This is a genomic window from uncultured Marivita sp., assembly GCF_947488135.1.
Lineage (GTDB): Bacteria > Pseudomonadota > Alphaproteobacteria > Rhodobacterales > Rhodobacteraceae > Marivita.
Window position 1 is genome coordinate 1 of record NZ_CANKYW010000001.1, and the last position, 224526, is coordinate 224526.

The following is a 224526-nucleotide window of genomic DNA, read 5'->3' on the forward strand; positions in this document are numbered from 1 at the left end:
CAATGGTACTGCGTCTCAAGACGTGGGAGAGTAGGTCACCGCCAAACCTAGTAAAGGACGCAAAACGCGTATCTCTCTAACGATGAAACAACACTGTCGCGGGGTGGAGCAGCCCGGTAGCTCGTCAGGCTCATAACCTGAAGGTCGTAGGTTCAAATCCTACCCCCGCAACCAACGACACTTGCGATGCCTCCGCCGGTCGTGCCGCGGACGTTTTGGCTTTCGAGCCATCCGCCCACCGGAGGCGTCTGTGCGCGCTCCCGCGACCAACGATTCCTGCGAAAGCAAGTTGTGCAAAGCCTCGACCTCCGGGAGGAAGTCGGGGCTTTGCTTTTGACTGCAAAGCGCAGGTCCACACCCAGGTCGCCGCGCAGGGCGATGGAAAGTTCGCCGTTCTGCGGCGCGAGGGTGATTTCGTTGACTAGCGAACGAAACACATTGACGGCAGTGCCACGAACTTCCTCGGGTTGCAGGATCTCGCAGAGCCTGCTGATCGGATCCTGATAAATCTGCGCGTTGTTCGCATGATGCAACCCGGCAAAGGGAAGCAGGTCAGAGAACAACCTGGGCAACCTCCAAGGCGCCGGATCTGCCTTGCAATGTCAGCGATTTGCTCTGGCACTGGGCGCAAGGATTTCAGCAAATGGTCAAGCATCGCGTCACCCTGCCAAGCTCATGGAACGGCGGAACAGCAGGAGACTGGCCGCGAAGAATGTAGCTCCGAGCCCCGCCATCAGCGCAAGTTCGACCCAGACTGAACCCAGACCCGCGCCGCGGAAGACAACGGCTTTTGCGAAGGCTAAGAAATGGCGTGAAGGCAGTGCGAGGGTGAGGCGTTGCACGAGGTCGGGTTGGCTTTCGATGGCGCCCATCCCACCGGAGAGCATGATAATCGGTATGATGACCATGATGACCAGCAGCGCGAATTGCGCCATGCTGCGCGCCATTGTGCCGAGGAACATGCCAATGGCCGCCGCTGCGGCCAGATAGACCGTGGTACCTGCCAGAAGCAGTGCGACAGACCCCTGCATAGGTACGTGAAGCAATCCCTGAACCACGAACAGAAGCGATAGCGTGAAAGCGGCAAGCACCACGGCCACATTGGCCAATACCTTCGAAAGTGCGATCTCCAATGGCGTCAGCGGCATCACCATGAGATGCTCGATCGTGCCTTGCTCGCGCTCGCGCAACATTGCCGCGCCGGTCAACACGATGGTCAGGAGCGATAGCTGGTTGAGAAGAGAGGACACGGATTTGAACCAGACCGGATCGCCGTTCGGATTGAACGCACGGCGCAGCTCCAACGCCAGCGGCGTGGTGGGCGTATCCGGATTGCCGGACAGGAAAGCGCGCGTTTCCGAGACCAGGATATTCGAGATGTAGTCGGTGCCCAACTGTGCCTGGCTGACGGCGGTCGCGTCGACTTCAAGTTGAGCGACAGGCATCAGGCCAGAAATCACATCGGCCTCGAAACCCGGTGGGAAGCCGAGGGCGAACATGATCCTGCCTTCATCCATCGCCGCCGCCGCTTCTCCGGCACCCAGCAAGAGCGGCGGCTGGAACCAGGGTGGATCGAGCGCATCCGCGATCTGCCGGGTGAGCGTGGAGCCGTCCTCGTCGATGATCGCGATGGCGGCATTATAGACCGTATCGCCCGCGCCGCTGGCCTCCAGGATAACGGCGACGATGAAAGACCACAGGATCAATATCACCATCACCGGATCGCCCAGGACACTCTTCAACTCCTTTCCCGCGAGCCAGAAGATGTTGAGGACATTGCGCATCGCTACTTCTCCTGCTTCTTCAGAAGGAGGATCGCGATGGCGGTCAGTACCGGACCGAACGCGGCAAGACGCAGAAGGTGGCCCGAAAGCTCCGACAGACCAAGGCCCTTGGTGAAGGTTCCGACGCTCAGGCCCATGTACCAGGTTGTGGGCCAAAACGTGCCGAGGATGCGCGCGGGGCCGTCCAGCGATGAGACAGGCGTGATCATGCCTGAGAATTGCAATGTCGGCATCACCGACAGGATTGCCGCAGCAAAAACGGCGGTGACTTGCGTGCTGGTCATCATGGAAACCAGAAGGCCATACCCTGTGGCGGCGAAGGCATAGACCAACGCGCCGATGACCAGGGCTGCCGGACTGCCCTTGAGCGGTACGCCCAGGACCGTGACCACCAGCACCGTCAGGATCACGAAGTTCAGGAGCGTGATGGCGACATAGACGAGTTGCTTGCCGATCAGGAACTCGGCCCGGCCGGTGGGGGTGACGTAGAAATTGGTGATCGTCCCGATCTCCTTTTCCCGCGCCACGCTGACGGCCATCAGGATTGCGGGGAAGAGAAGCAGCAAAAGTGGCGGGATCGAGGGGCCGATGGCGGGCAGGCTCTCCATCGCCGGATTGTAGTGAAACCGCGGCGCCAGTTGCGCGGGTGGGGTCAGGTCCTGCCGGGCTGAAGCACCAAGTCCGGTCAAGGCCAGCGCGGACTGCGCTCCTGTGGTCAGGACGTGTGAATGCGCGCCCTCGACATAGCTTTCCACGGTTCCGGCGCGGCTGGTGTCAGTGCCGTCGATCAGCGCCGCGATCTCGGCGGTATCTCCGCGCCGCACAGCCCGGCCAAAATCGGGCGGGATCTGGAGTGCCAGCGCGAGTTCTCCGCTGGCCGTGCGGCGGTCGAGGTCCTCGGCACTGGCAATGTTAGGGCGTTCGAGGAACCATTCGGAATCCTCGAACGTGGAAAGGTAGGCGCGACTTTCCGGACTCCGGTCCTGATCGAAAGCGGCGAAGGGAATTTCGCGCACCTCCTGCGAGATGCCGAAAGACATGATCAGCAGCAGGACGGCGCTGCCGACGAAGGAGAAGACCAGACGCACAGGGTCTCGTCGCACCTGCATCGCCTCGCGGGTGGTGAAGGCAAAAAGCCGCCCGAGACTGAAGCGGGATGCCGGGTGGGTCGCGGGTGGCACCGTTTCTGACGTCAGTGAGGTGTCGCTGTCCGACGCTTCCGCTGGCATCGCGTCCAGCATGTGGCCGACAAAGGCGTCTTCGAGTGTTGCCGCACCGCGATCCTTGGTGATTTCCCGCGGCGGGCCCGTAACAAGAACCTTTCCGGCGTGCATCAGCGAGATCCGGTCGCAACGCATGCCCTCATCCATGAAATGCGTCGAGATGAAGATCGTCACCCCGTCCTTGCGAGCGAGTTCCGTCAGCATGTCCCAGAACGCATCGCGCGCCTGCGGATCGACGCCTGAGGTCGGCTCGTCGAGGATCAGGATATCAGGGCTGTGGATCACCGCGACGGCCAGCGACAGGCGTTGCCGAACCCCGAGCGGCAACGCAGCGGCGGTCTGATTGAGGTAAGGATCAAGCCCGAAACGCGGGACCAGCTCGGCCATGCGCTGTTCGGTCAGGTCGGGGCCGAGATGAAAGAGGCGGGCGTGCAGCAACAGGTTTTCGCGAACCGTCAACTCGCCATAGAGCGAGAAGGATTGCGACATGAACCCGACCCGGCGGCGCGCCTCGAGGTTCTGTGCATCGACGGGCTTGCCGAAGATCCACGCCTCGCCCTCGGTAGCTGGCAAGAGCCCGGTCAGCATCTTCATCGTCGTGGTCTTGCCGCAGCCGTTCGAGCCGAGAAAGCCGAAGATTTCACCGCGCTGGATCTCGAAGCTGACGGCATCCACGGCGGTGAAGCTGTCAAAGCGCTTGGTCAGGCCGCTTGCCCGTATTGCTGGAGGTTCATCGGGAGCGGTAGTCCGGGCTTGTGCGATGGGTGCCTCGCTCCGCGCCGACACATCACCGCCCAGGAGCGCGACATAGGCCGAGCCGACCGTAGCGGTTCCGGTCTGGGTCATCATGTCGCTCGGGCTCGCCTCGGCTAGCACCTGGCCGTCATTCATGGCGATCAAATGTTCGAAGCCTTCCGCCTCCTCAATGTAAGCGGTCGAGACCAAGACGCTCATTTGTGGACGTTCCCTGCGGATCGCGGCGATCAGGTCCCAGAACTGGCGTCGCGACAGCGGGTCAACGCCGGTGGTTGGCTCATCGAGCAGAAGGAAATCCGGATCGTGGATCAAGGCCGCGCAGAGTCCGAGCTTTTGTTTCATGCCGCCCGAGAGCTTGCCCGCCGGGCGGTCGAGAAACGGCGCGAGGCCGGTGGCATGGGTCAGTCGGTCGATGCGCGCAGCACGCTCGGCGCGGCCCTGACCGAAGAGCTTGCCGAAGAATTCGAGGTTCTCGCGGATGCTCAGATCGTGGTAGAGGTTCTTGCCCAGGCCCTGCGGCATGAAGGCGATGCGCCAGCCCATCTCGGTCCGGACACGGGCGCTAGACATATTTCCGCCCAGCGTCTCGATTCGACCGGCCTGCAACTTCTTGGCTCCGGCGATGAGGCCAATCAGGGTCGATTTTCCGACGCCGTCGGGACCAATCAGGCCCACCATGCGCCCCATCGGGATCCTCAGCGTCACATCGCTGAGGGCAGTCACTTTGCCATAGCGATGGCTCACCGCCGCCAGAGATGCGACGGGGCCGGGGTTCTCAGCGCTGGTCATTGTCCGGTCTCGGTTGCGCTGTTTCCCGTCTCCGGTGCGGGCAAGACTGCTGCTACGGGCGGTGTCAGCCCATCGGGCCAATCGGGCAAGTTGCCATCGGGATCGACGAGCCGCACCCAGGCGACGCCGCGCACCCCGGTCTTGACTTGGGCAAGACGGGCTTCAACGAGGTGCTGTGGAATGCGGACGCGAACCCGGAACATCAGGCTTTCACGCTCTTCGATGGTCTCGACCTGCTTGGGCGTGAACTGGGCCTGTGGTGCGACGAAGCTGACGGTGGCGGGGACTGCAATATCGGGCATGACATCGACGACGATGCGTGCCTCATCGCCCAGCCGGACGCGCGGCGCCGCAGTGGCCGGCAGAAAAAATTCCATATAAACATTGCCGAGGCTCACGAGCGTCAGCACCTTACCGCCACTGCCCAGAACCTCGCCGGGCTGCGCAAGGCGGTAAAGGACGCGACCAGCCTCGGGCGCATGGAGCGTGCTGTCGGCAATGCGCGCTTCGATCTCTTGCAGGTTCGCGACGTCCGCATCGACCACGCGTTCCTTTGCCTGCGCCTCGGCCTGCGCGGCGGCGAGGCTGGCTTCTGCCACCTGAGCTTCGGTCCGGCGGATGTCGTAGTTCGCCTTGGAGATCACGTCACGCCCGCTAAGTTCTTCTGCGCGCGCGAGCTCGGTTTGGGCGAGCGCGAGGGTCGCCTTGGCTTTGTTTATGCCAGCCTGTGCCACGGCTACTGCGGCCTCCGCACTGGCCACCGCCGCCTCGGCGCGCGCCTTTTGCGCTTCGAGTTCGGTTGTGTCCATGACGGCAAGAACGTCGTCCGCGGCGACGAGATCGCCCTCCTGCACCGCGATCGTGGCCACCCGCCCGGAAAGACGGGTCGAGACATCGACGAGATCGGCTTCAACCCTGCCGTTGCCCCGCGCGAAGCCCTCGGGCGGCAGGCCGCTCGGTGCTAAGAAGATCGACCAAAGAGCATAGCCCATGAATCCCGCAAGCACAGCGAGAACAAGCGCGATTGAAATCTTGCGTGACATCTTTATCGGTCTCCCTTCATGTCATGTCCTTGGACGATCATCGGCTCGTCAGGAGGGTGACCGCCGTAGAACTCTTTCAGGACCGACACGGCCTGCTCTGCTGTTTCGACGAAGCAGAAGAGGGCGCGATCCTGCGGAGGGATCATTCCCTCATCGACGAGGAAGTCGAAATCGATCGCCCGGTTCCAGAATTCCCGTCCGAACAGGATGATCGGAAGGCTTTGCATCTTTCGGGTTTGCACAAGGGTCAGGACTTCGAACACCTCATCAAGAGTGCCATAACCGCCGGGAAAGGCCACGAGTGCCTTGGCACGTATCAGAAAGTGCATTTTGCGTATGGCGAAGTAGCGAAAACGGAATGCGAGGTCCGGTGTGATGAATGGGTTTGGCCTCTGTTCGCTCGGCAAGGTTACATTCAAACCGGCCGAGCGCGCTCCAACATCTAAGGCACCGCGGTTCGCAGCCTCCATCACGCCCGGGCCGCCGCCCGTGACGACGACGAAGTCTCGCCGTCCGGCCCGTTGAAATTGCCGCGAGACGAGCTCCGAAAAACGCCGCGCTTCTTCATAGTAGCGCGACCAATGTACCCGGCGTTCAGCAGTCAGAAGTTGTCGTTTGGATGCCAGGTCTCTCCGGTGGAGCTGTCGAGCTTCTTCCAATTGCTTTTCGGCGATATCCGGCGAGCCAATACGGGCGCTGCCAAATATCACCACTGTCGAGTGGATGTCGTGATGACGCAACGCGCGTTCCGGTTTGACCAGTTCGAGTTGCAGGCGCACCGGACGCAGGTCGTCCTCGGCCAGAAATTCCAAATCCTCGTGCGCCAATCGATACGCGGACCCGTGGAGGATATGTTCAGTCAGGTCTTTTGTGTGTGCCCGGTCTTTGGTCATGGGATTGGGCCTAGATCGAAACAGGCACGCACGAAATCAATTGATTTTGGATCGAAACCGAAGGGTTTTCGATTGCGGAGAGGTGCCTTTCGCCCGCCTTGGAACATGCCGCAATCGGTCAGAAACCGGACTTCGCCGGTATCGACCGAAAAGCAAGAACCGGTGACTTCGCGCGCTGCGCCCAGAAAGCTGACACCAGGTGCCATGTTTCCCTACCCCCCTGCATCATGCGCCTTAGAAATACCGTGTAGATAAATGGCAAAAACGCGTGGCGCATCGGCGCGCATTTTATCCATGTCGCCAGCGATCAGGGATTGCATCACGAGGCCTTGAATGGTGCCGATGAACAGCGTGGCCGCCGCTTCGACATCGAGGGTCTCGCGCAATTCACCGCATGCCTTGCCACTGACAATCGTATCGCGCAGGCGTGCCGCGTATTCTTTCATCATGCTTTGCGCGAGGCGTTTCGCCGGCGTCTGCCGAGCGCCCTGAAGCTCGCCGAACAGCATGCGCGGTGCGCCCGGGTGATCGGCGACAAAAGCGATGTGGGCGAGAAACATCGCCTCCATCTTGCCCTTAGGCGAAGTAATGTCTTCGGCCGCAAGGTCGATCCGGGCCATCAAGTTCTTGGACACCCAGCTCATGACCGCTTTCCAAATCGCGTCCTTGTTCGGAAAGTGACGAAATATTGCGCCCTGAGTCAGCTTCATGTGCTTGGCAATGGCTGCGGTCGTGATGCTGTCCGGGTTGGAAGAGCCGGCCAGGTCGATGACCGCTTCGACGGTGATGTTGCGGCGTTCCTCGGCCGGGATCTTTTTGGGTCTCGTCTTGGTCAATGAACCGTCTCCATTCGGCAAATGTGTGCGGGCGTCCATATCAACGCGTGTATCCAGCGCTCGATCTTGCTGTCTGGGCGCTAAACGCAGCGAGTCCAACCGCAACAGTGAGGAGCGCAAGGATCGCCAAGACCGCTCCGACATGCGTCCTGTCCGTCAGCATCGGTTTCCTCCTCTGTCAAACGGGTCACCCCTTGCGTTGCCGCCTATCATGGCTTGAATAAATATAGTAATCAATTACTATCTAGATTCGAAATTGATTGGAAGTGCCGTTCTTCATCCCCTCCGGATCGTGGCAAGACGCGCCACCTACGCCCGGCAATCCGCGCCGGACCTACCGGATCCTGAACCATAAGGCCGAGGATATGAACGTGGTTCCGGATAAATGAGCGGCAAAGACCGTTTTTCGTTCGAATATGCGCAGGGAACCAATGTGTTTCAAACATAGCGCATCGGACGACGCTGCGCCGATTTGGAGCAAGAGATGCGAAACAGACGATGGGATATCCTGATTGCGGCGATCGTTGTCGTGCTTTTCGGTTTGCTGACGGTGTTGTCAGGAGGGCGCGCTCTATTCGGTGGCGCAGAGGATCGTGCGGCGGTCGGCGATGCCGTTCCCTTTGTTCTATGGTTCAACTTTCTGGCCGGTTTCGCCTATGTCGCGGCAGGTATCGGGCTCGTGTTGTCAACAGGTTGGGCGACAAGGCTATCGATCGGAATCCTTGTTGCCACCGTTCTGGCGATGATCGCCTTCGGTGTCCATGTTCTGCTTGGCGGTGCCTATGAAATGCGGACGGTCTGGGCCATGTGTCTGCGGACCGTCGTTTGGGGCATTGTTGTCGGCCTCGCGGTCCGCGACCCCGACAGGTCAGCTTCAGTTTCGCGAGACGAACGTCGATACTAAAATCTTGCAAACCGTTGAGAGACTGATGATGTCGAACTACGGAAAATCAAGCCAGCCCACTGCCTCGGTGCTCGCAATAGTGGTCGCGCTGATATTCGGAACGCCGGCGACGGGGCAGGATGCGGTGCCAGTTTCCCCGAACCTGACGCCGAATTTGCGCGATCTGTTGCGCCAGGAAATGCTGTCGATCGAGCGGACGAGCTAGGACATCCTCTCTGCGCTGATAGCCGGAGGTGAGGCGCGCGTTGCCGAGCTTGCACAAAAGATCCGGGGATCGGCGAGAAATATGTAGCACGCATCCGTGCGGACAAGCGATCGAAGCGGACAGGTGCTCTTGGGAGAGAGACGTGGCCGCCTTCTCGGCTGGCGCAATCGGGTCTTCGCTATCCTTCATCCGTGCAAGCTCAAGGTCGCCGAGAATGGCGTGAAACGCCAGCAGGACGGTGAGGACAAGGACGGTTGCGGAAAACAGGCCGAAAACGACAGAGATCACCAGCGGTTTCAACGTTGATGCCCGGTCACGGGTTTCTTGACAGCAGTCATCCGGATAGCCTTTGCAGATAGTGATTGATTGCTTTCTATTATGCCGAGCCTTTTCCCGTGGCCAGTTTTCAAACTCCACCTCTTTTTAGCGCGCGGGCCACAAGGAAGGCCCGCAATTGCTCCGGCATCCACGGATGGCCAACGCGCAGGCGGCCCCTAACCCGCAGGTTGAGTTTAAAACTTCGCTGATCGCCAGTTGATCTTCGCGACCTCAAATAGCCCGAGATTCCGGGATTTTGTTCACTGGACAGCAGTGCTAAGAGCACATCCAAACCCGACAGAACCTATCGGAAATGGGTCTGTCTCTCGGGAAACATGTGACTGCTCTATGGCCGATACAACACTTCATTCAGGAAAAAGAACCCGAAGCATCCGGGAGAGATTGCCGTGGGTGATCGCCGGTTTCATTGCCTTGATCTGTGTCCTTCCGCATATCAGCGTTCTGATCGCGGCGTTCATGGGGTCGACGGAGACGCTCCAGTCGCTCGCGGAGACAGTTCTTGGCCGCTACACCCGCGCGACGATTTTTTTGCTGGTCCTGGTGGTGTTCTTCAGCACTTTGATCGGAACTCTTGCTGCGTGGCTGGTCACGACCACCGAATTTTGGGGACGGCGCGTTCTTGAAATCACGCTTGTCCTGCCTCTGGCCTTTCCGGCCTATGTATTGGCCTATGCCTACACCCATGTGTTGGATCACCCGGGCATCGTGCAAACGACGCTCAGGGCAGTGACCGGGTGGGGGCCACGGGACTATTGGTTTCCTGAAATCAGGTCTCTGGGAGGTGCGGCGGCAATGCTGACCTTCGTCCTATATCCTTATGTCTACCTTCTGGCACGGGCCGCGTTCGCATCGCAAAGCGCGACCACGTTCTATGCGGCACAGTCTTTGGGACAGACCCGCTTCGGCGCGTTCTGGCGGGTGTCACTTCCAATGGCACGTCCGGCGATCGCGTCGGGGGCGATGCTGGTGGCGATGGAAACCATCGCGGACTTCGGGACGGTTTCGTATTTCGGCGTTCAGACCTTCGCCGTCGGGATCTATTCCAGCTGGTTCACATTCGCGGATCGCGCCGCTGCGGCCCAACTGTCGCTGGGTCTTTTGACCTTCGCCTTGCTGCTGGCGGTTTTGGAACGCTTGAACCGTGGCGAGGCGCGCTACGCGTTCGGGCGAAAGTTCGAACACATGCCGCGAGTATTGTTGAGCGGAGTTAAGGGCAAACTGGCCTTCTTGGCCTGCTTTCTTCCGGCCTTCCTTGGATGTCTTCTCCCGGTCGTGATGCTGTCCGAGATGGCGCTCAGCTCTGAGCAGTCGCTGTTTAGTCAGCGCTACCTGCATTTCGCGCGCAATTCGGTCGTTCTCGGCCTAAGCGCGGCGGTGATTACGGTTGCCGTCGCGCTTTTGTTTGGCAGCCTTGCGCGGAACCGCAAATCCTGGCTGGCCACCACGATCCTCTATGTCGGCCGACTTGGCTATGCCGTACCGGGTGGCGTGATTGCGGTCGGTTTGCTGGTCCCGTTCGCCTATTTCGACAACGCTCTGGATGCGTATATGCGCGAGACGTTCGACATTTCGACGGGACTTTTGTTCACCGGGTCGATCTGGCTGCTCGTCTGTGCCTACATGATCCGGTTTCTCGCAGCTGCGATCGGCGCATATGAAGGCGGTGTGGCGGTGATCAATCCGAACATGGATGCGGCAGCCCGGGTTCTGGGGCAAAACGAATGGGGCTTGTTGCGGCGCGTCCATTTCCCGCTGTTGCGGCCGAGCCTGTTTACCGCGTTGTTGATCGTATTCGTCGACGTGATGAAAGAGCTCCCCGCGACCCTGATCATGCGGCCCTTCAATTTTGACACGCTCGCCGTTCAAGCGCATCGCCTCGCATCCGACGAGCGGCTGGCAGGGGCGGCCGTTCCGAGCCTCGTGATCGTGGCGATTGGTACGCTGCCGGTGATCCTGTTGTGCCGGCGGATCAGGAACGAGCAGGGCAAAAAAGAAGAGGGCGCCTAAGCGCCCTCGTTCCGAAGTCTTTCTTGCAGGCCTTATTTCCAGCCAACCTCGTTGAAGATGCGTTGCGCGGTCGGGACGTTTTCCGCGACAGCGGACAGGTCGACATCATCGGGACGGAACATCCCAAGCGCGGCGACGGAAGGCGAAAGCCCTACACCCGGCACGGCGGGGTATTCATCGTTACCGGCGGAAAAATACTTCTGTGCCTGTTCCGAGGAGAGGTATTCGAGGAACCTGATTGCGTTATCCCGGTTCGGCGCGTTTGCGGCCACACCACCACCCGACAGGTTCATATGCGCCCCTTCCGCGTTCTGGGCCGGGAAAATCCAACCGATATTCGCGCGGTCCTCCTCCGTCAGCCCCTCGACGTCGCTGCGAAGCGCCCGCGAGAAGTAGTAGGTGTTCGAGATCGAAATATCGCATTCACCGGACACAAGCCCGCGAAGCTGGTCCGTATCGCCGCCCTGTGGGTCACGGGCGAAGTTGTTGACCATGCCTTGCGCCCACTCCCGGGCAGCCTCTTCGCCGTGGTTCTCAATGACGGCGCTCAGCAGGGTCTGCGTGTACTCATTGGTGGATGAACGGTGGCAGATCATGCCTTCGTATTGCGGATCAGCAAGTGACAGGTAATCCAGGGGCGGGTTTTCAACGCGGGTCTTGTCGTAGAAAATGATCCGCGCGCGTTGGCTGAAGCCGAACCACTGGTTGTCGTCGTCTTGTAGGCTCGCCGGAATGCGCGCTTCAAGAACGTCGCTGTCGATGGATTGCAGAACACCTGCATCCTTGGCCCGTTCCAGCCGCGATGTATCTACCGTCAGCAGGATATCTGCCGGAGAATTGGCGCCTTCCGCCTGCATCCGCGCGATCAATTCGTCGGCGTTGCCTTCGATGCGATTGATCGTGATGCCGGTCGCTTCGGTGAAATCGGAGTAGAGCCGTTCATCCGTGTCGTAGTGACGAGAGGAGTACAGGTTGACCTCTTCTTGAGCGCTTGCGGCTGTGCCGAAAGCCGTGCTCGTCAGAAGGGCAAGGATTGAGGTTGTCCGAAGGACGCGCATGGGAATCTCCGTATTTTGTATTTCTTACTGAAATAGTCAGTTACACGATTCCGCACGGCGTTCAACTCATTCCGAGTAAATTTGTCGGAAAATTTTTCGGGATCGGATTTATGCTGGATTGCGGGAGCTAGAGCAGCTGCATGATGGGAAAGATCGTCAGTACGATGCCCGGGGATCAGACCGCCCAGGGATCGTCCAGGAATCCGATCATTGGCATCAGAAATTCACCGGAAAGAGGATCGGTCGCGTCCAGATACATCGCTTCCACGGCGGCCATCGCCGATGACAGGCTTTCTGATGACCCGTCGAACAGCGCCATTACGGAACTCGCATCGTCTACATCGGACATGCCCCGATGAACCGCGAATAGAGCGCCTAGATCGGTTTTCTGTTCCAGGTAAAGCCGATCCGCCGCCTGGCGGTCGACAAAGGCCTGAGACGCGTTTTCCGGCGCGGCTGCTTTCGCACCTTTGAGTACTTCGAGGATGAATTCATCCCGCCCGACCGCCCCTGCATCCAACGCGGCTTTCCAGAAGTTCAAGCCCTCGAGATCCGGCGCCCGCCCGAAGACATTGGCATAAATATCCGCGACGAAGGTAAGGTTGCTCGAATCCACCGGGTACAAGGCCCGGGTTTCCGCCTGATCGGCAAAAAGCAGCGCCATTTCGTCCAGGGATGTGCCTTCGGCGTAGCAGTTCGCCCAGAACGTCAGGCCAATCGCGTCGGGTGCCCGATTGAAATAGGCGATATAAAGTTCGATGAAATTTTCGAACTCTTCCTCTGACAAGGCCGCCAATGCGGAATGGTCCGGCAGCGGGATCGGTTCGGACAAGCCCGTGCTTCGGATTTCGAAGTCGATCTGTTCGATCTCGATCAATTCAATTGTGCCGATCCCATCGGGTCGCCTGTCTGTGACCGAGACACCGTCTGTTCGGATGGCGAGGGTAAAGGTCTCTTGCGGACTTGCAAACATGACAGTGTCGGTTCCGCCGTCGCCAAAGATGATCTCGGTCTCTGTCCGAACTGTGAAGAGGTCATCACCGGGTGTCGCGGTGAATGGAGCGTCGTCGTCTGGGCTGGAGTCTTGGTCAGTGACAATGCCTTCAGGCACATCATCGTCAAGATTTTCAGTGGGATCGGGTTCTGCCGGTTCGGGTTGTTCGGCAGGCTTTTCAGCATCGTCGTCGGAAGCGACGGGATGTTCGTCAGTGGGAGTTGTCTCGCTGACCAATTCAAAATTCGCAGCAGTAAGCGGTGATCCGGCCTGCGACCGGTGAAACACATCGACGGTCGTGCCGTCGATAAGGGTTATCCGCGAGACATTGCTGAACGGTTTGGTGATCGCGCCAACGACATGCGAAGTCGAAAGGAAACCGCTGTCGATCAGACGGATCGTTTCAGACGACACTTCAAAATCGGCGATCGTGTTTCTACCGTCTCCTAATCCGATGAGGAAGATATCCCGACCGGCCTGGCCATAGTAGGTGTCCGCGCCGACGCCACCGATCAGCACGTCGTTGCCTTCGCCACCGTCGAGGTAATCGTTCCCCGCTCCACCAAACAGTGTGTCGTTTCCGATTTGTCCGAACAGGTCGTCGTCACCGACATTCCCCTCCAGGACATCATTGCCGTTGGCGCCTTGCAGGGAATCGTCGCCTTCGAGGCCGTCGATCACGTCATCCACGTCTCGCCCGAAAATGCGTTCGGACAGTTCGGTCGCGATCGGCGGCGTCGTACCTTGTTTGAGATACCCAGCTATTTCATAGCCGATATCGGCCAGCATCGCCTTGTCGATCTCGCTTAGCAAGATACGCGTACCTGTCGTGAGAATCGGATCGAGCGATACGAGGTCGCCCGCGAAACCTTCTTCAACATGGGCATGATCGTCTTCGACGGGAATAGGATCCCCGTTGTTGGCGGCTCTGGCATTTGGTCCGGTGAAGGTGTCGCCCACGACCCAGGCGTCGAATGCCCCCGACGTGCCGATGCCAAGAACATGGCCCAATTCGTGGACGGCCACGGAAAGAAAGTCGTTCTGGCCCGGCCTTGGGGCATCGAGATCAAAAGACCAGTTCGCACTCGAATCGAAGGTGATGACACCCGCCCAGGGTTCGAAATCCGTAACGGGACCAGTCCCGCGGAAATTGGAGCTGATCCGTGCTGCGTAGAGATCACCGGACGCGTCGGTTCCATCGGGGCCGGCATAAGCAAGTGTCGCTCCGGGAAATTCGGTCGCACCGACAAAAACGATCACGTCATCGACGGTGCTGGACAGCGTAATCGTTTCGCTTACCGAGGTGACAGGGTTCCAGATCGTGAACTCCGTCCCTGCCGGCAGATCTTCGAATTCGTCACCGATGACTTCTTCCCAATGCACCGCAGCGGCCTCAAGGGCCGCACGCCGGTCTGGCGCATCAAAGAAGCCGGTGCTGTCAAACCGGTAATCGAATTGGATCGTGAAACCCACGTGGCGCATCCCCTCGCTCATCAGCACGATACCTGAAAAAATATCCGGCTTCCCGCACAAAATTTCGGGTCAATTCGGGCTGAGATATCCAGAAAGTTGGGCAGTTTCGTGAACGATTTGCGGCGATCTTACCGCGGAAACCTATGGGATAGGAACAGGCAGAAGCGTAAGGGCAAGCGAACCGGAAATGTCACACTGCGACCAAAGGAGTTGCTTTGCGAATGTTCGGCGGCCTTGACGGAATCGTCGGTCCGGGTGCAGATGGCGCTGCTTACGGTCTGAACGTCTATGGGCGTTTGGTGAAAAGGGAACGCGGTGCTTCGAAAGAAAACTCCGCGACTGCCCCCGCAACTGTGAGCGGTGAGCGATGCTGACATTGCCACTGGCGCTTTTATCGGCGCTGGGAAGGCCAGCAAAGCGATGACCCGCGAGTCAGGAGACCTGCCGTGAGCCAACACCCAGTCCGGTCGCGGGGCGCGATGGGGCGGCGGCAATGTCCGCAGTGGTGTCAATCACCGTCTGCGGGTGCCTCGGCATTCCAGATTATCGTTAGAATACCGGTGCTTTGCGCCGGGCAAGGCCGGGATCATTGCCATGACACGTCTCACCACCAAGCTTCTCCTCTGTTCTACTCTGGTTGCACCATCCCTTGTTGCGGCTCAGGATGTGACCGATGAGCCTATCGAACTCGAGGAAATCGTTGTTTTCGGCGGTTTGCTACCGACGAATCTAAACACCACCGGCGCAACCATCGATGTTGCGGAAAGCGAAGACATCCAGCGCGGTGGGCTGGGCGCGGCGGCAGCGCTGGACGCGCTTCCGGGTGTCGCGGTCAGCGCGAATGGCGGCTTGGGCGGAAGTGCAACGGTCCGCGTGCGCGGTCTGAGCGGGCCTTATGTCGGCGTTCGGATTGATGGCATTGACGTGGCCGACCCGTCTGGCCCACAGACCGCGTTCAACTTCGGCACTCTGACCAGCGGTGCGCTGGACCGGATCGCCGTGGTGAAGGGCACACAATCGGCGGTCTATGGATCCGAGGCCATCGCGGGCGTTGTCGAGGTCGAGAGCTGGAGGCCACGCGTCGATGGTTTTTCCGGCAAGGCACAGGCCGAGGTCGGCAGCTTCGAGACGCGCGCGGCCAATCTGAGCTTCGGATTCCTCGACGCCCGCGCCGAATTGGCGCTTAGCCTTGGTCGCGTGACCTCCGAAGGCTTTTCCGCGCGCGAGGATGATGACGAAAACGACGGCTTTGAACAAAGCACCGTAAATCTTTTCGCGGCTTATCAGGTCAGTGACACGATCCGGCTCGGACTTGCGGGCATCTGGTCGGACGGCTCGGCCGAATTCGACCGCTCCGAGTTCGACAACACCGGCGAGATTGACGAAACCCGTCGTGGAATTCGCGTATTCGGCGAACTGCAAACCGGGGCTTGGACGCATGAGCTGTCCTTCAGCCACTTCGAGATCGACCGGTTCGATGCCGGCGGGTTCACTAGCGATTTCCAAGGGGAGCGGGACACGGCGGCGTATCTCGCACAAGGAGATATTTCTTCCTCGATGACCCTGGCGCTTGGTGCCGACTGGACGGAAGAGCGGTCCGAACTGGACGGCGACAGCTATGACGCCTCGAACTCGGCGGTTTTTGCAGAACTCAAGGCAACGCCGACTGACGCGATCGAATTGTCCCTGACCCTGAGATACGACGATTATTCGGATTTCGATGGTCAGGTTTCCGGCCGCGCGGCGCTGTCCTATCAATTGAACGACGCCACAATCGTCCGGGCGTCGCTAGGCACCGGCTATCGCGCGCCATCGCTTTACGAGCGGTTTGGGCCGTTCGCCGGATCCTCTCCCCTCGATCCAGAGGAAAGCCGGAGTTTCGACCTCGGGATCGAACATGCCTATGGCAATCGCGGATCGGTCAAGGCCACCTTGTTCTGGGCCGAGATCGATAACCTGATCGGTTTCGGCGCATCGTCCAACTGCCTGCCATCGCAAGCGTTTGGCTGCTATATTCAGACTGATGGCACCACCGACACGCGGGGTCTTGAACTCAGCGGCTCTTACGCGCTGACCGACCGCATTACCGTGTCCGGGGCGTACACGCTGACCAACGCGGAAAACAACGGGGACCGTGTGATCCTCGTGCCGCGTCATGATCTGTCGCTCGCTCTTCAGGCGGACATCACGGATCGGTTGCAAGTCGGGCTCAACATGACCCGGGTGGCAGACACTCTTGACGGATTTGCGACACCGACCGCGCTCGACGACTATACCGTCTGGGATGTGTCCGCACGCTATGACATCACCGATACCGCATCCGTCTACGGGGCGATCGACAACGTTGCCGATGCGTCTTACCAGACGGTTCGCGGCTTCAACGCACCTGAGCGGACGATCCGGTTCGGTGTCGAAACGTCATTCTAAGCCGTGATCCGTCTGTTGACGCTTCTGACTTTGGCGCTGGCCCCCTTTTGGGCCAGCGCTTCTGATTTGCCGCGTGTCGTTTCGGTAAATGTCTGCACCGATCAATTGGTCCTGCTATTGGCCGATCCCGAACAGATCATTTCACTCAGTCAGCTTTCGGATGATCCGCGTTCGTCGGTCATGGCGGATGAAGCGACCGGCTTCGCCAGGAACAACGCGCAGGCCGAAATGATTGCGGTGCAACGGCCCGACGTGGTGGTAGCCGGGATCTACAACGATCCGAACCTGATCAATATGCTGCAATCCATCGGAATTGAGACGGTCCAGTTTCCGGTGACGCAATCGCTGCAAGACATTTCATCCGAAATCCGCAAGATGGGAACGGTTCTGGACCAGCAGGCCAAGGCTGAGCGAATTGCCGACCGGCTTGAACGTGACCTGACCCAAATCCGTGCCGCACAGGAAAACGCGCCGCTCGCTGCTTTTTTCCTGCCGAATGGGTACGCGCTTGGGGCGGGCACGCTCAGTCACGAAATCCTCGTGGCGGCGGGTGCGCGCAATCTTTCGGTCGAATTGGGGTTCGAGGGCAACGGCACCCTGTCGTTAGAGCAAGTGATCCTGCATCAACCCGACCTTCTGATCGGGGCGCAAGAATATCGCGGCTATTCCATGGCCGAAGACATGGTGACCCACCCCGCGCTGGCAGCCATTCCGGTTCTCAATACGAGCGTCGATTGGGTCTGCGGGACTCCGTTCGTCCTGCGAGCGATTGAAGATGTGGCCCGCGCAATCGAAGATCTTGAGACGTCTTCGAACGAGTAAGGCAGACCTATTTCTGCCCGGATGAGACCTCAGCTTGCACAGTCTCGCGCGCGAGTTGCAAGGCGCCGTCGAGCGCGGTACCCCGTGGCTCTGCGATCCGCGCCTGAAACGACGAGGCGAGCCATGGCCGGTACAGCGGTGCAAGTCCGCCGGTCAAGCATACGACGTCTTCGTCCTTCAGGTCCAAGCTCGTCAGGCATAGGTTCAGATAATCCGCCGCCTCACCGACAATCGGCATCGCGTTTCGATCGCCGTTCTCCGCACTTGTCAGAACCTCCGGGGCCAGTTCCGCAAAATCAGCGGGTGACGCGCGCCTTGCAAAAGCGATGAGCCTGCTGGGGTCATCGCCGAATTTCACCCAAAGCCGTTCGACAAGCCCAGAGGTCTCCGCAAGGCCGTCTCGTACCATCGCACAGCGTTGCAGGATGTGTTGGCCCAGCCAGGCTCCGGACGCCTGATCTCCCAAACGCAGACCCCAACCGCCGATAGCCCGGATATCTCGGCCTCGTTTCATTGCAATGAATGACCCGGTGCCAACCGCGACCACCGCCCCGTTCCGGTCGCCCAGAGCGCCTGCAACCGATGTCGGTTGGTCGTCGGTGACCGCACATCGTGCGAAGGGCATGCGCTCCGCTATCGCTTTGGCATCCTTCGGTGATACGATCCCTGCGATGCCCAGATGCGCCGATGCGGCCTTTAGGACGTCCTGTGTAAGTCCCGCAATCTTCGCGGTGTCGTTCAGTGCAGCAAGCACGTTCTCGACTGTTCGTGCGGGGTCACTCGTGAAATTGGCGGCACCGCCTTGAGCTGTAGCGATAAAATTGCCATCGAAATCAGCGATTGCGACCCGACAACCCGTGCCGCCGCCGTCGATCCCGATGAACAAGGTGGGTGTATGCGTCATGCGCCCCGATTAGCACATTCGGTGTCTCCGTGAAGAGGCGGAATGTGCCGGGCCAATAGCTTTTCCGGCGCAGTTCGGGCTGTCGACGATAAGGCCACCGCGCAGTCACGCGGCGGCCTTCTTAGATTGTGTGGAAGTGCGTCACCCAAGAACGGCTTTTACCGCGCGCACGGTCCCGGCGACGATCTGATCCGCCTCTTCGCGGCTCAGGCAGAACGGCGGAGCGAAGCCAAGGATGTCTCCTTGTGGCATGGCACGCGCGATGATCTTGTCCTGTTCCAGAAGCTTGGCCGAGATCTGTGGTCCGATCTTGTCGGCTGGATCAAAGAACACGCGGTCGGCAGTGTCCTTCACGAACTCCACCGCGCAGATCATGCCTTCGCCACGGACCTCACCGACATGCGGATGGTCGGCAAGCGCGTCGGTCATCGCCGCGTTGAGATACGCGCCGACCTCTCCCGCGTTGGCGATCAGATTCAGATCGTCGATCAGCTTGAGGTTTGCCACGCCGGCCGCTGCGCCGATGGGATGGGCCGAGTAAGTCCAGCCGTGCCCGATGGGCCCGTTTTCGTCTGTTCCCTGCTCCAACACAGCCCAAACCTTGTCGGACACGATGGAACCAGAAAGCGGCGCATAGGCCGAGGTCAGGCCCTTGGCGATGGTGATGATGTCCGGCTTGATTCCGTAATGTTCGGAGCCGAACATCGTGCCCAGACGTCCGAAGCCGGTGACGACCTCGTCGGCTATGAGCAGGATGTCGTGCTTGTTGAGCACCTCTTGGATCGCGGCCCAATAGCCTGCGGGTGGCGGAACGATTCCGCCCGTGCCCAGCATCGGTTCCCCGATGAAGGCGCCGATGGTGTCCGCGCCTTCGCGTTCGATCAAAGCCTCGAGATCGGCCACGCATTGCGCGACGAATTGCGCCTCACTCTGGTCAAGGTTTTCGCGCCGATAGTAGTAGGGTGCCGTGGTGTGGATCACCTGCTCGACCGGCAGGTCGAATTTCTTGTGAAACAGCTCCAACCCGGTAAGAGACCCCGTCACAAGCCCCGACCCGTGATAGCCGCGCCAGCGCGAGATGATCTTTTTCTTCTGCGGTCGTCCAAGGATGTTGTTGTAGTACCAGACCAGTTTGACGTTGGTTTCGTTGGCGTCCGACCCGCCAAGGCCGAAATAGACTTTGGACATATGATCGGGCGCGCGGTCGAGGATCATTTTGGACAGAGTGATCGACGCCTCGGTGCCGTGTCCGACATAGGAATGGTAATAGGCCAATTCGCGCGCCTGTTCGGCAATCGCTTCGGCGATTTCTTGGCGTCCGTAGCCAACATTCACGCAGTAAAGCCCTGCAAAAGCGTCCAGAAGGCGGTTGCCATCACGATCCTCGATGAAAACGCCGGATGCGGTCTTGATCACACGGCTCGGGCTTTCGCCGCGTGCGTGTTGGGCAAGGTGGGTGGACGGGTGGAAAAAGTTGTCTCGATCCCACTGATCAAGTTTGTCGTTCCGAAGCATGTCGTTTTCCAGTCATTAAAGGTGGCAAATCGTTGTGCACATCAGGTGATATTTCTTGATCATGTCAAGAAAACCACCACGGTTTTCGTGCGCGGATCGGCAGCATTTCAGCCGAGTTGTGTACATCATACAAAATTATCGGTCGAGGACCAACCATGCCCGAGGGAAATGCCCCGTTTAGCCAAACGGAATATGATCGGCGGATCGCGCTGACCCGTTATGCGATGGATGTCGCCGGGCTGGATGCCCTGTTTATCACCGATCCATCGAATCAGGCCTGGCTGACCGGTTATGACGGATGGTCGTTTTACGTGCATCAAGGCGTCCTGTTACGGATGGAGGGAGAGCCGATCTGGTGGGGCCGGTTCATGGATTCCATTGGCGCATTGCGCACCTGCTGGATGTCGACAGACAACATCTTCGGCTATGCGGACAGCTACGTGCAATCCACTGTGCGCCACCCGATGCAGGATCTGGCCGAGAGGTTTCGCGATTTCGGTCTCGCATCGGCGACCATCGGGGTCGAGATGGAGAACTACTATTATTCGGCCAAGGCGCATGAGGTGCTGTTGACCGAATTGCCCGACGCGCGGTTGAAAGACGCCACGGCGCTGGTGAATTGGCAACGGTTGATCAAAAGCCACGAAGAGATCGCATTCATTCGCAACGCCGCGCGGATTTCGGAACGCGTGATTGAAACGGCCATTGACCGTGCAGAGCCGGGGGTTCGCAAAAATGATCTCGTGGCCGATATCATGCACGCGGGTATCACGGGCGTCGATGATATCTGGGGTGATTATCCCGCCATCGTCCCACTGACGCCGTCGGGTCTCGACGCGACGGCGGCGCATTTGACTTGGAACGGCGACCCCATGCGCGAGGGCGAGGCCACGTTTTTTGAACTCTCGGGCTGCTACCGCAGATACCACGCGCCTCTTTGCCGGACTGTGTTCCTTGGCACGCCGCCAAAAGAAATGCGGGATGCGGAGATCGCGCAGCTTGAAGGGATCGAAGCGGCCCTCGACGTCGCGCGTGCGGGCAATCGCACCTGCGATATTGCACAAACCCTTATCGACGTGCTGCAACAGCATGGCATCTACCGCGAAGGTCGCTGCGGGTATCCGATCGGTCTCAGTTATCCCCCGGACTGGGGCGAACGCACTGCATCTATCCGGATTGAGGATCAGACCATTCTCCAGCCGGGTATGACGTTTCATTTCATGCCGGCGCTCTGGATGGACACCTGGGGTCTTGAGACCACAGAGACGATCCTGATAACCGACGACGGACCGGCAGAACCGCTTTGCAACGTGGAGCGAAAGCTGTTCGTCAAAGACTAGGGAAAGGGGCGAGAGAAGTGGATCACCTCCAGCGAACAACGGAAATCCTCGGGGATCTCATCGCCTTTCCCACCATCTCGGCGGATAGCAATTTCGACATGATCCTGCATATGGCGGGCCTTCTCGAAGAGGCGGGCGCGCGGTGTGATGTTATGTCGTCACCTTGCGGCACTAAAGCGAACCTGTTTGCAACGCTTGGTCCGGATCGCAACGGCGGTATCGTTTTGTCGGGTCACAGCGACGTGGTGCCCGTGGCCGATCAGGCGTGGACTCGCGACCCGTTTCAAATGGATCAAGACGACGGTCTGCTCTACGGCCGTGGCGCCTGCGACATGAAGGGGTTTATTGCGGCAACGCTCGCGATGGCACCGCACTTTGCAGAATGCGTGCGCGACAGACCGGTGCATTTTGCGTTCACCTACGACGAGGAAGTCGGGTGCATGGGCGCGCGACATCTCGTCGAGACGCTTGCGGAACGTGATTTGACGCCCGGCGTTGCTGTGATCGGTGAACCCACCGAGATGCGGATCATAGATGGCCACAAGGGATGCAACGAATACACGACCCGTTTCAACGGGCTTGCCGGGCACGGATCCCTTCCCGATCACGGGGTCAACGCTGTGGAATACGCAGTGCGCTACGTAAACCACTTGCTTGGGCTCAAGGACGCTTTGCGCGCACGCGCGCCGAAGGGGTCGCCGTTCGATCCGCCTTGGACAACGGTCAATGTCGGCTCAGTCGTGGGGGGCATCGCCCATAATGTGATCGCGCCGTCCGCGACCGTCGAATGGGAGATGCGTCCGGTGCAGCCGGGTGATGCCGAATTCGTCAAGGATAGTCTTCGGCAGTATTGCGAGACCGAGCTGCTGCCCAAGATGCAGGCCATTCACCCGGATGCCTTCATCACCACCGATGTGATCGGCGAGGTCGTTGGATTGATGCCAACGGATGAAAACGAAGCGCGACGCATCATTTCGGAATTGACCGGTGCCAACAGCAGCGACGTCGTCGCCTTCGGAACGGAAGCCGGATTGTTCCAAGCGCTGGGTACGGATGTCGTGGTCTGCGGACCCGGCTCTATCGAGCAGGCGCATAAGGCTGACGAATTCGTAGCCTTGGACCAGCTTGCGCAATGTCTTGGCATGTTGGAACGCCTCGGGAATCGTCTGCGTGTCTGATACGCGCGACAACGCTTCGCTGACCGGAAAAGACCGCCACGCGGCGATGCATTTCGAAATTCGTCAGCGCATCTGTCTCTTGGACTACTTGCCGGGGTCTCAACTGTCGGAAACCGCCCTCGCAGAGGAGTTCGGAACCAGTCGAACGCCGGTGCGCCGCGTGCTGGCGCGCTTGGAAGAGGAGGGGCTGGTGCAATCCGTGCACGGTGTCGGAACCTTGGTGACGGATGCCGATATCACGGAACTGCAACAAGCATATCGGTTGCGCATGGAGTTGACCGCTTTAACCGGCAAATTGGATCCGATCATGCCGGATGCAGCGTTCATGCGCCGATGGCAGGCGCTGATCGAACGGGCGGAAGGGATGGTCGCAGATGGCACGCCACGGACGTTCACTATCCTCGATATGGATGTGTTCCGCACTTTGCTCGAGTTGACGGCAAACGAACCACTGAGAGAGGTTCTGGTGCGGTTGTACTACAAGACGAAACGTCTGTGGCTTGTCCGGGCCCTTCAGTCTCAACTGGAGCTAAACGAAGAATTCCGCATATTCCTGCACGAGCTTGAATCGATCCGGATCGCGCTCGACTCCGGTGACCTTGTCGCGGTCGCTCAAATCCAGCGGGCGCATATTTCGATGAGTTTCAACCGCTTGCTCCAGCAAAAAGCGTGACCTTTTCGCAACCAATCAACCTATGAGTGCCGCAATCTTTCCGACGGCAATCGTGGGTGGATGTACAGCGGTGCTGCTGTAAGTTAACCACAGATAGCAAAAAACGACTTTCTGACGCGACGCCACTCTTCAACTTCTCGGCAACGGCGTTTCATTGGTTATACGGCCTCAGTGACCAGTGATGTGTTCAAGCCCAAGCCACCCGACGTCACTCATTGCGAAAGTGCCATGCCTCAAATCCTCTCCAAATATGCATTGATCGTTGTAGCTGCCATCGCGGTCGGCGTTCTGTTGAACGTTCTAGACGCACGGCAGCATGTGGTCGATCAGCGCGCGCAGGTGAGCCAATCAAACCGCGCCTTGGCTTCGGCGCTCGAAACAGCACTCAATGAAAAGATCCTGATCATCGAAGGGATTGCGGCTGTATTTGAAGCGGACCCCAATCTGACCTTCGCCGAATTCAGCCGGACGGCCGAGGTCTTGTTGGAAAACGATGAAGCCGTCCTGAACTTGGCCGTAGCTCCGGATATGGTCATTGACTACGTCTATCCGGTTCAACCGAACGAAGCGGCCATAGGTTTGGATCTCAGTTCGCGCCCCGAATTTATGGTGGCGATCGACAGGGCAGTCGCTGCGGACAGAACGATCATCGATGGTCCATTTCCCCTGGTTCAGGGTGGGGAGGGTTTCATCGCCCGAAGCCCGGTCTTCGTTGATACAGTCGAACAAGCCGAAAGCTTGTGGGGTGTCATCTCTTTGGTGATCGACAAGTATGGCATGTTCACATCCACGGGTTTTTTCGGACCTGATACGGACCTGGTGATTTCAGTCCAGGACGCCGAGGGGCAATTGGTCTTCGGCGCGCCCGGCTTGGCGGACCTTGATCCGATCCTGACCAGCGTAGAGCGGAACGGGATCGAGTGGACGATTTCGATGGCCCCACGGCTTGGATGGGCCAAAACATCACCGGCGTCCGCTGCCATTTGGGCGATCGTCGGAGCTTTTGCTGTGGTCGCCATGCTCACCCTTCGCGCCTTCGATTGGAGCGTCGAACGCAAGGAAAAGGCCGAAACACAATTGATGGAAGCGGTCGAGGCCCTGGAGGATGGCTTCGCGATCTATGACAGTGACGACCGACTGGTGCTTTGCAATCAGCGGTATAAGGAGATCTACAAGAGTTCCGCCGATGCAATGATCGTCGGGGAACGCTTCGAAGACATCCTTCGTCATGGGCTGAACAATGGCCAGTACAAAGATGCTATTGGCCGCGAGGAGGAGTGGTTGAAACATCGCCTCGAGCTTCACAAGTCGTACGGCACCCCGATGGAGCAGAGACTGGACGATGGACGTTGGCTTCGTGTGGTCGAGAGGCGTACTCCAAGCGGAAACACGGTTGGATTTCGGGTGGACATCACGATGCTCAAGGCAGCGCTCGAAAAGGCCGAGTCGGCGAACGCCGTAAAGACCAATTTTCTCAATGCGGTCAGTCACGAACTGCGCACGCCTCTCACAGTTGTGCTGGGCTACAACGCCTTTCTGTCCAATCCGAAAGTCCTGCCGACGTTCAAAGCGCTTCAAGCGAAGACTGCTGAAGGGGACATCGCGCAGATCGAAAACGCGCTTGATGACTTTTGCAACGACGTGCAGCGCTTTTCAAAGCAGATCGATGCCTCGGGTCAGCACCTGATGACCTTGATCAACGGAATCCTGGATCTTGCTGCAATCGAACAGGGGACTCTCAAGCTTGAGCGTGAGGTTGTATCGCTCCGTCAAATCAGCGAGGCCGTCATTCAAGAACTCAAACCCGTTGCAGAAAAGAAAGGTTTGGACGTCGCGTTGATCGGACAGGCGAGCAGTGTTTACGCGGATCCGCAGCGGATCAAGCAGATCCTGTTCAACCTGATTGGCAACGCCATCAAGTTTTCGAAGACAGGAACGGTCAAAGTCCGTTTGAGCAACGACGGAGAAACAGTCCGCGCGGAAATCGAAGACAATGGCGATGGATTGAGCCGCGAAGAAATTGACGTGATCTTCAGTCGTTTCGGCCAACTCGATATGTCGACCGCCCGGCAGCATGGTGGTGTCGGGCTTGGCTTGCCAATCTCGAAAGAACTGGCCGAGCTGCACGGTGGAACGCTCGAAGTGCAGAGCCAGAAAGGAACCGGAAGCGTTTTCTGCCTCAAGCTTTTTGCCTTCAGCGGGCAAAGCGAACAGGCGGCCTGACACGGGGTCGCACGAAATTTACCTTGTTTTTATTTTTTTGACGCCGCATTCGCGCCGGATTTGCACGGCAGGTTGCCCAGCGAATGCCACAGTAACGTCGCGGCAATCACGACACTAATCGGTGTTTGGGGCACGTCATGAAGAAAACCATCGCTCACGATAACAGCGGAAATTCAATCGAGTATTATATCGTGGCGGCGATTGTCCTCACTATTCTGATTGTCGGGTTCATGGCGGTGACCAACGTGGCTGTGCAAAAGGACAGCCTTACGTTGACCACGGGCTTTATTCTCTTGTTCGCCGCTACGGCCAGTGGCGTCATGAACTACTTTCGCAGCAAGAAAACAGCGCTTCGCATGGCGGCCAATTCGCTGGCGGTCGAACTCCACGAAAAAGCGCTGCTTGAGCACACGATCGTTAATGTGACCAGCAGCGACGGCAAGATCCTCGCGGTGAATGAGAAATTCACCGAGACGTTTGGATATACAGCCGATGAAATCGTCGGCAAACCGTCCTGCCTTCTGTATCGGCACGGGTGTGACACAGCTCAGAACGAGGAGTTGATGGAAACCGTGTTCAGCGGCCAGGCATGGTCGGGATCGCAACGCCTTGTGTCCAAATCGGGTCAATGCGTGATGGTGCAGGCCTCAATTTTTCCCAAGGTCAACGAATTCGGTGAGGTCACGGGATTTGTGTCGATCCGCACTGACTTGTCCAAGGCGATTGCCGAAAGCGTTGAAACCGGCCGCAACTCGGTCGTGGATGATCTTCCTGACGGCGTGTTCATCTACGATCCAGAGTCTTTTGAGATCAACTACGGGAATGCGAGTTTCCGTCAGCGCGTCGGCTGGGCGTCGGACGACCATGCGGCCAAATCGGTCACGAGCCTTTTCAGCGACGACGATCTCAAGCTGTTTCGGCGTTACCTCGTGCCCTTGATCAATGGTGAAACACGCCGCGCAGTCTTTGAATTCAGCCACGCCAGCGGTCCAGTCGAGGTGTTGACGCATTTCGTCGAAGACGTGGACGGCAAGCGCAGGCTGGTGTCGGTGGTTCGGGATATCAGCGCCCGCAAACAGGCGGAGCAGCTCAAACTCAGCTCCGTCTCAACAGTCAGCCACGAGCTCAGGACACCGCTGACATCCATCAAGGGCGCTTTGCGATTGTTGGAATCCGGCGTCATGGGGGATTTGACACCGGACGTATCAAAGCTCGTCGGTGTGGCGCATCGCAATTCGGAACGTCTGCTTGCTATCGTGAACGACATTCTCACCCTAGAAGAGCTTCATTTCGGAAAAATGGCGATCCGCGCCAAAGATGTCGACCTCCGGGATATCCTCAACGAAGCCGCGGAGGCGATTGCCCCATTCGCCGCCGAATGTGAAGTGAAATTCGTCGTTGAGACAACGTCGAAACCCGCGTTGGTCCAAGCCGATCCAGATCGTTTGATGCAGGTCATGTCAAATCTGATGTCGAACGCGGCGAAGTTTTCCCCGGTCGGGTCTGGGATTATCCTGCGGCTGGAAGACCAGGACAGTGCTTGGCGCGTCTGCGTGGAAGACAAGGGGCCAGGCATTCCGGAACACGCACGCAGCACGCTTTTCGACAGCTTCATTCAGGTCGAGAACACGCCGGGCAAAGCTTTCCCGAGTACGGGTCTCGGACTTACGATCTGTCGCGAGATCATCCAGAAGCACGGTGGGCGTATTGCCTTTGACACGGAAGTCGGACGCGGAACGACCTTCTATTTCGATCTCGAAAAATCCGCACCGCTGAAACAGACAGGAAAACTGTCAGCCGTCGCGTAACGCAAGCTGAGGGTGGGAGAAAACATGCCAGAGCTGAAAACGATCCTGCACGTCGATGACGACGAGGATATCCTTGAAATTGCAAGGATGGCCCTGCAACTGGTCGACAGCTTCGACCTTCACCAGTTCAGTTCGGGCCCGGCGGCGCTGGACTCTTTGGACACCGTCGCGCCGCAACTTTTGCTGCTGGATGTCATGATGCCCGGCATGACGGGCCCCGAACTTTCCTGCCATATCCGGTCGATTGATCGACATAAGGACATTCCGGTCATCTTCATGACGGCAAAGGCAGAAGATTCCATGTCGAAAGAGCTTCTGGAAAGCGGTGCGCTGGGCGTGATCACCAAACCTTTCGATCCAATGACACTCGGTTCGCAGATCAGATCGATTTGGAGCAAGCAAAAGAATTTGGCGATCCATCAGTAACCCTGAGATTGCGTTGCGTCATGCAGGCGCGCGTCAAATTTGTGACGCATTCAGTGAGCAAGGTGGCAGAAGACAAAAGAAATCGGGCTGTTAATCGCTAAAAACATGGGGTGGAAAAAATGAAAATACTGGCAGTAGATGATGATCCGGTTTTCGCGGCTCTCTTTCTTGAGACCCTGAATCAACTTGGACACAAAGACGTCACGACCGCACCATCGGGTTTCGACGCCTTGGACCTCATCGAAAATGCGACGGTTGGTTTCGACTGCTGTATCCTGGATATCCAGATGCCCGAAATGAACGGGATCGAACTATGTCGCCGCATTCGCGCGCAGCCGGGCTATGCGGACGTTCCGATCCTGATGAACACGGTGATGTCGGATAAGTCATACATCGACGATGCCTTTGCCGCCGGAGCGACGGATTACCTGACCAAGCCAATCGACGAGACCGAGATCAAAAGCCGCCTGGGCGTCATGCAGATGATCGTCTCAGAGCGTCAGAAATCGCTGGCAGCACCGTCAGGCCGCAGCGGCTCTGCGACTGCGCTACCGTCCTACGGATTTCACGACAGCATCCCGATGAAGCGTATCGATGGGGGTATCGATGTTCTCGCGATGGAGAACTATCTGAACGCCCTTGGCCTGTTCCGTGCTCTTTCGGTGGTTGCAGTTGGCGTTCACGTCACCAACGGTCGTGAGATCTATGACATGGAAGGCGGAGCGATTTTTGGGGATGTAATGCTCGATGTCGCGACGTGCATATCGGATTGCCTCCCGTTTTCCGCGAAGATGATCGCTTACAAAGGCGGTGGCGATTTTGTCTGCCTCATTCCGAAGCGACGCGAACGCGACAATGCCGGCTTTGGTGATCAGCTCCTTGGTTATATTGCGGAGTTCCAAAGGGTCTACGACGAGCTTCACATGCGACTGCCGATCGTTTCCGTTGGCCCCGCTATGACATGCCGGGCGACAAACCTGACGACGCCATCGCGGTTGATCGACGAAGCGATCCTCGCGGCACGTGACTTCCATATGCGGGAAGCAAGTTTTGCGTGAGAGGAACGTACCGAGACAACCTGTCTCGGATCTCAGCCCACAACTGGCTCTGATCCGCGGCAGATTTCTGGACCGGCTCGCGCAACGCTGCATTGAGATCGAAACGCTCGTGCAGCAGATCGAGACGGATGGGGTTCAAGTGGACTTGGTCCAAGAAATCGCCGGGCGCGCGCACAAGATTGCGGGGGTCGCCCCGACGCTTGGTTTTGCCCGTCTCGGGTCCCTTTCGGTTGACATTGAAGCACGGCTGTCCAAGTTGCTTTCGCAGTCCGCGTGGCCCGACGCACGCGAACGGATCGAAGCGTATTTGACCGAGATCGAAGCCGTTTTGGAGACGTATGATCCAATCTAACCGCGACGACGCTATCGGTTTCAAACGCGGTCGAATGCGTCTGGATAAGCCGGCCGCCTCGGACCATGTTTTCGTTTACGTAGGTCTTGGGATGGCCGGATGGTCCGCACAGAAATCGTAGATCGCACCTGATCGCGTGATCCAGATTTCGTCACGGCGCGCGCAGATATGCTGCAATGCCCGGCGCAAGTGCCGAAGCCGGTAAGGCTGACCGACCAGATACGGATGCAGCGCGATGCCCATGACCAAGGGCTGCTGCGTGGATTGCTCCAGCATTTCATCGAACGTGTCGATCAGGATATCGGCAAACGCCGCCGCGCCATCCTTGCGGGCCACGATGGACGGAATGTCGTTCGCCTCCTGAGGATAGGGGATCGCCAACAACGGCCCATGCTCGGTCCGCATCCAGACGGGCTGATCGTCCATGCACCAGTTGAGCGTATAGGTGTATCCCACCTCCTTGAGCAAATCCGGCGTTACCGGGCTCTCGGCGATCCAAGGGGACAACCAACCTTTTGGGGCCTTGCCTTCGGCTTGTGTCAAAACCTCGGTTGCCTCGGCAATCAGGGCCCTTTCATCATCGGTCGACAAGACGCTCTGGCGTTCGGAGTTCGTCCGGCCATGGCCCACGATTTCGTCCCCGCGTACGCTGAAGGCGGCCATGAGGTCGGGCGCGTAGTCGTACATCACCGAATTGGCGAGCACACTGGCAGGCAGGTCCATCGTTTCAAAGAGATCGAGCATCCGCCACGCGCCAACCCGGTTGCCGTAATCGCGCCACGCGTAGTTCAGAACGTCTGGCTGCGGTCCACCCGGAGCCAGTTCCGCACCCAACCCCTCGCCAAAGGCGAAGTGTTCGAGGTTCAGGCCGATATAGACCGCGAGGCGTTTGCCGCCGGGCCAATCATAGTCAGGCCGATCCGTGATCGCACTGTAGTCGTAACGGTCGTGGGTCGGCAGTCGGATCATAAAGGGGCCTCGGACAAGCCTGCCTTGTGAAGCAGGATTTCAGCGCTGTCGTTCCAGACATGGGTGCTGACGATCTGACCGTTGCGGACGATAAAGCTGTCCATGTAGCGGTTGGTTTCGAACGTCGTGCCGTCATGCCATTCACCGTAAAGGTAGCCCGTGTTGTAAACATGAACATCCCCCGTTGCCGGATCATAGGTGGCATCGGTGCGCAGGAATTTCTTTTTGACCCATTTGTAGCGTTTGGCGTTGAAGGCAGCGGTCTGGTCCGGGCCGGTGAACTTGCGGCCTCCGGTGAAGGTGATGTCGAAATCATCCGAGACATAGGCCCGCGCGCCCTCTGGGTCGGGCACCATCGACCGTTCCAAATAGGCTTCGACGATGCCTTTGGCAGCGGCGGCGGGATCGGTTTTCTGGTCCATATGGTCCTCGTTTTGTCAGTTAAGATGCGCGGCGCAATGGCGGTGGCAGAAGCCTTTGACGACCTGCGCCGCGGCGGCGTTCATCATGCGGGTGTCCGCATTGGCGTGTGTGATGCGGTCGGCGGCGGACATGGCGCGGGCGCGCAGGGCGGGTTCGTCAACGGTCAGGATACGGTCGTCGGCGAACACCATCTGCCCGGCGATCATGACCTCTCGCACTGCTGCGCCGGTTTCCGCAAAGACGATCTGGTCGAGCGTCGTGCGCTGCGGCGTGTAGTGGCAGTAGGTTTGGTCAAGGAGCACCAGATCGGCGGCCCAGCCTTCGGCGATCATTCCCACCTTATCGAACCCCAACAACCGCGCGCTGCCACGTGTCGCCATGTCGAACGCCTCGGTCGTGCGGATCCACTGGTCGCTGTCGATGGTGTGCGCCCGGCTGAGCGTGGCGGCAAGGCGCATCGCTTCGAACATGTTTTGCCCGTCGGACGTGTTGCATCGTGCTGTCCCAATCGGGCAGGGTCATCGCAGCGACCGCGTCTTTCAGCGGGCCGTCAAACGCTTCAAGCAAACCGGGCAGGGCCTGATAGATTGTCTGGTCTGCTATCATCGGAGCCACAACAGCGCGCAAGCCCACATCGTGATACGCGTGCGCCACGGCATGGGTGCCCTCAACCGTCGGGCCGGGCAGTTCGATGAACAGATCGAAACAGGCGGTGCAGCCTTTGCGGATCAGTTCGACGGCAGACAACTGCGCACACAGCGCAAGATCATCCAGGCTTCGTCCTAGGTTCAACCAGGCCGAGCCGGACAGGAAGGTTTCGAGAATGGCGTCGTCCGGCACTCCGCCGCGCGCCAATGCGCCGTGCGAATGGGTGTGACCGTTGACAAGGCCGGGAATGACGATGCGCCTGGTGGCGTCGAGCGGCTTGGCATCGGCCACGGTTTCGCCTTGGGGAAGGATGGCCGCGATCTGGTCGTTTTCGATCAGGAGCGAGACATCTGCGAAGTGGTCGTTCTCAATAAGAACCTGTGCGCCTTGGATCAGAGTTCTGGTCATGAGTCCGCGATCCCCAGACAGAAAACATACGCCAAGGCCGGAACCTTGGCGCATGTGTGTTGCGTGGCTTAGTTGAGCGTCACTTCGAAAGTGCGCGTGTCGGCAGGTGGCAGGAAGGACCGATCAAAGATCTCCGACGCTCGGGCAGACGGTCGAGGCCATAGCCCTTGGCAACGATCTCGATCGAACGCGTCAGGCGTTCATCCACCAGATCACCCATACCGGCAAGCGGATGTGCAATGGGCCGGATCGGGAGCACTGTGGTGACCTGAGAGCTTTTTGCAAGAGTCCGTGGGTGCCAGTGGCGGCATCAAAAAAACCGACTTAACTCACCGATAGAAAAACGAAAATTCGGCTAATTTGCCCTTGGCGAGGTCGCAAGCGGCGACTTTTGCCAACTTACCGCAAGACGAAGGAAGACTATGCCCCAATTTCAGGCAACTCGAGCCGCGCTGAGGCTGCAATTGGCGGAATTGAGTGAAATATTTGAAACGGCTGGTCAGCCGTGATTGTTTTAACCATGGGTCAAGAAGTTCGGCACAAAGAGAAAACTCCGGCGGTCAGCCGGTCGCTCGCCGCGAAGGTGAGCGAAATCTATCCCGACATCGACGCTGACATTCTGACGTCAAAGGTCATTGATGCGTTTTGGCCGGATGGCACGCAGCGCCGCAAACGTGCACGCAAACCGGGCAACGCGCTCTGGTCGCAAGGTGATGCATTGGTCATCACTTACGGAAATTCCATTATCGACGGGGTACATAAACCGCTCGATCTGCTGAACGACTTTTTGCACCGATACCTGCGCGGCGTCATCAATGGCGTCCACATCCTGCCGTTTTTCCCGTTCACATCAGACGATGGCTTTGCCGTCACCGACTATCTGTCTGTCAATCCACAACTGGGGGACTGGGCCGATATCAACCGGATCTCGGCGGATTTCAAACTGATGTCGGATCTGGTTCTGAACCATGTTTCGAGCCAGGGAACGTGGTTCAACGCGTACCTTCAGGGTCAGACACCCTACGACCGGTTCTTCTTCGAGGCCCGCCCCGAGGATGATCTGAGCATGGTGGTGCGTCCCCGGACAACTCCTCTGTTGCAGAAGGTGGAAACCAAAAACGGGCCTCGGTATGTCTGGTGTACTTTCAGTCATGACCAGATTGATCTGGATTTCCGCAACCCGGAGGTTCTGCTGGAATTCCTGCGGACGATCCGCACGCATATCGACAATGGTGTTCAGATCATCCGCTTGGATGCAGTGGCTTTCCTATGGAAGGAGGTCGGTTCGCCGTCCATCCACCTGCCACAGACGCATGCGATTGTGAAACTGATCCGGCTGCTCTGTGACTACGCGGTAGAGCCCATCGTCCTGTTGACCGAAACCAATGTGCCCAAGGCCGAGAACCTGAGCTACTTTGGCAAACGCGACGAGGCGCATGTCATTTACAACTTCCCGCTACCGCCGTTGATCTTGCACGCATTGTTATCGGGGACTGCGGAAAATCTTGATAAGTGGCAGCGATCCATGCCTCCCGCGCCGCTTGGCTGTGCTTACCTGAACTTCACGGCGAGCCATGATGGGATCGGGATGCGTCCGGCAGAAGGTCTGCTTTCCACCGAAGATCAAGAGGCGATGATCGCAAGCGTGAAGGCATCCGGGGGCCTTGTGTCGATGCGCGCTCTTCCTGACGGTGGGGAATCTCCCTATGAGCTGAACACGACCTATTTCGCGGCGCTAAGCCGGACTTTTGATGGGCCGGATCAGTACCACATCGACCGGTTTCTCTGTTCGCAGACCATCGTGATGTCGCTCGAAGGGATCCCTGCCTTTTACATCCACTCGCTGCTGGCCACGCCGAACGATACGGAGGCTGTAGAGCGGCGCGGGATGAACCGTGCCATCAACCGCCACCGTTGGGATTACGACACGCTGCGGATGCATCTGGATCAGCCCGACTCCGTCCATGCGAGGGTTCTGGCGGCGTTGAAACGCAGACTGACCATCCGTCAAAGGCAATCCGCCTTCCATCCAAACGCCACACAATTCACAGTCAGAACCGGTGACGATCGAATATTCGGAGTGTGGCGGCAGAGCCTGGATCGCCAGCAGTCCATTTTCGCGTTGCACAACGTCAGCAAGGAAAGGGTGACTGTGCCCGTGACATCCTTGAACATTATTGCAGACGAAGACTGGCGCGACCTGCTGTCAGGGGACGCGATCCCAGATGACGACGTGATCCTGGCTCCGTATCAATGCCGTTGGATCAGCAACACGGGTCACTGATAATCCCTCGTATCCGCAATGGCTGCCGCCTGCATGTCCCGAAGAAAATCAGGGTCAGCGGCGTGAACGCGGTTCCACGTTGCGATGAAAGGAGTTTCGTGCGGGTTGTCGAGAAATGTCTGTCCGGCCCGCATGATGTTTTCGGCGAACAACTCTATCGACGCTTCCTCTGAGTGGCGATCCAGCGTCAAACCGTTCATCTGGGCATCGCTGTAATACGCATCCAGCAGGTCAAGCGCGCTTCGGTAATATGTGGCCTTGAGCGTTCTAAACACATTTGTCGTGAATACCGTGCCATCGGCGGCAAGCTTTCGGAAAATCGCCTTGCAGATGTCCGTAGACATGCGGTTCAGGCCGTTCTGGGCGTCTTCGGGACTAAGCGCTTGGTGCTTGTGGTCATAGGCATCCGCGATCTCCACCTGACACACCGCTTTCGGCGCAAGGTTGCGCCACGCCTCGGACAAAACGCCGATTTCTAGCCCCCAATCGGATGGGATGCGCAAATCGGGCAGTATATTGGTTCGCATCGCGAATTCGCCCGAAAGCGGATACCGAAAACTGCGCAGGTAGTCGATATAATCGCGATCCCCGATCACCCTTTTGAGCGCGATCAGAAGAGGGCTGACCAACAGGCGAGTGACCCGGCCGTTGAGTTTCTCTGATCCGATACGTGCGTAATAGCCTTTGGCCACCTGATAAGGGAAAGTCGGGTTGGCCACGGGATAGATCAGCCGGGCCAGCAACTCGTTGGTATATGTCAGGATATCGCAGTCGTGGATCGCCATGACGGCACTGTCCTGACAACCGATCAGGTAGCCAATGGAGGTCCAGACATTCTTGCCTTTGCCCTGTTCCGCTGGCGACAAACCCATCTGTTCCAGGCGGTTGCCCAAAGCCAACATACGCGGGCTGTCATTCCAGATCACGATATGGTTCTGGTTCAGCCCTTCGAAAAAGGTTTTGGCGTGGCGAAATTGATCTTCGGTTGCGCGATCCAGTCCGATGATTATGCGGTGCAGGTACGTGACCTTCGCCAAGTCCGAAAGGATCTTGGGCATCGCTTCGGTTTCGAGCTCTGAATACAGACAGGGCAGGATCAGGGACATCTTGCGTGTCTGTGCAAAGGTCTCGAGTTCGTAGCTCATCTCCTCAAGAGAACGGGTGCGCAAATTGTGCAGCGTTGCGATGTTTCCGTTCTGATGAAAATCAACCATGAGAGTTGTGTCCTACGTGTTCATTCAGCATGTCGAGATAGGCGTTGACGGCTGTGTTCCAGCCTGTCGGACCGGCTTGCGTCGTTCGGATGATCCGACCCTGTTCTTCGCCAGGCAATTCGGGAAGGGGCGGGCGGTGTGGATTGGCGACAAGCACGCCAAAGTCGGCGGCTTGCAGCAAGTCGATGTCGTTCGGGGCATCGCCAAGCGCCATCGTTTTTTCGGGCTTCAATGCCGCGACAATGGTGTTCATCGCATCCGCCTTTGTCCGACCGAAGGACAGGGTCAGAAATCGCCCGCCTTGCTGGGCATTGATACCGTGAGCGGACAGGACATCTTGAAATTGACCGAGGTCGTCTTCGTCACCTGACCAGAGACCGGGCTCCGAGAAATCCCGCGCCTTCGCGCGACACGCTGCGTCCAGTGACAATCCGGTTACTGCTGCCACCTCGGCGGCATCCATATCCCCGAAGCCGCGGAACCGGCGACTGAGGCGATCGGGCAAGGCCTCGATCTGCCTACGCAGCTTGGTGTAGGTCGGCGTTTGGTTTTCACCATCCAGCCCGATGATCCCCGACCCGTTTTCGACAATCGCCGGGTGCTGCGTCAGGCTCATGTCGGCTTGAAGCAACCGGATCTCTGCGGCCGTCTTGCTGCTGGCGAGGACGACCGGAATCCCCATTGACGCCAACCTGTCCAGTGCGGGGCGCGCGGCGGTCCATTGATAGGTGTCATGATCCAAAAGCGTGCCGTCGAGATCGGAGAAGACTACAAGTTTCGGCGGCGCATTCATGATGTCAGTGTCCGCCGGGTTGATCGAAGGCTCAAGGACAAAACTGTTTTCCTTAACATCAATCGAGCCGATGAGCGGCGCATTGCCTGCTTGGTGCGCATAGAGCGCAGAGTAGCCCCGTGGCAGCACACCTTGGGGCCCCGGAGAATATCCAGATAGCGCCACGTCCTGGAGATGGAACGCACACGAAGCGAGAAGGAGTTGAAGGCTGCCATTGCGGCATTCATTGAAAGTGTGTCCGCATCAGCAACGAAAAACGCGAGGCTTCCACAAGTGGTCTTCGAAGGCGCGAGCAAAAAGCTTGATGCACAAGAATTGAGCGCCAAATTCCGGTTTTCCAAAGAAAGCATCATGTAACAGTTTCACAACTGTTTTTCAGGTTGTTCTCCGAATTTCGGATCGCCAAACGGAAAACATGCCAAGCCAACTAACCGTTGTTGTCGTTGAAGAGGATCGCGATCGTGCGATTGCGATTGTGGATGCGCTGAAGAACGGCGCAGACTGCAATGTCCATGTCATCGGAAACACAAGCGGGCTTGCACGGAAGATCGCGGAATTCGCGCCGGATATCGTTCTTATCGACATCGATCATCCAACCCGGGATATGCTTGAGGAGCTGACCTTGGCGTCCGGGCCACTGGACCGTCCTGTGGCCATGTTCGTTTCCGGTGCTGCGGGCGGTTTGGCGCAGACGGCGATCGAGGCCGGTGTGTCGGCATATGTCGTTGATGGATTGTCGGCGGAACGGATCAAGCCCGTGATGGACACGGCTATCGCGCGGTTCCGGATGGTGCGTCAGATGCGCAACGAGCTGGCCGAGACACGCCGTGCCTTGGAAGAGCGAAAGGTGATCGACCGCGCCAAAGGTCTCCTGATGAAAGCCAAGGGGATCGACGAAGGCGCGGCTTATGCGCTCTTGCGCAAAACGGCGATGGATCAGGGGCGTCGTTTGGCGGACGTGGCCGAAGCGCTTGTCACAGCGTCGGGGCTTCTTGGATGAAGACTGTCACGCTTCCCGTCGCTTATGTTCCGCTGGTGGATGCAGCACCTCTCATCGTCGCGCGTGAGATGGGTTTTGCCGAGTCCGAGGGGATTTCGCTCGACCTGATCGCCGCCCCCTCGTGGTCTTCGGTCCGCGATATGCTGGCCTTCGGGCGGGTAGATGCGGCCCACCTGCTGTCCCCTGTGCCCATCGCGATGGCGATGGGTTTGGGTGGCGTCACAACGCCATTGTCCGCTGTGTCTGTTCTGTCGGTGAATGGAAATGTAATCGGCGTCTCACGCGAGATCGAAGAAAAGCTAAGGGACGCTGGTTTCGGCTTCGACTTTACCGATCCCGTTGCTGCATCGGATGCACTGTCGAGGGTGTGCAGCAAGCCGTTGACGTTCGGCGTGCCGTTTCCATTCTCGATGCATGTCGAGCTTTTACGCTATTGGTGTGAAAATACCGCACTGGGCGCGGATGGGATCGAAATCAGGACTGTGCCGCCTCCTCTCATGGCCGATGCTTTGGCCGCAGGCGATGTCGACGCGTTCTGCGTCGGGGAGCCGTGGGGATCGGTTGCTGTCGATCAAGGGGCCGGTGCCTTGCTTTTGCCGGGACACGCGATCTGGCAATTCGCTCCGGAGAAAGTGCTGGCGGTTCGCACCGACTGGGCGGAAACCGAGCCGAACCTGCTGGGGCGCCTCATGCGGGCGGTCTGGCACGCCGGACGCTGGCTGAGCCGACCGGAAACCCGAACCACGGCGTCAGAGCTCCTGTCGCGGAAGGAATATCTGGATGTGTCGCCTGAACTCATCGACCGTGCTCTGTCAGGCAACCTGACCGTGACCTCCCGCGGCGAACAACGTCACGTTCCGCATTTCGTGGAATTCCACGCCGGCGCTGCAACCTTTCCGTGGCGCAGCCAAGCCAAATGGATAGCGCATAGATTAGGCCGGTCGCACAACGTCGAACACGATTCCGTCGCACATGTTTTCCGTGCCGATCTGAACCGAAGGCACATCGCGCCGACCGGGAGTGATTTCCCGGGTGCGTCGGAAAAGGTCGAAGGATCGATTCGGCTGGAGACTCCGGTTGCCTCGGCACGCGGTCAACTGACCCTTTTGCCCAATTCGTTTTTCGATGGCCGCGTTTTTGACCCTTCGCCGAAAGACTGACCGTTTTTTGAGCAAGTTCGACGCTGGCCGCTACTTGAACAGCGAGCAAAGCAGAATTTTCTAGAAGTCGATGCTGCGTTGCGGCAAGTTCATATCACTGACCTGCAACGAGGTGGGTCAGTTCGAATTTCTTCCCAATGACAGGGAATTCTTGAGCAAGGTCGCTCGCTTTCTGCCGATTAATCCGGCGGTCAGTGATCGGCCTTTTTTGCGTTTTGCCCTGCTGATCTTTCCTCCGCAGGTCATCGAAAGGACACATGATGAGAAAGCTTCTCCTAAGCCTCGCCGCGACGACCTCCCTCGTCAGCCCGGCCTTGGCCGAAATGCTGGAACTGGAAAAAGAAGAACTGACTTTCGGATTTATCAAGTTGACCGATATGGCCCCTTTGGCCGTCGCTTATGAACAAGGCTATTTCCTCGACGAAGGGTTGTTCGTCACGCTCGAGGCACAGGCGAACTGGAAAGTGCTTTTGGATGGTGTGATCGGCGGGCAGCTTGACGGCGCGCATATGCTTGCGGGCCAGCCCCTTGCAGCGACCATCGGCTACGGCACCGAGGCACATATCATCACACCTTTCTCGATGGACCTGAACGGCAACGGCATCACCGTGTCGAACGATGTCTGGGAGCAGATGCGCCCCCATATACCGACGATGGAGGACGGACGTCCCCAGCACCCGATCAGTGCCTCTGCTTTGAAGCCGGTCGTCGAAGATTTCCGTTCGCGCGGTGAGCCCTTCAACATGGGCATGGTGTTCCCGGTCTCCACGCACAACTACGAACTCCGGTACTGGTTGGCTGCTGGCGGGCTGGAGCCGGGTTACTATTCCCCCGAAAATATCTCGGGCCAGATTGGCGCGGACGTGTTCCTGTCCGTCACGCCGCCGCCGCAGATGCCGGCCACGTTGGAAGCGGGCACGATTCACGGCTATTGCGTGGGTGAACCCTGGAACCAGCAGGCCGTGTTCAAAGGCATCGGCGTGCCCGTGATCACCGATTACCAGCTCTGGAAGAACAACCCGGAAAAGGTTTTCGGCATCACCGCTGAATTCGCCGAGGAAAACCCGAATACGACGCAGGCGGTGGTCAAAGCACTTATCCGCGCGGCGATGTGGCTCGATGAGAACGACAACGCCAACCGTCCCGAAGCGGTCGAGATCCTCTCTCGTCCGGAATATGTGGGTGCGGATTACGATGTGATCGCGAACTCCATGACGGGCTTCTTCGAGTTTGAAAAAGGCGACAAACGCGACATCCCCGACTTCAACGTGTTTTTCCGCTACAACGCGACATACCCCTATTACTCGGACGCGGTCTGGTATCTGACCCAAATGCGCCGTTGGGGACAGATCGCCGAGCCGAAGCCCGACAGCTGGTATGACGAAGTGGCGAAATCGGTCTACAAGCCTGAGATTTATCTCAAAGCCGCGCGCGCCCTTGTCGATGAAGGCATAGCCAACGAAGAAGACTTCCCCTGGGACAGCGATGGCTACAAGGCCGCGACGCCGTCAGAGGATATCATCGACGGTATTCCCTACGATGGCCGAACCCCGAACGCCTACCTCGAAAGCCTGCCGATCGGGCTGAAAGGCAATCAGGTCGTCGTAGGAAACGAAATCCAAGGCTGACCCATTCGCGCGCTCCTCTGAAAGTACGGCCATCTTCGCCACGAGCTCCGGCAGAAGCGAGGAGCGCGCATCGCCACTCCGAAAAAGGACCTGATCCGATGACAACCGTCGATCCGAATTTCACAGACACCGCCGACCGCGAAGCACGGCGCGCGCGACTGTTCACCCGCATCAACGCTGCCGACAAATGGTTCCAGGTTCTGGGTCTGAGTTGGCTGACCCCTGTGATGAAGGCCGCCGCTGGCGACAATCCTCAAACGCAGATCAAGGAAATATGGCGACTGCTGATCGTTCCGATCCTCGCAATCTGCGCCTTTCTTCTTCTCTGGGCGATGCTGGCACCCAAAGTGGAAACTTCGCTCGGTGCCGTGCCAGGCCCGGCACAGGTTTGGGACGAGGCTGTGAACCTGCACCAGGACGCGCAGGACAAGGCGGCAAAGAAAACCGAATTCGAAGCCAAGGTCGCCGAACTGAACGAACGCCGCGTCGCCAACGGCCAAGAGCCGCGCGAGCGCGCCTATACCGGCGCACCGACCTACTACCAGCAGATTTGGACGTCGATTCAGACGGTCTTCTTCGGTTTCCTGATCGCGACCGCTATCGCGGTTCCGCTGGGTATCGCCGCAGGCTTGTCGCCGACCGCTAATGCAGCGCTCAATCCGCTCATTCAAATCTTCAAACCGGTTTCCCCTTTGGCATGGCTGCCAATCGTGACGATGGTCGTGTCCGCCCTTGCTGCCGCCGAAAACGAGTTGCTTCCAAAGAGCTTCGTAATCTCGGCCGTTACGGTGACGCTGTGCTCGCTTTGGCCGACATTGATCAACACCGCGCTCGGCGTGGCGTCGATCGACAAGGACCTGATCAACGTCTCCAAGGTGCTGAAGATGAACACCTGGACCAAGATCACCAAACTCGTACTTCCATCCGCCCTTCCGCTGATTTTCACGGGGCTTCGCCTTTCGCTTGGCGTCGGCTGGATGGTTCTGATCGCGGCGGAGATGCTCGCGCAAAACCCGGGTCTTGGCAAATTCGTCTGGGACGAATTCCAGAACGGATCCTCCTCCTCGCTGGCGCGGATCATGGTGGCTGTTCTCACCATTGGCATCATCGGCTTCCTTCTGGATCGCGTGATGTACGCCCTGCAATCGCTCTTCACCTTCTCGAACAATCGGTGATCAGAGATGAGCATCCTTTCCTTCAAAAACGTCTCGAAAAGCTATGGCGTAGGCACCGGCCAGACGCGGGTTCTGAAAGACATCGACCTCGATGTCGAAGAGGGTGAATTCCTCGTCCTCCTCGGCTTCTCGGGCACTGGCAAGACAACGCTGATCAACCTGATGGCGGGCCTCGATACGCCGACATCCGGCAGCGTCACTTTCAAGGGTGCTCCGGTGACAGAACCCGGACCCGAGCGCGGCGTGATTTTTCAAAGCTATTCGCTGATGCCTTGGCTGACGGTGAACGGCAATGTGGCGCTCGCTGTCGATGCCGTTTTCCCCAACCTTTCGACGGTCGAGAAAGCCGAAAAGGTCGACCACTACGTGAAGATGGTGGGCCTGTCGCACGCCACCTCGCGCCGCCCGGCAGAGCTTTCCGGCGGGATGCGCCAGAGGGTGAACGTGGCGCGGGCGCTGGCGATGAACCCGGAGGTTCTGCTGCTGGACGAGCCACTTTCGGCGCTCGACGCGCTGACGCGTGCCAATCTTGCGGATGAAATCGAACGGATCTGGGAAGCGGACAAGAAGACCTGCGTTCTCATCACCAACGATGTGGACGAGGCGATCATCCTCGCTGACCGCATCATCGCGCTGAACCCCGACGGTACGTTGGGGGAAGAGTTCAAGGTCACCATCCCACGCCCGCGCAACCGGATGGCGATGAACACGAACGAGACCTTCAAGACGCTGCGCAGGGACGTCACAAAGTACCTCATGGATGTCGGCATCGAAGCACGTGTCGAGGGCACGAAACTGCTTCCGAACGTGACACCGATCCATGGTGTGCCGGCAGCCGTCGCCAAAGCGCAGGAAGGAATGATCGAAAACCGCTTCCTCGACTTCAGCCAGCTGCACAAGGTCTATCCGACGCCCAAAGGTCCGCTCACCGTGGTCGAGGATTTCGACCTCAAGGTGGACAAGGGTGAGTTCATCTCTCTGATTGGCCATTCGGGCTGTGGCAAGTCCACTGTCCTGACGATGGCCGCCGGTCTGAACGAGATCAGCCAGGGCGCGATCAAGCTGGATGGCCGCCATGTCGAAGGGGCCGACCCCGAACGCGCGGTGGTGTTCCAGTCACCCAACCTGTTCCCGTGGCTGACGGCCAAGGAAAACGTCGCGATTGGAGTGGACAAGGTCTACCCGAAGGCCAGCCAGGCCGAACGGCAGGACGTGGTGGAATACTACCTCGAACGCGTGGGGCTTAGCGATGCGATGGACAAGTCCGCCGCCGATCTGTCCAACGGCATGAAACAGCGCGTCGGCATCGCGCGGGCCTTTGCCCTGTCACCCAAGCTGCTGCTTCTGGATGAACCGTTCGGGATGCTCGACAGCCTCACCCGGTGGGAACTGCAAGAGGTTCTCATGGAGGTCTGGTCACGGACCAAGGTGACGGCGATCTGCGTCACGCATGACGTCGACGAGGCGATCCTGTTGGCCGACCGTGTGGTGATGATGACCAACGGCCCGCAAGCCACCATCGGCAAAATCACCAAGGTCGACCTGCCTCGCCCGCGCACGCGCAAGGCGCTTCTGGAACACCCAGACTACTACGCCTACCGGCAGGAAGTGCTCGATTTCCTAGAGGAATACGAACACGGCGCGACACCGAAACCCAAGAACCCGGCCCCGACGCCGATGGCCGCGGAGTGAAAGCGATGACCAAACAGAAACTTGTCATTATCGGAGCCGGGATGGCGTCCGGACGGGTGATCGAACATCTCGTTGAAACGGCTCCCGAGGCGTACGACATCACGCTCTTCAACGCCGAGCCGCGCGGGAACTACAATCGGATTATGCTGTCGCCTGTCCTCTCGGGCGAGAAAACCTACGAAGAGATCGTCACCCACAACGGCGCGTTCTACGCGGAGCATAACGTGACGTGTCGCTTCGGCGAACGCGTCGTGAAGATTGACCGCGATCTCAAGGTGGTCGAAGGCGAAAACGGTCATGTGCCCTACGACAAGCTGATCTTTGGCACCGGGTCTGATCCCTTCATGATCCCTTTGCCCGGGCACGATCTCGACGGCGTGATCGCCTATCGCGATCTGGAAGATACCGAGCGGATGATGGCGCTGGGGCCGGACAACACGTGCGTGGTCATCGGCGGCGGACTTCTGGGTCTGGAAGCGGCAGCGGGTATGGCGGCCCGCGGCGTGGACGTGACGGTCGTGCATATCATGGGCCACCTGATGGAGCGTCAGCTCGACGAGGCGGCAGGCTACCTTCTGAAAAAGTCGCTCGAAGGCAAAGGCATCAAGATCAAGCTGCAAGCGAACTCGAAAGAGATCCTTGGCGAGGATGGCAAGGTCAAAGCGCTTCTGCTGGACGATGGCACCGAACTGCCTTGCGATCTGCTGGTGATGGCCGTCGGCATCCGCCCGTCGGTCGCCTTGGCAAAAGAAGCCGGTCTGGCTGTAGGGCGGGGCATCCACGTGGACGACCAGATGATGACGTCGGACGAGAACGTGTTCGCAGTCGGCGAATGCGTCGAACATGACGGCGCTTTGTTCGGCCTTGTTGCCCCTCTCTACGATCAGGCGAAAGTGCTGGCGCAGACGCTGCTTGGGGAAAGCGCGGCGTTCACGCCCAAGGTGCTGTCCACCAAGCTCAAAGTCACGGGCTGCGACCTGTTCAGTGCGGGCGACTTCGCCGATGGTGAGGGCCGCGAGGATATCGTGTTCCGCGATCCAAGCCGCGGCGTCTACAAGCGTCTGGTGATCGAAGGCGAAAAGCTGATCGGCGCCGTCATGTATGGTGACACGGCCGACGGAAACTGGTTCTTCGACAAGATCAAATCCGGCGAAAGCATCGAAGAGATGCGCGAGACGCTGATCTTCGGTCCTGCCTACCAAGGGGGGGCCACCGTGGACCCTCTCTCAGCCGTTGCAGCATTGCCGCGTGATGCGGAGATTTGCGGCTGCAACGGCATTTGCAAAGGCACCATCGTGGACGCCATCGCAGGCGGCGCGACCGACCTTGGCGCGGTGCGCACGACGACGAAAGCCAGCGGTTCCTGTGGGACCTGTACCGGACTTGTCGAACAACTCTTGCAGGTCACTCTGGGCGATACGTTCCAGATGCCCACCGCGCAACCCGTTTGTGGCTGCACCGACCTAAGCCACGAAGACGTCCGGCGTCTGATAAAGTCCCAGGAGCTGAAAAGTCAGCCTGCGGTTTGGCAAGAACTCGGCTGGACCACACCGAATGGCTGCCATGTCTGCCGCCCGGCCGTGAACTTCTATCTACTGGCGGACTGGCCGCTGGAGTATCAAGACGACCCGCAAAGCCGGTTCGTCAACGAACGCAAGCACGCCAACATCCAGAAAGACGGCACATTCAGCGTGGTCCCCCGGATGTGGGGCGGGATCACCAACCCGAACGAACTTCGTGCCATTGCCGATGCAGCAGACAAGTACAACGTGCCCACCGTCAAGGTCACCGGTGGACAAAGGATCGACCTGCTCGGCGTCAAGAGCGAAGACTTGCCGCATATCTGGGCCGATCTGAACAAGGCCGGGCTGGTGTCCGGTCACGCATATTCCAAGGGTCTGCGGACAGTAAAAACGTGTGTCGGCACCGACCACTGCCGGTTTGGGACACAGGATTCCACGGGATTGGGCATAAAGCTCGAAAAAATCCTTTGGGGATCGTGGACGCCACACAAGGTCAAGCTTGGTGTGTCGGGCTGCCCTCGCAATTGCGCGGAAGCGACCTGCAAGGACATCGGCGTTATATGCGTTGACAGCGGTTACCAGATCGGGATCGCGGGTGCGGCGGGAATGGACGTGAAGGAAACCGAACTTCTCTGCCAGGTGCCGACCGAGGACGAGTGCATCGACGTCATCGTCGCTGTCACTCAAGCCTACCGCGAAAACGCCAAATACCTTGATCGTATCTACAAATGGGTCGGCAAGGTCGGGCTCGACTGGGTGAAAGAGACCGTTGTGGAAGACATCGAGAACCGTCGTGCGCTCGTTGAGCGGTTCGAACTGTCTCAAAGCGTCTATCGCAAGGATCCCTGGGCCGAACATGCCAGAGAGAAGGCTCCGAGCTATGCGCCTCTGGCCGACCTGACGCCCTTGGCCGCAGAATGAAGGACACTGCCATGAATTGGATCGACATTGGTCACATCGAAGACGTGCCCGTCCGCGGTGCCCGTCTTCTCAAGACACCAGTCGGCTGCATCGCCGTATTCCGCACGGCCGAAGCCGAGGTTTTCGCTGCATCCAACACCTGCCCCCACAAACACGGTCCACTGGTCGAAGGCATCGTGCACGGGCAGAAAGTGACGTGCCCGCTGCATAACTGGGTGTTCGACCTGAATACCGGGGAAGCGCAGGGGGCTGACGACGGCCGCATCGACACCTATCCTGTTCGTCTCGACGGCGACCGCATCCTGATCGACGGCAATGCGGTTGGTCAGCGGAGCGCCGCGTGATGGATGGCTCGGGTCTGCCCGAAATCCGCTCGACCTGTCCTTATTGCGGGGTCGGTTGCGGCGTTCTGCTGCGCCCGGACGGCGAAGGCGGGATTGCGGTGCGGGGCGATCCGGAGCATCCGGCGAATTTCGGTCGGCTCTGCTCCAAAGGGTCCGCTTTGGGTGAGACGGTCGGTCAGTCGCATCGGCTCCTGTCCCCGATCGTCCATGGCAAGGAATGCTCTTGGGATTCTGCCCTGCAACTGGTTGCAGATCGGTTCTCTGACGCGATTGCGAAACATGGGCCCGACAGCGTGGCGTTTTACGTTTCAGGACAGCTCCTGACCGAGGATTACTATGTCGCGAACAAGCTGATGAAGGGATTCATCGGCTCGGCCAATATCGACACGAATTCGCGGCTGTGCATGGCGTCCTCGGTCGCAGGTCACAAACGTGCCTTTGGCACCGATACCGTTCCGGGGACCTACGAAGACATTGACGAGGCCGATCTGGTGGTTCTGGTCGGATCGAACCTCGCCTGGTGCCACCCTGTTCTTCATCAACGATTGCTGACGGCGCGAAAGAAACGCGGCACGAAGATCGTCGTTGTCGATCCGCGTCGCACGGCAACCTGCAACGACGCGGACATGCATCTTGCTTTGGAACCGGGCAGCGACGTCGCGTTGTTCAACCGGCTGCTCTCTGCCCTTTACGAAAGCGGCGCGGTCGATGCCGCATTCGTCGCGCACACCAACGGTTTCGACGCAGCGCTGGATGCGGCGCGCAACGACCTGGGATCGGTCACCGGGCTCAATGATACGCAAATCGCGGAGTTTTGCCGCCTCTGGATCGCGACCGATAAAGTCGTGACGATCTATAGCCAAGGCGTGAACCAATCGACCTCAGGAACCGACAAGGTCAACGCCATCCTGAACTGCCATCTTGCAACTGGACGGATCGGAAAGCCGGGCTGCGGACCGTTTTCCGTCACTGGGCAACCCAACGCCATGGGAGGGCGCGAGGTAGGTGGCCTTGCGAATATGCTGGCGTGTCATCTCGATCTCGAGAACGCAGATCACCGCGCAGCTATTCGTCAATTTTGGGACGCCCCTGCTGTCCCCGACGCGCCGGGTCTCAAAGCCGTCGATATGTTCGACGCGGTCGGCGACGGCCGGATCAAGGCGCTATGGATCATTCATACCAACCCCGCCGTGTCGATGCCCGACGCAGACGCCGTTCGCGATGCCATTGCGGCTTGTCCGTTCACGATCGTCAGCGACATCACCGGTGCAACAGATACGGCGCGGCTGGCCGATGTCCTGTTGCCTGCAACGGCCTGGGCCGAGAAGGACGGCACCGTCACCAATTCCGACCGGACCATCAGCCGCCAACGCAAGGCGATCAGCGCGCCGGGTCACGCGCGACCGGATTGGGATATCCTGGCTGACGTGGGAAGGCGCATGGGGTTTGCGTCTGCGTTCGACTTCGCCTCGCCCGCCGAGATCTTCCGTGAATACGCCACGCTTTCCGGAGTTGCGGCGCAGTTCGGGCGCGATTTCGATATCTCCGGCCTGTCGGATATTTCGGACCTTCACTACGACGAGATGGAGCCCCAACGCTGGCCGATTTCTCGCGCGAGACAAGGCGGCCGATTCTTTGGCGACGGCAAATTTTTCCATCCGGACCGCAAGGCGCGTTTCATACCCGTCCGTTTCAGACCGCCAGCCGCAAGGACCGAGCCACGGTTTCCGTTCCGGCTCAATACCGGGCGTCTGCGGGACCAATGGCACACCATGACGCGCACCGCGCTCAGCCCACGCTTGTCTGCACATCTCCCCGAGCCATTCCTCGACATTCACCCGGCCGACGCAATCAATCTTGGCGTCGGCTCGGCAGACCTTGTGCGTGTTACGAGCCCCACAGGATCAGCGATCCTGCGGGTGCGGATCACCGACGCAGTGCAGCAAGGTCACGTCTTTGCCCCGATGCATTGGACAGGCGAAACCGCCCCGTCAGCGCGGATTGACGCCGTCGTCCCAGCCGCGACCGATCCCGTTTCGGGGCAACCCGAAAGCAAGGCGGGCGTCGTGGCAGTCACTCGTTTCGATGCTGCCTGGTATGGCTTCGCGATATCGCGCGACTGTATGGCGCCGACCTCCGACTACTGGGCGCTCTGCCGAACAACACAGGGATACCGCGCAGAGATGGCAGGGCTCGCTCCGGTGTCGGATTGGGAGGATACGGCAAAACAGCTCTTCGGGAACGCATCGGCACAAGCCACGTCGGTCCTCGACCCGACACGGGGCATTGCCCGCATCGCGCTTCACGAAAACAGCGTATTGATTGGCGCGCTCTTTGTTGCGCCGACACCGGTGGCTGTGATGCGCGATTACCTGCAAACCCTTCCCGGCCAGAAATCGATGGATGTCCTCTCGGGGCGCTCTCCGGACGATCTCCCCAACCCCGGCCCGGTTCTGTGTTCTTGCTTTGGCATCGGCGTCAACGTCATCCTGGACGCAATTGAGACACAGGGTCTCGTGTCCGTCGAGGCGATCGGGAACGCGCTTGGCGCGGGAACGAATTGCGGATCCTGCCGACCAGAGCTTGCCGACCTTCTCAACGCCGTCAAAACGCGCGAGGCAGCAGAATGACCCTCGCGTCTTATGTCAGCACACTCGGGCGCGGTCCGGGACGATCACGCTCCTTGACGATGGACGAAGCCGCGGAGGCCATGCACCACATGCTGTCAGGAGATGCAGCGCCCGAAGCAATAGGGGCATTGCTCATGCTCTTGCGCATGAAGGGCGAAACTGCGGATGAAATCGCAGGGTTTGCCCAGGCGGCTCAGGAGAAGGGCCAAGTGCTTCCGCAGGTCGATTTGGATTGGCCCAGCTACTCCGCCGGCCGCACGCGCGGGCACCCGTGGTTTCTGCTGTCCGCGAAACTTGTGGCGGATGCGGGTTACAGGGTCTTGGTGCACGGTTACAACGGCCCCGACGCAATCGTGCGGAACAGGCTCGCGCGAGCCGGGATTGGTATCGCCAAGACGCCAGAGGTTGCGAGACACTTGCTGGAACGAGATCGGATTGCCTACCTCCCTTTGGAGCTGTGGCATCCCGCGCTCTTCGACCTGCTGAAACTGCGTGATGTGCTGGGGTTGCGATCATGCATCAATACGGTTTGCCGGATGCTCAACCCGGCCCAGGCAAAGGCAAGCGTCCAAGGCGTCTTCCATCCGTCGTATCGATTGCTCCAGTCCGATGCCGCGGAACGGCTCGGCTGGCACAGCCTCTCTGTGATCAAAGGCGGCGGCGGCGAGTTCGAACGCCACGCCGCCAAGGACATCGCCGCTTTCGGTCTTCGGCACGGCGCACACTGGGAGAAAACGCTCCCCGCCCTGCGCGAAGAAACCCGGCGTCTTGCAGAAGAGCCACCTCTGGAGGGTGAATGTCTTTATCCGCAGGACGGCTTTCAAACCGCAATCGTCACTGGCACCGCGGCACTCGCACTGGACACGCTTGGCGTGCCGGACAGCCAAACACGTGCAGACGCACTCTGGGCCCGGCGCCGTACGGCGCAGGCGGCATGACAGGAGCATCCCCATGACAGCCTTCCCCATCTTCCCTCAGGCAGAGTGCTTCGAAGAGGCCTCGGTCGGTCACATTGCCCTTGTCGGCGCAGGACCAGGTGCCCGCGATCTTCTGACCTTGCGCGCCGTCGACCGTTTGGAGCGAGCCGATGTCGTCTTCTACGACCGTCTTGTGGAACCGGACGTGCTCGACCTCGCCCGTCCAGGCGCGGAGCTCGTGTTTGTCGGTAAACATGTCGGTGCGCATAGCTGGCCGCAGGACCGGATCAACAGGGTGATTGTCGCCGAAGCCCTGAAAGGACGGCGCGTGGTCCGTTTGAAGTCAGGCGACCCGGGTATCTTCGGTCGCGCATCGGAAGAAATGGACGCCGCGCGCGCTGCTGGCATCCCGATCGAATTGGTCCCCGGTGTGACAGCGGCCGCAGCCGCGGGAGCGTCCCTCGGCAGAAGCCTGACCGAACGAGGGGTCGCCAACACGCTCGTCCTGACCACTGGCACCGGGTGCGCCAGCGATCCGTTGCCGGATAGTTCAAGATTATCAGGCCCGGGCACGACCACAGCATTCTACATGTCCGTTCGTCAGGCAGATCGCCTTGCCTCAGATTTGATGCACCGCGGAATTCCCCCAGAGAGCCACGTGGACATATGCGTTGACGTGTCCAAACCGACCGAAAGACATCTGCGTGCAACTGTTCGAACACTTCCTGAAGTGATCCACCGAAACCGAATAAACGGTTGTGCGATTTTGCTGGTCACCTGGCCAGACGAATTCGCCGCGAGATCACAGAGTACTCAAGACTCCAAAAGTGACATGAGGGAGAAGAAGTTCGAAGTTGCAATGATCTAGCTTTCGAGAACAATTTCGAAACGCTCTCAATTAATAGGAAATTGCATGCTGCCTGCGATCAGTAGGTGGCGGGCGCTAAAGCGAATGATATCATTTATTTTCGGTGGTGGAGCGGCATCAAGAAACGATCTAGAGCGCTGTCTCCTAATACTTAATCGATTGGGCTCCCAGTGGCTTGATTGTATGATTCACGTCATTTGGAAGTTGCAGCGATACCCAAGCGCGTACTGACCGAGTGCTCGATAGACAGCGGGGCACCGAAATAAAAAAGTGTTTATTAAAAATAGTGCCCGGGGGCGGCATAAGGTGTTGTTTTCATTGTAATAAGTTACAGGGCGGGGGGACTTTTTTCTTTCACCATGTTTATTGGATTTTTTCGGATTTGTGTCCCACTTTTCCGAGGGGGGATTAGAGGGCGGGAGCCAAGGTTCGGACACACCAAAGCAAGCGAATTGCTTTGCGACGTTCTATGAAATCGTTGAGGATGTTGTTGGCTATTTAGTTTCCCAAGGAAGCTTGGGAGCAGCGTCCGTCAAGACCGACAGAGCCGCACAAACGGCTGACATGCCGAGGTAGGGAGGCACTGCGTCTCCGATCCATTTCGCCAATGCCTTTCGAGGCGTCTCGCCATCTCCACCCATGAAGCCGTAGCCGTCTGGAAAGGATTGAATGCGAGCAGCCTCATGCGGCGTAACCAGGCGACGTCTGGTCGGATGGATGAACCTGCCTTGACCAGGTGTGCCTATGCCGGTCGTGATCGGTGGCGCGGGTCGGTCAGGGTGCATTCGACCATAGACCGAAGTGTAAGTCGTTCCATCTTTGTGGCAGTCGGGCCGTTCGCTGTTCGGTAGGTCGTAGATACCCTCGTCAAAGAGGAAGTCTATCCGCCGAATGTTCTCAGGCCCCTGGACAGGCGACGTATCGAAAACGGAATTGCCCTCGCTGTCCTCGAGGTCGGCGATCGCCCAAAGGACGTCGCGTGGCTCCCGTTTCCCGAAACATGTTCCAGAAGCCTCAGTCGCCAAATGGCTCAGAGTTTCCTGCAAGACGCCTTGCTCGGCATCTTTGACCGCGATCATGAAATATCGCGCGCGGGTCTGCCAACCGCCGAGGTCGTCCATCCTCAGCACTCGGTCGGCCACAGCATAGCCCTCGGAAGCCAGCAGCCGGCGCGCGAGTTCGACGACGTCGCTATGGGAACGAACCACGCCGGGAACATTCTCGATAACGACCGCCTTCGCCCCTAGGGCGACCGCGATCGCCGCCGTCGCGACGAATAGATCGTTCCTGGGATCATTTCGACGCGTATGATTGTTCAGGTTCGAATGCCCTTGGCATGGCGGACCCGCGATAAGCAGATCCGTCTTACCCACCTCCATGGCGAGGTCATGCTGAATGATTTCGGGAGGATAGTCGAACGCTGCGGTATCTCCCATTTGATCCACCGAATAGTCCACGATTGTCGCCAAAGAGTCGGCGATCTTCTTTCTTACCGGCAAGGACCGACCGTAGACCTCCATCGCGGAAACATCCGCATCGGCGATCGCATGGAAAACCGCACGACGATCGAAGCAATCGGCTGCAAGAGCCGTCCCCAATCCGAAACCGCCAGAGCCGCAGAACAAATCAACAACCGACAATGGCTTCTTGGTGGGATCATCCCAAAGATGATGTCCCTTCAAGAATCCCCGCCACCATTCCGAATGCTCTTTGTCGGCTTCGGAAGAGTGGCAATCTGTTGCCACTTCTACGTTCATTCAACCACTTTCGTGACGACAGGCCGGTCAGCCTTTGACCCAAGCCCGAGCACTGGACGTTCGCGTCCAGACGCGCTCGATGAACGCTTTGCTCTGGTTCCTGTCAAGTAACTCAACGGACACATTGGCACAAGCCTTGGCCAAGTCTTTTGCAAGCTGACGTATCTCGGGAATGGTCAGCCTGGGCTTGTCCCGATCCGGTCCGGGAAACTGGAAATCGACGAAAGCTTGAAGAAACGGGCGGTGTTGTGCGTAAAGCACCCGCAAAAGATGGCTTCGCCAGAACTCGACAGATCCACCCCTAGCATATTCGTAAACCTTCGAAGCATCATCAGCCCCATCAACCAATCTTCCCATTGCGGCTCTGATCCAAAGCCTGAAGAAGAGCACTTCTTTCGCATGCTGACCTACGAAGTTGTTGCGGCCTGGCAGGTAATTCGGTTTTTTCGGCTCATCGTCCTCCAATTCAAGATCAACCTGGGTCTTTTCCTTGAATGGGTATCGACTTTCGACCAATGTCCGACCCGGCACAGTCGCGAACCAATACCAGAATTCCGGATCACGCAATGCCTCATGATCCGGGAGCGCCTTATGCAGCAGAACGGCACCCTTCGATTCAAAGGCTTTTTCACCCTCTTTCTCCAAAAGAGCAGACAGGCTGTCGACGATCGCCGGAATCTCCATTTCCCAATCGAATTCGTCTCCAATTGGTTGCTTTTCGACCTTGGGAGATTCAGGTGGAGAAACCCTGGACGATGCTTCCACACAGGCATCTTGCCACTTCTTGAACCAGCCCTTGGCGGAATCCTCGCTTACGAACGGATAAGGCATCAAACTTTCTCCAAATCTTTGACCAGGCCGCGACTGTCATGGACTGCAGCTCGCAATCGCACCGGGTCTTTGATGAGGTTCTTCAGTTCAGAAAGCGACATTGGGTGATCCGCCCGCAGGTTTTCCAGGATCGCCTCTAGTGGGCTCCCTCCAGTAACCTCTTCAGCTTCGCTGACACCGTTTCCGTCCGCCAACAGAATTGCAGATGCGATCTCTGACCATATCAGTGCGGCGACGGCGGCCGCCGACTTCCCAGCCGCGGAACTCAACAGAACTTTTTCCGAAACATACGCCGTCGCGCACGAAGTTCCCTCGTCATATACGGTGTTCAGGTCTTCAATATCATCGACATACACAAAAGTGCCTTTCGGCAAATGCAAGCTCTTGGCCAACTCCTCAGTGAGGGGGAGGATGCGGAAAGCCGACTGCCTACGATCCAGGCCGATCGTATAGACCTCCTTTGCCACCCAGCTTCCCAAATGGTTTGGCCATCCCGGGCCGAGATCGACTTCCTTCGAAAGACAGATTGAAACGCCAAGTTCGAAAAGGCCCGTTAACTTGGCATCCTTGAGCATGTGTTGAGGAACCTCGATACATTCCGGTGCCTCTTCGCCAAGCGAAAACCTTTCCACAAGCTCACGGCGCAGCATCTGCGGGGTCCTAAGAGTGACGACCAGATCGAAGGCGGACCGTCGCCCTCCGAATACGGCATTGATCCGCTCTTCCGATAGCTTCGGGTACAAGCGCGGAGCCATGTCCGCCATTTGGCTATCATCGACGATCAGTCGGTTTCCCTGTACTGGTGCATCCCCGAACTTCAGGAATAGCTCCATTTCGTCGAGCAAACCTTCGGCCGCTTGCGCCCCGAAATAGGGGCGGAGCGTCTTTGGTTGTGATCTGACCCACGCGTTCATGCCTTGCCCTCCACACCGAGCGGTTTGACCCGAGGCACGAAATCCACGGTCCAATCCGGTTCGTAAACCGCGCTTTCCACCTCCACATCGACCTTCTCGCCAGGCGATAACCTCAGACGCCACTCCGCTTCATCGACCTTTTCGACGTCGGCACCATTGAACGACGCCGTCAATGCAATCGGATCGAGGTGACGGTGGCCTTCGTCAATCGAACTCAGCCGCATCGTCACGATCACCGGCAAATCACCCTCGTGGTCTTCCTTGAGTTGGATCGTGACTTGGCCTTTAACCTTCAGGCCATCCGCAGCTTGTTCGATCAGGACATCGGGCCTTAGCGAAACCGGGGTCTCACCCTTTCCCCCGCCGATCGGCTCCCGTTTGCCGGTTGGGCCAAACAGCTTCGCAAGCTCACGCTCCAGTTGGAGAAAACGATTGCCATCGGATTTCTCCGGCGGACGCGCAAATTTTTGGAAAGTTCGCAACTCTCGCCAAATGCGCGCATGGACTGACTGGACGATTTCGCTTTCTTTACTCGAAGGATCCAATCTGTCGGCATTCGAATCCCACTGGTCATGTTCCGGTGGCTCTGATCGACGCAGAATATCGTCGATATCGTCGTCTGCAAGAAACACACCGACAACAGGCGGATGACTTGGGAACCCACGCCGGTAGTATTGAACGACCATACCGGGCGAACGCACCAAAGCGATTGTGTCGCGCCGATCGACCTGGTCGGACATCTCATCCACTTCTTGATCATCTGCCAATGCAAAAAGCCCGAGTTGACCGATTTTCTTTCCATCCAATTTGTTGAAGTCAGCCTTTCGTCGGGACTTTCCGCTCTGCTCGGGCGACCGCCCCAAAGCGACATCAAGTGCATCGATGAATGGCCTCAACTCAGGATCTAGAAGAGGTCGCAAGTGCAGCCGCTGTCCGTCTTCATCGGTGATATTTACGCGGAAGTTTTCGCGTCGGATTTTCGGCCACCAGGAGCGTTCGACGCCTCGTTTGATGTCCCCCATCTTGAGCGGACAATCCACGATGGCGATCGTCGTGCCGATGTCGCCTTCTTCACGCGACATGTTGAGTTCCGCCGCCAACTCGTCGGCTTCGTCTCCAACGAAGGGATCGTGTCGGATAGGAATGCCATGTTCCTCGATCCGCCTCCCGAAAAACGCGCGGCCGCTCGTAGTCTGTCCATCGAATTCGTGCTCTCGGTGATAGGCACACCCCATCAGAACTGAGAGTGGTTGCCCACTTGCATCATGTGTCCGAGAGTAAGCAAAGATCACAGCAACCCGGGATGATGCACTGTAGACCGCCTTGCCGAAGCCATAGGACCCACCGGAGTTTTTGTCTTCGGCGACTTTTTGACTGCCCCCGATTTCCATGAGCAGTTTGCGCATCTTCGAACTCGGAGATGTCGGATCCCCTGCCAATCCGGTTGTCCCGGAATCGACCACATGCAAAACGCGAAGCGTTTCAGGTTTCGTCTCAAAAGCGTTGCCTGAGTGTAAGCCGAGCACTCCGACCCTTGCGGCAAATGCATCCAAGCCAGCGCCATGCCAGAAACGATCCAGATCGGCACCCGAATAAGCGTGCATCCGCAACGCAACTTGCGGTGTTTCACCTTCTCGCGCCGCATCGACGCTGTTTTGCAGCGCCTCGCGCGCCAGGCGTTCGGCGGCGTCCAATCCACTGCCGTTGAAAATCGACTTGAAGACTTCTCCGCCAACTTCGCTTTGTGAAACCTCAGCAAGCAGTTAAGTCTTGGCTAAGAAGAATAATCGGAGGATCGAACAGAAATGGCCGTTGTTAAAGAGATCGAAAAAGACGACACAAAGGAATATCCAGTCAGCAGAACAACATCTCGCTGCACTTACACTGTGGTGCACTTGGGCGAAGAGGCGTTCCTAGACCTGCGCACCTACGGTTCGGACACCCGATTGGTTGAAGGACATGCGAGCCAAGTCATGCAGTTCGATCGAAACGCGGCACGAACTCTCTATCGTGCTCTCCGAGAGACCTTCGATTTCGACTAGCACTCCGACACCGTCACCGGCGAAGTAAGATCGAAGATAATGGCACGGGTCCGTAGTAAGGACTCGAAGGCGGAAGTGACGCTTCGCAAGGCGCTCCACGCACGGGGCTTTCGGTACCTTGTGAACCGACGCGGACTTCCGGGAACGCCGGATCTCGTATTCCCGCGCCGCGGGGCGGTCTTGTTCGTTCATGGCTGTTTTTGGCATCGACACGACGGGTGCCGACGGGCGACGACACCAGCAACCAACGAGGCCTTCTGGACCGAGAAGTTCGAGCGGAACATCGAGCGCGACGCTCGCAAGATCGCAGAATTGGAGGCCGTGGGTTGGCGCGTCGGCGTCGTGTGGAAATGCGAGATCTTACGACAACCCCTCGGCCCCTTGCTGGACCGCGTCGCGGCATTCTTGACTGACCCTGAAGGCATACTGGAACCCATTGACCGGGATAGGCACTAATGATTCATCCTGGCGAGCGATCAAGATCGAAGCTTGGTAGAACATCGCAACTTGGGCTGTTCAATCGTGCCTCCGACGGGAATTTGGCGCAGTCCGGATTCTGGCGATCGAAAAGGGCGAGATAAAAGCGCCTGCCACGAACGCCGCAAGTCACTGACGTGACTGGCGTTTTCGCGTGCATGCAAATCGGTGGTGTGCAGGTTTCGCGGATTTCTCCAATGATATCAAGCTGCCAGCATGCACAGTGGCGACTGGAACGAAGCCCCGCGTCGATGAGTCAGTGAAAGCTTGCCTTAAACGATGTCGCGGTCAGTGACACATGAGCGTCCAGCGGAGGACGCAGTTCGAAGGCACGCGGGTGGCGTGAAAAATCCCACAGCCGAAGCAAGCATCATTCCGAACGCCTGGCATCCGCCACGGCGAGTTCGTTCCTCGTGATGTGGAATGGCGTCCTCTCCCATCCATTCGTTGTCTTGACCTCGATCAGTCGGGCATGACCTTCCGGTGTGAAGCTTTCGATGTCGTAGCCTGCCCCGTCGCCATCCTCTTCGGAAACCCAGCGGACCTTGCGAGCCAGATCATCACGACCGGCATCGCGCAGCGTGGCTCGTTCGTGCTCGATGGCGCGTTCCTCGCCCGCCTTCCCCAAGGCGCGGTTCCGTTCATCACGGCCCGCAACATCGAACTTTCGTGCGACTGCCAGCATCTGTTCCAACTCGTCCGGAGGCGGCTGGTTCGAAAGCGTCGGCGGCGGCCCGACGAAGAGTCTGCCCGCTTCCTGCATCTCTCGCGCCGCTCCTGCCCTCGGAATCCGCATGGTCCAACCAGGATTGAGGGCAAGCCAGCGCGCGACAGCGTCTACCAATGACATCGCCTATATCGGGGTCTCGCCCACGCTCTTCGATCACCCGGTTCGCGACCGGCGCATGCCGCCGCCCAAGCGGATAAATGCCCGCACGGTCTGGGACCGGAAAAAACTTGACCGGGCGTTCGAGCTGATCCCTGATGGGGATCACTCCGACCACAATCCCTGGGACGACTGACGGCTGACGAAAGGCGGCGCGTGCCATGCCCACATTCAGGATGAGAGACGGTTCGGGCAGCATCCGCCTTAAACACGTCATCGAGGATACCGACCGGCACGGGAACGTGCGCATCTACTTGCGGCGGCCCGGGCACCTGAAGGTGCGGCTGCGGAGCCAGCCGGGTACTGAGGACTTCCTCGCCGAATACCGCGCTGCGATGATGGGCGCGACGCCGCGCGCGCCCACCGGACCGCTCGAGCGGCGCGGGTCGAAGGGCAGCTTCAAGTGGCTCTGTGAGCAGTATTTCGTTTCCGCCGAATACCAGCGCCTGAGCGGGCGCACCAAGTATGTCCGCCGCGGCATCCTCGACCGGATCTGCGAGAATAACGGATTGAAGCCCTATGCCCTGATGGAGCCGCGTCACGTCCGGCGCATGCGGGACGAGATGGCCGACCGGCCCGAGGCCGCCAACGGCTTCGTCAAGGCGCTTAGGCAGGTCTATGCCTTCGCGGTCGAATACGAGCTGGCGCAGCGAAACCCGGCCCGCGATGTGCCCTACCTCAAGGCCAAGGGGGACGGCTTTCACTCCTGGACGATGGAGGAGGTCCGGCAGTTCGAGGACCATCACCCGATCGGCAGCAAGCCGCGGCTGGCGCTGGCGCTCATGCTCTATACCGGGCAGCGGCGGTCGGACATCGTCCGGCTCGGGCCGCAGCACATCAAGGACGGCTGGATCACCCTGACCCAGGCCAAGAACCGTGACCGCAAGCCCGTCACCCTATCCATCCCGGTCCTGCCCGAGTTGAAGGCGGTGCTCGACGCGACGCCCACCGGCAACCTCGCCTTCCTCGTCACGGCCTTCGGCAAGCCCTTCACCTCGAACGGCTTCGGCAACTGGTTCCGCAAGCAATGCGACACGGCCGGGCTGAAGCACTGCTCTGCCCACGGTCTGCGCAAGGCCGGCGCGGCGCTGGCAGCCGAGAACGGGGCGACCGAGCGGCAGTTGATGGCGATCTTTGGCTGGACGACCATGAAGGAAGCCTCGCGCTACACCCGCGCCGCGCGCCAGAAGGTGCTGGCGGCGTCCGGGATGAAGCTGTTGTCGCGGGATGGGGGCGCGCCGGGAAGGGGGGAAGCGCGGGGTGGCGAAACGTGATACACCGCATTCCTCGCCAAGTCTGAAATGACCAAGAAGAACACAATGGAGGCAGTCATGACAGAGACCGAGAAACTGAAGCTGGATGAAGGCGAAACCTCGACGCTCCCTCCCGAGGCGTTCGCCGAGTTCCAGCGAGCGACGGATGCCCCAGGGGCGCGGATAACCGGCCTCGCTCGAGCGGCGGAAAAGGCACAGCGGCTGCTCAAAGGTGCAGACTGATCCTCGCCCCGCAGCCCGTTCTTGCAAAATTAGTTCTTCAAGGCTATATAGCTTCAAGGTAGTATTTGCCCGATGCCGCGGACCGTATCCTTTGTCGAGGAATTTGAGCCGGAATTCGATGCCCTGCCACAAGAGGTGCAGGACGCGATCCTCGCCCGGGCGCTTTTGCTCGAGCGGGAAGGCCCCATGCTCGGGCGGCCCCATGCGGACACCCTGACCGGGTCGAAGCATGCCAACATGAAGGAGCTGCGCTGCAATGCCGCCGATGGCGTCTGGCGCATCGCCTTCGCATTCGACCCCGATCGGCAGGCGATCCTGCTCGTCGGCGGGGACAAGTCGGGTGGCAGCGAGAAGCGGTTCTACAAGTCGCTGATCGCTCGGGCGGACGACCGCTTCGACCGCCACCTGAAGAGACGGAAAGGACAATGACGATGGCCCGGAGCCTGAAGGAGAAGCTGGCGACCCTGGACCCTGCCCGTCGCGCGGCGATCGAGGCCGAGGCCGATCGGCTGCATGCCGAGTACCTGACGCTACAGGAATTGCGGAAAGCCAAGAAGCTGACCCAGGTGCAACTGGCCGAAACCCTCGGCGTCCAGCAGGCCACCGTCGCGAAATACGAACGCCAGAGCGACCTCCTGCTTTCGACGCTGACGAGCTACGTCCGCGCGATGGGCGGGGAACTCAAGCTGATGGTCGAGTTTCCCGGTAAGGCTCCGGTCGCTCTCGAAGGGTTGGGAGAGACGGAGGAACCGCGGCGAGCTCGAGGCGGCAAAGCGCAACGAGCCGTTCAGCTATAGGAAAATGAGGCAGTGTCGAACCCATCCGCTGTCTAGAGGAGACCACGGAGCTCCAAGGCGTCCCTGCCTACCACAGTAATCATGGTATCAACATGGTGGGGCCGCATCCGGAAAGCTTCGTCTATCACTTCGGTCGCTGGGATCAATTCCGCCAGATCAGCCTTGATCAGATCACGAGAAACACCTCGCTCGATTATGCCCTCGACCTCGATCGGAAGCTCAAAATCATCAGGCCATTCGCTGGGATCCGGTTCGTATTTGAATCGGCGAGGAATGACACCGCCGCCCGTCAAATCCAACCCATGTGCAACAGCACTTGCCATCAATGCGAAGCACATTCTTGGAGTGGGCTTTCTGGGGCTCGGATGCGGCGTCGTTGGCACAAGCGCCTTGAACTGTGAAAGAGGTTTGATGCACGTACTGTCCACCGCGCCGAAGCTGCGCAGGTATCGATTCAAGACCGCCTTATCTGGGTTTCCAGACGGTTCGCCCGATAGTGTCGCCGCGTGCCGCTCCCGAGAAAGCGGGCTCTGACTGGAAGGGTTGCCAACACCGCCGGCGAGGTTTGTGAGGATTCCACCCTCATGGAGTCGACCGAGCAACTTGATCAACTCACCTTCTCGTTCCAGGCACAAACCTTCATCGTCGGTAGAATACTCTCGATCTATGCGGTAGCGAACCCAGCCACCATTCCTCAGAATTTTCCTTATGACATTGCATTTGAGAGGGTTGCCCTCGAGTTCGCGCGTGCCACGCCTCGCTTCGAGTTCATGTTCAAGTACTCGCCTCCCCTTACCCTTCCCGACGTAGAACGGAGCCCCATCGGGTCTGCACAGCAGGTATGTGTAGAAGTCGAGCCGCTCCGGACACGCGAGAAATTTCGTCACTGCCTCACGGGAGCCTTCAAAGGTCGGCGGGTTCTCAAACTGGTAGGACATGCGCGAGGCATATCGAGCGAAATCGGCCGAACTATGGCAGAGCACTGATGCAGCATTCTAGCTGGATGAAGCGACCAAGTGCCTGAGCCACTTCCAATTATGGCCAGCAACCTCTCGACCCGTACGAACGCGAACAACTCGCGAACAAAAAAGTCCCACTTTTCCCAAGCGCGAAAACGGTGGGACGATTTTGCACCATAACCCATTGATATCATTCACGCTAGGAGGAGTGTTGGTGCCCGGGGGCGGAATCGAACCACCGACACGAGGATTTTCAATCCACTGCTCTACCCCTGAGCTACCCGGGCACGGGAGAACGATCATCGTTCGGGTGGCGGCGTTCTATGTGACGGTTTGGGGCGTGTCCAGTGGGTTTTCGCCCGAAATCGCAAAAACAAATGTCACGTCTGTGATCTGCGCAAAGGGCGCTTCGCACGTGCCGTAGACTTGTCATCTCACCCGTAATCGGCAAGGTGACGGGATGACGCCCAGCTTTGCATTCGAAGACCAGTTGCGCGCCGCTCCGAACACGCGGATTGCCGGTGTGGACGAGGCGGGGCGAGGACCGTTGGCGGGGCCGGTTGTCGCGGCGGCTGTGGTTCTTGATCCTGCTCGTATTCCGCCAGGACTGAATGACTCCAAGGCACTGACGGCCCGAAAAAGAAGCGCGCTTCTTGATCTGATCCTCGATCAGGCCGAGGTCGGGATAGGCGAAGCGAGCGTCGACGAAATCGACCGGATCAATATTCTTAGGGCCAGCCACTTGGCCATGTGCCGTGCGATCGCCGCTTTGCCGCGAACGCCTGACCATGTGCTCATCGACGGCAACATGAGCCCCTGTGATTTGACCCTTCGCTCCACTCCGATCGTGAAGGGAGACAGCCTGTCGTTGAGCATCGCGGCGGCCTCAATTGTGGCCAAAACAAGGCGCGATGCGATCATGTGGGATTTGGCGCAACAGTATCCCGGCTATGGCTGGGAAACAAATCAGGGCTACCCCACAAAATGTCACAAAGACGCCCTCCGAAATCTTGGTGTGACCCCACACCATAGACGTTCCTTCAAGCCGGTCCACAATATCTTGTGACAAGAAAAAATCATAACCACTTGATTCAAAAAAGAAATTGACCACGAATCGGCTTTGACTCATCTTTTGATGCAATCACAGAGCGTAACAATGGCGCCGGGACGATAGGCAGAGAATGACAAAGATGACCAAGCCGAACAGCGCCGAGGCGCTGCCGATCAACACGATTCTGGAAGGCGATTGTATCGACGTGATGAACGGCCTGCCGGCCGCATCCGTGGATCTGATCTTTGCCGATCCGCCGTATAACCTGCAACTCAAGGGCGATTTGCATCGCCCCGACAATTCGCGCGTCGATGCTGTCGACGACGAGTGGGACCAGTTCTCGAGCTTCAAGGTCTATGACGAGTTCACCCGCGCCTGGCTCAAGGCCGCGCGGCGTCTGCTGAAACCGGACGGGGCGATCTGGGTGATCGGCTCCTATCACAACATCTTCCGGGTCGGAGCCGCGTTGCAGGACGCCGGATACTGGATCCTGAACGATGTGGTCTGGCGCAAGTCCAACCCGATGCCGAACTTCCGCGGCAAGCGGTTTACCAATGCCCATGAAACCATGATCTGGGCGTCGAAATCCGAGGGCGCCAAATACACCTTCAACTACGAGGCTTTGAAGGCGCTCAACGAGGGCATTCAGATGCGTTCGGACTGGGTTCTTCCGATCTGTAATGGCGGCGAACGACTCAAGGATGCGGCGGGTGACAAGGCGCATCCGACGCAGAAACCGCAGGCGCTGTTGCATCGCGTTCTGGTCGGATCGACCAAGCCCGGTGATGTCGTGCTCGATCCGTTCTTCGGCACAGGCACCACCGGCGCTGTCGCCAAGATGCTGGGCCGCGACTGGATCGGGATCGAGCGTGAGGAAAAGTACCGTGTCGTCGCGGAAAAGCGCATCTCTGCGGTGCGTCGTCTCGATAAGGCGGCCTTGGAGATCACGACCAGCAAGCGTGCCGAACCGCGCGTGCCGTTCGGCCAGTTGGTTGAACGCGGCATGCTGCGCCCGGGCGAGGAATTGCTGAGCATGAACGGCCGCCACAAGGCCAAGGTGCGGGCCGATGGGACATTGATCGGGAACGACATCAAGGGGTCGATCCATCAGGTCGGCGCACATCTCGAAGGTGCGCCAAGTTGCAACGGCTGGACCTATTGGTGCTTCAAACGCGATGGAAAGACCGTGCCCATCGACGTGCTGCGCCAACAGATCCGGTCGGAAATGAGCTGACACCAACAGAACACCGCCGGTGCCTGCGGCCCATGATCCGCGGCACTACACCTTGCCCCGCCGATCTTCGGCGGGGTTTTTTCCGTTCGGCACAGCCAACGGAACCGCCAAAATCGGTGTCAAAAGCGATGGCGCCTCGTTTGGCGTTCCGTATAACGTCCCGAACAACCGAATTTTTGCCCGGGCGGGGGCGACACAGGGGGGACAGCACCATGAAATGGGCCAGAGGCTTAACGAAAGATGGCAACGAAATAACGGGTGTCGTTGTGGACGACATGCTGCACCCGCGTGACCATCTTGGGTCCGATGCCGACGCCGGTGATGCCGTGCCCTTGTCGGACGTGTCGCTGCTCCCGCCAGTGGTGCCGGGCAAGTTCATCGGCCTCTGGAACAACTTTAAGGCCGCTGCGGAAAAGAACGGCAACGATCATCCGAGCCATCCGCTGTATTTCTTCAAGGCCGACACGTCGCTTTCGGGTCCGGGAGCAGAGGTTGAAATTCCCGCGTCTGCTGGGCGTGTCGTGTTCGAAGGTGAGCTTGGCATCGTGATCGGCAAAACCTGCAAAGCCGTGTCTTCCGAAGACGCGGAGCAGGCCATTTTCGGCTATACCTGCGTAAACGACATCACCTCGCTTGACGTTCTTAACGCGGACCCGTCCTTCCCCCAATGGACCCGCGCCAAGAGCTTTGATGGGTTCGGAGTGGTCGGTCCCGTGATCGAAACAGATGTCTCGTGGCAAGACCTGACCGTGACTGTACTGGTCAATGGGCGCGAAAGACAGTCCTACCCGGCGTCAGACATGATCCTGACCCCGCCACAGATCGTGAGCCTTCTGTCGCAAGACATGACGCTCAACGCTGGAGACGTGATCGCCTGCGGAACATCACTGGGTGCACGTCCGATCAAGGCGGGAATGGAGGTCGAAGTGAAGATCGATGGCATCGGTAGCGTCAGCGTGACGATGACGGCTGCAAAGGAAGCCTGACGCATGGAATGCACCAGGTGTGATGTGGACTATCAAACCGCATCAAAACCGTTCGAATTTGGGCTTGGCATTCCAACGTGCCACAAATAATCGTGAAAATTCGAAATATATTTGAAACCAACAGGCGTTTGGCGGTTTCTCTATCAGGAAAGCAATTTACAGATGATCGGCGCGCGGTCTGCTCCGGCCCGATCGGTTTGAAAGGTTACGTATGTTCACACGACGCCAGATGATTGCAACACTTGGTGTGTTGGCAACGCCCGCCCTTGCCGGACAAGCGCTTGCTGCGCCCAGCAAATGGGATTCGTGGGATGCTCAGGTTACGCCTGCGAATTTCGACCTGAGCTCCACGAACCCGTGGGGTCTGCATCCCCGCTACCTCCCGCAGCGTGTGACGGCAAAGCCGGGCCTGACCCCGGGCGATGTCCATGTCGATGCCGTGGCGCGGTATCTCTACCATATTCAGGACGACGGCACCGCGATGCGTTACGGCGTCGCCATTGGCCGCGACGGTCTTTACGAGCCGGGCGTCTATACGATCCGTCGCAAGGCGAAATGGCCGAAATGGACTCCGACGCCCGCGATGATCGAACGCGAGCCCGAGAAATACGCGCGCTGGGAAGAGGGCATGCCGCCCGGACCGGAAAACGCCTTGGGATCACGCGCGCTGTATCTCTTCGTGGGCAACCGCGACACCTATCTGCGCATTCACGGCACACCGGCACCGCGGTCCATCGGCACGCGGGCCAGTTCGGGATGCGTACGCATGGTGATGCCGCATATCAACCAGCTGTACGAACAGGTCGATACCGGCGTGACCGCGTATCTCTACCCGACTGACGGCGGGACGCTGTAATCGCCCTTAGCTTTCGTCAGGCGACCTGACGCAAATCGGGTTGCCGTTGGTTGTCCGCAGCGGCAGTTCCGTCGTCTCGACGGGGCCGCGATGCGTGTACCAGTAGCATCCGTCCTCTGGGCGGATGCGCGCCGTGGTCAGGTCCTGATAGGACGCTGCAATCGACGAAACCGATTCCGGCACAGTTGCGGCGCCACCGCTACCGGGTCCCCCCGTCGTCGGCATCGGCTCGCATGCCGCGAGGCCAAGAAACATCAAAAAGCCCGCGAGGATCGCCTTCGGTCTGGTCATGTCGCACTCATTCCATTGTGTTTTGCTGCCCGCGAAGCTTGCACTAGTCGCGCACCGTCGCAAGACCGTGGACAACGATGCCCAAGCGATCATGGCAACTGTGCCGCAGGCGTCTTGCGCGCCGCCCGCAAGATGTCAGACGTTGAAGTTCCGCGCGCGCGATGTGTAGATGGCATCTCCCGCGACCATCGCCCGAGCGCCGTCGCAATCTTTCCCGCCACCGGAGGCCAATTTGGACATTCGCGCAATCCTGATGGGACTGGCCTTTGCAGTCATGTGGTCCTCGGCCTTCACCTCGGCACGGATCATCGTCGCAGACGCGCCGCCCCTGATGGCCTTGGCGTTCCGGTTCGCAATATCTGGTGCGCTGGCCGTTCTGATCGCCCGCTGGATGGGCCAGAGCTGGCGCCTGACGGCCCCACAATGGCGCGCGACGATCATCTTCGGCATATGCCAGAACGCCCTCTATCTTGGCCTCAACTTCGTCGCCATGCAACGGATCGAGGCGTCGCTAGCCGCGATCATCGCCTCGTCCATGCCCTTGCTTGTCGGTGTGGCCGGATGGGCCTTCGCCGGTCAGCGTATTTCACCCTTGGGCTTGATCGGATTGATCGCGGGGTTCTTTGGGGTCGTCATCATCATGGGTGCACGGCTGGATGCGGGCGCGGATCTCTACGGGATCGGCCTGTGCCTTCTGGGCGTCCTGTCCCTGACCGTTGCAACTCTGGCACTGCGCAATGCCAGCTCGGGCGGTAATTTCATGATGGTGGTCGGATTGCAGATGTTGATCGGCAGCGCCGCACTCTGGCCCGCGGGCCTGCTGCTCGAAACGCCCGAAGTCACGCTGTCGACTCGCCTTATCCTGGCATTCATCTACACCACGCTCGTACCCGGCCTCGCCGCAACCCTGGTCTGGTTCTGGCTGGTCAACCGCATCGGTGCGGTCAAGGCCGCGACGTTCCACTTTCTCAACCCGTTCCTCGGGGTCGCCATTGCCGCAGTGATCCTGTCCGAAACCCTGGGCGCGATGGACATCATCGGCGTGATCATCATCACCTGCGGAATCCTCGCCGTGCAAATCTCCCGGCAGACCGGATCGACCTGACGGCTTACCCGATCTTGCCCCGGTTCTCTCCGATCTGACCGCGATGCAGCAGCAGGTGGTCGAGGATGACACAGGCCATCATGGCCTCCCCCACGGGCACGGCACGAATACCGACGCAGGGGTCGTGGCGGCCTTTGGTGATGATCTCGGTCTCTTCACCGGACTTGGTGATCGTGCGTCGCGTCGACAGGATCGACGAGGTCGGCTTGACCGCGAACCTTACCACGATGCCTTGCCCGGTCGAGATCCCGCCAAGGATGCCGCCCGCGTGGTTCGAACTGTACTCCGGCCCTTCCGGCCCCATGAATATCTCATCCGCGTTCAGCGTTCCCGTCAGCATGGCCGAAGACATGCCCTCACCGATTTCGACGCCCTTGACCGCGTTGATGCTCATCATCGCCGCCGCCAGATCGGTATCGAGCTTGCCGTAGATCGGCGCACCCAGCCCCGCCGGCACACCGCGCGCCACCACTTCGATGATCGCACCGACGCTTTCGCCGGATTTGCGCAACCCGTCGAGATACTCGGCCCAGTCGGTCGCCGCTGTCGCGTCAGGTACCCAGAACGGGTTGTTCTCGATCTCGTCCCAGTCGAACCGATCCCGGTCGATCTTATGTGGACCCATCTGCGTCATGTAGCCGGTGATCTGCACGCCCGGCAGCAACGCCTTGATCGCCTGGCGCGCGAGTCCCCCCGCCGCGACTCGCGCCGCGGTTTCACGCGCCGAGGACCGACCCCCACCACGATAGTCGCGGATCCCGTATTTCTGCCAGTAGGTGATATCCGCGTGCCCGGGGCGGAATTTCTCCATGATGTCGGAGTAATCCTTGGAACGCTGATCGGTGTTTTCGATCATCAGTTGCACCGGCGTGCCGGTGGTCTGACCTTCGAAGACGCCGGAAAGGATCTTGACCTCATCCGCCTCGCGTCGCTGGGTGGTGTATTTGTTCTGCCCCGGTTTGCGACGGTCGAGCCAGTGCTGGATCATGGCTTCATCGATCGGCACGCCCGGCGGACAGCCATCCACAGTGGCACCCAGCGCAGGCCCGTGGCTTTCGCCCCATGTAGTGACGCGGAAGAGATGTCCGAAGGTGTTGAGGCTCATGGCGGTCTCCTTGGCTTGAGCGTGTCCTAGGGCAGGGGGCGGCGGCGCTCAAGGAGTTTCGAATTGGCTGCGCCAATCCGACAGCTTGGGGGCCAACCCCCAAACCCCCGGAGTTTATCTCGCAAGATAAAGGAAAAGCGGATTTCGACTTGAACGCGGCAGGCCGCGCGTCTACCTGTTTCAATACCTCGGGGTGCCAGACAGCTGGCTGAGATGCGTGATGCGAACCCGTTGAACCTGAACCGGTTAACACCGGCGGAGGGAAGGTCTGGATCCGTATCCTGCTTTGCCCTCTCGTCGCAAAACAGGAGTGAGCCATGAAAACGGCCCTTTCATTTGCTGCGGGACTTCTTGCCACGACCACGCTGGTCGCTGCGCAGGACACACCCGTTCTGACTGTCTACGCGGGCGACTATATCGTGTCCGAGTGGGGCCCCGGCCCCAAAATCGAAGAGATGTTCGAGGCGCAATGCGCCTGTGATCTGCAATTCAAGCCGGGGGATCTCTTGCCTCGTATCCTGCTTGAAGGGGCGCAGACCGACGCCGATATCGTGTTCGGCCTGAACACTGACGTGACCCAGCGCGCCCGCGAAAGCGGACTGTTCGCGCCGCACGGTCAGGACATCTCGAGCCTGACGCTTCCGGTGGAATGGACGGATGAGGTATTTCTGCCCTACAATTACGGGCACACGGCGTTCATCTACAACGAGGAGCGCATCTCGGATGTGCCCGAGAGCTTTGACGCGCTCTTGAACGCGCCGGACGATCTCAAGATTGTCATCCAGGATCCACGGTCCTCGATCTCGGGCCTCGCCTTGGTGCTGTGGGTCAAGGCGATCTACGGCGACGAGGCCGAGGCGGTCTGGGAACGGCTCGCGCCGAAAATACTGACAGTCACGAAGGGCTGGTCGGAAAGCTATGGGCTCTTCACCGATGGCGAAGCCGACATGGTGCTGAGTTACACGACCTCGCCCGCCTATCACATCATCGCCGAGAAGGACCGCACCAAGAAGGCCGCGATCTTCCCCGAAGGTCATTACTTCATGGTCGAATTGTCGGCCAAGGTGGCGGGCACCGATGTTCCCGAGCTGGCGGATCAATTCCTCGAATTCCAACTTTCCGAAGAGTTCCAGACCATGATTGCCACCGGCAACTGGTCGTTCCCGGCCAAGCTCGATCCCGAGAAATGGCCCGCGGGCTTCAAGGAGCTGAACCTGCCGGAAAAAGTGCTGTTCTATACCGAGGAAGAGGCCGCCGCGTTGCGGGATGAAACGGTCGAGGAATGGCGCCGCGCCCTCTCTCAATAACGCTCGCAGCACTCGCGGCGTTGACCGTGGCCGGTCTGGTGATCGGCCCGGTCACGGCGGTGATCCTGCGCGCCGAGGCGTTCTCCGGCTTCCGTCCGGCGGATTGGCAGGCGTTACGTTTCACCCTTGTGCAGGCCACCCTGTCTGCCGCGTTGAGCGTGCTTTTCGCCATTCCGCTGGCGCGGGCCCTGGCCAGACGGCGTTTCGTCGGGAGGGGCGTTCTGGTCGCGCTTCTGGGCGCGCCGTTCATTCTGCCGGTGATCGTGGCGGTGCTTGGCCTTTTGGCGGTGTTCGGCCAGTCTGGGCTTCTCAACCGGGGACTGGCGCCCTTCGGTGTGCCCGAGCTGCAAATCTACGGTTTGCACGGCGTCGTTCTGGCGCATGTGTTTTTCAACCTGCCGCTGGCGACGCGTCTGATCCTGCAAGGTTGGCTCGCGATGCCCGCCGAACAGTTCCGGCTTGCTGCCACGCTTGGGATGGGTCGTCGCGCGATGTGGCGCGCGGTCGAACTGCCGATGCTGCGCAAGATCGTGCCGGGCGCCTTCGCGGTGATTTTCGTGATTTGCCTGTCCTCCTTCGCTGTCGCCCTGACGCTGGGTGGTGGACCGAGGGCGACGACGCTGGAATTGGCGATCTACCAGTCGATGCGGTTCGATTTCGACCTCGCCCGCGCGGCGGTGTTGGGGCTGGTGCAGCTGGCCCTGGCCCTCTGCGCGGGATTGATTGCGCTGCGTGTGACCTCGCTTCCCGTTGCGGCAAAGGGGCTGGATCGGATTGTTCCGCGTTGGGATCGGGTGGATACCTTATCACGCATCCTCGATGCGGTCTGGATCGGGCTTGCCGCATTGTTCCTGCTGACACCGCTCGCGATGGTGGTTTTGAATGGGGTCGCAGAGATCACCACGCTTGGCGCGTCGGTCTGGCAGGCGGCGGGCCATTCGATCATGGTCGCGCTTGGGTCGACGCTGCTGTGCCTGCTTTGGGCGCTGCCTCTGGCGACGCGGTGGGGAGAATGGCTCGGCCTTGCCGGGATCGCGCTGTCGCCGCTCGTGCTTGGTATCGGCCTGTTCCTTATCGTGCGCCCCTTCGCCAACCCGTTCGAGCTGGCGCTTTATGTCACAGCGACTGTCAATGCCTTCGTCAGCCTGCCCTTCGTGCTGCGCATCCTGCGCCCCGAGGCCGAGGCGATCCGGGCAGACTACACGCGGTTGCGCGACGCGCTTGGATTATCCGCCTGGGCGTGGGGGCGCTGGGTGTTCCTGCCGCGCCTGAAGCGCCCCTTGGGGTTTGCGGCTGGCCTGACTGCGGCCTTGTCCATGGGCGACCTCGGGGTCATCGCGCTGTTTGCCGATCCCGACCGGGCGACATTGCCGCTCAAGGTCTATCAACTGATGGGCGCCTACCGGATGGAGCAAGCAGCTGGAGCGGCTCTCCTGCTGCTTCTGCTGAGCTTGGGTCTCTTCTGGCTGTTCGACAGGGGAGGGCGCGTTGGCTCTTCACCTTGATCATATCCATGCCCGATCCGGCACTTTTGATCTCACTGCGGATTTGCGGATCGAAGCTGGTCAACGGGTTGCCATCATCGGCGCGTCCGGGTCGGGCAAATCCACCCTGCTCGACGTGATTGCCGGGTTTCTGCCACCTGTCTCCGGGAAGGTCCTCTGGAACGGCGCGGACATCACCGCAAAATCGCCTGCCGACCGACCCATCAGCATCTTGTTCCAGGACACCAACCTGTTCCCGCATCTGACAATTGCCCAGAACCTTGCGCTGGCTCTCAACCCGGCTACGGGGCGTGTGCGGTCTGGGGGCATGGCGTTGATCGAAGAGCGTCTTTCGCGGGTCGGCCTGTCGGGGTTCGGTTCTCGCCGCCTGTCCGAGATGTCGGGTGGGCAACAAAGCCGGGCGGCGCTCGCACGAGTGCTTGTGCAGGCGCGGCCGGTCGTTCTTCTGGACGAACCCTTTGCGGCTCTGGGGCCTGCACTGAAGGACGAAATGCTGGCTCTGGTGGCTGAGGCGGCCGAGGCGGAGGGGCTGACGGTGCTACTGGTCTCGCACGACCCCAAGGACGCCCGCCGTTTTGCGCAGCAGAGCATCGTGGTCGAGGCGGGGCAGGTGTCGCCACCGCAGGACACAAACGCGCTTCTGGACAACCCGCCACCGGCTCTGCGGGCCTATCTCGGTGCGGGCTAAGCCGCGCTTGGGGCAACGTGCCGATGCATGAAAAAAGCCCCACCGGATTGGTGGGGCTTTTCCATTGTTGTCCTCAAAAAGAGGTTATTCTTTCGCGCGGGCCTTGACCGGCGCCCAGAGGCGCTTGTTGGTCAGATAGAGCAGGACCGACAGAACGGTCAGGAACACGACCCCGACAAAACCGGCTTGCTTGCGTGCCATCAGCTTTGGCTCTGCTGCCCACATCAGGAACGCGGCCACGTCTTTCGACTGCTGTTCGATGGTGGCTTCGGTGCCGTCGGAGTATTCCACGTCGTCACCATAAAGCGGCGGCGCCATGGAAATCCATCCGCCCGGGAACGCTTCGTTCTCGTACAGGATCGCTCCAGCCTCTTCCTTGTCCTCACCGGTGTAACCGGCAAGGAGTGAGGCGATATATTCCGGGCCGCCCATGCCTTTGAACAACTGATTGATGCCCAAGCCGTAGGGACCGTGGAACCCGGCACGGGCTTTCGCCATCATGCTGAGGTCAGGCGCGCCAGCGGCGTTGTTCTCGGGGAAGTGATCCGTCGGACGCGCCGGGCGGAAGTCTTCCAATTCCTCGTCATAGACCTCGAAGAACTGCTCCGCATAGGCACGGACCTGATCGTCAGGCATACCGGGACCGTCCTCGGCGGACAGCGTCCGCAGCGGGACATACTTCATCCCGTGACAGGCAGAGCAGACCTGGGTGTAAACCTGAAGGCCGCGCTGCAACTGCGCCTGATCGTAGGTGCCGAACGGGCCTTCGAACGAGAAGTCGTAGTTCTCGACGTGACCCGATGCTCCGGCGGCATACGCGCCGGAGACAGGTGCCAGGGCCAAGGTGGCCGCGAGGGCAAGTTTCTTAAGCATTGTTCGCTTGTCCTTTCTTACTCGGCCGGGGTCGCAGCAGGTGCGCCCTCTGTGGTCGAGGACTTGCCATAGTGCGCCTTGAAATCGTCTTCGATCGTGTCGGGCTGCGGCAGCGGCTTTTCAAGCACGCCAAGCAGCGGCAGGATCACAAGGAAGTAGGCGAACCAGTAGGTGGAACCGATGAGGGCGATATACGGATAGATACCTTCCGCCGGCATCGCGCCAACCCACATCAAAACAAAGAAGTTCACGACGAACAGCCAGAACCACCACTTGAACATCGGACGGTAGCGACCCGAGCGCACCGACGAGGTGTCGAGCCACGGCACCAGCGCCATGACGATAATCGCACCGAACATCGCCAGAACGCCGAAGAACTTGGCGTCCACGATGCCGCCGGTCAGGAAGCTTGCCGCGATCACGACCCAGACGTCGCCGTCGAAGGCACGCAGGATGGCGTAGAACGGCAGGAAGTACCATTCCGGAACGATGTGTGCCGGTGTCACCAGCGGGTTCGCTTCGATGTAGTTGTCCGGGTGGCCAAGATAGTTCGGCATGAAGCCGACAACCGCGAAGAACACCACGAGGATGATCGCCAGTGCGAACAGGTCCTTGATCACGAAATAGGGCCAGAAGGGCAGGGTGTCTTTCTCGGCATCCGCCTTCGACGTGCGGCGCACTTCAACACCGGTCGGGTTGTTGTTGCCCGTGGTGTGGAAAGCCCAGATATGCACGATCACCAGACCGGCAATCACGAAGGGCAGCAGGTAGTGAAGCGAGAAGAAGCGGTTCAGCGTGGCATTGTCCACGGCAGGTCCGCCCAGCAGCCAGGTCTGGATCGATTCACCGATGAACGGGATCGCGCCAAAGAGACCGGTGATCACGGTCGCACCCCAAAAGGACATCTGTCCCCAAGGCAGAACGTAACCCATGAACGCGGTGCCCATCATCAGAAGATAGATCAACATACCGATGATCCACGTGATCTCGCGCGGCGCTTTGTAGGAGCCGTAGTAGAGACCCCGGAAGATATGGGCGTAGACCGCAACGAAGAACAGCGAGGCGCCGTTCATGTGCAGATACCGCAGCATGGCGCCGCCGTTCACGTTCCGCATGATGTGCTCGACGCTGGCGAAAGCCAGATCGACGTGCGGAGTGTAGTGCATCACAAGAACGATGCCGGTGATGATTTGCAGCGCCAGGCAGAAGGCCAGGACGATGCCCCAGATCCACATCCAGTTGAGGTTCTTGGGCGTGGGGATCATCAATGTGTCATAGGCCAAACCGACGATCGGCAGCCGCTTGTGCAGCCACTTCTCTCCGCCGGTCGACGGCTCGTAATGGTCGTGAGGAATTCCAGACATTCGCGCGTCTCCTTATCCCAGCAGGATGGTTGTTTCGTCAACGAATTCAGCGGGGGGAACCGGAAGGTTCTCCGGGGCGGGACCACGGCGGATCCGGCCCGACGTATCATAGTGCGACCCGTGGCAGGGGCAGAACCAGCCGCCGACGCCACCATCGACAGTGTAATCGCCCGCATTGCCCAGCGGCACACAGCCAAGGTGCGTACACACGCCCATCTGAACCAGCCATTCGCCGGTATCGTCCAGAGCGCGATTTTCATCGGTCGCTTCCGCTTGGCCGTCGATATTCGCATTGCGCGCGATCGGATCGGGCAGGTCGGAAATGTCTACCGAACGCGCTTCGGCGATTTCGGCTTCGGTTCGGCGACGAATAAAGACCGGCTTTCCGAGCCACTTCACAGTGATCTGCGAGCCTTCCGAGACGCCCGACACGTCCACGCGGATCGAGGACAATGCCAAAACGTCAGCCGACGGGTTCATCTGGTTGACCAGAGGCCAAACCGCTGCACCGGTGGCAACAGCGCCTGCACCGGCAGTCGCGTAGTACAGGAAGTCCCTCCGGGTGCCTTCGTGGTGTTCTGCGTTGGACACGAGGTTATCTCCATTTAACGGCCGATCGTCTGGCCACAATACGGGTTAGGCCGCACTCTGGGCGGCGTTCCGAACGGGTATTTAGCGGGCTACCCCCTAGCCGTCCACCTCCAGACGACCTAGGTTAGGAATAAGCGCCGAAGTGTCGCGGTAATTGGCCCTGACGGTGCCACAATGCCATGTTACGCATCGGCCAAACACGAAACGGACGGCTTCCCATGCAGAAAACGATTCTGTCAGGTATTCTTGCTCTCGGAGCGATTGCAGCGGCATCACCGGCTTTGGCCGAGATGGAGCTTTCGATTTACACCGGTTGGCAGACTGCACCGCATAGCCGCGTCACCGGTGATTATCCCGGCAGCGGCGAAGATTTCGATGCGCTGATCGGCTGGGAAGGCCGGTCCTTCGAGATGCCGCCTTATTATGGCGTGCGTGGCACGTGGTGGAAGAACGAAAAGCTCGGCTTCGGGCTCGAATTCACCCATACCAAGGTTTACGCCCCCGATGATGAGAAAGAGGAGATTGGCTTTTCCGATCTCGAATTCACCGACGGTTTGAACATCGTGACGGTCAACGCTTATCAGCGCTGGCCGGGTCTGTGGGCCGAAGGCGCTCTGACACCCTATGTCGGTGGCGGCATCGGCATCGCGGTTCCGCATGTCGACATCGATACGACGACGGGGATCGAGGAATACGGATTTCAGTACACCGGCCCGGCGGCCCGTCTGACGGCGGGCTTGAGCTACGATCTCAACGATCGCTTCGCCGTGTTCGGTGAATATCAGTTCACCTATTCCAGCAACGATGTGGACCTGCCCGAAGGCGGATCGCTCGAAACCGACATCAAGACGAACGCGCTGAACGTCGGTCTCACGCTGAAGTTCTAGTTTTCCTTCGTTTCCCGCGTTTGCGCCAAAGCGCGGCGCGACGCCGGCAACATCCAGATCACCGCTCCGATATAGATCAGGCTCAGCACGACCAGGGCGATCCAGGTGTAGATCGCAACGGCAGCGCCGATCGCGGCAAATCCCACCAAAAACACTTTGACCCGCCGCTGGCTGATGCGCGTGGTCTTGAAGGACCACACCGGAAACCGTCCGATCATCAACATACCGATCCCGGCGATATAAATGGCCAGCAACACGTCGGGAATGATCTGTTCGCTGTCGAAAGCGAAGGACGCGTACATCGGCAGCATCACCAGAATGGCCCCGGCAGGGGACGGAATCCCAAGGAAGTACGCGTTTTCGGCCGATCCGGTCTCCGCCTTGCGGGCGACGTTGAACCGCGCAAGACGTGTCACGGCGCATACGGCGTAGACGAGAACCGCCAACCAGCCCAACTGCCGGGTATCATCTAACGCCCACACGTAAAGAAGCATCCCCGGCGCGACCCCGAAATTCAGGAAATCCGCCAGTGAGTCGAGCTCGGCTCCCATCTTGCTGTCGCTGCCAAGCGCACGGGCCAAACGTCCGTCCAGCCCGTCGAGGATCGCCGCCAACAGGATCAGTTGCACCGCCAGTTCGTAATTGCCCTGCAACCCGAACCGGATTGCCGTCAGACCTGCGCAGATGGCGGTGACGGTCAGCATGTTCGGCAGAAGCTGAACCAGCGTCAGCTTTTCGCCCGCGCCGTTTGTCATTTGGTCAGGTCCGCAATCACGGTCTCGCCCGCAACCATCGTCTGGCCGATCTTCACCGACGGCTCGACACCATCGGGCAAGTAAATGTCGAGACGCGATCCGAACCGGATCAGCCCGAACCGCTCTCCTCGATCCAGAACCGCGCCCTCTTGCGTAAAGCTCAGGATCCGCCGCGCCACCAGACCGGCGATCTGGGTTACGGTCAGGATGCGGTCGTCCTCCATCCGGATGACAAGCGAATTGCGCTCATTGTCCTCGCTCGCCTTGTCGAGCGACGCGTTCAGAAACTTTCCGGGCTTGTAGGCGATCTTTTCCACCTTCCCGGCCACCGGCGCGCGGTTGATATGGCAGTTGAACACCGACATGAACACGCTGACCCGTGTCAGCGGCACCTCGGGCAAGCCAAGCTCGCGCGGCGGCACCGCCGGTTCGATCAACGACACGATGCCGTCGGCGGGGCTGATGACCAGACCCGGCGCATCCGGCACCACCCGTTCGGGATCGCGGAAGAAATAGTAACACCAGATCGTGAGACCCACGCCGATCCAGCCCAGCACGTCTTCGATCGCGAACAGGACAAGTGTCACCGCCGCGAAGATCGCGACGAACTTTCGCCCCTCCGGGTGCATCGGCTTGATGAATGTATCGGTCATGCGCATCGCGGCAATATCCTCTCAAAGCGTTGCGCGTCGGTAAACCCGCGCAGGCCAACGTGCAAGGCATCCCGTCATGACGTGCCGTCGCGGCTCAGGGATCGGGATGCGTCGCCACCATGCTGTCGCGCTTCGAGAACGTCTCGAACCATGCCGCAAGCCCATCGCGCCCCGTCCGCCATGAGCGTTCGTTGTGGCGCAGGTCGAGATAGCCAAGCGCACAGGCCACGGCGATATGCCCCATGTCCATGCGCCCATTGAGATGGCTCATCCAGCGCGTGTTCAACGCATCGAGCGCACGGGAGACCTTGCCCCACTGGCCTTCGACCCAGTCCATCATGACCTTCTCTTCGGGCCGGAAGCGTGTCTCGTAGACCATCAGCACCGCCGCATCGAGAATTCCGTCCGCCGTCGCCTCGAGCGTCAGCGTGTCCCAGATCCGATGTTCCGGATATAGCCCCGCATTGGCCCGCGCATCCAGGAACCGGCAAATCACCCGGCTGTCATAGATCGTCGGCCCGTCCGACCGCACCAGCGCCGGGATCTTGCCCACCGGGTTCGCCGCGATCAGTTTGGAATCGGGGGCCAGCGGAGTGGTGGCCACATCCACGTGCTCGATGTCGTCATATTGCCCGGTTTCGTACAGCGTGACGAGCACCTTGCGGACGAAGGGCGAGGGGCCTGAACGAAGAAGTTGCATCTGTCTGCTCCCGATATCTGTGATGAGAAAGGTAATACCTTTGCACGCCGATTGCCAAGCGGCACGTCTCGATGCGTCAACGCATCGCTTACGCTAGGCCAACCGAACGTGGGCCGTCACAGAACCGGAGGGTCCGCCATCAACGCGGCCAGTGCCTCAAGCTCTGTCCCAATCCCGCCGAGAACAGAAGCCGCCGCGCTTTCCCGGACCTCATCGGGTTTGTTCTGACCCAATTTCCATGTTGCGGCAATATCCTCGACCACCATGCGGCAGGGCACGATCATGCGCATCATCTTCTCAAGAACCTCCGGCGTCATCTTGTCGGTGGTCCAGGGTCGTTTCGGGGCAAGCCGGGTTTCGAAGAACGCCGACTGCGTGTCCAGCACCTCGCGCATTTTACCATGTGGTAAAAGTTCCAGAACCCCGGTGATCTGCACCGCAACGTAGTTCCAGGTCGGCACCTGGTCCGCGACGCCGTACCAGTCTGGCGAGACATAGGCGTCCGGGCCCGTCACGGCGATCCGCGCGGGCAGCGGGGCCTTCAACGCCCGGGCAATCGGGTTCGACCGCACCAGATGGATCAGCACCTCGCGCCCGTCCTCGGACAGCAGGATCGGCACATGCGCCACCATCGGCACGGGATCGCCGTTCATCAAAAGCGTACCAAACGCGCGGTCGCGGACAAATGCGATGTCCTTGGCGTGATCCTGGCTGTGGAAATTTGGGTTCGGGTGCATGTCGGAAACTCGAAAGCGGCGGAAGCAACGCGATCTCAATCGCATGCCCCCGTCAGAAAATCCCGCCTTTTATTGTAACCGTCACACTCACCCGGCCTTGGGATGCGACGCCTCGTAAACCTTCATCAGATGCACTGTATCGACCGAGGTATAGGCCTGCGTCGTCGACAGCGAAGCATGCCCCAGCAATTCCTGGATCGCCCGTAGATCGCCCCCGGCGGCCAGAAGATGGGTCGCGAAGCTGTGCCGCATCGCGTGCGGTGTCGCGGTCGCGGGCAGTCCGAGCTGCATCCGCGCCTGTTCGGTGACTTTCTGCACCAAACGCGCGTTCAACGCGCCGCCCCGCACACCGCGAAAGACCGGGGCGGCAGGCTCCATCTCGAAGGGGCACAACCGAACATAGGTCTGGACCGCCTGCCGCGCGATCGGCAGGACCGGAACGACCCGTTCCTTGCCGCCCTTGCCGATAATCCGCATCGCTTCGCCCAAGGGCAGGTCCCGCCCGGTCAGGCCAAGCGCCTCGGAGATCCGCAACCCGCACCCATAAAGCAGCGTCACCACCGCCATGTCGCGCGCACCGACCCAATCCTTTTGTGATTGCTGCCCCACCGTTTCGATCATCGCCCGGGCCGCATCTTCGTTGAGCGGGCGGGGAAGCTTTTTCTGAAACTTCGGCGCCCGCGTCGACAGCACGGCGGTGGGTTCGAACCCCTCACGCTCGGCCAGCCAGCGGTAGAAGGATTTGACCGCCGACAGCTTGCGCGCAAGCGACCGGGGGCTTGCGCCGCCACCGCGGGTATGTGCCATCCAGGCCCGCATATCCGGCACCGCAATCCGCGCCAAGGGTGCAAGCCCCTGCGCCTCGCCGGTGTACTCGGTCATGAAAGCGATGAAATCCACCACGTCGCCGCGATAGGCGGTCAGCGTGTTCTCCGCCGTTCCGTTGAGCGCGCGGCTCGACGCGAGCCATCCCTCCAGCGCGTCCCGCGCCGCCGGAGAGATCGGGACCGTCACGACAGCCAGCGCCGCATCTGGCGCTCGAACACACCGGTGAAGAAGGTCAGAAGGTCGGTGCCCTGCTGTGGCGTGAAGTGATGCGGATCCTCGGCCCCCATCACCAGCAACCCCGGCAACCGTCCCGGCCCGAAATCCAGCTTGAGACACGCCTCCGACCGGATCCAGTCGGCCTTTTCGCCGTAAATCTCGCGCGTTCCGGTCTCGATCTGGCGCAAAGTCACCTGCCGCGGCGCCGTGTTCCGCCCCGCCGTGAGATACTCGTCGATGAAGCCCGGCGCCGCCACCGACAGCACCGATCCCAACCGTTTGATCGCGGGGTCCTCGTCATTCTGCACCGATTCCAGCACCAGCTTGATCACATCGACGCGCAGGATCTCGGCCACGTCCCCGCCCAGATCGCGCAGGAAGGGTTCGAACTCGACCGGATCCATAAGCCGCAGGATCGCGCGATGCACCTGGTTCGTGCCGGCAAGGTTCTCATAAGCCGCCGCGATCACCGACCGGTGCGTGTCTTCCAGCCGGTCCAGCCTCGCCTCGAGCCGGTCCATCGCGATGCCGCGCAGATCGACGATATTGCCGCCCATCGCACGTTCGTTCGCGGCAATCAGCGCGCGCATGAGATCCTGATCCTCCAGAATCACATCGGGGCGCGTCATGATCTTTTCGCGCAAGTCGTCGTCGATACGGGGGCTGCTCATGCCATTCTCGTGTTCTTGTATTTTGCCGGACCCTATCAGCAGAGCAAAAAAGATGCCCGCATTTTTTCAATCAAATGCGGGCAACTTGCAAAACTGTGACAGATCAGACCGGCGAAAGCGCGCGGCTCAGAGGATCTTGATATTAGCCGCGGCGGCGTCTTTCACGAACTGGTCCAGACCCTTGTCCGTCAGGACGTGGTTCGCCATCGCCTTGATCACACCCGGAGGCGCCGTCGCCACGTCGGCGCCGATCTTGGCGCAGTCGCTCATGTGATTGGCGGTGCGGATCGACGCGGCGAGGATGTTCGTCTCGAAGCCGTAATTGTCGTAGATCTCGCGAATATCGGCGATCAGGTCGAGACCATCCATGTTCAGATCGTCCAGACGACCGATGAACGGAGAGATGAATGTCGCGCCGGCCTTGGCCGCCAGAATGGCTTGATTGGCCGAAAAACACAGCGTCACGTTCACCATCTTGCCTTCATCGGTGAGCACCTTGCACGCTTTCAGCCCGTCCCAGGTCAGCGGCACCTTCACCGCGATGTTCTCGGCAATCTCGGCCAGCTTGCGGCCCTCCGCGATCATGTCCTCGGCCTTGAGCGCGACCACTTCCGCCGAAACCGGACCTTCGACCAAATCACAGATCTCTTTGGTCACTTCGAGAATATCGCGTCCCGATTTCTTGATCAGCGAGGGGTTGGTCGTCACCCCGTCCACCATGCCCAACGCGTTGAGCTCCGCGATCGCGTCAATTTCCGCTGTGTCGACAAAGAATTTCATGGCTGTCGCTCCTCTGATGGGTTGGCCTTTCCTACCTTGGGCTTTACCCCATGACAACGAGGACGGAAACCCTGAACCGATGGCGCTAACATCCAGCTATTTCGACGAAGGCGCGCTGATCGGCGTGTTGACCACCCAACCACTGGACCGGGTGCTGGATTATCGTGCACCCGAAGGCGGCTGTCATCTGGGCGCATTCGTCGAGGTGCCGCTGGGGCCGCGCAAGGTGCTTGGCGTGGTCTGGGGACCGGGCAAGGGCGACTACGACATCTCCAAGGTGCGGTCTGTCATCCGCGTGCTCGACGCCGCGCCGATGCGCGAGGAACTGATGGCCTTCCTCACCCGCGCCGGGGATTACACGCTCACCCCGATGCCCGCGATGCTGCGGCTGGCCACCCGCGCGCCGGGGCTGGGCGATCCGCCCTCCATGCGCAAGATCTACCGACTGGGCGACACGACCCCTGATCGCATGACCGACGCCCGCACCCGCGTGCTCGACGTGTTGCGCGACATGGGCGGGTTGTCCCTGACCCTCAGGGAGTTGGCCGACGCGGCGGGCGTCACCACCTCCGTGGTCAAGGGCCTCGCCAAGCTGGGTGCCGTGCGCGAGGAAGACAGCCCGCGCGACACACCCTTCCCGACGCTCGACCCGACATACGCAGGCAAGGACCTCACCGAAGACCAGTCCACCGCCTCCGCCACCCTGCGCGCCGCAGTCGCCACACGCAGCTACGGCACGACCCTTCTCAAGGGCGTCACCGGATCGGGCAAGACCGAGGTCTATCTCGAAGCCGTCGCCGAATGTCTGTCCCAAGGCCGTCAGGCGCTGGTGCTGCTGCCGGAAATCGCTCTGACCGCCGAATTCCTCACCCGCGTCGATGCACGCTTCGGGGCCAAACCCGCCGAATGGCACTCCGGCGTCACGATCACAGACCGCCGCCGCGTGTGGAAGATGGTGGCACAGGGCGGCGCGCAGTTGGTCGTCGGCGCGCGCTCGTCGCTCTTCCTGCCGTTCCGCGATCTGGGGCTGATCGTCGTGGATGAGGAACACGACACCTCCTACAAACAGGAAGACGGCGTGCTCTACAACGCCCGCGACATGGCCGTGCTGCGCGCGTCGATCTGCGGCGCGCAGGTGATCCTTGCTTCGGCCACGCCCAGTCTTGAGTCCTGGGCCAATGCCGATGCGGGCAAATACACCAAGCTCGAACTGACCTCGCGCTTCGGTGCCGCCGTCATGCCCGAAATGCGCGCCATCGACATGCGCAACGAGGACCTGCCCGGGTCAAGCTGGATCTCTCCAACCCTGCAACGCGCGGTGCAACAACGGCTTGATCAAAAAGAACAGGCGCTGCTCTTCATCAACCGCCGTGGCTACGCCCCCGTCACCATCTGCCGCGCCTGCGGGCACCAGATCGGCTGCGACCACTGCGATGCGCGCATGGTGGAACATCGCTTCCTCAAGCGCCTCGTCTGCCACCAATGCGGCGAGACCAAACCGCTCCCCAGCGTGTGCCCCTCCTGCGAAGCCGAAGACAAGCTCGCCGCCGTCGGTCCCGGTGTCGAACGCCTCGCCGAAGAAGCGCAGGCGCTCTTCCCCGACGCCCGCCTCGCGGTGCTCTCGTCGGATATGTTCGGCTCTGCCCGCGCGCTGAAGGCCGAGATCGAGACCATCGCCAGCGGCGGCGCGGACCTCATCATCGGCACGCAGCTTGTCGCCAAGGGCCACAACTTCCCGCTCTTGACGCTGGTTGGCGTCATCGACGCCGATCTGGGCTTGCAAGGATCGGACCTGCGCGCGGCGGAACGCACCTTCCAACTGATGCGGCAGGTGGCAGGCCGTGCGGGACGCGCCGACAAGCCGGGGCAGGCGCTGATGCAGACCTACCAGCCCGAACACCCGGTGATCCGCGCGATCCTGTCCGGCGATGAACAGGACTTCTGGACCGCCGAAGCGGGTGAACGCCGTGCTGCCGGTGTGCCGCCCTATGGACGCCTCGCCGGGATCATCCTGTCATCCACGGACGTGCAAGAGGTGTTCGACCTCGGCAACGCCCTCGCCCGAAACGACGCCCCCCTGCGCCGCGCCGGTGCCCAGGTATTCGGTCCCGCACCGGCCCCAATCGCCCGCGTGCGTGGCCGCCACCGCGTGCGCCTGCTGGTCAAGGCCCCCAAGGGCACCGCGCTCCAACCCGCCCTTGCCGAATGGGTCGCCCCGTTCAAGCTCAAGGGTGAACTGCGCATGGCCATAGATATCGACCCGCAGAGTTTCTACTGACTGAATTGGGCGAGAAAGTTCGCACCGAGCCGCCCGGAAGATCAATTCGTGGCGATGTTCGCCGGTTCGCGATCTCGCGTCGCGCTCTGCCTATTTCGGCATCATGAAGAACTCTTCGCGAACGATCATGCCGTCTTCGACCGTGTAGATGGCGATCTCTCGGAGCGTCATCTGCCGACCGGTCTCTTTATGCGTCACCTCGACCTCGAACCGTACGGCGAAGCGGTTTGGCGGATGGACATAAGGCCCGTCGGCGTCGAGCTTGTTGATCTCGTGTGCTGCCGCCCACACTTCGCGTTTCGTCTGGATCGCACCGCGTCCCTTGGCGATCCGCACCTCGCGACCGGGCGGAACGACCGCCTCGACCGATTCCGCGTTCTCGGTGTAAAGTTCGTCAACATGCGCAATGCCGCGACGATCCCGCATCGCTTGAACGAAGTCGCGCCCGAGTTTGACCAGATCTTCCATGGCAGTCCTCCTCATTGCTTTCGCAGTGTACCATCCTTCCCGAAGGCGGGACTTGACTAGGATCATGGTGACCGAGTTTGACCGCATGCCGATGTGGCACATGCAGAAGTCGCCATACGCAAAACCCTAACAAAACCTTAATAGGACCGATCCGGTCCAAAATGTTTCGCGCGCGAAACAATAGGTCAGGATGCGCACCCTTTCTGACCAGAGGCGAGCGGCCCACAGCGCGCCCCTTTTTCCGCCCATGCCTTGTATGCCCACGCAGGCCAATCTACATGGGCTTGCATGAAGCGATTTATCCCTTTCGTGAAGTCCGACCCCACGGTCGCCGTCGTCCGCCTTCAGGGCACCATCGCGGCCAGCACACGCGGCACTCTGAGCGATGCGAGCCTGCGGACGTTGCTGGAAAAAGCCTTCCGCAGGGGAAAGCCAGCCGCGGTCGCTCTCGAGATCAATTCGCCCGGTGGATCGCCGGTGCAAAGCTCGCTGATCGGGGCTCGGATCCGGCGCCTGTCCGAAGAGACCGAAATCCCGGTCTACGCTTTCGTCGAAGATGTCGCCGCGTCCGGTGGCTACTGGATCGCCAGCGCCGCGGACGAGATCATCGCCGATCCCAGTTCCATCCTTGGCTCCATTGGCGTCATTTCCGCAAGCTTCGGCGCGCATGTGTTCCTGCAACGCCAGGGGATCGAACGGCGCGTGTATACGGCGGGCAAGTCGAAATCCATGCTCGACCCGTTCCGCCCCGAGAACGAAGAGGATGTGGCCCGCCTGAACCGCTTGCTGGGCCAGTTGCACGACACCTTCATCAATCAGATCAAATCCCGCCGGGGCAGCAAGCTGGCCGACAATCCCGATCTCTTCACCGGGGAAATCTGGGTCGGTCAGAATGCGGTGGATGTCGGTCTGGCCGATCACGTCGGACACCTCGTCCCGATGATGAAGGACCGCTACGGCGACAAGGTCAAATTCCGCCGCTACGAACAGCGCCGCCCGTTCTTTAGCCGTTTCGGTGCGAAACTCACATCCGATGCGCTTAGCGCCATCGAAGAACGCGCCGAGTTTGCGCGGTACGGGCTGTGACGTGATCCTCAAGATCGTCTTTCTCTTCCTGATCTTCATGGGCGTGCTTGCCATGTTCGGAAAGCTGCGCATTCCCGGCGCCAAACGTCTTGCCAGTGCCAAGTGCCGCAAGTGCGGGCGCTACCGCATCGGCAAGGGGCTGTGTCCCTGTAGCGGAAAGGCAGGCTGACATGCTGATGATCTGGGGAGGTGTCGCCATCGGGTTGGTGATCCTGCTTCTTGCAGGGGATGCGTTGGTCAAAGGCGCCGTCAATCTGTCGCTGCGCATCGGTATTCCGGCCCTGATCGTCAGCCTGACCGTTGTGGCCTTCGGCACGTCCGCGCCGGAACTGCTCATCTCGATCAAGGCCGCGATGGAGAACGTGCCGGGCATCGCGCTGGGCAACGTCGTGGGATCGAACACGGCGAACATCCTGTTGGTGCTGGGCATCCCGGCGCTTCTGGCGGTGATGCACACCAGCGAATGCAACACGCGCAAGAGCTACGTGATCATGCTGGGCGCGTCGGTTCTGTTCATCGCGCTGGCGTTCCGGGGTGTCTTTGACTGGCTCGCAGGCATTGTCCTGTTGATCGTGCTGGCGGTGATCCTGGGCGACTCCATGCGAGAAGCCCTCGCCCATCGCCGCGCCGGGAAAGAGGCGGAGGACGAGGAAGAGCCCGAAGGGGCCGATCCCGACATGCCGTGGTGGAAGATCATCCTCTATCTCGTGCTGGGTTTGGTGGGCCTTCCTTTGGGTGCGGACCTCTTGGTCGACAGCTCGGTCGAGATCGCGACGTTGTTCGGCGTCAGCGACACGGTGATCGGGCTGACGCTGGTGGCATTGGGCACCTCGTTGCCCGAGCTTGCGACCACCGTGATGGCGGCGCTGCGCCGTCAAGCGGATGTGGCGCTGGGCAACGTGATCGGGTCAAATATGTTCAACCTTTTGGCCATCATCGGTGTCGCCTCCCTGATCGCGCCGATCCCGGTGGATCCGGAATTCCTGCGCTTCGATCTCTGGGTCATGCTGGGCGCGTCGCTTCTGATTTTCCCGCTTGTCTTCCTCAAGCGTGACCTGACCCGGATCTGGGGTGTGGTCTTGTCTGCGCTCTATCTGGGCTACATTGCGCTTGTCATCATGTAAGCGCGGAGGGTCCTCATGAGCAGAGCATTGATCACAGGCGCCGGAAAACGGCTGGGCCGTGCTATGGCCCTCTACCTTGCCGATCGCGGATATGACATAGCCGTGCACTACGCCACGTCGGGGGACGAGGCCGAAGAGGTCGCGGGCATGATCCGGGCGAAGGGTCAGAGCGCCTGCACGGTTCAGGCCGATCTGTTGAACGAGGACGAGACACAGGCGCTGGTCGACAAGACCATCGAGGGCATCGGCGGACCGTTGACGGTGCTGATCAACAACGCGTCTATTTTCGAGTATGACACTCTCGAAACCGCCACGCGCGACAGCTGGAACCGGCATCTGGACAGCAACCTGCGCGCGCCATTTGTGCTGACCCAGAATTTCGCAGCGCAACTGCCGGACCCGGAAACCGATGACCGGGACGAGCCGGTCGCGCCGGGGCTGGTGGTGAACATGATCGACCAGCGGGTGCGCAAGCTGACGCCGGAGTTCATGACCTACACCATCGCCAAGATGGGTCTCTGGGCCTTCACCCAGACCAGCGCCCAGGCTCTGGGTCCGAAATGCCGGGTCAACGCCATCGGTCCGGGGCCAACCCTTCGCGGCGGCCGCCAGAGCGAAGAGCACTTTGCCAGACAGCGCGCGGCAACGGTTCTGGAACGGGGTGCCAACACCTCGGATATCACCGGGGCGCTGGGCTATTTTCTGGACGCGCCGGGCATCACCGGGCAGTTGCTGTGCGTGGATGGTGGACAGCATCTTGCGTGGCAGACACCGGACGTGATCGGCGTGGAATGATGTATCCCGCGAGCAAGTTTTGCACCGCTCGCGTTGACGTAACGAAACCGTTACAAAAGTCTTAATGTTTTCAGTCCCTTGTCGCGCGTTAACAAATTTTAGTATTAGTATCAATGAGTTACATTGGCGCCTAAAAATTAGGCAAATCAGCGAACGGACCGAAAAACAAAGGAAAATCCCGAACGTCTGAAACTTCTCCGCAGACTTATCCACAGAAACCGTGGATGTCTTAACGGTTGCATACGTGGGATTGATGGGGCAGCGAGATCGAAAGAATCGTGGAATCCACAGAAGCGTCAAATCAGACTGACATGTCCAAGCACACTGACACCGAACCTCTGACCGGGCACGCCTGTATCCAGAGCTATCTCAAGACACTGGATTCGAGTCCCGGCGTCTACCGGATGCTCGATAGCCAGGCGCGGGTGCTCTATGTCGGCAAGGCGCGCAACCTCAAGGCGCGGGTGTCGAATTACGCGCGCCTTGCCGGGCATTCGGGGCGCATCGCGCGGATGATCTCGGAAACCGCGTCGATGATGTTTCTCACGACGCGGACGGAAACCGAGGCGCTGCTCTTGGAGCAGAACCTCATCAAGCAGCTCAAGCCGCGCTACAACGTGCTTTTGCGCGACGACAAGTCATTCCCGAACATCCACGTCACGGATCACGCCTTCCCGATGATCCACAAGCATCGCGGCGCGAAAAAGGAAAAGGGCGCGTATTACGGACCTTTCGCCAGCGCGGGCGCGGTGAACCGGACGCTGAACCAGTTGCAGAAGGTGTTTCTGCTGCGCAATTGCACGGACGCGATGTTCGAAAGCCGCACGCGGCCTTGCCTGCTCTACCAGATCAAGCGGTGCAGCGCGCCTTGTGTCGGGAAGATTTCGGAAAAGGATTATGCCGAGAGCGTACGCGATGCAGAACGCTTCCTGTCGGGCAAATCCACCAATGTGCAGGAAACGCTGGCCAAACAGATGGCGCAGGCGTCGGAAGAGATGGAGTTCGAACGCGCCGCCGCCTTGCGCGACCGCATCCGCGCGCTGACGCAGGTTCAGACGGCGCAGGGCATCAACCCGCGTGGCGTGACCGAGGCGGATGTGATCGCGCTGCACCTGGAGAAGGGACAGGCCTGCGTTCAGGTGTTCTTCATCCGGGCGAACCAGAATTGGGGCAACCGCGATTTCTACCCGCGTGTCGGCCCGGACGTGGAAGAGGCCGAGGTGCTGGAGGCGTTCATCGGCCAGTTCTACGACACCAAGGAACCGGCCCGGCTTTTGCTGCTCTCACATCTGATCGAGAACGAGGATCTGATGACCGAGGCCCTGACGACAAAGCTGGGCCGCAAGGTGGAGATCGCGGTGCCGCGCCGGGGCGAGAAGTCGGAGCTTGTGGACGGGGCGCTTCGCAACGCGCGGGAGTCGCTGGCGCGGCGGATGGCGGAAACGGCGACACAGGCCAAGCTGTTGCGTGGACTGGCCGAGGCCTTCGGATTGGACACGCCGCCCGAGCGGATCGAGGTCTACGACAACAGCCATATTCAGGGCACCAATGCCGTGGGCGCGATGATCGTCGCGGGGCCGGACGGCTTCATGAAGAACCAGTATCGCAAGTTCAACATCAAGGGGGATGACCTTACCCCGGGCGACGATTTCGGGATGATGAAAGAGGTGTTGACCCGGCGGTTCAAGCGGCTGCTCAAGGATGACCCGGAACGCGACAAGGGGTTGTGGCCCGATCTGTTGCTGATCGATGGCGGCGCAGGGCAGGTGTCCGCCGTGCGCGAGATCATGAAAGAATACGGGGTCGAGGACGTACCGATGGTCGGCGTGGCCAAGGGCGTGGACCGCGATGCGGGCAAGGAGGAGTTCCATCGCACGGGGATGCGCCCCTTTGCGCTGCGCCACAATGATCCGGTGCTGTATTTCGTGCAACGTCTGCGGGACGAGGCGCACCGGTTCGCCATCGGCACGCACCGGGCCAAGCGGGCGAAGTCGCAGATGGCGAACCCGCTGGATGAGATCGCGGGCGTCGGCGGCGCGCGCAAGCGGGCGCTTCTGGCGCATTTCGGGTCGGCCAAGGCCGTCAGCCGCGCCAATCTCGCGGACCTCAAGGCGGTGGACGGTGTGAGCGAGGCGTTGGCGGAGCGGATCTACGCGTTCTTCCACGAGAAAGGGTAGCCGCCCTGCCTCCGGCGCCGCGCTTTGGCGGTGTCTGTTGCGTGTGCATATTTTTTGGAACAATGAAGGTTCAGGGGACAAGCGTGCCCAACGCCTCGCGCACTTGCGCAGGCAGCGGCGCGGGGCGGTTGTCTGCGCCGACATGCACTTGGGTAAAGAACCCTTCGGCCCCGGCCGTATCGTTGTCATTGGCGAACAGCGCGATCTCGTAGCGGAAGGAGGATGTGCCGATATGGGCGATCCTGATCCCGGCTGTCAGGATGTCGGGGAAGCCCAGTTCCGCGTGATAGCGGCAGCCGCTTTCGACAACGAGAAAGCGGGTCGCTTCGGGGCCTCGGATCTCGATCCCTTGATCCATCTGCCAGAGGCTTACGGCGGTGTCGAAAAGCGCGTAGTAGGTCGCGTTGTTCAGGTGGCCGTATTCGTCATTGTCCTGCCAGCGCGTCGGCAGAATGCGGAAGGCGCGGTAGTCGGCGCGGGTTCCGGGGGCAGGGCGTGCCATCAGCCCGACCGCAGCAGACGGAACGCCGCCGATGCGCCCCATCCGGCGGCGATCGCGATGGCGAGCGACAGAAGGCCATATGCCAGCGGCTGCTGACGTGACAGGTTGAAGAGCCAGCGTTCGAGACCGACCTTGCGCACATCGATGCTGGTCTCGTAATGCGACACCACCTTGCCACCGCGGGTCAGGAAGATGCGGGTGGCGTACTCGCCTTCGGTCAGGTTCGCGGGCATCTGGATCGCCGTGTTGAAAAGCGTGGCTTCCTTCAGGTCGACCGCGCCTTCGTTGAGCACGTAGAGGCCGTTGTCCATGCGAATGCGGATCAGCGCGTTGATGAAGGCCTGCGGATTGGCGACCTGCGACCAGGCTCCGACGGACCGGATGGCGCGCGGAATCGAGATCGTGTGGCGCAGATCGTCGGCTTCGTTGAGAACCTCCTCCCACGGCGCAGAGGTGGCGATGGCGTAAAAGCTCGGCGCGGCGGACACGTTCAGGGAATCGGCGTTCACCCAGATGCCCAGGATGCGGTCCTTGCGGCGCACGGTGATCGGCTCCAGCGGGCCGGAGATCGTGACGATGACCTGAAGCGGGGGCGCTTGCGCGATCGGTTCTTCGCGTTTGATCGCTCCGTAAAGGATAATCTCGGATCCGTCGAAATTGGTCGAGATCGAGACCTGATCCCGGCTGAGGCCGAGCACCACCTCTTCGGCACGCAAAGGCGCGGCGAGAAGGGTTAGGATCAGGAGCAGCCAACGCATCAGTGACCCTCCGCCGCGCCGATCGAAAAGAGCTCGGCCGGTTGGATCAGCAGGTCCAGTGCCAGCTTGCCGCACACGACGAGCACCATGAGCGCCAGCAGGATGCGGAGTTGTTCGGCCTTGAGCCGGGACCCGATCATCGTGCCGAACTGGGCGCCGACGACGCCGCCGACAAGAAGCAGGACCGCCAGCACCATGTCCACGGTGTAGTTCGTGGTGGCGTGCAGGAGGGTGGTGAAACCGGTGACGAAGATGATCTGGAAGAGCGATGTGCCCACGACCACCTTTGTGGGCATGCCCAGCAGGTAGATCATCGCAGGCACCATGATGAAACCGCCGCCCACACCCATGATCGCCGCGAGAATGCCCACCAGAACGCCGACGATCAGCGGCGGGATCACCGAGATGTAAAGACCCGAGGTGCGGAACCGCATCTTGAAGGGCAGGCCGTGGATCCAGTTGTGTTTCTTCCGCGCGGGCGGCTTGCCGGACTTGGTCTTGCGGATGGCGTTCAGGCTTTCGACGAACATCAGCGACCCGATGATGCCGAGAAACACGACGTAGCAGAGCTTTACCAGCAGATCGACCTGACCCAGGCTTTTGAGGTAATTGAAAACCCAGACACCCAGCGCCGCGCCGACAAGACCGCCGATCAGGAGGACGGTCCCCATACGCAGGTCGACGGTTTTGCGTCTGAGATGTGCCAGCACGCCCGAAAACGACGACGCGACAATCTGGTTCGCCTCGGTCGCGACGGCGACGGCGGGGGGGATCCCGATGAAGAACAGCAGCGGTGTCATGAGGAACCCGCCTCCGACACCGAACATGCCCGACAGCACGCCGACCGCACCGCCCAGACCCAGCAGGAGAAAGGCGTTTACGGAAACCTCGGCGATGGGGAGGTAGATCATCATGTTTGTCCTTAAACCCAAGCGGCGCGCCGTTTCAAGGTGTGCAGTGCCGCAGGTGCAAAAAGGACTTAGAATTTGGTCTCAACTGGACTCAGGGTGGGGAGGAGGATGCGGTGACGCATCCTCCGGTTTCCGTTGACGGAAGCAGGCCCGTGTTTGGGCTCAGCGTTCCTTGACGTAGGGCTCACCGCCCGCGCGCGGCGGGATGGCCTTGCCGACGAACCCGGCGAGGATGACCACCGTCAGGATGTAGGGCAGCGCGTCCATGAATTGCACCGGCACCACGAAGGCTCCGAGATCGATATTCTGGTAGCGCAGCGCCACGGCTTGCAGCAGTCCGAAGAGCAGGCAGGCGTAGAGCGCGTACCACGGCCGCCACTTGGCAAAGATCAGGGCGGCCAGCGCGATAAAGCCGCGGCCTGCGGTCATGTCCTTGACGAACCCGGCCTGAAGCGCCGTGGCGAGATACGCGCCCGCAACACCGCAGAGGATGCCGCAGATGCCCACCGCCACGTAGCGCAGCCCCACGACCGAAATGCCTGCCGTGTCCACCGCTTCGGGGGCTTCACCGACGGCACGCAGGCGCAGGCCGAAGCGGGTGCGGTAGAGCAACCACCATGTGAGCGGCACCATTGCGAAGGCGACGTAGACGAGGACGGAATGACCCGAGATTAGCTCGGAGTAGATCGGTCCGACCAGCGGTATGCCGGCCAGGGATTGTGCGCCTGGCAGGATGATCGCCTCGAACCGGCCTGCGCCGATCAGCGACGGTGTGCGGCCGCCCTGGCTGAACCAGTCCTGCGCAATGAGGACGGTCAGGCCAGCGGCCAGGAAGTTGATCGCGACGCCGGAGATAAGCTGGTTGCCGCGAAAGGTGATCGAGGCCAGCCCGTGCAGCACCGACAGGGCGAGCGATGCGGCGATGCCAGCGCCAAGGCCCATCCAGACATCGCCGGTGATTGAGGCGATGGCAGCGGAAAAGAACGCAGCCGCCAGCATCTTGCCTTCGAGCCCGATGTCGAAGATGCCCGCGCGTTCGGAAAAAAGCCCTGCAAGACAGGCCAGAAGAAGCGGTGTGGCCAGACGAACGGTGCTGTCGAGGACCTGAAGAAGTGTCAAGAAATCCATGGCGCACCTTTGGCTTGATATTCGTGGTGTGCGGTCATTCCGCCGGACCCGTCTGTGCCGACCGCTTGTCGGGCTTGGGTGTGCGGCGCATCGAGAGGAACAGTTTTTCGAGCGGCATCCGCACCATGTTGTCCAGCGCTCCGGTGAACAGGATCACCAGCGCCTGGATCACCACGATCAGTTCGCGGGGGATGTTCGTCCAGAGCGCAAGCTCGGCCCCGCCCTGGTAGAGGAACCCGAAGAGCAGCGCCGCCAGAAGGACGCCCAGCGGATGGGATCGGCCCATGAGCGCCACGGCGATGCCGATGAAGCCGGCACCTTCGGTGGCGTTCATCACAAGCCGCTCGGCTTCGCCCATGGTGGTGTTGAGCGCCATCATCCCGGCCAGTCCGCCCGAGATCAACATCGTGACCACAGTGATCTTGACCGGGCTGATACCGGCGTATTTCGCGGCGGATTCAGAGTTTCCGAAGGCCCGGATTTCGTAGCCAAGCCGCGTCCGCCAGATCAGCACCCAGACAAAGACACATGCCAGAAGGGCAATGAAGAACGTCACGTTGGCCGGAGCGCCGCGAAACATCGGCTCCGCCGCCGTTGAGAACATTTGCTGGAAGGTGGGCAGATGCGTGGGTTCGGGGAAGCGTGCCGTCGCCGGGTCCATCGCGCCTTGCGGGCGCAGGACATTGACGAGGACGTAGTTCAGAACCGCAGCCGCGATGAAGTTGAACATGATCGTGGTGATCACGATATGGCTGCCGCGCTTGGCTTGCAGATAGGCGGGGATCAGCGCCCAGAGCGCACCGAAAAGCGCCGCCGAGACCGTCGCACCGATAAGCGCCACGTACCAGTTGGGCCACGGAATGTAGAGGCAGGCCAGCGCAACGCCCAGACCGCCGATCATCGCCTGGCCTTCGCCGCCGATGTTGAACAGGCGGGCGTGAAATGCCACGGCGACGGCAAGGCCGGTGAAGATGAAGTTGGTCGCGTAGTAAAGCGTATAGCCCCAACCGGAGGACCGCATCAGCGCGCCGTCAACCATGAGCTTGAAGGCGGCGATCGGGTCTTCGCCGATACCGATGATGACCAGCGCCGACAGGATCGCGGCGAGGATGAGCGAAATCAGGGGGACAAGGACCGCGTCGGCCCAGCCGGGCATCTTATCCATCTTTGTCGCTCTCCTTGGGGTCTTTTTTCGGTTCCGGGTTCTTCGGAGCCGCGTGTGCGGTCTGCGTGATCGTGGCGCTCAGGCTGCCGAGACTGATGGAGTCGGATTTGGGCGGCTGGTCCACGTTGACCGTCTCGGGTGTGATTTCATCGGCCTTCTTGGTCTGGACCGGTGGCTCAGGTGTTTTTGGCTCTTGCGGGCGGTTAGCGGCCTCAACAGGTGTGTCATCCGGGGTGGGCGCTTCAGAGGTCTTCGGATCGGCTTCCGCCTCGGGCTGCGTTGCGTCGGAGGTTTCCTTGGCCTTCGCCTCGGCTTCAGCGGCTTGCTGCAACTCTTCTTCGTTCATCGCCATCGGGGAGGCGGGCATTGCCGCGTGGGCGGTGTCGGTGATGCCTGCCATCAGGAGGCCGAGTTCCTGTTCGTTCGTCTCGGACGGGTCGCGTTCGCCCATGATCTGACCGTCGAACATCACAGCGATGCGGTCGGAAAGCGAGAAGATCTCGTCGAGTTCGACGGACACCAGGAGGATCGCCTTGCCTTCGTCGCGCAGGCGGATGATCTGCTTGTGGATGAATTCGATCGCTCCGATATCGACGCCCCGAGTGGGTTGCCCCACCAGAAGAATGTCGGGATTCCGTTCGATTTCGCGCGCCAGAACGATCTTTTGCTGGTTGCCGCCCGAGAAATTGCGCGCCGCGAGTTTCGGGTTGGGCGGGCGCACATCGAAGCGCTCCATCTTGGCGGCCGCTTCGGCCTTGATCGCGGCGTTGTTCATCAGCGGTCCAGTCTGGATCTTAGGATCGCGGTGATACCCGAAGATCGTGTTTTCCCAGGCGGTGAACGGCATGATCAGGCCTGCACGATGCCGGTCTTCGGGCACATGCGCGATCCCGCGCGCGCGACGGGATTGGCCGTCGGAATGTTTGCCGGTCAGGTCGATCTCCTGACCGTTGACGCGGATGCTCCCGGTCGCGTTCGCGTAGCCGCCAAGCACTTCGAGCAGTTCGGACTGGCCGTTCCCGGCGACACCCGCGACGCCGAGGATCTCGCCCGCGTGCACCTCGAGCGAGATCCCTTTGAGCCGTTCGACACCCTTGTCGTCCGTCAGACGCAGGTTTTCCACCTCGAGCACCGGTTTGCCCGGCGTTGCGGGTTTCTTGTCCACATGCAGCAGAACCTTGCGCCCGACCATCATCTCGGCCAGCCGCTCGGGGCTGGTTTCAGAGGTCTGGACGGTCGCCGTCATCTCGCCGCGGCGCATCACCGACACGGTGTCGGTGGCGTTCATGATCTCGCGCAGCTTGTGGGTGATCAGGATGATCGTCTTGCCCTCTTTGCGCAGGTTATCGAGGATGCGGAAAAGGTGATCGGCCTCTGCCGGGGTCAGAACCCCGGTCGGTTCGTCGAGGATCAGGATGTCCGCCTGCCGATATAACGCCTTGAGGATTTCCACGCGCTGTTGGTGACCGACGCTGAGGTTTTCGATCACCGCGTCGGGATCGACGTTCAGTTCATATTCCTGCGCCAGTTGCTTCAAGACACCGCGCGCCTTGTTCAGCGACGGGCGGAGCAACGGGCCGTCCTCGGCCCCGAGGATGACGTTTTCAAGAACGGTGAAATTCTGCACCAGCTTGAAGTGCTGGAACACCATCCCGATCCCGGCACGGATCGCGGCCTGGCTGTCGGGGATCTGGGTTTCCTTGCCATGAATGAAAATCTGGCCGCTGTCGGCTTTGTAAAAGCCGTAAAGGATCGACATAAGGGTCGATTTGCCCGCGCCGTTTTCGCCGATGATGCCGTGGATCGTGCCGGGCTTGACGCTGATAGAGATATTCTTGTTGGCCTGAACCGGTCCAAATGCCTTGGAGATGCCTTTCAGCTGGATCGCGGGGGCGACCGATGTGGTCTCGGCGGTGGCGTCTGGGGCGGCAACAGCGGTGGTCATGAACTATCCCTGCGTCTGTCTTCGGGTCTGTCGCCCGTCATACGTTGGAGCGGCCGTTCCCGGCCGCTCCGTTCGTTTATCGGTGCTGGTGCGGTCTCAGAAGCTGAGCGCCGGGCAGCTGTCGTTTGCGTAGTAGCTTACAACCTCAATCTCGCCGTCGATGATCTTTTGGCGCGCGTCTTGGACAGCGGTCATCATTTCATCTGTGACAAGCGACTCATTGTTTTCGTCGATGGCAACGCCGACGCCGTCTTCTTCCAGACCGAGCGTGATGCTCGTGCCGGTCTCGATGTTTTCGCCTTGGCTCATGGCGTTGTAGACTGCGACGTCCACGCGCTTCAGCATCGAGGTCAGCACCTTGCCCGGATGCAGGTGGTTCTGGTTGCTGTCGACGCCGATGGAGAGGATGTCCGCATCCGCCGCTGTTTGCAGGACGCCAACGCCCGTACCGCCTGCGGCTGCGTAGATGACATCCGCGCCCTGGCTGATCTGGGCCTGAGCCAGTTCAGACCCCTTGACCGGGTCGTTCCACGCGGCCGGCGTGGTGCCCGTCATGTTGGCAATGATTTCGATATCGGGGTTCACCGCCTTGGCCCCCTGCGCATAGCCGCAGCCGAAGTGGCGGATCAGCGGCACGTCCATACCGCCGATGAAACCAACGGTGCCCGACTCGGACGCCATCGCGGCCATCATTCCGACAAGGTAAGAGCCCTGGTGTTCCTGAAAGGCGATCATTTGCACATTATCGGGGATCTCGGGCAGAAAGCCGTCAATGTTGACGAACTTGGTCTCGGGATAATCCGGTGCGACCTCTTCGATCGCCGAGGCGATGGCGAATCCGGTGGTGATGACGGGGTTCGCGCCCGCTTCGGCAAAGCGCCGCAGTGCCTGTTCCCGCTGTGCTTCGGACTGGATTTCGATTTCCAGGTATTTCCCGCCGGTTTCCTCAGCCCACCGTTGCGCGCCGTTGAAGGCCGCCTCGTTGAACGATTTGTCGAACTTGCCGCCGAGATCATAGATGAGGGCCGGTTCGGCGATCGCCGCGCCAGCGGACAGCGCCAACGCAGCGACGGCACCGTAAAGTTTGGTCATAAGGGTCATTTGCAGCTCCCAGGTGTTGGACCGCGACGGCTTTATTGCGTCGCTTGGTGAGATCGGGTGATCGGCTGCAATTAACGGTTAGGGATGGCAGGGGGTCAACCGCTTTTTAGCTAAGTTCCCTGTGACGTTGGCGCATCTTCGGATTGACGCTGCGCAATGGCGCGGGAAAGCACCAGAGCATCGTCCTTGGACCCGTCCCGCAGCGTGTAGTAGCCGCGCCGCGTGCCGACGGGGGCGAATCCCCTGGCAGTGTAGAAGGCGCGGGCAGGGTCGTTGCGGCTGGCCACTTCGAGCAGGATACGCGCGGCGTTTTCCTGCGCTGCGATGTCGATCAGATCGGACAGGAGCGCCGACGCGATGCCTTTGCGCTGGACGTCCGGTTCGGTGGCGATGGCAAGGATTTCGCATTCCCCCGCCACCAGTTGCGCGATCAAGCCGCCATTGTCACGCGAGAGGAAATGCGTGTGCGGTCGCGCCAATGTCGCGGCGACCTCTTCCGCGGACCAAGGACGCATGTCGACATAGGCGCGGTCCATGAGCGCAGCGAACGCCTCTGGTGTCACGGCAGGATCTTCGGTGCCGCATCGCGGGCGGGGGCTGCGTCTGCGGGCTTAATGTAAAGCGGTTTCGGGCGCTCTGCCGCCGTTGCATCCGCCTGTGCCGCGACCTCTGCCATGGCGAAGATCAGCGTGTGGGCATCCGGTGCGAACACGGCATCGGGGGCATCTTGACCCGAGACAAGTTGGGGAGAACCGCCCGGGCTCTGTGCGTAGATCATGTCGCGCGGGGCCATGACGGCGGCTGTCGCTTCGGGGTGCAGGTGATGGATCGCCCGAAGTGTGGACACGCCAATGGCGGGCACGCCGAGGCCCAGTGCCAATCCGCGCGCCGCGGAGACGGAGATGCGGATGCCGGTGAAGTTTCCCGGCCCGACGCCGACGCCAATGCGGGTCAGGTCAGACCACGATCTGCCGTGTTTGCCCAGAAAATCCTCAAGCATGGGCATCAGGTGTTCTGCCTGTCCGCGCGACATCTCGTCGACATGGGTGGCGATCACGCGACCGTCCCAAAACAAAGCGGCTGCGCAATGCGCAGCCGATGTGTCGAACGCCAATAGGGTTGTGTCAGACAGCAACCGGGCGAACCTCGGTCACCTCGGGGATGTAGTGGCGCAGCAGGTTCTCGATCCCCATCTTGAGCGTCAGCGTCGAAGACGGGCAACCTGCGCAGGCGCCCTGCATGTGCAGATACACGACGCCCCGGTCGAACCCGTGGAACGTGATGTCGCCGCCGTCCTGGGCAACGGCGGGACGGACGCGGCTGTCCAGCAATTCCTTGATCTGGCCCACAATCTCGCCATCCTCACCGGTGTGTTCGGCATGGCCGGACGGCGCTTGCGCATCGCCTGCCATGACCGGGTCGCCGGACTGGAAATGCTCCATGATCGCGCCAAGCAATGCCGGTTTGAGATGGTCCCAATCGGTGCCGTCATCCTTGGTCACGGTGACGAAGTCATGTCCGAAGAACACCCCTTTGACGCCATTGACGTTGAAAAGACGCGTCGCCAGCGGAGAGGCAGATGCCCCCTCGGCCGTCGGGAAATCCGCAGTGCCCATGTCGAGCACGGTCTGGCCGGGAAGAAACTTGAGCGTGGCCGGGTTCGGCGTGGATTCGGTCTGGATAAACATGGCGTCGCCTCCTGATGAGAGTTCATATATGCGCATGCGCCGGTGCAGCGTCAAGGTTTAGAACAGTTCTAAGTTTTGCGGGAATGCCCGCATCGCAATTCAGCGAATAGGCAGCAATCTCACCTCGAATGTGCCTGACACGGGCATCGGCGTCGAAAGGTCGATGGTTTGCCCGAAATCGAAGCTTTGCCCAAGCGTTCCGGTGAAGCTGCCACTGACCTGCAACAGATCGCCGTCCAGCGCCCTGTCGGTCACGACGACCGCCAAACCACCGCTATCTGCCCGCCCGTACCAGCGTTCGAAGCCGGAACCACGACTTCTCCGCAAGAGCGACATTTCCGGCAGTTGCGCGCCATTGCGCAAAAGGTCGAACGCCAGTCTGAGAGATTGAAAGCGCTGCCAGGTTTCGAGGTCTGTGGGGCGGGTCAGGATGCTGACCTTCGCGAACCCGGCAGAGCCGGTCCAATCGCTGTGCCCTGCGTTCAGCGGTAATTCCAACCGCTCGTCGGCCAAAACGATCGTGATGAAGCCACCTTCCGTGGCGGTCGCCATGTTCGCAGCAAAGAGGCTGGCGCCGAGCCACAGCATCCGCAACGCGCGCAGTGGGCTTATCTCAAGGCCAGCGGCCACCTCACTCTCCTTCCTGTGCCGTCGACACGCTCTCTGCCGTGCCACCTGACGCAAGGGGGTCGTGTCAGGTGATCGCTTCGAGCCTTTCTTTCGACAATTCACCCGGCACGATGGTGATCGGAATCGGCAGACTTCCCGAATTCTTGGTCAATTGCGTGACCAGCGGTCCGGGGCCCTTCTTGCCGGAATTGGCACCCAAGACGAGAACGCCGATATCCGGGTCGTCCTGCACCTGAGCGATGATCTCGGTCACCGCCTCGCCCTCGCGGATGACCAGTTCCGGGTTCACGTTCTGCTTGTCACGCATCCATTTCGCGAACACCTCGAAATGCGCGTGGATGCGTTCCCGCGCCTCTTCGCGCATGACCTCGCCGACACCGATCCAATGATTGAACTCGTCCGCCGGGATGATCGACAGGATCTCGACCCCGCCGCCGGTCTTGGCCGCCCGCATCGCCGCAAAGCGCATGGCGTTCAGGCATTCGCGGCTGTCATCCAGCACAACAAGGAATTTACGCATAGATGTTCTCCCGCCGGGGATCATGCCGCAGGAGAGGGACCCGCGCAACAGGAGTTCGCCCGGCCCTCACGTCAGCCCGCTTGGCAAGCTGAGCAAGGGCAACATGCGCTCCGGGATGGCTTCGGATGGGGTGTGTCCGATGCGATGCGCGCCGTGAGACAGGTAAAACGCTTCCGCATCGGGGTCGGACTCAACGCGGAGCGTGCTGACTCCCGCATCGCAGGCCTGCGCCTTGGCCCAGCCGATCAGGGCGGTTCCAACGCCACGGCCCATATGATCCGGCGACACGAACAGCTTGGCAAGGTCCGCTTCGTCGCCATTCAGCCGGACTTGAGCCATGCCAGCAAAAGTGGAGCCGTCGCGAACGACGGCCACCGGGTGTTTCAGATCATCACGCGTGACCCGCAAAACATCGGCGCAGGCCGCCATGAAGGCATCGTCATAGCCCCAATACGCCTTCGACCGCATGCAGAGGTCGGTCAATGCGGCGAGTGTCGCATCGTCAGCCTCCGTCAGGGGCTCTGGCGTCATTCGGAATGGGCCCAATCCCAATACATCTCGCGCACGCGGCGGGTGACGGGGCCGACTTGATAGGACGTGTCCTCGAACCCGACCACGGGCGTCACCTTGTTCATGTTGCCCGACAGGAACACCTCGTCCGCCGCTTCGAAATCGGCGAAGGTGAGCACGGTTTCGTGCACCTGAGTACCATCCGCGCGCAGGTTGGTCATGTGGCGCGCCCGGGTGATCCCGGCAAGGAAGGTGCCGTTGGCGATGGGGGTGAAGACCTCACCATCCTTGACCATGAACACATTGGCGGTGGCGCTTTCGGCGACATTGCCCATCGCGTCGGTGACAAGCGCGTTCTGGAAGCCGCGCGCCCGCACTTCGGCCAGCATTCGCGCGTTGTTCGGATACAGGCAACCCGCCTTGGCGTTGACCACCGCGTCCTCGAGAACGGGACGGCGGAAGCGCGTCTTGCCCAGCGACACGCTGGCGGTTTCGGGCGCCATCGGGATTTCCTCGAGACAGATCGCGAAGCCGGTTTTGTCGGGCGAGGGCATGATGGCAGAGGCATCGCCGTCGATGGCCCAGTACATCGGCCGGATATAGACCGCGCTGTCCTTGGGGTAGGCGCGCAGCCCGTCCCAGACGATCTGCACCATGTCCTCGGCGCTGACGGTGGGCGTGACCATGAGCGCCTCGGCCGATCGGTTCACGCGCTGGCAATGCGCCAGAAGGTCGGGGGCCACACCGTTGACGTAGCGTGCCCCGTCGAACACCCCGCTGCCCAGCCACGCGCCATGATCGGCGGCGTTCATCACCGCGACATCGCCGTTGTGCCAGGTGCCGTTGAAATAGGTGTGAATGTTCGTGCCGGTTGCCATCGGAACCTCCTTCGTTGCCGCGCAGGTTAGGTGCGGGGCAGGGGAAGGTCCAGAGCAGGTGGCGGTGAAAGCCGCCCAAAGGCGGCCTTCAACGCGGTTTCGGTACCTTGGCCATCTGCCCCGGTAATTTCAGCTGACCATCCCCACAATCTCGTAGGTCTGTTTCAGGATCGGCGCCGCAATGGCCCGTGCCCGGTCAGCCCCCTTGCGCAGGATCGCGTCGATCTCGTCAGGTTGCTGCATCAGCCGCGCCATCTCGCCCGAGATCGGAGAGAGCTTTTCCACCGCGAGGTCCGACAGCATCGGCTTGAATTCGGAAAACGGCTTGCCGCCGACGTCGCGCAGGACGTCATCGACCGACTGTTCCGCAAGGGCTGCATAGATGTTGACCAGATTGCGCGCCTCCGGGCGACCCTCAAGGCCATCGGCCTCGGACGGCAGGGCGTCGGGGTCGGTCTTGGCCTTGCGGATCTTCTGCGCGATGGCATCGGCATCGTCGGTCATGTTGATGCGGCTCGCATCCGACGGATCGGATTTCGACATCTTCTTCGACCCGTCCCGCAAGGACATGACCCGCGTCGCGGCACCTTCGATGACGGGTTCCGTCAGTGGGAAGAAATCCGTCTTGAAGTCGTGGTTGAACTTGGTCGCGATGTCGCGGGTCAGTTCGAGATGCTGTTTCTGATCCTCGCCCACGGGAACGTGGGTGGCATGGTAGACAAGGATATCGGCCGCCATCAGAGCGGGATAGGCAAACAGACCCAAAGACGCGTTCTGCTGGTTCTTGCCGGCCTTGTCCTTCCACTGGGTCATCCGCTGCATCCAGCCCATGCGGGCGACGCAGTTGAAGATCCAGGCGAGCTGGGCGTGTTCGGCCACCTGGGACTGGTTGAACAAAATGGATTTCTCGGGGTCGATGCCGCTGGCGATGTATCCGGCTGCCAGTTCACGCGTCTGCCGACGCAGCGCATCGGGGTCCTGCCAGACGGTGATCGCATGCATGTCGACCATGCAGTAGATCGTCTCGAAGCCCTGACCCTGCATTTCGACAAAGCGCTTCATTGCCCCGAGGTAGTTGCCCAATGTCAGGCCGCCCGAGGGCTGGATCCCGGAAAAGACGCGGGTTGTGAACGTGCGAGAGGTTTGGACCCCCTCGGTAGGTGCCGCAGTCATCGTAAAACTCCATCTGGCAAAAGTGGTTGCGGTGCCTTACCCATGGCACCCAGTGCCGTCAAGCAAGGGCCCCAACGTGTCTCATCCCCATAACGAACCCCCGCTCAACCCGCTTCCACCGGTGGTGATCGCGCTGTTTCTTGTGATCGTCGGGATCGAGATCACGTTCAACCTCGGCGCGCGGGGGCTGTTGGGTGGCCCTCAGGCCGTCGGGTGGCGGCTTGGCACGATGGAACGCTTCGCGTTTTCGGCAGAGATCTTCGCGTGGATGCGGGACAGCGGGCGATGGCCGCTGGAGCATGTCCTGCGCTTCGTGTCCTATCCGTTCGTTCATGCCAGTTTCACGCATGCCCTGTTTGCCGGGGTGATGCTTCTTGCCCTGGGCAAGATGGTAGGCGAGGCCATGGGCAGCCTTGCCGTGGTGGCGATCTTCTTCGTGTCGGCCTCCGGTGGCGCGCTGGTCTATGCGCTGACCATCGGCGACACCGCGCCCCTGGTCGGTGCGTTCCCAGCGGTTTACGGCCTGATCGGCGGCTTCACCTACATGCTTTGGCTGCGGCTCGGGCAATTGGGCGAAAACCAGATCCGGGCCTTCACGCTCATCGGGTTTCTCTTGGCGATCCAGTTGATCTTCGGATTGCTTTTCGGCGCCAATGCCGAATGGGTGGCCGACATCGCGGGCTTCGCGATCGGCTTCGGGCTGTCCACGGTTCTGGCACCGGGCGGGTGGTCCAAACTGGTCGACCGCTTGCGCCAGCGCAGCTAGGCGCGTCCGCGTCGGAAGGCCTCCCGGAATTCCCGCAAGGAGAACGCGCCGATGAGCTGGCCGAACAGCGCGTAGCTGCCGGCCCCCAGCGCGATCAGAACCGCGAGCGCGATGAAGCGAAGTCCTGCCGTCGCGAAGAACGGACCAAGCACGACGGTGCTGGCCCACAGCACGCCGCCCATCCCGGCGGAGGCAAGACACACCCGCCAGATACGACGCCGGAACTGATCGTCGAACCGCGCCACGTCCCCCAGCTTGCGGCCACCCCGCCCCAGCATCCAGACCATGACCCAGCCTGCCAGGGTGGTCGCAATTGCCGGTGCGATCCACCCAAGGACAGGGGCCAGGCCAATCGCCACGGCCGCGTTCACCAGCATCGCCCAGACGGCAAAACGGAACGGAGATTTTGTGTCTTCGCGGGCAAAGAACAGGGGCTGTAAAACCTTTTGCAAAACGAAGGCGGGCAATCCCAGACCATAGACCGCCACAGCAGCGGCGATGGCGGCTGAATCGTCCGGGCCGGTTGCGCCGCGCTCGAACAGGACGGTGACCACGGGTAGCGGGATAACGACGAGCGCGACGGCCGCCGGAATGGTCAGCGCCAGCGACAATTCCCCGGCCCGTGAAAACGCGTGTTTGGCACCACGGTCGTCCTGCGCGGTCAGCCGTCGGGACAGGTCCGGCAGAAGAACGATCCCGACGGCGATCCCCACCACGCCGAGCGGCAACTGGTAAAGCCGGTCCGCCGCATAAAGCCAGCCGACCGCGTTCTCGAAATGCGACGCAACCTGTTGGCCGACAAGCAGATTGATCTGCATCACGCCCCCCGCAAGCGCAGCCGGGATCGCGACCACGACCAATCGCTTCATCTCGGGCGTCCAACGTGGCCGCGACGGGCGCAGACGTATCCCGGCGCGATCCGCGGCGACCCAGACCAGGGCCAGTTGTGCAAACCCCGCGACCGGGATGGTCCAGACCAGCCATTGGATGACTTCGCCTCCGGTGTAGGCCGCCCAAGCGATTGACAGGCATACGAAAATATTAAGAAAGACCGGCGCGGCGGCAGCGGCGGCAAAGCGCCCGGTCGCGTTCAAAACGCCAGAAAACAGAGCGGTCAGCGAGATCAGCAGAATATAGGGAAAGATGATCCGGCCATAGTCGACCGTAAGCGCGAAACGCGGGTCTCCGACGAAGCCGCCTGCGGTCAGCCAGACCAGCCCCGGCATGAAAACCATCGCCAAAGCGCTCAGGATCAAAAGGACAAAGGCCAGCCCCGAAAGCGCCTGGGTGGCGAAGCCGGTGGCATTGTCATCGGCCTCCAACCGCTTGGAAAACATGGGAACAAATGACGCGTTGAACGCGCCTTCGGCAAAGAAACGGCGGAACATGTTGGGCAGTCGGAACGCCGCGACGAAGGCGTCCATCACCGGACCGGGACCGATGAAGGCAAGGATCATGACCTCGCGCAAGACGCCCAGAACGCGGCTCATCAAGGTCCAGAAACCGACGGTGAGAACACCGGAAATGAGGCGAATGGGTTTCATGCGGGCTCCTTGCGCGTGACGCATGGGGTAGAGCAGAAATCGCCCGGCGGAAAGTGCCCGTTGTACGGCAGGAGCGTACGGCACGTACGGTTCAGGGCGGTTTTTTCACGGATTTGGCGGCGTTCAGCCGGTTTTGGGGACAAACTCGGGACCCACGTACGGTTCGGACGGCTCAACCGTACGGATCATTCGTACCGTTGACCCTGTCGGGCCGCGTCGCGCGGCGCGGTTACGAATTGGCAAGGTTTCGGTGTCACGGTTGTTTCAACGCTGCCAAAGGACCGATTCCGATGTACCGCTACAACCTGTCTCCATTGGAGGATGTCAGCACCGACTGGCTGCGCAGCCATTTGCGGCAAGTGCTCGACGAAGTGAATTTCCATGGCGCCCGATATGCCATCCTTCGACGTGGCAGACCGATCGCTGGGATCGTCCCGATCACCGAGGCGCGCGCCCTTTTCGAGGCGACACGGGTTGACCGCGCCTACCGAGACATCAGCCGCGATTTGCAAAGGCAGGACGAAGATCGATTGCGCCACGCGGTGTCGGAGATGGCCGGTCAGGACAATCGGGCGGATATCGCGCGCCGATGATCCCTCACAGCGACATATCGGCAATGGGAGGTATCGGGATCATCCACGTGGTATCGCAGTGGTTCGCGTTGTGTCGTTTCTGGTTCGAGGGGCTTTTGCGGCAGTTATACTTGACCCTCAACTCATTGGCTGGTCCGTCGCGGATATCATTCCTTCGCCCGCGCCGCGCCTTCGGAGATGGCGGTACGCAGCTTGGCTTCGAGCGACTTTTGCTTGCTCTCCGAATGGAATTTCAGTCCGAACATATCCTTCACATAGAAGGTATCGACGACCTGTTCGCCGTAGGTCGCGATCACGGCCGAGGCGATATAGACATTGGCATTGGCCAGCGTGCGGGTGAGATCGAAAAGCAATCCGGGACGGTCGCGCGTGTCGACTTCGATGATCGTGTAGATCTCGGAGCCTTCGTTGTCGAACGTGATGGAGGTGGGCACGTTGAAGGCGCGTTCGCGTTTCTTGATCTTGTCGCGCGGTTTCATCGCGTCGCGCGGCACCACTTCGCCGCGCAGGGTCTTTTTGATCATCTCGCGCAGGCGCGGGATACGCACATCCTCGTAGGGCGACCCGTCGCCGTCCTGGATCCAGAAGGCGGCGGTGGCGAAACCATCCTTGGAGGTGAATGTCCGCGCATCGACCACGTTTGCACCGACCAGGGCCAGCGCGCCGGCCAGACGGGAAAAGATGCCGGGATGGTCGGCAAGAGCAAAGCAGACGCGGGTCGCGTCGCGGTCCTCATCGGGATGGATGTCGATGCGAATCTCGTTGTCGTCAATATCGCGCAAAAGCTCTGCGAAAACCTTGTGCGCGGTGACGTGCAAGCCCTGCCAATAAGGCGGGTAATGGCGCCCGGTCTCGACCCGGAGGTCTTTCGCGTCCCATCCCTTGAGCGCCTCGCGGAGCGCCTTTTTGGCCTCGGTCCCGCGGTTTTCGCGGTTGAGCGCCTCCATCCCGTCCTCGAGCGCGCGGCGGGTCTGGCGATAGAGCGCGCGGATCAGGGCCGCTTTCCAGTTGTTCCACGTGCCGGGCCCGACGCCGCGAATGTCGCAGACCGTCAGGACGCAAAGCAGGTCGAGCCGTTCCTTGGTCTGCACCGCCTTGGCGAAATCGCGCACCGTGCGGGGATCGGCGATATCGCGTTTCTGGGCCATGTCGGACATCAGCAGGTGGTAGCGCACCAGCCACTCGACAGTGGCGCATTCCTGCTTGCTCAGCCCCAGTCGCGGCGCGACCTTGCGGGCGATCTTGGCGCCGAGAACCGAGTGATCTTCGTCCCGGCCCTTGCCGATGTCATGCAGCAGAAGCGCCACGTAGAGCACCTTGCGGTTGACGCCGTGCTTGAGGATCGAACTGGCCACGGGCAGCTCTTCGACAAGATGGCCGTTTTCGATCTCGCTCAGGTGCCAGATGCATTGGATCGTGTGTTCGTCCACCGTGTAGTGGTGGTACATGTTGAACTGCATCATCGCCACGATGGGCTCGAATTCGGGGATGAACGCGGCGAGCACGCCAAGCTCGTTCATGCGACGCAATGCGCGTTCGGGATTTCCGTGCTTGAGCAGCAGGTCGAGGAAGATGCGCTGGGCTTCCTTGTCGCTGCGCATGTCCTTGTCGATCAGGTGCAGATTGGCGCTGATCAGGCGCATGGCATCGGCGTGGATCAACAGGCCGGTGCGCAGCGCTTCCTCGAAAATGCGCAGAAGGTTCATCTTGTCGGCGAGGAAATCCGCCTCGTCGATGATGGCGAGGCGGTTGTTCACCACCTCGTAGCCGTCCTTCATTTTGGGCGCGCGTTTCAGCAAGCGCATGAGAAGCGGCGGCTCTTTCTGCTGCGACGCTTCCAGCGAGGTAAGGAAGATCCGGGTCAGATCCCCGACCGACGTGGCATGACGGAAGAAATCCTGCATGAAGATTTCCACCGCGCGACGACCCCCGCGATCGACGTAGCCCATACGCTCGGCCACTTCGACCTGCATGTCGAAGGTCAGCTGTTCGGTGGCGCGGCCCGAGGCGAGATGCAAATGACAACGCACCGCCCAGAGGAAGTTTTCCGCCTTCACGAAGGTCTCGAATTCCTCGGGGCGGAAGATGCCCTTGCGGACAAGTTCGCTGATGTCGTCGGTATGGTGGATGTACTTCGCGATCCAGAAGAGCGATTGCAGGTCGCGCAGGCCGCCCTTGCCCTCCTTGACGTTGGGCTCCACCATGTAGCGCTGGCCCTGCTTGATGTGACGGGCGTCGCGTTCTGCAAGCTTTGCCTCCACGAATTCGACCTCGGTGCCACGGAAGAGCGTCTTCCAGAGCTTGGTGTCGAGTTCTTTCGCCAGAGGTTCGTGGCCAACGAGAAACCGATGTTCGAGCATCGCGGTACGGATCGTGAAATCCTCGGCCCCGAGGCGCAAACAGTCTTTCACGGTGCGCGAGGAGTGCCCGACCTTCAGCTTCAGATCCCAGAGGATGTAGAGCATGGATTCAATCACGCTCTCGGCCCAGGCGGTGATCTTGTAGGGGGTCAGAAACAGCAGATCGACATCCGAAAACGGCGCCATCTCGCCACGCCCGTAGCCGCCGACGGCCAGCACGGCGAGGCGCTCACCCTCTGTCGGGTTCGGGTTCCGGTGGATGCGCTGCGTGGTGATCTCGAAGGTGAGCGCGACCATCTGGTCGGTGAGCCACGTATAGCCGGTCGTCACCGGCAGAGCGTTACGCGGATTGGCATCGAGTCGCGCCGCGATGGCCGCGCGCCCGGTTTTCTGCGCGGCCTTGAGCGTGTCGACAGTGGTTGCGCGGATCTCGCGCTCGTCCGTGGTGTCGCCGAGGCTTTGCCACAGACGATCGCGCAGGTCATTGACGTCGAGGATATCCCCGAACGTGTCGGACACCGGTGGGGCGTCCGACGATTGCTCTTTGATCAAGGACTTAGAAGCCTGCGCCGCCGAAGCCGGATGGGGCTGGGTCAAGAATGGTCACCTGGTTGTTGCGCACGGTCGCGACTGCGAGACCGCGCTCATTGGTTCCGTCGGGACGAAGCCGGAATACGCCGTTCGCGCCCTGAAAGCCCGAGTTCTGGGTCAGGGCTCGGGCGCTCAGCGCGTCGGAACGTCCCTGACGCACAAGCGCGCCGATCGCCGCAATCCCGTCAAAGGCCAGCCCCGCGAGCGGATGCGGTTCCTGGCCGAACCGGGCCCGGTAGCGGCTGTCGAAAGCGGATTTGGCGGCGTTGTCGGGCAGGGTGAAATATCCGCCCTGTGCGCCGGGCATCGACAGGATCTGCGCGGGCACATCCCAACGGGCGAGGCCGAGATATTGCGTCGCCGACGGGCTTACGCCGGCCTCGGGCAGCATTTGCAACAGCATGGGAAGCGCGCCCGCCGCGTTCGAGGTCAGGAAAATCGCGTCGGCTCCGGTGGTCTCGACGCTGCTGCGGATGCGGGGGACTGCGGCGGACACGCCTTGTTGCGAGAACGGGAAGGATTCGATCGCCGCCACGCGGACGCCGTTCTGGCTGGCGGCGGCCTGAATCGCGGCCTTGCCGAACTCGCCTTCGACGTTTTGCGGATGCACGATCACCACCGAGCTGTTGCCCTGCCGGGCCGCGTATCCCAGCAGACGATCGGCGGTGTTTCGAAAGGTCGGCCCCAGGATAAAGACGTTACCGCCCGCGATGGACGGGTTGTTCGAGAAGCTGAGCACGTTCACGCCATTGTCGGCCACCGCCACACCTGCGGCGTTCGCGGCTTCGCCAAAGAGCGGCCCGAGGATGATCTGCGCCCCTTCGGCGACGGCGGTTTCGGCCTGAACGGCCGCACGCTGCGCGTTGCCGCCGGTGTCATAGACCCGCAGGTCGATCTGCACCCCGTCGAGAGAGGCCAGCGCCAGACGCGCGGCGTTCTCGAGGCTTGCAGCCACGGCACCGGCGCCGCTGTCGCTGCGCGGGATCAACAGGGCGACGGGCACGGGCGCGTTCGTGTTCACGCGCGGGCCTGCGCCGCTTGCTGGACCGGACATCATCGCCGGGTCACAGGCGGCAAGGCCCAGAAACGCGGCGACGGCCACGGCTTTGCGCAACAGCTTGCGGGGGGTGGACAAAACAGCCAACATAAAACGCACTCCCTGATCGCGTCACGCCATGGCGCGCGCGAAATTTTGATTTGGGGGGATAATAGACAACGCGAAAGGCGGGTCCAGACATGAATTGGCAGACACGCGATATCGCGCCGGGTCTGTACCTTGTGGCGACGCCGCTGGGCAATGCGCGGGACATCACCTTGCGTGCGCTGGATCTTCTGGCGGGTGCGGATGTTTTGGCCGCCGAAGACACGCGATCGCTGCGCCGGTTGATGGAGATCCACGGCATTGCCTTGGGCGACCGGCCGCTGGTGGCGTATCATGACCACAATGGCGATCGGGCGCGGCCCAGGCTGATGGCCGCGCTGGAGGCGGGACAATCGGTGGTCTACGCGTCGGAGGCCGGAACGCCGCTGATTTCGGATCCCGGTTTTGACCTGATGCGCGCAGCGCTGGAGGCAGGGGTGTCCTGCACGACGGCGCCCGGAGCTACGGCGGCGGTGGCGGCGCTGACCCTGTCCGGGCTGCCATCGGACCGATTTCTCTTTGCCGGGTTCCTGCCCAACAGTTCGGGCAAGCGAAAGACGATGTTGGCGGAGTTCGTCAGCGTGCCGGCAACGCTGATCTTCTACGAATCCCCGAAGCGCCTTGGCGCGATGCTGCGAGACGCGGCCGAGGTTCTGGGCGCGGATCGCGCTGCGGTGATATGCCGGGAATTAACCAAGAAATTCGAAGAGCGTTGCGCGGGAAGCTTGGCGGATTTATCCAAGAAATACGCCGCCGAGGCGCCGAAGGGCGAGATCGTCGTGGTCATCGACAGAGGCGCGGGCGTGACAACGGATCAGGCCACGCTCGACGACGCGTTGAACGATGCGCTGTCGCGGCTTTCGGTCAAGGACGCAGCAAGCGAAGTGTCAAAGATATTCGGGGTGCCGAGGCGCGAAGCGTATCAAAGGGCGATGGCGTTAGGGAAACGTTAGATGTGTTGATTTAGGGTGATTCTGAAGAGGATTGATGGATGGCACTCGATTTTCAGAATGAACCCGGATGCAAGATTGATGCGCGGCGCACCAATTACCAGGCGGGGGTCAGCGCGGAACAGGCGGTCGCGCGGCGCTATGTTCAACAAGGGGCGGCTTTGCGTGAAACCCGGTGGCGCGGACGCTGTGGGGAGATCGATCTGATCTTTGCCGATGGCGATACGATCGTTTTCGTCGAGGTCAAGAAAAGCCGCACCCATGCACAGGCGGCGCTGCGCCTGTCGGCGCGGCAAATGGCGCGCATTTTGCGCAGCGCTGAAGACTACCTTGGCCAATGTCCGAACGGAACGCTGACCGATGCGCGGCTGGACGTGGCGCTTGTGGACGCGCAGGGCGTGATCGACATCATCCCCAACGCCAGCATGGCGATGTAGCGCCGCGATCTTGCGTGCCCGGATGCCTTGCGCCATTAGGAGGGCAGAGTTTGCGAGGGGCAGCACATGAAAATCGCGTTTCAAATGGACCCGATTCAATCGGTGAACATCAACGCCGACAGCAGTTTCCGGCTCGCCGAAGAAGCGCAGGCGCGGGGCCACGAGCTTTTCTTCTACAGCCCCGACAAGATGGCCTATGACGAGGGGCACATCCTCGCGATAGGCCAGCGCTTTTCCGTGCAGCGGGTGCAGGGGGATCATGTTTCGCTGGGCCCACAGGAGCAGGTCGATCTGGCGGACTTCGACGTTGTCTGGCTGCGGCAGGATCCGCCGTTCGACATGCATTACATCACATCGACCCATCTGCTGGACCGGCTGAAAGGCAAGACGCTGGTGGTGAACGATCCGTTCTGGGTACGGAACTTTCCGGAAAAGCTCCTGGTGCTGGATTTCCCGGACCTCACGCCGCCAACGATGATCGCGCGGGATCTGGAGACGATCAAAGGGTTCAAGGCGCGCCACGGGGATATCATTCTCAAGCCGCTTTACGGAAATGGCGGGGCCGGGGTGTTCCGTCTGGATGAAAATGACCGGAACCTGACGTCCCTGCACGAGCTGTTCACGGGGTTTTCCCGCGAGCCCTTGATCGTGCAGAAATTTCTTCCCGACGTCTCCGCGGGTGACAAGCGGGTGATCCTCGTGGATGGTGACCCGATCGGTGCGATCAACCGGGTGCCGGCGGCCGGGGAAACCCGGTCGAACATGCACGTTGGCGGTCGGCCCGAAAAGATCGGGCTTTCGGAGCGCGACCGGGAGATTTGCGCACGGATCGGGCCGCTTTTGAAGGAGAAGGGGCAGGTGTTCGTCGGGATTGACGTGATCGGTGATTACCTGACCGAAATCAACGTGACCTCGCCCACCGGGATCCAGGAACTGGAGCGGTTTGACGGGATCAACGTGGCCCAAGCCATCTGGGAGGCGATCGAGGCCAAGCTTTAGGGCGCGGGCACGGTTTTCGAAAACCGTGCCAACATCCTTCGAAGGATGTTGGCCGCTCAAGTCTGGCTTGGGGGCAAACGGTAGCTGAGCGCCTCGGCGACGTGGTCGCGGGTGATGGCGTCCGACGCTTCGAGATCGGCGATGCTGCGGGCGACGCGCAGGACGCGGTGGTAGCCGCGCGCGGAGAGGCCGAAGCGGTCCGCGGCATTCGTCAGGAGCGCGCGTGCCGAAGTGTCGAGCGTTGTGACCGTGTCAAGCAAACTGCCTTCGAGATCGGCGTTCTGCCGCATGTCGGGATGGTCGCGGAACCGGTCGCTTTGAACGGCGCGCGCGTCGGCCACACGGGCCGCAATCTCGGCGCTACTGGCGCCCGATCCGGGCAGATCGAGATCGCGGAAGGCCACCGGCGGGACATCGACCCGCAGGTCGAACCTGTCCATCAGGGGGCCGGAGATGCGCCCCATGTAATCCTCGCCGCAATTCGGCGCGCGTGAACAGGCACGGGCGGGATCGCTGAGATAGCCGCATTTGCAAGGGTTTGCGGCGGCGATCAGCATGAAGCGACAAGGATACTTGATATGGGCGTTGGCGCGCGCGACCATGACCTCCCCAGTTTCGATCGGTTGGCGCAGGGTTTCGAGCACGGCGCGGGGGAATTCCGGTATTATGGAGCAAACTCACCATATATGATGATGTTTACGCCGTTTATGATATTACTGCGTTTTCTGGTGGTTCAATGTTATCCCATCGCTCCGCAATCGTGGCGCAAGCGGCTTCCATGTTTTGAAATCGTCTAGTGGCGTCCGAAGGTGCGGGAATGAATTTTCCTGTTGCACAGTCTAACGTGAGGCAAAGCTTTTCTTCTGGTGCCGTTTCGTCTTGAACATCAATCATTTTGCGGCAGCCGTACAGAACAGATGATTGATAAGCGCCAACCTCTTCATCAAGAGGTTTGTTTTTTGCGTATCGAATTGTTCCAAGGCCAGTTCTTAGCCTGTTTGTCCTGGTCACACGCTGAGTGCCAAACCGAATATCGGCATTTACCTCAACGCCATTTATGTTGACCCTGAAGTCAGTCGGAGCATCTACAATTTCAGCGTTGTTGGGAAAGGTTTCCATGTCAAACACGCTTGCGTATGCCATCAGGAAGTCGCCGTTAATATCGAGAGTGTCGCGCTCAAATTCTGTGTCCGCCATCATGTCAAGAAGACGCTGGCCCTCCTGCTCTAGTGCGCTTGTGCTTAGAGAGCCGCCACGTAGCGCATTTGTGATAAATGCTTTCGCACGGTCATGCTGGATAGCTCTGGCGATTTTGCGATACTTGCAGTCGCGAATGATGGTGCGTCGCGCTCGTTCAGATGCGACCATATAGTCACTTAGGTAACGACTGTTGACCTTTGGTATATTGACCAAGCGATGGGTTGGGGATTCACTCATTCCAAAAACCTCTGGGGAAATCATGGCAGAACTCTATCTTACCGGGAAAGCGCCAGATGGAAAGCGTCTGATGATTGCGCCCATCACATCAAAGAAGCTTGCGCGATGCCCAGAACCGCCAACGGACACAAGCGGTTACTTTCTCATGGAAGAGAAAGAGGGGAGTAAAGATGGTGTGATAACTATTCTCGCTCGTGTGTCAGACGCAGAGGCCGCATTTCGCTTAGGTCGTTTGTTCTGCATGTCCTGACAGTCAATCAGAAAGCGATAAGCTCGTTGCCCCTATCGCATCCATGCACATCAGAAAAAACGCAGTTGTGAAGCTGCCACGGCTTATCTTGTTCGCTATGTTCCGCTCTGTCTCTGGCGTCCCAAGCATCGTCAGTCGATCAGCAAGCTGACCGTAGGTTACACCACGTCGCTTGAGCTCTGCTTTCAGAATGTTCTTGGCTTTGGTTTCGTAGTCGCTGACGACCTCAACATCCTTGGGCATGGCTTGGCCTTTCGCTAAAACATCTCATATATGATGATATAACCCTTGCATCCGATGAATACTACACCTATATTCAGTGTAGAACATCATCGGATATGATATAAAATGGCCCAGCACTTCCTCCTTTCACCCGCCGCAAAGACACTTTCGCTTGTGAAGGTGATGCGCATGTCCGAAGAGGAAGCGCGCACGGCATTCCGCAAAATCCGCTGGACCGAAACAGAAGGTGAGCCGATCTGCCCCGAGTGCGGATGCGTCGATCATTACGACCTGAAAACCCGCCAAGTGTACAAGTGCAAGGGCTGCAACAAGCAGTTCAGCATCACATCCGGCACCATTTTTCACGGTCGCAAGCTTCACGTCCGCGACATTCTCGCGGCCATCGCAATCTTCATAAATGGTGCAAAGGGCTACAGCGCCCTCCAACTGTCCCGCGATCTGTCGGTTGACTACAAGACGGCGTTTGTCCTTCTGCACAAGGTCCGCGAAAGCATAGAGACGGCTCGTGATGCTGGCGCTCTTTCCGGCGATGTTGAGGTCGATGGCGCTTACTTTGGTGGCTATGTGAAGCCTGCCAATGAAATCAAAGATCGCAAAGACCGCCGCAAGAAGGTCAATCAGTCCGGCAAGCGCCAGAGCGTTATCGTTGCGCGTGAGCGCGGTGGCCGCACACTGACATACGTTGCCAGCACAGAGGCTGATGGCGTTGCGCACGTTGCCGCCAACGTTGCCAAGGGCAGCACGGTTCACGCAGACGAAGCGTCCCACTGGGACAGGCTGGCGGCATACTTCCCCATAAAGCGCATCAATCACAAAGAGGCGTATTCGAAGGATGGCGCTTGCACCAACCAAGCAGAAAGCTTCTTTAGCCGCCTACGTCGCGCTGAAATCGGCACACATCACCACATCGCAGGCAAGTATCTTTCGGCCTACGCCGCAGAAATGGCTTGGCGTGAGGATAACAACCGCGTTGCCAATGGCTTTCAATTCGCAATGGTTATGGGCGCTGTGAGTGCTGCTGAGAAGTCCGCCAAATGGTGCGGGTATTGGCAACAAAAAGACTGAGTAAACGAAAGCTTCGGCCAAAACGGGAACATGTAAACGCAGCATTGACGGGGGTGTCGTTTACAGCCATATTGACGACATGGATTCGGACCTCATCAAAAAACGCCTCCTTGAGCTTGATAAGCTAGACGCTATCGCGGACAAGGAAATTGAGCATCAGCAGCGCATAAAGGCTGCAAACGCGGATGAGCGCAAGGAGCTGTTCGTTGCTGCAAAGGTGTTCGCGCGTTTGACAGGCAGTGTTGAAACGCAAGAGTTCAGTCAATTTGAGAAAAGGGCAGTCCAGAGTGCTGACCGGCATGTAGCTGACCTGACGCTGCCCGAAATGATTTCAAAAGTTCTCGAAGCAATGGGCGGCAAAGGCATGGAGCCAAAGGAAATCTCGGATAAAATTTCCGAGTCGTGGATGCCTGATGTTGTTGTTAACAACGTTGCTTCTTCGTGTTGGCGCATGTGGAAACAAGGAAGGCTTACAAAGGACGAAGGCACGAAAATTTATCGGTTGCCTCAAACGAATGAACCCCCAGACGAAAAACTTGGCAGTGAAGCGTCTGAGGGTTCTCTCTTTAATCCAGATCCCGAAGCACAAGGCGTTAAAGCCGCGCCGGGAGGTGGGCCATGATAATATAGTTCTTACCATGGTTGCCCTCGGTGAAAGCCGAGGGCGCTGTAGCATCCAGAGGTGCAACTCTGGACAATCGAAATGACCTACGAGCAGTCAATTTCTTACCCTAACATTAGGGTAATTTTCGGATTCCGTCAATAACTCGTGGGTCTCAGCGCAAAGGAAAGCGCATGCAAGACCGACCGTTAACACCGGACATGGTCCCGGTGATCAAGCTGGCTCGTGCCCAGAACATTCCATACTCTTGGATTTCTGGATACTACAAGGGCCTGAACTTTGGGCGTATCGCTGACGTAATGAAGGGGCGCAAGTATCCCAAAATCCCGCCAGCGAAAAAGCTGCCGCCAGACTTCCCGGTAGCGTAAACAACCGAAAGGGCGGCTCACATGCCGCCCTTTTTCAATGCCCACAGCTTATACGGCCCATTTCCGTCATGATCCTTAGTCCAGCCGTGATCGACCACTAGCCCCTGATCCCGACATCCCTTTATACACGCCCCGATCCGCTTGCGCAGCGTGGCATAGGTCGCATCATCGCAGACCAGCCCGCGCTCTGCGGCCCAACGTTCGGTTATCTGGCGCGATGTGAGCGGCTCGTCGGCTTCTCGTAGACAATCCAGCACAAACCGCTTTACTGAACCTTTCCGCGCCCGGTGTTTCGTCACGTACTGCTTTATGGCGTATGTGTCCGCGTTGGGATCGAACAAGCGGATTGCGGCGTCCAGGTGGTCTATATCCACCGTCAGCTTTTTGATTTCCGCTTTGTAACGGTCGCGCAGCGCGGATAACTCGGCGTGCTTTGCGACCAGACCCGATACAGTGTTCGGGCGCTCATAATCTACTGTGTCCTTCATGACCACAGCATAACATCATCAAATATGGCGTACTAGTCATTAAATTTGGTGAGTTTACTCCATAATACCGGGGAATTCCGGAAACTCATCCATGAAGAGCACGCCGTTATGGGCGAGGCTGATCTCGCCGGGTTTGGCGGTGCGGCCGCCGCCGACGATTGCGGCCATCGATGCGGTGTGGTGCGGCTCGCGGAAGGGCCGTTCGCGGGAGATGCCGCCCGCTTCGATCAGGCCGGAAAGCGAATGGACCATGGAGGTTTCCAGTGCCTCGGCGGGGGTGAGCGGGGGAAGGATGCCGGGCAGGCGGGAGGCCAGCATGGATTTGCCGGAGCCGGGCGTGCCGACCATCAATACGTGATGCCGTCCGGCGGCGGCGATTTCGAGCGCGCGTTTCGCGCGTTCCTGCCCTTTGACGTCGCGCATGTCGCGGGCATCGGGGGCGTGTTTGACCTCGCCGGGATCGCAGGGCGTCAAGGGGGTTCGTCCGGTGACGTGCTGGATCACGTCCATCAGCCCGGCGGCCCCAATCACCTGGCAGCCGCCGACCCAGGCGGCCTCGGCCCCGGAGGCGGCGGGGCAGATCAGCGTGCGGTTCTCTTCCGCGGCGGCCATGGCGGCGGGCAGTGCGCCGATCACGGGGACCAGCGCGCCATCGAGGGAAAGTTCGCCGAGGGCGACGGTTTCGGCGACGGTGTCTTTTGGCAGGATCTCAAGCTCGGCCAAAAGGGCCAACGCGATGGGGAGGTCGAAATGCGAGCCCTCCTTGGGCAGGTCGGCGGGCGACAGGTTTACCGTGATCCGTTTCGACGGCAGCGCGATATGCAGGGTGGAAAGCGCGCCGCGTACCCGGTCGCGTGATTCGGACACGGCCTTATCAGGGAGGCCCACGACAGCGAAGGCGGGCATTCCGGGGGTGACGGCGCATTGCACCTCGACCATGCGGGCGTCAACGCCTTCGAAGGCGACGGTGTAGGCGTGCGCGACCATGGTGTCCTGTCCTCGTGTCCGGGAAGGGTGGCGCGATCATGGTTGCGAAATGGTTAACGTGCGGGGGGCGACACTCTCTTTGAAGAGAGTGTTGCCATCCTTCGAAGGATGGCGGGCCGTGGAATTCGTGGGAGCAAACGTCTTTCAAGACGTTCGTCCGTTCCTTCGAAGGAACGGGCACGGTGTCAGGTGGCTTTTGCCATGTCCATGAAGGCCGGCCAGGCCTCGGGGTCCAGGGCGGTCTCGTCTCGGCAGAGTTAGTTCTCGAACCCGAAGATCCGACCTTCGAATTCAAGAAAATACCGTGGCGTCCCGCCGGTGAAAGGGCAGGTCGCGTTGACCGCCGGGCCGTCGTCCACCGGTCTTGCGGGCACAGGTTCGGGACCGGGCCACGGCCTTGTGTCGAAGGGTTTGGCGTACCAGGGAAGGGTGTCACCGGTGACCAGCGCCATGGTGCGCCACTGGCGGAACATCGTGTCGGACAGGTGCGTATCGACATAAGCCTGCGCGACGTCTGACAAGGTCACATCGTATCCGGCAAAGCGTGCGGCGACGGGCGCGAAGGCGATGTCGGCGATGGAATAGTTGCCGAGAAGCCAGGGGCCATGTTGGCTGTATCTCTCGCGCGCGTGGGTCCAGATCGTCTCGATCCGGGCGATATCGGTTTTGGTGGCGTCGGACAGCGGAACGTCGCGATAGGCGGTGCGCAGGTTCATCGGGCATTCGCCGCGCAGCGCCGTAAATCCGGAATGCATCTCGCAGGCCAGGGATCGGCCCAGACCGCGGGCTGCCGGATCGTCGGGCCAGAGACCGCCGTCGGGATGGCGCGAGTGCAGTTCTTCCGCCATGGCCAGCGAATCCCAGACCAGGGTGCCGTCGGGTGTGCGCATGGCCGGGACGGTTCGGGCGGGCGCGGCTTGGGGCATCTGTTCGGCAACACCGGCCTTGTTGAAATCCACAAGGTGAACCTGCGGTTTCAGCCCCAGCGCGCGAAAGAGAAGCCACCCGCGCAGCGACCAGCTTGAATAGGCGTAATCGCCGATAAAGAGATCATATGTCATGCAGAAGACCCTCGTGATGCACGGCTTTGTTGCAACCCTAGACGCGATGCGATGCGCTGCCCAATTTCGAATTGTGCGCGAGTCCATCACGGGAACGAATGAAAGTGACTAAGCGTTGAAGGACTATTGAAACTTTTTCAATGAATCTTTGATCCGTACCCGCGCTGCGTCCGTAGACGGTATAAGAGATAAGATCAGGGGGCACCAATGGCACTGGACTCGTTTAACGACCAAACCCTGTCTCGCCGTGCGATGAAGGCGGAACTTCTGGACGCGGAGACGGAACTCAAGCTTGCTTATGCCTGGCGCGATCAGCGCGACGAGGCGGCGCTGCATCGGCTGATTACAGCTTATATGCGGTTGGCTATTTCGATGGCGTCCAAGTTCAAGCGATACGGCGCGCCGATGAATGATCTCATTCAGGAAGCCGGGCTTGGCCTGATGAAGGCGGCCGACAAATTCGATCCGGATCGCGGTGTGCGTTTTTCGACCTATGCCGTCTGGTGGATCAAGGCGTCGATCCAGGACTACGTGATGCGCAATTGGTCGATCGTGCGGACCGGCTCCACATCATCGCAGAAATCGTTGTTCTTCAACATGCGCCGCGTTCAGGCGCGGCTGGAGCGGGAAGCAGCGGCCGAGGGCAAGGTGCTCGAAGGGCACGAAATGCGCCGGATGATCTCGGAAGAGATCGGCGTGCCTCTGCATGACGTGGAAATGATGGAAGGGCGTCTTTCCGGATCCGATTATTCGCTGAACGCGACCCAATCGACCGAGGACGAAGGTCGCGAATGGATTGACGCGCTGGAAGATGACAGCGCGCAGGCCGATGAAACGGTTGAGGTCGATCTGGATCTTGCACAGCTGCGTCAGTGGTTGATGATGGCGATGAACCAGTTGAACGAACGCGAACGCTTCATCGTTCGGGAGCGCAAACTGCGCGAAGATGCGCGGACGCTCGAAAGCCTTGGCAACGAGTTGGGCTTGTCGAAAGAGCGCGTGCGGCAGCTCGAGGCGGCGGCTTTCGCGAAAATTCGCAAGTCGCTTGAAGCGCAAAGCCCCGAGGTGCATCACTTCCTCACATGAAGCATGTCCTGACTTTTCTGATGATCGCCCCCACGGCTGTGGCCGCCGGGGGCGTTTTCGATGGGGCGGACGTGATTTTCCTTGGGGAACTGCACGATAATCCGGCGCATCACGCGCAGCAGGCCGCCTATGTCGCGGAGTTGGCGCCGACCGCTCTCGTGTTCGAAATGCTGACGCAGGCGCAGGCCGATCTGGTGACGGCGGAACTGACCCGTGACGAAGCCGCGCTGGAGGCGGCGCTGGGCTGGAACGACAGTGGGTGGCCGGATTTCGCCATGTACTATCCGATTTTCGCCGCAGCGCCGGAGGCCGCCTATTTCGGCGCGGCTGTGCCGCGTGACGTCGCGCGGCAGGCGATGGCGGACGGGATGGAGGCGGCCTTTCGGGGCGATGCCGCGGCCTATGGGCTGACTGCCCCTTTGCCCGAGGACGAACAAGCGCAACGAGAGGCGCTGCAACTGGCGGCGCATTGTGATGCGATGCCGGAAGAGATGCTGCCGGTCATGGTCGACATCCAGCGGTTGCGGGACGCCGAGTTGGCCTTTTCCGCTGTCCAGGCCTTCGAGGCGCATGGCGGACCGGTCATCGTCATCACCGGCAACGGGCACGCGCGCAAGGATTGGGGCGCGCCGGTCTATCTCATGGCGGCGGCGCCGGGCATGACGGTGGCCTCGTTGGGTCAGGGCGAAGACGATGCGCCGCCTTCGGGGCTTTTCGATGTGGTCGAAACCGCGCCCACGGCGGACCGGGGCGATCCCTGCGAGGCGTTCCGCTGATTGAGTTTTGTCCGGCGGCCCCGTAACAAAGGCGTCAGACCCTGTCAGGACCGAGCCTTATGTTGAGCGGCAAACGTATTCTTCTGATCATCGGCGGTGGAATCGCGGCGTATAAATGCCTCGACCTGATCCGCCGTTTGCGCGAACGCGGCGCGGTGGTGACGCCTGTGATGACGCGGGCGGCAGAGGAGTTCGTCACGCCCCTGTCGGTGGCGGCTTTGGCCGGAGAGAAGGTTTACACCGACCTCTTCGACCTGACCGACGAGGCCGAGATGGGGCATATCCAATTGTCCCGTGTGGCGGATCTTGTGCTGGTCGCTCCGACGACGGCGGATCTCATGGCGAAGATGGCGCAGGGCATGGCAGGCGATCTGGCGACGACGCTTCTTCTGGCCACGGATACGCCGGTAATGATCGCGCCCGCGATGAACGTGCGGATGTGGGAGCACGCCGCCACGCAGCGCAACCTGGCGGTGTTGCGCGGCGATGGTGTGGCTGTCGTGGGCCCGAATGACGGCGACATGGCGTGCGGCGAATACGGGCCCGGTCGGATGGCGGAACCTCTGGAGATCGTCGACGCGGTCGTGGGCGCTTTGGCGGATGGCCCGCTGATGGGCAAGCGGATCGTTGTGACATCCGGGCCGACGCATGAGCCGATCGACCCTGTGCGCTATATCGCGAATCGATCCTCGGGGGCGCAGGGTACGGCGATCGCGGCGGCGCTTCGGGCATTGGGGGCAGAGGTGGTGTTCGTGACCGGCCCGGCAGAGGTGTCGCCGCCTGACGGCGTCGAGGTGGTGCCCGTGGAAACCGCGCGCGAGATGCGCGCGGCGGTGCTGGCCGCTTTGCCAGCGGACGCCGCTGTCTTTGCGGCCGCCGTTGCCGATTGGCATGTTGTGGATGCGTCGGCGAGCAAGATCAAGAAGGTGGCGGGAAAGATGCCCACCCTGAGCTTTGACGAGAACCCGGATATTCTGGCCGAGGTGGCACGGATGACAGAGGGGCGGCCAAGCCTCGTGGTGGGCTTTGCGGCCGAGACCGATGATGTGATCGACAACGCGACCGCGAAGCGCGCCCGCAAGGGCTGTGACTGGATCGTGGCGAATGACGTGTCGCCTAGCACCGGGATCATGGGCGGGTCGGAGAACGCGGTGACGCTGATCTCGGACAGTGGAGCCGAGGCGTGGCCGCGCATGGGCAAGGACGCCGTGGCGCGTCAATTGGCAGCACGGATTGCCGAGGCGCTGGTCTGACGGCACCCGTGGGTCAGTTTGCGTATTTGAAAAGAGAAGAAGGGCAAAGCGTGGTCACGATTGAGCTGACTTGGGTTGCTGGTGCGGACCGGTCGCTGGGACTGCCGGTTTACGCCAGTGACGGTGCGGCGGGGGCGGACCTGCGGGCCAATTTCGACGACCGTGGGTCGATGACGCTTGCGCCCGGGGCGCGGGCGCTTGTGCCGACAGGGCTGCGCATGGCGATCCCAACAGGCTACGAGGTGCAGATCAGGCCACGGTCCGGGCTGGCGCTCAGGCATGGGATCACCTTGCCGAACGCGCCGGGCACCATCGACAGCGATTATCGCGGCGCGCTGGGTGTGATCGTGATGAATGCAGGGCAGGAGGCGTTCGAAATCGCGCATGGCGACCGGATCGCGCAAATGGTGGTGGCGCCGGTGCTGCGGGCGCGCTTTGCCGAGGTGGATGAATTGAGCGACACCGCACGCGGTGATGGTGGGTTCGGATCGACCGGAGTGTCTGAATGATTGTCGTGTTTTCCATGGCGGCGGCCCTTTGGGGGCTTGGCGCGTTGATGAAGATGCCGCGCAGCGCACGGCTTTACATGATCGGGCTCTTGTATATCGGGGTTCTGTTCATCCAGATCGCCTTGCCCGAAGGCCACCCGCTGCGGCTCGCCACCGGGGAAAGCGCGGCGCTTTGGATCCTCATCGGCGTGTTCGCGGCGGTTGCCGTGCTCTACGGCCGGGTTGTGAAACGGTTGAAGGACCGTGCGCTGGTCAAGGAAAAGGCCGATGCACCGGCGGTGGTGCGGGGGGACAGTTTTTCTGCGAGCGAGTTGGAACGCTACGCACGCCACATCGTGCTGCGCGAAATCGGCGGGCCGGGGCAGAAGGCGCTGCGCGAGGCCAAGGTTCTGGTGATCGGGGCTGGTGGTCTGGGCGCGCCTGCGCTGCAGTACCTGGCTGCGGCGGGGGTCGGTACCATCGGGGTCATCGACGACGACGTGGTGGAAAACGCGAACCTGCAACGGCAGGTGATCCACCGCGATCAGGATATCGGTTTGCCGAAGGTGTTTTCCGCACAGGCGGCGATGATCGCGCAGAACCCCTATGTCGATGTGCGACCTTACCACCGGCGGCTGACCGAGACCGTGGCATCGGACCTGCTGGCAGACTACGATCTGGTGCTGGATGGCACCGACAATTTCGAGACGCGCTACCTTGTGAATGACGTGGCCGTTGAACTGGGCAAACCGCTGATCTCGGGCGCGTTGGCGCAGTGGGAGGGGCAGATTTCGGTCTTCGACCCGGCGTCGGGAACGCCGTGCTACCAGTGCGTGTTTCCGGCGATCCCGGCTGAGGGCCTGGCCCCGTCCTGTGCCGAGGCCGGGGTGGTCGGACCTTTGCCGGGGGTGATCGGTTCGATGATGGCGGTCGAGGCGATCAAGCTCATCACCGGGGCCGGGCAGGCGCTGAAGGGCGAGATGCTGATCTATGATGCCTTGTGGGGCGAGACGCGGAAGATCGGACTGAAGCCGCGAGCGGATTGCCCGGTGTGCGGTGCGGCGCGGGCGTCGGCTGCGCGCTGATTTCCGGTTTCCGGCAAGTCACGGCCGTGGTGCATCGCACCGGCCATTGTTGTCCGCGTCCTGCCGATCTAGGTTTCACTCAAACCATGTGGGAGTTTTCGATGACCAATCCGTTGCTGGACACCTGGGATACGCCGTTCGGTCTGCCGCCCTTCGACCGGATCGAGGACGCGCATTTCGCGCCCGCCATCGAGGCCGCGATGGAAGAAGGCTTGGCCGAGGTCGAGGCGGTGGCGACCAATCCCGAGCCGCCCACCTTTGAGAACACCATCGAGGGGTTGATGCGCACCGGCGCTGCGTTGGATCGGGTGTTGGGGGTGTTCTACAATCTGGCCGGAGCGGACAGCACCGATGCGCGCGAGGAGATCATGCGGGAATTCTCGCCGAAGCTTGCCGCGCATTCGGCGGTGATCTACGGCAACAAGGCGTTGTTTTCGCGGATCGAACAGGTCTGGCTGGCGCGCGAGGCGCTGGACCTGACGCCGGAACAGGCACGGGTGCTGATGCTGACGCATCGCGGCTTTGTGCGCGCGGGGGCCGCTCTCACCGGCGATGACGCGGCACGGATGAAGGAGCTCAAGGGGCGGCTCGCCACGCTCGGCACGCAATTCGGGCAGAACCTGCTTGCGGATGAGCGGGATTGGCAGCGGGCTCTGTCAGAGGACGAGTTGGAGGGGTTGCCCGGCTTTGTTATCGACGCGGTGCGCGCTGCGGGCAGAGAACGCGGCGCGGACGGGCCGGTGCTCACGCTGTCCCGGTCGGTGATCGTGCCGTTCCTGCAATTCTGTCCCAACCGCGCCTTGCGCGAAGAGGCCTGGCGCGCCTGGGTGGCCCGGGGCGAAAACGGTGGCAAGACCGACAACCGTGAGATCGCGGCCGAGATCCTGGCATTGCGACAGGAGCGGGCGAAGCTTTTGGGCTATGACGATTTCGCGTCCTACAAGCTCGAAACCGAAATGGCGAAAACGCCCGAGGCGGTTCGCGGCTTGCTCATGGATGTGTGGGAGCCTGCGAAGGCCCGCGCGCTCGAAGATGCCGCATTGCTGGAAGAGCGGATGCGCGCGGATGGCGTGAACGGGCCGTTGCAGGCCTGGGACTGGCGATACTATTCCGAGGCGCGGCGGCGCGAGGAGTTCGCGCTGAACGAGGCGGAGTTGAAGCCGTATCTGCAATTGGAGCGCATGATCGAGGCGGCGTTCTCTTGTGCCAATCGCCTGTTCGGGCTTGAATTCCGGGCGCTGGACGTGCCGCTCTATCACAAGGATGCGCGAGCCTGGGAGGTGACGCGCAATGGCAAGCATGTGGCCGTCTTCATCGGCGATTACTTCGCGCGCGCATCGAAACGGTCGGGCGCGTGGTGTTCCGCGATGCGGTCGCAGCGCAAGTTCCCGGATGTGCAGGGGCCAATCGTGGTCAATATCTGCAACTTCGCCAAGGGGGATCCGGCGCTTTTGTCCTATGACGACGCGCGGACGCTGTTCCACGAGTTCGGGCACGCGCTGCACCAGATGTTGTCGGATGTGACCTATGAGATGATCTCGGGAACATCCGTGGCGCGGGACTTTGTCGAATTGCCGAGCCAACTTTACGAGCATTGGCTTGAGGTGCCGGAGGTCTTGCAGGAATTCGCGACGCATGCCGAAACCGGCGAGGCGATGCCGAAAGAGATGCTGGACAAGGTGCTGGCGGCGGCGACTTATGACATGGGTTTCCAGACGGTGGAATACGTGGCCTCGGCGCTGGTCGATCTGGCGTTTCACGAGGGTGAACCGCCTGCCGATCCAATGGCGGAGCAGGCGCGCGTGCTGGCCGATCTGGGGATGCCCGAGTCGATTGTCATGCGCCATGCGACGCCGCATTTCGCGCATGTGTTCACCGGCGACGGTTATTCGTCGGGCTATTACAGCTATATGTGGTCCGAGGTGATGGACGCCGATGCGTTCGAAGCCTTCGAGGAAGCTGGCGGCGCGTTCGACCCGGCGATGGCCGAGAAGCTGGAGCGGTTCATCCTGTCGGCAGGCGGATCGGAAGAGGCGGATGTGCTCTACACCCAGTTCCGGGGGCGGATGCCGGGGGTGGACGCCTTGCTGAAGGGGCGCGGGCTGGCGGCCTGAGCGAGGCGCACTCCTTCGAAGGAGTGCGCCCAACTCTTCGAAGAGTTGGGCCTATTGGTCCGAGGTCAGGTTCTCGTTTTTCAGGAAGCGTTCAAAGGCATCCAGGTTGATGGCTTCGAATTGACCGAACGCTTGCATCCAGACGCTGGCATCCTTGAGCGCGTCGGGTTCCAGTTTGCACCATTTCACCCGGCCGCGCTTTTCCTGACTGATCAGACCCGCGGCGGCGAGGATCATTAGGTGTTTCGAGATGGCGGCCAGCGACATGTCGAACGGCTCGGCCACATCAGTCACGGCCATGTCGTCTTCGAGCAGCATCGTCAGGATCTGACGGCGGGTCGGATCGGCCAAGGCGGCGAAGACGGTGTCGAGCGTTTGGGTCATGGGGCGCAGTAGACTGGACCCGATTGGAAACTCAACCGTAAAGTTGAATATGCGATTGGGTGCGCCACGGGTGAAATACTGTGTGCGGCCGTTTGGATGTTATGTCTTGGCTTTCCAGAAATGGTATATATTTCAATCTCTTGTCTTGATAGATGCCGCGCCCCGCGCCGCCTTGACTCGGATCGTGCTGCACCGTAGCACATGGCCAAAGTTCCGACCGGAGTGGAGCGCGTGTCTGAGGACGATCCGAAGCAGAGGCTGAAAGAGCTCGAAGCGCGGATCGCGGCGGCCAAAGGGGCGCCGGATGCCAAACCGCACCAGGAGGAACACTACAGCCAAGCGCAGCAAGGGTGGCGCATGGTGATCGAGATGGTGTCCGGTCTTGGGATCGGGTTTGGCATCGGATACGGGCTTGATGCGGTTTTCGGAACGCAGCCCTTCTTGATGGTGCTGTTTACATTGTTGGGCTTTGCGGCAGGGGTGAACGTGATGATGCGCACCGCCAAGGAGTTCCAAGCCAAGCAACTGGCCGAGCAGGCTGGAGAGAACGAGAGGGATCGACATGGCGACGGAAGCTGACGGTCACAGCGACGGCGGGCTGGTGTTCCACCCGATGGATCAGTTCATCGTCAAGCCGCTTTTCGGCGACGGTGCGGTGGGCATGTTCACATTTACCAACGTGGCGCTGTGGCTCTTGCTGGCCGTGGCCTGCGTGATCGCGCTGATGGTGCTGGGCACGTCCAAGCGCGCCACGGTGCCGAGCCGCGTGCAGTCCGTGGCCGAGCTGGCGTACGGATTCATCTACAAGATGGTCGAAGACGTGACCGGCAAGGATGCGGTCAAGTATTTCCCGTATATCTTCACGCTGTTCATGTTCATCGTGTTCTCGAACTTCCTCGCGCTTATCCCGATGTCCTTCTCGCCGACATCCCATATCGCGATCACGGCTGTATTGGGTTTCGGCGTGTTTATCGCAGTGACCGTTCTGGGCTTCGTCAAGAACGGAGCCGGGTTCCTGGGTCTCTTCTGGGTATCGAGCGCGCCTCTGGCATTGCGCCCCATCCTCGCCGTGATCGAGCTGATCTCGTATTTCGTGCGTCCGGTCAGCCACTCCATTCGTCTTGCCGGTAACATCATGGCAGGCCACGCGGTTCTCAAAGTGTTCGCGGGCTTTGCCGCGATCACCGCCGTGGCTCCGCTGTCTGTTCTGGGCATCACGGCCATCTATGCACTGGAAGTGCTCGTCGGCTTCATTCAGGCCTACGTGTTCACGATCCTGACCTGCGTGTACCTCAAGGACGCGCTGCACCCGTCACACTAAAACACGGTGCGTGGCATCACGCATCCTACGCTTCAACTTCCAATCGTAAGGAGAATTCACATGGAAGGCGATCTCGCACATATCGGCGCAGGCCTGGCAGCAATCGGTTCCGGCGCAGCCGCAATCGGGGTGGGCAACGTGGCCGGCAACTACCTCGCAGGTGCTCTGCGTAACCCGTCCGCTGCTGCATCGCAGACAGCAACGCTCTTCATCGGTATCGCGTTCGCAGAAGCGCTGGGGATCTTCGCGTTCCTCGTGTCGCTGCTGCTGATGTTCGCCGTCTAAGCTTCGGACTTTTATCCTTACGCGCGGGCGGTGCCGTAATCACGCGGCCCGCCCGATGTAACGACAAGTTCCGACGGAGGACGACATGGCAACCGAAACCACTGGTACAGCCAGCGCATGTGTGGGCCCGGATGGCAGCGCCATCGGCATGCCGCAGCTTTGCGCCGACTGGATGCCGAACCAGATTTTCTGGCTTCTGATCGCGCTCATCGCGATTTACTTTGTCCTGTCCCGCATCGCGTTGCCGCGCATTGCGACGGTTCTGGCGGAACGACAAGGCACGATTACAAACGACCTCGCGGCTGCTGAAGATCTCAAGCAGAAAGCCGTGGAGGCGGAAGACGCCTACAATCAGGCGCTGGCCGATGCACGCGCCGAGGCGCAAAAGATCATCGCCCAGAACAAGGCCGAGATGCAGGCGGAGCTCGACAAGGCCATCGCCAAGGCGGATGCCGAGATCGCGGCCAAATCAGCGGAATCCGAAAAGGCCATTTCCGAAATCCGCGCATCGGCCGTTGAACGCGTCGAAGCCGTGGCGAAAGACACAACCGGCGCCATCGTCGCTGCGTTGGGTGGTCAGGCAGATGATGCGACCGTCAACGCTGCCGTTGACGCACAGATGAAGGGGTGAGCGACATGCAACGTATCATGACCATTGCCGCCGCGACCCTGATCGCCAGCCCGGCCTTTGCCGCGACCGGCCCGTTCTTTTCACTCAGCAACACCGATTTCGTGGTGACCATCGGTTTCTTGGTCTTCATCGGGGTGCTGCTGTATTACAAGGTTCCGACCTTGATCCTTGGTATGCTGGACAAGCGCGCCGAGGGGATCCGGAGCGAGTTGGACGAAGCCAAGGCCTTGCGCGAAGAGGCGCAGGCGTTGCTGGCCTCCTACGAACGTCGCCAGCGCGAAGTTCAGGAGCAGTCGGACCGGATCATCGCGCATGCCAAGGAAGAGGCTGTTCTGGCCGGTGAGCAGGCGAAAGCCGATCTGGAGAAGTCGATCGCGCGCCGTCTGGCTGCGGCCGAGGACCAGATCGCGTCTGCTCAGGCAAGCGCCGTGAAGGAAGTGCGTGATCGTGCAATCGCCGTTGCGATCAACGCAGCGCGAGACGTCGTCGCCAAGCAGATGACCGCGAAAGATGCGGCCAAGACGATCGACGATGCGATTGCCGAAGTTGGGCAAAAGCTCCACTGATCCTGACATCAGACGATTTTCGTTAAAGCCTCGGTTTCACCGGGGCTTTTTCTTTTTTTGGGGGGGAGGATGTTTCGACGCATCCTAATTTTCCGTTGACGGAAAACCTCGCTATTCCGGCGACGTCACCCGCGCGCCGAAGAGAGCGGACCCGACGCGGATATGCGTCGCACCGAAAGCGATGGCTTGCTCGAAATCGTCGCTCATCCCCATGGACATTTGCGAGAGGCCGTTGCGGTCGGCCAGTTTGCGCAGCAGGGCAAAGTGCAGGGACGGGGTTTCGTCAACCGGAGGGATACACATAAGCCCCTGAACAGGCAGGTCCAGCGCGCGGCATTCTTCGACAAAGGCGTCTGTGTCGGCGGGGGCAATGCCAGCCTTCTGCGGTTCTTCGCCCGTATTTACCTGAATGAAGAGCGGCGGGCAGTGGCCCATTTCCTGCGCCAATCGGGCGAAGGTCTTGGCCAATTTCGGGCGGTCCAGTGTGTGAATCACGTCGAACAGCTCGAAGGCCTGTCGCGCCTTGTTCGATTGCAGCGGGCCGATGAGGTGAAGGTCAATCCCATCATAGGTTTCGCGAAAGTCGGGCCACTTTCCGGCAGCTTCTTGCACGCGGTTTTCGCCAAAGCTGCGATGGCCTTCTTTCAGAACCGCCTCGACCCGTTCGTTCGGCTGCACTTTGGAGACGGCGATCAGGGTCACATCCGCCGGGTCGCGATCGGCCTCTCTGGCGGCTTTTGCGATGCGGGCGGTGATATCTGTCAATCCCATGGCGTGTCTCCCCAGGCGTCGAAGAAAGGTTGCAATTCGGTTTCATAGCGCCGCCATGCCGCGGCCGAGCTTTGGTAGATCGGTTGGCGCACTTGATGCAGGCTGAGCGTTTTGACCGCGCCTGTGTTCTGGTGGAAGTTCAGGCACTGATCCTCCCAGTCCAACCCGGCGGCGGCAATCAGCCTGCGTGACTGTTCCTCGGGATCGGACACGAGGTCTTCGTAGCGGACCTCGGAAAAGCGATCGGGTAGAGTTTCTCGCCAGTGCCCGACGATCTGGCGGAAAAGTTTGATCGTTTCGGCGATGGTCGCGAGATCGTTGGCGTAACGGTGCGTGCCGCCGTTGAAGTAGTTCTTGTAGATCGACACCGCGATGTCACGCGGATCGCGGTGCACCACGATGAAGCGCGCGTTCGGCAGGGTCGCGTAAAGCAAACCGTAGATCAGAAAGGCCATGATGGACTTGTCGGTCAGCCAGGGACGGGTCAGATCGCGTTTGATGCGGTTCTGCATCTCCAGACGGGATGCGAAAGCGTGAAGGTCTTTGGAGGGTCTCGATGTCAGCTTGGCCATGTCGGCACCCGCTCCGAAACAGGCGTAAGCCGTGCGCAGTGCGGTGGCGAGTTCGCCTCCGGCCTGAACGCTGGAATGGCTGGCGATGATCTGTTCGACCAACGTCGTGCCGGATCGCGGCAGGCCGGTGACGAAGATGAGATCGGGTGCTGTGCCGGGGCTGTCGCTGAGCGGGGACAGCCCCTCTTGCGCGTCGACCACGGCGCGCCATTCCTGTGCGCGCGCCTTGGGATCGTCGGGCCAAAGTGCGGCCTGTGCGGAATTGGCGCGCCGCAGATGCGGGAAGACCCTATCGGCCTGTTTGGTGTCCTCCATCGCCTTGGCAAGCGCGTAGTTGACGTGCATCTGTCCTTGTGGGGAAAGCTGTGGATGTTTCGCCAATCGACGCATTGCTCCGATCAGCGGATCGTTTGGCTTGAACCGGATCGTCGCGGCGAACATGCGGTACAGTTCGGCTTCGTTCGGGTGCTTTTTCAGCAGTTTGCGAAAGAGCTTTTCCGATGCGTCGAAGTCGCCGATCTGTTGCAGGTAGAGTGCCTTGTCGGCCTGTGGACCGATGGCCTTGGGGTCTCGTGCGATTTTGGCGTTGATCAGGTCCAGAACACGGGATGAATTGCCCGCCGCGCGATGGGCGTGCAGGGCGTCTTCCAGGATCGCGGGTTCGGTGGGTCGAAGCGCGTAGGCCTTATCAATTGCGCGACACCATGTTTCGACATCGCCCGTCTTGGCGGCGAGCTGCGCGCGTTTGAACGGAATTTCCGGTGCGGTGGGCACCTTCAGAGCAAGCGCATCGAGGATCGCAGCAGCTTCGCGCGTCTGCCCGGCTTGCGCCAACCGCAGGGCCCGCTCGTATTCCGCTTTGATCTGTTGTGCTGCGCCAGTGGTCATAACCGCCTCTTTTGCCGCTTTGCTAAAGGCATGCTGCACAAAAGAAAAGAGCGGGCACAAGGCCCGCTCTTTCCTTAACCAAATCTGGTTATGAGCTATTAGAAGCTCATCGACAGACCGAAGGAGTAGCTGTCTTCGTCGTTGACAGACACGTCGTCGCTGGAACCGTAACCCAGGTGAGCTGCGAGACCGCCGCCCAGGTCGTAGGTTGCTGCGAGACCGAAACCGGACGAGTCGGGGTCGGACTTCGCCGCCCAATCGTCGTACTCACCGTAGTTCACACCGATCGACAGTGCGTTCATGGTGTAGCCAACGCCAACACCGACGAAGGTGCCGTTGTCGTCCTGGCCTTCGATGTCTGCTTCTGCGTAGTTGATCGCAGCGGAGAAACCGTTTGCCAGTTTCGCGTCGAGGCTCAGACCGATCAGTTCGATGTCTGCGTCAACGTCGCGGTCAACAGTCTGGTAGCCGAGGCCGACGCCGATGGCTGCGCCACCGAAGTCTGTCACGTAACGAACGCCGAGGCCCCAAACCGGATCATCTTCGCCGGAATCGTCGATTTCTGCGGACAGTGCTGCCGTGAAGCCTGCTGCGGAGTAGGACACGCGAGCGATCTGACCGTCATAGAGACCGTCGAGGCCGGAGTTGCCGTTGTAGCCCGAGTGCTCGGTTTCGTCGTCGGCGAGGGTTGCGCCGGCAAGAGCGACTTCCTGCAGAACGGCGTCATATGCACCGTCTGTGTCGCCCATGTCGAGGCGCATGCCGCCGTAGGCGAGGAACCATGTCGCACCGTATTGATCGGTCGCATCACCGAAGTTGAATTCGTTGTCTTCAACGGTTTCGTCGAGGTCAACGGATGCACCGAATGCCAGACCGCCGTCGGATTCGCCGGTCATGGAGAATGTGACGTCGATATCAGTGTGGAACTGAGCGCGATCGCCGTCCGGATCAGTTGTCGTTGCATAACGGTCGCCGCCGACAACACCGATTTCGGCGTAACCAGTGATCGACACTTCGGCTGCTGCGATGCCAGCAGTTGCAACCAGCGCGGTGGAAGCAAGAAGAAGAGTTTTCATTTTTTTCCCTCATGTGTTCGTAAGGCACGTACCAAACCGGAAGGTCCGGATTAGCTGGGAACTCTATGCTCTTTGGGGGGGCGTGTTTGCAAGACAAGCCGCAAGTCGCTCGGGAACTTCGCCTTCTGTGATGCTCATTTGCCACAAGCTTGGTGTGCGGCTTTCCCATTGAAAGAACACAGCCTTAACGCCTGCGGACAAGTTCGGCTTGTCGTGATTGGGATGGGCTTGTATGCAAAGCATAACGCAAACACTGAGCTAACAGGCAATCGAGGGCAGTCTCCTATGGACCTTACACGTTTCAGGACAGGATTAGGCGTTGCCCTTGTCGGTGCACTTGTTTCGGGTTGCGGAATGTTCGGCGGCGGAAACAGGGCCCCGGTGGATACGCCACCGGCCTCCGAGATTGCCGACGATATCATCTATCAGGATCGTCAGCGGCCACAGTCGACGTTGTTCGACTTTTTCCGCAACCGCAATGACGCGGGGCAGGTGGGTGCCGTCAACAAGTACATCTGGAATGCCGCGCTCGAGACACTGGATTTCCTGCCGGTGCAGTCGGTCGATCCGTTCACCGGGGTAATTACCACCGGATACGGGACGCCCCCGGGTGGCGGACGGGCCTATCGTGCGACGATTCTCGTGAATGACCCGGCGCTGGATGCGCGATCGTTGAACGTCGCGTTGATGACGCGCTCCGGGCCAGTGGATGCGGCGACGGTGCGCGCGGTCGAGGATGCGATCCTCACGCGGGCGCGCCAGTTGCGACAGCAGGACAGCCGTTTCTGATCGGCTGACCGCATTCCTGCTGTTAATCCTGAGGGTGTCGCGCCATTTCGAGCGTGGCAAGGTCGTCGACCCACTGTAATTGCCGTGGCAGGCAAATCGTTTCCAGATCGTAGGTCTCTTGGGCAAACCGACGGGCGGCCCTGCCCAATGTCGCGCGGCGTTCGGGCGATTCGAGCAGGGCACAGGTTTCATCCACAAGCTTGGCCCGGTCGAAGAAATCCACCAGCAGTCCGGTCTGGCCATCCTTGATCGCTTCGCGCACGGGGGCTGTGTCGGAGGCGACGATGGCGCATTCCGCGCTCATCGCTTCGAGCAAGGACCACGACAGGACGAAGGGATACGTCAGGTAAACATGCACGCGACTGACCTGGATGACCGACAGGAATGTCTCGTAGGGGACCCGGCCCAGAAAGTGCACGCGGGTCCAGTCCGCGTCCGAGATCTGCGGACGCACCTCGTCGATGAAGATCTGTTTCCACGTTTTACCCTGCGGCGGCTTCGCCCCGTAGCTCGTATCCTCGCCCCCGAGCAAGACCACCCGCGCCATCGGCCGACGACGCAGAAGATCGGGCAGGGCGCGCATGAAGATGTGATAGCCGCGATAGGGTTCCAGATTGCGGTTGATGAAGGTCACAACCTCGTCGTCCCGCGACAGTGTATCCCCATTTGGAAGGGCAAGCTGCGCCATTGCATCTGGCGTCACGTGAACGGTATCGACCCCGTCGTGGCAGATCGTGATACGGTCGCGGTGATGCGCGGGATAGGTGTCGGCCTGGAAACGCGTCGGGCTGATCCCGGCGTCCATGACCTCTTCGTGCAGCCGGTTGTTCAGGTTCTTGAGCCGAAGCCGTAGCGCGTTGCGCCCCGGGCTGGGTGTCGGAAACTCGGGATCGAACGCGATCACGTCCGGGTCCGAGCGGTGATAGAGTTCGCAGTAAAGGCCGAGTCGCGCATCCGGCCAGAGATCCTTGAGGAAAAGACTTTCGCCCCAGCCGTGATGGGCGAGGATCACATCCGGCGCGTATCCCTTTTCTTTCAAAACCTGCGCCGCGTCGAAACAGGCCGTGGCGCGCAGGATCTTTGTCTCGAAATCGATCAGCCAGGGATGGATATTCGGGGTGCTGGCCCCCTTGACCTGATAGGGCAGGATCGTGATGCCCTTCCAAGTCGTCGGTTTAGAAACGCGTGGGGTCAGGACAACCACCTGGTCTCCACGTTGGGCGAGCGCCGGTGCGAGATGTTTGAATTGGCCGGGAAAGTTCTGGTGAATCAAAAGGAGTTTCATCTGCCCGAATGTCGTCGCTGCCATCAATACGACGGGTATGACCGTAAAAAACAGGCATCACAATGGCCCGGATGGGGGCGGGACTGGACGATCCTGTGGCATCGGCCTATCACCCTGCGAACAGAAGATGCACACCCGAAGGACACATTCCATGTCGCGTTACGACCCCTCTGTCATCGAACCCAAATGGCAGGCTGTCTGGGAAGAGAGTGAAACCTTCCGCGCCGTGCGGTCGGAGGACAAGCCGAAATATTACGTGCTGGAAATGTTCCCGTACCCGTCGGGCCGCATCCATATCGGCCATGTGCGCAATTATACGATGGGCGACGTGATCGCGCGCTACAAGCTGTCGACGGGGCATAACGTGCTGCATCCGATGGGATTCGACGCTTTCGGGATGCCCGCGGAAAACGCCGCGATGGCGTCGGGGGGGCATCCGAAGGATTGGACCTATTCCAACATCGACACGATGGTTAGCCAGATGAAGCCGTTGGGTTTCGGTCTTGACTGGAGCCGCATGTTCGCGACCTGCGATCCCGAATACTACGGCCAGCAGCAGGCGCTGTTCCTCGATATGCTGGAGGCCGGGTTGGTCTACCGCAAGAACGCGGTGGTGAACTGGGATCCGGTCGACATGACCGTGTTGGCCAACGAACAGGTGATCGACGGCAAGGGCTGGCGGTCTGGCGCCGACGTGGAGCGGCGCGAGCTGACGCAGTGGTTCTTCAAGATCTCCGATATGTCCGAGGAATTGTTGGACGCTTTGGATACGCTGGATGACTGGCCCGCCAAGGTGAAGCTCATGCAGGCCAACTGGATCGGCAAATCGCGCGGTCTGCAATTCGCGTTCTCGACCATTGACGCACCCGAGGGACACGACCGGATCGAGGTTTACACGACGCGGCCCGACACGCTCATGGGGGCCTCGTTCGTGGGTATCTCCCCCGATCATCCGCTCGCCAGGCATCTGGAGAAGGACAATCCGGATCTGGCCGCGTTCAACGCCGAGTGTCGCAAGGGCGGGACGACCGAAGAGGCGCTGGAGAAGGCCGAGAAAAAAGGCTTCGACACCGGACTGCGTGTGCGGCATCCGTTTGATACCGCGTGGGAATTGCCGGTCTACGTCGCCAACTTCATCCTGATGGATTACGGCACCGGTGCGATTTTCGGCTGTCCGGCGCATGACCAGCGCGATCTTGAATTCGCGCGCAAATACGACCTGCCGGTGCTCAGCACCTACGTGCCCGCGATGGGCGAAGATGCGTTCATTTTGCCCGAGGACGGTGGCCCGGCCTATGTGCCGCCCAAGCCCGAAACCGTGCGCTATATCCGCGGATTCGCTGGCGAAGAGGCGCAGACCGGCAGTGACGCCATCGAGGCGGCCATCGCGTTTTGCGAGAAGAACGGCGTCGGCCACGGCGTGACCAAGTTCCGCCTGCGCGATTGGGGTCTCAGCCGCCAGCGCTATTGGGGATGCCCGATTCCGGTGGTGCATTGCGATGCCTGCGGCGTGGTGCCGGAAAAGAAGGAAAACCTGCCCATCGCGCTGCCCTATGACGAAGACGGCACGGCAATTGATTTCTCGGTTCCCGGCAATCCGCTCGACCGTCATCCGTCGTGGCGCAATGTGCCGTGCCCGTCTTGTGGTCAGCCCGCGAAACGGGAGACCGACACGATGGATACGTTTGTCGATTCGTCGTGGTACTTTGCGCGCTTCACGGCACCTCGGGCAGACACGCCGACGGATTTGCCGGACGCGGCCTATTGGATGAACGTGGACCAGTATATCGGTGGCATCGAACACGCGATCCTGCACCTGCTCTATTCGCGCTTCTTTGCGCGCGCGATGCACCTCACCGGGCATCTGCCGGAGAAATGCAAAGAGCCGTTTGACGCCTTGTTTACCCAAGGGATGGTGACGCACGCGATTTACCAGACCAAGGGCAAGGATGGCCGTCCGGTCTATCACTATCCGGAAACCGTTATCGAATTCAGCACTCGCGATGGTCAGAAGGCGGCAGTTCTTCGAAAATATGCAGAAGAGCAAAGAACGGATGTATCTGACCCGCGCGAATTAGAGAAGTTGCGCTTAGGCGTGAAACTGATCGGAGACGTGGAAAATGACGTCGAGATCATCCCCTCGGCCAAGATGTCGAAATCGAAGAACAACGTGGTCGATCCGGTGGCGATCATCCAGCAATACGGCGCCGATACGGCGCGATGGTTCGTGCTGTCAGACTCGCCCCCCGAACGGGACGTGGAGTGGACGGCCTCGGGGGCCGAGGCGGCGTCAAAGCATCTTGCCCGGGTCTACCGGATCGCGGCCGAGGTGGCCGAGGCGAACGATGCGTCGAACGCCGAAGATGACGCCCTGCTGCGCGAGATGCACAAGGCGATCCATGACGTGACTGTGGGTGTCGAAAGCTTTGGCTTCAACGCCGCGATTGCGCGGCTTTACGCCTTCACCAATGCGCTGTCGAAATCCAGGGCAGGATCCGACGCGAAGCGACAGGCGGCCAAGACGCTGGCGCAGCTCATGTCGCCCATGACCCCGCACTTGTCCGAGGAAATCTGGGCCTTGCTGGGTGGCGAAGGCCTTGTCGCCAATGCCGCGTGGCCCAAAGCCGACGAGGCCATGCTGGTCGAGGACAGCGTGACACTGCCCATTCAGGTCAACGGCAAGCGGCGGGACGAAATCACAGTGCCCAAGGATATGGGCAAGGACGAGGTTGAAAAGCTCGCGCTGGCGACCGATGGTGTGAAACGTGCGCTTGATGGCGCGAGCCCCAAGAAAGTGATCGTTGTGCCGGGTCGGATCGTGAATGTGGTTGCATAGACGCCAGACGCTTTTCGCGCTGTCAGCGCTTGCTGCGGGGGCCGCTTGCGGGTTCACGCCCGCCTATGGGCCCGACGGCGGCGCATCGGTCTTGCAGGAAAACCTTCGCGTTACCGCGCCGCAACGCCGGGACGGTTTTCTGATCGCGCAGCGGTTGGAGGATCGGTTCGGGCGAAATGATTCCGGGCGCTACGCGCTCAACGTCACCCCGACGATCCAGCGGGCGGGACTTGCCACCTCGGTCGAGGGGACGACCAACCGGTTTCAGCTGACGGGACGGGCCGATTACGCGCTGCGCGACCTTCAGACCGATACCGTCGTCCGCAATGGGCGTGTGACCGAATTCACCGGGTTTTCCGCCACCGGATCGACGGTTGCGACATTGGCGGCGGAACGCGATGCAACCGCGCGTTTGATGGTGATGCTGGCCGATCAGATCGTCGATCGGCTGATCCTTTCGGCAACCGGCCTTCCCGCATGAAACTGTCCCCGCGCGAGGCGTCGGGCTACTTCGCAAAGCCCGATCCCGGCAAGACCGGTATCCTGATCTATGGCGAAGACGCGATGCGGGTCGCGCTCAAGCGGCAGGAGTTGATCGCGGCGCTGATCGGTCCCGAGGGCGAGAGCGAGATGCGGCTCACGCGGATCGCTGCGTCGGACCTGCGCAAAGAGCCCGCCCTGTTGGGTGACGCGATCAAGGCGGTGGGGTTTTTCCCCGGACCGCGCGTGGCGTTTGTGGAAGAGGCGAACGACACGGTGGCCACACCGATTGCCGCGGCGGTCGAGGATTGGCAACCGGGCGATGCGCAGATCGTCGTGACGGGGGGGCAGTTGCCCGCCAAATCGGCGTTGCGCAAGCTGTTTGAGGGGCATCCGAACGCCTACGCGGCGGCGCTTTATAATGACCCGCCCAGCCGCGCCGAGATCGAGGCGGAGCTCACCCGCGCAGGACTTGCGCGTCCCGATGGGTCGGCGATGGAAATGCTGACCGCCCTGTCGCGCGAGATTGATCCCGGGGATTTTCGACAGACGCTTGAGAAAATCGCGCTCTACAAGCTTGGGGATGACACGGGGCTCACGCCCGACGAGGTGACGCTGTGTGCGCCGGGATCGACCGAGGCCGATCTGGATGATGTGATCCATATCGTGGCCGAGGGGCGGACCGGAGAGATCGGCCCGGTGATGTCGCGGCTCGAGGCGCAGGGCACGGCGGCGGTGACATTGCTCATCATGGCGACGCGGCATTTCCGGGCGCTGCACACGGCGGCCTCGGATCCCGGTGGGGTCGGCCAAGGCATGGGGCGGTTGCGCCCGCCGGTCTTTGGCCCGAGGCGCGACCGGATGGCCCGCCAAGCGTCCGGGTGGGGGATGCACCGGTTGGAGCAAGCGTTGCAGATGTTGCTGGAAACGGACCTGTCGCTGCGATCGGCCGGACAGCACGGGCCTGCCCTTGCCATCGTGGAACGGGCGTTTATCCGGCTGGCGATGCTGGGGCGGCGTTAAAGAAGCGGTGCCGGGTTCAAGCCCGGCCTACGGAGTTGGATTGATGTACAAACTTGTCGGAAATCGTGCCACGCGGGCGTTTCGGCCCTTGTGGATGCTGGAAGAACTCGCTGTTCCCTATGACCACATCCCGGCAGCGCCGCGCTCTGACGAGGTGCGGGCGTTTAGCCCATCGGGCAAGGTGCCTGTGTTGGTTGACGGGTCGGATGTCATTCCCGATTCGACTGCGATCCTGACCTACCTGGCCGACAAACACGGCGCGTTCACCCATCCGGCAGGCTCGGTCAACCGGGCCAAACAGGACGCCTGGACCTTCCGCATCCTGGACGAGGTGGATGCGATCCTTTGGACCGCTGCGCGGCATAGCTTCATCCTGCCCGAGGCCGAACGGGTGCCAGCGGTGAAGGACAGCCTCAAGACCGAATTCTCCCGCAATCTGGACCGGATCGCGGATGAGATGACATCGGATTATCTCGTCGGAGACGACCCGACGGTGCCGGATTTCGTTATGGCGCATTGTCTGGGTTGGGCGCGCAACGCAAAGTTTCCCGACGCGCCCGAAGCGCTGGTGGCCTATCTGCGCCGGCTGCGCGACAGGCCGGCGTTTCAGCGAGCGGCGGCGCTCTGAGGCGACGGATATTCCCTAAGGCTGCGTCCCCCTTCCGCTTCGACCTGTTCGCATCGGAAACGGTGCGGACGCAAATCCGTGCCAAGGTGTCGGGATTGTTGATCCACCGAGCGTCCGAAATCGGGTTAAAGTGGTCCCGACAAGGGAGATCACGATGACTGACACGATCCGCTTCATTCTGGACGGTGCAGAGGTCGAGGCCCGACCGGGCGAGACGATCTGGGAGGTCGCCCACGGGCGCGGTCTGGTGATTCCCCATTTGTGCCACAAGCCTGCACCGGGCTACCGTCCCGATGGCAACTGCCGGGCCTGCATGGTTGAGATTGAGGGCGAGCGCGTGCTGGCCGCGTCCTGCATCCGGGAACCGGCCGAGGGCATGGTCGTGACCACCGACTCGGCGCGCGCCAAATCCGCGCGCAAGATGGTGGTGGAAATGCTGCTCGCCGACCAGCCCGAGCGGGAGGCGGCGCACGACCGGTCCTCGCACCTGTGGGACATGGCCGAAGCCAACGGCGTGACGGAAAGCCGGTTGCCGACGTTGGAGGCGGAGCGGATTCCGCTGCTTGATGACAGTCATGTGGCGATGCGCGTAAACTTGGACGCTTGCATTCAGTGTGGCCTCTGCGTGCGTGCCTGCCGCGAGGTTCAGGTGAATGACGTGATCGGCATGGCGGGGCGTGGGCATGACGCCTATCCTGTGTTCGATTTCGACGACCCGATGGGCGAGAGCACCTGTGTCGCCTGCGGCGAATGTGTGCAGGCCTGTCCGACCGGGGCGCTGATGCCCGCGACTGTTATGGACGACGCGGAAATCGGTGACAGCAAGGACTATGACCGCGAGGTTGAAAGCGTCTGCCCGTTCTGCGGGGTGGGCTGTCAGGTGTCGCTCAAGGTCAAAGACAACCGCGTTGTCTATGTCGAGGGCATCAACGGACCGGCCAACGAGGGCCGCTTGTGCGTCAAGGGCCGGTTCGGGTTTGACTACATCCACCACGATCATCGCCTGACCAAGCCACTGATCCGGCGCGAGGATGCGCGCGCTAAGGGGCTGAACGTCGATCCGAACAAGTGGCACGAGGTGTTCCGCGAGGCATCGTGGGACGAGGCGCTGGGGTTTGCGGCCAAGGGTCTGAAGGGCCGGGGGCGCGAAGTCGCCGGGTTCGGCTCGGCCAAATGCACGAACGAGGAAGCCTACCTGTTCCAGAAATTCATCCGTCAGGGCTTTGGCCACAACAACGTCGATCACTGCACGCGGCTGTGCCATGCATCCTCGGTTGCGGCGCTGCTGGAAAACGTCGGATCGGGCGCGGTCACGGCGACGTTCAACGAGATCGAGAATGCCGATGTGGCCATCGTTATCGGTGCGAACCCGGTCGAAAACCATCCAGTCGCGGCGACATATTTCAAGCAATTCGCCAAGCGCGGCGGGAAGCTCATCGTCATGGACCCGCGCGGTCAGGCGTTGAAACGGCACGCGACGCATATGCTGCAATTCCGCCCTGGCGCGGATGTGTCGATGCTCAATGCGATCATGCATGTGATCGTCGAGGAGGAACTGTACGACCGGCAATATATCGAGGCTTATACCGAGAATTGGGAGGCCGAGAAGGCGCACCTCGCGGATTTCGCGCCCGAGAAGATGGCCGCCATCTGCGGGATCGACGCCGAAACCCTGCGCGCCGTGGCCCGCGATTTCGCCACCGCCAAGGCCGGGATGATCTTCTGGGGGATGGGGGTCAGCCAGCATATCCACGGCACGGACAATTCGCGCTGCCTGATTTCCCTTGCGCTCATGACTGGGCAGGTCGGGCGTCCCGGCGCGGGGCTGCATCCGCTGCGGGGGCAGAACAACGTGCAAGGCGCGTCGGATGCCGGTCTGATCCCGATGTTCCTGCCGGATTACCAGTCGGTGATGGATGACGGCGTGCGCTCGGCCTTTACCGAGGTCTGGGGATCGGAGGACTTCTCGAGCCAGAAGGGCCTGACCGTGACCGAGATCATGGATGCGGTTCATGACGGCCAAATCAAGGCGATGTATATTCTGGGCGAAAACCCTGCCATGTCCGATCCGGATGTGGAGCACGCACGGGACGCCCTCGCCAAGCTTGACCATTTGGTTGTGCAGGACATCTTCCTCACCGAGACGGCGAACTATGCCGACGTGATCCTGCCCGCCAGCGCCTTTGCCGAAAAGTCGGGCACTGTCACCAACACCAACCGCCAGGTGCAGATGGGCCGCCCCGCCGTGACGCCGCCGGGAGAGGCCCGCGAGGATTGGGCGGTCACCACAGAGCTTGCGCGGCGCTGCGGGATGGACTGGAAGTACGACAGCCCGGCGGATGTGTTCGCGGAAATGAAGCTGAACATGCGATCATTGGAGAACATCACGTGGGAGCGGCTAGCGCGTCAGAACGCGGTCACCTACCCGTCGCTGTCGCCGGAAGACCCCGGGCAATCCATTGTCTTCGGCGACGGCTTCCCCCGCCCGCATGGCCGCGCGCGGTTTACCCCAGCCAGCGTGATCGCGCCGGATGATGTGCCGGATGCGGAGTATCCCATGATCCTGACGACCGGTCGGCAGTTGGAGCACTGGCACACCGGGTCGATGACGCGGCGCTCGGCGGTTCTGGATGCGGTGGAACCCGAGGCGAATTGTTCGCTGCATCCGAGTACCCTACGCAAGCTGGGCGTCGAACCGGGAGGCCATGTGCGCCTGACCACCAAGCGCGGATCGGTCGTGGTGATGGCTCGGATGGACCGGGCGGTGGCACCAGACATGGTGTTTCTGCCTTTCGCCTATGTCGAGGCGGCGGCGAACATCCTGACCAATTCGGCTTTGGACCCCTACGGCAAGATCCCCGAGTTCAAATTCTCGGCCGTGCGGGTCGAGAAAGCAGACGCGGACGCGGTCGCCGCGGAATAAAGCGGGGAACCGCAGCGGTACTTGTCTTGTTTTCCCGATGAACCATTCGGGAGACGTGATATGACTTATTTGACGACACGAACCGCAACACTCGCAGCAATGCTCTGTGCGGGCGCGGCCTATGGGCAGGACGCCGAAACCGGCTCTGCCGGCACCGTGGAGACGCGGGACGACACGTATCTGCAATCGGTCGAAGACGTGGATGTCCGCACCGCTGACGGCGAAAAGATCGGCGAGGTCGAGGAGATCCTCATAGATGCCGAGGGCAATCCGGCGGGCTTCCTGCTTGAGATTGGCGGTTTTCTGGATCTTGGCGACTCGGATGTGAGCGTCCCGTTGGAGGCTTTGACTTGGAGCGGCTCGCACTACGTCAGCAAGATGACCGTCGAGCAACTCGAGCGGTTGCAGCCCTTCGACGAGTAGCTTTCGCTTTGGTGAAGGTGATGCGCGCGCCCTGCAAAGGGCGCGCTTTTTTTTTCTCGGCGTCGGGCTTGCGCCCTTTGGCCGACACGCGTTTGGTGCGGTGACGCGCATGAATACCAATCAGCTTGTTGCGATTTCATGCGTACGTAGTTGGAAAAAGAAGAAGGACCCGTGTCATGCTGCCCATTCAACCCGAGCGCTTTCTGGCCGATTTGCACAAGTTGCGGGAATTCGGGGCGGCAGGCGTTGGGAAAGGCGTGGTCCGACCGGCCTATTCCGAAGCCGACATCGCCGCGCGCCGGTGGTTGGCGGGCCGAATGAAGGATACCGGCCTCTCCGTTCATGTCGACCCGGTGGGGTCGGTCTTTGGGCTTGCGGAAGGACGCTCGCTTCTGGTTGGATCACATTCCGACAGCCAACCCGAGGGCGGATGGCTCGATGGGGCGCTTGGGGTCATTGCCGGGCTGGAAGTTGCGCGCGCGTCTGTCGAAGCGGGAGGGCCGGCGGTATCGGTCGTGTCGTTCGAGGACGAGGAAGGCCGGTTCGGCGTGACGACCGGATCGGCGGTGTGGTCGGGCACTCTCGCGTTGGACAAGGCGGATGGATTGACGGACCGTGACGGTGTCACCTTCGGCTCCGCCAGAGGGTTGATGCCGGGTCGCGCGGACAGCTTTGTCGATCCGGCGCGGTTTACGGGATTCCTAGAGATGCATATCGAGCAGGGTCCGGTGCTCGACCGAGAGGGCGAGGCGATCGGTGTGGTCGATGCGATCGTCGGCATCCGGGACATGAAAATCACCTTCACCGGTGAGCAGAACCACGCTGGGACGACGCCGATGCCGGGGCGGCGCGATGCATTTCAGGCCCTGTCGCAGTTCAACACCCTGATTGCGGAGCGCTTCGCCAATGTGGTGACGCCACGAACGGTCTGGACCATCGGGCATGTCACGCTGCACCCGAATGCGTCCTCCATCGTTCCGGGGCGGTTGACGTTTTCGATGCAATGGCGCGATGGGGATGCGGATCGCCTGGGTCGGATGGAGACGATCATCCGGGAGACGGCGGAGGAGGTGGCGAAATCGGGCGGGTTTGGTTTGAACTTCGGACCGATGCTTGGGCTGGAGCCGGTGGACATGGATATGCGCCTGCGCGGGGCTTTGGAGACCGCAGCCGAAACAGAGGTGCCGGGCCGGTGGCGCGCGATGCCGTCGGGCGCGCTGCACGACGCGACCAATGTGTCGAAGCTGATGCCGGTGGCGATGCTTTTCGTGCCGTCGATTGGTGGGATCAGCCATGATTTCGGGGAGGACACGGATGAGGCTGATCTGATCACCGGTCTTCGTGTTCTGGCCCGGGCCGTGCAAGCGCTCGGGTGATGTGATAGCCTCTGACCGATCGACAGGAGAGCGGGGCATGGATGTGACGGCGCTGGTATTCTACGCGATTGTCTGCGGCGTGCTCAGCCTGTCCGGACCGCGCCTCGGTCGCCCTGCCATCCGCTTCGGCATCGGCGCTTTGGTGGGCGTTGTGGCAGCCGCAATTCTGCCGTCGATCAGGGTGGTGGTCGGTGGTTAGCTCCAGATAACCTCGCCCAGAAAAATGTACCCCGCACCGTAGATCGTCTTGATCAGGCGTGGGTTCTTGGGGTCTTCCCGCAGCTTGGTGCGCAGGCGCGAGATCCGCACATCCATTGCGCGATCGAAACTGTCGCCCGCCGCGCCGCCGAGGCTGTCCTGCATGTAGTCGCGGGTGATCAGGCGGTTGGGGCTTTCGAGAAAGAGCCGCAATACCTCACCCTCGGCATGGGAAAACGGCGTTTCGGTGCCGGTTTCATCCTCCAGCGAATACCGGTCGAAATGCGCGGTCCAGCCGTTGAAACGGGCGGTCTGACCGGTGGACGCCGGGGCCGCGCGGGTGCGCAGGCGGGCGCGGACGCGGGCGACCACCTCGGCGGGATCGAAAGGTTTGATGATGTAATCGTCCGCCCCCAGTTCCAGCCCGGTGATCTTGTCCTGCACCTGTGCGCGACCTGAAATGATGATGACCGTCGCCCCCTGTTCAAGTGCCAGACGGTGCACGAGGCTCAGCCCGTCGCGGTCCGGCAGGCCCAGATCGACGAGGCAGACATCCGGGGTTGTGCGGCGCAAGGCGGCCTCGAATTCGGCTGCTCGGGCGAAGGTAAGCGTGTCGTAACCCGCATCTTCGAGCGCTTCTGACAGCATATTTCGGATCGCTGGCTCGTCGTCGAGAATTGTGATCAGGGGCTTGTTCATGCCGCGTCCACCTTGTGTCCCAGAAACGTGGCCAGATCGGATTCGGAGAACGGTTTGGGAAGGACCGCAGTTTTCGACGCGGCATCCTGGTGGCGCGGATCCGAGGCCGGGAGGGAGGTCATGAGGTAGACGGGTTTTCTCGGGAGCGAGTTGACCAGTTCAGTTCCCAAGCCTGCGCCTTCGAGAGAGATGTCGGAGAGCACGAAGGCGATATCGGGTACGCCCTGCGCCAGGGCCAGAGCCTCGTCGACGGACGTGGCCTCGATCACGCTATGACCGAGGCTGGTCAGCATCTCGCGGATCGTGGCGCGCAGATCGGCGCTGTCTTCGACCAGCAACACCAGCTCGTTGCCTTGATGCCGTGCGGCGTATCGCAACGGCAGGCGGAGGGACACGCGCGCGCCGCTGCTCATATTGCCGATCCGCACCTGACCGCCGGCAAGCTTGGCCATGTCGTAGACCATCGACAGGCCAAGGCCCGAGCCGCCATCGCCCTTGGTGGTGAAGAACGGATCGAGCGCGTGTTTGAGCGCCTCTTCGGAAAAGCCGGGTCCGGTGTCTTCGACGGTGAAGTCGATCCATGTATCGCGAATCTCGGTGACGGACACCTGGATGCGCCCGGTGATCCCGCACGCGTCACGGGCGTTCAGGATGAGGTTCAGCAGGCTGTCCTGCAACTGACCGGGATCAAGTAGAATGCGGCGGTTGATCGGGCTGGCGATGTCGAGCGCGATGCCATCCGGGATGGATGGCGCGGCAAGCGTGTGCAGGTCCGACAGGAAAATCTGCATGTCGAGCGGTTCTGGCCGCCACGCGCGATGTGCGGTGATGTCGGCGATACGGTTCAAGAGATCCCCGCCGCGGCGGGCGGCCTGAAGGGTCGCGGTGATCAGTGGATCGGCGTCCGAGGGTAGGTCCATGCGTGCGAGCTTGGACTGCATGCCAAGGATGATCGTCAGGAGATTGGAGAAATCATGCGCAAGCCCCGAGGTCAGTTGAGCCGCCATTTCGCGACGGCGGGTCTGCTGAAGCGCGGCCCGGGCCTGGGTTTCCTCGGTCACGTCCATCGACAGGATGTAGACGCCGTTTTCGGTTTCGTCGGGGGTGAAGGCCACGCGGATGCGCCGGGAGCTGATCCCGTCGGTAAATTCGAAGGTCGATGGATCACCGGCAAGCGCCATTTGAAGATGCGGCAGAACGCGGGCATAGGCATCGGCCCCCAGCGCGTCGGAAATGTGCAGGCCGACGATCTGTGACGGACGCCCCGGCATGACGTTCGACAAGCGGCGGTTGGAAAACGTGTATCGACCGGCGCTGTCCACATGGGCGATATGGGCGGGCATCATTTCGGTGGTGAGGCGGGTACGCGCCTCCATCTCGGTCAGTTCGCGCTGGGCCTCTTCGAGGGCGGACACGGTGGCAGCCAGTTTGCGGTTGGTGGCGGCCAGTTCCTCGGAGCGGGCAAGCACCTCTTCCGACAAAAGCTCGGACCGGGTGCGCAAAAGCTGTTCCTGAGATTTGACCTCGGTGATGTCGGTATAGACCGTCACCCATCCTCCCTGCGGCAGGGGCGCGCCTTCGACACTGATCGTGCGGCCATTGGCGCGGCTGCGCTCCATGTAATGCGGCTGGAACGCGCGGGCCTGTTCGACACGGACCCGGATGAAGCTGTCAAAATCGTCGATCTCTCCGTATTCGCCGCGCGCGGCCAGGTGGCGGATCGTGTCTTCGAAATCGGCGCCGGGTTTGGTCAGCCGATCGGGCAGATCGAACATTTCGGCAAAACGCGCGTTGCAGGCGGCGAGCTTGAGGTCACTGTCGTAGATCGACAGGGCCTGTCCGATCAGGTTCAACCCGGCCTGAATGAGCGCGTCGGTTTGCATGGGGCGAAATCCGCGGATGGTTCTAGCCTGTTCTGGCTATCACCGGACGCGCGTGGCGCAAAGACCGACAGGCTGCGCTGTTACAATTCGTAAGGATTGAGAAAACTTCAGGAAAAAGTTGACCCTCATACTGCCTTAAGCCCAATCTTGACGCAGAGTCGCGCAAAGCGATCGGTTCGGGATGTCCCGGGCAATGGGAGGAAACGTATTGGCGTATATGTCCGAGGGCGTAGAAGGACTACGCTCGATTCCCGCGTTACTGGCTCGCAATGCGTCGCAACATGGCGCATCACCGGCTTATCGCGAAAAGGAATACGGGATTTGGCAAAGCTGGACCTGGGCTGAGACGGCCCAGGAGATCGAAGCCTTGGCGCTGGGCTTTTTGAACCTCGGCGTCAATGAGGGCGATTTCATCGCGATCATCGGACGCAACCGCCCGTATCTCTATTGGTCGATGGTCGCCGCGCAATCCGTCGGCGCGATCCCGGTGCCGCTTTACCAGGATTCCGTTGCCGAAGAGATGGAATACGTGCTCGACCATTGCGGCGCACGGTTCGCCATCGTCAGCGATCAGGAACAGGTGGACAAGGTGATCGAGGTGCAGGATCGCCTGCACCAATTCGAGCACATGATCTACCTCGATCCGCGCGGCCTGCGGAAATATGACCACACGCGCTTGCACCAGTTCAGCCATGTGCAGGATCAGGGGCGCGCGTCCTATGATGAGTTCATCAGGGAGCTTCAGGCGCGGACCGCCAAGCTTAACTACGACAGCACCTGCGTGATGCTCTACACCTCGGGCACGACGGGGAAGCCCAAGGGCGTCGTGCTGTCCAACCGCAATATCATCGAAACGGCCAAGGCGTCGTCCGAATTCGATCACCTCAAGGTCGATGACGAGGTTCTGGCCTATCTGCCGATGGCCTGGGTGGGGGACTTCATCTTCTCGATCGGTCAAGCCTATTGGTCCGGGTTCTGCGTCAACTGTCCCGAGAGCCCCGAAACGATGATGACCGATCTGCGCGAGATCGCGCCGTCCTACTATTTCGCACCGCCGCGCGTGTTCGAGACGCAGCTGACGCAGATCATGATCCGGATGGAAGATTCCGGCGCGTTCAAGAAAAAGACCTTTGACTACTTCATGGAGCACGCCCGCAAGGTGGGTCCGGCCATTCTCGACGGTCACGACGTGAGCACGTTCGACCTTTTGAAATACAAGCTGGGTGAGATCATGGTCTATGGCCCTCTGAAAAACGCGCTGGGCTTTTCCAACGTGCGTGTCGGCTATACGGCGGGCGAGGCGATTGGGCCGGAAATCTTCGATTTCTACCGGTCCCTGGGGATCAACCTGAAGCAGCTCTACGGCCAGACCGAGGCGTCGGTGTTCATCACCCAGCAACCCGATGGCGAGGTGCGGTCGGACACGGTGGGTGTTCCGTCCCCCGGTGTGGAGATCCGCATCTCCGACAAGGGCGAGGTGTTCTACCGGTCGCCGGGTGTGTTCGTGGAGTACTACAAGAACGCCGAGTCGACTGCCGATACGAAAGACCCCGAAGGCTGGGTCGCGACGGGGGATGCCGGGTTCATCGAGGAATCGACAGGCCATCTGCGCATCATCGACCGGGCCAAGGATGTGGGCGCGATGGCGGATGGCGCAATGTTCGCGCCGAAATACGTCGAGAACAAACTGAAGTTCTATCCCAACATTCTGGAAGCAGTCGTATTCGGAGCGGGCCGTGACCGGTGCTGCGCCTTCATCAATATCGACCTTGCAGCGGTCGGCAACTGGGCCGAGCGGAACAACATCGCCTATGCGTCGTATCAGGAATTGGCAGGCCACAAGCAGGTGCTCGACACGATCCAGGCACATATCGAAGAGGTCAACGCCAGCATCGCGCAGGATGAGATGCTATCGGGCTGCCAGGTGCATCGCTTCCTCGTGCTGCACAAGGAACTGGACGCCGATGACGGAGAACTGACCCGGACGCGCAAGGTGCGCCGCAAGATCATCGGCGAGAAGTTCGAGGACCTCGTGAACGCGCTCTACGATGGGTCAGAGTCGATCTACACCGAAACCGAGGTGACCTACGAAGACGGGCGCAAGGGCAAGATCAAGGCGACGCTGGAAATCCGCGATGCCAAGGTCGTTCCAGCGACCCGGCAGACGTTGGCAGCCGAATGATGATCTGTGCAAGTCCTTTTGATCGCGCCCACGGTTCCAGAATTTTATGGGCAGGGCCAAGAATCTTCGTACGAAGATTCTCTAGACCCCTTAATAAATCATGGACCCCATTGGCGAATACCAAGGGAGCAGGGCAATGAAAGACACCGAAGGATACGTCACCGCAGACGGTCGCCAGATCGGCGGCACGCTGATGGAGATGCGCAACATCACCCTGCGGTTCGGCGGTGTGGTGGCCATTCAGGACATCTCGTTCGACATTCACGAAGGCGAGGTTCGCGCCATCATCGGTCCGAACGGCGCTGGCAAGTCGTCGATGCTCAACGTGATTTCGGGCTTCTATACGCCATCCGAAGGCGAGGTCTGGTACAAGGGGTCCAAGCGTCCGCCGATGAAGCCGTACGAAGTGGCGCGCCAGGGCGTCGCGCGCACGTTCCAGAACATCGCGCTGTTCGAAGGGATGACCGTGCTCGACAACGTCATGACCGGGCGTTTGACCCACATGAACGCCGGGCTCGCCAGTCAGGCGCTGTGGTGGGGCAAGGCCCGGGACGAGGAAATGGAGAACCGCGAAAAGGTCGAGCGGGTGATCGATTTCCTGGAGATTCAAAACATCCGCAAGACCCCGGTCGGGCGTTTGCCCTACGGCCTCAAGAAACGGGTCGAACTGGCGCGCGCGCTGGCGGCGGAGCCGTCTCTCTTGTTGCTGGACGAACCGATGGCCGGGATGAACGTCGAAGAAAAAGAGGACATGAGCCGCTTCATTCTCGATGTGAACGACGAATTCGGCACCACGATCTGCCTGATCGAACATGACATGGGGGTCGTGATGGACCTCTCCGACCGCGTGGTCGTCATGGATTACGGCAAGAAGATCGGCGACGGCACCCCGGACGAGGTGCGCAACAATCAGGATGTGATCGACGCCTATCTGGGCGTGCCGCATTGAGGGAGCAGACATGCTGAACGACATCTTCATCGCGCCATTCGTGGACATGGTCGAAGCGCCGGACTTCCTCATGCAGGTGCTGTGGGAAGGGCTGGTCTCGGGCATCCTCTATGCGCTGATCGCATTGGGGTTCGTGCTGATCTTCCGGTCGAGCCGCATCTTCAACTTCGCCCAAGGGATCATGGTGGTGTTCGCCGCCCTTACTCTGGTGGGCCTCTTCGCCATGGGCGTACCAGCGTGGATCAGCGTCGGCCTGACACTGGGCGTGATGTTCGTCCTCGCGGTCGTCATCGAGCGGGTGGTCCTCCGGCCGCTTGTGGGCCAACCGGACATCATCCTTTTCATGGCGACCATCGGGATCACGCTGTTCCTCATCGGCTTTGGCGAGACGATTTTTGGCGGTGAAAACAAGGTGATGATCACCGAAGAACTGGGTATTCCGACTGGTGACACGGTGCTGGAACCGTTTGGCGGTCTGTTGATCTTGCAACATTTGGACATCACCGTGGTGATCGTCGCGACCTTACTGGTCGCTGGGCTGCTGGCCTTCCTCAACTATACCCAGATGGGCCGGGCGATCCGGGCGCTGGGCGACGACCATCAGGCGGCGCTGTCGGTGGGTATTTCGCTCCAGACGATCTGGGTGTTGGTCTGGTTCATCGCGGGCATCATCGCCTTGGTCACCGGCATTGCCTGGGGCGCGCGGGCCGGGGTCAGCTTTGCGCTTGAGGTCATCGCCTACAAGGCGCTGCCGGTGCTCATGCTGGGTGGTCTGGAATCGATCACCGGGGCCATCGTCGGTGGCCTGATGATCGGCATCCTGGAAAAACTGTTCGAGATTTACTGGGGCCAGCCCCTGCTGGGCGGAAATACCGAAACGTGGTTTGCCTTCGTTCTTGCGCTGATCGTTCTTCTGTTCCGTCCGCAAGGGCTCTTCGGGGAGCGGATCATCGAGAGGGTCTGACGCGGCGCGGGGCGCGCTGTACGAAAGAGCCGCCGGGCCGAGTGCCCGGCCTGTGGAAAGATCGAAGGTAACTCACATGGCAAAACTGATCGCACTTCTCAACGTCATCGCGTGGTCCGGGTTCTGGGCCTTCGGCTACCTTGCCCTGTCAAGCGGGTCAGACGCCGGATCGCAGACGGTGATGGCGATCCTTCTGGCGGCGATGGGCGGAGCTTTGGGCCTGTGGGCCTATTTCTGGCTGATCCGACACAGTGAGGCGACCGGATATGCCAAGCCGCGCAATCGCGCAGTGATCAACGAAGAGGAGACCGCCTGATGCTCTACCGCACGGCAGGTCAGTTCAAGTCGAGCTATGTCGCCGACCAGGCGCTTTTCCCGGTCAGGCAGGATGCGATCCTGCTGACGATCATCCTGATCTTCGGCTGGGTGATCTTCCCGATGACGGCATCGGAATTCACGTTCCAGACCCTGTTGATCCCGATCCTGATCTACGCGCTGGCCGCGATGGGGCTGAACATCCTCACCGGGTTTGCCGGGCAGTTGAGCCTTGGCACCGGGGCCTTCATGGGCGTGGGGGCCTATGCCTGCTACAAGATGGTCACGCTGTTTCCGTGGATGAATCCGATTATTGCGATCCTGTTGTCGGGGGTGTTCAGTGCGGGGATCGGTGTCGTCTTCGGCATTCCCAGCCTGCGGATCAAGGGGTTCTACCTCGCCATCGCAACGCTGGCCGCGCAGTTCTTCCTGGTCTGGCTGTTCGAGAAATGGGCCTGGCTTTATAACTACAACGCCTCCGGCGCGATCCAGGTGCCCAACCTCGAGATGTTCGGCGTCTTCGTGTCTGGCCCGCAGGCGGCTTCGGTGACCGAATATTACATCGTTCTGTTCGTGGTCACGCTGCTCACTCTGCTGTGCATCAACCTGACGCGCGGCAATCTGGGGCGGACCTGGAAGGCCACGCGCGATATGGACATCGCGGCAGAGCTGATCGGGATCAACCTGATGAAGTCCAAGCTGACCGCCTTTGCCGTGTCATCCTATGTCGTGGGTGTTGCGGGCGCGCTTTACGTCTTCATGTGGAAAGGTGCGGCAGAGCCGAACGTCTTTGATATTCCGCTGTCGTTCCAGGTGCTCTTCATCGCCATCATCGGCGGGTTGGGGTCGATCATGGGCAACTACCTCGGAGCGATCCTGATCGTCGGCTTGCCGGTCGTTCTGAACGTGGTCGCAGGCACTAAGGTGTTCGAGATCTCGGCGCCGTCCGCCATCCTTTTGGTCGCGCTGATCGCGGCGGCAACGTTCCTGTTCTGGGTCGCACGCAATCTTTGGGGCGTCGGCGCGGCTCTGGGTTTTGGTGTGGTGACGCTGGTCTACGGCTACGCGCAATTGCAGGGCTTCCGCATCGACTCGGCCTTGATCGAGCATATCAACGTGATGATCGTCGGGGCGCTCATCATCTTCTTCCTGATTATCGAGCCACACGGGTTGAATCAGCTTTGGCGGCTGATCCGTGAGAAACTCATCATCTGGCCGTTCCCGCACTGACGCGGTCGCGGCCCAAGACCAAGAACCAAGAGCAACATGACAGTTCCAATGGGAGGACAACCATGAAACACTTTACCAAACTGGCCACCGCGGTCGCGCTTGGCACCGTGCTTGGCACGGCGGCGATTGCGCAAGAACTCTACACGCCGAACCTTGCCTACCGGACCGGTCCCTTTGCGGCCACGGGTATTCCGCTGATGAACGGCCAGGCCGACTACATGACGCTGCTCAACGAACGTGATGGCGGCATCGGCGGCGCGAGGATCGATTTCGAGGAGTGCGAGACCGGCTATTCCACCGAAAAGGGCGTCGAATGCTACGAAAAGACCAAGGGTCAGGCCATCGTGACCCAGCCCTGGTCCACTGGCATCACGCTCCAGGTTCTGCCCAAGACCAATGTGGATCAGATCCCGATCCTTGCCCCCGGCTACGGCTTCTCGCCAATGGCGGACGGCAAGGTGTTCCAGTGGGCGTTCAACATGCCCGCAGGCTACTGGGACGCGGCGGACATGATCGTGCAGTACCTCGAAAGCGAAGGGTCGCTCGAAGGCAAGAAGATCGCGTTCCTGCATCTCGACCACCCGTTCGGCAAGGAACCGCTTCCGGTCATGGAAATGCACGCTGAAAACAAAGGCTTTGAGCTCCTGCCGATCCCGGTTGGTCTGAAGGAAATGCAGAACCAATCTGCGCAGTGGCTGCAAATCCGCCGCGAGCGTCCGGATTACGTGGTCATGTGGGGTTGGGGCGCGATGAATGCGGGCGCCATCACCGAAGCGGTGAAGACCAAATACCCGATGGATCAGTTCGTGGGCGTCTGGTGGGCCGGTCACGATGCAGACCTCAAGCTCGTCGGTGAAGACGGCAAAGGCTACAAGTCGATCTCGTGGTCCTTCCCCAACATGGACGCGCCTGTCATGCAGGAGATCAAGGAGCGGGTCATCGATGCTGGCCTGAGCCAGACCAACGAAGAAGAGATGCAGGGCGTGTTCTACGGTCGTGGTCTTGTCATGTCGATGATCCTCGCCGAGGCGATCAAGAACGCTCAGGAAAACTTCGATACAGCCGAGATCGACGCGACCCAGTTGCGCTGGGGGCTCGAGAACATCAACCTCACTGAAGAGCGGATCGCTGAGCTGGGCATGGAAGGGATGGTGCCGCCGTTCTCGACCTCCTGCGCCAACCACACCGGTCATTCGGGTGGCTGGATGCTGGAATGGGACGGCACGAAGTTCGTGAAAGCGTCCGATTTGCTGACAGCGAATGTTGAAGGCTATTCCGACCTCATCGCCGAAGCCTCTGCGGAATACGCGTCGTCGAACGCACCGTGGGAAATGAACGAAGAGTGCTCGGCCACCAACTAAGGCCAAGTCTTGCCACCGGCGGCGATCCGTGTCGCCGGTGGTTTCCCTGAAATTTTATCACTTGGTAAAATCATGCTCGACGCCGGACGCACAGACGAGACCCTGCTTGAGGTCAACAATATCGAGGTGATCTACAATCACGTCATCCTCGTGCTGAAGGGGGTGAGCCTGTCGGTCAAACAAGGCGGCATCACCGCGCTTCTCGGCGGCAATGGCGCGGGCAAGACGACCACGCTCAAAGCGATCTCCAACCTGCTGCATTCCGAGCGGGGAGAGGTCACGAAAGGCTCGATCATCTACAAGGGCGAACGGGTGCAGGACCTGGACCCGGCGGCCTTGGTCAAGCGTGGTGTGATCCAGGTTATGGAGGGCCGCCATTGCTTTGGCCACCTCACGGTCGAGGAAAACCTGCTGACCGGCGCCTATACCCGCAAGGACGGCAAGGGCGCGATCCAGGACGATCTCGACCTGGTGTATTCCTATTTCCCCCGCCTCAAGGAGCGCCGCAAATCGCAGGCGGGCTATACGTCAGGCGGCGAACAGCAAATGACAGCAATCGGCCGGGCGCTGATGTCACGCCCCCAGACCATCCTTCTGGATGAGCCATCGATGGGTCTTGCGCCGCAACTGGTCGAACAGATCTTCGAGATCGTGAAATCGGTGAACGAGAACGAGGGCGTGTCCTTCCTTCTGGCCGAACAGAACACCAACGTGGCCCTGCGCTACGCACATGAGGGCTACATTCTCGAAAACGGCCGTGTCGTGATGGACGGCCCCGCCGCCGAGTTGCGCGAGAATCCGGATGTCAAGGAATTCTACCTCGGCGTGTCGGATGACGGGCGCAAGTCGTTCCGGGACGTGCGGTCCTATCGTCGGCGGAAACGCTGGTTGGCCTGATGCGACGGCTTAAATCTGCGGAACGCCTGATCGAGACGCTGTTTCAACGAAGCGGTGCGCCGATGTTGCAGGCCTATCGCGGCTACGCGGACCCGAACCATCTGGTATTGCAGGGGCGTGTCCTCTCGGCAGTGCGCCGCGATGCACCGGATCCGGACCAATCGCGCTGGACGAATTTCAAGGAAATGGCATCGCTTTTTTTCACCAGCGAAGTTGCGGATGTGCCGGTGCGCGCCGACGGCGTGACAGCCCGAAGCAACGCCGAAGGTTATGTGACCCTGAAACTGCCGCGCCCGGCAGACGCGGCGGGATGGCTGTCGGTCGATGCGGAACTGGCCGAAGCGCCGGACACCCGTGTCGCAATGCCCGCGCTGGTGCCCAAGCCCGAGGCGCGGTTCGGCGTGATCTCGGACATCGACGACACCATGATGATGACCGGCGCGCATTCCCTGGCCCGCAATCTCTGGACGACCTTCACCGGCAATGCGCTGACCCGCAGGGTGTTTCCCGACAGCAAGGCGCTGATGGACCGCTTGGCCGAGGAGGGGCGCAACCCTGTCTATTATGTCAGCTCGTCGCCGTGGAACCTGCATGCGTTTCTGGACAAGGTCTTTGCGCGGGCGGGTTTGGTGCCGGGACCGATGTTCCTGCGCGACCTCGGGATCAGCGATGACGGCGTGGTTGGCGCCAGTCATCAGAACCATAAGGGCGCGGCGGTCGACACGATCCTGTCGGCGAATCCGGGGTTGGCGTTTTTCCTGCTGGGCGACACCGGGCAAAAGGATGCGCAGGTCTATCTCGACGCGGTGAAACGCTTTCCGGGCCGCATCCGCGCGGTGCTGCTGCGTGAACCGGTGGCGCGGACCAATCGCAAGGCGCTCGAGGCGCTGCTCGAGATCGAGGCGCTTGGCGTGCCGACCTATCACGGACGCAATTTTTCCGACCTGCCGGCCCGGGTGCTTCCCGGGGTGACAGGCGATATTCGATGAAACGACGGCTCACAAGGAGAGCGGTATGAACACCCATTACGATGATCTGGAAACCCGCAGCGCGGATCAACGCGCCGCTGACCAGCTCGAGGCGCTGAACGCGCTGTTGCCGTCGCACGGGTTCGACCCGCTTGGCGATCTCGCGGAACTGGCCAAGCTCCCGGCTCTGCGGAAATCCGATCTGAGCCAGCGCCAGAAGGACGAACCCCCTTTCGGCGGTGTGCCTGTGTCCAATCTCGCGCATATTTTCCAATCGCCGGGGCCGATCTACGAACCCGGTGGCGTGACGCGTGACTGGTGGCGTATGGGGCGCTTCCTGCACGCGGCGGGGATTGGCACCACGGACATCGTTCAGAACTGCTTCGGCTACCATCTGACCCCGGCGGGCATGATCTTTGAAAACGGCGCCCGTGCAGTCGGTGCGGTCGTGCTGCCCGCAGGCACCGGTCAGACCGAATTGCAGGTGCAGGCGGCACGCGACGTTGGCGTCACCGCCTATGCCGGGACGCCGGATTACCTCAAGGTGATCCTTGAGAAAGCCGACGAGATGGGAGTCGATCTGGGGATCGTGAAAGCGGCCGTCGGTGGCGGTGCGCTCTTTCCGTCCTTGCGGCAATATTATCTGGACCGGGGTATTTCCTGTCTGCAATGCTACGCAACGGCAGACCTTGGCAACATCGCCTATGAAAGCCCGGCGATGGAGGGCATGATCCTTGATGAAGGCGTGATCGTGGAAATCGTCACCCCCGGCACAGGCGATCCGGTCGCCGCGGGCGAGGTGGGTGAGGTGCTGGTGACATCACTCAACCCCGACTATCCGCTCGTGCGCTTTGCGACAGGCGATCTGAGCGCCATGATGCCCGGTCAAAGCCCATGCGGGCGCACCAATGCCCGTATCAAGGGCTGGATGGGCCGCGCCGATCAGACGACAAAGATCAAGGGCATGTTCGTCCGCCCCGAACAGGTGGCGGCTCTCGTGGCGAAACATGCCGAGATCGACCGCGCCCGTGTCGTTGCCAGTCGCGATGGCGAAATGGATGTGATGACCGTTCTGATCGAAACCAGCGCCAAGGATCCGGCAGCGTTCGAACCCAGCATCGCCGAGACACTCAAGCTCAAGGGACGGGTCGAACTGGTCTCGCCCGGTGAACTGCCGCGCGACGGTTTGGTGATCGAGGACGCCCGCAGCTACGATTAAACCGTCGTTATTGGATAACTTTCGCGTTTCGTGCGTTATTCCTCCGAAGTGACGGAGGATTCCCTATGAAACGACTGGCTCTTTCCATGTCCACGGCGATGCTGCTGGTCAGCCCGGCTTGGGCGACCAGCGATCTGCTCATCATCGGCAACAGCGATCCGAGTGTGTTGCAGAGGCTCACCGGCAGCGGCGATCTGAACGACATGCAAGCCGCGTTCGAGGACCGCGGCGCGGATGTCAGCCTCGTCACCGAGGCGCAGGCGGATGCGATGCGCGAGGCGTTGCGGTCGTTCACCGATGGGCTCGATGCCACCACCGACGATGTCGGCATGGTTCTGACCGGTCGGTTCGTGTCAACGGTGGCAGGCAGCTATCTTTTGCCGGCGGATGCGTCCGAGGACATGACACTCGGGCAGATCCTGACCGACGGTTTCCCGCTCGACGCGCTTTATGCGGTGGCCGCTGAATATCCCGGACGCGCGCTGATCGTGCTGGGCGAGGTGGAGACCGAATGGGAGCTTCCCGCGGGTGTGTCCCTGACCTTGCCGCTCCGCGACATTCCGCAGGGCGTGACCGTGGCGATCGGCCCGGCAGGAGATGCGGCGCGGTTCGTGGACCGCTTGTCCGATGCGACCGGCGAAGACGTGCTGCCCCTCGCACGAGAGGCAGGGCTGAGCCTTCTGGGCTTCATGCCGCGTGAATTGCCGCTGTTTGAAGGCACCGATGTCACCTTGCCGCAGATCGAGAACGAGACATCAAACGACGACCGCACGGCCCAGGACACGGCCGCGTGGCAACGGGCGCTCGCCGCTGATACGGAGGCGGGTTACGAGACCTATCTCGCCGCGTTTCCCGAAGGCCGGAATGCAGGCGAGGCCCGGCAACGGCTGACCACGATACGGTCCGAGCCCTTCTACCGCGAAAAACAGGCCGAGACGGACTTGTCCCTGTCGCGGGATGCCCGGCGCGAAATCCAACGTGATCTCTCGCTCTTGGGCTACAACACCCGTGGCATCGACGGCATCTTCGGGCGCGGCACGCGCGGGGCGCTGACCGCTTGGCAGAACGAGAACGGTTTGACCGCGTCGGGCTATCTCGATTCCGACCAAATTGCGCGTCTTGATGCCCAGGCCGAACGCCGCGCGGCGGAGCTCGAGGAAGAAGCCCGCCAGCGGCAGGCCGAATTGGAGCGGCAGGACCGCACTTTCTGGTCCGAGACCGGAGCGCAGGGCGATGAGGCGGGGTTCCGCGCATATCTCAAACGGTTCCCCGACGGGCTTTATGCCGAAGAGGCGCAAGGTCGGCTGGACGATATCGAAGCGCAGCGCCGTGCCCAGGCCGAAGACGAAGATCGCCGCCGCTGGCAGATCGCGCGCGAGACCGACACCGAAGCAGGCTACCGCGCCTATCTGGCGGAACGTCCGAACGGGGCCTTTACCGAAGAGGCGCGCGCGCGGATCGACTATTTCAACAACAATTCCGAGCAGATCGCGATACAGGAACGGGCACAGGCCGAAGAGGCGGCGCTGGGTCTCAACGCGGTCACGCGGCGTCTGGCCGAAGGACGGCTCGCCGATCTTGGTCTCGAACCCGGTGAGGTGGACGGAACATTTGACGAAAGCGCCCGCCGCGCCATTCGCCGCTACCAGGACGCCCGCAACCTGCGCGTTTCGGGATATCTGGATCAGGCGACTGTCGTCCGACTGATGGCGGACACGATCCTGCGCTAGGACATACGATCACCGTCGCCCGACCCGGCGGCGGTGATCGTCAATCCAGTTCGGTCCAGGGCCAGGGCTTCACGTTGCTGGCAGCGGTCTGATACCGCGCGGCTTTGGCTATCCAGATGCCTAAATCGGTGCCGAACTCCGCCAGTCGTTCATTCGGCTGCTTGTTGTTCACCAGCATGATGACGAATTGCACGATGGTCATGACGCCCAGCACCGTTTGCGCGACGGAAATCATGATCGCGATGAGGATCATATATAGAAGCCGCTCAGGAAGGCCGTCGGCCTTGGCAGGCTCCATCTGTTCACCGTTCAGGCGCCCTGAAACCTTGTCTTCGTCATGGGATGACATCGCGGCGTCCTTCCGTGTCGCATGTGGTGCGTCAACTATAATACGTAATCAGCGCAAGTGCGAACGCGCATGATCTTCGGTTCGCCCGGAGGACTATTTTTTTGCCAGTCCGGTGCATGTCCCCGAAATCTCGGGATGAGAGGCCAGCGTCGTTCCGACAAACAAAAAAGCCGCCCCAAAGGACGGCTTTCTCGCAAAATCTGCGGGGTCCGCTTAGCCCTGACGGGCTTTGAACCGGCGCTGCGTCTTGTTGATGACGTAAACGCGGCCCTTACGGCGCACAACGCGGCAGTCGCGATGGCGGTTCTTCAGCGAACGAAGCGAGTTCTTGACCTTCATTGGGTCTCTCCTCTTATCGCGGCGCGCGAGCGCCTTGGTGGTTGCGGGTGCCCCGAGCCAAAGCCCGAGACGGCGAATTCAATGGTGGGCGATACAAGGTTCGAACTTGTGACCCCTTCGATGTCAACGAAGTGCTCTACCACTGAGCTAATCGCCCTTTGAGCCGTTACGATTCACACACCCCAAACAAAAGGGGCGCGTCAAGCCGCGCCGGTGGAGCGGTCTATAAAAGGAGTCGTAACGGGGATCAAGGGCTTTGGTCAGAGAAAAAATCAGTCTATGTATGGGACATAGGGAGAGCATATGCCCAAAGTCGCGTACCATCTCGTTCAGCCGGAAGCCCACACCTCGCGGGTGGTCTTCGCGTCGCCGCATTCGGGTCGCGACTACAGCTGGAATTTCATGCGGTACACGGCTCTGGACGAGGTGACAATCAGGTCGTCCGAGGATGCGTTTGTCGACCGGTTGTTCGATTGCGCCCCGCAATTCGGCGCCCCGTTCATCAAGGCAGGCGCCCCGCGCGCCTATATCGACCTGAATCGCTCTGCCGAGGAACTGGACCCTGCACTGATCGAAGGTGTCCGGCGTCAGACCCACAACCCCCGGATCGCGTCCGGGCTTGGGGTCGTCCCGCGTGTCGTGGCGAATGGCCGCCCGATCTATCGCGGCAAATTGCCTTTGGCCGAAGCGGAGCGCCGGATCACGCAATTCTGGCATCCTTACCACACCCAATTGCGCAAATTGATCCAGCAGGCCCACACGCGCTTCGGCGAGGCGATCCTGATCGATTGCCACTCGATGCCGCACGAGGCGCTGGACGGGGTCGCCAAATCAACCGCCCGCCGTCCGCAGATCGTCTTGGGCGACCGGTTCGGCGCATCGGCTAGCCAGACGGTCGTGGATCAGATCGAAGCGGCCTTTACAGATGCCGGGTTGGTCGTGGCGCGCAACACACCCTTTGCCGGCGCGTATATCACCCAAGCCTACGGCCGCCCCTCCCGCAATCAACACGCTGTGCAGATCGAGATCGACCGCTCGATCTACATGGACGAACGACAGGTGCGCCCGAACGCCAATTTCCACAACTTCCGCAAATTGCTCCGCAGCGTCATCGCCGAGATCGCGGCGACCGGACAGACGGACGAGATGCCGCTGGCGGCGGAGTGATCTAAGCGAACAGCTTTTGCAGCGCGTCTTTGAGTGGGGCGTCATCCGATAGGGTAAGGCGAACCGGCACGGTCAAAACTTTCATCCGATAGCTTTGCGGTAGACGCACCGCGTCTTTCTCGGTCGTCACAAGCTGGGCCCGCGCCGCCTGCGCGTCCTTTTCCAGCCGCGCAAGAAGGGCAGAGGTCAGCGGTTGGTGATCGTCCAGCGCCCGCGTTTCGACGAGGTCCGCCCCGAGGTCGCGGAGTGTGAGAAAGAACTTCTCTGGATGGCCGATCCCGGCGAAGGCCAGGCAGCGCAAGCCGTCCCAATCCATGCCAGTCTGCAACGGTGCAAGCTGGCCGGTCAAGTGGGGGATCGCTATCTCTGCGCCCCACTGATCCGCGAACCGCGCCTGCGCGTCGTCCGGACCGATGGACAGCACCAGGTCCGCGCGCGCCATCGCACGGGCCACCGGTTCGCGCAGGGGCCCCGCCGGGATACAGCGCCCGTTGCCGAAACCACGGGATGCATCGACCACGATCAGCGTGAAATCCTTGGCCAGCGCTGGGTTCTGTAACCCGTCATCCAGCAGGATCACCTCTGCACCCGCGTCGACCGCGGCCCGCGCGCCTGCCGCGCGATCTTTCGCCACCCAAACCGTTCCGAAGGCCGCGAGCAACAAGGGCTCGTCGCCCACATCCGACGCGCCGTGCCGACGTGGATCAACGCGGATCGGACCCTCCATTGACCCGCCATAGCCGCGCGACACGACATGCGCGGTCTTGCCCATATCCGCCAGCATCTGCATCAGTGCGATGACCGTCGGTGTCTTGCCCGTCCCGCCGGCATTCACATTGCCGACACAGATCACCGGAACCCCCACCCGGACCGGTGTCCCGGTGCGCAACCGACGTGCCGTCAGCGCGGCATAGATCGCGCCGAGCGGGCTGAGAAGCCGTGCGCGAAGGCCTGGTGCATCAGGCGGCGCGTCCCAGAAGGCGGGGGCCTTCACGGCGCACCCTCCATCGCATCCAGCCATTCGTTGATTTGCGTCAGCACCAGATCGACCGTTTCCGCACCCGCTGACACCACGTTCCACCCCGCATGCGCCATCGCCGCCGCGCGATCGGGGGCGATGAGATGCGAGACCGCGGCGCTCAAGGATTCCATGTCCTTCACGATCCTTCCAGCACCGGCCGCCACGAGCCGCGAATAGGCGTCGAGGTGACGCCCGACATGCGGGCCGTAAAGGATTGCGGATCCAAGGGCCGCTGCCATCATCGGCGATTGACCCCCGGTCTTGACCGCCAGCGATCCACCCAGAAAGCACAGCGGGGCGAGACGATACCAAAGCCCAAGTTCGGCATCGTCCGCCACAAGCAATACCTGCGTGTTTTCGTCTGGCATCTCGCCGTGCTCCCACCTGGCCAAGCGCAATCCGATGTCCTGGCATTGCTCGGCCATGAAGGGCTCGTCCTGCGGATCGGCAGGCACCACCACCAGCAGCAGGCGATGCGCCAGCCGGGCGGCGCGTCGGTGCGCGCGCAAAACCGCGTCGGCCTCGTCGCGCTGGATCAGAGCGCCCAGCCAGACAGGACGACCCGCCAGCGCATGGGTCATCTCTTCGTGCAGCCCATCGTGGCTCGACAGGGGAAACACCTCGGGTTCCAGCGGCGAGGCCACCTCGATCCGGTCCTCCAGAACACCCAATCGGCGCAGGCGGGTCGCGGCTTTGCGATCCTGGGCGAGGATGACATGAAAGAGGCTCAAGGCCCCGGCCGATGCGTCCGGCAGGAAACGCTTGGACGGTTGCCGCCATGTCGCGTCTGCCGCATCCACCAGCAAAAGATGCGCGCCCTGCTCGGCGGCCTCGTGGATCAACGCGGGCCGCAACCCGTTTCCCGCCCAGACAAGGATGTCGGGCCGCCAGTGATGCAGAAACCTGTGAACATCGCTCAGCGTTTCCGAAGGCGGTGCGCTGACGGGATGACCGTCCAGGTCGAAATTGTCGCTTTGGGTCGAATCGCAGGTCAGCAGAACCGAAAAATCATCGCGCTGCTGTTGCAGGCGTTTGACCAGCGTCAGAAGCGTCTCCAAGCGGGCGCGCGTGTCGCTGTGCAGCCAAAGTATCGGGCCTGCGGGACGATCCGGCCAAAGCGCTGCTTCGCCGACAAGCCGGTCCTGTCCCCGCGCCAGCGCCAGATAGGCGGTCAGACTGAAGGGCCTGCGCGGCAAGTGGTCAGTCCTGCGCTTCGGGGTCCGACGTGCTGGCCGCCATCAGTTGTTCGAGATCGCCCATGAAATAGCGCATGTGGGCATTGTCGACGGTCCGCTGCGCTTCGGTTTTCCATGCGTCATAAGCCGATTTGCGATCCGGGAAGATGCCGACGACATGGATGTTTTCGGGATCCTTGAAGACGTTTTCTGTGGGCGTCACCAGTTCTCCGCCAAAAACGATATGCAGATGCTGGGCCATGATGCGTTCCTTCTTTGCTGCGGTGCGGCCAACGTAAGAAGCCGCCATGTCGGGTCAAGGTGATTACGGCAAACTCTGCGCAATCAGCCCCTTGATGGCGCGCGCGTGCTCTGGTGTGGCGCCGCAGACATCGTGGGTCAGCTCGCGGGCGCGATCCATGAGGTGATCCGGGTCCGCGATCTCGTCGATCAGACCCCAGGTCAGGGCGTCGTCGGTCGGTATCTTCTGTCCCGCCATCAGGATCATCTTTGCCCGCGACGGACCGACAAGCGCAGACAAGCGCGCCGGGTCCGAGGGTTGCGGCAAAAAGCCAAGCTTCATCACCGGATAGAAGACCTTGGTGCCCGGCACCGCGATCCGCAGGTCGCAGGCCAGAACCATCCCCAACGCGCCCCCGGCGGCAGTCCCGTTGAGCGCGGTGATGGTCAGTCCGGAATGCCGTACGATGGCACCCGACAGCCGTTCCCATAGCGGGCTCAGGGCAAGCCCGGCCTTCGCCGCCTCAAGGTCGGCCCCGGCCGAAAACACCTTGCCCTGACCGGTCAGGATGATCGCCCGAGCGCCGCGCGCCTCCTCGACGCCGACACACAGCGCCTCGAGCATGTCGGCGGTCAGTGAATTGGCCTTGTCCGGGCGGTTTATGGTCAGGACACACAGCGTGCCGTCGTTTTCGACCTCGATCACAGCAGGCCGACCTCTTTGCGGATGTTCTCATCCCGCAACGAGATCTCTTCGCCCAGATAGGCGTCCGCATCGGTCCCGCACATCCAGAGCAACGCCTTGGCGGGCCAGTCGGCCGGAATGTGATCGGACCAATCCAGTTGGCTGACAGGGTTGATGCCGCTCGCCTTGATCTCGCGCTGCATCTGGGTGGCCACGGTGCCGGGTGACAGGCCCATCGCGCGGATGCTGTGATCCGCCATTTCCTTGTGCAGGCACATGGTCAGCATCGCCGCCCCGGCCTTGGATGCGCAGTAATGCGACCAGGCCTCGACCGGGCCATGCGCTGCGCCGGAACTGACGGTCAGGATGGTCCCGCCGCCAGCCGCCTGCATCACCGGCAATGCCGCGCGCATCCCGTGGAACACGCCCTTGAGATTGATGTCGATCACCTGACCCCAGCTTTCGGGGTCGGCCTCGTCCATGCGGGCGATGGGTTCGATTACGCCCGCATTGTTGATCAGGATGTCCAAACCGCCAAACGCGGTGACACAGTTTTCCACCGCCTGCGCCACTTCCCAGTAGCGGCTGATGTCGCAGGGAATGGCGACGGCGGTCTTGCCGATTTCGCCCGCAAGATCGGCGATGCTGTCGGCCGAGCGCGCCACAAGCGCGACATTGGCCCCCGCTTTGGCGAAAACCCGCGCAGCTTCGGCACCGATGCCGCGGCTGGCGCCTGTAATCAGCACAGTACGTCCGGTGAGATCGGTCATGCGATGGCCTCCCTAATTCGTTCACAGCAGTGCTACTTCGGACTGCGGGCGGGGTCCACCCACTTGACCCCCGGGGGCAGGAGGCAGAAGTTGGGAATGGCATTTTGTTTTGAAGGATACCGCCATGCGCCGCACCGCCCGTCTTACATCCTGTTCTGCGCTGGCCCTCTGGCTGGCGGCGGGACCCGCCCTGGCCGATCTGACCGCGCAGCAGGTCTGGGACGGTCTCGAATCCGCCATGCAAGGCTTTGGCTATTCGGTCAACGCCACGGAAACGCCAAGCGGCGATGGCCTGGATGTGACCGATGTCGTCCTGCAATTCACTGCGCCGGAAGAGAACACCACTTTCGCGGTCTCCATGTCCGAGATCGCGCTTGTCGAAAATGGCGACGGATCGGTGTCTATGACCTTCCCCGCCGCGATTCCGATCACCATCAACGCCGCTCCCGAAGATGAGGAGAGCGTGGATATGACGCTCGACTACGCCAATGACGGGCTCGAAGTGGTGGTGTCTGGCTCGCCCGGCAACATGACCTACATTTACAGCGCCAACCAGTTGGCGGTCACTTTGGCCGAACTTGTCGTCAATGGCGACCCGGTCGGTCGGGACGAGGCGCGCTTTGAATTTGTCCTGGATGACGTGTCCGGTACGACCACGACGATTGCCGTGCAGGACGACACCCAGATCACGCAGAACGTACAGGCAGCCACGGCCAGCTACGATGTTGCCTTCAACGATCCCGAAAGCGACGATGTCGCGCTGATTTCAGGGTCGATGGCGGCGCTTTATGTGTCGAGCGCCACCAACCTTCCCGAAGGGTTCGACCCCAACGATCCCGAAAGCCTGGCCTCGGGCGGGTTCTCGGCGAGCGGCGCTTTGGGGTATGAAGACGGCGCCATGCAGTTTTCGGCGGTCGAAAGCACCGGCACCACGACGGGCGAGACCGAAACCGGTTCGGTAAAGCTCGAGTTCGCGATGGACGGCAGCGCGCTGCGCTACGACGTGCAGGCCACTGACCAGAGCTTTGCCCTCGCGGGTCCGGAGCTGCCGGTGCCGGTCAACGTCAGCCTGTCGGAAAGCGCCTTCAACATCACGGCTCCGATCGCCAAGGCGGAAGAGCCGCAGGACATGGCCTTCGGTCTGACGTTCCGGGGCTTTGAGATGTCCGATCTTCTGTGGAACATGGTCGATCCGGGGGCCGCTTTGCCGCGTGATCCGGCGACCATCGTGCTCGATCTGACAGGACAGGTGACACCGTCCATCAACCTGTTCGATCCGACCGAAATGGCGCGCGTCGACGCCACCGGTCAGGCACCGGGCGAATTGAACGCGCTGACGCTCAACGACCTCACGATCGAGGCGGCTGGCGCCAAGCTGGGGGGCACCGGGTCGTTCACTTTCGACAACACCGATCTGGAAACCTTCGACGGCCTGCCGCGCCCCATCGGCAGCGTGAACCTCACGCTCGACGGCGCGAATGCGCTGATCGACAAGCTGATCGCGATGGGATTGCTCACCGATGAAGATGCGATGGGCGCGCGCATGATGATGAGCATGTTCGCTGTACCGGGGGAAGGCGAGGACAGCCTCAAATCCTCGCTCACGATCAACGAGCAGGGCCATGTGCTGGCGAACGGAATGCGGATTCAGTAATCGGTCATAATCGGGCCCGACCCGAGGGCCTCTGACCAACGGGATTACCGAAACACGCCCGGCAATGACGCCTCGCATTGCCTCGTCATCCTCGGGCTTGACCCGAGGACCTCATCACACCTGCTACACCTTACCCGGCCATCAAATCCGGCAGGTCGCCATTCAGCCCGGCCGCCTCGCGGATGAAGGTGCGGCGCGCCGACGGGATCGCGTTGATCGCGGCCATGCCCAGATCGCGTCCCGCACGCAGGATCGGATTGTCATTCGAAAACAGGCGGTTGAACACGTCCGTCGCGGTCAGCAGCGTCGCAGTATCGAACCGCCGCCATTGCTCGTACCGCGCCAGAACCAGCGGGCTGGCGAAGTCCTCACCGCGCCGCACCGCGTGGCCGATCACATGCGCCAGCGCCGCCACATCGCGCAGACCGGCGTTCAGACCTTGCCCCGCAATCGGATGCATCCCGTGCGCCGCGTCGCCTACCAGCGCCAGCCGGTCCGCGATGAAACGATTGGCCACCGTCAGACCCAGCGGATAGGTAAACCGCTCCCCGGCCATTGAAATCTCGCCAAGGAAATCACCGAAGCGTGGGCGCAGCACGGTCAGATAATCCTCTTCCGGCAGCGCGTTGATCTCTTCGGCCAGCCCTTTGCGTTCGCTCCAGACAATCGACGACCGATTGCCCGTCAGCGGCAGGATCGCCAATGGGCCCGCAGGCATGAAGAGCTGATGCGCCACACCGCCATGCGGCTTTTCATGCGCAATCGCACAGACCAAAGCGGTCTGGTTATACTCCCACGCGGTGCGCCGGATGCCCGCGCGCTGCCCCGTGCCGCTTTGTCGGCCATCCGCACCCACGATCAGCTTGCCCGACAGCACGTCGCCCGAAGCCAACGTCACCGTCGCCCCCGACGCAGTGACCGCCTGATCCACCACGGTCTCGCCCGCCAGATGTGTCACCAGCGGTTCCGCCGCCATCGCCTCAAGCAACGCGCGCCGCAGGTAGCGGTCTTCGAGCATGTGACCCATCGGGCCTTCCTCGATCTCGGCGCTGTTGAAATGCAGGCCCAGGAACACCTCGGCATCGCCCGCGCGCCCGTCGCTGACCTTGATCTCGTGCATCGGCTGCGCATTCGCCTTCAAACCGTCCCACAGCCCAAGCGCGGACAGCATCCGCACCGACGCCAGCGCCAGTGCGTAGGATCGCCCGTCGAAATTGTCGCTGCGCCGCGTGCCTTCGGGACGCGCGTCGATCACGGTGCTGCTCAGCCCGGATCGGGCGGCGGCGAGGGCGAGCATCGGGCCGTTCAACCCCCCGCCAACAATCAGAATATCGGATGTCTGGGTCATGCCTTGGGATATGCGCTGGCAGTCGGGATTGTCCATGCGCTTCTCTGCCGCTACCGTCGCGCAAACAGGCAGGGCAGGGGAGTGATGAGATGACCGACTGGCAGACAATGACGGCCGCCGATCTGGGGCGCGGCATCGCCAAGGGCGATATTGATCCGGTCGAGCTGACTCAATCCTTCCTCGATGCCATCGACGCGCACCCGTATCGCGACCGTATCTATGCCCGCGTCACACCCGATCGCGCGCTGGCCGAGGCGAAAGCCGCGCAAGAGCGCGCCCGCCTCAAGCTGCGCCGCTCGCCCCTGGACGGGGTCCCGGTCAGCTGGAAAGACCTTTTCGATACCGCAGGCACCGTGACCGAAGCGGGCTCGAAACTGCTCGAAGGGCGCACGCCCGACAGCGATGCCGAAGTGCTGCAAGCGGCCACACATCACGGGCTGGCCTGCTTGGGCAAGACGCATCTGAGCGAACTGGCTTTCTCGGGCCTTGGCCTGAACCCGAAAACCGCCACTTCGCCCAACATCCACAACCCCGACAACGCTCCGGGCGGGTCGTCTTCGGGTGCCGCAACCTCCGTCGCCTTCGGCCTTGCGCCAGCCGCCATCGGATCAGACACCGGCGGGTCGGTGCGTGTGCCTGCCGCGTGGAACGATCTGGTCGGTCTCAAGACCACGTCCGGCGTGCTCAGCCTCAAGGGCGCGGTCCCGCTTGCCGCGAAATTCGACACGGTGGGGCCGCTGTGCAAATCGGTCGAGGATGCCGCCCTTCTCTTTGCAGTGATGAAAGGGGAGGGGGCCATCGACCTCACCCCTACATCGCTCAAGGGCAAGCGGTTGGCCATCCTGACGACGACCGCGTTCGACGACATCCGCGAGGACCCGCGAAAGGGCTTCGATCACGCTGTGCAGCGATTCCGGGACGCCGGGGCCGAGATCGTGGACATCGCGATCCCCGAAGTCGAAACAGCGATGGCGCTGTCGGCAATTCTCTACAGTTCCGAGGCCTATGGAACGTGGAAAGACGTGATCGAAGCCAATCCTGATATCATGTTCGCCGAGATCCTGGCCCGGTTCCGTTCGGGCAAGGACTTCACAGCCGCCGATTATGTCGCCGCCTGGCAGACGCTCGAGCGCTGCCGCGCGATCTATGCCCAAGCCACGGCCTCGTTCGATGCGGTTCTCTGTCCGACCTGCCCGATCACCCCACCCAATGTGGAGCGGTTGATGACGGACAGCGCCTATTACGTCACAGAAAACCTGTTGACCTTGCGGAATACGCGGATCGGTAACCTGATGGGGCTTCCGGTGCTGACACTGCCCACTGGCACAGCATCTTGTGGCGTATCGCTCATGGCGAACCCGCGTGATGAACGGCGGCTCTTGCGGCTGGGTCTCGCTGCCGAAGCGGCACTGGCCTGAAAGCCACAACCGACTGATCTGTGCGCTCTTTTTCTGGACGCACAGGCCCCGCCTATGTAATTTGATTTCAAAGAGGGCGCGAACGACCCTCGTTCTGAGGCAGTATTGGCATGTTTCCCGAGCGGTTTTCGAACCTTCCGGCTTATGCGTTCCCGCGTCTGCGCGCCCTGTTGGACGTGCATGAACCGGGTGGGCCGGTGATTCACATGACCATCGGAGAACCGAAACACGCCTTTCCGGCCTGGATTTCCGACATTCTTGCGCAGAACATGGCCGGATTTAACAAATATCCGCCGAACGAAGGCACCCCCGAACTGCGCGTTGCGATCCGCGATTGGGTGCAGCAGCGCTACGGTCTTTCGCTCGATCCCGACACGCAGATCATGGCGCTGAACGGCACACGCGAGGGGCTGTATAACGTTGGCATGGCGCTTTGCCCCGAGACCAAGAACGGGGCAAAACCCATCGTTTTGATGCCGAACCCGTTTTACCAGGTTTACCTGATCTCGGCGATTTCCGTCGCGGCGGACCCCGTGTTCGTGAATGCCACCGAAGAGACCGGCCACCTGCCGGACTTCGCCGCGCTTCCCGAAGATGTGCTGAACCGCACCGCGCTGGCCTATATCTGTTCCCCCGCCAACCCACAGGGTGCTGTGGCCGATCGCGACTACTGGGAACGGCTGATTGCACTGGCCGAGAAACACGATTTCCAGATCCTCGCCGACGAGTGCTATTCCGAGATTTACCGCGACACGCCCCCCGTTGGAGCCTTGCAGGTGGCGCAAGAAATGGGCGCGGACCCCGAACGCGTGCTGATTTTCCACTCGCTCTCCAAACGGTCGAACCTGCCCGGGCTGCGGTCGGGCTTTGTCGCGGGCGGGCCTGAATCGATCCGGCGCATCCAGCAATTGCGCAACTATTCCGGCGCGCCGCTGCCCCTGCCGCTTCAGGCGGTGGCGGAAGCCGTCTGGCGCGACGAAGCGCATGTCGAAGAAAACCGCGCGCTTTACGCCCAGAAATACGCGCTCGCGGACCGGATCCTTGGCAACGTGCCGGGCTACCGGTCGCCGCAGGCGGGGTTCTTCCTGTGGCTTCCGGTCGAGAACGGGGAAGACGCGGCGTTGAAGCTGTGGACCGAAACCGGTGTTCGGGTGCTGCCCGGCGCGTACCTGTCGCAGGACACCGAGGCCGGAAATCCCGGCACGCACTATATCCGGGTCGCCATGGTGGCCCCAAAAGAAGAAACCGAACGTGGCCTGACGCAGATCAGGGACTGCCTTTATGGCAGCGAAGACCAATAAAGAGGCGAACGATGGCATATCAGGCGCGGGGGCGTGACCCCCTCTTTGACAGCAACATGCAAGCTGCGATCGAAAAGCGTGGCAAAGAGCTGGGTGGCTTTGTGCTCATGGCGCTGGGCGCGATGGCCGCGATGATGATCTACTCCTATTCGCCGCAAGACCCGAGCTGGCTGTCCGCCACGGATGCCCCCGTGCAGAACTGGCTGGGCCGCGCCGGAGCGTCGGTGGCCGCACCCTTATTCATGATCGTTGGCTGGGCGAGCTGGGGTCTGGCCATGGTTCTTCTGGTCTGGGGCGCCCGATTTGCCCTGCACCGCGGCGAAGAGCGCGCTGTCACCTGCCTGATCTTCGCGCCGATCTGGGTCGCTTTGGCCGCCGTCTATGCCGCCGGCGTGCCCGAAAGCACCGCATGGACACACAGCTTTGGTCTGGGCGGTCTCTTCGGCGACATGATGATGGGGTCGATCCTGACGATCCTGCCGCTTGGCACCACCTTCGCTCTCAAGCTGATGATGCTAATCCTCGGCGGTATCGTTCTTGTCATGGGCGCTTTCGTTCTGGGCTTCACCAAGGCCGAACTCCTGCGCATGGGCCGTTTCCTCGTGGTCGGGGTGATTATGGTCTACGCGACGCTCTTGTCCCTGCTGGGCAAGGGCGCGTCCGGAGCGCTCGTCGCCGCGCGCGAGATGCAGGCCAGAAACGCCGAGCGCCGCGCCCTTCGCGCGCAGGAAGAGGCCGAAGCCGCCGAATGGGCCGCCGCCCAGGAAGCCGTGAAAGCCGAACCGCGTGTGACCCGCGTGGCCCCCAAGGCACCGCCCGCGATCTACGCCGAAGACTCGATGTTCGACGATCCGGCACCAGCCCCCGCGCCGCAAAAGACCGGGTTCCTGTCCAAGATGCCGTCGCTCATGCGTCGCGCCGATCCCGAACCGGAACTGGTCGAAACCTTCCCGCATGGTGAATTGCCCGAAACGCTGCCCGGTGACGACCGTGTTCGTGCCAAGATCGCCGACGCCATCAAATCCCGCGTGCGCCAGAACCCGGCGGTGACGTCGGCCATTGCCGCACCGCTCACCAAGGGCCGGGGCCGCGGTCCCGATCCGCTGATCTTCAAACCGACCGCTGGCCTGCCGCCCGAGCCCCCCGTCACCGCGCGCGCAGCCGCGCCGCTGCGGGCAGAGCCGCCCGTCACCGCGCCGAAAAAGGTATACCAGCCGCAGCCGCAATTCACCGATGACCCCGAAGAAAACATCTTCGACGACATGACCGATTGGGATGATTACGGCGATGAGCCGCAGGCCTACACACCTGTGCCGCCGGCACCTGCCTCCGTCCCGCAGCCCGAGGCCAAAAAGGTCGTGCAACAACCCCAGCGCAAGCCGCTCCAGCCGTCCAAACGCGCGCAGGAAGAGGCCCAGCCGCGCCTGCAATTCGAAGAGAAAGAGGTCGATTACGACCTGCCGCCGCTTGGGCTGCTGATGGACCCGGCGAATATCGAACGCCACCACCTGAGCGACGAGGCGCTAGAGGAAAACGCCCGCATGCTCGAAGCGGTGCTCGACGATTACGGCGTGAAGGGCGAGATCGTGAGCGTCCGCCCCGGTCCTGTCGTCACCATGTACGAACTCGAACCCGCGCCGGGCCTCAAGGCGTCCCGCGTGATCGGTCTGGCCGATGACATCGCCCGCTCCATGTCCGCGCTCTCTGCCCGGGTCTCCACGGTGCCGGGGCGCAGCGTGATCGGGATCGAACTCCCGAATGAGAACCGCGAGATGGTCAGCTTCCGCGAGATCCTGTCGACCCGTGACTACGGCGACGGCACGCAGAAACTGCCGCTCGCGCTGGGCAAGGACATCGGCGGCGACCCCGTGGTCGCCAACCTCGCCAAGATGCCCCATTTGCTGATCGCCGGAACCACCGGCTCGGGTAAATCCGTCGCGATCAACACGATGATCTTGTCGCTGCTCTACAAGCTGACGCCTGCCGATCTGCGCCTCGTGATGATCGACCCCAAGATGCTGGAACTCAGCGTCTATGACGGCATCCCGCATCTCCTCAGCCCGGTTGTCACTGACCCCAAGAAAGCGGTCGTGGCCCTGAAATGGGTCGTGGGCGAGATGGAAGACCGCTATCGCAAGATGTCCAAGATGGGCGTGCGCAACATCGACGGCTACAACAGCCGCGTTGCCGATGCGCTCAGCAAGAACGAAATGTTCGAACGCACCGTTCAGACCGGCTTTGACGACGAAACCGGCGAACCGATCTTCGAGACCGAGGAAATCCAGCCCGTCAAGATGCCCTACATAGTGGTTATCGTCGACGAAATGGCCGACCTGATGATGGTCGCGGGTAAGGAAATCGAAGCCTGCATTCAGCGCCTTGCGCAGATGGCCCGTGCGAGCGGTATTCACCTCATCATGGCCACGCAACGCCCGTCTGTCGACGTCATCACCGGCACGATCAAGGCCAACTTCCCCACGCGGATCAGCTTCCAAGTGACGTCGAAAATCGACAGCCGCACGATTCTCGGCGAAATGGGGGCCGAGCAACTGCTGGGGCAGGGCGACATGCTCTACATGGCGGGTGGCGCCAAGATCACCCGCTGCCACGGTCCGTTCGTGTCCGATGAAGAGGTCGAGGAAATCGTCACTCACCTCAAGGCCTTCGGCCCGCCCGAATATGTCAGCGGTGTGGTGCAAGGCCCCGAAGAAGACAAGGCGGACAACATCGACGCCGTTCTGGGCCTGAACACCGGCGGCAACACCGACGGCGAGGACGCGCTTTACGATCAGGCCGTCGCCATTGTCATCCGCGACCGCAAGTGCTCCACCTCCTACATCCAGCGCAAACTGGCGATCGGCTATAACAAGGCCGCGCGCCTTGTTGAGCAGATGGAAGACGAAGGCGTCGTGTCCGCGGCCAACCACGTCGGCAAACGCGAAATTCTGGTGCCAGAGCAGTAAATTCCTGCCGATCCAGTCACAAAAACGGGCGCTGCTATCGCATATCAGCGCCCGTTTCGCCATATAGAGGTCAATGAGTTCCCGAGCAGACAGGACCCAAGACCCTATGCGACTTCGTTTACTTGCCCTGATGGCCGCCCTGACATGGATGTGGGCCATCCCCGCACAGGCCCAGCAGCTTTCGCTGAACACGCTGTCGAACTACCTCAATCAGCTTACCAGCGCCGAGGCCAGTTTCACCCAGATCAACGCCGATGGCACCATCTCGACGGGAACGCTCTATATGCGTCGCCCCGGCAAGGTGCGCTTTGAATACAACCCGCCGGAACAGGCGCTTGTCATGGCGAACAACGGCGCCGTGGTGGTCTTCGACAAAAAGCTGGGCGGAGAGCCCGAGACCTACCCGCTCGACCGCACACCGCTCGGCCTGATCCTCGCCCGCAATGTGGACCTGTCCCGCGCCAACATGGTCGTCAATCACGGCTATGACGGCACCGCGACCACCGTGACAGCCCAGGATCCCGAACATCCTGAATATGGCAGCATCCAACTCAAGTTCACCGACAACCCGGTCGAGCTGCGCCAGTGGGTCATCACCGACGATGGCGGCGGGCAAACCACCGTGGTTCTAGGCGCGCTCGAACGCAAACAACTCGCCAATCGCCTCTTCAACATCGAAATGGAACGCCGCGCGAGCCGGTAGCCTTCTGGTCCCGGGCGCGCCAAGGCGCGCCTCGGGCCTCAAAGTGCCGCCGTCCGGGTCCCGCGCAGAACCTCCACGTCGGTCACCAAAATGATCTCGCAGCCACCCACGATGGAGCCGTCGTCGCGCCGCGTAGACGAGCGCCAGGGTGAAATCCGGTTGCCGGTCACGACCACCAGATACCCGCGGATCCGCACATGCGCTCCGACATCGATCGCCATGAGCGCATCGTTCACCGCCTGGTTCGCCGGGATCAGGTGATTGTTGGTGACCTGATCCTTCCAGTTCGCCGGCATTTCGGCGTCTGATGTCCGGGAAAACCAGATGGCTCTGGGCGCTGTTCTGAACTCGATGCCATCGACACCACCGGGCTCGGCCAGATCGCCCCAGACAATGCCCAGATCCAGAGGCGAAATCGCGCTTGTTCGATCATGACGAAACTCGCGACGCGTCACGACACGTCCTTCCAGCACATAGCTGGTCAAGAGCTTGGCCTCGAACCCGTCGCCCAGTGCGACCCGCGTTGCCGCCACCCGCTCTTGCGCGGGCGATCCGTCCGGCATTGCTCTTGGCGGCACGGGCGGAAGCCGCGCGCTCTCGACCGCAGTCGCCAACTCGGCCCGCGGCGCAAGCTGTTCGGCGGTCAGGTTGAAGAACCACGCCCCTATGAAGACGGCGAACAGGGCGATCTTGGTTGACTCATCGAACATCCCGAGCGCTTTCCTGCGAAAATTCGTACGGAAAGGCTGATAACAACTCAAAGTGGCAGGAATTTGCCCTGTCAGATGCGTAGCGTGACGCTTTATGGCGAGTGCGGCCGCCACGACCTTGTCATGTACTCGCGTAATGGCGAAACCGCTTAAACCTTAACAAATCCTTAAAGGGTCAGCAGGACTCACCCAATGTTTCGCGCGCGAAACATTGGGGCCGGTTCGGACCTAACTGCGCACAGGACAGCTTGCCAGTTGCCCTTGATACATAAAGGCCCGTGCCGCGATTTCGTCGGAGACGCGCAAGAGCCATGCCTTGCTGTTATAGGATCCACGCGAAAACCCGGTGCGGCCCTCGTGGTAGGCGAGGTACTGGTTGCGCGCGTCGGCGAGGGAGATCCCGAGGCGGCGGTTCGATTCCGCCATGTACCAGCCCATGAAATCGGCCGCGTCGTTGATGTCGTTGCGTTTCGCGCGGAACTTGCGTTGGTCCTGCACGTACTCGTCCCACGTCCCGTTGAGCGCCTGGCTATAGCCGTAGGCCGAGCTTTGGCGCCCCATCGGGATCACGCCCAGCGTGTAGCGGAACGGCGTGCGGGCGTCCGACTTGAACTTGCTCTCCTGGTACATCGCGGCCATCTGCACGTGCACGGGCACCCCCCACTTGCGCTCCGCCGCGCGGAAGGCGCGCAGATATCCGGGGCGCTGTTGCAGGATGGAACAGGCATTATCGAGGTTACGGGGCGCCGATGTGCCGCCGCCGCCTCCGCATGAGGCGGCCAGCAAAACAATCACCAAGGCGCGAAAGAATCTGCTCATGGGCCTCTCGCTTTACGGTCGAAGACGGTTGCTCCGTCTTTCGGGTTGATTGCAGTCTACCGCAAAGCCGCCGTGGGGGAAATCACAATTGCTCGGGGCGGCAAGCCCTTGCCAAGAAACAAAAAAGCCTTGTGTCGATCCACTGCACAGACTGTTTCCCAGAAATTGGACGCTGGAATTGGACAATTTGTCGAAAATCAGGCAGGTATGTGGCAACGGATAGGACTCATGATCAGACAACGCGCAAAATACAACATCGGCCAGGTCGTACGGCATCGCAGGCACCCGTTTCGGGGCGTGGTGTTCGATGTGGACCCGGAATTCAACAATACCGAGGAATGGTACGAAGCTATCCCCGAGGACAGTCGGCCCGCCAAAAAGCAGCCATTTTACCATCTCCTCGCGGAAAACGACCAAAGCTTCTACGTCGCCTATGTGTCTGAACAGAACCTGATCGCCGATTACTCCGGTGAGCCTGTCGAGCATCCCGATGTGCCGGATCTGTTCGGCGCGTTCGAAGATGGCAGCTACGAGCTGCAATTCCAGTACAACTGACCCCCATCTCTCTTAGTTTGCCACGATACCGTAATCAGTCAGGGCTCCTCCTCGGGAGCCCTTTTTTCTTACCCATTGTTTAGCAGCGAAACGAAGCGGTCGATCTCTTCGTCAGGCATCGACCAGTCGCACACGAAACGCCCGCGCGGTGTGTCGGACCCGGACACATGGTAGACAGCACCATGCTCTTTCAGCCGCGCGTGCAAAGCGGCGGGCGCGTCGAAGAAAATCATGTTCGCGGTCACATCGTTGACGATGGTGACGTCCGGATGATCCTTCATCCCGGCATGTAGCCGCGCTGCCTTGGCATTCGCGCGCTGCGCCAGATCGCGCCACATGTCATCCCGAAGATAGGCCGCCATCTGCGCCGACAGGTAGCGATGCTTTGAAAACAGATGCCCACCGCGCTTGCGGCGCAGCTCGAATTCCCAGGCTTTCGCCGGGTCGAAAAACACCACCGCTTCGACGCCCATCAATCCGTTCTTGGTGCCGCCGAACACCGCAACATCCACGCCCAGCTTCCACGTCATCTCGGCCGGGGTACAACCCAGAGCGACCACCGCATTGGCAAAGCGCGCGCCGTCCAGATGCACGGGCAGATCGTAGGACTTGGCCACGTCACACAGCGCCTTCAAGTCGTTCAGGGTGTAGACGTTGCCCATCTCGGTCACTTGCGTGATCGACACAGCCCCGCGGCGGGGGCCGTGCACACCGCGATTGCCCTGGCTTTCGATGGCGCGGGTCAGGGCCTCGGGTGTCATCCGGTCGGAGCCTTCCACAAGGGTCAGCTTGGCACCGCCGGTGTAGAATTCGGGCGCGTTGCACTCGTCCTCTTCGATATGCGCCATAGGCGTACAGAACACCGTGTCGAACGGCTCTACCAACGTGGCAAGCGCCAAGGCGTTCGCCGCCGTTCCCGTTGCGGCAAGGTAGACTGCGGCCTCGGGGGCCTCGAACAGATCGCGGATGCGCTGGCGCACCTCGTCCATCAGGGGATCGGCGCCATAGCCCATCGTGTAGCCCTGATTGGCCTCGGCCAGGACATCCAGAACCGCCTGCGGGACTGGCCCGCTGTTGTCGGAGGCGAAAAACATCAGGTTGGCTCCTCGATGATGTGATCTTCCCAATCGTCCTCGTCGACCTCGAACTCGGCCACGGTGGCGTTTCGCATCGAAACACCGGCATCGTGAACCGACTCCGGCGTGCCCGAGATCAACGGATGCCAGTCGTAAAGCGGCTTGCCTTCCCAGAGCAGGCGGTAGGCGCAGGTGCGCGGCATCCAGTAGGCGTGTGTGTCGATATTGGACGGCTTGAGGACAATGCATTCCGGCACGAACTGGTGCCGGATCTCGTATTGCGCGCAGCGGCAGGTGCTGTCGTCGAAGAGGCGGCACGCGACGCGGGTCAGCTCGACATGGCCGGTCTCTTCGTCCTCAAGCTTGTTCAGGCAGCACTTGCCGCAGCCGTCGCAAAGCGCTTCCCATTCCTGCGGGTTGAGGTCGGTCAGCGCTTTGCGTTCCCAGAACCGGGGGGCAAGGCCGGTGCGGTCGATCGGGTCGCGGCTCATGGCGCGGTCAGGATCCGGCGCGCGCGGGCGCAGTCGGCCTCCATCTGGGTGATGAGTGCCTGAAGGCTGTCGAATTTTTCTTCCGGGCGCAGGAATTCGACCAGTGCGACCGAGACCGTGGCGCCGTACAGATCGCCGGTGAAGTCGAAGAGGAAGGTTTCCAGGTTGGCGCGATTTTCGCCGAACATCGGGCGCACCCCGATGGAGGACGCGCCTTGGTAGGACCCGGCATGCGGCCCGTCGAGCACATCGACCAGCACCGCATAAACACCGAATTTCGGCGGGTGCAGCCCGTCGATGGACATATTGGCCGTCGGATAGCCCAGTTCCCGGCCGCGCTGTTCGCCGCTGATAACCGTGCCCTCGATGCGATGCCAGTGGCCCAGCATCTCGGCGGCACGGCGCGGCGCGCCATCGGTCAGCGCATCGCGGATCGCGGTGGAGGACACGGCACCTGACGGCGAGGTGATGAGGTCGGCCACAGTGACGCCGAAGCCCATCTCGGCACCGAAGGTCCGAAGGTCATCGACCGTCCCTGCGCGGCCTTTGCCGAAACAGAAATCCGCGCCCACGACCACATGGCGCAGGCCAAGCCCGCCAGCGATCACGTTCGCAGCGAACGCCTTGGGTGTCAGCTCGGCCAGTTGCGTGTTGAACTTGAGCTCGTACAGCACATCGACCCCGAGCTTTTTCAGCCGCGTTGCGCGGGCCTTGGCGTTCATCAACCGAAAGGGCGGGGCGTCGGGGGCGAAGTATTCGCGCGGGTGCGGCTCGAACGTGAGAACACCCAGCGGCGCGTCGGGCACGGCATCGCGTGCGAGTTTGATCACCGCCTGATGGCCGTGATGCACGCCGTCGAAATTGCCGATGGCAACCGTAGCCCCCCTGTCGCCATCCGCGACGAATTGATAATCCCGCACGATTTTCATGGGCAGAGGACTAGCCGGGCGCTGCGGCCAGTGCAATGGCGCAGGATGCTTTCCGGTGACGGAAAGCGGGAACGCGTTGACGCGTTCTTGCCCGTGGCAGGGTCAGTCGAACTTGCGGGACGGGGCGAGCACCTTTGCCTCGCCGATCAGGACCTTTTTGCCATCGACCGAGCAATGACAATCGAGCGTCACGCGACGTTTTGCGATGTCGATATCGACGACCTTGACCTCGGCATAGACAACGTCGCCGGGGCGCACGGGGGCAAGGAACTTGAGCGTCTGGCCCATGTAGACCGTGCCATGACCGGGGAGCTGTTCGCCGATGACCGCAGAGATCAGACCGGCAGTCAGCATCCCGTGGGCGATGCGGCCCTCGAAGATCGTGTCCTGTGCGTAATCGTCATCAAGGTGCACCGGGTTCCGGTCGGTGGAGATTTGCGCGAACATCTCGATATCCTGATCTGTCACCTGTTTGCGCAGGTGGCGGGACATTCCCATCTCGATGTCTTCGATGCAGATCGTTCCGCGTGGCAGATTGTCCAACATTTCGCACTCCACTTTTCGGCGGCTAGGTAATAATCGACCAAGTTATACGCCTAAACTGGCAACTTTATTACTTTGCAGCCGCAGAAAAGCAAGAGAAATCTGCGTCAGCGAAGCTGTCCGATCGTATAGGTTGGAGAGGCGTTTTCCTTTTGAAGGTAAGCCTTTAGCGCCTCCGGGTCGGGTTGGTGCGACGTTTTTGTCTCGGATGCGGCCAGCCCGCCCGAGATGAAGAGGGAATCGATATCCTCGCCCATGGCGCCGGCAATATCTGTGTGGATGCCGTCGCCTATGGCCAGGATGCCGGTCGGGTCGACATCCACACCCAGCGCGGCAATGCGCCGGCGGGCCAGATCGTAAATCGGCGGGTGCGGCTTGCCGAAATAGAGGCTCTCTCCGCCCATCTCGGTATAGAGCGCGGCCAGCGCGCCTGCGCACCATTCGCGCGTGTCGCCGCGATCCACGACGATGTCGGGGTTGGCGCAAAGCAGTTTGAGGCCCTTTTGCTTGGCATAGAGGAATTGGGGCCGGTTCACCGACGGGTCGGCATGCGGGTCGAACGGACCACAACAAACGATCCCTTCGGCGTCTTCGAGTTCGACACGCTGGATATCCACCGGATTGTCGATCAGCTCCATCGGTTCGAAAAAGCTTTCGTCAATGGGTTGCCCCATGAACCAGACCTTTTCGCCCACCGCGCCACGGAACATCGCCGCGCGGGCGCTGTCGCCGCTGGTGGCGATGCTGTCGTAGCAGTCACTCGGCACGTTGAGGCGGTCAAGCTGCTTGGCCACCTCGTGGCGCGACCGGGGCGCGTTGGTGAGCAGGACCACGGTGCCGCCGCCCTTCTTGAACCCGCGCAGCGCCGCGACTGCCTCTTCATGCGCGGTGACCCCGTTGTGGACGCAGCCCCAGAGATCGACCAGCAGCACGTCGTAACGGTTGGCGATGTCGGCGAGGGAGGAGATGATCTGGGTCATGGGTCTATCTTTCAGGGCAGGTGCTGGGTCAGGTCACACGAAAAAGGGGATGCCGTCCAGCACCCCCTTTGAAACGTCATCCGGATCGCTTTGGTTCAAAGCTTGAGGTTCGGGATGATCTGCTTCTTGCGGCTCATGACGCCCGGCAGGACGACGGTGTCGCCGGAAACGGATGCGCCAAAGCTTTTCTCGGCCACGGTCTTGGTCAGGTCGTTGGGGATCAGCATCGTCGCTTCCTCGTTCAGGATGTCGACGACGAAGAGCAGCACCTGATCGACGCCGTCTTCCTTGGCGACCTCGGTCATCGAGGCCATCAGGCTGTCCTTGCGGTCGAGCACCATCTTGGGCGACGTGGTTTCGAGCACGGAGACACGGAATTTGGTGCCCGCAACCTCGTATTCCTTGCTGTCCATGCGCAGGAGTTCGGCGTCGGAAAAGGCCGACACGTCGGATTTCGCCGCGAAGAGCTCTGCCGCGTAATCGGGGATGGACACGCCCAGATCCTCGGCGAGCGACCAGGCGATGGCCTTGTCTTCCTGCGTCGTGGTGGGCGACCGGAATTCAAGCGTGTCGGACAGGATGCAGGACAGCATCGCGCCTTTCACGCCGGTGGGCGCCTGGGCCAGATCGTCGCCGATCATCTTCCACATGATCGTCGCGGTGCAGGCCACGGGTTCGATGCGGATCTCGATGGGACCCTTGGTCTCGAGGCCGCCGACCAGTTTGTGATGGTCGATGATGCCGCGAATGTCGGCGCTGTTGACGCTTGCGGGCAGTTCGGCGGGGTTGTTGGTGTCCACGATCACCACCGGCTGGTCGGCGTCAACGTCCGAGATGATCTCGGGTTTGTCGAGGTTCCAGCGGTCCAGCATGAAGGCGGCTTCGGTGTTGGGTTCGCCCAGCAGCACGGGCTTGGCGTCTTCGCCCTTGATCTGGTTGAGATACCACGCCCAGATGATCGGGCTTCCGGTGCTGTCGGTGTCGGGGGACTTGTGTCCGAAAACGAGTGTTGTCATGGGGGCCTCTGCTCTGCCAAACGTCAAATCGCGCGCCTTATAGGGCGCGCGATCCGCAATGTCACCTGTGTCAGTTTTGCGCTTAGTTCGCCACCTGTTCGCGTAGGATCGACGCGGTGAGCGAGATCAGCAGGTAAATCCCCGAGAAGATCAGGAAGGTCAGCAGCGTATTTTCGAACGCGCGCGGATAGCTCGGGTCCTGTGCGGCGAGCGGATAGACCGAAGTGGTCAGGTAGCGTGCCTGGCTGTCGGCATCGCGGCGCGCCTGGTCAAGCCGTTCGAGCGCCGCAGCCAGCATCATGTCGCGGGTCGCCAGATCGGCCTCGGCCAACTGGATCTGCACTGCGGTTTCGGCAAGCGATCCCGCACCTTCGCTTTCGGCGGTCATCTCAAGGCTGATTTCGGCCTTGAGCGCTTCGAGGCGGCGAATGTCTGCCTCAACCCCTTCGACCCGGCTGCGGTTGGGGCGGGCGTTGTCAAGCAGCGCCTGAAGTTGGAGGTTCTTTTCCTGAAGCTGCGTTTCAACGCTTTCGATGCGGGCCTGAAGCGATCCGATGCGGGCGCGCGGGTCGAGCACGGCGCTGTCCTGTTGCAAGCGGACCAGCCGTTCCTGCGCGACGCGGCGCGCCTGTTCGGCCTCTTCCAGACCAAGCTGGGCGTCCTTCACCGCGTTTTCACGCTTGCGCGCCGAGAGATTGTCCACCCGTTCCTCGGCATAGCCGATGAGAGCGGTCGAGAAATCGGTGGCCACCTGCGGATCGGCCGCGGCAACTTCCATGCGGATCACGCCTTCGGTCGGATCATAGCCGATCTGCACGTATTTCTTGTAAAGCTTGTACATCTCTTCCGAGGTCGCGTCGGCATCCAGCCTGCGGATCGGATCAAGACCCGGCTGCGAGAAATGCGCCTTGAAGCCTTCGTCCTGGTCGAGACGCAGCATCGCGTCTTTCGAGGTCAGGTAGCTTTGGACGGCAATGGCGTCCTGGTTGGTGGCGAATTGCGTGCCGGAGAACAGGCCGCCCATCGCACCGCCGCCGGTTTCCGCCTTCAGGATCAGGAATTCCGATTTCGACGCGTACATCGGTGTCGCAACGGTAAAGAAATACCATCCCGCGATGAGGGTCGGAAGCAGGACAAACGCTGCGAGGCGCGCAAAGAGCATCCGCAAGCGGCGGTTGCGGCGGCGGGCCATATCCTTCTGGATCGCCATGATTTCCTGCGCGCGCCGTTCCGCCGGGGTACGGTTGTCGGTGGCGGGAAGGTTCTTGTCCTTGGACCGCACGGTTTGCGGCAACTGCGGTTGTTCGGCCAAGGGTTTGTCGGCGTCGGGGGTCCTTGCGGTCGGCTGGTCCTTTGCCTGCGCCGCGGCTGCCGCGGGGAGCATCAGGTCGAGGGCATTTTCGCGCTGAAACGGGTCGATCCCCTTCAGGCGCAACAGGTAGACGGCCTCGTAATCGGAATTCGGCTCGAGCCCGTGTTTCTGTGCGATGCGCCGGGCCATACGCAACTGGCGGCCGGTGAGCCCTTCGTCGCGGATGGCGGCGACAGCCTTTTCAACCCCTCCTTCGGCGGGACGCGGGATACGCGGTTGCTCTGCCCGCGTCGCCGCCGGAGCGCTGGGTGCGGAAGTAGGCCCGGCAGCGGCCATTTGACCGGGGCCGGGGGCCGAGACACTGCGACGGATGCGGAAGCGTTTAGCCTTGGGTTTCGTAGTCATAGAGCTGTTTCGCTTCTTCCAAGGTGTCAAACATATGCAGCTGACCGTCCATCAGGACGCCCGCCCTGCTGGCGAACCGCGCCAGCGTTTCGGGTTGGTGAGACACGATTATCATTGTCGTCGTCCGCAACCGTTCAGCCAGGATATCCCCGGCCTTCCGGTTGAATTCGACATCGGTGTAAGTCGGCATCCCTTCGTCCACGAGGTAGATGTCGAAGTCGAGCGCCAGCATCAGCGCGAAGGTGAACCGCGCGCGCATGCCCGACGAATAGGTGCCCAGCGGCTGATCGAAATATTCGCCGAGATCACAGAGCCAGCGGCAATACGCTTCGACATAATCGGGATCGAGCCCGTAAAGCCGCGCGATGAAGCGCGAGTTCTCCATCGCCGTATGTTTGGTGATGACCCCGCCCATGAAGCCCAGCGGAAAGGACACGCGGCTGGTTTTCCGAATCTCGCCCTCATCGGGTTTTTCGAGGCCGGCCATCATCTTGATCAGCGTGGTCTTGCCCGTGCCGTTCGGCGCAAGAATGCCGAGCGATTGCCCCGGTTCGACACGGAAAGACGCCCGGTCCAGGATCACCTTGCGGTGAGACCCGGTCCAGAACGATTTGCTGACGTTGTCGAATTCCAGCATCGAGACCCCAATTCACATCCGTACAGGGATTGCACGGTATGGTTTCCAAAGGGTTTAGAGGTCGAGTTTGACTGGATTGTGGCCAATCCATAGCAAAATGCGGGTATTGTTTTCGTTGTCGCGCTGTTCATTTCTGCGTCCGCGCCGCGAGAGACGGGGCGGCCAGGGCTTGAATTTCATGGGATGACGGGGCATTGGAATGCCGCCCGGGCGAGGGACGGACGCGTTCCGGCCACTCCCGGACACTCGAGAGGCGGGGGCAGTGCCTGGGCGCCCGATGTCAGAAGAGGCGGCGGCCCCATGAGATGTGTCATTCATATCGGAACCGAGAAGACCGGAACCTCGCTGCTGCAAGAGTGGTTGTATGCGAATTTTAAAGGTCTGTGCAAAAGCGGCATCTGGCTGACTGAGCGGTTTGGGACCCCGAACAATCGCCATTTTCCTGCATATTTTCGTGTTCAACCCGACGATTTCGCGCTCCAGTACATGTTGAACAGCCCGGAGGAAAAAGAGGCGTTCTTAAGATCGTTTCGCGATGATTTCGAGGCCGAGATTGCCAAGGCCAAGAGCTGTCACACAATTCTGATCACGTCGGAGCATTTTCACAGTCGGCTGACGGATACCGCAGAGGTCGCCGCGCTGAGAGCATTTCTGGATCCATATTTCGACAGCATAGAAATCGTGTGCTATTTTCGAGAGCAATCGGACATGGCGCTTTCCTCTTATAGTACGCATGTCAAAGGCGGCGGCGACGAAGATATTGACTCCGTCATGGCCAACGTGGCTCCTTATAATCCGTACTATAATTTCCTGAGCATAGCCGACCTCTGGAGCGGTGTTTTCGGCAAAGAAAACTGCCGTTTCCGCATCTATGACCGGGCCCGTTTCATCTCGAGAGACATTCGCAGGGATTTCTTGGAGGCGATCGGAGCCCAGACGGCCGCGAGCGAACTGTCCTTCGATATAGAGAACAAAAATCCCGCGCTTAGCGGTGTGCAGGCGATCGTCTTTCGACAGATCAACCGGGCGATCCCGTACTTCAACGAAGACGGAGGTATAAATCGGCAGAATGTCCGGCTGAAGGCCACGTGTCTGGAATATTCCGCTCTAGCGGCTGGAACGATCTTCTTCCCTTCACAGGATGAGGTGGCGGCACGGTTCAACGAAAGCAACCACATCTTTTTCGAGACCTATCTGCCAAACGAGAGAGGCTTTACTTATAACTTCCGGGAAAAAATCGGTCAGCCCGAGATGACGGAAGCAGAGATTTCCGATATCGTGGCTTCTGTTAGCCAGTGTTTCCTGAAAGAGATTAAGCAACTGAACGCGCAAGAGAGGACCGTCAACGCGCAAGAGAGGGCCGGGTCATCGAGGGTTTCGATGTTTGCCAGGTGGCGTCAGGTAGCGGATTACAAGATCCACAAATGGTTGTCCGAAACGCCCCTTGTCAGTCGCAAGATCCGAAAGCGGTTTCGCGGCCCGGCGGAGCGGCGTAGGCGGCAGTTGAGGTCAAAGCGGTAGCCGTCTTGAGCTTTGTCCGGCGCGGTTTCGGGCCGTTGGAAATTTCTGGATATGACACAGCCCACACGGCTGTAAACAGGTGGAAATCAAGGCTTAAGCGAAGGCGCCGAATCGACGATGCGCATTGAAAATTCAGATGCGGCATTACGTGCAATCAACCAGATCTAGGGCTAAAACTCGTCCTTTAAGCTGGCCATGCTCCTTGTCACTTTACCCGCAAGGGGTTTTCAGGCAGGTTAATTTACTTCCTTGACACGCGTCTGATGTCCAAATTTCCCGCAAATGCCGCGTCGTGGGCCAAACTCGGGCAACCATGTTGCAATATGGGGCGCAACGCGATTTATTCTTTCCGACAAACGGAACAAATCCGTGGACCAAACAGGGAGTTCGTTTTTGCCCGACACGTCAAACAGTGACGCGTTCGTCGAATTTGAACGAGTGCAAAAAAGCTACGACGGCGTTCAGCTTGTCGTGAAAGACCTTAACCTGACGATGCCGAAAGGCGAGTTTCTGACGATGCTCGGACCGTCGGGGTCAGGCAAGACCACCTGCCTCATGATGTTGGCCGGGTTCGAGACTGCGACCCACGGTGACATCCGGCTGGATGGCAAACCAATCAACAATATTCCGCCGCACAAACGCGGCATCGGGATGGTCTTCCAGAACTACGCCTTGTTTCCGCACATGACGATCGCGGAGAACCTGAGCTTTCCCCTGGAAGTGCGCAAGATCGGTAAGTCGGATCGCGAGGCGAAGGTCAAACGCGCGCTCGACATGGTCGAGATGGGGGCCTTCGGAGGCCGCCGACCAGCGCAGCTTTCGGGTGGTCAGCAACAGCGGATCGCGCTCGCACGCGCATTGGTGTTCGAGCCGGAGCTTGTCCTGATGGACGAACCGCTCGGCGCTCTCGACAAGCAGTTGCGCGAAAAGATGCAGTTCGAGATCACGGATCTGGCGCACAAGCTGGGCATCACGGTGGTCTACGTGACCCACGACCAGACCGAGGCGCTGACCATGTCGGACCGTGTTGCGGTGTTCGACGATGGCCGGATCCAGCAATTGGCACCGCCCGACGAGCTTTACGAAAAGCCGCAAAACAGCTTCGTCGCGCAGTTCATCGGTGAGAACAACACGCTCGAAGGGACGATCCGCGAGATCAAGGGCGACACCTGTCTGGTCGAGCTTGATGATGGCGGGTTGATCGATGCGGTCCCCGTCAACGTCAGCAAGGTCGGAGAACGCACGCGTGTGTCGATCCGTCCGGAACGCGTTGAGATCAACAAGGACCGTCTTCAGGAAGGCGCGCACACGCTAAAGGCGGAAGTGCTCGAATTCGTTTACATGGGCGACATCTTCCGCACCCGTCTTCGGGTGGCTGGGAATGATGAGTTCGTCATCAAGACGCGAAACGCACCGGATCAGGTGCGGCTCCAACCCGGCACGCAGATCGAAATCGGGTGGTTGCCCGAGGATTGTCGCGCGCTGGACGCGCCCAACTAAGTTGAATTGCCGCGAGGCCGCACGTTCGGCCTCGTGTCATTACAGGTGTTGTTTGGGCGGTCCGACAGCCAGCACCATCTTTTATAAGCGGACCGAAACGGGAGAATATGAATGAAACTGTCTAAAACACTTCTGGCGACCAGCGCACTCACCGTTGCCGCCGCAGGTGCTGTGACCGCACAGGATATGGCCGACAGCATGACGCTCGTCAGCTGGGGCGGTGCTTACCAGTCGTCGCAGCAAAACGCCTATGTGGCACCTTACCTTGAAATGAACCCCGACGTTTCGGCGTCCTGGGACGAAAGCTCGGCCGAAGCGGTCGCCAAGCTGCGCGCGATGAACGAAGCGGGCAATGTCACCTGGGATCTGGTCGACGTGGTTGCCTCCGACGCGATCCGTCTGTGTGACGAAGGTCTGGCGATGGAAGTCGATCACGACGAATTGCTGGCCCCGGCACCCGATGGCACCGAAGCCAGCGATGATTTCGGCGACCTGATCGTGTCCGACTGCTTTATCCCGCAGATCGTGTATTCGACAACTTTCGGCTATCGTACCGACATGGTGCCGGAAGGCGTCGAAGCCCCGAACGACATCTGTGACGTGTTCGATCTGGAAACCTATCCGGGCAAGCGCGCGCTGGAACAGCGCCCGATCAACAACATGGAGTGGGCTCTGCTCTGTGATGGCGTCGCCAAGGAAGACGTCTACGACGTTCTGGAAACCGACGAAGGTCAGGACCAGGCGTTGGCAAAGCTCGACACCATCAAGGACGAAGTGATCTGGTGGTCGGCCGGTGCGGACACGCCGCAGCTTCTGGCGGATGGCGAGATCTTCATGGGCTCGACCTATAACGGCCGTCTGTTCAGCGTGATCGAAGAGCAGGATCAGCCCGTCGCCATGATGTGGGACGCGCAGGTGTTCGACCTTGACGGCTGGATCATTCCCGCCGGTCTGCCCGAAGACCGTCTGGCCCGCGTGAAGGACTTCGTCCGTTTCGCGACAGACACGCAGCGTCTGGCGGATCAGGCCAAGTACATCTCGTACGGCCCGGCACGTGAATCGTCTGCACCGCTGGTGTCGACACACGCCGAGCTTGGCATCGAGATGGCACCGCATATGCCGACCGATCCCAACAACGCCGAAAACACGTTCCTCTACAACTACGAGTTCTGGGCTGACTATCGCGACGACATCGACGCGAAGTTCCAGGCGTGGCTGGCGCAATAAGCCTTTCTGGGGCTTCGGGTGGGCAGTGCGTGCCCACCTTCAATCAAAGGGGTGGGCAGCTTTGCCCACCCTGCCGCAAAGGACAGTACCCATGCCCAAAGGCTATATCATCGGCCATATCACGGTGAACGATCCCGAAGCCTACAAGGAATACATCGAGCGGGACACGCCGATCCTTGAAAGCTTTGGCGCGAGGTTCATCGTTCGGGGCGGACAGTCCGAGACGATGGAAGGCAGGTCCGAAACGCGCCACGTCGTCATTGAATTCGACGATTACGAAACTGCAAAGCGCGCGTATCACGACCCGGCGTACCAAGAGGTCGCTGACATCCGCCGTCGCACTGCAACCAGCACAATCATTCTAGTCGAGGGCACCTGAGCCATGAGCGACGCAGCAACTGAACCCGACAAGATCACCGGACCAACGCCCGACAACGCGTTGCGGGCAGCGGACAAGGCCGATGAGGGCCCGGTTCTCGCCGCCGATGGCACGCCACTCAAGCGATCGCTGAACCGGGCACTACGGGCACAGAAACTGCGGGCATTGGCGCTGATTGCGCCGCTTCTGATCTTTGTCCTGGTCAGCTTCATCGCTCCGATTGGCGACATGCTGTTCCGCTCGGTCGAGAACCAGATCGTCAGCGACACGCTGCCACGCACGGTGCGTGCGTTGGAAACCTATGACGCGACGAGCGAAGAGGTGCCCGGAGACGAGGTGTTCGAGGCAGCCTATTACGACGTCTTCTACGCTGCCGAGCGCAAGTTGCACACCCGGCTTGGGTCGCGGTTGAACTACGAAATGACCGGTGCGTCGTCGTTGTTCCGCAAATCCGGCCGCGGGCTTGACGATATCGGCGAGGTGTATCTCGACCAGTTCGAGGATCTCGACGAGAATTGGGACGAGGCGCGCCCGTGGGCCGAATTGATGGGCGATCCGGACTGGATCGCCGCACAAGAGGCGTGGGACGGCGAAAGCAACATGCCGGAATTCGAGCTTCGCGCGGACATCTCGGAGGTCCTGCCGCGAACCGCCGCCTCTTACGAGATTTTCGCGCGGTTCATGCAGGACGAGGAAGGCGACAGCCCGCTGGAGGAAGAGCCCTGGACCGTTGTGCATACGGCTCTTTATCAGGACCTGTCGGAGCGCGACGTGTCCGGATATTCCGGCCCGCGTGCCGACATGCTGCGCGCCGCCGATGAGCTTGTCGCCAGTCCCGATTTCGAGACCGTCTCTTTCCGCGATGCGTTCGAGGAGATCGACGAGGATTGGGTGACACCCGAAATCTGGCAGACCATCAAGATGTATAGCCCGGCCTATACCTCCGGCTACTTCCTAAACTCGGTGGACATGCAGAAAACGCCGGAAGGTCCGGCGCTGCGGGACGAAGACGAACGGATCTACGGCCTGCTGTTCCAGCGGACCATGTTCATGAGCCTCGTCATCACCTTCAGCTGTATCCTGCTGGGCTATCCGATTGCCTATCTGCTGTCGAACCTGCCCGCGAGCAAGGCGAACCTCTTGATGATCCTCGTTCTGCTGCCGTTCTGGACATCGCTTTTGGTGCGAACCTCTGCGTGGAAGGTGATGCTGCAACAGCAAGGTGTGATCAACGACGTGCTTGTCTGGCTGGGTATGGTCGCCGATGACGGGCGATTGGTGATGATCAACAACCAGTTCGGCACAATCGTGGCGATGACGCATATCCTGCTGCCGTTCATGATCCTGCCGATGTACTCGGTGATGTCGACCATTCCGCCATCCTATGTCCGCGCGGCGAAATCGCTGGGCGCGACCAACTGGACGACCTTCTGGCGGGTCTACTTCCCACAATCGGTGCCTGGGATCGGCGCGGGGTCGATCCTCGTCTTCATCCTGTCGATCGGTTACTATATCACGCCGGAAATCGTCGGTGGCACATCGGGTATCTTCATCTCGAACCGGATCGCCTACCACATCTCAAGCTCGCTCAACTGGGGCCTCGCGGCCGCACTGGGGTCGATCCTGCTGGTGGTGGTCCTGTTGCTTTACTGGGCCTACGACCGGATCGTCGGCATCGACAACGTGAAACTGGGGGGCTGAGCCATGTCAGAAGCCATTCTCACACCGATCGAGAAAAAGCCCATCGGGTTCACTGCGGGTGTGCTCGCATTGGCGGGCGCTTTCGCCGGGCTCTTCGTCGGAACGGCGCAGGGCTCCGGTCTTCTGGGGATCGTGGTCGGCGCGGCGCTGATGGCGGCGCTTGCCTTCGTCGCGATGCAGGTCCTGGGCGAAGAGATGGAAAAGACCGTGCGCTGGGGCCTTGTCGCCCTGGCGGCGGTCGCCGGTTTCCTGTTCAGCGGAATTCCGGGCCTGATCCTTGGGGCCCTGTTCGGCTGGTTTTTCGGCTGGTTCATCTACTGGGTCGGCATGGGCCGGTATCGAGCGCATTTGGTGCCTTATCTGACCGGCGGTCAGGTGCTGTGGCACTACGCGTTCCGCGTGATCTGTGGCGCGATCTTCATCTTCCTGATCACCCCGATCATCGTGGTGATGCCGCTGTCCTTCAACGCCGAGGATTTCTTTACCTTCACGCCCGAAATGCTGCGCTTCGATCCTGCGGGTTACAGCCTCAAGCATTACCGTGACTTCCTGACCAACCCGGAATGGACCAGCGCGGTCAAGAACTCGCTGATGGTGGCACCCGTCGCGACGCTGATCTCGGTATCGCTGGGGACGCTCGCTGCCATCGGTCTGAGCCAGAGCCACGTGCCCGGCAAGCGCGCGATCATGGCGATCCTGATCTCGCCGATGATCGTGCCGCTGATCATCTCGGCCACGGGCATGTATTTCTTCTACTCCAAGATCGGGCTGGTCGGCACCTACTGGGGCATCGTTCTGGCGCACGCCGTGCTTGGTATTCCCTTTGTCATCATCACCGTGACGGCCACGCTTGTGGGCTTTGATCGCTCATTGACACGGGCGGCTGCGAATATGGGGGCGAACCCGGTGACGACCTTCTTCAAGGTGCAGATGCCGCTGATCCTGCCGGGCGTCATTTCCGGTGGTCTATTCGCCTTCATCACGTCCTTCGACGAAGTGGTTGTCGTTCTGTTCATTGGCTCCGCCGAGTTGCAGACGCTGCCGTGGCAGATGTTCACCGGCCTGCGCGAGCAGATTTCGCCGACCATTCTTGCCGCGGCGACGATCCTTGTCGCGATTTCGATCTGCTTGTTGACGGCGGTGGAGATCCTGCGCCGCCGGTCCGAACGACTCCGGGGCATGTCGCCGGGGTAGGGCGGCGAGGGTTTTCGAAAACCCTCGCAAGAGGCTTCGAAGCCTCTTGGGTCGCAATAGAAAAGGCCCTGCACCGATGTGGATGCAGGGCCTTTTGCTGTTTGGGATTGCGTCGGATCAGCTCCGAACGAGCTTTTCGTAGCCTTCCGCGATTTCGCGGGTCAGCGAACCAACTTCGAAGTTATAGTCACCGATCTGGCCCACCGGTGTCACTTCGGCGGCGGTGCCGGTTAGCCAGCACTGCTCGAAACCTTCAAGCTCTTCCGGCATGATGTGGCGCTCGTGGACCTTGACCTGGCGGTCCTTGAGCATCCCGATGACCGTCTGGCGGGTCAGGCCATTTAGGAAGCAATCCGGCGTCGGCGTGTGCACTTCGCCATCCTTGACGAAGAAGATGTTGGCCCCGGTCGCTTCGGCGACGTAGCCGCGATAGTCGAACATCATCGCGTCGGAACAGCCCTTTGCCTCGGCCGCGTGTTTGGACATGGTGCAGATCATGTAGAGACCGGCGGCCTTGGCGTGGCTCGGGATCGTTTCCGGCGACGGGCGCTTCCATTTAGAGATGTCGAGCTTGGCGCCCTTCATCTTGGCGTCGCCGTAATAGGCGCCCCATTCCCAGCTGGCGATGGCCATGCGGACCGGGTTGCGCGCGGAGGCGACGCCCATATCCTTGCCCACGCCGCGCCATGCGACGGCGCGCACATAGGCGTCGGACTGGCCGTTGGCTTCGAGCACGGCCTTCTTGGCCGCTTCGATTTCGTCAACGGTGTAAGGAATTTCGAAGTCGATCATTTCGGCCGACCGCTTCAAACGCTCCGAATGTTCGCGCGACTTGAAGATCTTGCCGCCATACGCGCGTTCGCCCTCAAAGACCGAGCTTGCATAGTGCATCGCATGGGTCAGGATGTGGACATTTGCGTCGCGCCAATCGATGAGTTGGCCATCCATCCAGATCTTTCCGTCGCGGTCATCATAGGTTCCGGCCATGTCTAGTCTCCTCGCCCGGATTTTCAAAAATTGCGCAGATTAGGTCCGGATCGGACATAAAGTTGCGCCAAAACTGAGATTCGCTACCATTTGATCCTTGGAATGTCAACAAGACTGACGTATTTTCGGGCGCAACAAAAAGACGGACGGGACGAGAGACCATGGCGGAAGGACACGCGCAGAACACGTCGAGCGGGCAGGCCTTGCTGTATCTGACGGATGAGCAGTTGCGTCAGGGGATCGAGGCGATGTTCTTTGCCTATCGCGGGTTCACGGCCGATCCGGACCGCATTCTCGAAGGTATGTCCTACGGGCGGGCGCATCATCGCGCCATTCATTTCATCCATTGCGCACCCGGCACGACCGTCAACAATCTCTTGGCGATCCTCGGGGTGACGAAGCAATCTCTGAACCGTGTATTGCGCACGCTGATCGAAGATGGTCTTGTGACAAGCCATATAGGGCGCAGCGACAAGCGAGAGCGGCATTTGACACTGACCGAGGCCGGAGAGGCGCTGGAACAGCAGCTTTCGGATGCGCAGCGCGCCCGAATGCGGGACGCCTACCGCAAGGCCGGGCCGGAGGCGGTGGCCGGGTTCAAGACGGTATTGGAAGCGATGATGGACGAAGACATGCGGCGTGCCTATCTCGCGCTCAGGGACGGGCGCTGAGATGGCCGATCCCGACGCGCACCTGCTGATCGTCGATGACGACGAGCGTATTCGCGGGCTGTTGCAGAAATTCCTGATCCGCAACGGGTTTCTGGTCAGCGCGGCACGCGATGCCGCCCATGCGCGGCGCATTCTGTCGGGCCTCGATTTCGACCTGATCGTGCTCGATGTCATGATGCCGGGGGAAGATGGCGTGAGCCTGACGCGGGGCATTCGCGAAACCTCGTCAACGCCGATCCTGCTGTTGACCGCGCGGGCCGAGACCGAAGACCGGATCGCCGGGCTTGAGGCGGGCGCGGATGACTACCTTGCCAAACCGTTCGAACCGAAAGAGCTTTTGCTGCGCATCAATGCGATCCTGCGCCGGATGCCGGAGCAGGCGGCTGACAGTGGCGCGCCGAAATACCTGAGCCTTGGGCCGATCCGGTATGACATCGAACGCGCTGAGATGTGGCGCGGCGATGACCTCGTGCGGCTGACCTCGACCGAGATCCAGTTGATGAAGGTGTTCGCCGCCAAACCCGGCGAGGCGCTAAGCCGGACAAAGTTGGTCGAAGAGCTTGGCCGCGACCGGGGCCAGAGCCAGGAACGCGCCGTCGATGTGCAGATCACCCGTTTGCGCCGCAAGCTCGAGGACAATCCCAAGCAGCCGCGATACCTGCAAACGGTGCGCGGTGCAGGGTATATGCTTGCACCCGACTGACGGGTTTGTTTTTTGCGTATTTGAAAAGAGAAGAAGCAAGGGGGACGCGCCCATGGCGACGGCATTGATCACACACGCGGAGTGTCTGGAGCATGTGACGCCGGATGGTCATCCCGAGCGCGTGGCGCGGCTGGAGCATGTGCTGCACGCGTTGCAAGGGTTGGATTTGCGGCGTGAGAGCGCGCCCTTGGTCGATCAGGCGCATTTGGCCTATGTCCATCCGCAGTCGCATATCGACCGGATCACCGCGTCCGAGCCTGCCGAGGGGTTCAAGCAATTGGACGCCGACACGTGGATGTCACCGGGCAGCGTGAACGCGGCCTATCGCGCCGCCGGGGCGGTCGTGAAGGCGGTCGACATGGTGCTGGACGACGAGGTCGGAAACGCCTTTTGCGCCATTCGCCCCCCTGGGCATCATGCGGAAACCGAAACACCGATGGGCTTTTGCCTGTTCGGCAACGTGGCCATCGGCGCGAAACACGCGCTCGAGGCGCATGGGCTGTCGCGCGTCGCTGTGGTGGATTTCGATGTGCATCACGGCAACGGGACGCAGGATCTGCTGTGGAACGAGCCGCGCGCGCTGACGATCACCAGCCAGCAGATGCCGCTCTGGCCCGGCACCGGTGATCCGTCCGAACGGGGCGCGCATGACAACGTTCTGAATATCCCCTTGGCGCCGCGTACTGGTGGGGCCGAGATGCGGGCCGCTTACAAGGCGCAGGTGTTTCCGCGTCTGCGCGACTTCAAGCCGGAACTGATCCTGTTTTCGGCCGGGTTCGACGCGCACCAGGATGATCCTTTGGCCGAACTGCAATGGACAACCGAGGATTTCCGCTGGCTGACCCGGGAACTCTGTGCCCTGGCGGCAGAACTCTGCGACGGGCGGGTCGTCTCGACACTGGAAGGCGGGTATGATTTGTCTGCGCTGGCGCGCGCTGCCCGGGCGCATGTGGAAGAATTGATGGAGGCCGCGTCATGAGCGACACACCCTTAGACGAGATGAGCTTCGAGGCGGCCATGGCCGAGCTTGAGAAAGTGGTGGGTCAGCTTGAGCGTGGCGACGTGGCATTGGAGGAATCCATCGCGCTGTACGAGCGCGGGGCGGCGCTCAAGAAGCGCTGCGAGGCCAAGCTGAACGAAGCGCAGGAAAAGGTGGCGGCGATCACGCTGGATGCGGACGGTCAGCCCAAGGGCACGACGCCCTTCGACCCAGAGTAACACGCGGCGATGTTTGCCGATGTCCTGCGTCGCGATGCCTCCCGGATCGGGGCGCATCTCGATGAGGTTCTGAAGGGGCAGCCCGACCTTCCGGTGATCGAGGGGATGCGCTACGCGGTGTCTAGCGGCAAACGTCTGCGCGGGTTTCTCGTGATGGAAAGCGCGCGGCTGCATGGCGTCTCCGAGACGCAGTCGATTTGGGCGGCGGCGGCGATCGAGGCGATCCATGCCTATAGCCTTGTCCACGATGATCTGCCCTGCATGGATGATGACGACCTGAGGCGGGGGATGCCGACTGTGCATCGCAAATGGGATGACGGGACGGCGGTACTCGTTGGCGACGCGCTTCAGACGTTTGGGTTCGAGCTGGTTCTCGACCAGGCCTGCCACGGCGATGCGGCGGTCCGGTCCGATCTGGCGCTCAGCCTTGCGCGGGCGTCGGGGCACAAGGGCATGGTGCTTGGTCAGGCGCTCGACATCGCTGCAGAAACGGTCGAGACGCCTCTGACACTCGAGCAGATCACGCAGTTGCAGGCAGGCAAGACCGGCGCGCTGATCGTTTGGTCGGCCGAGGCGGGTGCGCGCTTGGCGCAAGCCGACCCATTGCCGTTGACCAGCTACGCGACGGCACTGGGCCTCGCATTCCAGATCGCGGACGATATTCTGGACGTGGAAGGCGATGAGACTACCGTTGGCAAGGCGGTGGGCAAGGACGCGAGCCGGGGCAAGGCGACGTTCGTGTCGTTGCTCGGGTTGGAGGGCGCGAAGGCGCGCGCGTCGGAACTGGTCGAGGCCGCCTGTGATGCCTTGTCACCCTATGGGACCAAGGCGCACACCTTGAATGAAGCGGCGCGGTTCGTTATCTCGCGCGACACCTGATGCGACCCGGAGGCGCGGCATATGTCCTTTTCCACAGAGACCCCGCTTCTTGATACGGTCTCTTCCCCGGCTGATCTCAAGCGGTTTTCGGACGCGCAGCTCGAGCAATTGGCGGATGAGCTGCGGCGCGACACGATTGCGAACGTCTCTCGAACAGGCGGTCATCTAGGCGCCGGGCTTGGCGTGGTCGAGTTGACCGTTGCACTGCACGCGATTTTCGACGCGCCGCGCGACAAGATCATCTGGGACGTCTCGCACCAATGCTACCCGCATAAGATCCTGACCGGTCGCCGCGCGCGCATGGGCACCTTGCGGCAAGAGAACGGGCTGTCGGGGTTCACCAAACGGTCTGAATCGCCCTATGACCCATTCGGGGCTGCGCATAGCTCCACCTCGATTTCCGCAGCACTAGGCTTTGCCGTGGCGCGCGATCTGGGGGGCAACTGCGACACCGGGCATGGCGACGCCATTGCCGTGATCGGCGACGGCGCGATGAGCGCGGGCATGGCCTATGAGGCGATGAACAATGCGGGCCACCTGAAAAAGCGGCTGATCGTCATTCTGAACGACAACAAGATGAGCATCGCACCGCCGGTCGGCGCGCTGTCCTCATACCTGACGCAGCTTTATGCGGGCGCTCCGTTCCAGGATCTGCGTCTGGCCGCGAAGGGTGCGGTGAGCTTTTTGCCCGAACCGTTCCGGGAAGGCGCGAAACGGGCGAAGGACATGCTTAAGGGCATGGCGATCGGCGGCACCTTGTTCGAGGCGCTCGGCTTTTCATATGTCGGTCCGATTGACGGGCACGATCTGGAACAGTTGCTGCCTGTTCTGCGCACCGTGAAGGACCGTGCGGACGGGCCGATCCTCATCCATGTCGTGACGCAGAAGGGCAAGGGCTACCGACCGGCTGAAGAATCCGCCGACCGTGGGCACGCGCGAGCCAAGTTCGATGTCGTGACCGGAGAGCAGAAAAAGACGCCCTCCAACGCCCCAAGCTACACCAAGGTCTTCGCCGAGGCGCTGATGCAGGAAGCAGCGGATGATCCGATGATCTGCGCGGTGACGGCGGCGATGCCGGATGGCACCGGGCTTGATCTTTTCGCGGAACGCTACCCTTCGCGGACCTTTGACGTGGGCATCGCCGAACAGCACGGCGTGACCTTTTGCGCGGCGCTTGCGGCGGGCGGGCTCAAGCCGTTCTGCGCGATGTATTCGACCTTCCTTCAGCGCGGATACGATCAGGTCGTGCATGACGTGGCCATTCAGCGCCTGCCGGTGCGCTTTGCCATTGATCGTGCCGGCTTGGTGGGCGCGGACGGTGCGACCCATGCAGGCAGCTACGACATTGCCTATCTCGCAAATCTGCCCGGGTTCGTGGTGATGGCCGCGGCGGATGAGGCCGAGTTGAAGCACATGGTCGCCACGGCAGTCGCGCATGACGACGGCCCCATCGCGTTCCGCTACCCACGGGGCGAGGGGCAGGGCGTCGAACTGCCCGAGCGCGGTGAAATTTTACCGATTGGTAAAGGACGGATGATCCGTGAAGGCAGCCGCGTGGCGATCCTGTCTTTCGGCACCCGTCTGGGCGAGGTTCTGACGGCCTGCGAGGGGCTTCAGGCCAAAGGCATCACGCCGACCGTTGCGGATGCACGCTTTGCCAAACCGCTTGATCGCGAGTTGATCCTCAAGTTGGTCGAAGACCACGAAGCACTGATCACCATCGAAGAGGGGGCCATCGGCGGCTTCGGCAGCCACGTGGCGCAGCTTCTGGCCGAGGAAAAGGTATTCGATCAGGGACTGAAATTCCGCTCCATGGTCCTGCCGGACACGTTCATCGATCAGGCGAGCCCTGCCGCCATGTATGACGTGGCAGGTCTTAACGCCGAGCAGATTGAAGCCAAGGTGATGGATGTTCTGGGCGTTGCGGCGATTGGGAAGCGTGCCTAGACGATCCCGGCGATCAGCGCTGCAACGACCGACAGCGAAAATCCGAGCACGGTATAGCCAGCGATCAATACAAACCCGTCGCGCACCATGAGCGCAAAGGCCACGAGCGCCACGCCGCCCGCGCTGACCGAGGTGAACATCGGCAGGATCTCTAGGAACGGCCATGTCGCGGCCACGATCATGACCGCGAGCAGGGCAATCCTGTCCATCGGGGGCGCGGACAGAAACCTCAGCCGATCCCGGCTTTTCCTGTCGAGCCATGCGGCGGGCTTGCGGAGATACTGCACCGCGCGGGACAATTGGTCGCCATTCAGGCGGCGCGTCGCGAGAAATCGGGGTAGCCAGAGGTGATTGCGGCCGAAAAACGCCTGGATCGAAATTGTCAGAATGACGAGACCGCCGATAGTCGGCATCAGCGGAATGATCGACAGCGGAGAGACAAGGATCAGCGCGGGCACGAGAAGGGCCGCGCCAAAGGACCTCGCTCCGACACGATCCAGCATCGCCTGGATCGTCAGACCGTCGCGGGCATCATGTTCTTCGCTCTCGACGCCCTTGGCGGGGTGGTCGGGATCGAGCGTATCAAGAAGGCTGGTGAGCGATCTTGGCGCGACATGGTCCGGTGTCACTGTTTACCCTGTTCATCGGCGAGGATTGCGGCCAATCCCGATTTGTAATCCGGGTATTTCAACGTCACGCCGAGATCCGATTTGACCCGGTCGTTCCGCACGCGTTTGCTTTCGGAATAGAAACTGCGTGCCATCGGCGACAATTCGGCGTCGTCAAACGGGATTTCCGGCGGAGCATCCTTCCCCAGCAAACCGGCAGCATATGCGATGACGTCCTGCGGCGGGGCCGGGTCATCGTCACAGAGGTTGTAGACCGTTCCGGGCTTCGGATGGGCCATCGACGCTTCGAGAACCGATGCGATGTCTTCGACATGGATGCGGCTGAACACCTGACCCGGCTTGATGATCCGTTGCGCGGTACCATCGCGCACCTTGGAAAACGGCCCTCGACCGGGGCCGTAGATGCCTGCAAGCCGAAAGATGTGCAGGGGCAGGTCAGGAATGGCCGACCACGCCGCCTCGGCGCGCACCCGGCGACGTCCGCGTTCGGTTGCGGGGGTCAATGGGGCGCTTTCATCGACCCAATCGCCCTGAGCATCGCCGTATACACCGGTGGTGGACAGGTATCCGACCCAATCAAGCCGCTTGGCCTGCGCCGCGATGTCGTCTTTCAAAAGGGCAAGAGTGGGATCGCCGGTCTCGGTCGGTCCGGCGGAAACAAGCACGTGGCTTGCGTTTTCAAGCCACGGCAAGATCGCCTCACGGTCCCACAAGAGGGGCGTAACCCGTTGGGCATGGAACTCGGCAAACTTGTCGGGATCTCGCGTGGTGCCCGCAATTCTCCAGCCCTTTGGCAGCAAGCGCTTGGCCAAGAAGGCCGCGCTGTAGCCGTGGCCGAGAGAGAGCAGGGTCTTTTCCATAAATTGAAAGTGGTAATCGCAAATTAAAAAACAAGCTGCGCCCACACGCGGCGCTATGTCGGATAACGCTCAAGCCGCGTAATTGGATCCCTCGTCATCCAAGATTTTTTTCAGCTCCGACAGGTGGCGCGCATCCTGTTCGGGATAGCCTTCCAACTCCTGCGCCGTCTTCTCGGCGATGTCGTCCGACAGAACCTTGAGCGGCTGTCCGGTTTGCAACGCGCGGATATAGGTTTCTGCCGCGCGTTCGAAATAATACAGCCGGTTGAAGGTGTCCGCCACGCTGTCACCGATGACCATGACGCCGTGATTGCCCATGATCATGACTTTCTGCTTCGGGTCGATGAACAACTGAGCACAGCGTTCGCCCTCATCCTCGAAGGCCAATCCGCCATAGTCGGTGTCGATCACGTAGCGATTGAAGAAGGTCGCGCAGTTCTGGTCGATGGGCGGCAGGCGTGGGTCCTGAAGGCAGGCCAGCACGGTGGCGTGGATCGAATGAACGTGCATTGCGCAGCGGGCGTGCGGGCAGTGGCGATGAAGCCCGCCGTGTAGACCCCAGGCTGTCGGGTCGGGCGCATTCGGCCCTTGCAACGTGTCGGGATCATTGGCGTCCACGATAATGAGGTCGCTGGCCTTGATCCGGGAAAAATGCATCTGGTTCGGGTTCATCAGGAACCGCGTGCCGTCATCGTTGATCGACAGGCTGAAATGGTTTGCCACGCCTTCGTGCATGTTCAGACGCGCGGTCCACCGAAAGGCCGCGGCCAGATCGACGCGTTCCTGCCAGTGGTCCATATTGCGGGCGAGTTGCGTGACGGACATTGGAAACCTCCTGCTGTTCAAACCAAAGCAAGCTTTCCGCTAGGTAAAGTCAAGTCGCTGTGTTTCCGAGAAGGTGCAGCAACTGCGCCTCGATCCTTCGCAGGCCCCTGATATTGGGGGCGTCATCGCGGAGCGCTTTGCGCGCCCGCTCCGATGTACCGTTCAGGTCGATAACCGCCGGATGGATGTAGGACGACCGGCAAATGGCGGGGGTGTTGTTCAACCGGTCTGCGGCCGCTTCGGTCATGGCCTTGATCGTCGGCTTGTCTCCCGAAAGCGCCGCATCGAGCGCGGCGACCGAGCCGTTCCATGTGCGGAACGTCTTGGCGGTCAGGGCTTCGTTTTCGAGGTAGTCCGTCAGAAATGCGTTTACCTCGCCCGAGGTGACAGAACGCGGCGTGCCGTCGTCATCCACCCAGGACATCAGTTCCGGCCCTGGCAGATCATCAAGCCGGGACAAGACCCGGTTCAAGGTGCGATCGTTGAGCGACTTCTCGATCTTGACGCCGCCCTTGCCTTGGTACTTCAAGCACAACCCGTCCGGGTCGAGGTTCAGGTGACGCTTGCGCAGTGTCGTTGCACCGAAGGTCCGGTTCTCGCGGGCGTAGTCCGGTGTGCCAACCCGCAGGCTCGCGCGGTCGATGAGCGCGATGACGGCGGCGACGGCGAAATCCTGGTCTCCCGCATCGGCATTGCGCAGGTCGCGCAGGATGCGGCGGCGCAGACCGGGGAGCTTTTCGCCGAAATCGGAAAGATGCGCGAATTTCTGCTGTGCGCGAAACGCGCTCCAATCCGGATGATAGCGGTATTGCTTGCGGGCCTTGACGTCGCGACCCGTCGCCTGAAGGTGGCCCTTGTCCAGCGGACAAATCCAGACGTCTTCCCACGCGGGCGGCACGGCGAGATCGCTCAGGCGGCGGCGCATCGATTGATCCCGGATGCGCGTGCCATCCGGCGCGATGTAGGAAAAGCCTTTGCCACGACGTTCGCGGCGGATGCCCGGACGGCTGTCTGGATAGTATTCAAGATGCGGGATGATCGACATGCCGATCAAACGCGCGATGGTCGCGGCGGTTCCCGGTCAAAGCGGACGGGACGGGACCCAGGCGTAGCCGTCAGCGCAGAGCAGGGTACATTCGCGCAGCCCGTGCGGTTTGTCGGTCGGTGGTTGAAGCACGGTGAACCCTGCGTCTTCTGCCTTGGACGCGGCCTCGTCCGGGTCCGTATCATAGAGCCGGATTTCCAACCCCGCGCCGCGCGGCGGGTTTTCCGGCAGCAGGTCGAGCAACGGGTTCCGGGCGTAAGTGCCATCCGAATGGACCTGAAAGAGCTGATCGCCGTAGCGCAGGATGGCGAAGTCATCGGACACGCGATGCGCGGTCATGCCGAACACCGGGCACAGCTGTTCCACCATGCGGCGGACATCGCGGGTCAGCAGGTTCAACCCTATCCCGCGCAGCCCGGCACCGAAGGTTTCGGCGGAGACCGTTTCATAGTCCATTCACAGCTCCCCCAATCCTGCGATTGCGGGCAGCTTGATCCCGTGTCATGGACCTGTCAACCTGCGCCGAAGGCAGGTGAAGCTCCATGAAAGGCAGTGCATGCAGGACCGTTCCGTAAATCTGGAAATCCTCACTCCGGAGGCCCCCGCGCCCGAGCGGTTCGATGACCCCAAGAAGGCCGTTGACCGGCTATGCGATCTGTACGACCTGTCGACCAGCTTTCTGTGCGACAGTTTCCAGACCGCGATGGAGCAAGGACATCCCGGGGTTCGGTATCGCGCGTATTACCCAGAAGTCCGGATCACCACGACCACCTTCGCCAAGGTGGACAGCCGCCTGAGCTTTGGTCACGTGTCGCATCCCGGCACACATGCTGCCACGATCACGCGGCCCGATCTGTTCAGATACTATCTCGAACAGCAGATCTCGCTGCTTCTGGAAAACCATGGCGTTCCTGTCGAGATCGGCATCTCGGACACTCCGATGCCCGTGCATTTCGCGGTGGCCAACGATGCCGCGATCTCAGTGCCGCAAGAGGGCGCTGCCGAGTTCATCTTGCGCGATGTGTTCGATGTGCCGGACCTTGCCACGACCAATGACGACATCGTCAACGGGGTGGCCAAGCCCGCGCCTGACGGCACCGAACCGCTCGCGCCGTTTACGGCGCAGAGGGTGGATTACTCGCTGGCGCGCCTGTCTCATTATACCGCGACCGATCCGCACCACTTCCAGAACCATGTGCTTTTCACCAACTACCAATTCTACGTGGCCGAGTTCGAAGCCTATGCCCGTGCGCAACTGGCCGATCCGGACAGTGGCTACACAAGCTTCGTGAGCACCGGCAATGCCGAGATCTCGGACCCCGACACGCCGTTACCGGTGGTCGACAAGATGCCCCAGATGCCGACCTACCATCTCAAGCGCAAGGGTGGGGCGGGGATCACTCTGGTGAATATCGGTGTTGGGCCGTCGAACGCGAAGACGGCGACCGATCACATCGCGGTTCTGCGCCCACATGCGTGGCTGATGGTTGGCCACTGCGCGGGCCTTCGCAATTCACAGAGCCTTGGCGACTTCGTTCTTGCACACGCTTATCTGCGCGAAGATCGCGTGTTGGATGACGACCTGCCCGTTTGGGTGCCGATCCCGGCGCTGGCGGAAATCCAGATCGCGCTGGAACGGGCGGTGGCGGCCGAGACGCAGCTCGAAGGGTATGACCTCAAACGCATCATGCGGACCGGCACGGTCGCCAGTGTCGACAACCGCAACTGGGAACTGCGCGACCAGCGCGGCCCGGTGCAGCGTCTTAGCCAAAGCCGGGCCATCGCGCTCGACATGGAAAGCGCCACGATCGCGGCGAACGGATTCCGGTTCCGTGTGCCCTACGGAACGCTCCTGTGTGTCAGCGACAAACCCCTGCATGGGGAACTGAAGCTGCCGGGCATGGCGTCGGATTTCTACAAAACCCAGGTCGCGCGACACCTGATGATCGGGATTCACGCGATGGAACACCTGCGCGAAATGCCCTTGGAACGCATCCACAGCCGGAAACTGCGCAGCTTCGAGGAAACGGCATTTCTCTAGGCGATTCTGTGTTTGCGACACCGATTGCCGGTTTTCGAGCGGCCTGAACCAAGGAAACCTGTGGAAAACCGCTGAAAAACGCGAAAAACATCGTCGAAACGCCTACCAACCGTTGTGTTTCTCCGCAATATACGGTTAGTTTTTGCACACGAGGCCCAAGATCGGGCAGTGAAGGAGACCACGAAATGGCGAAACCAATGACAAAGACCCAGCTTGTGGCCGCTCTGGCCGAAGAAATGGGCAGCGACAAGAAAACCGCGAGTGCTGCACTGGACGCAGTCACCGGCATCATCACCAAGGAAGTGTCCAACGGCGGTGCCGTCACGCTTCCCGGTGTTGGTAAGATCTACTGCCGCGAACGCCCCGAGCGCATGGTGCGCAACCCGGCCACCGGCGAGCAGTTCAAGAAAGAGGCCGACAAGGTGGTCAAGATGACCATCGCGAAGGCCCTGAAGGACAGCGTGAACGGCTGATCCGACCTCAAGACCTACCCCAAAGGCCGCTCGTCAGAGCGGCCTTTTTCGTTTCAGCGATCTTCTGGCGCCTTGTGTGCCTGAAGCAGGGCTTCTTCTACTTCGTCCTGTGCCACGTCTTCATTCTTCCAAAGCGGGACACCCGTGGACAATACCGACCGGCCCATCATATGTGCCCCGATCGGCGCGGTCAGAAGGATGAACAACACGATCGCGATGACGCGGATGATGATGTCCGGGCTTGCAAAAACCACAGCACAGCCTGCGAGGATGAGACCCGTCGACAACGTGCCGATCTTGGTCGAGGCGTGCATGCGGATAAGCACATCCGGCATTCTCAGAAGACCCAAAGCGCCGATCACCGCGAATGCGCCGCCGAGGATGATCAGACAACCTGCCACAATCTCACTCATCGGATGTCTCCTTGCGATTGCGAACGGTGTTGCGTTCGGCGAAGCGGGCGAGGGCGACCGTCGCGAGGAACCCGACGAGGGCCAGAACCAATGCCACGTCAAGGAATGCGGCCGTCCCGTACCTGACCGCCGCCAATCCGCAGAAGGCCACAATCGCAACCGTCATGAAATCGAGCGCGACCACACGGTCCTGAAGGCTTGGCCCTTTGATCAGCCGCACGAAGGCCATGACGACCGACAACACGACACACATGAAGCCAATCTCGAGGCTCAGGTCCAAAAATCCGTCCATCATGATCCCTCCACAGCATCAATGACCCACCGCTCCATCCCCTCCTTGAGGCTTTTGCGGAGGGCGTCGTGATCGTCGGCGAACATCGCGTGCACCAGCAAGGTCTTGCGATCCTCGCTCACATCGAGGCTCAGCGTGCCGGGGGTCAGCGAGATCAGGTTTGTCACCAGCAGGATGCCCGTATCGGTTTTCACGTCCAGCGGTACTTCGATGATCGCCGGGCGGGACCGGTGGCGCGGGGTCAGGATATCGTAGGCCACGGCAAGGCTCGACACGATCAGTTCGTAGTGGAACATCACGATCAGCTTGATCCACGCGGTGACCCTTCGGAAATAGGTGCTTGTCCCAATCAGAGGCTGGATCAACCAAAGCGCGCCGTAGCCGATGACGAAACCGGTGATGAGCCCGAGGAGGGACACGGACCCGGTGAATGCGACCCAGGCGATGGCGAGAATGATGTTCAGTCCAAAGGTGTTCATGGCTGTTCCCCCAGCACCGCGGCGATGTAGGCCGACGGATCAAGAAGCTGAGCGGCGGATGCCTCGGCGAATTGTACGAAAGGCTCTGGCATGACGCCAATGATCACGGTGAGAACGGCCAGACCGGCAATCGGCACCAGCATCGCCGCGCGGTCGCGGGAGGACAGAAGCGACAGCTTCGGCTCCACCCCATCGGGATGCGGTTCCCAAAACGCCTGCGCCCAGATTTTCGTCATCGAGTAGATCGTCAACAGGCCCACGGCGAGAGCGATACCGGCGATGATCCAGCCCTGGATTTCGAGCGCCGCCTTGACCAGCAGGAACTTGGCCCAGAAGCCTGAGAGAGGCGGGAAGCCTGCGAGGGAGAAGGCAGGTACGACGAACAGGACCGCCAGAAGGGGGGCGGATTTATAAAGCCCGCCGATGCGCGAAAGCTCGGTCCCGCCTGCGATGCGCTGCGCGACACCGGCGATCAGGAACAGGTTTGCCTTCACGACAATATGGTGCACGAGGTAGAACACTGCGCCGACGATGGCGAGCGGCGTCAACAGCGCGAGGCCAAGGATCATGTAACCGATCTGGCTGACAATGTGGAACGACAGGATCTTGCGCATGTCACTTTGCGCCGCCGCGCCGAGAACGCCGACGACCATCGTGAACCCCGCGACCCAAAGCAGGATTGTGTGGGTGAAAGCCGTGTCATGGTCGAAGATCAGCGTGAAGGTACGCAGCAGGGCATAGACCCCCACCTTGGTCAGAAGCCCGGCAAAGACCGCCGACACGGCAAAGGCCGGTGTGTGATAGGACGCGGGGAGCCAGAAAAAGAGCGGAAACACCGCTGCCTTGACCCCGAAGGCAATCATGAAGAGCACCGCGACCACGGTCAGGAGGCGCTGATCCGCGCCATCCACCGCCGAGGCGAGATCGGCCATGTTGAGCGTGCCGGTCATGCCATAGAGCAGCCCGATCCCGGTCAGGAACATGATGGTCGACACGAGGTTCAGCGCCACATATTTCACGCCGCCGTCGATTTGTTCCGGGCGTCCCCCCAGCACCAGAAGACCGAAGGAGGCAATCAGCATGACCTCGAACCAGACATAGAGGTTGAACAGATCGCCTGTGGCAAACGCGCCGACCACACCTGCGATCAGCATGTTGAACAATGCGTGATAGCCCAGCCGTTCCATGCCCTCGTCCACATCGGCGATGGCGTAGATCGACACGGCGACCGCGACGATGGCGGTGATCACCACCATGACCGCCGATAGCAGATCAGCCACCAGCGTGATCCCGAACGGCGCGGGCCATTGACCCATTTGCCCGGCGATCACGCCTTCGCGCAGAACCGCGTTCATCAGAGCGATGGAAGCGGCGAGAAGCACGCTTGACCCGGCAACCGAGATCCAGCGCCCCCATGACGAGACCCGGAACAGGAACGCCAGAACCGCCGTGATGAACGGAATGACGATGGGAAGTGCGAGAAGCCAGCTCACTTATGCGCCTCTTCAGGTTCGGCCCGGCGCATGTCGTCCGGCGTCAGGGAATTCAGGGTGGTCCAGGCACGGAACACCAGCACGATGGCAAACGCAAAAAGCCCGAAGCCGATCACGATGGCGGTCAGGACAAGCGCCTGCGGCAGGGCATTGGCCACGTCGACCAACGGCGCATCTGCCCCTTCCGGGATCAGCGGCGGCGCACCATCGGTCAGGCGACCGGCCACAAAAATCGTCAGGTTCGCCGCGTTCGAGATCAGGACAAGCCCGAAGATGAAGCGCAGCAGGTTGTTCGACAGCATCAGGTAGACGGCTGACGCGACCAGCACGCCGATGGTTATGGCGAAGAGGAACTCCATCAGATTTCCTCCTCCATCGCGAAGACAAGGGTGAGGATCGATCCAAACACCACGAGGTAAACGCCGATGTCGAAGACCAGCACCGAGGACAGGGGCAGGCCCTTGTCGGTTTCGGTCTCTCCGATGAAGAGCCATTGCCCGGTGAACAGCGCGTCGCCGAATACCGCTGCAAACAGCCCGGCGGCCAATGCGATGCCCAGACCCCAGATCGCGATGGTCTGCGGCAGGATGCGCAGCGCCGCGCGGGCGTCCTGGGTGCCGCAGGCGATGGCGTAGAGGACAAACCCCGTGGCCCCGGTCAGCCCGCCGATGAAACCACCCCCCGGTTCGTTGTGACCGCGCAGCATCATGTAGAAGGAGAAGACCAACAGAAGCCCCGCAAGGTAACGTGTTCCGGCGCGCAGGATGATGGAATTCATGACCGGCCTCCTTTGCGGGTCGTGCGCAGAAGCGCATAGGCCGACAGGGCCGCGATCACGACCACAGCAATTTCGCCAAAGGTGTCGAGCGCACGGAAGTCCACGAGGATCACGTTGACGATGTTGCGCCCGTAGGCCTCGGGCCAGCTGGTCGCTTCGAAGTAATCCGACAGTCGCAGATCAAGCGGCGAGGAAACGACGGCGATCAGGATCAGGGAGATGGACGCACCGACCGCAACCGACAGGATGGCATGACCCAGCCGGAACTCTGCCTTGGGCAGGGACGGCAGGCGGAGCATGACGACCGCCACCAGCACGACGACCAGCGTTTCCACCAGAAGCTGCGTGATGGCGACGTCGGGCGCGCTGAATACGATGAAGATCAACGCGATCCCGATCCCCACCACGCCAAGCGCCGCGATCCCCGCGATGCGCGAATTGGTGACGAGCGCGAGCAGGGCACCGGCAATTGTCAGCAGCGCGATGGAGGTGTGCTTCCACTCAACGTCAGACAGATCGACGTCGATCATCGGCAGGCCCGTGTAGACAAGGGTCAGAAGGATACCGGCGGCGATGGTCAGAAAGGTGATGAAAAGATAGCTCGACAGTTTGCCGTTTTGCACCAACAGGGTTTGCCACTTTGCAACCGACTTGAGCCCGTCGAGGAACCGGTCCCAGCCACGATCGAGATTTGGAATGGCGCTAAAGACGCGTTCCAGCAAGGCGCGCAAGCGCACATGCCCCGCGTAGATCACAAGACCCAACACGAAGGTGGCGATGCTGAGGATCAGCGGGATGTTGAACCCGGCCCAGAGCTGAAGCTCTTTCGCTTCGCCAACCTCTCCAGTCAAGGAAATCACCGTTGGATTGATGAGCGCCACCTGCAAGAGATCCGGGTAGATGCCGAACAGCGCACCAAGGCTGGCAAGGATGATCGGCCCGGCCCACATCTGCCACGGCGCTTCGCGCGGGGACTGCCCGGACGGAACACTGCCGCGCCAGAATGGACGGAAGGCGACCACGCCAGCGACCGCCAGCATCAGCGCATTAGACAAGAGCGCCGCACCGGCGACGAACAGCGGTTCGGACGCCACGGCAATGGCCCCGGCATATTTGAGCTCTTTGCCGATGAAGCCAAGGAATGGGGGAAAGCCCGCCATCGACAAGGCCGCAAGCGCAGCGGCCACGGCGGTGATGGGCATGAGCCGACCTAGACCGGCCAGTCGATCGGTCTCGCGCGTGCCGGTCGCGGTGTCGATGCAGCCTACAACGAGGAAGAGCGATGCTTTGTACAGCGAATGCACGATCAGGAAGGTCGCGAAGGCCGTCATCGCGTAGCCGGATTCTTGGCCAAGAAACAGCGTCAGCGTGCCAAGCGCCATCAGCGTGGTATAGGCCAGCGCCTGTTTCAGATCGGTCTGCCGCAGCGCCAGAAGACTGGCGAAGACGGCCGTCACCGCGCCGAAGATCGTCAGCGTCCAGAGCCAGACATCTGTGCCCGACATCGCCGGGTGCATCCGCGCCATGACGTATACGCCCGCCTTGACCATCGTGGCCGAGTGCAGGAACGCGCTGACCGGCGTCGGTGCCGCCATCGCGTTTGGCAGCCAGAAGTGGAACGGCACCTGCGCTGATTTCGTGAACGTGCCCGCCAGAAGCAGGATGAGGATCGGCAGGTACATCGCATGGGCGCGCAGTTCGTCCCCCATCGTCAGGAGGCCGGATATGCTGGTGGTCCTGGAGACTGCGGCGAGCAGGATCAGACCGGCAAGAAACGCCAGCCCGCCCGCACCCGTGACGAAAAGCGCCTGCAACGCGTTGCGACGGCTTTTCTCGCTCTCATGCGAGAACCCGATCAGCATATAGGAGGTGAGCGTCGTCAGTTCCCAGAACACAAAGAGCAGGATCAGGTCATCGGCCAATACCAGACCCAGCATCGACACCATGAAGGCCGTCAGGAACAGCGCGAAGCGCGCGTATTGCGGATGCCCCGCGAGATAGGTGTTGGAGTAAAGCAGCACCAGCGTGCCGATGCCGGAGATCAGCAAGGCGAAGGTCAGGCTGAGGCCGTCCACAAGGAAGGCCAGTTCGATCCCAAGAGACGGGATCCACGGAATCGTCACACGAATGATCTCGGCCGCTGCGATGGTCGGGACCATGGAGGCGAAATACGCGAAAAGCGCCGCCGCGATCAAAATCGGGACCACGCCCACAGCCCCGTTTCCGCGCACGTCTTTTGGAATGCCACCTGCCATCAGAGTGTTCCCTCTTGCAAACCCGGTCCTATGGGCGATTCAAAGCCAGCCGCCTTGGCGGTCAAAACCGAACAACCGACATGGTTCAAAATGGTTTCCGCCGTATTCCCGATGAACAGACCTGCAACGCCCGTCCGGGTCAGCGTGCCCATGACAATCGTGTCGATGCCCTCAGCCGCGACATGCTCCGGGATCACGTCACCCGCGATCCCCTTGATGTGCAGAACGCGCATGATGTCCTCGAATTCCGCAAAATCAGAGACCAGTGTCTGTAGTCTCTCTTTGCTTTTCGCCTGGGTGTCGGCAACCAGACGGTCGATGTCGGCGTCCGAGATATCCGCCATCCCATGCCGCAAGGTGGCCTCTTCCTGAAGCCGCCAGACATTCATGACATCAAGCTTTGCACCATCCGCCCGCGCGAGCGAGGTGGCAAGCTCCATGATCGTCCTGTTCAACCCATCGCGAGCGGGATTAGCCGGGTCCGGATCGACCGCGACGAGGATCCGCTGCGCCTTTGGTTCGGAAACGGAATGGAGAATCCAGATCGGGCAGGGGCATTTGCGCAGAAGATGCATGTCGGCACCGGGGAAATACCTGCGCCCCGGCGCCCGGTGCGCGCCTTTGACCACTAGATCGTGCCCTCCGCGCAGGACTTGCCGAATGATCTCGATAAAGGGGGTGCCGACAAGCAGCTTGGTCTCCACCAAGATGCCCTTGTCCCGCAAAAGCTGCGCGCGCGCATCCAGCTTTGCGCGATGCACCGCGATGACCGCTTCACCGATCTCCTGGCTGCCCAATCCGGGAATCACCGAAAAGAGCTTGGAAACATCGGTCGCGCCGCCGCTGTCGATCGTCGTCACGAGGGTCACGGCAGCGTCATTGGCCGTGGCGAGCCAGATCACACGATCCAGCGCAAGCTCATAGGCGCTCTGTTCGTCGCATACAAAAAGTATGTTTTTAAATCGCTGCAATGTCTGCGCTCCCTCGCCCAAGGGATCAGATAGGGTGGACGCAGTCATTGACCAAATCGGAAATACGCGTAGTTTTGATAGATAATCTCTATCAGTAGGTCTTGAATGCCCAGCCTCCAGCAATTGCGCTATTTGGTCGCCGTCGCCGATCAGTTGCACTTCCGCCGTGCCGCCGAGGCTTGCAATGTCACCCAGCCGACGCTGAGCACGCAGATCAAGGAGCTTGAGTTGCGTCTCGGCACCAGCCTTGTGGAACGCAGCCGGTCCAAGGTGGTGATGACGCCCACCGGAAAGGAAATAGCGGAACGCGGGCGGCGGATCCTGCGCGAAGTGGCCGAAATTCAGAGCATCGCGAAATCACGGCAAAGCCTCTTGAGCACGGTCATCCGCATTGGTGTCGTGCAGACGGTCGGGTCCTATTTCCTGCCACTGGTCATCCCAGACCTGCATCAGAAATACCCCAGATTGGGCCTGTATATCAGGGAAGGATTGCCGGATGTGCTGCTCAGCAACCTGGAGGACGGGATGCTCGATCTGCTCTTCTTCCCGCTGCCCGTGACCCGTGCCGAACTCGAGACGGTTTCGTTGTTTCGTGAGCCGATCCAGGTGGTTGTTCCCGCCGACCATCGCCTCGCCGCTGAGCCCGAGATCGATCCGGTCATGCTGCGCGGAGAGACGATCCTGTCGCTCGAGCCGGGTCACCGGCTTTACGAACTGGTCCGGACGATCTCCGACGATTATGGGGTCGAGCTGTCGCATGACTACGAAGGCACCAGCCTCGATACGCTTCGGCAGATGGTCGCGACCGGCATGGGTGTATCCCTGATGCCCGCGCTCTATGTGAAATCTGAGGTGGCGCACCAGGACCTTGTGGTCGCGCGCCCGTTCCGCGGCACGGCCCCGTCCCGCACAATCGGAATGGTCTGGCGCAAGGGCACGTCGCGGGAAAACGAATACAGGTTGATGGCAAACATGGTCTGTCAGTCGCTGACCGACCGCGCACCGGAAATCACGGTATTGGGCGATGTGTCCGTCAGATGATCGGGAGAGGCATTACAGTCCATCGCTGGGCGGGCTATGAGGTAGGGTGCCTCATAGGTCTGCGTTTTTGCACGGTTGTTCGACAAATCAAAAACGTCGCGGTTTTCGGCTAATCTTTAATCGCATTGGCGTTGAGCCCGATATTCTATCTTTATCAAGGGGTTAACCGTTTTTTCTGGTCCGTCCCGTTCCTCTTTTTTTGACTGTAGGACCATTCTATGCAAGAGCGATACCGGCAGACTGGAAATCAGGACACTCAGATGGGTATCGAACCTCGAAAGAATCAGCCGCTAAAAGGGATGGCTCGACTGCTTGCTGCTTGGCACAATTCTCGAGCGGGTTTTAGCGATATTTGGGCGACAGAAGAAGCTTTTCGGATCGAAGTGATGGCATTTTTCGCCTCGATACCTCTTTCTTTCTTGGTGGCCTCCGATCCTTTTCACGCTGCATTGCTCATCGCTTCGATAATAATGGTCATGATCGTGGAAGTAATCAACTCGGCGATTGAAGCAACCATCGATCGGATCGGGCCGGATTATAACGAATTTTCGCGTATTGCAAAAGACTTAGGGTCCTTGGCGGTTTTACTGGCAGCGGTTATGTCTGCGATGCTTTGGATCGTCTCCATTGTCTCAATCTAGGTCGCCCAGTTGATTTCTGTCGGCACGAGTAATTAGACTTTGCAATTTGGGGTATGACTGAACTGAATCTGGTTGTTGATCTGACATCGTGAATGGGTCGGCGACGTCTGTATATTCGGCACACACAAAGCTGGTGGTGACGCAAGCCAGAAGAAACTTTTCTTCGGTGTCGTACCAAAACAAGCGCCTACTGAAGATATTGCCGAAAACTACTGGGCGATCATCGGTTTTCAGTGTTCTCAAATACTCCTCTAATTCGTCTGTGTGAAAATCGACAAGCAGGTCGGGAAACTGCGTTGCGCCTACGTACTTGTCGTATGTCGCATGGGCGCCAGATGGATGTATCACTATCAACGGCAGCCAATTAAGTGCCAATTGGTTTTGTAGTTGGCCGGAGAAAGAGCGTTCGCGCGACTCGTCGGAAGTGAACACGACAATAGTGTTCTTGAGTAAACCGCGTTCTTCCAATGAAATCATTAGGCCTCTAATTGCATCGTCTAGATACCGAAGTGAGCGATACCGGTCTGATGTCTCGTTCGCCAAGTAGTCGGGTGGCACATTGTACAGCGCGTGCGTTCCAGTTGTTAAAATGCTGACGAACCATTTTTCATCTTTTGAAAGCGTATCAATGTAATCAATTGAGTGCTCGAAAAGAGCGCGATCATCAATGCCCCAGCCATCTTCCGAGTAGTAGCTTGCCCAAGAATTTCGCCCCATTACAGTGTCAAATCCGAACCGAGGCATAACCTCGCCCTTGGACATGAAGCTTAGCAGCGCACTTTGCAGGAACGACGTTTCATATCCTTGAGCACGTAGTACATTTGGCAATGCGGCAAGCATGGCTTCAGAGTCAGCATCGGTACTGCTCCATTTGAAACCACGCCTGGCAAGATAAGGGAAATCCCCCGTCAAAGATCCGTAAAGGCCATTGGCCGTTATGAGTTGATGTCCGACATATCTCGTGAAACTAACATTCTCTTGGGCTAAAGATTTCAAGAATTCCATGTCGCCGATTTGAATGCTGTGTTGCGATAAACCTTCCATATACACCAACAGGACATTGTATTTCGGTACCGTCTCCATTGTGATGGATTTCGGCAAAAGAGCTTCAGCCGAAAATTCGCGGTTTGCGTTTTCGGCGGAAGCTCGAAGTGGTGATCCGAGGAACGGGTTGGATTGTAACCAGAGCGGGTTGACGAAACTACCCTTCAACGGCGCCATTAGGGCGATTGGAATTGCAAGAATTGTTCCGGTGGTCAAAAAACGACGCGCGAACCTTTTGCGCTGAGTAAGCACAAAAGCCATGCCAAAAGCGAAAAGGGCGATTGAGGTCAAAATCAATTCTTGATTGATCATGCCCTTTATGAAGGTAAAATCCGCACCAACATTCGCGGTCGAGAAATTTATATTGTCGTGATTGAACTTTATGTGATCGAAGTTGGCGGCGAAAAATATACTTAGACAGAATAAAGCCGAGAGGCTCAGCCAAAGAGGCATGAAAACGAGCGGAACAGCTACGATTGCCGAAAAAACCACATCATATGTCACCCCGAGAAGGGTGCTTTCGCCGTAAAATTCCATCCACATACGCAAAGCGTTGGGAATTCCGCCCGTTGCGTATGTCCGGCTAAATGCATGCTTCCCATAGTGGCCGATTGCAAAAACCCGGTGTAGAAGTGCTATCGAAAGCACTCCCCAGAACCAAATCGGATACGACTTTAGTGCGCCGAATAACTTTTGAATTAACGCGTTTGAGTAAGACAACTTGCCACCAAAAAATATCCAAATCGGCATTCTTCGATCAGATTGGTCAGATCGATCTGACGTGCAGTTTGCCGATGCGTTCAGTTCGGATCAAGCCTTTTGGATGTGGTTTCCTTCAAGCGCGCCGTAACAACTTGAAATGGATTTGTTCACGAGGACAGCCGTACCGTTGCTCAGTGGTCGCATCTGGGCGTCGGCCAATGGACGCGGAACGTGCCGGGTTTGATTTGCTCACACGCCCACGCAGCGTAACTATACGCGACATTTCTGTGGCATAGGACAGCGATAACAAGTGAAGATTTTCAAATGTCGGGAAATGGTGGAGCCTAGGGGGATCGAACCCCTGACCTCTTGCATGCCATGCAAGCGCTCTCCCAGCTGAGCTAAGGCCCCGTTTGTGCGCGTTCCATTACGCAAAGCCGGGGGCGGGATCAAGCGTGATTCCGCCCCGTCGGCAGAAATTAATCGTCGTCGTCGCTTGCCACGTCGGCAATGTCGTCGAGCGACACGTTATCATCGTCATCGTCCTCGAGAACATCGTCATCCTCGAGTTCGACATCGACATCATCGTCTTCCAGAACATCCACCTCGTCCGCGTCTTCGGTCTTGGCTTTGCTCTGGCGGTCTTCGGCATCCGCCGCGATCATACGGGTCTTGCCCGTCTCGACCTCGACGATCTCGCCCGTGTAGGGGCTGACGATCGGATCGGCGTTGAGGTCATAGAACCGCTTGCCAGTGGTCGGGCAAAGGCGCTTGGTGCCCCATTCTTCTTTGGGCATGGGTGATCCCCTTCAATTGCGTGGTCATATCGACAATCTGCGCCAACTGCCATAACACCGAACCAGTGTCAAAGGCTTTGCGGCACGGACCTTGTTGAGCGGCATATGGGCGTCATGACTCTTCCGGGCAACCCCGGAATTACCCTTAAATTACGGAAAAACCCGCGCGCGCGACGTATGACGCTTCGGATCTCCCGGGTGGATGGCGCGGTGACGCTGACCGTTCCACGCGGCGTGTCCGACCGAGAGGCCCTGGCCTTTGCCGCCGAAAAGCAGGATTGGGTTCTCGGGCATCTGTCCAAACAAGAGGCGCAAGCACTGGTCGCGCCGGGTCAGACGCTCAGTGTCGCCGGATCGGATTTCCATCTTCAAATGGGTGACGGCAAACGTCTGCGGGTGATCGGCAACGTGATCGAGCTGCCGCAGCCGATCGAGACGGGCCGCCGTCATCTGCTCGCCTGGTTGAAGGAGCAGGCCCGCGCGGAGTTGACCCGTGCGTCGGATCACTACGCTGCGAAGCTCGGACGCGGATACAGCCGACTGACATTGCGCGACACTCGCTCGCGTTGGGGGTCTTGCTCGTCAGCCGGGGCGCTCATGTATTCGTGGCGGTTGATCCTGGCCCCTCGTGCGGTGCTGAGCTACGTCGCGGCACACGAGGTGGCGCATTTGCAGGAGATGAACCACTCCGCCGAGTTCTGGCGCGTGGTCGATGCGCTTTACGGGCCGCATAAAGAGGCGCGCGCCTGGCTGCGGCATGAAGGCCCGAAACTGCATCGTTTCCGGTTTGACGCTTGACCAGCCACAAAGCTGTGATCACAGTTTGGCATGAGCGTTTTGACCCGCCCCACCGAACCGACCCTTTCCGCGCATGATCGCGTCTATCGCGGTTTGCGCAATCGGATCATGTTTGGCCAGATGTCCCCCGGGGAACACCTGACCCTACGGGGCATCGGACGGGAATTCGGGGTCTCCATGACACCGGCCCGGGAAGCGGTGCAACGGCTTGTCGCCGAGGGGGCGCTGTCCATGTCGGCCTCGGGGCGTGTTTCGACGCCTGAACTGTCCAACGACCGGATCGAAGAACTGGCGGCGCTGCGCGCTTTGATCGAGGTCGAACTGGCAAGCCGCGCGCTACCGCGCGCGCATCTGGCGCTGATCGAGCGGCTTCAGACGATCAACGGCACGATTACGGACGCGATCTCGAATCGGGACGCAGTGGGGTATATCCGTACCAATCTTGATTTTCACCGGACGCTGTACCTGCGGGCACAGGCACCTGCGATGCTCGCCATGGCGGAAACCGTCTGGCTGCAACTCGGGCCGACGATGCGCGCGCTTTATGGGCGGTTGCGCCGTACCGAGGCCCCGCAGTTTCACCGGTTGATGATCGCCGCGTTGAAGGCCGGGGATGAACCCGGCCTACGCCTGGCTGTCCGGTCGGACGTGACGCAGGGCCTGCGCCTTTTGACAGGCTAGACCCTGCGATTGCGTCAATGCGCCATGAAAACCGGGACTTCGCAGGTTTCCAGCATGTTGCGGGTGGCACCACCGAGAATCGCCTCGCGGAACCGGGAGTGTCCGTAAGCGCCCATCACCACGAGATCCGCGTTGATGTCCGTCACATGACGCCGCATGACGTCGGACAAGCGCGGCATGGTCTTGGACAGAACGTCGATCTCGACCTTCACGTCGTGCCGGGCGAGGAACTGCGACAGCTGTCCGCCGGGATCCGACCGCGTGGGCCCGTGCTTCGGCGGGTCAATGACCACGATATGCACGGTCTGTGCGGCGCTGAGGAAGGGCAGGGCGCTGCGCACGGCGCGGAGAGCCTCGGCGCTTTCGTTCCAGCCGATTGCGACCTTTTCCGGCATCTTGAGCTCGGGCCCGCCATCGGGCAGCACGATCACCGGCGACTGACCTTCGAAAAGCGCGCCTTCGACCGCCGGTTCCAGTTCGATGCCACGATCCTCACCGTAGGGGCGCGGAACGACGGCCAGATCGGCAAAGCGCGCATGTGCCGCGACAAAGCGCGCCACATCGGCCAGCTGGCACACGGCTTCGGTCACGCCCCACCGCAGGCCGGACGCATCGAGATGCTGTTTCGCCGATTTGGCCAATCCAGCGGCATCGTCGCGCGCCTGGTTCAGCGTCTCCTGCAAGACAGCCGCGTTCATCCCGGCATAGTAATACCCGGTCTGGGTGCGATCGACCCCGATACACAGAACGTCAAGATGCGCGTCCAGTGCTGTGGCCAGCGCGACGGACTGATTCAGGGTTTCGGTCAGGTGCGACTGGTCGGTGATGACCGCCAGAAGTGTTTTGAAAGACATGGTTGGCTCCCTTCGTTGATTTCCCTCTATCAGCACTCTCCACGCAACTTGCCTGATGCGCTTTGACACCCATCAAGCAAGACCGGCAATTCTATTGATGCAGATCAAGGATAGGTTTCCCCAAGTTTCGCATTAAGGGCCCAGTCTGAAAACCGCCTGCGCGGCAGCCGAATCGTGCAGGTTTGACGAAGGGACAAAAAATGTTGAACTATATCAAGCTGATCGCGCTTGGTTTGATCACGCTCTTTGCGATGATCGCTGCAAGCTATGCGCGCGATTTGGCCTATCAGGTTCACGCCTTGATCATCATGGCGGTATCTGCCGGGCTTTTCCTCTGGACGCTTCGGAACACCGACGAACCGGTGCCTGCCGCCGTTCTCGAAACAAGCTATATGGACGGTGTGGTGCGCTACGGCGTGGTCGCCACTGCCTTCTGGGGGGTGGTCGGGTTCCTTGTCGGAACCTTCATCGCGTTCCAGCTCGCGTTTCCGGGGCTGAATTTCGAATGGGCGCAAGGCTACATGAATTTCGGGCGCCTGCGTCCGCTTCACACATCTGCGGTGATTTTCGCGTTTGGCGGCAACGCCCTGATCGCAACATCATTCTACGTCGTGCAGCGTACAAGTGCAGCGCGTCTCTGGGGCGGGAACCTCGGCTGGTTCGTGTTCTGGGGCTACAACCTTTTCATCGTTCTGGCAGCGACGGGGTACCTTCTGGGCGCCACCCAGTCGAAGGAATACGCGGAACCGGAATGGTATATCGATCTGTGGCTGACCATCGTTTGGGTCGCCTATCTCGCGGTTTTCCTCGGCACGATCATCAAGCGCAAAGAGCCGCATATCTACGTGGCCAACTGGTTCTTCCTGTCCTTCATCGTCACGGTTGCGATGCTTCACATCTTCAACAACCTGAGCATTCCGGTGTCGATCTTCGGCTCCAAATCGGTTCAGGTTTTCGCAGGTGTTCAGGATGCGATGGTGCAGTGGTGGTATGGCCACAACGCCGTGGGCTTCTTCCTGACCGCCGGTTTCCTTGGCATGATGTACTACTTTGTGCCCAAGCAGGCCGAACGCCCGGTCTTCAGCTATAAACTGTCGATCATCCACTTCTGGGCGCTGATCTTCCTTTATATCTGGGCCGGTCCGCACCACTTGCACTACACCGCTCTGCCGGATTGGGCCTCGACCCTCGGCATGGTGTTCTCGATCGTTCTGTGGATGCCGTCATGGGGTGGCATGATCAACGGCCTGATGACGCTGTCCGGCGCTTGGGACAAGCTGCGCACCGATCCGGTCATCCGGATGATGGTAATCTCGCTTGGCTTCTACGGCATGTCGACCTTCGAAGGCCCGATGATGTCGATCCGTGCGGTGAACTCGCTGTCGCACTATACGGACTGGACCATCGGTCACGTGCACTCCGGTGCGCTTGGATGGAACGGTATGATCACCTTTGGTGCTCTGTACTTCCTGGTGCCGAAACTCTGGAACCGTCAGCGGCTCTATAGCCTCAGCATGGTCAGCTGGCACTTCTGGCTCGCCACCATCGGCATCATTCTCTACGCGGCCTCGATGTGGGTCACGGGGATCATGGAAGGCCTTATGTGGCGCGAAGTCGATGCGAACGGGTTCCTCGTGAATAGCTTCGCCGACACCGTGAGCGCCAAGTTCCCGATGTATGTCGTGCGGGCTTTGGGTGGCGTCATGTACCTCACCGGTGCTCTCATCATGTGTTACAACCTGTGGATGACTGTGAAGCGCAGCCCGGCGAAAGACGCCGTGGCCAGCTCCGCAGCCGTCGCAGCCGAATAAGGAGGCTTGGACAATGGGTATTCTTGACAAGCACAAGATCATTGAGACCAACGCGACGCTGTTGCTGATCTTTAGCTTCCTTGTCGTGACCATCGGTGGGTTGGTGCAGATCGTGCCGCTCTTCTACCTCGAAAACACCATCGAGGAAGTGGAGGGCATGCGCCCCTACACGCCGCTCGAACTGGCGGGTCGGGACATCTACGTCCGTGAGGGCTGCTATGTCTGCCACAGCCAGATGATCCGTCCGATGCGGGACGAGGTGGAACGTTACGGGCACTACAGCCTCGCGGCCGAGTCGATGTACGACCACCCGTTCCAGTGGGGCTCCAAGCGGACCGGGCCGGACCTTGCCCGCGTCGGTGGCCGTTACTCGGATGACTGGCACCTGGACCACCTGCGCGACCCGCAGTCCGTGGTGCCGGAATCGGTAATGCCGAAATACGGTTTCCTCGAAGCGACCCTTCTGGAAGGCGAACATATCGGCGATGTGATGGCGACCAACTCTTTCGTCGGCGTGCCCTACACCGAAGACATGCTCGCGGCAGCAACAACCGATTTCCGCGCCCAGGCCGATCCCGACAGTGACTTCGACGGTCTGCTGGAGCGGTACGGCGAAAACGTGAACGTTCGTAACTTCGATGGACAGCCGGGCGTTTCGGAAGCGGATGCGTTGATCGCATATTTGCAAATGCTGGGTACGTTGGTCGACTTCTCGACCTTCACACCTGACGCAAGCCGCTAAGGGGGCACCGATGGAAACCTATTCGTTTCTCCGTGAATTTGCGGACAGTTGGATGCTCTTGCTGCTGTTCCTGTTCTTTGTCGGGGTGATCCTCTGGGCCATCCGCCCCGGCAGCAACAAGACACATCGCGATACAGCCAACATTCCGTTTCGCAACGAAGATAAACCCGCCGCATCCAAGGAGGCGAGGAAATGAACAAGAAAGACGACGATCTTGATTATGAAACCACCGGTCACGAGTGGGACGGGATCAAGGAATACAACAAGCCTCTGCCACGCTGGTGGCTCTGGACGTTCTACGCGACAATCGTTTGGGCCGTGCTCTACACGATCGCCTATCCTGCGTGGCCGGGCATCCGGGAGGCGACACCCGGTTTGTTGGGGTACTCAACACGGGCCGAAGTCGTTGACGAGATCGCACGTTTCGAAGCGGCGAACTCCGAGATCAACGCACAGCTCGCGTCGGTCGAACTGACCGAGATCGTGAACGATCCGGAGCTCAACCAGTACGCTCAGAACGCCGGTTCCGCGGTGTTCCGGTCCTGGTGTTCGCAGTGTCACGGATCTGGGGCCGCCGGTGTTCAAGCCTCGGGCTATCCGAACCTTCTGGACGACGATTGGCTTTGGGGCGGTGACATCGAAGCGATCCACGCCACCATCGCGCATGGTATCCGGAACGAAGAAGACCCGGACGCCCGTTGGTCGCAGATGCCGGCCTTCGGTGAGATCCTCGCGGAAGAAGAGATCAACCAAGTCGTCAACTACGTGATGTCGCTCTCGGGTGAACCGCAGGATGCCTCGTTGGTGGCCGCTGGCGAGACCGTGTATCTCGACAACTGCGCCGCGTGCCACATGGACGATGGCACAGGCGACCGCTGGCAGGGCGCTCCGAACCTCACGGACGCGATCTGGCTCTACGGTGGGGACTACGACACCATCATGGAAACCGTGGTCTATTCCCGCTTCGGCGTGATGCCGCCCTGGACGGAACGCCTCAGCGAGGCCGAGATCCGCGCCGTTGCGACCTATGTGCACGGTTTGGGTGGGGGCGAGGCCCCGGCCGAGTAATCCACATGATCGATACCTTTCGGCCCGAGGGCCGAAAGGGAAAGCGCCGGTGCCTCCTTTTGTTCGCGCGTTTCGAGGCACCGGCGTTCTTATTTGGCGGACTGCCATCTCCGACCGCGCCACGGCCATCGCCGGGTGCGGTCGTTTGCCGGCCGGTGCTGCCAAAAACGCAGTGACACTGTCACGATCGGGTCGATCACTGCCAGTCCTCCCACCGCTTTGGCGACGCCGGAGGGCGCATGTCCTCGCGATACCAGGACCGTGGGATATTTTTCTGGTAACGGGTGGGCGAAACGCCACTGGCGCGGAAGAAGCTTTGTGCAAGTGCTGTGAACATGACTTTCTCCGTTTCATGTTGTTATCTGCAAACATACTTGCGGAAAATCTCGTCGCATGCGACTCAGGGATAAATCCAATATGTAAGCTTGAGTTACATGATTGACTGGTCGCACCTTCCACCCCTGTCCGCCTTGCGCGCCTTTTGTGCTTTTGTGCAAACCGGGTCCGTTGCCGAGGCGGGAACGGCGTTGAACGTCAGTCACGCCGCGATTTCCCAGCAGTTGCGGAGCCTCGAGACCCATCTCGGCATTCCCCTGTTCGACCGGTCCAGCCGGGCTCTTGAACTCACGGCAGAGGGTCACGACCTTGCACGCGCATTGGAGGACGGGTTCGGACGGATCACCGCGGGGGTGCTGAACGTGACCCAATCTCACGCCGAGCGGCCCCTGAACATCGCCTGCACGCCGACCTTCGCGGCCGCCTGGCTGATGCCCCGGCTCGCGGGGTTTCAATCGGGCCATCCCGGCATCGACATGGTCCTGACGCCAAGCCCCGCGCTAACCGATCCGGCGTTGGGTGGCATCGACGTGGCCCTGCGGTTCGGCGAGGGGCCGTGGCCCGGTTTCGACCATGTCTGCCTGATGTCCGCGCCCATCGTCGCGGTCGCGGCCCCCGATCTGATCAAGGATGCCACGATCAGCGATCCCGAGGCTTTGCTCGACTATCCCTGGCTGGAGGAACTGGGCACCACGGAAAGCACGTCATGGCTTGCCGCGCAGGGGCTTGCACACAGGCGCGTCAAGTCGCGGACCGAATTGCCGGGCAACCTGATGCTCGATGCCGCGCGTCGCGGGCAGGGGATCGCAGTGACGACCTTGGTCGCCGTGGCCGAAGACGTCGCTGCCAATCGGCTGGTGATTCTGTTCCGGGATCGGCCCGACGCGGGCTATCACATGCTCACGCGACCGGGTGTCCTACGGCCACCTTTGCGGGCATTCGTCCGATGGATCCGGAAGGAAGCGGCAAAAAGCTGAATTAAAGATACAGTATTTGATGCAAGTCAAAGTCTGTCGCGGCCAGCCCTGTGAAAAGACCATCAAGCCAATCCGTCTTTGGGAGCCTAACTCTCGTGTCTCAAGCAGAAAATTCTACGCCGCCGAACCTTTACGCGGCGCGTGAACCCATCTTCCCGAAACGCGTCAGCGGAAACTTCCGCACGTTCAAGTGGATCATCATGATCGTCACGCTGGGCATTTACTATGTCACGCCGTGGATCAGGTGGGACCGCGGCCCGCAATTGCCGGATCAGGCGGTTCTGATCGACCTTGCCAACCGGCGGTTCTTTTTCTTCTGGATCGAGATCTGGCCGCACGAATTCTACTTCGTCGCGGGCCTTCTCATAATGGCCGGGCTGGGGCTCTTTCTTTTCACCTCGGCGCTGGGGCGGGTGTGGTGTGGTTACGCCTGCCCACAAACGGTTTGGACGGATCTCTTCATTCTCGTCGAGCGTTGGATCGAAGGCGACCGGAACGCGCGCCTGCGTCTGCACCGCCAGAAGAAGATGGATTTCCGCAAGGCGCGGTTGCGTGTGACCAAATGGGTGACGTGGTTTTTCATCGGTCTGGCAACCGGCGGTGCCTGGATTTTCTACTTCGCCGATGCGCCCACACTTCTGCGCGATCTGGTGACAGGGCAGGCGCACCCGGTGGCCTACACCACCATGCTCATCCTGACGGCGACCACGTTCTTCTTCGGTGGTTTCGCCCGCGAACAAATCTGCATCTATGCCTGCCCGTGGCCGCGCATCCAGGCGGCGATGATGGACGAAGACACCCTGACCATCGGCTACCGCGAATGGCGCGGTGAGCCGCGCGGCAAGCACCGCAAGTCTGACGGGGCAGAGCAGTTAGGTGACTGCATCGACTGCATGGCCTGTGTGAACGTCTGCCCAATGGGCATCGACATCCGCGACGGACAACAGATGGAGTGCATCACCTGCGGCCTGTGCATCGACGCCTGCGACGACATCATGGAGAAGATCGGCAAGCCGCGTGGACTGATCGACTATCTTGCCCTGTCGGACGAGCCGCGCGAACGCGCCGGAGAAAAACCGCGCACCGCTTGGTATCACATCTTCCGTGTCCGCACGATGATGTACACAGGGCTCTGGGCCCTTGTCGGGATCGGTCTGGTCTTTGCGCTCTTCATCCGTCCAGAGATCGACATGACCGTCGCGCCCGTCCGCAATCCGACCTTCGTGACACTCTCCGATGGGTCGATCCGCAACACTTACGACGTGCGCCTTCTCAACAAGCACGGCGAAGACCGGCCCTTCCGCGTCTCGGTCACGGGCCATCCGTCCTTGCGGGTTCAGCTCGAGGGATCGCCCTACGAGACCGTCGATGTGCCTGCCAACGAAACCTACCTGCAACGCGTCTATGTCGTCGCTGCCCCGGGATCCGACCCGGCCGAGGACGAGCGCACGGAAATCCGGTTCTGGGTCGAGGACCTCACGAATGGCGACCGTGCACACACCGACAGCATCTTCAACGGGAGAAGCAACTGATGGCCAAGGAACGCAAACTCACCGGCTGGCACGCGCTGGCCATCTTTGGCGGCTGTTTCGCCGTCATCATCTCGGTCAACCTGACCTTGGCCTACAACGCCGTGTCGACTTTTCCCGGCCTGGAGGTGAAGAACTCCTACGTCGCCTCGCAGAGTTTCGACGACCGGCGCGCGGAACAGGAATCACTTGGCTGGAATGTCTCTGCCGAAGCCAAAGGCGGCCTGTTGATCCTGAGCATCGTTGACGCGCAAGGCCGCCCGGTTCAGGCGGGGTCTCTGGATGCCGTCTTGGGCCGTGCCACCCACGTGCAGGACGACCGTAGCCCCGACTTCGCCTTTGACGGGCGCGCCTATGTCGCCCGCGAATCCTTGCGTCCGGGAAACTGGAACATCCGTATGAAAGCCACGTCGCTCGATGGCGTCTCCTTCGAGCAGCGTATCGTCCTTCACGTCGAGAGCTGATCCATGACCGTCGCGATGCGTCCTCCCACCTCTGCCTGCCCGGCCTGTTCCGCCGCTCCCGCGGCAGAGGCCCTTGCCGAGGCGGCGCTGCCGAAAGACATCAACATCGTCCTGTCTCTACCGTCGATCCACTGCGCAGCCTGTATCTCTGGCGTCGAGCGTATCCTGGCGAATGTGGATGGCGTGAAGGGCGCGCGGGTCAACCTGACCCTCAAACGCGCGCAGGTCGATGCGGCCCCGGACCTGACGGCAGAAGAGCTTGTCGGCGTTTTGGAACGCGCCGGCTACGAGGCGCACGAGTTGGACACCACGGCGCTTCGCGCGACCGAAACCGACAAGGCGGGGCGCGATCTTTTGATGCGGCTGGCGGTCTCGGGCTTTGCAATGATGAACATCATGCTCCTGTCCGTCGCGGTCTGGTCCGGTGCCGATGGCCCAACGCGCGATATGTTCCACTGGATCTCGGCTGCGATCGCCCTGCCGACCATCGCGTTTTCCGCGCAGCCGTTTTTCAAACACGCCTGGACCGCGCTGCGGGCGGGGCGGCTCAATATGGATGTGCCGATCTCGCTGGCCATTGCGCTCGCAGTCGCGACGTCGCTTTGGGAAACGTCGCTGTCGGGCGAACACGCCTATTTCGACGCGGCGATCACGTTGACATTTTTCCTGCTTGCCGGGCGCTACCTTGACCACCGCACCCGGTCCGCCGCGCGATCCGCAGCTGAAGAGCTCGCCGCGTTGGAGGTGCCGCGCGTGTCACGGATCACTGATGACGGTCAAGAAGAGCAGATCGCAATGTCCGCACTGGTGGTCGGAGATCTTATCCGCGTGCGTCCGGGTGGCCGGATGCCGGTGGACGGCGAGATCGTGGACGGGCAGTCCGAATTGGACCGGTCCCTTTTGACCGGAGAAACCCGGCCGATCTATGCAGGTCCGGGAGCCATCGTCAGCGCGGGCGAAGTCAACCTGACCGGACCGTTGACGATTCGTGCCAATGCGGTGGGCCGGGATACTTCGTTGCATCGTATGGCGGATCTTGTCGCCATCGCGGAGTCGGGGCGCTCGCGCTATACCTCGCTTGCGGACAAGGCGGCCAAGCTCTACGCGCCCGGGGTCCATATCCTTTCGGCCTTGGCGTTCGTCGGATGGTATCTCTACACGTTCGATCTGCGTACTGCGCTGAACATCGCGGCGGCGGTTCTTATCATCACCTGTCCCTGCGCGCTTGGCCTCGCTGTGCCTGCCGTGACGACGGCGGCGTCCGGGCGGCTGTTCCGCAAGGGGCTTCTGATCAAGGACGCGACCGCGCTGGAACGTATGGCTCAGGTCGACACAGTCGTTTTCGACAAAACCGGCACTTTGACCGATGGCGCGCCCGAGGTCATCAACCTTGGCGATCATGCCCGGCGGGATCTGGGCGTGGCTCTGTCTCTGTCCGAGGGGTCCTCGCACCCGTTGTCTCGGTCCTTGGCAAAGGCAATCCGCGACGCGGGCGTTGCCGCGGAACCTGTCACGCAGATCACCGAAATTCCGGGGCACGGGACCGAAGGTCAATGGAAGGGCCAGACCGTCCGCCTTGGCCGAAGCGCATGGGTCGGCGGCGGCGAAAGCGCCGAGACCTGCGCGTGGCTGCGCATCGGGGATCGTGTGGCCGATCCGTTCCGCTTTGCCGATCAAATCCGGGACGGGGCAGAGGCCCTTGTCGCTCAGCTCAAGTCCGACGGTTACGAGGTCGTGTTGATGTCCGGCGACACCACGCAAGCGGTGGAAACCTTCGCCCAAAGGCTGGGTATCGCCAAATGGATCGCCGAGGCTCTTCCCGAGGAAAAGGCGTCCAAGATCGCGCAGCTGACCGAAGAGGGCAAACGGGTCCTGATGGTCGGTGACGGTCTGAATGACACCGCAGCCTTGGCCGGAGCGCATGCCTCCATTTCTCCCGCCACGGCGCTGGACGCGGCGCGTGTTGCGTCGGATGTGGTGTTGCTGGGCAAATCGCTCGAACCGATTGCGGATGCGCTGTTGACGTCGCGCGTGGCGATCAAACGTATCCGCCAGAATTTCACGATTGCGACATGGTATAACATCATCGCCGTGCCGCTTGCCGTAGCCGGACTGTGTTCGCCGCTTATCGCCGCATTGGCGATGTCGAGCTCTTCGATTACGGTGTCGCTGAACGCCCTGCGCCTGAAATGAACCGGAGCTGTCGATGAACGTGCTGGCCTATCTCATTCCCGTATCGCTGATTCTCGGCGGGATCGGTCTTCTGGCGTTCGTCTTCACGGTGAAGTCCAAGCAATACGAGGACCCCGAAGGCGCGGCGCAGCGGATTCTGTCTGACGATTACGACGACCGGCCCAAGACCTGATCGTCACACGGTCAGCTTGGCCCGATCATGAAGCATGTCACCTGGCGGGCCTGAAGCCGGCGACAGGCCAGATCGGCGGCTTCGCGGGTCAGTCCCATGAAGTTCGCGTCAAAGCCACGAGACCCGTTCACCACCTTGCGCAGTGACCCATCGAGGGTCGCCATCTCGGACAATGCGGTTTGGAGCAGCGCTTTCTCCGCGGCGTAGCGGCTCGGGAAGCGTCCGACATTGATGCCCCAATGACGCCCGCCGGAGGTCGAGATCCGGGTAACGACTTCCGCCTCGCGCTTTTCGACGGGCTGCGCCGCCTCTGCCTGCCGGGCCGTCGCCGAAGCAAGAACCAGCGTGCGTGGTCGGACAACCGGTTTCACGGACGCATTCGGTGCCGCCTGTGCAACCGGCGTCGCGAGCGCTGGCGCGGCAGCGGCCGGGGCCGCAGCGGCAAGCGCCACTTGCGCGGCTGTGGCTGCGACCTCCTGAACTTCTTCGGTCTGGACTTCCGCCAGCACCGATTGGATGTCGTCTTTCAACTCGGCCACCAGAGCGTCAGGAAGCACGGGCTCTGCCACAGGCCGCGCCGTGGGGCGCAGGCTGGTTTTGACCGCGGCGGCCACGACGCGAATGGATTTGGCCCTCGTGTTGGTCGATGGTGTCTGACTCCGCGCGATGACAGTTTCGTCTACAGGCGACGTATCGGGTCCGAGGTATGGCGGTTTGCGCGGTGCCCGCAGTGCCATGTGGGTCGGCGCCTTGTTGAAGCCGAGGTCCATGAGCTTGGCCACCTGCGCGTTGCGCGATGCCGTCGAGTTTCCACCGAACACCGTGACGATGATCCGTTCGCTTCCACGTTCGGCCGACGCAACAAGGTTGAAGCCCGCCGCCCGCGTGTAACCTGTCTTGATCCCGTCCGCGCCACGGTAGGCGTCGAGAAACCGGCGGTTGGTGTTCGACACCGCCTTGATCCCGGCATCGGTGCTGCGGCGCGAGAAGAGGTTGTAGTATTGTGGATAATCGTAAAGCACATGCCGCCCGAGGATCGTCATGTCCCATGCGGTGGACAGATGCCCGCTTTCGGTCAGACCGTGCGCGTTTTTGAACGTCGTGCGGCTCATGCCCAGAGCCTTGGCCGTGCGGTTCATCCGGCGGGCAAACGCGGCTTCGGATCCCGAGATCGCTTCGGCCAGGGCCGTGGCAGCATCGTTGCCGGATTTGATCGCGGCGGCGCGGACCAGATAGCGCAACTGAATCGTTGAACCGGCGCGCAGACCCAGCTTTGACGGCGGCTCTGAGGCGGCTTTGCGCGAGATCTGCACTTTCGTATCCATGCTGATCTCACCGTTCTGTACGGCTTCGAACACGACGTAGAGCGTCATCATCTTGGTCAGCGACGCCGGATGGAGCCGTGTGTCGGCATTCTCCGAATGGATCACCTCACCGTTGCGCGCATCCATGACCATGGCAGCATAAGGCGCCGCCATCGCACTGATGGGCACAAGGATTGCCAACCAAATTGCAGTGATAACATACAGGCCAATTCGGCCCGGCTTTCTACGCCGTCCCGTCACGATGTCCGCCTTCTCTGCCTCAAGCCGCCGGATTTTTCCGGTCAGCATTATTATTACAAAAAAGCTAGCACATGAGAGGTGACCGATAAAGCCCTTATTTTTATACATTTTTCGCACAGATTTGAGGCGCTGTGCCGCAAGATATTGGGGGGTTGAGGAAAACGCTTACTAGTGAGGCCAATGTGGCAAGAATAAGGCAGCGACGATCAGCCGATCTCGTCCACCAGCGGCAGCAAATCGCCCAAATCACCGATCGCCCGATAGCGCGGAGCCTCGGGTGGTTCGGCGTGTTCCAGATCCCATGCGAGGTCATGCGGCACGAATACGCCCCACGCTCCGGCCTGTACGGCGGGCACGACATCGGACCGCATGGAATTGCCCACCATCATAGCAGCTTCGGCACCTCCGGGGTGCCCGGTAAAGATCGAACGATAGGTCTCGACCGTCTTGTCGGAAACGATGGCGACGTCATCGAAGAGGTCTCCAAGCCCCGATTGCGCGAGTTTGCGTTCCTGATGCAGCAAATCGCCTTTGGTGATCAACACAAGACGATGAGACCCGGACAGGGCCTCAATGGTGCTTTGCGCGTGCGGCAGCAATTCAATGGGATGGGCCAGCATGTCCTGGCCGGCATCGAGGATCTTCTGGATCACGTGCCCCTC

At 60.7% G+C, this 224526-nt stretch carries 219 protein-coding genes, 4 tRNA genes, 5 pseudogenes and 2 riboswitches (1 of these 230 only partly in view); of the genes and pseudogenes, 119 read left to right on the forward strand and 109 right to left on the reverse strand.

The annotated features are described in order from the left end of the window. The first annotated feature begins 97 nt into the window (after positions 1–97). Positions 98–174 (forward strand) — tRNA-Met (locus Q1B16_RS00005). Here the strand turns inward: Q1B16_RS00005 and Q1B16_RS00010 are convergent. From Q1B16_RS00010 to Q1B16_RS00035, 6 genes are all read right to left on the reverse strand, one after another. Then, positions 153–563 carry a hypothetical protein gene (locus tag Q1B16_RS00010; RefSeq protein WP_299783702.1) on the reverse strand — a complete coding sequence of 137 codons (411 nt, stop codon included), beginning with the start codon at positions 561–563 and terminating at the stop codon, positions 153–155. The two genes, Q1B16_RS00005 and Q1B16_RS00010, sit on opposite strands and share 22 nt — an antisense overlap. 96 nt (positions 564–659) lie before the next feature. After that, positions 660–1784 (reverse strand): ABC transporter permease, encoded by a 1125-nt coding sequence (locus tag Q1B16_RS00015; RefSeq protein ID WP_299783704.1) that lies wholly within the window; start codon positions 1782–1784, stop codon positions 660–662. 2 nt (positions 1785–1786) lie between these two features. Next, positions 1787–4552, reverse strand: coding sequence for a ribosome-associated ATPase/putative transporter RbbA (gene rbbA / locus Q1B16_RS00020; RefSeq protein WP_299783706.1), 2766 nt, complete (start codon positions 4550–4552; stop codon positions 1787–1789). Continuing rightward, on the reverse strand, positions 4549–5595 hold the full coding sequence (locus tag Q1B16_RS00025; protein WP_299783708.1) for an efflux RND transporter periplasmic adaptor subunit: 1047 nt from the start codon (positions 5593–5595) through the stop codon (positions 4549–4551). Before Q1B16_RS00025 ends, rbbA begins: the two co-directional genes overlap by 4 nt. Positions 5596–5597: 2 nt before the next feature. Next, a complete protein-coding gene (locus Q1B16_RS00030) occupies positions 5598–6488 on the reverse strand; it encodes an LOG family protein (protein ID WP_299783710.1) in 891 nt (296 codons plus the stop codon). A gap of 212 nt (positions 6489–6700) precedes the next feature. Beyond that, a complete protein-coding gene (locus tag Q1B16_RS00035) occupies positions 6701–7363 on the reverse strand; it encodes a TetR/AcrR family transcriptional regulator (protein ID WP_299783712.1) in 663 nt (220 codons plus the stop codon). 445 nt (positions 7364–7808) lie between these two features. Here Q1B16_RS00035 and Q1B16_RS00040 point away from each other — a divergent pair, with 445 nt between their 5' ends. Next, positions 7809–8228, forward strand: coding sequence for a hypothetical protein (locus Q1B16_RS00040; RefSeq protein ID WP_299783714.1), 420 nt, complete (start codon positions 7809–7811; stop codon positions 8226–8228). Between the two features lie 46 nt (positions 8229–8274). On the opposite strand, the gene Q1B16_RS00045 is transcribed toward Q1B16_RS00040, so the two are convergent. Then, positions 8275–8733, reverse strand: a complete 459-nt coding sequence (locus tag Q1B16_RS00045) for a hypothetical protein (RefSeq protein ID WP_299783716.1) — start codon at positions 8731–8733, stop codon at positions 8275–8277. Positions 8734–9099: 366 nt separating this feature from the next. Here Q1B16_RS00045 and Q1B16_RS00050 point away from each other — a divergent pair, with 366 nt between their 5' ends. After that, entirely contained in the window at positions 9100–10779 is a 1680-nt protein-coding gene (locus Q1B16_RS00050; protein ID WP_299783718.1) for an iron ABC transporter permease, read from the forward strand. Positions 10780–10811: 32 nt separating this feature from the next. Here the strand turns inward: Q1B16_RS00050 and Q1B16_RS00055 are convergent, their stop codons facing one another. Together Q1B16_RS00055 and Q1B16_RS00060 are read right to left on the reverse strand one after the other, a co-directional pair. Further along, positions 10812–11837, reverse strand: a complete 1026-nt coding sequence (locus tag Q1B16_RS00055) for a Fe(3+) ABC transporter substrate-binding protein (RefSeq protein WP_299783720.1) — start codon at positions 11835–11837, stop codon at positions 10812–10814. Positions 11838–12012: 175 nt separating this feature from the next. Further along, positions 12013–14304, reverse strand: coding sequence for a DUF4214 domain-containing protein (locus Q1B16_RS00060; RefSeq protein WP_299783722.1), 2292 nt, complete (start codon positions 14302–14304; stop codon positions 12013–12015). A gap of 257 nt (positions 14305–14561) precedes the next feature. Then, positions 14562–14768, forward strand: a riboswitch (cobalamin riboswitch). Between the two features lie 130 nt (positions 14769–14898). Here Q1B16_RS00060 and Q1B16_RS00065 point away from each other — a divergent pair. Next, the gene (locus Q1B16_RS00065; protein WP_299783724.1) at positions 14899–16731 is read left to right on the forward strand and encodes a TonB-dependent receptor; all 1833 of its coding nucleotides are present in this window, start codon (positions 14899–14901) and stop codon (positions 16729–16731) included. A 15-nt stretch (positions 16732–16746) separates the two neighbouring features. Further along, positions 16747–17553 (forward strand): ABC transporter substrate-binding protein, encoded by an 807-nt coding sequence (locus tag Q1B16_RS00070; RefSeq protein ID WP_299783726.1) that lies wholly within the window; start codon positions 16747–16749, stop codon positions 17551–17553. 7 nt (positions 17554–17560) lie between these two features. Here the strand turns inward: Q1B16_RS00070 and Q1B16_RS00075 are convergent, their stop codons facing one another. Continuing rightward, entirely contained in the window at positions 17561–18457 is an 897-nt protein-coding gene (locus Q1B16_RS00075) for a BadF/BadG/BcrA/BcrD ATPase family protein (protein ID WP_299783728.1), read from the reverse strand. 141 nt (positions 18458–18598) lie between these two features. Next, a complete protein-coding gene (locus Q1B16_RS00080) occupies positions 18599–19972 on the reverse strand; it encodes an aspartate aminotransferase family protein (RefSeq protein WP_299783731.1) in 1374 nt (457 codons plus the stop codon). 155 nt (positions 19973–20127) lie between these two features. Between Q1B16_RS00080 and Q1B16_RS00085 the strand changes: the two genes are divergently transcribed. The 8 genes from Q1B16_RS00085 (at position 20128) to Q1B16_RS00120 (ending at position 29030) form a co-directional block, all read left to right on the forward strand. After that, positions 20128–21312 (forward strand): M24 family metallopeptidase, encoded by a 1185-nt coding sequence (locus tag Q1B16_RS00085; protein ID WP_299783733.1) that lies wholly within the window; start codon positions 20128–20130, stop codon positions 21310–21312. A 17-nt stretch (positions 21313–21329) separates the two neighbouring features. Beyond that, positions 21330–22490: an acetylornithine deacetylase gene (gene argE / locus Q1B16_RS00090; RefSeq protein ID WP_299783735.1), complete on the forward strand. Its 1161-nt coding sequence runs from the start codon at positions 21330–21332 to the stop codon at positions 22488–22490. Beyond that, the gene (locus Q1B16_RS00095) at positions 22483–23163 is read left to right on the forward strand and encodes a GntR family transcriptional regulator (RefSeq protein WP_299783737.1); all 681 of its coding nucleotides are present in this window, start codon (positions 22483–22485) and stop codon (positions 23161–23163) included. Before argE ends, Q1B16_RS00095 begins: the two co-directional genes overlap by 8 nt. Before the next feature lie 171 nt (positions 23164–23334). Further along, positions 23335–25386 carry an ATP-binding protein gene (locus Q1B16_RS00100; protein ID WP_299783739.1) on the forward strand — a complete coding sequence of 684 codons (2052 nt, stop codon included), beginning with the start codon at positions 23335–23337 and terminating at the stop codon, positions 25384–25386. A 137-nt stretch (positions 25387–25523) separates the two neighbouring features. After that, a complete protein-coding gene (locus Q1B16_RS00105; RefSeq protein WP_299783741.1) occupies positions 25524–27194 on the forward strand; it encodes a PAS domain-containing sensor histidine kinase in 1671 nt (556 codons plus the stop codon). Positions 27195–27218: 24 nt separating this feature from the next. Next, positions 27219–27620, forward strand: coding sequence for a response regulator (locus Q1B16_RS00110; RefSeq protein ID WP_299783743.1), 402 nt, complete (start codon positions 27219–27221; stop codon positions 27618–27620). A gap of 119 nt (positions 27621–27739) precedes the next feature. Beyond that, a complete protein-coding gene (locus Q1B16_RS00115) occupies positions 27740–28678 on the forward strand; it encodes a response regulator (RefSeq protein WP_299783745.1) in 939 nt (312 codons plus the stop codon). After that, the gene (locus tag Q1B16_RS00120; RefSeq protein ID WP_299783747.1) at positions 28644–29030 is read left to right on the forward strand and encodes an Hpt domain-containing protein; all 387 of its coding nucleotides are present in this window, start codon (positions 28644–28646) and stop codon (positions 29028–29030) included. Before Q1B16_RS00115 ends, Q1B16_RS00120 begins: the two co-directional genes overlap by 35 nt. A gap of 75 nt (positions 29031–29105) precedes the next feature. Here Q1B16_RS00120 and Q1B16_RS00125 read toward each other — a convergent pair whose 3' ends face one another. The 5 genes from Q1B16_RS00125 to Q1B16_RS00145 all read right to left on the reverse strand — a co-directional run bounded on the left by Q1B16_RS00125 (position 29106) and on the right by Q1B16_RS00145 (position 31737). Continuing rightward, a complete protein-coding gene (locus Q1B16_RS00125; protein ID WP_299783749.1) occupies positions 29106–29999 on the reverse strand; it encodes a polysaccharide deacetylase family protein in 894 nt (297 codons plus the stop codon). Next, complete coding sequence (locus Q1B16_RS00130) at positions 29996–30421, reverse strand: nuclear transport factor 2 family protein (protein ID WP_299783751.1); 426 nt, start codon at positions 30419–30421, stop codon at positions 29996–29998. Before Q1B16_RS00130 ends, Q1B16_RS00125 begins: the two co-directional genes overlap by 4 nt. A 15-nt stretch (positions 30422–30436) precedes the next feature. Beyond that, on the reverse strand, positions 30437–30880 hold the full coding sequence (locus tag Q1B16_RS00135; RefSeq protein WP_299785940.1) for an amidohydrolase family protein: 444 nt from the start codon (positions 30878–30880) through the stop codon (positions 30437–30439). After that, positions 30762–31478 (reverse strand): amidohydrolase family protein, encoded by a 717-nt coding sequence (locus tag Q1B16_RS00140; RefSeq protein ID WP_299783753.1) that lies wholly within the window; start codon positions 31476–31478, stop codon positions 30762–30764. Before Q1B16_RS00140 ends, Q1B16_RS00135 begins: the two co-directional genes overlap by 119 nt. 79 nt (positions 31479–31557) lie before the next feature. Next, entirely contained in the window at positions 31558–31737 is a 180-nt protein-coding gene (locus tag Q1B16_RS00145; protein ID WP_299783755.1) for a hypothetical protein, read from the reverse strand. Between the two features lie 261 nt (positions 31738–31998). Between Q1B16_RS00145 and Q1B16_RS00150 the strand changes: the two genes are divergently transcribed. Further along, positions 31999–33762 (forward strand): sugar phosphorylase, encoded by a 1764-nt coding sequence (locus tag Q1B16_RS00150; protein WP_299783757.1) that lies wholly within the window; start codon positions 31999–32001, stop codon positions 33760–33762. On the opposite strand, the gene Q1B16_RS00155 is transcribed toward Q1B16_RS00150, so the two are convergent. Both Q1B16_RS00155 and Q1B16_RS00160 read right to left on the reverse strand, forming a co-directional pair. After that, complete coding sequence (locus tag Q1B16_RS00155; protein WP_299783759.1) at positions 33756–34976, reverse strand: glycosyl transferase; 1221 nt, start codon at positions 34974–34976, stop codon at positions 33756–33758. The two genes, Q1B16_RS00150 and Q1B16_RS00155, sit on opposite strands and share 7 nt — an antisense overlap. Beyond that, positions 34969–35898, reverse strand: coding sequence for an HAD-IIB family hydrolase (locus Q1B16_RS00160; protein ID WP_366140117.1), 930 nt, complete (start codon positions 35896–35898; stop codon positions 34969–34971). The genes Q1B16_RS00155 and Q1B16_RS00160 overlap by 8 nt, the downstream gene beginning before the upstream one ends. 45 nt (positions 35899–35943) lie before the next feature. Here Q1B16_RS00160 and Q1B16_RS00165 point away from each other — a divergent pair, with 45 nt between their 5' ends. The 11 genes from Q1B16_RS00165 to cobA all read left to right on the forward strand — a co-directional run bounded on the left by Q1B16_RS00165 (position 35944) and on the right by cobA (position 49627). Beyond that, positions 35944–36126: a hypothetical protein gene (locus Q1B16_RS00165; RefSeq protein ID WP_299783761.1), complete on the forward strand. Its 183-nt coding sequence runs from the start codon at positions 35944–35946 to the stop codon at positions 36124–36126. Positions 36127–36184: 58 nt separating this feature from the next. After that, positions 36185–36769: an ANTAR domain-containing protein gene (locus Q1B16_RS00170; protein ID WP_299783762.1), complete on the forward strand. Its 585-nt coding sequence runs from the start codon at positions 36185–36187 to the stop codon at positions 36767–36769. Next, the gene (locus Q1B16_RS00175; RefSeq protein ID WP_299783764.1) at positions 36766–37929 is read left to right on the forward strand and encodes a CmpA/NrtA family ABC transporter substrate-binding protein; all 1164 of its coding nucleotides are present in this window, start codon (positions 36766–36768) and stop codon (positions 37927–37929) included. Before Q1B16_RS00170 ends, Q1B16_RS00175 begins: the two co-directional genes overlap by 4 nt. 260 nt (positions 37930–38189) lie before the next feature. Continuing rightward, entirely contained in the window at positions 38190–39557 is a 1368-nt protein-coding gene (locus Q1B16_RS00180) for a CmpA/NrtA family ABC transporter substrate-binding protein (protein ID WP_299783766.1), read from the forward strand. Positions 39558–39655: 98 nt separating this feature from the next. After that, positions 39656–40732, forward strand: a complete 1077-nt coding sequence (locus Q1B16_RS00185; protein ID WP_299783768.1) for an ABC transporter permease — start codon at positions 39656–39658, stop codon at positions 40730–40732. Positions 40733–40738: 6 nt separating this feature from the next. Further along, entirely contained in the window at positions 40739–42424 is a 1686-nt protein-coding gene (locus Q1B16_RS00190) for an ABC transporter ATP-binding protein (protein ID WP_299783770.1), read from the forward strand. Between the two features lie 5 nt (positions 42425–42429). After that, positions 42430–44868: a nitrite reductase large subunit NirB gene (gene nirB / locus Q1B16_RS00195; protein ID WP_299783772.1), complete on the forward strand. Its 2439-nt coding sequence runs from the start codon at positions 42430–42432 to the stop codon at positions 44866–44868. 11 nt (positions 44869–44879) lie between these two features. Continuing rightward, positions 44880–45212, forward strand: a complete 333-nt coding sequence (nirD, locus tag Q1B16_RS00200; protein ID WP_299783774.1) for a nitrite reductase small subunit NirD — start codon at positions 44880–44882, stop codon at positions 45210–45212. Then, the gene (locus Q1B16_RS00205; protein ID WP_299785944.1) at positions 45212–47842 is read left to right on the forward strand and encodes a nitrate reductase; all 2631 of its coding nucleotides are present in this window, start codon (positions 45212–45214) and stop codon (positions 47840–47842) included. The genes nirD and Q1B16_RS00205 overlap by 1 nt, the downstream gene beginning before the upstream one ends. Next, on the forward strand, positions 47839–48780 hold the full coding sequence (locus tag Q1B16_RS00210; protein WP_299783776.1) for a glycosyl transferase family protein: 942 nt from the start codon (positions 47839–47841) through the stop codon (positions 48778–48780). The genes Q1B16_RS00205 and Q1B16_RS00210 overlap by 4 nt, the downstream gene beginning before the upstream one ends. A 13-nt stretch (positions 48781–48793) precedes the next feature. Further along, positions 48794–49627: a uroporphyrinogen-III C-methyltransferase gene (cobA, locus tag Q1B16_RS00215; RefSeq protein ID WP_299783778.1), complete on the forward strand. Its 834-nt coding sequence runs from the start codon at positions 48794–48796 to the stop codon at positions 49625–49627. A 494-nt stretch (positions 49628–50121) separates the two neighbouring features. Here the strand turns inward: cobA and Q1B16_RS00220 are convergent, their stop codons facing one another. Genes Q1B16_RS00220 through Q1B16_RS00235 form a run of 4 tightly spaced genes read right to left on the reverse strand, consistent with a single transcriptional unit; the run spans position 50122 to position 54823 of the window. After that, on the reverse strand, positions 50122–51384 hold the full coding sequence (locus Q1B16_RS00220; protein WP_299783780.1) for a DNA cytosine methyltransferase: 1263 nt from the start codon (positions 51382–51384) through the stop codon (positions 50122–50124). A 27-nt stretch (positions 51385–51411) separates the two neighbouring features. Further along, positions 51412–52215 (reverse strand): hypothetical protein, encoded by an 804-nt coding sequence (locus Q1B16_RS00225; RefSeq protein WP_299783782.1) that lies wholly within the window; start codon positions 52213–52215, stop codon positions 51412–51414. Beyond that, entirely contained in the window at positions 52215–53129 is a 915-nt protein-coding gene (locus tag Q1B16_RS00230; protein ID WP_299783784.1) for a hypothetical protein, read from the reverse strand. Before Q1B16_RS00230 ends, Q1B16_RS00225 begins: the two co-directional genes overlap by 1 nt. Then, positions 53126–54823: a hypothetical protein gene (locus Q1B16_RS00235; protein WP_299783786.1), complete on the reverse strand. Its 1698-nt coding sequence runs from the start codon at positions 54821–54823 to the stop codon at positions 53126–53128. Before Q1B16_RS00235 ends, Q1B16_RS00230 begins: the two co-directional genes overlap by 4 nt. 111 nt (positions 54824–54934) lie before the next feature. Here Q1B16_RS00235 and Q1B16_RS00240 point away from each other — a divergent pair, with 111 nt between their 5' ends. Both Q1B16_RS00240 and Q1B16_RS00245 read left to right on the forward strand, forming a co-directional pair. After that, positions 54935–55171, forward strand: coding sequence for a hypothetical protein (locus Q1B16_RS00240; RefSeq protein ID WP_299783788.1), 237 nt, complete (start codon positions 54935–54937; stop codon positions 55169–55171). A gap of 15 nt (positions 55172–55186) precedes the next feature. Continuing rightward, positions 55187–55627 (forward strand): annotated as a pseudogene (locus Q1B16_RS00245) (very short patch repair endonuclease); the annotation flags it as partial. 277 nt (positions 55628–55904) lie between these two features. Here the strand turns inward: Q1B16_RS00245 and Q1B16_RS00250 are convergent. Then, positions 55905–56498, reverse strand: a pseudogene (locus Q1B16_RS00250) (DUF3883 domain-containing protein); the annotation flags it as partial. Between Q1B16_RS00250 and Q1B16_RS00255 the strand changes: the two are divergent. From Q1B16_RS00255 to Q1B16_RS00275, 5 genes are all read left to right on the forward strand, one after another. Further along, positions 56443–56670, forward strand: a complete 228-nt coding sequence (locus Q1B16_RS00255; protein WP_299783790.1) for a hypothetical protein — start codon at positions 56443–56445, stop codon at positions 56668–56670. The pseudogene Q1B16_RS00250 and the gene Q1B16_RS00255 sit on opposite strands and share 56 nt — an antisense overlap. 25 nt (positions 56671–56695) lie before the next feature. Beyond that, on the forward strand, positions 56696–57808 hold the full coding sequence (locus Q1B16_RS00260; protein WP_299783792.1) for a tyrosine-type recombinase/integrase: 1113 nt from the start codon (positions 56696–56698) through the stop codon (positions 57806–57808). Positions 57809–57865: 57 nt separating this feature from the next. Beyond that, entirely contained in the window at positions 57866–58030 is a 165-nt protein-coding gene (locus tag Q1B16_RS00265) for a hypothetical protein (protein ID WP_299783794.1), read from the forward strand. Positions 58031–58102: 72 nt separating this feature from the next. Next, positions 58103–58459 (forward strand): type II toxin-antitoxin system RelE/ParE family toxin, encoded by a 357-nt coding sequence (locus Q1B16_RS00270; protein WP_299783796.1) that lies wholly within the window; start codon positions 58103–58105, stop codon positions 58457–58459. A gap of 2 nt (positions 58460–58461) precedes the next feature. Then, the gene (locus Q1B16_RS00275; protein ID WP_299783798.1) at positions 58462–58827 is read left to right on the forward strand and encodes a helix-turn-helix transcriptional regulator; all 366 of its coding nucleotides are present in this window, start codon (positions 58462–58464) and stop codon (positions 58825–58827) included. A 32-nt stretch (positions 58828–58859) separates the two neighbouring features. Here the strand turns inward: Q1B16_RS00275 and Q1B16_RS00280 are convergent, their stop codons facing one another. Both Q1B16_RS00280 and Q1B16_RS00285 read right to left on the reverse strand, forming a co-directional pair. Beyond that, positions 58860–59765 (reverse strand): GIY-YIG nuclease family protein, encoded by a 906-nt coding sequence (locus Q1B16_RS00280; RefSeq protein WP_299783800.1) that lies wholly within the window; start codon positions 59763–59765, stop codon positions 58860–58862. 233 nt (positions 59766–59998) lie between these two features. Then, positions 59999–60073: transfer RNA gene (locus tag Q1B16_RS00285), tRNA-Phe, on the reverse strand. A 173-nt stretch (positions 60074–60246) separates the two neighbouring features. On the opposite strand from Q1B16_RS00285, the gene Q1B16_RS00290 reads away from it, so the two are divergent. The 4 genes from Q1B16_RS00290 to Q1B16_RS00305 all read left to right on the forward strand — a co-directional run bounded on the left by Q1B16_RS00290 (position 60247) and on the right by Q1B16_RS00305 (position 63913). Beyond that, positions 60247–60852, forward strand: coding sequence for a ribonuclease HII (locus tag Q1B16_RS00290; RefSeq protein ID WP_299783802.1), 606 nt, complete (start codon positions 60247–60249; stop codon positions 60850–60852). Between the two features lie 115 nt (positions 60853–60967). Then, positions 60968–62071, forward strand: coding sequence for a site-specific DNA-methyltransferase (locus tag Q1B16_RS00295; protein WP_299783804.1), 1104 nt, complete (start codon positions 60968–60970; stop codon positions 62069–62071). Positions 62072–62283: 212 nt separating this feature from the next. After that, on the forward strand, positions 62284–63057 hold the full coding sequence (locus Q1B16_RS00300) for a fumarylacetoacetate hydrolase family protein (protein WP_299783806.1): 774 nt from the start codon (positions 62284–62286) through the stop codon (positions 63055–63057). Between the two features lie 211 nt (positions 63058–63268). After that, complete coding sequence (locus tag Q1B16_RS00305) at positions 63269–63913, forward strand: L,D-transpeptidase (protein ID WP_299783808.1); 645 nt, start codon at positions 63269–63271, stop codon at positions 63911–63913. 6 nt (positions 63914–63919) lie between these two features. On the opposite strand, the gene Q1B16_RS00310 is transcribed toward Q1B16_RS00305, so the two are convergent. Then, positions 63920–64138: a hypothetical protein gene (locus tag Q1B16_RS00310; RefSeq protein WP_299785946.1), complete on the reverse strand. Its 219-nt coding sequence runs from the start codon at positions 64136–64138 to the stop codon at positions 63920–63922. Positions 64139–64436: 298 nt separating this feature from the next. Here Q1B16_RS00310 and Q1B16_RS00315 point away from each other — a divergent pair, with 298 nt between their 5' ends. Next, on the forward strand, positions 64437–65309 hold the full coding sequence (locus Q1B16_RS00315; RefSeq protein ID WP_299783810.1) for a DMT family transporter: 873 nt from the start codon (positions 64437–64439) through the stop codon (positions 65307–65309). A gap of 4 nt (positions 65310–65313) precedes the next feature. Here Q1B16_RS00315 and aroC read toward each other — a convergent pair whose 3' ends face one another. Continuing rightward, positions 65314–66414: a chorismate synthase gene (gene aroC, locus Q1B16_RS00320; protein WP_299783812.1), complete on the reverse strand. Its 1101-nt coding sequence runs from the start codon at positions 66412–66414 to the stop codon at positions 65314–65316. Between the two features lie 179 nt (positions 66415–66593). Then, positions 66594–66695, forward strand: a riboswitch (TPP riboswitch). Between the two features lie 36 nt (positions 66696–66731). Here aroC and Q1B16_RS00325 point away from each other — a divergent pair. Genes Q1B16_RS00325 through Q1B16_RS00335 form a run of 3 tightly spaced genes read left to right on the forward strand, consistent with a single transcriptional unit; the run spans position 66732 to position 69914 of the window. Next, positions 66732–67721 (forward strand): thiamine ABC transporter substrate binding subunit, encoded by a 990-nt coding sequence (locus tag Q1B16_RS00325; RefSeq protein WP_299783814.1) that lies wholly within the window; start codon positions 66732–66734, stop codon positions 67719–67721. Beyond that, entirely contained in the window at positions 67697–69226 is a 1530-nt protein-coding gene (locus Q1B16_RS00330; protein ID WP_299783816.1) for a thiamine/thiamine pyrophosphate ABC transporter permease ThiP, read from the forward strand. The genes Q1B16_RS00325 and Q1B16_RS00330 overlap by 25 nt, the downstream gene beginning before the upstream one ends. Next, positions 69210–69914: an ATP-binding cassette domain-containing protein gene (locus tag Q1B16_RS00335; protein ID WP_299783818.1), complete on the forward strand. Its 705-nt coding sequence runs from the start codon at positions 69210–69212 to the stop codon at positions 69912–69914. The genes Q1B16_RS00330 and Q1B16_RS00335 overlap by 17 nt, the downstream gene beginning before the upstream one ends. Positions 69915–69998: 84 nt before the next feature. Here Q1B16_RS00335 and Q1B16_RS00340 read toward each other — a convergent pair whose 3' ends face one another. From Q1B16_RS00340 to petA, 3 genes are read right to left on the reverse strand one after another with little or no spacing between them, the layout of a single operon-like run. Continuing rightward, positions 69999–70787 carry a cytochrome c1 gene (locus tag Q1B16_RS00340; RefSeq protein ID WP_299783820.1) on the reverse strand — a complete coding sequence of 263 codons (789 nt, stop codon included), beginning with the start codon at positions 70785–70787 and terminating at the stop codon, positions 69999–70001. Positions 70788–70804: 17 nt separating this feature from the next. Next, positions 70805–72151, reverse strand: a complete 1347-nt coding sequence (gene petB / locus Q1B16_RS00345; protein ID WP_299783822.1) for a cytochrome b — start codon at positions 72149–72151, stop codon at positions 70805–70807. Between the two features lie 12 nt (positions 72152–72163). Then, positions 72164–72742 carry a ubiquinol-cytochrome c reductase iron-sulfur subunit gene (petA, locus tag Q1B16_RS00350; protein WP_299783824.1) on the reverse strand — a complete coding sequence of 193 codons (579 nt, stop codon included), beginning with the start codon at positions 72740–72742 and terminating at the stop codon, positions 72164–72166. A 218-nt stretch (positions 72743–72960) separates the two neighbouring features. Here petA and Q1B16_RS00355 point away from each other — a divergent pair, with 218 nt between their 5' ends. Then, positions 72961–73629: an outer membrane beta-barrel protein gene (locus Q1B16_RS00355; RefSeq protein ID WP_299783826.1), complete on the forward strand. Its 669-nt coding sequence runs from the start codon at positions 72961–72963 to the stop codon at positions 73627–73629. On the opposite strand, the gene pssA is transcribed toward Q1B16_RS00355, so the two are convergent. The 7 genes from pssA to fsa all read right to left on the reverse strand — a co-directional run bounded on the left by pssA (position 73626) and on the right by fsa (position 78969). Next, positions 73626–74384 carry a CDP-diacylglycerol--serine O-phosphatidyltransferase gene (gene pssA, locus Q1B16_RS00360; protein ID WP_299783828.1) on the reverse strand — a complete coding sequence of 253 codons (759 nt, stop codon included), beginning with the start codon at positions 74382–74384 and terminating at the stop codon, positions 73626–73628. The two genes, Q1B16_RS00355 and pssA, sit on opposite strands and share 4 nt — an antisense overlap. Then, a complete protein-coding gene (locus Q1B16_RS00365) occupies positions 74381–75043 on the reverse strand; it encodes a phosphatidylserine decarboxylase (RefSeq protein WP_299783830.1) in 663 nt (220 codons plus the stop codon). Before Q1B16_RS00365 ends, pssA begins: the two co-directional genes overlap by 4 nt. 88 nt (positions 75044–75131) lie before the next feature. Beyond that, positions 75132–75737 (reverse strand): glutathione S-transferase, encoded by a 606-nt coding sequence (locus tag Q1B16_RS00370; protein WP_299783832.1) that lies wholly within the window; start codon positions 75735–75737, stop codon positions 75132–75134. A 116-nt stretch (positions 75738–75853) separates the two neighbouring features. Beyond that, positions 75854–76474 carry an FMN-binding negative transcriptional regulator gene (locus Q1B16_RS00375; RefSeq protein ID WP_299783834.1) on the reverse strand — a complete coding sequence of 207 codons (621 nt, stop codon included), beginning with the start codon at positions 76472–76474 and terminating at the stop codon, positions 75854–75856. An 87-nt stretch (positions 76475–76561) separates the two neighbouring features. Further along, entirely contained in the window at positions 76562–77488 is a 927-nt protein-coding gene (locus Q1B16_RS00380) for a tyrosine recombinase XerC (RefSeq protein WP_299783836.1), read from the reverse strand. Continuing rightward, complete coding sequence (locus tag Q1B16_RS00385; RefSeq protein WP_299783838.1) at positions 77485–78189, reverse strand: DUF484 family protein; 705 nt, start codon at positions 78187–78189, stop codon at positions 77485–77487. The genes Q1B16_RS00380 and Q1B16_RS00385 overlap by 4 nt, the downstream gene beginning before the upstream one ends. Before the next feature lie 126 nt (positions 78190–78315). Continuing rightward, complete coding sequence (gene fsa / locus Q1B16_RS00390) at positions 78316–78969, reverse strand: fructose-6-phosphate aldolase (protein WP_299783840.1); 654 nt, start codon at positions 78967–78969, stop codon at positions 78316–78318. A gap of 79 nt (positions 78970–79048) precedes the next feature. Here fsa and Q1B16_RS00395 point away from each other — a divergent pair, with 79 nt between their 5' ends. Then, on the forward strand, positions 79049–81247 hold the full coding sequence (locus Q1B16_RS00395; protein WP_299783842.1) for a primosomal protein N': 2199 nt from the start codon (positions 79049–79051) through the stop codon (positions 81245–81247). 90 nt (positions 81248–81337) lie between these two features. Here the strand turns inward: Q1B16_RS00395 and Q1B16_RS00400 are convergent, their stop codons facing one another. Further along, positions 81338–81715: a nuclear transport factor 2 family protein gene (locus tag Q1B16_RS00400; protein WP_299783844.1), complete on the reverse strand. Its 378-nt coding sequence runs from the start codon at positions 81713–81715 to the stop codon at positions 81338–81340. A gap of 288 nt (positions 81716–82003) precedes the next feature. Here Q1B16_RS00400 and Q1B16_RS00405 point away from each other — a divergent pair, with 288 nt between their 5' ends. From Q1B16_RS00405 to uvrC, 5 genes are all read left to right on the forward strand, one after another. Next, on the forward strand, positions 82004–82801 hold the full coding sequence (locus Q1B16_RS00405; protein ID WP_299783846.1) for a S49 family peptidase: 798 nt from the start codon (positions 82004–82006) through the stop codon (positions 82799–82801). 1 nt (position 82802) lies between these two features. Further along, positions 82803–82970, forward strand: coding sequence for a hypothetical protein (locus tag Q1B16_RS00410; RefSeq protein WP_299783848.1), 168 nt, complete (start codon positions 82803–82805; stop codon positions 82968–82970). A 7-nt stretch (positions 82971–82977) separates the two neighbouring features. Next, positions 82978–83925, forward strand: a complete 948-nt coding sequence (locus Q1B16_RS00415; RefSeq protein WP_299785948.1) for a calcium/sodium antiporter — start codon at positions 82978–82980, stop codon at positions 83923–83925. A gap of 15 nt (positions 83926–83940) precedes the next feature. Next, positions 83941–84720 carry an SDR family oxidoreductase gene (locus tag Q1B16_RS00420; protein WP_299783850.1) on the forward strand — a complete coding sequence of 260 codons (780 nt, stop codon included), beginning with the start codon at positions 83941–83943 and terminating at the stop codon, positions 84718–84720. 311 nt (positions 84721–85031) lie between these two features. Beyond that, complete coding sequence (gene uvrC, locus Q1B16_RS00425) at positions 85032–86897, forward strand: excinuclease ABC subunit UvrC (protein ID WP_299783852.1); 1866 nt, start codon at positions 85032–85034, stop codon at positions 86895–86897. A 70-nt stretch (positions 86898–86967) separates the two neighbouring features. Here uvrC and Q1B16_RS00430 read toward each other — a convergent pair whose 3' ends face one another. The 15 genes and pseudogenes from Q1B16_RS00430 to trpS form a co-directional block, all read right to left on the reverse strand. Further along, positions 86968–87399 carry a thioesterase family protein gene (locus Q1B16_RS00430; RefSeq protein WP_299783853.1) on the reverse strand — a complete coding sequence of 144 codons (432 nt, stop codon included), beginning with the start codon at positions 87397–87399 and terminating at the stop codon, positions 86968–86970. Beyond that, positions 87399–88157 carry a TIGR02186 family protein gene (locus Q1B16_RS00435; RefSeq protein WP_299783855.1) on the reverse strand — a complete coding sequence of 253 codons (759 nt, stop codon included), beginning with the start codon at positions 88155–88157 and terminating at the stop codon, positions 87399–87401. The genes Q1B16_RS00430 and Q1B16_RS00435 overlap by 1 nt, the downstream gene beginning before the upstream one ends. Continuing rightward, entirely contained in the window at positions 88157–89071 is a 915-nt protein-coding gene (locus Q1B16_RS00440; RefSeq protein ID WP_299783856.1) for a sulfite exporter TauE/SafE family protein, read from the reverse strand. Before Q1B16_RS00440 ends, Q1B16_RS00435 begins: the two co-directional genes overlap by 1 nt. 159 nt (positions 89072–89230) lie before the next feature. After that, the gene (locus Q1B16_RS00445; protein ID WP_299783857.1) at positions 89231–90196 is read right to left on the reverse strand and encodes an ABC transporter permease; all 966 of its coding nucleotides are present in this window, start codon (positions 90194–90196) and stop codon (positions 89231–89233) included. 34 nt (positions 90197–90230) lie between these two features. After that, positions 90231–91361: an ABC transporter permease gene (locus Q1B16_RS00450; RefSeq protein ID WP_299783859.1), complete on the reverse strand. Its 1131-nt coding sequence runs from the start codon at positions 91359–91361 to the stop codon at positions 90231–90233. A gap of 382 nt (positions 91362–91743) precedes the next feature. Then, positions 91744–93306, reverse strand: a pseudogene (locus Q1B16_RS00455) (ABC transporter ATP-binding protein); the annotation flags it as partial. 96 nt (positions 93307–93402) lie between these two features. Further along, positions 93403–94407, reverse strand: coding sequence for a BMP family ABC transporter substrate-binding protein (locus Q1B16_RS00460; protein WP_299783861.1), 1005 nt, complete (start codon positions 94405–94407; stop codon positions 93403–93405). A gap of 110 nt (positions 94408–94517) precedes the next feature. Continuing rightward, positions 94518–94970, reverse strand: a complete 453-nt coding sequence (locus Q1B16_RS00465) for a GNAT family N-acetyltransferase (RefSeq protein ID WP_299783863.1) — start codon at positions 94968–94970, stop codon at positions 94518–94520. Continuing rightward, complete coding sequence (tsaB, locus tag Q1B16_RS00470) at positions 94967–95542, reverse strand: tRNA (adenosine(37)-N6)-threonylcarbamoyltransferase complex dimerization subunit type 1 TsaB (RefSeq protein WP_299783865.1); 576 nt, start codon at positions 95540–95542, stop codon at positions 94967–94969. The genes Q1B16_RS00465 and tsaB overlap by 4 nt, the downstream gene beginning before the upstream one ends. Further along, a complete protein-coding gene (locus tag Q1B16_RS00475) occupies positions 95532–96095 on the reverse strand; it encodes a NifU family protein (RefSeq protein ID WP_299783867.1) in 564 nt (187 codons plus the stop codon). Before Q1B16_RS00475 ends, tsaB begins: the two co-directional genes overlap by 11 nt. A 99-nt stretch (positions 96096–96194) precedes the next feature. Further along, positions 96195–96725 (reverse strand): hypothetical protein, encoded by a 531-nt coding sequence (locus Q1B16_RS00480; RefSeq protein ID WP_299783869.1) that lies wholly within the window; start codon positions 96723–96725, stop codon positions 96195–96197. Between the two features lie 64 nt (positions 96726–96789). Continuing rightward, positions 96790–97245, reverse strand: coding sequence for a universal stress protein (locus Q1B16_RS00485; RefSeq protein ID WP_299783871.1), 456 nt, complete (start codon positions 97243–97245; stop codon positions 96790–96792). Between the two features lie 66 nt (positions 97246–97311). Beyond that, a complete protein-coding gene (locus Q1B16_RS00490; RefSeq protein ID WP_299783873.1) occupies positions 97312–97776 on the reverse strand; it encodes a GNAT family N-acetyltransferase in 465 nt (154 codons plus the stop codon). Continuing rightward, positions 97773–98633 carry a branched-chain amino acid aminotransferase gene (locus tag Q1B16_RS00495; protein ID WP_299783875.1) on the reverse strand — a complete coding sequence of 287 codons (861 nt, stop codon included), beginning with the start codon at positions 98631–98633 and terminating at the stop codon, positions 97773–97775. The genes Q1B16_RS00490 and Q1B16_RS00495 overlap by 4 nt, the downstream gene beginning before the upstream one ends. Positions 98634–98762: 129 nt before the next feature. Next, positions 98763–99806 (reverse strand): tryptophan--tRNA ligase, encoded by a 1044-nt coding sequence (gene trpS, locus Q1B16_RS00500; RefSeq protein ID WP_299783877.1) that lies wholly within the window; start codon positions 99804–99806, stop codon positions 98763–98765. Positions 99807–99882: 76 nt separating this feature from the next. Here trpS and Q1B16_RS00505 point away from each other — a divergent pair, with 76 nt between their 5' ends. Continuing rightward, positions 99883–100572, forward strand: coding sequence for a rhomboid family intramembrane serine protease (locus Q1B16_RS00505; protein ID WP_299783879.1), 690 nt, complete (start codon positions 99883–99885; stop codon positions 100570–100572). Here Q1B16_RS00505 and murJ read toward each other — a convergent pair. After that, positions 100569–102116, reverse strand: a complete 1548-nt coding sequence (gene murJ / locus Q1B16_RS00510) for a murein biosynthesis integral membrane protein MurJ (RefSeq protein WP_299783881.1) — start codon at positions 102114–102116, stop codon at positions 100569–100571. The genes Q1B16_RS00505 and murJ overlap by 4 nt on opposite strands. A 290-nt stretch (positions 102117–102406) precedes the next feature. On the opposite strand from murJ, the gene Q1B16_RS00515 reads away from it, so the two are divergent. Beyond that, positions 102407–102709 carry a type II toxin-antitoxin system Phd/YefM family antitoxin gene (locus tag Q1B16_RS00515; RefSeq protein WP_299783883.1) on the forward strand — a complete coding sequence of 101 codons (303 nt, stop codon included), beginning with the start codon at positions 102407–102409 and terminating at the stop codon, positions 102707–102709. Positions 102710–102855: 146 nt separating this feature from the next. On the opposite strand, the gene Q1B16_RS00520 is transcribed toward Q1B16_RS00515, so the two are convergent. Together Q1B16_RS00520 and Q1B16_RS00525 are read right to left on the reverse strand one after the other, a co-directional pair. Continuing rightward, entirely contained in the window at positions 102856–105666 is a 2811-nt protein-coding gene (locus tag Q1B16_RS00520) for a [protein-PII] uridylyltransferase (protein WP_299783885.1), read from the reverse strand. Further along, positions 105626–106807, reverse strand: a complete 1182-nt coding sequence (locus Q1B16_RS00525) for a penicillin-binding protein activator (protein ID WP_299783887.1) — start codon at positions 106805–106807, stop codon at positions 105626–105628. Before Q1B16_RS00525 ends, Q1B16_RS00520 begins: the two co-directional genes overlap by 41 nt. An 89-nt stretch (positions 106808–106896) precedes the next feature. On the opposite strand from Q1B16_RS00525, the gene rsmI reads away from it, so the two are divergent. From rsmI to gshB, 3 genes are all read left to right on the forward strand, one after another. After that, positions 106897–107754 (forward strand): 16S rRNA (cytidine(1402)-2'-O)-methyltransferase, encoded by an 858-nt coding sequence (gene rsmI / locus Q1B16_RS00530; protein ID WP_299783889.1) that lies wholly within the window; start codon positions 106897–106899, stop codon positions 107752–107754. Positions 107755–107792: 38 nt separating this feature from the next. Then, complete coding sequence (locus Q1B16_RS00535; RefSeq protein WP_299783891.1) at positions 107793–108188, forward strand: YraN family protein; 396 nt, start codon at positions 107793–107795, stop codon at positions 108186–108188. A 66-nt stretch (positions 108189–108254) separates the two neighbouring features. Then, positions 108255–109187 carry a glutathione synthase gene (gene gshB, locus Q1B16_RS00540; protein ID WP_299783892.1) on the forward strand — a complete coding sequence of 311 codons (933 nt, stop codon included), beginning with the start codon at positions 108255–108257 and terminating at the stop codon, positions 109185–109187. Between the two features lie 56 nt (positions 109188–109243). Here the strand turns inward: gshB and Q1B16_RS00545 are convergent. Together Q1B16_RS00545 and Q1B16_RS00550 are read right to left on the reverse strand one after the other, a co-directional pair. Beyond that, a pseudogene (locus Q1B16_RS00545) lies at positions 109244–109849 on the reverse strand (ATP-binding protein); the annotation flags it as partial. A 43-nt stretch (positions 109850–109892) separates the two neighbouring features. Next, positions 109893–110648: a hypothetical protein gene (locus tag Q1B16_RS00550; protein ID WP_299783894.1), complete on the reverse strand. Its 756-nt coding sequence runs from the start codon at positions 110646–110648 to the stop codon at positions 109893–109895. Here Q1B16_RS00550 and Q1B16_RS00555 point away from each other — a divergent pair. Next, complete coding sequence (locus Q1B16_RS00555) at positions 110647–110874, forward strand: hypothetical protein (RefSeq protein WP_299783897.1); 228 nt, start codon at positions 110647–110649, stop codon at positions 110872–110874. The two genes, Q1B16_RS00550 and Q1B16_RS00555, sit on opposite strands and share 2 nt — an antisense overlap. 3 nt (positions 110875–110877) lie before the next feature. On the opposite strand, the gene Q1B16_RS00560 is transcribed toward Q1B16_RS00555, so the two are convergent. Further along, positions 110878–111117: a DUF6471 domain-containing protein gene (locus Q1B16_RS00560; RefSeq protein WP_299783899.1), complete on the reverse strand. Its 240-nt coding sequence runs from the start codon at positions 111115–111117 to the stop codon at positions 110878–110880. Between the two features lie 105 nt (positions 111118–111222). Here Q1B16_RS00560 and Q1B16_RS00565 point away from each other — a divergent pair, with 105 nt between their 5' ends. Continuing rightward, the gene (locus tag Q1B16_RS00565) at positions 111223–112182 is read left to right on the forward strand and encodes an IS1595 family transposase (RefSeq protein WP_299783901.1); all 960 of its coding nucleotides are present in this window, start codon (positions 111223–111225) and stop codon (positions 112180–112182) included. Between the two features lie 79 nt (positions 112183–112261). Continuing rightward, positions 112262–112804: a hypothetical protein gene (locus Q1B16_RS00570; RefSeq protein WP_299783903.1), complete on the forward strand. Its 543-nt coding sequence runs from the start codon at positions 112262–112264 to the stop codon at positions 112802–112804. Between the two features lie 385 nt (positions 112805–113189). On the opposite strand, the gene Q1B16_RS00575 is transcribed toward Q1B16_RS00570, so the two are convergent. The 3 genes and pseudogenes from Q1B16_RS00575 to Q1B16_RS00585 all read right to left on the reverse strand — a co-directional run bounded on the left by Q1B16_RS00575 (position 113190) and on the right by Q1B16_RS00585 (position 115708). Beyond that, positions 113190–113660, reverse strand: coding sequence for a hypothetical protein (locus tag Q1B16_RS00575; protein WP_299785950.1), 471 nt, complete (start codon positions 113658–113660; stop codon positions 113190–113192). 69 nt (positions 113661–113729) lie between these two features. Further along, a pseudogene (locus Q1B16_RS00580) lies at positions 113730–114647 on the reverse strand (ATP-binding protein); the annotation flags it as partial. A 257-nt stretch (positions 114648–114904) separates the two neighbouring features. Beyond that, entirely contained in the window at positions 114905–115708 is an 804-nt protein-coding gene (locus tag Q1B16_RS00585) for a glutathione S-transferase (RefSeq protein WP_299783904.1), read from the reverse strand. 207 nt (positions 115709–115915) lie between these two features. Here Q1B16_RS00585 and Q1B16_RS00590 point away from each other — a divergent pair, with 207 nt between their 5' ends. From Q1B16_RS00590 to Q1B16_RS00615, 6 genes are all read left to right on the forward strand, one after another. Continuing rightward, positions 115916–116794 carry an RNA polymerase factor sigma-32 gene (locus Q1B16_RS00590; protein WP_299783906.1) on the forward strand — a complete coding sequence of 293 codons (879 nt, stop codon included), beginning with the start codon at positions 115916–115918 and terminating at the stop codon, positions 116792–116794. Positions 116795–116814: 20 nt separating this feature from the next. Then, positions 116815–117570: a ChaN family lipoprotein gene (locus Q1B16_RS00595; RefSeq protein ID WP_299783908.1), complete on the forward strand. Its 756-nt coding sequence runs from the start codon at positions 116815–116817 to the stop codon at positions 117568–117570. Positions 117571–117629: 59 nt separating this feature from the next. Further along, positions 117630–118823: a bifunctional phosphopantothenoylcysteine decarboxylase/phosphopantothenate--cysteine ligase CoaBC gene (coaBC, locus tag Q1B16_RS00600; RefSeq protein WP_299783910.1), complete on the forward strand. Its 1194-nt coding sequence runs from the start codon at positions 117630–117632 to the stop codon at positions 118821–118823. Between the two features lie 50 nt (positions 118824–118873). Further along, positions 118874–119332 (forward strand): dUTP diphosphatase, encoded by a 459-nt coding sequence (gene dut, locus Q1B16_RS00605; RefSeq protein ID WP_299783912.1) that lies wholly within the window; start codon positions 118874–118876, stop codon positions 119330–119332. Continuing rightward, positions 119329–120396 carry a HesA/MoeB/ThiF family protein gene (locus Q1B16_RS00610; protein WP_299783914.1) on the forward strand — a complete coding sequence of 356 codons (1068 nt, stop codon included), beginning with the start codon at positions 119329–119331 and terminating at the stop codon, positions 120394–120396. The genes dut and Q1B16_RS00610 overlap by 4 nt, the downstream gene beginning before the upstream one ends. 101 nt (positions 120397–120497) lie before the next feature. Next, positions 120498–122510, forward strand: coding sequence for a M3 family metallopeptidase (locus Q1B16_RS00615; protein ID WP_299783916.1), 2013 nt, complete (start codon positions 120498–120500; stop codon positions 122508–122510). Positions 122511–122561: 51 nt separating this feature from the next. Here Q1B16_RS00615 and Q1B16_RS00620 read toward each other — a convergent pair whose 3' ends face one another. Next, positions 122562–122894: a metalloregulator ArsR/SmtB family transcription factor gene (locus Q1B16_RS00620; protein ID WP_299783918.1), complete on the reverse strand. Its 333-nt coding sequence runs from the start codon at positions 122892–122894 to the stop codon at positions 122562–122564. A 201-nt stretch (positions 122895–123095) separates the two neighbouring features. On the opposite strand from Q1B16_RS00620, the gene Q1B16_RS00625 reads away from it, so the two are divergent. The 5 genes from Q1B16_RS00625 to Q1B16_RS00645 all read left to right on the forward strand — a co-directional run bounded on the left by Q1B16_RS00625 (position 123096) and on the right by Q1B16_RS00645 (position 125697). Continuing rightward, positions 123096–123473: an AtpZ/AtpI family protein gene (locus Q1B16_RS00625; protein ID WP_299783920.1), complete on the forward strand. Its 378-nt coding sequence runs from the start codon at positions 123096–123098 to the stop codon at positions 123471–123473. Then, a complete protein-coding gene (locus Q1B16_RS00630) occupies positions 123457–124215 on the forward strand; it encodes a F0F1 ATP synthase subunit A (protein WP_299783922.1) in 759 nt (252 codons plus the stop codon). Before Q1B16_RS00625 ends, Q1B16_RS00630 begins: the two co-directional genes overlap by 17 nt. A gap of 60 nt (positions 124216–124275) precedes the next feature. Further along, positions 124276–124500 (forward strand): F0F1 ATP synthase subunit C, encoded by a 225-nt coding sequence (locus Q1B16_RS00635; protein WP_072775827.1) that lies wholly within the window; start codon positions 124276–124278, stop codon positions 124498–124500. A gap of 85 nt (positions 124501–124585) precedes the next feature. Continuing rightward, a complete protein-coding gene (locus Q1B16_RS00640) occupies positions 124586–125131 on the forward strand; it encodes a F0F1 ATP synthase subunit B' (RefSeq protein WP_299783924.1) in 546 nt (181 codons plus the stop codon). After that, on the forward strand, positions 125128–125697 hold the full coding sequence (locus tag Q1B16_RS00645) for a F0F1 ATP synthase subunit B (RefSeq protein WP_299783926.1): 570 nt from the start codon (positions 125128–125130) through the stop codon (positions 125695–125697). The genes Q1B16_RS00640 and Q1B16_RS00645 overlap by 4 nt, the downstream gene beginning before the upstream one ends. Positions 125698–125808: 111 nt before the next feature. Here the strand turns inward: Q1B16_RS00645 and Q1B16_RS00650 are convergent, their stop codons facing one another. From Q1B16_RS00650 to Q1B16_RS00660, 3 genes are all read right to left on the reverse strand, one after another. Further along, positions 125809–126468 (reverse strand): YggS family pyridoxal phosphate-dependent enzyme, encoded by a 660-nt coding sequence (locus Q1B16_RS00650; RefSeq protein WP_299783928.1) that lies wholly within the window; start codon positions 126466–126468, stop codon positions 125809–125811. Then, a complete protein-coding gene (locus tag Q1B16_RS00655) occupies positions 126459–127928 on the reverse strand; it encodes a tetratricopeptide repeat-containing sulfotransferase family protein (RefSeq protein WP_299783930.1) in 1470 nt (489 codons plus the stop codon). The genes Q1B16_RS00650 and Q1B16_RS00655 overlap by 10 nt, the downstream gene beginning before the upstream one ends. A 98-nt stretch (positions 127929–128026) precedes the next feature. Further along, positions 128027–129004: a porin gene (locus Q1B16_RS00660; RefSeq protein ID WP_299783932.1), complete on the reverse strand. Its 978-nt coding sequence runs from the start codon at positions 129002–129004 to the stop codon at positions 128027–128029. Between the two features lie 285 nt (positions 129005–129289). Here Q1B16_RS00660 and Q1B16_RS00665 point away from each other — a divergent pair, with 285 nt between their 5' ends. Continuing rightward, on the forward strand, positions 129290–129793 hold the full coding sequence (locus tag Q1B16_RS00665) for a DUF3576 domain-containing protein (protein WP_299783934.1): 504 nt from the start codon (positions 129290–129292) through the stop codon (positions 129791–129793). Positions 129794–129815: 22 nt separating this feature from the next. On the opposite strand, the gene Q1B16_RS00670 is transcribed toward Q1B16_RS00665, so the two are convergent. Then, positions 129816–131078 carry a glycosyltransferase gene (locus Q1B16_RS00670; protein WP_299783936.1) on the reverse strand — a complete coding sequence of 421 codons (1263 nt, stop codon included), beginning with the start codon at positions 131076–131078 and terminating at the stop codon, positions 129816–129818. Positions 131079–131229: 151 nt separating this feature from the next. On the opposite strand from Q1B16_RS00670, the gene leuS reads away from it, so the two are divergent. The 8 genes from leuS to Q1B16_RS00710 all read left to right on the forward strand — a co-directional run bounded on the left by leuS (position 131230) and on the right by Q1B16_RS00710 (position 140966). Further along, positions 131230–133914, forward strand: a complete 2685-nt coding sequence (gene leuS, locus Q1B16_RS00675) for a leucine--tRNA ligase (protein WP_299783938.1) — start codon at positions 131230–131232, stop codon at positions 133912–133914. Continuing rightward, positions 133901–134395 (forward strand): LPS assembly lipoprotein LptE, encoded by a 495-nt coding sequence (lptE, locus tag Q1B16_RS00680; RefSeq protein ID WP_299783940.1) that lies wholly within the window; start codon positions 133901–133903, stop codon positions 134393–134395. Before leuS ends, lptE begins: the two co-directional genes overlap by 14 nt. Then, on the forward strand, positions 134392–135417 hold the full coding sequence (gene holA / locus Q1B16_RS00685; protein WP_299783942.1) for a DNA polymerase III subunit delta: 1026 nt from the start codon (positions 134392–134394) through the stop codon (positions 135415–135417). Before lptE ends, holA begins: the two co-directional genes overlap by 4 nt. 43 nt (positions 135418–135460) lie before the next feature. Next, positions 135461–136045 carry a glutathione S-transferase family protein gene (locus Q1B16_RS00690; RefSeq protein WP_299783944.1) on the forward strand — a complete coding sequence of 195 codons (585 nt, stop codon included), beginning with the start codon at positions 135461–135463 and terminating at the stop codon, positions 136043–136045. Between the two features lie 154 nt (positions 136046–136199). After that, entirely contained in the window at positions 136200–138968 is a 2769-nt protein-coding gene (gene fdhF, locus Q1B16_RS00695; RefSeq protein ID WP_299783946.1) for a formate dehydrogenase subunit alpha, read from the forward strand. Between the two features lie 60 nt (positions 138969–139028). Then, the gene (locus tag Q1B16_RS00700) at positions 139029–139391 is read left to right on the forward strand and encodes a PRC-barrel domain-containing protein (RefSeq protein WP_299783948.1); all 363 of its coding nucleotides are present in this window, start codon (positions 139029–139031) and stop codon (positions 139389–139391) included. 176 nt (positions 139392–139567) lie between these two features. Next, positions 139568–140767, forward strand: coding sequence for a hydantoinase/carbamoylase family amidase (locus Q1B16_RS00705; protein ID WP_299783950.1), 1200 nt, complete (start codon positions 139568–139570; stop codon positions 140765–140767). 37 nt (positions 140768–140804) lie between these two features. Then, on the forward strand, positions 140805–140966 hold the full coding sequence (locus Q1B16_RS00710; protein WP_299783952.1) for a hypothetical protein: 162 nt from the start codon (positions 140805–140807) through the stop codon (positions 140964–140966). Here the strand turns inward: Q1B16_RS00710 and Q1B16_RS00715 are convergent. Next, positions 140963–141664, reverse strand: a complete 702-nt coding sequence (locus tag Q1B16_RS00715) for a response regulator transcription factor (protein ID WP_299783954.1) — start codon at positions 141662–141664, stop codon at positions 140963–140965. The genes Q1B16_RS00710 and Q1B16_RS00715 overlap by 4 nt on opposite strands. Next, positions 141661–143547, reverse strand: a complete 1887-nt coding sequence (locus tag Q1B16_RS00720) for a PAS-domain containing protein (protein WP_299783956.1) — start codon at positions 143545–143547, stop codon at positions 141661–141663. Before Q1B16_RS00720 ends, Q1B16_RS00715 begins: the two co-directional genes overlap by 4 nt. Before the next feature lie 217 nt (positions 143548–143764). Here Q1B16_RS00720 and Q1B16_RS00725 point away from each other — a divergent pair, with 217 nt between their 5' ends. The 10 genes from Q1B16_RS00725 to Q1B16_RS00770 all read left to right on the forward strand — a co-directional run bounded on the left by Q1B16_RS00725 (position 143765) and on the right by Q1B16_RS00770 (position 155362). Continuing rightward, positions 143765–145729, forward strand: a complete 1965-nt coding sequence (locus Q1B16_RS00725) for an AMP-binding protein (protein WP_299785952.1) — start codon at positions 143765–143767, stop codon at positions 145727–145729. 136 nt (positions 145730–145865) lie between these two features. Next, complete coding sequence (locus Q1B16_RS00730; protein ID WP_299783959.1) at positions 145866–146678, forward strand: ABC transporter ATP-binding protein; 813 nt, start codon at positions 145866–145868, stop codon at positions 146676–146678. 10 nt (positions 146679–146688) lie between these two features. Beyond that, complete coding sequence (locus Q1B16_RS00735; protein ID WP_299783961.1) at positions 146689–147642, forward strand: branched-chain amino acid ABC transporter permease; 954 nt, start codon at positions 146689–146691, stop codon at positions 147640–147642. Positions 147643–147718: 76 nt separating this feature from the next. Next, positions 147719–147958, forward strand: coding sequence for a hypothetical protein (locus Q1B16_RS00740; RefSeq protein WP_299783963.1), 240 nt, complete (start codon positions 147719–147721; stop codon positions 147956–147958). Then, positions 147958–149187: a branched-chain amino acid ABC transporter permease gene (locus Q1B16_RS00745; RefSeq protein ID WP_299783965.1), complete on the forward strand. Its 1230-nt coding sequence runs from the start codon at positions 147958–147960 to the stop codon at positions 149185–149187. The genes Q1B16_RS00740 and Q1B16_RS00745 overlap by 1 nt, the downstream gene beginning before the upstream one ends. A 62-nt stretch (positions 149188–149249) precedes the next feature. Beyond that, complete coding sequence (locus tag Q1B16_RS00750) at positions 149250–150548, forward strand: ABC transporter substrate-binding protein (protein WP_299783967.1); 1299 nt, start codon at positions 149250–149252, stop codon at positions 150546–150548. Positions 150549–150620: 72 nt separating this feature from the next. Then, a complete protein-coding gene (locus tag Q1B16_RS00755; RefSeq protein ID WP_299783969.1) occupies positions 150621–151445 on the forward strand; it encodes an ABC transporter ATP-binding protein in 825 nt (274 codons plus the stop codon). Further along, positions 151445–152434: a phosphatase domain-containing protein gene (locus Q1B16_RS00760; RefSeq protein ID WP_299783971.1), complete on the forward strand. Its 990-nt coding sequence runs from the start codon at positions 151445–151447 to the stop codon at positions 152432–152434. The genes Q1B16_RS00755 and Q1B16_RS00760 overlap by 1 nt, the downstream gene beginning before the upstream one ends. A 25-nt stretch (positions 152435–152459) precedes the next feature. Continuing rightward, complete coding sequence (locus Q1B16_RS00765) at positions 152460–153632, forward strand: AMP-binding protein (protein WP_299783973.1); 1173 nt, start codon at positions 152460–152462, stop codon at positions 153630–153632. Between the two features lie 65 nt (positions 153633–153697). After that, the gene (locus Q1B16_RS00770) at positions 153698–155362 is read left to right on the forward strand and encodes a peptidoglycan-binding protein (protein ID WP_299783975.1); all 1665 of its coding nucleotides are present in this window, start codon (positions 153698–153700) and stop codon (positions 155360–155362) included. Positions 155363–155402: 40 nt separating this feature from the next. Here the strand turns inward: Q1B16_RS00770 and Q1B16_RS00775 are convergent, their stop codons facing one another. From Q1B16_RS00775 to Q1B16_RS00785, 3 genes are all read right to left on the reverse strand, one after another. Further along, complete coding sequence (locus Q1B16_RS00775; protein WP_299783977.1) at positions 155403–155711, reverse strand: DUF4389 domain-containing protein; 309 nt, start codon at positions 155709–155711, stop codon at positions 155403–155405. Between the two features lie 213 nt (positions 155712–155924). Next, positions 155925–156050 (reverse strand): type B 50S ribosomal protein L36, encoded by a 126-nt coding sequence (gene ykgO, locus Q1B16_RS00780; RefSeq protein WP_008562923.1) that lies wholly within the window; start codon positions 156048–156050, stop codon positions 155925–155927. Between the two features lie 82 nt (positions 156051–156132). Then, positions 156133–156207, reverse strand: a tRNA-Val gene (locus Q1B16_RS00785). Between the two features lie 146 nt (positions 156208–156353). Between Q1B16_RS00785 and Q1B16_RS00790 the strand changes: the two genes are divergently transcribed. Then, a complete protein-coding gene (locus tag Q1B16_RS00790) occupies positions 156354–157217 on the forward strand; it encodes an N-formylglutamate amidohydrolase (protein ID WP_299783979.1) in 864 nt (287 codons plus the stop codon). Between the two features lies 1 nt (position 157218). Here Q1B16_RS00790 and lpxK read toward each other — a convergent pair whose 3' ends face one another. The 5 genes from lpxK to Q1B16_RS00815 form a co-directional block, all read right to left on the reverse strand. After that, positions 157219–158211, reverse strand: a complete 993-nt coding sequence (lpxK, locus tag Q1B16_RS00795) for a tetraacyldisaccharide 4'-kinase (protein ID WP_299783980.1) — start codon at positions 158209–158211, stop codon at positions 157219–157221. Then, on the reverse strand, positions 158208–159434 hold the full coding sequence (locus tag Q1B16_RS00800) for a glycosyltransferase N-terminal domain-containing protein (protein WP_299783982.1): 1227 nt from the start codon (positions 159432–159434) through the stop codon (positions 158208–158210). The genes lpxK and Q1B16_RS00800 overlap by 4 nt, the downstream gene beginning before the upstream one ends. A 4-nt stretch (positions 159435–159438) precedes the next feature. Beyond that, positions 159439–159675, reverse strand: a complete 237-nt coding sequence (locus Q1B16_RS00805) for a DUF4170 domain-containing protein (RefSeq protein WP_299783984.1) — start codon at positions 159673–159675, stop codon at positions 159439–159441. A 63-nt stretch (positions 159676–159738) separates the two neighbouring features. After that, complete coding sequence (locus tag Q1B16_RS00810; RefSeq protein WP_299783986.1) at positions 159739–160359, reverse strand: enoyl-CoA hydratase/isomerase family protein; 621 nt, start codon at positions 160357–160359, stop codon at positions 159739–159741. Continuing rightward, a complete protein-coding gene (locus Q1B16_RS00815; RefSeq protein WP_299783988.1) occupies positions 160356–161108 on the reverse strand; it encodes an SDR family oxidoreductase in 753 nt (250 codons plus the stop codon). The genes Q1B16_RS00810 and Q1B16_RS00815 overlap by 4 nt, the downstream gene beginning before the upstream one ends. Positions 161109–161232: 124 nt before the next feature. On the opposite strand from Q1B16_RS00815, the gene Q1B16_RS00820 reads away from it, so the two are divergent. Continuing rightward, positions 161233–162762, forward strand: a complete 1530-nt coding sequence (locus tag Q1B16_RS00820; protein WP_299783989.1) for a DUF2125 domain-containing protein — start codon at positions 161233–161235, stop codon at positions 162760–162762. Between the two features lie 130 nt (positions 162763–162892). Here Q1B16_RS00820 and Q1B16_RS00825 read toward each other — a convergent pair whose 3' ends face one another. Beyond that, positions 162893–164146, reverse strand: a complete 1254-nt coding sequence (locus Q1B16_RS00825; RefSeq protein WP_299783991.1) for a UbiH/UbiF/VisC/COQ6 family ubiquinone biosynthesis hydroxylase — start codon at positions 164144–164146, stop codon at positions 162893–162895. Positions 164147–164199: 53 nt separating this feature from the next. Between Q1B16_RS00825 and Q1B16_RS00830 the strand changes: the two genes are divergently transcribed. The 4 genes from Q1B16_RS00830 to Q1B16_RS00845 all read left to right on the forward strand — a co-directional run bounded on the left by Q1B16_RS00830 (position 164200) and on the right by Q1B16_RS00845 (position 170495). Further along, on the forward strand, positions 164200–165528 hold the full coding sequence (locus Q1B16_RS00830; protein ID WP_299783993.1) for an amidase family protein: 1329 nt from the start codon (positions 164200–164202) through the stop codon (positions 165526–165528). A gap of 110 nt (positions 165529–165638) precedes the next feature. Continuing rightward, positions 165639–166829 carry an aminotransferase class I/II-fold pyridoxal phosphate-dependent enzyme gene (locus Q1B16_RS00835; RefSeq protein WP_299783995.1) on the forward strand — a complete coding sequence of 397 codons (1191 nt, stop codon included), beginning with the start codon at positions 165639–165641 and terminating at the stop codon, positions 166827–166829. 11 nt (positions 166830–166840) lie between these two features. Next, entirely contained in the window at positions 166841–169792 is a 2952-nt protein-coding gene (locus Q1B16_RS00840) for a DNA translocase FtsK (RefSeq protein WP_299783997.1), read from the forward strand. A gap of 106 nt (positions 169793–169898) precedes the next feature. Continuing rightward, entirely contained in the window at positions 169899–170495 is a 597-nt protein-coding gene (locus Q1B16_RS00845) for an outer membrane lipoprotein carrier protein LolA (protein WP_299783999.1), read from the forward strand. Positions 170496–170533: 38 nt separating this feature from the next. Here the strand turns inward: Q1B16_RS00845 and Q1B16_RS00850 are convergent, their stop codons facing one another. Both Q1B16_RS00850 and Q1B16_RS00855 read right to left on the reverse strand, forming a co-directional pair. After that, the gene (locus Q1B16_RS00850) at positions 170534–171205 is read right to left on the reverse strand and encodes a hypothetical protein (protein ID WP_299784001.1); all 672 of its coding nucleotides are present in this window, start codon (positions 171203–171205) and stop codon (positions 170534–170536) included. A 228-nt stretch (positions 171206–171433) separates the two neighbouring features. Continuing rightward, a complete protein-coding gene (locus Q1B16_RS00855) occupies positions 171434–172024 on the reverse strand; it encodes a transglycosylase SLT domain-containing protein (protein WP_299784003.1) in 591 nt (196 codons plus the stop codon). Positions 172025–172252: 228 nt separating this feature from the next. Between Q1B16_RS00855 and hspQ the strand changes: the two genes are divergently transcribed. Next, positions 172253–172579 carry a heat shock protein HspQ gene (gene hspQ / locus Q1B16_RS00860; RefSeq protein ID WP_299784005.1) on the forward strand — a complete coding sequence of 109 codons (327 nt, stop codon included), beginning with the start codon at positions 172253–172255 and terminating at the stop codon, positions 172577–172579. Between the two features lie 68 nt (positions 172580–172647). Here the strand turns inward: hspQ and Q1B16_RS00865 are convergent, their stop codons facing one another. The 8 genes from Q1B16_RS00865 to Q1B16_RS00900 all read right to left on the reverse strand — a co-directional run bounded on the left by Q1B16_RS00865 (position 172648) and on the right by Q1B16_RS00900 (position 179968). Beyond that, complete coding sequence (locus Q1B16_RS00865) at positions 172648–173673, reverse strand: aminotransferase class I/II-fold pyridoxal phosphate-dependent enzyme (RefSeq protein ID WP_299784007.1); 1026 nt, start codon at positions 173671–173673, stop codon at positions 172648–172650. Next, entirely contained in the window at positions 173673–174146 is a 474-nt protein-coding gene (locus Q1B16_RS00870) for a YcgN family cysteine cluster protein (RefSeq protein WP_299784009.1), read from the reverse strand. Before Q1B16_RS00870 ends, Q1B16_RS00865 begins: the two co-directional genes overlap by 1 nt. Continuing rightward, positions 174143–175075: a bifunctional riboflavin kinase/FAD synthetase gene (locus Q1B16_RS00875; RefSeq protein ID WP_299784011.1), complete on the reverse strand. Its 933-nt coding sequence runs from the start codon at positions 175073–175075 to the stop codon at positions 174143–174145. The genes Q1B16_RS00870 and Q1B16_RS00875 overlap by 4 nt, the downstream gene beginning before the upstream one ends. A gap of 102 nt (positions 175076–175177) precedes the next feature. Next, positions 175178–175621 carry a MaoC family dehydratase gene (locus Q1B16_RS00880; RefSeq protein WP_292264551.1) on the reverse strand — a complete coding sequence of 148 codons (444 nt, stop codon included), beginning with the start codon at positions 175619–175621 and terminating at the stop codon, positions 175178–175180. A gap of 104 nt (positions 175622–175725) precedes the next feature. Then, positions 175726–176598 carry a TIGR01459 family HAD-type hydrolase gene (locus tag Q1B16_RS00885; protein WP_299784014.1) on the reverse strand — a complete coding sequence of 291 codons (873 nt, stop codon included), beginning with the start codon at positions 176596–176598 and terminating at the stop codon, positions 175726–175728. A 95-nt stretch (positions 176599–176693) separates the two neighbouring features. Then, on the reverse strand, positions 176694–177614 hold the full coding sequence (locus Q1B16_RS00890) for a manganese-dependent inorganic pyrophosphatase (protein WP_299784016.1): 921 nt from the start codon (positions 177612–177614) through the stop codon (positions 176694–176696). Positions 177615–177696: 82 nt separating this feature from the next. Further along, entirely contained in the window at positions 177697–179331 is a 1635-nt protein-coding gene (locus tag Q1B16_RS00895) for a capsule biosynthesis protein (protein ID WP_299784018.1), read from the reverse strand. After that, positions 179309–179968, reverse strand: coding sequence for an ATP-binding cassette domain-containing protein (locus Q1B16_RS00900; RefSeq protein ID WP_299784020.1), 660 nt, complete (start codon positions 179966–179968; stop codon positions 179309–179311). The genes Q1B16_RS00895 and Q1B16_RS00900 overlap by 23 nt, the downstream gene beginning before the upstream one ends. 300 nt (positions 179969–180268) lie before the next feature. Here Q1B16_RS00900 and Q1B16_RS00905 point away from each other — a divergent pair, with 300 nt between their 5' ends. From Q1B16_RS00905 to Q1B16_RS00930, 6 genes are all read left to right on the forward strand, one after another. After that, positions 180269–181489: a hypothetical protein gene (locus Q1B16_RS00905; RefSeq protein WP_299784022.1), complete on the forward strand. Its 1221-nt coding sequence runs from the start codon at positions 180269–180271 to the stop codon at positions 181487–181489. A 393-nt stretch (positions 181490–181882) separates the two neighbouring features. Then, on the forward strand, positions 181883–182989 hold the full coding sequence (locus tag Q1B16_RS00910; protein WP_299784024.1) for an ABC transporter ATP-binding protein: 1107 nt from the start codon (positions 181883–181885) through the stop codon (positions 182987–182989). 111 nt (positions 182990–183100) lie between these two features. Beyond that, entirely contained in the window at positions 183101–184216 is a 1116-nt protein-coding gene (locus Q1B16_RS00915; protein ID WP_299784026.1) for an extracellular solute-binding protein, read from the forward strand. A gap of 91 nt (positions 184217–184307) precedes the next feature. After that, the gene (locus tag Q1B16_RS00920; RefSeq protein ID WP_299784028.1) at positions 184308–184595 is read left to right on the forward strand and encodes a DUF1330 domain-containing protein; all 288 of its coding nucleotides are present in this window, start codon (positions 184308–184310) and stop codon (positions 184593–184595) included. 3 nt (positions 184596–184598) lie between these two features. Continuing rightward, positions 184599–186296, forward strand: coding sequence for an ABC transporter permease (locus tag Q1B16_RS00925; RefSeq protein ID WP_299784030.1), 1698 nt, complete (start codon positions 184599–184601; stop codon positions 186294–186296). 3 nt (positions 186297–186299) lie between these two features. Next, positions 186300–187490, forward strand: a complete 1191-nt coding sequence (locus Q1B16_RS00930) for an ABC transporter permease (RefSeq protein WP_299784032.1) — start codon at positions 186300–186302, stop codon at positions 187488–187490. A gap of 117 nt (positions 187491–187607) precedes the next feature. Here Q1B16_RS00930 and Q1B16_RS00935 read toward each other — a convergent pair whose 3' ends face one another. After that, positions 187608–188477, reverse strand: coding sequence for a branched-chain amino acid aminotransferase (locus Q1B16_RS00935; RefSeq protein ID WP_299784034.1), 870 nt, complete (start codon positions 188475–188477; stop codon positions 187608–187610). 161 nt (positions 188478–188638) lie between these two features. Between Q1B16_RS00935 and Q1B16_RS00940 the strand changes: the two genes are divergently transcribed. The 6 genes from Q1B16_RS00940 to dxs are packed head-to-tail and all read left to right on the forward strand — an operon-like array spanning position 188639 to position 193895. Further along, complete coding sequence (locus Q1B16_RS00940) at positions 188639–189148, forward strand: MarR family transcriptional regulator (RefSeq protein ID WP_299784036.1); 510 nt, start codon at positions 188639–188641, stop codon at positions 189146–189148. 1 nt (position 189149) lies between these two features. Continuing rightward, a complete protein-coding gene (locus tag Q1B16_RS00945) occupies positions 189150–189851 on the forward strand; it encodes a response regulator (protein WP_299784038.1) in 702 nt (233 codons plus the stop codon). A gap of 52 nt (positions 189852–189903) precedes the next feature. Next, positions 189904–190830 carry a histone deacetylase family protein gene (locus Q1B16_RS00950; RefSeq protein WP_299784040.1) on the forward strand — a complete coding sequence of 309 codons (927 nt, stop codon included), beginning with the start codon at positions 189904–189906 and terminating at the stop codon, positions 190828–190830. Then, positions 190827–191069, forward strand: a complete 243-nt coding sequence (locus Q1B16_RS00955; protein WP_299784042.1) for an exodeoxyribonuclease VII small subunit — start codon at positions 190827–190829, stop codon at positions 191067–191069. Before Q1B16_RS00950 ends, Q1B16_RS00955 begins: the two co-directional genes overlap by 4 nt. A gap of 9 nt (positions 191070–191078) precedes the next feature. Continuing rightward, positions 191079–191948: a polyprenyl synthetase family protein gene (locus Q1B16_RS00960; RefSeq protein WP_299784044.1), complete on the forward strand. Its 870-nt coding sequence runs from the start codon at positions 191079–191081 to the stop codon at positions 191946–191948. 21 nt (positions 191949–191969) lie between these two features. After that, the gene (dxs, locus tag Q1B16_RS00965; RefSeq protein WP_299784046.1) at positions 191970–193895 is read left to right on the forward strand and encodes a 1-deoxy-D-xylulose-5-phosphate synthase; all 1926 of its coding nucleotides are present in this window, start codon (positions 191970–191972) and stop codon (positions 193893–193895) included. On the opposite strand, the gene Q1B16_RS00970 is transcribed toward dxs, so the two are convergent. The 5 genes from Q1B16_RS00970 to Q1B16_RS00990 form a co-directional block, all read right to left on the reverse strand. Further along, complete coding sequence (locus tag Q1B16_RS00970) at positions 193892–194524, reverse strand: exopolysaccharide biosynthesis protein (RefSeq protein WP_299784048.1); 633 nt, start codon at positions 194522–194524, stop codon at positions 193892–193894. The genes dxs and Q1B16_RS00970 overlap by 4 nt on opposite strands. After that, positions 194521–195384 carry an SDR family oxidoreductase gene (locus tag Q1B16_RS00975; protein ID WP_299784050.1) on the reverse strand — a complete coding sequence of 288 codons (864 nt, stop codon included), beginning with the start codon at positions 195382–195384 and terminating at the stop codon, positions 194521–194523. Before Q1B16_RS00975 ends, Q1B16_RS00970 begins: the two co-directional genes overlap by 4 nt. Before the next feature lie 69 nt (positions 195385–195453). Next, complete coding sequence (locus Q1B16_RS00980; protein ID WP_299784052.1) at positions 195454–196209, reverse strand: class II aldolase and adducin N-terminal domain-containing protein; 756 nt, start codon at positions 196207–196209, stop codon at positions 195454–195456. Between the two features lie 49 nt (positions 196210–196258). Beyond that, positions 196259–197254 carry a DNA topoisomerase IB gene (locus Q1B16_RS00985; protein ID WP_299784054.1) on the reverse strand — a complete coding sequence of 332 codons (996 nt, stop codon included), beginning with the start codon at positions 197252–197254 and terminating at the stop codon, positions 196259–196261. A gap of 36 nt (positions 197255–197290) precedes the next feature. Next, entirely contained in the window at positions 197291–197710 is a 420-nt protein-coding gene (locus tag Q1B16_RS00990) for a glyoxalase (RefSeq protein ID WP_299784056.1), read from the reverse strand. 100 nt (positions 197711–197810) lie between these two features. Here Q1B16_RS00990 and Q1B16_RS00995 point away from each other — a divergent pair, with 100 nt between their 5' ends. After that, on the forward strand, positions 197811–199295 hold the full coding sequence (locus Q1B16_RS00995; protein WP_299784058.1) for an AMP nucleosidase: 1485 nt from the start codon (positions 197811–197813) through the stop codon (positions 199293–199295). A gap of 185 nt (positions 199296–199480) precedes the next feature. Continuing rightward, positions 199481–199768, forward strand: a complete 288-nt coding sequence (locus Q1B16_RS01000) for an HU family DNA-binding protein (RefSeq protein WP_085635471.1) — start codon at positions 199481–199483, stop codon at positions 199766–199768. 53 nt (positions 199769–199821) lie between these two features. On the opposite strand, the gene mnhG is transcribed toward Q1B16_RS01000, so the two are convergent. From mnhG to Q1B16_RS01040, 8 genes are read right to left on the reverse strand one after another with little or no spacing between them, the layout of a single operon-like run. Next, positions 199822–200181, reverse strand: coding sequence for a monovalent cation/H(+) antiporter subunit G (gene mnhG, locus Q1B16_RS01005; RefSeq protein WP_299784061.1), 360 nt, complete (start codon positions 200179–200181; stop codon positions 199822–199824). Beyond that, complete coding sequence (locus Q1B16_RS01010; RefSeq protein WP_299784063.1) at positions 200174–200476, reverse strand: monovalent cation/H+ antiporter complex subunit F; 303 nt, start codon at positions 200474–200476, stop codon at positions 200174–200176. Before Q1B16_RS01010 ends, mnhG begins: the two co-directional genes overlap by 8 nt. Then, positions 200473–200952: a Na+/H+ antiporter subunit E gene (locus tag Q1B16_RS01015; protein WP_299784064.1), complete on the reverse strand. Its 480-nt coding sequence runs from the start codon at positions 200950–200952 to the stop codon at positions 200473–200475. The genes Q1B16_RS01010 and Q1B16_RS01015 overlap by 4 nt, the downstream gene beginning before the upstream one ends. Further along, the gene (locus Q1B16_RS01020) at positions 200949–202445 is read right to left on the reverse strand and encodes a Na+/H+ antiporter subunit D (RefSeq protein WP_299784066.1); all 1497 of its coding nucleotides are present in this window, start codon (positions 202443–202445) and stop codon (positions 200949–200951) included. Before Q1B16_RS01020 ends, Q1B16_RS01015 begins: the two co-directional genes overlap by 4 nt. Further along, complete coding sequence (locus tag Q1B16_RS01025) at positions 202442–202804, reverse strand: Na+/H+ antiporter subunit C (protein ID WP_299784068.1); 363 nt, start codon at positions 202802–202804, stop codon at positions 202442–202444. The genes Q1B16_RS01020 and Q1B16_RS01025 overlap by 4 nt, the downstream gene beginning before the upstream one ends. After that, a complete protein-coding gene (locus tag Q1B16_RS01030) occupies positions 202804–203223 on the reverse strand; it encodes an MnhB domain-containing protein (protein ID WP_299784069.1) in 420 nt (139 codons plus the stop codon). The genes Q1B16_RS01025 and Q1B16_RS01030 overlap by 1 nt, the downstream gene beginning before the upstream one ends. Continuing rightward, positions 203220–205478 carry a putative monovalent cation/H+ antiporter subunit A gene (locus Q1B16_RS01035; protein ID WP_299784070.1) on the reverse strand — a complete coding sequence of 753 codons (2259 nt, stop codon included), beginning with the start codon at positions 205476–205478 and terminating at the stop codon, positions 203220–203222. The genes Q1B16_RS01030 and Q1B16_RS01035 overlap by 4 nt, the downstream gene beginning before the upstream one ends. Then, positions 205478–206449, reverse strand: coding sequence for a universal stress protein (locus Q1B16_RS01040; RefSeq protein WP_299784072.1), 972 nt, complete (start codon positions 206447–206449; stop codon positions 205478–205480). Before Q1B16_RS01040 ends, Q1B16_RS01035 begins: the two co-directional genes overlap by 1 nt. Positions 206450–206554: 105 nt before the next feature. On the opposite strand from Q1B16_RS01040, the gene Q1B16_RS01045 reads away from it, so the two are divergent. Further along, positions 206555–207490, forward strand: a complete 936-nt coding sequence (locus tag Q1B16_RS01045; RefSeq protein WP_299784074.1) for a LysR substrate-binding domain-containing protein — start codon at positions 206555–206557, stop codon at positions 207488–207490. A gap of 260 nt (positions 207491–207750) precedes the next feature. Further along, positions 207751–208131: a diacylglycerol kinase gene (locus tag Q1B16_RS01050; RefSeq protein WP_299784075.1), complete on the forward strand. Its 381-nt coding sequence runs from the start codon at positions 207751–207753 to the stop codon at positions 208129–208131. Here Q1B16_RS01050 and Q1B16_RS01055 read toward each other — a convergent pair. The 3 genes from Q1B16_RS01055 to Q1B16_RS01065 all read right to left on the reverse strand — a co-directional run bounded on the left by Q1B16_RS01055 (position 208123) and on the right by Q1B16_RS01065 (position 210674). Next, positions 208123–209925 (reverse strand): LTA synthase family protein, encoded by a 1803-nt coding sequence (locus Q1B16_RS01055; protein WP_299784077.1) that lies wholly within the window; start codon positions 209923–209925, stop codon positions 208123–208125. The genes Q1B16_RS01050 and Q1B16_RS01055 overlap by 9 nt on opposite strands. Before the next feature lie 287 nt (positions 209926–210212). Further along, positions 210213–210288, reverse strand: a tRNA-Ala gene (locus Q1B16_RS01060). Between the two features lie 68 nt (positions 210289–210356). After that, complete coding sequence (locus tag Q1B16_RS01065) at positions 210357–210674, reverse strand: TIGR02300 family protein (protein ID WP_299784079.1); 318 nt, start codon at positions 210672–210674, stop codon at positions 210357–210359. Between the two features lie 177 nt (positions 210675–210851). Here Q1B16_RS01065 and Q1B16_RS01070 point away from each other — a divergent pair, with 177 nt between their 5' ends. Together Q1B16_RS01070 and Q1B16_RS01075 are read left to right on the forward strand one after the other, a co-directional pair. Then, complete coding sequence (locus Q1B16_RS01070) at positions 210852–211472, forward strand: SprT family zinc-dependent metalloprotease (RefSeq protein WP_366140121.1); 621 nt, start codon at positions 210852–210854, stop codon at positions 211470–211472. Positions 211473–211502: 30 nt separating this feature from the next. Then, positions 211503–212153 carry a GntR family transcriptional regulator gene (locus Q1B16_RS01075; RefSeq protein ID WP_299784083.1) on the forward strand — a complete coding sequence of 217 codons (651 nt, stop codon included), beginning with the start codon at positions 211503–211505 and terminating at the stop codon, positions 212151–212153. Positions 212154–212167: 14 nt separating this feature from the next. On the opposite strand, the gene Q1B16_RS01080 is transcribed toward Q1B16_RS01075, so the two are convergent. Beyond that, on the reverse strand, positions 212168–213007 hold the full coding sequence (locus Q1B16_RS01080; protein ID WP_299784085.1) for a universal stress protein: 840 nt from the start codon (positions 213005–213007) through the stop codon (positions 212168–212170). A gap of 200 nt (positions 213008–213207) precedes the next feature. Between Q1B16_RS01080 and ccoN the strand changes: the two genes are divergently transcribed. The 4 genes from ccoN to ccoP are packed head-to-tail and all read left to right on the forward strand — an operon-like array spanning position 213208 to position 216628. After that, positions 213208–214818, forward strand: coding sequence for a cytochrome-c oxidase, cbb3-type subunit I (gene ccoN / locus Q1B16_RS01085; RefSeq protein WP_299784086.1), 1611 nt, complete (start codon positions 213208–213210; stop codon positions 214816–214818). Between the two features lie 13 nt (positions 214819–214831). After that, positions 214832–215560, forward strand: a complete 729-nt coding sequence (ccoO, locus tag Q1B16_RS01090) for a cytochrome-c oxidase, cbb3-type subunit II (protein ID WP_299784088.1) — start codon at positions 214832–214834, stop codon at positions 215558–215560. A 10-nt stretch (positions 215561–215570) separates the two neighbouring features. Further along, complete coding sequence (locus Q1B16_RS01095; RefSeq protein WP_299784090.1) at positions 215571–215756, forward strand: cbb3-type cytochrome c oxidase subunit 3; 186 nt, start codon at positions 215571–215573, stop codon at positions 215754–215756. Further along, a complete protein-coding gene (ccoP, locus tag Q1B16_RS01100; protein WP_299784092.1) occupies positions 215753–216628 on the forward strand; it encodes a cytochrome-c oxidase, cbb3-type subunit III in 876 nt (291 codons plus the stop codon). The genes Q1B16_RS01095 and ccoP overlap by 4 nt, the downstream gene beginning before the upstream one ends. Positions 216629–216824: 196 nt before the next feature. Here ccoP and Q1B16_RS01105 read toward each other — a convergent pair whose 3' ends face one another. Next, positions 216825–216965: a hypothetical protein gene (locus Q1B16_RS01105; protein ID WP_299784094.1), complete on the reverse strand. Its 141-nt coding sequence runs from the start codon at positions 216963–216965 to the stop codon at positions 216825–216827. Between the two features lie 97 nt (positions 216966–217062). Here Q1B16_RS01105 and Q1B16_RS01110 point away from each other — a divergent pair, with 97 nt between their 5' ends. The 5 genes from Q1B16_RS01110 (at position 217063) to ccoS (ending at position 222299) form a co-directional block, all read left to right on the forward strand. Continuing rightward, positions 217063–217941 (forward strand): LysR family transcriptional regulator, encoded by an 879-nt coding sequence (locus Q1B16_RS01110; RefSeq protein WP_366140122.1) that lies wholly within the window; start codon positions 217063–217065, stop codon positions 217939–217941. Between the two features lie 95 nt (positions 217942–218036). Further along, on the forward strand, positions 218037–219473 hold the full coding sequence (gene ccoG / locus Q1B16_RS01115; RefSeq protein ID WP_299784096.1) for a cytochrome c oxidase accessory protein CcoG: 1437 nt from the start codon (positions 218037–218039) through the stop codon (positions 219471–219473). Further along, positions 219473–219934, forward strand: coding sequence for a FixH family protein (locus tag Q1B16_RS01120; protein ID WP_299784097.1), 462 nt, complete (start codon positions 219473–219475; stop codon positions 219932–219934). The genes ccoG and Q1B16_RS01120 overlap by 1 nt, the downstream gene beginning before the upstream one ends. A 3-nt stretch (positions 219935–219937) precedes the next feature. Then, entirely contained in the window at positions 219938–222127 is a 2190-nt protein-coding gene (locus Q1B16_RS01125) for a heavy metal translocating P-type ATPase (RefSeq protein WP_299784099.1), read from the forward strand. A 13-nt stretch (positions 222128–222140) separates the two neighbouring features. Then, complete coding sequence (gene ccoS / locus Q1B16_RS01130; protein WP_299784101.1) at positions 222141–222299, forward strand: cbb3-type cytochrome oxidase assembly protein CcoS; 159 nt, start codon at positions 222141–222143, stop codon at positions 222297–222299. 11 nt (positions 222300–222310) lie between these two features. Here ccoS and Q1B16_RS01135 read toward each other — a convergent pair whose 3' ends face one another. Together Q1B16_RS01135 and Q1B16_RS01140 are read right to left on the reverse strand one after the other, a co-directional pair. Continuing rightward, a complete protein-coding gene (locus Q1B16_RS01135; RefSeq protein ID WP_299785956.1) occupies positions 222311–223777 on the reverse strand; it encodes a D-alanyl-D-alanine carboxypeptidase family protein in 1467 nt (488 codons plus the stop codon). Positions 223778–224070: 293 nt separating this feature from the next. Further along, a protein-coding gene (locus tag Q1B16_RS01140) for an HAD family hydrolase (protein WP_299784103.1) crosses the window boundary here: on the reverse strand, positions 224071–224526 show its 3' portion. The gene runs 243 nt beyond the window's last position; the window shows 456 of its 699 coding nt (coding positions 244–699); the start codon falls outside the window, past its right edge; the stop codon is at positions 224071–224073.

What these genes read in the sequence shown, in the direction of transcription:
- Q1B16_RS00740 (WP_299783963.1), top strand. Translation starts at nt 147,719, where the DNA reads ATGGCAAAACTGATCGCACTTCTCAACGTCATCGCGTGGTCCGGGTTC.
- Q1B16_RS00365 (WP_299783830.1), bottom strand. Translation starts at nt 75,043, where the DNA reads ATGCGCATGACCGATACATTCATCAAGCCGATGCACCCGGAGGGGCGA.
- Q1B16_RS00050 (WP_299783718.1), top strand. Translation starts at nt 9,100, where the DNA reads ATGGCCGATACAACACTTCATTCAGGAAAAAGAACCCGAAGCATCCGG.
- Q1B16_RS00270 (WP_299783796.1), top strand. Translation starts at nt 58,103, where the DNA reads ATGCCGCGGACCGTATCCTTTGTCGAGGAATTTGAGCCGGAATTCGAT.
- Q1B16_RS00300 (WP_299783806.1), top strand. Translation starts at nt 62,284, where the DNA reads ATGAAATGGGCCAGAGGCTTAACGAAAGATGGCAACGAAATAACGGGT.
- Q1B16_RS00590 (WP_299783906.1), top strand. Translation starts at nt 115,916, where the DNA reads ATGGCACTGGACTCGTTTAACGACCAAACCCTGTCTCGCCGTGCGATG.
- Q1B16_RS00375 (WP_299783834.1), bottom strand. Translation starts at nt 76,474, where the DNA reads ATGCACCCGAACCCAAATTTCCACAGCCAGGATCACGCCAAGGACATC.
- Q1B16_RS00495 (WP_299783875.1), bottom strand. Translation starts at nt 98,633, where the DNA reads ATGGCAACCGGCACGAACATTCACACCTATTTCAACGGCACCTGGCAC.
- Q1B16_RS00935 (WP_299784034.1), bottom strand. Translation starts at nt 188,477, where the DNA reads ATGGCCGGAACCTATGATGACCGCGACGGAAAGATCTGGATGGATGGC.
- Q1B16_RS00205 (WP_299785944.1), top strand. Translation starts at nt 45,212, where the DNA reads ATGGATGGCTCGGGTCTGCCCGAAATCCGCTCGACCTGTCCTTATTGC.
- Q1B16_RS00850 (WP_299784001.1), bottom strand. Translation starts at nt 171,205, where the DNA reads ATGTTCGATGAGTCAACCAAGATCGCCCTGTTCGCCGTCTTCATAGGG.
- Q1B16_RS00155 (WP_299783759.1), bottom strand. Translation starts at nt 34,976, where the DNA reads ATGGTTGATTTTCATCAGAACGGAAACATCGCAACGCTGCACAATTTG.
- Q1B16_RS00870 (WP_299784009.1), bottom strand. Translation starts at nt 174,146, where the DNA reads ATGAGCCGCGACCCGATCGACCGCACCGGCCTTGCCCCCCGGTTCTGG.
- Q1B16_RS00225 (WP_299783782.1), bottom strand. Translation starts at nt 52,215, where the DNA reads ATGCCTTATCCGTTCGTAAGCGAGGATTCCGCCAAGGGCTGGTTCAAG.
- Q1B16_RS00865 (WP_299784007.1), bottom strand. Translation starts at nt 173,673, where the DNA reads ATGTTTTTCGCCTCCGACAACAGCGGGCCAGTCCCGCAGGCGGTTCTG.
- Q1B16_RS00905 (WP_299784022.1), top strand. Translation starts at nt 180,269, where the DNA reads ATGAGATGTGTCATTCATATCGGAACCGAGAAGACCGGAACCTCGCTG.
- Q1B16_RS00950 (WP_299784040.1), top strand. Translation starts at nt 189,904, where the DNA reads ATGGCGACGGCATTGATCACACACGCGGAGTGTCTGGAGCATGTGACG.
- Q1B16_RS00565 (WP_299783901.1), top strand. Translation starts at nt 111,223, where the DNA reads ATGGCCCAGCACTTCCTCCTTTCACCCGCCGCAAAGACACTTTCGCTT.
- ccoN (WP_299784086.1), top strand. Translation starts at nt 213,208, where the DNA reads ATGTTGAACTATATCAAGCTGATCGCGCTTGGTTTGATCACGCTCTTT.
- Q1B16_RS00825 (WP_299783991.1), bottom strand. Translation starts at nt 164,146, where the DNA reads ATGGACAATCCCGACTGCCAGCGCATATCCCAAGGCATGACCCAGACA.
- Q1B16_RS00755 (WP_299783969.1), top strand. Translation starts at nt 150,621, where the DNA reads ATGCTCGACGCCGGACGCACAGACGAGACCCTGCTTGAGGTCAACAAT.
- Q1B16_RS00015 (WP_299783704.1), bottom strand. Translation starts at nt 1,784, where the DNA reads ATGCGCAATGTCCTCAACATCTTCTGGCTCGCGGGAAAGGAGTTGAAG.
- Q1B16_RS00075 (WP_299783728.1), bottom strand. Translation starts at nt 18,457, where the DNA reads ATGACGCATACACCCACCTTGTTCATCGGGATCGACGGCGGCGGCACG.
- Q1B16_RS00230 (WP_299783784.1), bottom strand. Translation starts at nt 53,129, where the DNA reads ATGAACGCGTGGGTCAGATCACAACCAAAGACGCTCCGCCCCTATTTC.
- Q1B16_RS01030 (WP_299784069.1), bottom strand. Translation starts at nt 203,223, where the DNA reads ATGAATTCCATCATCCTGCGCGCCGGAACACGTTACCTTGCGGGGCTT.
- aroC (WP_299783812.1), bottom strand. Translation starts at nt 66,414, where the DNA reads ATGAGCCTCAACACCTTCGGACATCTCTTCCGCGTCACTACATGGGGC.
- Q1B16_RS00610 (WP_299783914.1), top strand. Translation starts at nt 119,329, where the DNA reads ATGATTGTCGTGTTTTCCATGGCGGCGGCCCTTTGGGGGCTTGGCGCG.
- Q1B16_RS00420 (WP_299783850.1), top strand. Translation starts at nt 83,941, where the DNA reads ATGAGCAGAGCATTGATCACAGGCGCCGGAAAACGGCTGGGCCGTGCT.
- Q1B16_RS00190 (WP_299783770.1), top strand. Translation starts at nt 40,739, where the DNA reads ATGAGCATCCTTTCCTTCAAAAACGTCTCGAAAAGCTATGGCGTAGGC.
- Q1B16_RS01070 (WP_366140121.1), top strand. Translation starts at nt 210,852, where the DNA reads ATGACGCTTCGGATCTCCCGGGTGGATGGCGCGGTGACGCTGACCGTT.
- Q1B16_RS00135 (WP_299785940.1), bottom strand. Translation starts at nt 30,880, where the DNA reads ATGCGCCTTGCCGCCACGCTCAGCCGGGCGCACACCATCGACAGCGAC.
- Q1B16_RS00165 (WP_299783761.1), top strand. Translation starts at nt 35,944, where the DNA reads ATGGAACGCACACGAAGCGAGAAGGAGTTGAAGGCTGCCATTGCGGCA.
- Q1B16_RS01125 (WP_299784099.1), top strand. Translation starts at nt 219,938, where the DNA reads ATGACCGTCGCGATGCGTCCTCCCACCTCTGCCTGCCCGGCCTGTTCC.
- Q1B16_RS00355 (WP_299783826.1), top strand. Translation starts at nt 72,961, where the DNA reads ATGCAGAAAACGATTCTGTCAGGTATTCTTGCTCTCGGAGCGATTGCA.
- Q1B16_RS00925 (WP_299784030.1), top strand. Translation starts at nt 184,599, where the DNA reads ATGAGCGACGCAGCAACTGAACCCGACAAGATCACCGGACCAACGCCC.
- Q1B16_RS00990 (WP_299784056.1), bottom strand. Translation starts at nt 197,710, where the DNA reads ATGGACTATGAAACGGTCTCCGCCGAAACCTTCGGTGCCGGGCTGCGC.
- Q1B16_RS00805 (WP_299783984.1), bottom strand. Translation starts at nt 159,675, where the DNA reads ATGGCCCAGCATCTGCATATCGTTTTTGGCGGAGAACTGGTGACGCCC.
- leuS (WP_299783938.1), top strand. Translation starts at nt 131,230, where the DNA reads ATGTCGCGTTACGACCCCTCTGTCATCGAACCCAAATGGCAGGCTGTC.
- Q1B16_RS00490 (WP_299783873.1), bottom strand. Translation starts at nt 97,776, where the DNA reads ATGACGCCAGAGCCCCTGACGGAGGCTGACGATGCGACACTCGCCGCA.
- Q1B16_RS00175 (WP_299783764.1), top strand. Translation starts at nt 36,766, where the DNA reads ATGAAGACTGTCACGCTTCCCGTCGCTTATGTTCCGCTGGTGGATGCA.
- Q1B16_RS00955 (WP_299784042.1), top strand. Translation starts at nt 190,827, where the DNA reads ATGAGCGACACACCCTTAGACGAGATGAGCTTCGAGGCGGCCATGGCC.
- Q1B16_RS00125 (WP_299783749.1), bottom strand. Translation starts at nt 29,999, where the DNA reads ATGATCCGACTGCCGACCCACGACCGTTACGACTACAGTGCGATCACG.
- Q1B16_RS00660 (WP_299783932.1), bottom strand. Translation starts at nt 129,004, where the DNA reads ATGAAAACTCTTCTTCTTGCTTCCACCGCGCTGGTTGCAACTGCTGGC.
- rsmI (WP_299783889.1), top strand. Translation starts at nt 106,897, where the DNA reads ATGAATTGGCAGACACGCGATATCGCGCCGGGTCTGTACCTTGTGGCG.
- Q1B16_RS01075 (WP_299784083.1), top strand. Translation starts at nt 211,503, where the DNA reads ATGAGCGTTTTGACCCGCCCCACCGAACCGACCCTTTCCGCGCATGAT.
- rbbA (WP_299783706.1), bottom strand. Translation starts at nt 4,552, where the DNA reads ATGACCAGCGCTGAGAACCCCGGCCCCGTCGCATCTCTGGCGGCGGTG.
- Q1B16_RS01015 (WP_299784064.1), bottom strand. Translation starts at nt 200,952, where the DNA reads ATGAACACCTTTGGACTGAACATCATTCTCGCCATCGCCTGGGTCGCA.
- Q1B16_RS00595 (WP_299783908.1), top strand. Translation starts at nt 116,815, where the DNA reads ATGATCGCCCCCACGGCTGTGGCCGCCGGGGGCGTTTTCGATGGGGCG.
- Q1B16_RS00385 (WP_299783838.1), bottom strand. Translation starts at nt 78,189, where the DNA reads ATGAGCAGCCCCCGTATCGACGACGACTTGCGCGAAAAGATCATGACG.
- Q1B16_RS00255 (WP_299783790.1), top strand. Translation starts at nt 56,443, where the DNA reads ATGGTCCAACCAGGATTGAGGGCAAGCCAGCGCGCGACAGCGTCTACC.
- Q1B16_RS00995 (WP_299784058.1), top strand. Translation starts at nt 197,811, where the DNA reads ATGCAGGACCGTTCCGTAAATCTGGAAATCCTCACTCCGGAGGCCCCC.
- Q1B16_RS01000 (WP_085635471.1), top strand. Translation starts at nt 199,481, where the DNA reads ATGGCGAAACCAATGACAAAGACCCAGCTTGTGGCCGCTCTGGCCGAA.
- Q1B16_RS00730 (WP_299783959.1), top strand. Translation starts at nt 145,866, where the DNA reads ATGAAAGACACCGAAGGATACGTCACCGCAGACGGTCGCCAGATCGGC.
- Q1B16_RS00945 (WP_299784038.1), top strand. Translation starts at nt 189,150, where the DNA reads ATGGCCGATCCCGACGCGCACCTGCTGATCGTCGATGACGACGAGCGT.
- Q1B16_RS00715 (WP_299783954.1), bottom strand. Translation starts at nt 141,664, where the DNA reads ATGAACAAGCCCCTGATCACAATTCTCGACGACGAGCCAGCGATCCGA.
- Q1B16_RS00820 (WP_299783989.1), top strand. Translation starts at nt 161,233, where the DNA reads ATGCGCCGCACCGCCCGTCTTACATCCTGTTCTGCGCTGGCCCTCTGG.
- Q1B16_RS01080 (WP_299784085.1), bottom strand. Translation starts at nt 213,007, where the DNA reads ATGTCTTTCAAAACACTTCTGGCGGTCATCACCGACCAGTCGCACCTG.
- murJ (WP_299783881.1), bottom strand. Translation starts at nt 102,116, where the DNA reads ATGAAACCCATTCGCCTCATTTCCGGTGTTCTCACCGTCGGTTTCTGG.
- Q1B16_RS00025 (WP_299783708.1), bottom strand. Translation starts at nt 5,595, where the DNA reads ATGTCACGCAAGATTTCAATCGCGCTTGTTCTCGCTGTGCTTGCGGGA.
- gshB (WP_299783892.1), top strand. Translation starts at nt 108,255, where the DNA reads ATGAAAATCGCGTTTCAAATGGACCCGATTCAATCGGTGAACATCAAC.
- Q1B16_RS00055 (WP_299783720.1), bottom strand. Translation starts at nt 11,837, where the DNA reads ATGCGCGTCCTTCGGACAACCTCAATCCTTGCCCTTCTGACGAGCACG.
- Q1B16_RS00340 (WP_299783820.1), bottom strand. Translation starts at nt 70,787, where the DNA reads ATGCTTAAGAAACTTGCCCTCGCGGCCACCTTGGCCCTGGCACCTGTC.
- Q1B16_RS00035 (WP_299783712.1), bottom strand. Translation starts at nt 7,363, where the DNA reads ATGGACGCCCGCACACATTTGCCGAATGGAGACGGTTCATTGACCAAG.
- Q1B16_RS00975 (WP_299784050.1), bottom strand. Translation starts at nt 195,384, where the DNA reads ATGGAAAAGACCCTGCTCTCTCTCGGCCACGGCTACAGCGCGGCCTTC.
- Q1B16_RS00705 (WP_299783950.1), top strand. Translation starts at nt 139,568, where the DNA reads ATGCTGCCCATTCAACCCGAGCGCTTTCTGGCCGATTTGCACAAGTTG.
- Q1B16_RS00080 (WP_299783731.1), bottom strand. Translation starts at nt 19,972, where the DNA reads ATGCTTCGGAACGACAAACTTGATCAGTGGGATCGAGACAACTTTTTC.
- Q1B16_RS00485 (WP_299783871.1), bottom strand. Translation starts at nt 97,245, where the DNA reads ATGCGTAAATTCCTTGTTGTGCTGGATGACAGCCGCGAATGCCTGAAC.
- Q1B16_RS00555 (WP_299783897.1), top strand. Translation starts at nt 110,647, where the DNA reads ATGGCAGAACTCTATCTTACCGGGAAAGCGCCAGATGGAAAGCGTCTG.
- Q1B16_RS00065 (WP_299783724.1), top strand. Translation starts at nt 14,899, where the DNA reads ATGACACGTCTCACCACCAAGCTTCTCCTCTGTTCTACTCTGGTTGCA.
- Q1B16_RS00140 (WP_299783753.1), bottom strand. Translation starts at nt 31,478, where the DNA reads ATGACCAGAACTCTGATCCAAGGCGCACAGGTTCTTATTGAGAACGAC.
- Q1B16_RS01035 (WP_299784070.1), bottom strand. Translation starts at nt 205,478, where the DNA reads ATGGCAGGTGGCATTCCAAAAGACGTGCGCGGAAACGGGGCTGTGGGC.
- Q1B16_RS00265 (WP_299783794.1), top strand. Translation starts at nt 57,866, where the DNA reads ATGACAGAGACCGAGAAACTGAAGCTGGATGAAGGCGAAACCTCGACG.
- Q1B16_RS00620 (WP_299783918.1), bottom strand. Translation starts at nt 122,894, where the DNA reads ATGACCCAAACGCTCGACACCGTCTTCGCCGCCTTGGCCGATCCGACC.
- Q1B16_RS00475 (WP_299783867.1), bottom strand. Translation starts at nt 96,095, where the DNA reads ATGTTTATCCAGACCGAATCCACGCCGAACCCGGCCACGCTCAAGTTT.
- Q1B16_RS00655 (WP_299783930.1), bottom strand. Translation starts at nt 127,928, where the DNA reads ATGACCACTGGCGCAGCACAACAGATCAAAGCGGAATACGAGCGGGCC.
- Q1B16_RS01050 (WP_299784075.1), top strand. Translation starts at nt 207,751, where the DNA reads ATGGGTATCGAACCTCGAAAGAATCAGCCGCTAAAAGGGATGGCTCGA.
- Q1B16_RS00630 (WP_299783922.1), top strand. Translation starts at nt 123,457, where the DNA reads ATGGCGACGGAAGCTGACGGTCACAGCGACGGCGGGCTGGTGTTCCAC.
- Q1B16_RS00750 (WP_299783967.1), top strand. Translation starts at nt 149,250, where the DNA reads ATGAAACACTTTACCAAACTGGCCACCGCGGTCGCGCTTGGCACCGTG.
- Q1B16_RS00535 (WP_299783891.1), top strand. Translation starts at nt 107,793, where the DNA reads ATGGCACTCGATTTTCAGAATGAACCCGGATGCAAGATTGATGCGCGG.
- Q1B16_RS00770 (WP_299783975.1), top strand. Translation starts at nt 153,698, where the DNA reads ATGAAACGACTGGCTCTTTCCATGTCCACGGCGATGCTGCTGGTCAGC.
- Q1B16_RS00330 (WP_299783816.1), top strand. Translation starts at nt 67,697, where the DNA reads ATGGCGCCGCGCCCTCTCTCAATAACGCTCGCAGCACTCGCGGCGTTG.
- fsa (WP_299783840.1), bottom strand. Translation starts at nt 78,969, where the DNA reads ATGAAATTCTTTGTCGACACAGCGGAAATTGACGCGATCGCGGAGCTC.
- Q1B16_RS00040 (WP_299783714.1), top strand. Translation starts at nt 7,809, where the DNA reads ATGCGAAACAGACGATGGGATATCCTGATTGCGGCGATCGTTGTCGTG.
- Q1B16_RS00830 (WP_299783993.1), top strand. Translation starts at nt 164,200, where the DNA reads ATGACCGACTGGCAGACAATGACGGCCGCCGATCTGGGGCGCGGCATC.
- Q1B16_RS01110 (WP_366140122.1), top strand. Translation starts at nt 217,063, where the DNA reads ATGATTGACTGGTCGCACCTTCCACCCCTGTCCGCCTTGCGCGCCTTT.
- Q1B16_RS01105 (WP_299784094.1), bottom strand. Translation starts at nt 216,965, where the DNA reads ATGTTCACAGCACTTGCACAAAGCTTCTTCCGCGCCAGTGGCGTTTCG.
- trpS (WP_299783877.1), bottom strand. Translation starts at nt 99,806, where the DNA reads ATGACTGCGGCACCTACCGAGGGGGTCCAAACCTCTCGCACGTTCACA.
- cobA (WP_299783778.1), top strand. Translation starts at nt 48,794, where the DNA reads ATGACAGCCTTCCCCATCTTCCCTCAGGCAGAGTGCTTCGAAGAGGCC.
- Q1B16_RS01025 (WP_299784068.1), bottom strand. Translation starts at nt 202,804, where the DNA reads ATGGAGTTCCTCTTCGCCATAACCATCGGCGTGCTGGTCGCGTCAGCC.
- ccoP (WP_299784092.1), top strand. Translation starts at nt 215,753, where the DNA reads ATGAACAAGAAAGACGACGATCTTGATTATGAAACCACCGGTCACGAG.
- Q1B16_RS00150 (WP_299783757.1), top strand. Translation starts at nt 31,999, where the DNA reads ATGGGTCAAGAAGTTCGGCACAAAGAGAAAACTCCGGCGGTCAGCCGG.
- Q1B16_RS00290 (WP_299783802.1), top strand. Translation starts at nt 60,247, where the DNA reads ATGACGCCCAGCTTTGCATTCGAAGACCAGTTGCGCGCCGCTCCGAAC.
- Q1B16_RS00895 (WP_299784018.1), bottom strand. Translation starts at nt 179,331, where the DNA reads ATGACTACGAAACCCAAGGCTAAACGCTTCCGCATCCGTCGCAGTGTC.
- Q1B16_RS00775 (WP_299783977.1), bottom strand. Translation starts at nt 155,711, where the DNA reads ATGTCATCCCATGACGAAGACAAGGTTTCAGGGCGCCTGAACGGTGAA.
- uvrC (WP_299783852.1), top strand. Translation starts at nt 85,032, where the DNA reads ATGTCCAAGCACACTGACACCGAACCTCTGACCGGGCACGCCTGTATC.
- Q1B16_RS00415 (WP_299785948.1), top strand. Translation starts at nt 82,978, where the DNA reads ATGATCTGGGGAGGTGTCGCCATCGGGTTGGTGATCCTGCTTCTTGCA.
- petB (WP_299783822.1), bottom strand. Translation starts at nt 72,151, where the DNA reads ATGTCTGGAATTCCTCACGACCATTACGAGCCGTCGACCGGCGGAGAG.
- Q1B16_RS01045 (WP_299784074.1), top strand. Translation starts at nt 206,555, where the DNA reads ATGCCCAGCCTCCAGCAATTGCGCTATTTGGTCGCCGTCGCCGATCAG.
- Q1B16_RS01095 (WP_299784090.1), top strand. Translation starts at nt 215,571, where the DNA reads ATGGAAACCTATTCGTTTCTCCGTGAATTTGCGGACAGTTGGATGCTC.
- Q1B16_RS00115 (WP_299783745.1), top strand. Translation starts at nt 27,740, where the DNA reads ATGAAAATACTGGCAGTAGATGATGATCCGGTTTTCGCGGCTCTCTTT.
- Q1B16_RS00280 (WP_299783800.1), bottom strand. Translation starts at nt 59,765, where the DNA reads ATGTCCTACCAGTTTGAGAACCCGCCGACCTTTGAAGGCTCCCGTGAG.
- holA (WP_299783942.1), top strand. Translation starts at nt 134,392, where the DNA reads ATGAAACTGTCCCCGCGCGAGGCGTCGGGCTACTTCGCAAAGCCCGAT.
- ccoS (WP_299784101.1), top strand. Translation starts at nt 222,141, where the DNA reads ATGAACGTGCTGGCCTATCTCATTCCCGTATCGCTGATTCTCGGCGGG.
- Q1B16_RS00370 (WP_299783832.1), bottom strand. Translation starts at nt 75,737, where the DNA reads ATGCAACTTCTTCGTTCAGGCCCCTCGCCCTTCGTCCGCAAGGTGCTC.
- Q1B16_RS00720 (WP_299783956.1), bottom strand. Translation starts at nt 143,547, where the DNA reads ATGCAAACCGACGCGCTCATTCAGGCCGGGTTGAACCTGATCGGACAG.
- Q1B16_RS00700 (WP_299783948.1), top strand. Translation starts at nt 139,029, where the DNA reads ATGACTTATTTGACGACACGAACCGCAACACTCGCAGCAATGCTCTGT.
- Q1B16_RS00760 (WP_299783971.1), top strand. Translation starts at nt 151,445, where the DNA reads ATGCGACGGCTTAAATCTGCGGAACGCCTGATCGAGACGCTGTTTCAA.
- Q1B16_RS00840 (WP_299783997.1), top strand. Translation starts at nt 166,841, where the DNA reads ATGGCATATCAGGCGCGGGGGCGTGACCCCCTCTTTGACAGCAACATG.
- Q1B16_RS00130 (WP_299783751.1), bottom strand. Translation starts at nt 30,421, where the DNA reads ATGGACCAGAAAACCGATCCCGCCGCCGCTGCCAAAGGCATCGTCGAA.
- Q1B16_RS00260 (WP_299783792.1), top strand. Translation starts at nt 56,696, where the DNA reads ATGCCCACATTCAGGATGAGAGACGGTTCGGGCAGCATCCGCCTTAAA.
- Q1B16_RS00980 (WP_299784052.1), bottom strand. Translation starts at nt 196,209, where the DNA reads ATGTCCGTCACGCAACTCGCCCGCAATATGGACCACTGGCAGGAACGC.
- Q1B16_RS00890 (WP_299784016.1), bottom strand. Translation starts at nt 177,614, where the DNA reads ATGACAACACTCGTTTTCGGACACAAGTCCCCCGACACCGACAGCACC.
- Q1B16_RS00030 (WP_299783710.1), bottom strand. Translation starts at nt 6,488, where the DNA reads ATGACCAAAGACCGGGCACACACAAAAGACCTGACTGAACATATCCTC.
- coaBC (WP_299783910.1), top strand. Translation starts at nt 117,630, where the DNA reads ATGTTGAGCGGCAAACGTATTCTTCTGATCATCGGCGGTGGAATCGCG.
- Q1B16_RS00275 (WP_299783798.1), top strand. Translation starts at nt 58,462, where the DNA reads ATGGCCCGGAGCCTGAAGGAGAAGCTGGCGACCCTGGACCCTGCCCGT.
- Q1B16_RS00670 (WP_299783936.1), bottom strand. Translation starts at nt 131,078, where the DNA reads ATGAAACTCCTTTTGATTCACCAGAACTTTCCCGGCCAATTCAAACAT.
- Q1B16_RS00745 (WP_299783965.1), top strand. Translation starts at nt 147,958, where the DNA reads ATGCTCTACCGCACGGCAGGTCAGTTCAAGTCGAGCTATGTCGCCGAC.
- Q1B16_RS00635 (WP_072775827.1), top strand. Translation starts at nt 124,276, where the DNA reads ATGGAAGGCGATCTCGCACATATCGGCGCAGGCCTGGCAGCAATCGGT.
- Q1B16_RS00930 (WP_299784032.1), top strand. Translation starts at nt 186,300, where the DNA reads ATGTCAGAAGCCATTCTCACACCGATCGAGAAAAAGCCCATCGGGTTC.
- Q1B16_RS00440 (WP_299783856.1), bottom strand. Translation starts at nt 89,071, where the DNA reads ATGATGATCTACCTCCCCATCGCCGAGGTTTCCGTAAACGCCTTTCTC.
- Q1B16_RS00855 (WP_299784003.1), bottom strand. Translation starts at nt 172,024, where the DNA reads ATGAGCAGATTCTTTCGCGCCTTGGTGATTGTTTTGCTGGCCGCCTCA.
- Q1B16_RS00170 (WP_299783762.1), top strand. Translation starts at nt 36,185, where the DNA reads ATGCCAAGCCAACTAACCGTTGTTGTCGTTGAAGAGGATCGCGATCGT.
- ccoO (WP_299784088.1), top strand. Translation starts at nt 214,832, where the DNA reads ATGGGTATTCTTGACAAGCACAAGATCATTGAGACCAACGCGACGCTG.
- Q1B16_RS00875 (WP_299784011.1), bottom strand. Translation starts at nt 175,075, where the DNA reads ATGAAAATCGTGCGGGATTATCAATTCGTCGCGGATGGCGACAGGGGG.
- fdhF (WP_299783946.1), top strand. Translation starts at nt 136,200, where the DNA reads ATGACTGACACGATCCGCTTCATTCTGGACGGTGCAGAGGTCGAGGCC.
- Q1B16_RS00880 (WP_292264551.1), bottom strand. Translation starts at nt 175,621, where the DNA reads ATGTTGGACAATCTGCCACGCGGAACGATCTGCATCGAAGACATCGAG.
- Q1B16_RS00725 (WP_299785952.1), top strand. Translation starts at nt 143,765, where the DNA reads ATGTCCGAGGGCGTAGAAGGACTACGCTCGATTCCCGCGTTACTGGCT.
- Q1B16_RS00240 (WP_299783788.1), top strand. Translation starts at nt 54,935, where the DNA reads ATGGCCGTTGTTAAAGAGATCGAAAAAGACGACACAAAGGAATATCCA.
- Q1B16_RS00395 (WP_299783842.1), top strand. Translation starts at nt 79,049, where the DNA reads ATGGCGCTAACATCCAGCTATTTCGACGAAGGCGCGCTGATCGGCGTG.
- Q1B16_RS00220 (WP_299783780.1), bottom strand. Translation starts at nt 51,384, where the DNA reads ATGAACGTAGAAGTGGCAACAGATTGCCACTCTTCCGAAGCCGACAAA.
- Q1B16_RS00305 (WP_299783808.1), top strand. Translation starts at nt 63,269, where the DNA reads ATGTTCACACGACGCCAGATGATTGCAACACTTGGTGTGTTGGCAACG.
- Q1B16_RS00445 (WP_299783857.1), bottom strand. Translation starts at nt 90,196, where the DNA reads ATGGATTTCTTGACACTTCTTCAGGTCCTCGACAGCACCGTTCGTCTG.
- Q1B16_RS00085 (WP_299783733.1), top strand. Translation starts at nt 20,128, where the DNA reads ATGCCCGAGGGAAATGCCCCGTTTAGCCAAACGGAATATGATCGGCGG.
- Q1B16_RS01065 (WP_299784079.1), bottom strand. Translation starts at nt 210,674, where the DNA reads ATGCCCAAAGAAGAATGGGGCACCAAGCGCCTTTGCCCGACCACTGGC.
- Q1B16_RS00325 (WP_299783814.1), top strand. Translation starts at nt 66,732, where the DNA reads ATGAAAACGGCCCTTTCATTTGCTGCGGGACTTCTTGCCACGACCACG.
- Q1B16_RS01010 (WP_299784063.1), bottom strand. Translation starts at nt 200,476, where the DNA reads ATGATGGACGGATTTTTGGACCTGAGCCTCGAGATTGGCTTCATGTGT.
- Q1B16_RS00985 (WP_299784054.1), bottom strand. Translation starts at nt 197,254, where the DNA reads ATGTCGATCATCCCGCATCTTGAATACTATCCAGACAGCCGTCCGGGC.
- Q1B16_RS00915 (WP_299784026.1), top strand. Translation starts at nt 183,101, where the DNA reads ATGAAACTGTCTAAAACACTTCTGGCGACCAGCGCACTCACCGTTGCC.
- Q1B16_RS00575 (WP_299785950.1), bottom strand. Translation starts at nt 113,660, where the DNA reads ATGAAGGACACAGTAGATTATGAGCGCCCGAACACTGTATCGGGTCTG.
- dxs (WP_299784046.1), top strand. Translation starts at nt 191,970, where the DNA reads ATGTCCTTTTCCACAGAGACCCCGCTTCTTGATACGGTCTCTTCCCCG.
- lptE (WP_299783940.1), top strand. Translation starts at nt 133,901, where the DNA reads ATGTGGTTGCATAGACGCCAGACGCTTTTCGCGCTGTCAGCGCTTGCT.
- Q1B16_RS00960 (WP_299784044.1), top strand. Translation starts at nt 191,079, where the DNA reads ATGTTTGCCGATGTCCTGCGTCGCGATGCCTCCCGGATCGGGGCGCAT.
- Q1B16_RS00615 (WP_299783916.1), top strand. Translation starts at nt 120,498, where the DNA reads ATGACCAATCCGTTGCTGGACACCTGGGATACGCCGTTCGGTCTGCCG.
- Q1B16_RS00450 (WP_299783859.1), bottom strand. Translation starts at nt 91,361, where the DNA reads ATGGATAAGATGCCCGGCTGGGCCGACGCGGTCCTTGTCCCCCTGATT.
- Q1B16_RS00185 (WP_299783768.1), top strand. Translation starts at nt 39,656, where the DNA reads ATGACAACCGTCGATCCGAATTTCACAGACACCGCCGACCGCGAAGCA.
- Q1B16_RS00110 (WP_299783743.1), top strand. Translation starts at nt 27,219, where the DNA reads ATGCCAGAGCTGAAAACGATCCTGCACGTCGATGACGACGAGGATATC.
- Q1B16_RS00570 (WP_299783903.1), top strand. Translation starts at nt 112,262, where the DNA reads ATGGATTCGGACCTCATCAAAAAACGCCTCCTTGAGCTTGATAAGCTA.
- Q1B16_RS00735 (WP_299783961.1), top strand. Translation starts at nt 146,689, where the DNA reads ATGCTGAACGACATCTTCATCGCGCCATTCGTGGACATGGTCGAAGCG.
- Q1B16_RS00400 (WP_299783844.1), bottom strand. Translation starts at nt 81,715, where the DNA reads ATGGAAGATCTGGTCAAACTCGGGCGCGACTTCGTTCAAGCGATGCGG.
- Q1B16_RS00920 (WP_299784028.1), top strand. Translation starts at nt 184,308, where the DNA reads ATGCCCAAAGGCTATATCATCGGCCATATCACGGTGAACGATCCCGAA.
- Q1B16_RS00105 (WP_299783741.1), top strand. Translation starts at nt 25,524, where the DNA reads ATGAAGAAAACCATCGCTCACGATAACAGCGGAAATTCAATCGAGTAT.
- Q1B16_RS00405 (WP_299783846.1), top strand. Translation starts at nt 82,004, where the DNA reads ATGAAGCGATTTATCCCTTTCGTGAAGTCCGACCCCACGGTCGCCGTC.
- Q1B16_RS01135 (WP_299785956.1), bottom strand. Translation starts at nt 223,777, where the DNA reads ATGGCGGCGCCTTATGCTGCCATGGTCATGGATGCGCGCAACGGTGAG.
- Q1B16_RS01055 (WP_299784077.1), bottom strand. Translation starts at nt 209,925, where the DNA reads ATGCCGATTTGGATATTTTTTGGTGGCAAGTTGTCTTACTCAAACGCG.
- Q1B16_RS00815 (WP_299783988.1), bottom strand. Translation starts at nt 161,108, where the DNA reads ATGACCGATCTCACCGGACGTACTGTGCTGATTACAGGCGCCAGCCGC.
- Q1B16_RS00210 (WP_299783776.1), top strand. Translation starts at nt 47,839, where the DNA reads ATGACCCTCGCGTCTTATGTCAGCACACTCGGGCGCGGTCCGGGACGA.
- Q1B16_RS00835 (WP_299783995.1), top strand. Translation starts at nt 165,639, where the DNA reads ATGTTTCCCGAGCGGTTTTCGAACCTTCCGGCTTATGCGTTCCCGCGT.
- pssA (WP_299783828.1), bottom strand. Translation starts at nt 74,384, where the DNA reads ATGACAAACGGCGCGGGCGAAAAGCTGACGCTGGTTCAGCTTCTGCCG.
- Q1B16_RS00550 (WP_299783894.1), bottom strand. Translation starts at nt 110,648, where the DNA reads ATGATTTCCCCAGAGGTTTTTGGAATGAGTGAATCCCCAACCCATCGC.
- Q1B16_RS00690 (WP_299783944.1), top strand. Translation starts at nt 135,461, where the DNA reads ATGTACAAACTTGTCGGAAATCGTGCCACGCGGGCGTTTCGGCCCTTG.
- Q1B16_RS00525 (WP_299783887.1), bottom strand. Translation starts at nt 106,807, where the DNA reads ATGTTGGCTGTTTTGTCCACCCCCCGCAAGCTGTTGCGCAAAGCCGTG.
- nirB (WP_299783772.1), top strand. Translation starts at nt 42,430, where the DNA reads ATGACCAAACAGAAACTTGTCATTATCGGAGCCGGGATGGCGTCCGGA.
- Q1B16_RS00790 (WP_299783979.1), top strand. Translation starts at nt 156,354, where the DNA reads ATGCCCAAAGTCGCGTACCATCTCGTTCAGCCGGAAGCCCACACCTCG.
- ykgO (WP_008562923.1), bottom strand. Translation starts at nt 156,050, where the DNA reads ATGAAGGTCAAGAACTCGCTTCGTTCGCTGAAGAACCGCCATCGCGAC.
- Q1B16_RS01120 (WP_299784097.1), top strand. Translation starts at nt 219,473, where the DNA reads ATGGCCAAGGAACGCAAACTCACCGGCTGGCACGCGCTGGCCATCTTT.
- hspQ (WP_299784005.1), top strand. Translation starts at nt 172,253, where the DNA reads ATGATCAGACAACGCGCAAAATACAACATCGGCCAGGTCGTACGGCAT.
- Q1B16_RS00435 (WP_299783855.1), bottom strand. Translation starts at nt 88,157, where the DNA reads ATGCGTTGGCTGCTCCTGATCCTAACCCTTCTCGCCGCGCCTTTGCGT.
- Q1B16_RS00710 (WP_299783952.1), top strand. Translation starts at nt 140,805, where the DNA reads ATGGATGTGACGGCGCTGGTATTCTACGCGATTGTCTGCGGCGTGCTC.
- Q1B16_RS00180 (WP_299783766.1), top strand. Translation starts at nt 38,190, where the DNA reads ATGAGAAAGCTTCTCCTAAGCCTCGCCGCGACGACCTCCCTCGTCAGC.
- Q1B16_RS00765 (WP_299783973.1), top strand. Translation starts at nt 152,460, where the DNA reads ATGAACACCCATTACGATGATCTGGAAACCCGCAGCGCGGATCAACGC.
- Q1B16_RS00515 (WP_299783883.1), top strand. Translation starts at nt 102,407, where the DNA reads ATGTACCGCTACAACCTGTCTCCATTGGAGGATGTCAGCACCGACTGG.
- Q1B16_RS00885 (WP_299784014.1), bottom strand. Translation starts at nt 176,598, where the DNA reads ATGACCCAGATCATCTCCTCCCTCGCCGACATCGCCAACCGTTACGAC.
- Q1B16_RS00640 (WP_299783924.1), top strand. Translation starts at nt 124,586, where the DNA reads ATGGCAACCGAAACCACTGGTACAGCCAGCGCATGTGTGGGCCCGGAT.
- Q1B16_RS00430 (WP_299783853.1), bottom strand. Translation starts at nt 87,399, where the DNA reads ATGGCACGCCCTGCCCCCGGAACCCGCGCCGACTACCGCGCCTTCCGC.
- Q1B16_RS00650 (WP_299783928.1), bottom strand. Translation starts at nt 126,468, where the DNA reads ATGGGATTGACAGATATCACCGCCCGCATCGCAAAAGCCGCCAGAGAG.
- nirD (WP_299783774.1), top strand. Translation starts at nt 44,880, where the DNA reads ATGAATTGGATCGACATTGGTCACATCGAAGACGTGCCCGTCCGCGGT.
- Q1B16_RS00625 (WP_299783920.1), top strand. Translation starts at nt 123,096, where the DNA reads ATGGCCAAAGTTCCGACCGGAGTGGAGCGCGTGTCTGAGGACGATCCG.
- Q1B16_RS00940 (WP_299784036.1), top strand. Translation starts at nt 188,639, where the DNA reads ATGGCGGAAGGACACGCGCAGAACACGTCGAGCGGGCAGGCCTTGCTG.
- Q1B16_RS00845 (WP_299783999.1), top strand. Translation starts at nt 169,899, where the DNA reads ATGCGACTTCGTTTACTTGCCCTGATGGCCGCCCTGACATGGATGTGG.
- Q1B16_RS00310 (WP_299785946.1), bottom strand. Translation starts at nt 64,138, where the DNA reads ATGCCGACGACGGGGGGACCCGGTAGCGGTGGCGCCGCAACTGTGCCG.
- Q1B16_RS00295 (WP_299783804.1), top strand. Translation starts at nt 60,968, where the DNA reads ATGACAAAGATGACCAAGCCGAACAGCGCCGAGGCGCTGCCGATCAAC.
- Q1B16_RS00900 (WP_299784020.1), bottom strand. Translation starts at nt 179,968, where the DNA reads ATGCTGGAATTCGACAACGTCAGCAAATCGTTCTGGACCGGGTCTCAC.
- mnhG (WP_299784061.1), bottom strand. Translation starts at nt 200,181, where the DNA reads ATGAGTGAGATTGTGGCAGGTTGTCTGATCATCCTCGGCGGCGCATTC.
- Q1B16_RS00585 (WP_299783904.1), bottom strand. Translation starts at nt 115,708, where the DNA reads ATGACATATGATCTCTTTATCGGCGATTACGCCTATTCAAGCTGGTCG.
- Q1B16_RS00560 (WP_299783899.1), bottom strand. Translation starts at nt 111,117, where the DNA reads ATGCCCAAGGATGTTGAGGTCGTCAGCGACTACGAAACCAAAGCCAAG.
- Q1B16_RS00665 (WP_299783934.1), top strand. Translation starts at nt 129,290, where the DNA reads ATGGACCTTACACGTTTCAGGACAGGATTAGGCGTTGCCCTTGTCGGT.
- Q1B16_RS00460 (WP_299783861.1), bottom strand. Translation starts at nt 94,407, where the DNA reads ATGACCCTTATGACCAAACTTTACGGTGCCGTCGCTGCGTTGGCGCTG.